Origin of the sequence: Paraburkholderia caballeronis, assembly GCF_900104845.1 — a bacterium.
Taxonomy (GTDB): Bacteria; Pseudomonadota; Gammaproteobacteria; order Burkholderiales; family Burkholderiaceae; genus Paraburkholderia; species Paraburkholderia caballeronis.
Map to the genome: position 1 here is coordinate 631,114 of NZ_FNSR01000001.1, position 230,686 is coordinate 861,799.

Genomic DNA, 230,686 nt, shown 5'->3' on the forward strand with positions numbered 1-230,686 from the left:
TGCCGTCGATGAACGCCGCCTGCACTTCCTTCGGATTCGCGGACGTGACGACCGCCGCGACGATCTCGCCGTTGTCCGGATGTTCGAGCAGCGCGTCGTCGATCGCCTGCTCGCGGTCGTCCGCGTCCGCCGGCAGGTCGATGAACGCCTCCGGCCCGCGGTAGCCGTGGCGCCGCTCGTAGTCCATCAGCCCCTTGCGCAGCGCGCGGTACGCGACGCCCTGGTCCGCGGAGTCGATCGTCGTGACGACGTTCAGGCCGAGCGTGTACGCCTCCTCGCGGTACTGCGCGTACATCATCTGCCGGACCATTTCCGCGACGTACTCCGCGTGCACGCTGAACTCCTTGCCGGAGCCCTTCACGACGAGCGGCTGGCGCACGGCTTCGTCGTACTGCGCCTGCGTGATGTAGCCGAGTTCGAGCATCCGTTCGAGGATGTACGCCTGACGCACCTTCGCGCGCCGCGGGTTCACGATCGGGTTGTACGCGGACGGCGCTTTCGGCAGGCCGGCGAGCATCGCGCATTCGGCGAGCGTCAGGTTCTGCAGGTCCTTGCCGAAGTACACGCGCGCCGCGCTCGCGAAGCCGTATGCGCGCTGGCCCAGATAGATCTGGTTCATGTACACCTCCAGAATCTGGTCCTTGCTCAGCTTTGATTCGATCTTGTACGCAAGCAGCATCTCGTAGATCTTGCGCGTGTAGGTCTTTTCGCTCGACAGGAAGAAGTTGCGCGCGACCTGCATCGTGATCGTGCTCGCGCCCTGCGTCGCGTGGCCGTTCGTCAGCGCGACGAAGCCGGCGCGCGCGATGCCGGTCAGGTCGACGCCGCCGTGATCGTAGAAGCGCGCGTCCTCGATCGCGAGCACCGCTTTTTTCAGGTTGTCCGGCACGTCGCGGATGTGCACGACGTCGCGCCGCTCCTCGCCGAATTCGCCGATCAGCACGTGGTCGCGCGTGTAGATGCGCAGCGGCACCTTCGGCCGGTAGTCGGTGAGCGCGTCGAGCGACGGCAGGTTCGGCGTCGCGACGATCAGCGCGTAGCCGAGCACCAGCGCGACGGCGAGGAGGCCTGCGACGATCAGCCCGACGAGGCCGAGCAGCAGCTTGATCCACCACGGCGTTTTGCGCTTCGGCGGAGGGGACGGCGGCACGGACGTTGGGGAGGATGCTTGCATACGAACACCAGAAAAACAGTCCCGCGATTATAGCCGCCCGGTTTCATGGCTTTCGCAACGCTTACGGTGCGGCGGATCGGCCGCGTGTCTGCCCGCGCACCGCCGCGCATACCGGAACTGTAGCCGCGCGGACCGCGCCGGCATAGCGGACGCCGCGCGGATCGGCCGTCCGGCCGAGTGTTCGCGGCCCGCGCCGATTCGCACAATGACTCCCGATGAACGCGCCCGAACGGTTCGGCGCGCGGCGTGCGAAAGGGAGAAACGCGATGGAGCTTCGAAGCCCGCTATGGCCGGGCATGCGCCGCTTTGCGGCCGGCGCCGATGTGAGCGCGAGCGGCGTCACGCTCGTGGTGTTGAGCCGGCGCGCGCACGCGCGTGCGCCGGTGCGGATCGAATGGCTCGCGCATGCGCCGTTGCCGCGCGACGCGATGGCCGGCGCGGAGATCGTCGATCGCGTGGCGCTCGTCGCCGCGTTGCGCGACGTGTTCGGCCAGTTGCCGCGCGCGTGCGACGCGGCGCTGCTGCGTTGCGCGATGGCGCTGCCGGCCGGCGCTACGGTGGTCGCGTCGCTGCCGTTCGCGCACTTTCAGCCGGCTGCGCCGCTGGAATGCGCGGACGGCGAGATGCGGCTCCTGGCTGCGCTCGAACCGGCCGTGCTCGCCGAGGCGGAGCGGATCGCCGGCGTCGAGCGGCACGAACTGGCGGTGGACTGGTGCATCGATCCGCTGCGCGGTGCAGCCGAGGGTGCCGACGCACGCGACGCGCGCGCGTGCCGCGTGACGATCACGTCCGCGCCGCGCCAGCATCTCGAAGCGCGGATCGAATGCGCGGCGATGGCCGGCATCACGCTCTGCGCGATGGACGGCGACGCGCACGCGGCGCTGCGTGCGATGCGCTATGCGGCGTCGCTCGAACTGTCGCCGGACGACGCGTATGTCGCGTTGTGGGTCGGGCCGGACGGCGTGCACGGCTGGTATCTCGCGGACGACCTCGTGGCACGCGAGATCCGTTATCCGGCGCTCGAACACGCGGACCTCGTCGAGGCGTTGCGCGATCTGCTGAACGGTCAGCAGGCGGGCTGCGCGTTGATCGCGGGGGACCTGCGGATGCTGAGCGGCGCGCGCGTGTCGATGGCGGACATCGGCCGCGTGCTCGGTTGCCAGGTGTTGCCGTTCGAGTGCGCGACGTTCGCGGAAAAAGGGCAGACGCTGGCCGCGAATCTGCTGCACGAGCCGGCCTGCGCGGTGGCGTTCGGTCTTGCGCTGCGCGGGGTGAGCGAATGACGCGGACTTCATGGCCGGTCCGTCGCGGGATCAGCGGCTTCAATCTGCTGCCGTGGCGGCGCGACGAAATGCGACGACTGCGCCGGCGGCGCGCGCTCGAATGGTTCATTGCGGCGCTGCTCGGCTGCGCGTGCGCCGCGCCGCTCGCGGGCTGGCATCTGTGGCAGCGGATGCGGATCGACGGCGAACGGCAGGCTATCGAGCGGTCGCTTGCGCCGCTTCGCCCGATGCTCGCCGCGCGTCGGGCGCTGGTCCGCGAGGCCCGCGAGCGCGACGCGCGGGCCGCGGCGGCGCGCGAACAGGCGAAGCCGCTCGCGCGCGTGTTCGCGCTGCTCGACGGACTCGGCGCGGCGAACATCGATGGCGTTTCGCTGCATCAGGTCGTCCACCGCGCGCATGAAACCGGATTGCAGGCGAGCGCGCGCGACGAGGCGGCGACCGCCGCATGGCTCGCGTGGCTGCGCGCGTTGCCGGACGTCGAGGCCGTGTCGGTGAGCGAACTGAAGCGGGGGCCGGCTGGCGGCGGAACGCGTGGGGACGCGCGGCCGGAGGAGCCGTTGCAGTTGACGGCGCGCGTCGTGTGGGCCGGTGCGTCTGCCGACGCTGCCCGGGCAGCGGTTCCGGCGGCGAAGGCCGGGGCGGCCGGCCGAAGGAGCGTCCAATGAGCGACGCGATGATCAGGCGTGTTGGCGGGATGGGGCCGCGGTTTTCGGCGGGTAGCTGGCTACGAGGCTGGATGCCGCTATACGCGTGGAGCGCACGCCGTCGCATGGCCGTTGCGGCCGCGATCGCGACAGCTTCGTGCGTGCTGGCCGCCGTCGAATGCGTAACGACCGACGTTGCGGGTCTCGCTCATGCCGAAGCCGCGCTGGCCGACGCGCGGCACAGCCTTGCCGACGCGCAACAGGCGCAGCGCGAGCTTCCCGCCTTGACGCGGCGGGCCGCCGCGTCCGCAGTTCCCGGTGGCAAGCCCATCGGCGGCAGTTCCGCGGACGATACGCGCCGCGTGTCGGAACTGGCGGCGGCGAGCGGAATTTCGCTGATGTCGGTCGAACCCGGCGCGGCGGCCGCCCACGGCGACGAATCGTTCCGCGCGCTGAAGCTGGTCGCGCAGGGCGACTTCGCGCGGTTGCGCGGGTTCCTGCTCGCGCTGGCGAGCGCGCCCACGCTGATCGTTCCGGCCGAGATCGCGGTGAAGCGCAGCGGTTCGGGGCTGTCGATTGCCATGACGTTGTCGGTGTTCGACTCGCTGCCCGCGCTGGCGGATATCGGCCGGCGTCCAGGTGAGCCAGGTGAGCCAGGTGAGCCGTCGCCGTCCGATCCGTTCGCGGCGATCCACGCCGGCGGACCGGTTGCCCCAGATGACGCGCTGCGCCTCGTGGGACTGATGCAGGATCGCGCCCATGCGATCGCGTTGATCGAAACGCCGGACGGCACCGACGCCGTGACGGCCGGCGGGCGGATCGAAGGCGGGCGGGTCACGCGCATCGCTGCGACCGGCGTGACGCTCGCGAGCAACGGCGGCGCGGCCCGCGAGCTGAACTGGACGGAGGTCGCGCGATGACGGCGGCCCGACGATACACGGCGGCCGCGATCGCGCTCTGCTGCGCGGCGCTTGCCCGCATGGCCGATGCCGCCGTTCCGCCGCCGCTTCCCGCGTGGTCGATCGCAAGCGGCGGCGCGGATGCGGGCTACAGCGCGCCGCCGTTGCCGGACGGCGGCGTTCCGGCGGCGACGAACGGCTGGGCCGCGAATCCGTTCGATAGCGGCGGTGCGACGCCGCTGGCGGATCGGCCCGCGACCGACGACGCAACGGCCGGCCAGCCCGGCTCGCCGGGCCTGTCGCTGCCGGAGCCGGGCGACGACGCGGCGGCGCGCAACGCGGTATCCACGGAACGCCCGGAAACCGGCGCGTCCGCGTCGAAACCGCCGCCGGCGAGCGCGAGCGAACCGCTCGAAGGGCCGCCGGTGCCGCTTCGCGCGCCGCCGCGTCTGTCCAGCGGCGACGGCGCGTCCGCGGACGCCGCCGGCCTGCCGCCCGACCGTCCGATCACGCTGAACTTCCAGCGCGCGGATTTGACCGCCGTGCTGCATGCGTTCGCGCAGTTCACGAAGCTGAACATCGTCGCGAGCGAGCGCGTGCGCGGGCAGGTGACGCTGCGGCTCGACCGCGTGCCGTGGCGCACCGCGTTCGATCTGCTGCTGGAGGTGAACGGCCTCGCGATGGAGCGGCACGGCGACGTGATCTGGGTGACGCCGGCCGCCGAACTGGCGGCGCGCGAGCGTCAGCGGTTCGAGGCGCACGCGCGCGCCGCGGAACTCGAACCGCTCGCGAGCCGCAGTTTCCAGTTGCATTACGCGCGCGCCGAGGATTTGCGCAAGCTGCTGACCGGCTCCGGCAACCAGCGCGCGCTATCGAAACGCGGCGGCGCGGTCGCGGACGCGCGCACGAATCTGCTGTTCGTCACCGATCTGCCCGCGCGGCTCGACGAGATCGCGCGCCTCGTCGAGCTGCTCGACCAGCCGGCGCGACAGGTGCTCATCGAGGCGCGCATCGTTGAGGGCGATCGCGGGTTGTCGCAGGAACTCGGCGTGCGGCTCGGCGTGTCGCCGACCGGCGACGGCACGGCGCGCGGCGTGCACGGCGGCACGGACGGCACCGCGTACGACCTGTCGGCCGGCCCGCTGTCCGGTTTCGGCGCGGCGCAACTCGGGCTCACGCTGCTCGCCGCGCGCGCGACGCGGCTGCTCGACGTCGAACTGAGCGCGCTGGAGGCCGAGGGGCGCGGGCGGGTCGTGTCGAGTCCGCGCGTCGTAACCGCCGACCGCACGAAGGCGATCGTCGAGCAGGGGACCGAACTGCCGTATCAGGCGAAGGTCGCGCAGGGCGTGTCGGGCGTGCAGTTCCGCCGCGCGAGCCTGAAACTGGAGGTGGAGCCGCAGATCACGCCGGACGGCTGCGTGATCCTCGACCTCGACGTCGCGAAGGACAGCGTCGGCCAGCAGACCGAGGCGGGGCCGGCGATCAACACGAAACACGTGCAGACGCGCGTCGAGATCGAGGACGGCGGCACGGTGTCGATCGGCGGCATCGACGCGACCGACGATCGCGACGATGTGACGCGCGTGCCGCTCCTGGGCAAAATACCGGTTTTGGGCGCGCTGTTTTCGCATCGCACGCATCGGGACCAGCGCACCGAACTCGTCGTGTTCATCACGCCGCGCGTGGTGGCCGCGAATTGACCCCAACCCCCGGCATGTCGCGCGCCGGTCCGCCGCGCGGACCGCGCAGACCGTCCGGGCCGGCCCGCGCGCTCGACAAGCGCGCCGCTTTGCCAGTAAGCTGCGGCACGAACGACAGCCGATTTATTCACAGGAAATGCAGCAGGTGCGGGACGCAAACGCCAATGTTTTTTTCGTAGGGCTCATGGGCGCCGGCAAGACGACCGTGGGCCGGGCGGTCGCGCGCCGGCTTGAGCGCCCGTTCTTCGATTCGGACCACGAGATCGAGGAGCGCACCGGCGCGCGCATCCCGGTGATCTTCGAACTCGAAGGCGAGGCGGGTTTTCGCGACCGCGAGGCGCAGGCCATCGACGAACTGACCGCGCGCGACGGGATCGTGCTCGCGACCGGCGGCGGCGCGGTGCTGCGGCCCGAGAACCGCGCGGCGCTGAAGGAGCGCGGCGTCGTCGTTTATCTGCGCGCGAATCCGCACGACCTGTGGCTGCGCACGCGGCGCGACAAGAACCGGCCGCTCCTGCAGATCGAAGACCCGAAAGCGCGCCTCGAAGCGCTGTACGCGGAGCGCGATCCGCTGTATCGCGAGATCGCGGACTTCATCATCGAAACCGGAAGGCCTTCGGTCAACGGGCTCGTCAACATGGTGCTGATGCAGCTCGACATGGCCGGCGTCGCGCGGGCCGCGGCGCGTTGAACTTCAAGTCAGTCATAATGCCGGGCATGATTACCGTCAACGTCGAACTGGGCGATCGCGCCTATCCCATCCACATCGGCACCGGCCTGATCGGTCAGACGGCGCTGTTCGCGCCGCACATCGCCGGCAAGTCGGTCACCATCGTCACGAATACCGTCGTCGAGCCGCTGTACGGCGACGCGCTGCGCGCGGCGCTCGCGCCGCTCGGCAAGGACGTCCACACCGTCGTGCTGCCTGACGGCGAGGCGCACAAGAACTGGGAAACGCTGAACCGGATCTTCGACGCGCTGCTCACCGCGCGCGCGGACCGCAAGACCACGCTGATCGCGCTGGGCGGCGGCGTGACCGGCGACATGACCGGTTTTGCGGCGGCCTGCTACATGCGCGGCGTGCCGTTCATCCAGGTGCCGACGACGCTGCTGTCGCAGGTCGATTCTTCGGTCGGCGGCAAGACCGGCATCAACCATCCGCTCGGCAAGAACATGATCGGCGCGTTTTACCAGCCGCAGGCGGTGATCGCGGACATCGCCACGCTGCGCACGCTGCCGCCGCGCGAGCTGGCGGCCGGCGTCGCCGAGGTCATCAAGACCGGCGCGATCGCGGACGTCGCGTTTTTCGACTGGATCGAGGCGAACGTCGATGCGCTGAACCGCTGCGATCCCGATGCGCTCGCCCATGCGGTGAAGCGTTCGTGCGAGATCAAGGCGTCGGTGGTCGCCGCCGACGAGCGTGAAGGCGGCCTGCGCGCGATCCTCAATTTCGGCCACACGTTCGGCCACGCGATCGAGGCCGGGCTAGGTTACGGCGAGTGGCTGCACGGCGAGGCGGTCGGCTGCGGGATGGTGATGGCGGCGGATCTATCCGTGCGCGTCGGTCATCTGGACGACGCGTCGCGCCGGCGTCTGGTCGACGTGGTCGCCGCCGCGAAGCTGCCGGTGCGTGCGCCGGCGCTCGGCGCGGACCGCTATGTCGAACTGATGCAGGTGGACAAGAAGGCGGAAGGCGGCGCGATCAAGTTCATCCTGTTGAAGCGCTTCGGCGATACGCTGATCACCCGTGCGTCCGACGAAGCCGTGTTGGCCACGCTCGCGGCGACGACGCAACCGTAAAGCGCAGCCGGCGGCTCGCGCGACACACGACTGGAGGAAGCCGTGAGCGACAGGCGCAGCGATCCCGGAATGGCAGCCGGCCCGGCTGATTTTGCAGGCGGCGCGTCGCGCGAAGCGATGTCGCCGGCCGCGTGGCAGGAGGCGGGGCTCGCGCCGTATGCGGCGCATTCGTCGCGCTCGCGCGGCCGTCGCCATCCGGAGCCGCTGCCGGCCGCGCGCACCGAATTCCAGCGCGACCGCGACCGCATCGTCCATTCGACCGCGTTCCGCCGGCTCGAATACAAGACCCAGGTGTTCGTGAACCACGAGGGCGACCTGTTTCGCACGCGGCTCACGCACAGCCTCGAAGTCGCGCAGATCGCGCGGTCGGTCGCGCGCAACCTGCGCGTGAACGAGGACCTCGTCGAGGCGATCTCGCTCGCGCACGATCTCGGCCATACGCCGTTCGGCCATGCGGGCCAGGACGCGCTGAACGAATGCATGCGCGAGCACGGCGGCTTCGAGCACAACCTGCAAAGCCTCGCGGTGGTCGACGAACTCGAAGAGCACTACGGCGCGTTCGACGGGCTGAACCTGTGTTTCGAGACGCGCGAGGGCATCCTGAAGCACTGTTCGCGCGAACACGCGCGCCGTCTTGGCGAACTCGGCGAGCGTTTCCTGACCGGCCGCCAGCCGTCGATCGAGGCGCAGATCGCGAACGTCGCGGACGAGATTGCGTACAACAATCACGATGTCGACGACGGTCTGCGCTCCGGTCTGCTGACGATCGGGCAGCTTGCCGAAGTCGAACTGTGGCAGAGCCATTACGACGCGGCACGCCGCGACTTCCCGGCGATCGAAGGCCGCCGGGCGGTTCACGAAACGGTGCGGCGCATCATCAACACGCTGATCGTCGATCTGATCGAGACCACGAACCGCAATCTCGCGAAATATGCGCCGTCGTCGCTCGACGACGTGCGCGCGGCGCCTCCGCTCGTCGCGCACAGCGAGCAGGTGGCGGCCCAGGCGGCGGTGCTGAAGCGGTTCCTGTATCGCAACCTGTATCGCCACTACCGTGTGATGCGAATGGCGAACAAGGCGCGGCGCGTCGTGAAGGGGCTGTTCGACGCGTTCAGCAGCGATCCGCGGCTGTTGCCGCCCGCGTATCAGTCGTCGGACGGGGGCATGCAGCCGCGGCTGATCGCGCATTACATCGCCGGCATGACCGACCGTTACGCGCAGAAGGAATATCGGCGGCTGTTCGTCGTCGACGACGACTGACCGGCCGCTGTCGCTCCGTTTTGCTCACCGAAGGGGTTTGCCGGATGAATGCCTGGCTGTATCCGCGCATCGCGGCGGCGGAACGCTCGCGCCGGAGAACACGCTCGCAGCGATCGCTACCGGCGCACGTTTCGGGCACACGATGGTGGAGTTCGACGCGAAGCTGTCCGTCGACAACGTCGCGTTCCTGCTGCACGACGACACGGTGGGCCGCACGTCGAACGGGCGCGGACGCGCCGCGCGGATGCGTTAGACGCGCTGGCCGTGCTCGATGCCGGTATGTGGCGCGCTCCGCGTTTCGCGGGTGAGCGCATGCCGACGCTCGCGCAGGCGGCCGGACGCTGCATCGAACTGTCGATTGCGGCAAACGTCGATATCAAGCCCTGTCCCGGCCGCGACATCGAAATCGGGCGGCTGGTTGTCGAAGAAACGGCGCGGCTGTGGTCCGGCGCGGCACCACCGCCGCTGCTGTCGTCGTTCTCGTTCGGCGCGCTGGCCGCCGCGCGCGACGTCGCGCCAGGCGTGCGACGCGGGCTGCTGTTCGGGCGGGTGCCGGCGGACTGGCGCGAGCAGGCGGCGGCGCCCGGCTGCGTTTCGCTGCACGCGAGCCATCGCCATCTCGACGCAACGCTCGTCGCGCGGATCAAGGCGGCGGGACTGTTCATGCTCGCGTACACGGTGAACGATCTGGAGCGTGCGCGGCTACGGTCTGCACCGACCGCCTCGACCTGATCGGGCCGCCCGCACTCGACGGCTGAAGGCCAACGTTTCACAAACGGCCGTCGAGCCCAGGAGGTGACGTACGGTGGCGCACGCCAACGCGCAACGACGCGCCACCGCCGCCCGTCATTCGTCGCGGTGGCCCGCTCCGGCGGTTAGCGGCAGCGCGCGATCAACGCGCCCGCGATTAGCGCGGCGCCGCCGACGATCGCAATCGCCTGCCACGGATTCGCGTGCACGTAGTCGTCGGCGTTCGACAGCGCCTCGCCGGCGCGCTCGCGCGCGGCCACGCGCGTTTCGTCGAGCCGCGCGCGGGCGGCGTCGAGCCGCTGGCGGACGTTCTCGCGCAGCGCCGCCGCGTCGGCGTGGGTGCCGTCGCCGAGCGACGCTTCGAGTTCGGCGAGCAGATCCCTCAATTCGCCGGCGATGTCTTCGGCCGCGTGCCGGCTGTGCCGTGCAATACGCTTCGCGTGGCGGCCCGTCTTCGTCCAGGAGTCTCCAAGGGCTTCGCGGGTGTTCGGAAATGCGCTCATGATCGCTCCGTTGTTGAGAAACAGGAAAGACGTCTGCGTGCTGCGTCGATCGGCGACGCAGCACCCGTGAGTGGCAGTATTGCGCAATTTCGGTACCCGGCGCGTCGGCCTGGGTGCGGCCGTATCGTCGCATGCGAGGCGCTGCGGGGCATTGCGCCGCTCTCGCTCGATCAGATGATTACGGGGACAGCACCGTTTTCCCCGGAAGCATAGAATCAGGAAAACCGCGCGGCGCGTCGGGCAGACGTCGGGCTTCGCGCGGGACGCGCCGTCCGCATCGCGTCATGGGCTGCATGCGATGCGGACGGCGCAACGGCAACGCGGCGCCGAAGTCAGAACATGTAGCCGATCTTCACATACGTGACGAGCGGGTTCAGGTGGATCTTCGCTTCGTACTGGCGCGTGATGGGGATCTGCGATTGCGTCTGGGTATGAAGCGTGGCGAGGACGCTGACCGGGATATAGGACAGCGAAAAACCTGCGAACCAGTGTTTGGTGAACGAGTAGTTGAAACCGGCATTGATGACGGGCGCCCAGGAACGATCCGTCGAAACGCTGGTCGGACCCCCCAAGGCCCCCTGTTCGAAGGCGCCGTTCGTGATCTTCGCATCCGAGAACCAGACGTACGTGACGCCGAGGCCGAGATACGGGCGGAACTTCGCTTCGGGCTTGTTGAAGTAGTACTTGAACAGCAGCGCCGGTGCCCACAGTCGCGCGGAGCCGACCTTGCCGAACTGGCCGAGCAGGCCTTCGCCATTGAGGTTGAACTTCGGCGGGATGCCGCCTTCGAATTCGGTGGCGATGTGGTCCGTGATGAAGTAGCCGACACTGAGGCCCGCCGTATCGGAAGAGTCGACGCCGGCTCCTGTGTTGGGAATTTCGGCGTTGATGGGCGTGCCGCCCGCGCTGTCCAGCTTCAGTGGTTTGCTGCTGTCCTGGGGCATGAAGCGAAACCAGCCGGTGGTGAAGTACAGCGTATTGGCCGATTGTGCATGCGCCGAAGACAGACTGGCGAGTGCGGCGAGCCCCGCCAGCGCCTGTTTATATTTCATATATGTGCTCCTCCTTGAAAGGCCCGCTCATTATGAACAGAACGTTTGCAACAAACCATACGCGACGGTTAGAGCTTTCTCCCTAAGCGCCGCGAGGCTTCCGTCAAAGCCGCGCCGGCGCGAAAGCAGCGCTGGCGGGGCTTGGCGGGTCTGCGGGTATTCACCAACGGACTAATGGAAAATCGAGCATGGCACGGCTTGCACGTCTTTATGTCCCCGATCAGCCTCAGCACGTGATCCTGCGTGGGCTCGACCAGCAACCCGCATTCGTCGACGACCAGGACTACGAGCTTTTCATCGATTGCCTGAAGGCGGCGGCGCGCGATCATCATCTTGCGGTGCATGCGTGGGTGCTGATGCCCGGCGCGGTGCAACTGCTCGCCACGCCGTCCGACGAGTCGAGCCTGCCGAAGGCGATGCAGGCGGTCGGCAGGCGCTACGTCGCGCACTTCAACCGGCGTTATTCGCGGCGCGGCACGTTGTGGGAGGGCCGCTATCGCGCGACGGTGATCGAGGGCGACCGCTACTTCCTGCTCGCGAGCCGCGTCGTCGAAATGGCGCCGGTCCGCAACCATCAGGTGTCCGCGCCGGAGGACTACCGGTGGTCGAGCTACCGGCATCACATCGGTCTCACCGTCGACAGCCTGATCACCGATCATCCGCTGTACTGGGCGCTCGGCAACACGCCGTTCGAGCGGCAGCGCGCGTATCGCGAACTGTGCGAGCAGCCGCTCGACGAACGCGAAACCAGCCAGTTGATGCAGGCGACGCTGAAGGGCTGGGTGCTCGGCAGCGATTCGTATCGCGAGTGGGCGGCGCGGACCGCGAACCGGCGGGTGTCGCCGTTGCCGCGCGGCCGTCCGCGCAAGGTGCGCGAGGCGCCGTCAGCGCCGCCGCCGGCCCAGCCGACGCCGCAGACGCCTTCGCCCGGTGCGCCGCAGGCGCCCGCATCGGGTCACGACGCCGGCAAGCCCGGGCCGGGTTCGCATTGATAAAACCGGTTTAAATTCAATTGGTTGATGGAAGGCGGCGTGTATCCACGCCGCCTTTCTTTTGCCCTGTTTTGATGTGGAACCAATTAAAACGGGCAGAATTGCACCACTCCGATAATAGGGGTTCTATCATGCGGTTTTATTTGCCATCCCCTTGATTCGTCGCGTATATTCGCTGTTCGGCTCTCCTTGACGCACGACGCGGGAAGCTCGGATCGCCCGCGCAACGCCGTACAGCGGTCATGCAAGCGGCGGGAAACAAAAAAACATGGTTTAAAACGGCTGGCAACGGCCCTTCTCAGACGGTGTCCCCATGAACGATCACCCGCACCGCGCCGCGATCCCCGCCGCGCAAGGTCTGTATGACCCGCAAAACGAGCACGACGCCTGCGGCGTCGGCTTCGTCGCCCACATCAAGGGCAAGAAGAGCCACGAGATCATTCAGCAAGGGCTGAAAATTCTCGAAAACCTCGACCACCGGGGCGCCGTCGGCGCCGATCCGCTGATGGGCGACGGCGCGGGCATCCTGATCCAGATTCCCGATGCGTTTTATCGCGAGGAAATGGCGAAGCAGGGCGTGACGCTGCCGCCGAACGGCGAATACGGCGTCGGCATGATCTTCCTGCCGAAAGAACACGCGTCGCGCCTCGCGTGCGAACAGGAACTGGAGCGCACGGTGCGCGCCGAAGGCCAGGTCGTGCTCGGCTGGCGCGACGTGCCGGTCGACCACGCGATGCCGATCTCGCCGACCGTCAAGGCGAGCGAGCCGCTGATCCGCCAGATCTTCATCGGCCGCGGCAAGGACGTGATGGTCACCGATGCGCTGGAGCGCAAGCTGTACGTGATCCGCAAGACCGCGAGCCACCGCATCCAGGCGTTGAAGCTCAAGCACGGCAAGGAATACTTCGTGCCGTCGATGTCGGCGCGCACGGTGGTCTACAAGGGGCTGCTGCTCGCGGGCCAGGTCGGCGTGTACTACCGCGACCTGCAGGACGAGCGCGTCGTGTCGGCGCTCGCGCTCGTGCACCAGCGCTTCTCGACCAACACGTTCCCCGCGTGGGAACTCGCTCACCCGTACCGGATGATCGCGCACAACGGCGAGATCAACACCGTGAAGGGCAACGTGAACTGGCTGAACGCGCGCACCGGCGCGATCGCGTCGCACGTGCTGGGCGACGATCTGCCGAAGCTGTGGCCGCTGATCTATCCGGGCCAGTCGGACACCGCGTCGTTCGACAACTGCCTCGAACTGCTCGTGATGGCCGGTTACCCGCTCGTGCACGCGGTGATGATGATGATCCCGGAAGCGTGGGAACAGCACACGCTGATGGACGACAACCGCCGCGCGTTCTACGAGTACCACGCCGCGATGATGGAGCCGTGGGACGGCCCCGCCGCGATCGCGTTCACCGACGGCCGCCAGATCGGCGCGACGCTCGACCGTAACGGTCTGCGTCCGGCGCGCTACATCGTCACCGACGACGACCTCGTAATCATGGCGTCGGAGGCCGGCACGCTGTCGATCCCCGAGTCGAAGATCGTGAAGAAGTGGCGTCTGCAGCCGGGCAAGATGTTCCTGATCGACATGGAGCACGGCCGCATCATCGACGACAAGGAACTGAAGGACAACCTCGCGAACGCGAAGCCGTACAAGAGCTGGATCGACGCGGTGCGCATCAAGCTCGACGAGATCGAGCCGAAGGCCGAGGACGTCGCGACCGCGCGTGCGGAAGGCGCGGCGCTGCTCGACCGTCAGCAGGCGTTCGGCTACACGCAGGAAGACCTGAAGTTCCTGATGGCGCCGATGGCGGCGTCGGGCGAGGAAGCCATCGGCTCGATGGGCAACGACTCGCCGCTCGCGGTGATGTCGAACAAGAACAAGACGCTGTATCACTACTTCAAGCAACTGTTCGCGCAGGTCACGAACCCGCCGATCGACCCGATCCGCGAGAACATGGTGATGTCGCTCGTGTCGTTCATCGGCCCGAAGCCGAACCTGCTCGACACGAACAACATCAACCCGCCGATGCGGCTCGAAGTGTCGCAGCCGGTGCTCGACTTCAAGGACATCGCGAAGATCCGCGCGATCGAGCAATACACCGGCGGCAAGTTCAGCTCGTACGAACTGAACATCTGCTATCCGGTCGCGTGGGGCAAGGAAGGCATAGAAGCGCGCCTCGCGTCGCTGTGCGCGGAAGCGGTCGATGCGGTGCGCTCGGGCTACAACATCCTGATCGTGTCGGACCGCCGCGCGGACCGCGACAACGTCGCGATTCCGGCGCTGCTCGCGACCTCGGCGATCCACACGCATCTCGTGCAGCAGGGCCTGCGCACGAGCACGGGCCTCGTCGTCGAAACCGGCTCCGCACGCGAGACGCACCACTTCGCGCTGCTCGCGGGCTACGGCGCGGAAGCCATTCACCCGTACCTCGCGATGGAAACGCTCGCGCAGATGGCGTCGGGCCTGAAGGGCGACCTGTCGGCCGACAAGGCGATCTACAACTTCACGAAGGCGGTCGGCAAGGGCCTGTTGAAGGTCATGTCGAAGATGGGCATCTCGACGTACATGTCGTACACGGGCGCGCAGATCTTCGAAGCGGTCGGCCTGTCCGAAGAGCTGGTCGGCAAGTACTTCAAGGGCACGGCGTCGAAGGTCGGCGGCATCGGCCTGTTCGAGGTCGCGGAAGAGGCGATCCGCCTGCACCGCGACGCGTTCGGCGACAACCCGGTGCTCGCGAACATGCTCGACGCGGGCGGCGAGTACGCGTACCGCGTGCGCGGCGAAGACCACATGTGGACGCCCGACGCGATCGCGAAGCTCCAGCATTCGGCGCGCAGCAACTCGTACCAGACGTACAAGGAATACGCGCATCTGATCAACGATCAGACGAAGCGCCACATGACGTTCCGCGGCCTGTTCGAGTTCCGCTTCGATCCGTCGCGTGCGATCTCGATCGACGACGTCGAGCCGGCGAAGGACATCGTGAAGCGTTTCGCGACCGGCGCGATGTCGCTCGGCTCGATCAGCACGGAAGCGCACGCGACGCTCGCGATCGCGATGAACCGGATCGGCGGCAAGTCGAACACCGGCGAAGGCGGCGAGGACAAGAACCGCTACCGCAACGAGCTGCGCGGCATTCCGATCAAGAACGGCGACACGCTCGCCTCGGTGATCGGCAACGAAATCGTGCGCGACATCCCGCTGAAGGACGGCGACTCGCTGCGCTCGAAGATCAAGCAGGTCGCATCGGGCCGGTTCGGCGTGACGGCCGAGTACCTCGCATCGGCGGACCAGATCCAGATCAAGATGGCGCAGGGCGCGAAGCCGGGCGAAGGCGGCCAGTTGCCGGGCCACAAGGTGTCCGAGTACATCGGCAAGCTGCGTTACTCGGTGCCGGGCGTCGGCCTGATCTCGCCGCCGCCGCACCACGACATCTACTCGATCGAAGACCTCGCGCAACTGATTCACGATCTGAAGAACGTGAACCCGGCGTCGAGCATCTCGGTGAAGCTGGTGTCCGAAGTGGGCGTCGGCACGGTCGCCGCGGGTGTCGCGAAGGCGAAGGCCGATCACGTCGTGATCGCCGGCCATGACGGCGGCACCGGCGCGTCGCCGCTGTCGTCGCTCAAGCACGCGGGCACGCCGTGGGAACTGGGCCTCGCGGAAACGCAGCAGACGCTGGTGCTGAACAAGCTGCGCGGCCGCATCCGCGTGCAGGCGGACGGCCAGATGAAGACCGGCCGCGACGTCGTGATCGGCGCGCTGCTCGGCGCGGACGAGTTCGGCTTCGCGACGGCGCCGCTCGTCGTCGAAGGCTGCATCATGATGCGCAAGTGCCATCTGAACACGTGCCCGGTCGGCGTCGCGACGCAGGACCCGGTGCTGCGCGCGAAGTTCTCCGGCCAGCCGGAGCACGTCGTGAACTTCTTCTTCTTCATCGCCGAGGAAGTGCGCGAGATCATGGCGCAACTGGGCATCCGCAAGTTCGACGACCTGATCGGCCGCGCGGACCTGCTCGACACGAAGAAGGGCATCGAGCACTGGAAGGCGAAGGGCCTCGACTTCTCGCGGGTGTTCTACCAGCCGCAGGTCGAAGCGGACGTCGCGCATCTGCACGTCGAGTCGCAGGACCACGGCCTCGACCGCGCGCTCGACCACACGCTGATCGAGAAGGCGAAGGCCGCGATCGAGAACGGCGAGCACGTGTCGTTCATCCAGCCGGTGCGCAACGTGAACCGCACGGTCGGCGCGATGCTGTCCGGCGTGGTCGCGAAGAAGTACGGCCATGACGGCCTGCCCGACGACGCGATCCACATCCAGCTGAAGGGCACCGCCGGCCAGAGCTTCGGCGCGTTCCTCGCGAAGGGCATCACGCTCGACCTGGTCGGCGACGGCAACGACTACGTCGGCAAGGGTCTGTCGGGCGGCCGGATCATCATCCGTCCGACCAACGACTTCCGCGGCAAGTCCGAGGAAAACATCATCTGCGGCAACACGGTGATGTACGGCGCGATCGAAGGCGAGTCGTTCTTCCGCGGCGTCGCGGGCGAACGCTTCTGCGTGCGCAACTCGGGCGCGACGGCGGTCGTCGAAGGCACCGGCGACCACGGCTGCGAGTACATGACGGGCGGCACGGTCGTCGTGCTCGGCGAGACGGGCCGCAACTTCGCGGCCGGCATGTCGGGCGGCGTCGCGTTCGTGTACGACCCGGACAGCTCGTTCGCGAACAAGTGCAACAAGTCGATGGTCACGCTCGAACCGGTGCTGCAGCAGGCCGAGCAGGAACGCACGGTCGACCGCACGCTGTGGCACGCCGGCCAGACCGACGAGGCGCTGCTGAAGGGGCTCGTCGAGCGTCACTTCCAGTTCACCGGTTCGCCGCGTGCGAAGGCGCTGCTGGAAAACTGGGATGCGGCGCGCCGCCAGTTCGTGAAGGTGTTCCCGACGGAATACAGGCGCGCATTGGCCGAGCTGGGTGCGAAGAAGCCGAACCAGGAAGAGCTGGCCGCTTAACCCGCCCGCCGACGACCAGACGACGAGAGCGCCCGCCGCGCGCCGCCATGCGCGCGACGGCGGGCGCCGATCCCCTCACCGAATACACAGATAGACGAGAGCCACATGGGTAAGGCAACCGGTTTTCTGGAGTTCGAACGCCGCCACGAGGCGTACGAAGCTCCGCTCACGCGGGTCAAGCACTACAAGGAGTTCGTCGCGGCGCTGTCCGACGACGACGCGAAGATCCAGGGCGCACGTTGCATGGACTGCGGCATTCCGTTCTGCAACAACGGCTGCCCGGTGAACAACATCATTCCGGACTTCAACGACCTGGTGTTCCGCCAGGACTGGAAGAGCGCGATCGAGGTGCTGCACTCGACGAACAACTTCCCCGAGTTCACGGGCCGCATCTGCCCGGCGCCGTGCGAAGCGGCGTGCACGCTCGGCATCAACAACGATCCGGTCGGCATCAAGTCGATCGAGCACGCGATCATCGACAAGGCGTGGGCCGAAGGCTGGGTCGCGCCGCAGCCGCCGACGCACAAGACCGGCAAGAAGGTCGCGGTGGTCGGCTCGGGTCCCGCGGGCCTCGCCACCGCGCAGCAACTGGCGCGCGCCGGCCACGACGTGACGGTGTTCGAGAAGAACGACCGCATCGGCGGTCTGCTGCGTTACGGCATCCCCGACTTCAAGCTCGAAAAGTGGCTGATCGACCGCCGGATGCGCCAGATGGAAGCCGAAGGCGTGACGTTCCGCACGAGCGTGTTCGTCGGCAAGGGCGAGCTGCCCGCGTACATCGGCAACACGGCGAAGGAAACGATCTCGCCGGACGAACTGAAGGAACAGTTCGACGCGGTCGTGATCGCGGGCGGTTCCGAAACGCCGCGCGACCTGCCGGTGCCGGGCCGCGAACTCGCGGGCATCCATTTCGCGATGGAGTTCCTGCCGCAGCAGAACAAGGTGAACGCGGGCGACAAGGTCGCGGACCAACTGCTCGCCAAGGCCAAGCATGTGATCGTCATCGGCGGCGGCGATACCGGCTCCGACTGCGTCGGCACGTCGAACCGTCACGGCGCGAAGAGCGTCACGCAGTTCGAACTGCTGCCGCAGCCGCCGGAAGTGGAGAACAAGCCGCTCGTATGGCCGTACTGGCCGGTCAAGCTGCGCACGTCGTCGTCGCACGACGAAGGCTGCGAGCGCGACTGGGCGGTCGCGACGAAGCGCCTCGAAGGCAAGAACGGCAAGGTCGAGAAGCTGATCGCCGCGCGCGTCGAGTGGAAGGACGGCAAGATGGTCGAGGTGCCGGGCTCCGAGTTCGAGATGAAGGCCGACCTCGTGCTGCTCGCGATGGGCTTCACGCAGCCGGTGTCGCCGGTGCTCGAAGCGTTCGGCGTCGACAAGGACGCGCGCGGCAACGTGCGCGCATCGACCGACGGCGACAAGGCGTATTACACGTCGGTCGACAAGGTGTTCACCGCTGGCGACATGCGCCGCGGGCAGTCGCTCGTCGTTTGGGCGATCCGCGAAGGCCGCCAGTGTGCGCGTTCCGTCGATGCGTACCTGATGGGCAGCTCGGAGTTGCCGCGCTGATGGGGGACCGGAGCAGGTGCTTCAGCGCCTGCGCTGGTCCCATAGCCCCAACCTCTGCCTGACACGTTTAGAGCGGAGACAGGCAGGAGACGATCGAGCAGTACCGCCGGAAGCCGGGCGCCCGTAAGGGCGACCCGGCTTTTTCACGTGCGAGGCGCGCTAACATGGCGGCTCGTGCCGATATCCGATGGGCTCCGGTCATGCGCAATCCGCCGCGATCCGATGCGTGGCAACGCTGTTTCGTCGCGCTCGCGCCCGACGACGCGTCGCGCGATGCGCTAACGTCGTCCGCGCTGACGCTGCCCGATCCGGCGCGGCGCGTGCCGTATGCGCAGCTTCATCTGACGGTCGCGTTCATCGGCGCATTGCCGTTCGAACAGGGCGACAGGTTGGCGAGCAGGTTGCGCGGGCGCGCGTTGCCGATCCCGCCCGCGCCGGTCGAGCGCATCGAATGCTGGCCCGCTGGCGCGCATCCGAGGTTGATGGTGGCGGTGCTCGCGCTGTCCGATGCGTTCGTCGCGCTCGACTGGCACGTGCGTTCGTCGATGATCGAAACCGGCCTGCCGGTCGATGCGCGCGCGTTTCGTCCGCACATCACGCTCGCGCGGTTCGCGCGCGACGCATCGGCGGTCGCGCCGTTGTGCGATTTCGCCGCGCTGCCGCCGATGCGCTTCACGTCGCTCGTGCTCTATTCGAGCACGCTCGCGAAGCAGGGCGCGCGTTATGAGGCGCTGGCGAGCGTGCCGCTCGATTGAATCGGGAACTGCGCTGCCGATGAGCGACGTGTGCGTGATGTCGCCGTTTGCGCGCTTGCGCCTGGATGCCCGGATCAGCGCCGATAACGCGCAAGCGTGAGCCCGTCGAGGTCGATGTCCGGCGTGCGCTGCGTGACGAGATCGGCGACCACGCGCCCCGATCCCATCGACATCGCCCAGCCGGTCGAGCCGTGACCGACGTTCAGCCACAGACCGTCGACGCCCGACGGCCCGAGCAGCGGCGGCCCGTCCGGCACCATCGGCCTGCGGCCGACCCAGAACTGCGCGGACGACGGCGTCGCCGCGTGCGGGAACCAGTCGTCGAGCACCTTCATCAGCGTCTGCAACGCCTGCTCGCGCAGCGTCGCGTGCCGGTTGCCGAGTTCCGCGGTGCCGGCGACGCGCAGGTGCGTGTCGAAGCGCGTGATCGCGGTCTTCAGCGATTCGTCCATCAGCGCGGCGCGCGGCGCCTTCTGGTCGTCGACGACCGGCAGCGTCGCCGAATACCCCTTCACCGGATAAAGCGGCACGCGCACGCCGAACGGCGCGACCAGCGCCGCGCTTTCGACGCCGAGCGCGACGACCACCGCGTCGGCGGCGAGCGTGCGCGGCGATGGATCGCGTGACGGCGGCGCCGGGGCCCGAGGCCCGGTCGCGTCCGACGCCTGTTTCGGCTCGCGCCGTCCGCGCCGCTCCGGCAGCGCGCGGATGCGCACGCCGCGCACGCGGCCCTGCTCGACGTCGAGGCCGGCGACGTCCGTGTCGAACAGGAACTGCACGCCGTTCGCTTCGCACACCGAGCGCAGTTCGCGCGTGAAGCGCGCGCAGTCGCCCGCTTCGTCGTCCGGCAGATAGACGCCCGCGACCGGCTTCACGCGCGACCATTGCAGGCCCGGCTCGATCCGCGCGCATTCGTCGGCGTCCATTTCGCGATAGACGACGCCCGCGTCGCGCAGCACCGCGAGCGCCGGCTGCGCCAGTTCGACGTCGTAGCCGCTGCGGAACAGTTGCAGGTAACCCTGGCTGCGGCCGTAGTCGAATGCATGGGCGGCAAGGAACGCGTGCAGGCATTCGCGGCTGTAGTGCGCGATGCGCTGCATCCGCTGCTTGTTCACGCGGAAGCGCGCGAGGTCGCATTCGCGCAGCCAGCGCGCGATCCAGCGCCATTGCGCGGGGTCGAGCGTCGGCCGGAAGATCAGCGGCGACGCGGGTTTCAGCAGGTATTTGACTAGCTTGAGCGGCATGCCCGGCGCGGCCCACGGCGTCACGTAGCCGGGTGCGATCACGCCCGCGTTGCCGAAGCTCGTGCCGAGCGCGACGCCGGGTTCGCGCTCGATCACGGTGACGTCGCAGCCGCGCTCGCTCAGGTAATACGCGGTGGCCACGCCGATCACGCCGGCGCCGAGGACGATCGTTTTCATGCCGCTCGCATTGGGGAGAACGGACGGTATTGCAGCATGTAATCGGTCATCGTGCAGCGGGCCCCGCAGTCAGCGGCTTGCCCTTCGTTTCCGGCAGGCACAGCGCGGCGACGATCACCAGCAGATAACCCGCGCCGGCGACCGCGCCGATCGCTTTCACGAGCGTCATCGACTGCGCGAGCGTGCCGACGAGGATCGGGAAAAACGATCCGAGCCCGCGCCCGAGGTTGTAGCAGAACCCCTGGCCGGAGCCGCGGATCGCGCTCGGATACAGTTCGGACAGGTACGCGCCGATGCCCGCGAAGATGCCCTGCACGACGATGCCGAGCGGGAAGCCGAGCAGCAGCATCGCGTTGTCGGTGACGGGCAGCATCGTGTACGCCATCCCGAGCACGAACGAGCCGACCGCGAACAGCACGAACGACGCGCGCCGGCCGATCCGGTCGCTCAGGATCGCGCCGACGATGTAGCCCGCGAACGAGCCGACGATCAGCACGATCAGGTAGCCGCTCGTGTTGAACACCGACAGGTGGCGGACCGTCTTCAGATAGGTCGGCAGCCACGTGGTGATCGCGTAATAGCCGCCGAGCATCCCGGTGCACAGCGCGCTGCCGAGCAGCGTCGTTTTCAGGTGGTCGCGGTCGAAGATCCGCAGGAACTGCGCGCGAGTGGCCGCGTCGTCGCGCTGCGCGCGGCGGGTCGCGACGAACACGTCCGGGTCGCTGACGTTGCGGCGCACGTACAGGATCCACAGCGCGGGCACGATGCCGATCCAGAAGCACGCGCGCCACGCCCATTCGTCCGGCAGCAGGGCGAAGAACGCCCAGTACAGCAGCGCGGCGGCGGCCCAGCCGAACGACCAGCTGCTTTGCACGGTGCCGACCGCCTTCGCGCGATGCTGCGGCGAGCGGATCGTCTCGGCCATCATGATCGTGACGACCGACCATTCGCCGCCGAAGCCGATGCCTTGCAGCGTGCGCGTCGCGAGCAACTGCCAGAACGACTGCGTGAAACCGGACAGGAACGTGAACACCGCGAACGTCGCGATCGTCCATTGCAGCACGCGCACGCGGCCGAGGCGGTCCGCGAGGATGCCGGCGAGCCAGCCGCCGATCGCGGACGAGATCAGCGAACTCGTCGCGATCATCCCGGCCTCGTTCTTCGACATTCCCCATGCGGCGATCAGCGTCGGAATCAGGAACGAATAGATCATGAAGTCGAACGCGTCGACCGCATAACCGCCGAAACCCGCATACAGCGTGCGGCGCTCGCGCGGCGTCAGCTCGGTGAACCACTGGAACGATCGCATCGCGTGTCCATCCCCTTTGTTCGTTGTATGACGGGTGTGACTGGCGCGCGTGGTCGGCGGTCCTGCGTGGGGCGCGAGTCGCGGTATTTTACGGTGCGATCTCGCGCGCGGGCCAACGTGGCAAAAATGCGGCGGGTTTGCCGCGACGGCAAACGATGAAGGAGCGGAGTGGGGCGGGTCAGCCGAGCGTCAGGCCGCCGTCGACGTGGATCACCTGGCCGGTGATATGACGCGCGGCGTCGGACAGCAGGAATGCAATCAGTTCGGCGATGTCGTCGGGCTCGGCGACGCGGCCGAGCGGCGTCGCGTCCGCGGCGCGCGCCCATGCGGGCGCGTTGTCGGCGCTCGGTCCGCGCTCCTTGCGCGTGTAGCCGGGCGCGACGCAGTTCACCGTGATGCCGTGCGGCGCGAACTCGGCGGCCGCCGTTTTCGCGAGCGATTCGAGCGCGGCTTTCGCGGCGGCGGTGGCCGCGAACGGCGCGTCCGCGCGATAGCGATGCGCGACGAACGAACTCAGCGCGACGATCCGCCCGCGCGTCGAGCGGCGCAGCGGTTCCGCCGCGCGCCGCACGAGCGCCGCGAACGACGCGGGCATCGACGCGAACGCGCCGACGAGCATGGCGGGGTCGAGCGACGACAGCGTCTGGCGTTGCGCGTGTCCCGCGTTCGCGACCAGTTGATCGAGCGTGCCGAATAACGCGAGCGTGGCTTCGACGATGCGCGCGGCCGCGTCCGGTTCGGCAAGGTCCGCATAGACCGTCGCGCAATGCGCCGCGCCGCGTTGCGCGCAGGCGTCGGCGACGCGCGCGAGGCGTTCGCGCGAGTCTTCATCGGCGCCGCGCGCGTGCAGCATCAACGCGGTGTCGGGCGCCGCGAGCCGGCGCGCGAGCGCGGCGCCGATTCCCGACCCGGCGCCGGTGATCAGGACGACGCGCGGCGTCGGCGCGCTCATGCGGCGACCCGGACCTCGGGCGTGCGCTCGACGTCGAGCGTCTCTTCGTGGAACGGCGCGAGCGATTCGCGATGCGCGACGCTGACGATCGCCGCCTTCGGCAGCCGTTCGTTGAAGAGCCGGTAGAGGCGCGCTTCGTTGTCCGGATCGAGCGCGCTCGTCGCTTCGTCGAGGAACAGGAAGTCGGGCTTGTGCAGCAGCACGCGCGCGCCGGCGAGCCGCTGCTGTTCGCCCGGCGACAGGATGCGGGTCCAGTGGCCGGAATCGGCGAGACGGTTCGCGTATTCTTCGAGCCGGCACGCGCGCAGCGCGTCGCGGCATTCGTCGTCGCTGTACGCGTCCTGCGGCGACGGATAGGTGAGCGCCGCCTTCAGCGTGCCGATCGGCAGATAGCTCTGCTGCGGGATGAACATCATCCGCGCATCGACCGGCGCGTCGATCGAGCCTTCGCCGAACGGCCACAGGCCGGCGAGCGCGCGCATCAGCGTGCTCTTGCCGGAACCGGACGGGCCGCGCACGAGCCAGCGCGAGCCGGGTTCGATCGCGATGTCGCGCACGTCGGACAGCGGCGCGCCGTTCGGCAGCGCGAGCTTCAGGTGATGCGTCGTCAGGCGGTTCGCATCGACGAAGTGCAGGTTGATGCCGCCGTGCTCGGTCGCGGGCGACACCGTTTCCTTCAGACGCGGCGCCTTCACGACGCGGCGGAATTCGCGCAGCCGGTTCACCGTGGCGCGCCATTCGACCAGCGTCGAATAACTGTTGATGAACCACGAGAACGAGTCGCTGACCGTGCCGAACGCCTGCGAGATCTGCATCAGCACGCCGAAGCTGAACGCGCCCGCGAAATAGCGCGGCGCGGCGACGACGAGCGGGAAGATGATCGCGATCTGCCCGTAGAAGCTCAGCACGAATGTCAGGCGCTTCGTGTACTTCATCACGCGCCACCAGTTGTCGCGGATGTGCGCGAACAGCCCCTGCGCGTTCGAGCGTTCGGTATCCATGCCGTCGTAGAACGCGATCTGCTCGGCGTTCTCGCGCAGCCGGATCAGGCCGAAACGGAAGTCCGCCTCGACGCGCTGCTGCTGGTAGTTGATCGACACGAGCGGATGGCCGACCTTCTGGATGATGATCGAGCCGAACACGGCGTAGAGCGCCGCGGCCCACACCATGTAGCCCGGAATCGCGAGGGGCTGGCTGCCGAGCGTGATCGTCAGCGCGCCAGCGAGCGTCCACAGGATCGTGATGAACGACACCAGCGTGACGACCGTCGACAACAGATCGAGCGTCAGCGACAGCGTCGTGGTCGCGAACGACTGCAGGTCGTCGCTGATCCGCTGGTCGGGGTTGTCCGCGAGGCGGTCGCGCTCGATCCGGTAGAACGCGCCCTTGCCGAGCCAGTCGGACAGGAAGCGGGTCGTCAGCCACTGACGCCAGCGGAAGCCGAGCATCTGCCGCAGATAACGCCCGTACACCGCGAGGATGATGAAGCCGAACGCGAGCCCGCTGAAGATCATCAGCAGATGGGGGAACTGCTTTACGTTTTTCGTTTGCAGCGCGTTGTAGAAGTCGGCGCTCCACGAGTTCAGGCGTACGTTGATCCACACGACGAGCAGGTTCATCACGATGATCGCGATCAGCAGCCCCCATGCGATCAGGCGTTCCTCGGAGACCCAGTACGGCTTGATCAGGCTCCAGGCCGAGATCTGTTGGTCCTGCTCGGGCGTGGGACGGGAAGAGAGGTTGGTCATGAGCGTCCTGATAGGTGCACGTGCGGCCGGCGGCCTGGCGGGGGCGCGGCGCCTGCCCGAACGGTGCGCGGGGCGGCGCGGCGACCGCCGGATTCTGGCCGTGACCGCTTAAACGAAGCTTAATGGCGCGGCCTGCCGTCGCGCGGCGGAGCGGATCGAGCCCGTGCGCGGCGGCGGCTTTCGCGCGGCTTGCCGGCGCCGACCTGTCGCTGACGCTGGCCGGATGCCGGCAAACCGCGTGGCGGCGCCCTGCGGGGCATTGTGCCAGAGCCGGCGCCGACCGCGACATTCCGTTCGGCCGATCGCGCGCGGCAGCGCCCCGGACGATGCGGCGGCGCGGTTTGCGGCGGCGTTGTCTTTTGTGGTCTAATGGCCGCTGACGAAACAGGGGTGCTTCGCGGGTATGCCGGGCGTACCGCGGCGAGGCTGAGAGAGACCCTTCGCACCCGATCCGGGTAATACCGGCGCGGGAAGTTTCCGGAAAGTCTTGCTGGGCGCATTGGTTTATGACGGCGTCCAGATTCCCGCCGGGCAGCGTGCGCGGCCATTGCTTCATGCATTGCTGCACGCCTGCGCGGCCGGCCTTGCCAGCCGGTTTCGTCCTTGGGTACGTGTGCTTCTTACCGTACGGAAAGGATACGATGACCGCTTATTCCGCTTCTTCAGTCGATTTTCCCATTCCTGCGCTGACCGCCGGCGTGTTCGTGCGTCTGTCCGCGTGTCCGGCCGCTTGCCTGCTCGCGCAGGCCGGAGTCCGATCATGAGCGCGACCACGCAGCAACCCGACTTCGCGGTGCTCGGCGGCGGCCTGTGCGGCCGGCTCGTCGCATGGCGGCTCGCGGGCGCGGGCCACCGCGTCGCGCTGTACGAGCGCGGCCCCGCCGACGGTTCGCAGGCGGCCGCGTGGGTCGCCGCCGCGATGCTTGCGCCGCTCGCCGAGGCGGCGGTCGCCGAACTGCTGATCACCGAACTCGGCGTCGCGTCGCTCGACACGTGGCCGCGCATCCTCGCGGAATTGCCCGAGCCGGTGTTCTTCCAGCGCAACGGCACGCTCGTCGTCTGGCATCACGCGGACCGCACCGAGGCGCCGCTGTTCGAGCGCCGCGTGCGCGCGAACGCGCCGCACGCGCTGGCCGACGAAGGGTTCGTCGCGCTCGCCGGCCCGCAGATCGACGCGGCCGAGCCGGCGCTCGCCGGCCGCTTCGCGCGCGGCTGGCTGCTCGCCGGCGAAGGGCAACTGGACAACCGCCAGGCGCTGCGCGCGCTGGCGGCCGCCCTCGCGCTGCGACGCGTCGAAACGCACTGGAACACCGCGGTCGACGATGCGCATCTGCCCGAGGCCCGCGTGACGATCGACTGCCGCGGGCTCGGCGCGAAGCCGGTGCTGCCGACGCTGCGGGGCATCCGCGGCGAGGTCGCGCGCGTGCACGCGCCCGGCATCGGCCTCACGCGGCCGGTGCGGCTGCTGCATCCGCGTTATCCGCTCTACATCGCGCCGAAGGAACACGACGTGTACGTGATCGGCGCGACCGAGATCGAGGGCGAGGATATGTCGCCGGTCAGCGTGCGCTCGGCGCTCGAACTGCTGAGCGCGGCGTTCGCGGTGCACCCGGCGTTCGGCGAGGCGCGGATCCTCGAACTCAATTCGCAGTGCCGGCCGACGCTGCCCGACCACCGGCCCGCGCTCGTCTGGGACGGCGCGCGGACGCTGCGCGTGAACGGCCTGTACCGGCACGGCTACATGATCGCGCCCGAAGTGGCGGACGAGACGGTGCGCGTCGCGCAGGCGCTGCTCGACGGCCGCGTCGCGGACGCCGACGCGTTCGGCGCGCTGCGCGAACGCTCGCGCTGGGGCGAGATGCTGCGGCTCGACGACACGCGACAGCCCGCGTAAAGCGGCGCGGGCGGCAGTGCGTTGGCGGCACGCCCGATGCGAAAACGAACTTACCCGTTGCAGGTAGCAAACCGATTTACATGGACATCCAGATCAACCAGAAGCCGCTGTCGCTGCCCGACGGCGCGACCGTCGCCGACGCGCTCGCCGCGTACGGCGCGCGTCCGCCGTACGCGGTCGCGCTGAACGGCGATTTCGTCGCGCGCGCGCAGCATGCGGCGCGCGCGCTGCACGCCGGCGACCGGCTCGACGTCGTGAGCCCGGTCGCCGGCGGCTGAACGGCCGTTCGCCCGCCCGCTCTACTCGCCTTGAGCCGACCACGCCTCTTCAACGCGATCAGCAAGGATTCTTCGTCATGACTCCCACCCCCACCCCCACCGCCGACGTGCTCACGCTGTACGGCGAAACCTTCGCGAGCCGCGTGCTGCTCGGCACGTCGCGTTATCCGTCGCTGCAGTCGCTGTCCGACGCGATCGCCGCCGCGCGTCCCGGCATGGTCACCGTCGCGCTGCGCCGGCAGATGAGCGAGGGCGGCGCCGAAGCCGGCTTCTTCGATCTGCTGAAGCGCCACGGCGTGCCGCTGCTGCCGAACACCGCCGGCTGCCTGACGATCAACGAGGCGGTGACCACCGCGCACATGGCGCGCGAAGTGTTCGAGACCGACTGGATCAAGCTCGAACTGATCGGCGACGACTACACGCTGCAACCCGATCCGGTCGGGCTGATCGAGGCGGCCGCGCGGCTCGTGAAGGACGGCTTCAAGGTGCTGCCGTACTGCACCGAGGATCTGGTGGTCGGCCGGCGTCTGCTCGACGCGGGCTGCGAGGCGCTGATGCCGTGGGGCGCGCCGATCGGCACCGGCAAGGGCGTCGTGAACCCGTACGGCCTGCGCGTGCTGCGCGAGCGCCTGCCGGACGTGCCGCTGATCGTCGACGCGGGGCTCGGCGTGCCGTCGCACGCGTGCCAGGTGATGGAGTGGGGCTACGACGGCGTGCTGCTGAACACGGCGGTGTCGCAGGCGACGCATCCGGACGCGATGGCGCGCGCGTTCGCGCTCGGCGTCGAGGCGGGGCGCGCGGCGTATCTCGCCGGGCCGATGATGGAGCGCGAGACCGCGCACGCGAGCACGCCGGTCGTCGGCATGCCGTTCTGGCATCAGGATGGAGGCAACGCATGACCGGCAAGCTGACGCTGAAGAACCGCGAGCTGTTCTGGCCGCCCGCGGACGAACTGACCGAGGCGGCGGAGCGCATCCGCGCGCGGCTCGGCGACTGGCCGCCGACGCACGCGCCGTGGCGCCTGTGCCTGACCCCGCCCGACGAGCCGAACGGCGGCGACCTGATCGTCGTGACCGACGCCGGTCCGCATCTCGCGAACATCGCGCGCTGGATGACGGCGGGCGCGGGCGTGATCGAGGCCGCCGACGACGCTGGAGGGGGCCGCGCGACGCTGCATCTCGGCGGCGAGCGTTACGCGCTCGAAGGCCAACTGGCGGAGGACTGGGTCGCGGCGCTCGCCGCGTTCCTCGACTGTGGATTCGCGCCGCACGACGCGCTGGTGCTCGCGCTCGCATGGCGCGACGGCGACGAGACGCGCACCGCCGACGCGTGGCCGGTCGATTTCGCGCGCTTTCCGCGCGCAGCCGGCCTGCCGGACGCGCCCGCGCAGCCGTTCGCGCCGTGTCCGCCGAGGCTCGGCCTGTATCCGGTGCTGCCGACGGCGGACTGGGTCGAACGGGTGCTCGACTACGGCGTGAAGACGGTGCAGTTGCGCAGCAAGCAGCCGAAGTCGCCGGCATTGGCGCGGGAAATAGAACGCTGTGTTGCGGCGGGGCGCCGGCACGACGCGCAGGTGTTCATCAACGACCACTGGCGCGAGGCGATCGACGCGGGCGCATACGGCGTGCACCTCGGCCAGGAGGACGTGCGCGACGCCGACCTCGGCGCGATCGCCGCAGCCGGCGTGCGGCTCGGGTTGTCCACGCACGGCTATTACGAGATGCTGGTCGCGCTGCACTTCCGCCCGAGTTATCTCGCGCTCGGCGCGGTGTTCGCGACGACGACGAAGGTGATGCCGACCGAGCCGCAAGGGCTCGCGCGGCTCGCGCGCTACGTGAAGCTGCTCGACGGCGTGGTGCCGCTGGTCGCGATCGGCGGCGTCGACGGCGGCGTGCTGCCCGACGTGCTCGCGACCGGTGTCGGCTGCGCCGCGGTCGTGCGGGCGGTCACGGAAGCCGCCGATCCGGCCGCGGCCGTTGCTGCGCTGCAGCGCGCGTTTACGCAATAATGGTCCGCCCCGCATCGGCGCCAGGCGGCGTCCGGTGCGGGAGTTGTGTTCGGGACCGGGCGCGTCACGGCAGTGTTTTCATGATGGCCCTATAATTCCGCCTTCGTGTAAATGGACTGTCAGCCTGGTGCCCTCTTCCACTGAGACCCTTCTGGAGCTGCGCGACGTCGATTTCGGCTATAGCGACCGGCTCGTCCTGTCCGGGCTGAACATGCGCTTCCCGCGCGGTCGGGTGGTGGCGGTCATGGGTGGCTCGGGCGGCGGCAAGACCACGGTGCTGCGGCTGATCGGCGGCCTCGTGCGCGCAAGCCGCGGCCAGGTGCTGTTCGACGGCCAGGACGTCGGCGCGCAGACGCGCGACGGCCTCTACGCGCTGCGCCGCAAGATGGGCATGCTGTTCCAGTTCGGCGCGCTGTTCACCGACATGTCGGTATTCGAGAACGTCGCGTTCGCGCTGCGCGAGCACACCGACCTCCCCGAAGAACTGATCCGCGATCTCGTGCTGATGAAGCTGAACGCCGTCGGCCTGCGCGGCGCGCGCGACCTCGCGCCGTCGGAGATTTCCGGCGGGATGGCGCGCCGCGTCGCGCTCGCGCGCGCGATCGCGCTCGACCCGCAACTGATGATGTACGACGAGCCGTTCGCCGGCCTCGACCCGATTTCGCTCGGCATCACCGCGAACCTGATCCGCACGCTGAACGACGCGCTCGGCGCGACGTCGATCCTCGTCACGCACGACGTGCCGGAGTCGTTCGCGATCGCCGACTACGTGTACTTCCTCGCGAACGGCGGCGTGCACGCGCAAGGCACGCCGGCCGAACTGCGCGAATCGACGGACCCGACCGTGCGCCAGTTCATCGACGGCGCGCCGGACGGCCCGTTCCGCTTCCACTATCCCGCGCAGCAGCCGCTCGCAGCGGACTTCGGCATCGGCGGAGGGCAGTCATGATCAGCGCGATCGGACGCGGCGTGATCGACGGACTGACGCGCGCCGGTTATGCGGCGCGCCTGTTCGTGCGGCTCCTGCTCGAATTTTTCCCGCTGCTGCGCCGGCCGCGGCTTGTCACGAAGCAGATCCACTTCGTCGGCAATTATTCACTGCTGATCATCGCGGTGTCGGGCCTGTTCGTCGGCTTCGTGCTCGGCTTGCAGGGTTATTACACGCTGAATCGCTACGGTTCCGAGCAGGCGCTCGGCCTGCTCGTCGCGCTGTCGCTCGTGCGCGAACTCGGGCCGGTCGTCACCGCGCTCCTGTTCGCTGGCCGCGCGGGCACGTCGCTGACGGCCGAGATCGGGCTGATGAAGGCCGGCGAGCAACTGACCGCGATGGAGATGATGGCCGTCGATCCGGTGCGCGTCGTCGTCGCGCCGCGGATGTGGGCCGGCGTGATCGCGATGCCGATCCTCGCGGCGATCTTCAGCGCGGTCGGCGTGCTCGGCGGTTACGTGGTCGGCGTGGTGCTGATCGGCGTCGATCCCGGCGCGTTCTGGTCGCAGATGCAGAGCGGCGTCGATGTGTGGGCGGACGTCGGCAACGGTGTCCTCAAGAGCATCGTGTTCGGCTTTGCGGTGACGTTTACCGCGCTGTACCAGGGTTACGAGGCGAAGCCGACGCCGGAAGGCGTGTCGCGCGCGACGACGAAGACCGTCGTGTACGCGTCGCTCGCGGTGCTCGGCCTCGACTTTCTGCTGACCGCGCTGATGTTCAGTTGATGGCCGGCGCACGCGCACGGCTGCCGTGCGCGATGCAGCGGCACGGCGGCGCGTCGCACGCCGCCGTCGCAACGGATTCTGATTGGGATGACGATGAAAAAGAATGCTCTCGACTTCTGGGTCGGCCTGTTCGTGGTGCTGGGCGTCATTGCGCTGCTGTTTCTCGCGCTGAAGGCCGGCAACATGAGTTCGCTGTCGTTCCAGCCCACCTACCCGGTGAAGCTCAAGTTCGACAACATCGGCGGGCTGAAGCCGCGCGCGCCGGTGAAGAGCGCGGGCGTGACGGTCGGCCGGGTCGCGACGATCGGCTTCGACCCGAACACGTACCAGGCGCTGGTGACGATCAACCTCGACCAGCAGTACCCGTTTCCGAGGGACACGTCCGCGAAGATCCTGACGTCGGGCCTGCTCGGCGAGCAGTACATCGGGCTTGAGCCGGGCGGCGACACCGAGATGCTGAAGGCCGGCGACACGATCACGATGACCCAGTCGGCGATCGTGCTCGAAAACCTGATCGGGCAGTTTCTGTACAGCAAGGCAGCGGACTCCGGCGCGGCGAAACCCGCCGGCGGCGAGCCCGCGGCCGCCCCGCCGACGGCGCCCGCAGCGGGCGCGGCAGGCAAGTAAAAGGAGAACAACAATGCAGACCAACCACATGCGCATCGCATCGCTCGCCGTGGCGGCGCTCGCCTTGTCCGGCTGTGCGACGGTGCAGACGCCGGTGAAGGAAGATCCGTGGGAAGGCTTCAACCGCACGGTCTTCACGTTCAACGACAAGGTCGACCAATACGCGCTGAAGCCGGTCGCGCAGGGCTACAAGAAGGTGACGCCGCAGCCGGTGCAGGACAGCGTGACAAACTTCTTCTCGAACATCGGCGACGTGTACAACGTCGCGAACAACCTGCTGCAACTGAAGATCGCGGACGGCGTCAGCGACCTGATGCGGATCGTGATCAACACGGTGTTCGGCGTCGGCGGCCTGTTCGACGTCGCGACGCTCGCGAAGCTGCCGAAGCACAGCCAGGACTTCGGGCTCACGCTCGGCCATTACGGAATGCCGGCCGGCCCGTATCTGGTGTTGCCGCTGTTCGGCCCGAGCACGGTGCGCGACGCGATCGGCACCGGCGCGAACTACTTCGTCAACCCGCTCACCTACGTCGATCCGGCCGGGGTGAGCTGGGGGCTGTACGGGCTCAACATCGTCAGCACCCGCGCGAACCTGCTCGGCGCGACCGACCTGATCGAAGGCGCGGCGCTCGACCGGTACTCGTTCGTGCGCAACACCTATCTGCAACGGCGGCGTTATCTGCTGACGGGCGGCGCATCGGGCCTGCCCGACTACGGCGACGGCGCGCCGCCGCCGAAGTACGACGAAGACGGCATCACCGGGCCGGCCTCGGGCGCGCCGGTTGCGGCACCCGGCGCGGCTGCTCCCGGGCAGGCCGGCGCGAGCGAGGCGCCGGCCGCGCCGCAGGGCGCCTCCGGCCCCGGCGAAACGAACGTGCCGGCCGGCCAGATGGTGCCGCCGGCGCGCTTCGGCTATCCGGCGATGCGTCTGCACTGACCGGCGCCGGCCGCGTAACACCCGGAAACGCTTGTCGCAGTTTGTTCGCAGTTTTCGGATGGAGCGCGGTCAAACGCGCATGGTATCGTTGGCTCCCGTGGGGCGCTTCCTTCCCCGTCCGCAGGAATTGATATGAAAAGATTCTTCCTTATTCCGTTTTTTGCCATGTTTTTTGCGTTCGCCGGCGCGGCTTCCGCGCAGACGGTGGACACGAGCAACCCCGACACGCTGGTCAAGACCGTGACCCAGCAGGTGATGGACCAGATTCGCGGCGATAAGTCGATCCAGTCCGGCGACCTCACGCGGATCACCGAACTCGTGAACGAGCGGATCCTGCCGTACACCGACTTCCGCCGCACGACGCAACTGGCGATGGGCCGCAACTGGCGCAGCGCGACGCCGGCGCAGCAGGAGCAGATCGTCGAGCAGTTCAAGACGCTGCTGATCCGCACGTATTCGGGCGCGCTCGCGCAGGTCCGCGACCAGCAGATCCAGTACAAGCCGTTCCGCACGAGCCCGGACGACACCGACGTCGTGGTCCGCTCGACGGTGCTGAACAACGGCCAGCCGATCGAGCTGGACTACCGTCTGTACAAGACCCCGCAAGGCTGGCGCGTGTATGACATCAACGTGCTCGGTGCGTGGCTGATCCAGGCATACCAGCAGCAGTTCCAGGAAAAGATCCAGCAGGGCGGCGTGGACGGGCTGCTCCAGTTCCTCACGCAGCGCAACCAGCAACTGGCGGCGGGCAAGGCGTCGTGAGCCGCTTCGAAACCGGCGCCACGCTGACCCACGCGAGCGCGAAGGCCGCGCTCGCGGCCGGTCTCGCACGCATCGCGGCGGGCGCGACCGGCGTCGATTGCATGCCGCTCAAGCAGTTCGACTCGTCGGCGCTCGCGGTGCTGATCGCGTGGCAGCGCGCGGCGCGCGCACGCGGCCAGTCGCTCGACGTCGTGAACCTGCCTCCCGCGCTCGCGAGCCTCGCGCACGCATACGGCGTCGATCCGCTCCTCGGCGAGCGACATTGACCCGCGGCGGCGGTCGCCCATCGGGCGACGCCGCTGCCTTCTCCCGCCCCCGGGGCGAATCGGTCCTACCGACTTTGCCCTATAATCAACCGTTTTTTGGGGCTTTGCGTCAGAGCACCGACGCGGCGCGAGCCGTCCCTCATTCCGGTATCCCCCGCAGTTTTACGCACATTTCAGCCGTCGCCACCAGTTTGCTGGCGGGGCGGCGCAGAGTCATGCCAGCCATAGAAATCCGCAACGTCAAGAAGCGCTACAAGGAGCTGCAGGCGCTCAAGGGCGTCAGCTTCACGGTCGAAGAAGGGGAGTTTTTCGGGCTGCTCGGCCCGAACGGCGCGGGCAAGACGACGCTCATCAGCATTCTCGCGGGCCTCGCGCGCGCCGACGAAGGCACGATCGCCGTGCGCGGCCACGACGTCGTCGCCGACTACCGCAACGCGCGCCGCGCGCTCGGCGTGGTGCCGCAGGAGCTGGTGTTCGATCCGTTCTTCACGGTCCGCGAAACGCTGCGCATCCAGTCCGGCTACTACGGGCTGCGCGACAACGACGCGTGGATCGACGAGGTGATGGAGAACCTCGACCTCACCGAAAAAGCCGACGTGAACATGCGCGCGCTGTCCGGCGGGATGAAGCGCCGCGTGCTGGTCGCGCAGGCGCTCGTGCACCGGCCGCCGGTGATCGTGCTCGATGAGCCGACCGCCGGCGTCGACGTGGAACTGCGGCAGACGCTGTGGAAGTTCATCTCGCGCCTGAACCGCGAAGGCCACACGATCGTGCTGACCACCCATTATCTGGAAGAGGCGGAATCGCTGTGCGACCGCATCGCGATGCTGCGCCGCGGCGAAGTGGTCGCGCTCGAACGCACGAGCGCGCTGCTGCAGCGCTTCGCGGGCACGCAACTGTTCCTGCGCTTCGCGGAGGGCGTGCTGCCGGCCGAGCTGCGCGCGCTCGAAGTCGATCCGGCGAACGCGGGCGGCCGTCAGCATCTGCTGCGGCTCGCGAGCTACGACGACGTCGAGCGGATTCTCGCGCAGTGCCGCGCGGCGGGCTGCCGGTTCGAGGAAATCGAGGTCCGCAAGGCCGATCTGGAGGATGTATTCGTGCAGGTGATGAACGGTCCGGAAGTGGTCGAGGGGCTGGCATGAGCGGCTATGGCGGTTTCAGCACGTTGTTCTACAAGGAAGTGCTGCGGTTCTGGAAGGTGTCGTTCCAGACCGTGCTCGCGCCGGTCGTCACCGCGCTGCTGTATCTGACGATCTTCGGCCACGCGCTGCGCGACCACGTGCAGGTGTATGCGGGCGTCGAGTACACGAGTTTTCTGGTGCCGGGCCTCGTGATGATGAGCGTGCTGCAGAACGCGTTCGCGAACAGCTCGTCGTCGCTGATCCAGTCGAAGATCACCGGCAACCTCGTGTTCGTGCTGCTGCCGCCGCTCGCGGCGTGGGAGATGTACGGCGCATACGTGCTCGCGTCGATCGTGCGCGGCCTCGCGGTCGGCGCCGGCGTGTTCGTCGTGACGGTGTGGTTCGTGCCGATGAGCTTCGCCGCGCCGTTCTACATCATCGCGTTCGCGATTCTCGGCTCCGCGATTCTCGGCACGCTCGGGCTGATCGCCGGCATCTGGGCCGAGAAGTTCGACCAGCTCGCCGCGTTCCAGAACTTCCTGATCATGCCGCTGACGTTCCTGTCCGGCGTGTTCTATTCGACGCACACGCTGCCGCCGGTGTGGCGCGCGGTGTCGAAGCTCAACCCGTTTTTCTACATGATCGACGGCTTTCGCTATGGCTTCTTCGGCGTGTCGGACATCGACCCGCTCGTGAGCTTCGCGATCGTTTCCGGATTTTTCGTGGTGCTGGCCGTGCTCGCGATGCGCATGCTCGCATCCGGCTACAAGCTGCGCCACTAGGAGCAAACACATGTCCGGGCCTACTTCCGAACAGGTCAAGCAATACATCTCGGCCGGGCTGGAATGCCTGCACCTCGAAGTCGAGGGCGACGACGGCCAGCATTTCTTCGCGACGATCGTGTCGCCGAGCTTCGAAGGCAAGCGGCTGATCCAGCGGCACCAGCTCGTATACGCGGCGCTCGGCGAGCGCATGCGCGAGGAAATCCACGCGTTCAGCATGAAAACCCTGACGCCCGCCGAATGGCAGAACGGCTAATCTCTGGAACATCAGTGCGAACCACCCAGGACAACGGCGCCGCGGCGAGCGGCGCGCACCACGCAAAACAGGCGGCGGCGCTGCAAGGCCGCGCCGATCAGGAAACGACAGGCATGGACAAACTCGTGATCGTCGGCGGGCGCAGGCTCGCAGGAGAAGTCGCGGTGTCGGGCGCGAAGAACGCGGCGCTGCCGATCCTTTGCGCAAGCCTCTTGAGCGCGGAGCCGGTTCATCTGGACAACGTGCCCGACCTGCAGGACGTGCGCACCACGCTGAAGCTGCTCGCGCAGATGGGCGTGCGCACCGAACAGTCGGGCAACCGCGTGCAGCTCGACGCGTCGAAGGTCGACAACCTCGTCGCGCCGTACGAACTCGTGAAGACGATGCGCGCGTCGATCCTCGTGCTCGGGCCGCTCGTCGCGCGCTTCGGCGAGGCGAAGGTGTCGCTGCCGGGCGGCTGCGCGATCGGCGCGCGGCCGGTCGACCAGCACATCAAGGGCCTGCAGGCGATGGGCGCCGAGATCAACATCGAGCACGGCTTCATCGAGGTGCGCGCGAAGCGTCTGAAGGGCGCGCGCATCGTCACCGACATGATTACCGTGACCGGCACCGAGAACCTGCTGATGGCGGCGGTGCTCGCGGACGGCGAGACGGTGATCGAAAACGCCGCGCGCGAGCCGGAAGTCGGCGACCTCGCGAACCTGCTGGTCGCGATGGGCGCGAAGATCGACGGGATCGGCACCGACCGTCTCGTGATCCAGGGCGTCGAGCGGCTGCACGGCGCGCGCCACACGGTGATTCCCGACCGCATCGAGGCCGGCACGTTCCTGTGCGCGGTCGCGGCGGCGGGCGGCGACGTGACGCTGCGGCACGTGCGGCCGCGCATCCTCGACGCGGTGACCGACAAGCTGCGCGAAGCGGGCGTCACGATCGAGGAAGGCGACGACTGGATGCGCGTGCGGATGAGCCAGCGCCCGCGCGCGGTCAACCTGCGCACGTCCGAATACCCGGCGTTCCCGACCGACATGCAGGCGCAGTTCATGGCGCTGAACGCGCTCGCGGACGGTACGTCGCAGGTCGTCGAGACGATCTTCGAGAACCGCTTCATGCACGTGCAGGAGCTGAACCGCCTCGGCGCGCACATCACGACCGACGGCAACACCGCGCTCGTGACCGGCGTCCCCGCGCTGTCCGGCGCGAAGGTGATGGCGACCGACCTGCGCGCGTCCGCGAGCCTCGTGATCGCGGGCCTGTGCGCGGAAGGCGAAACGCTGATCGACCGGATCTACCACCTCGATCGCGGCTACGACCGGATGGAAGCGAAGCTGACCGCGATCGGCGCGCAGGCGAAGCGCATCAAGGGGAGCGCAGCATGAGCGCAGTCGCACCGACGCCGGCTGCGGCCCCGGGCGCACCGCTGACGCTCGCGCTGTCGAAGGGGCGTATCTTCGAGGAAACGATGCCGCTCCTCGCGGCGGCCGGCGTGCACGTCGCGGAAGACCCGGAGACCTCGCGCAAGCTGATCCTGCCGACGACCGACCCGAACCTGCGCGTCATCATCGTGCGCGCGACCGACGTGCCGACCTACGTCGAATACGGCGCGGCCGACTTCGGCGTCGCGGGCAAGGACGTGCTGCTCGAACACGGCGGCGGCGGGCTGTACCAGCCGATCGATCTCGACATCGCGCGCTGCCGGATGTCGGTCGCGGTCGCGGCCGGCTTTGACTACGCGACCGCGGTGCGGCAGGGCGCGCGGCTGCGCGTCGCGACGAAGTACGTGGAGACCGCGCGCGAGCATTTCGCCGCGAAGGGCGTGCACGTCGATCTGATCAAGCTGTATGGCTCGATGGAACTGGCGCCGCTCGTCGGCCTCGCGGACGCGATCGTCGATCTCGTCAGCTCGGGCGGCACGCTGCGCGCGAACAACCTGGTCGAGGTGGAGGAGGTCATGCAGATCTCGTCGCGCCTCGTCGTGAACCAGGCGGCGCTGAAGCTGAAGCGGACCGCGCTGCGGCCGTTCATCGACGCGTTCGAGCGCGCGTCGCGGCGCGGCGCCGTCGCGAAGCAGGCGGCGGGCTGACGGGGCGGCCTGCACCGGCCGCCGCCGCGCGCGAGCCCACGACGATCGCGCGCATTACTGAAACGGATGGATATCAGCATGGCTATCAGGATTCGCAAACTCGACTCCAGCGCCGACGGGTTCAAGAAGGCGCTGCACGCGGTGCTCGCGTTCGAGGCGAGCGAGGACGAAGCGATCGAACGCGCGGTCGCGCAGATTCTGGCCGACGTGAAGGCGCGCGGCGACGCCGCCGTGCTCGACTACACGAACCGCTTCGACCGGCTCGGCGCGCAGAGCGTCGCCGCGCTGGAACTGCCGTTCGCGGAGCTGGAAGCGGCGCTCGAAAGCCTCGAACCGAAACAGCGCGCGGCGCTCGAAGCGGCCGCGGCGCGCGTGCGCGGTTATCACGAGAAGCAGCGGATCGAATGCGGCAGCCATAGCTGGCAATACACGGAAGCGGACGGCACGGTGCTCGGCCAGAAGGTGACGCCGCTCGACCGCGTCGGCCTGTACGTGCCGGGCGGCAAGGCCGCGTATCCGTCGTCGGTGCTGATGAACGCGATTCCGGCGCGGGTCGCCGGCGTGCGCGAGATCGTGATGGTCGTGCCGACGCCGGACGGCGTGAAGAACCCGCTCGTGCTCGCGGCGGCGCTGCTCGGCGGCGTCGATCGCGTGTTCACGATCGGCGGCGCGCAGGCGGTGGCCGCGCTCGCGTACGGCACCGCGACGATTCCGGCGGTCGACAAGATCTGCGGGCCGGGCAACGCGTACGTCGCGTCCGCGAAGCGCCGCGTGTTCGGCACGGTCGGCATCGACATGATCGCCGGGCCGTCCGAGATTCTCGTGCTGTGCGACGGCACGACCGATCCGCGCTGGGTCGCGATGGACCTGTTCTCGCAGGCCGAGCACGACGAACTCGCGCAGTCGATCCTGCTGTGTCCGGACGCCGCGTTCATTGCGCGCGTCGAAGAGGCGATCCACGAGCTGTTGCCGGCGATGCCGCGCGCCGACGTGATCGGCACGTCGCTGACGAACCGCGGCGCGCTGGTGAAGGTGCGCGACATGGAGCAGGCGTGCGCGATCGCGAACGACATCGCGCCGGAGCACCTCGAAATCTCCGCGCTGGAGCCGCAGCAGTGGGCGAACGAGATCCGCCACGCGGGCGCGATCTTCCTCGGCCGCTACACGAGCGAGAGCCTCGGCGACTACTGCGCGGGACCGAACCACGTGCTGCCGACGTCGCGCACCGCGCGTTTTTCGTCGCCGCTCGGCGTCTACGATTTCATCAAGCGGTCGAGCGTCATCGAGGTGAGCGCGGAGGGCGCGCAGACGCTCGGCGAGATCGCCGCGGAACTCGCCTATGGCGAGGGTTTGCAGGCGCATGCGCGCAGCGCCGAATACCGGATGAAGCAGCTCTGACGCAGCGCGCCGGGGTCCGCGCCAGGCGACTGCGATTCGCAGCCTGCGCGGCCGGCCGCACGACGGCAACACACGCTATCAGCAGACGACGATAACCAGGGCGGCCTCGAAGCCGCCCGTGTCAGGCTTGCCCGCGCGGGCCGGCCCGCCCCACATGACCAGACCACAACAGATCGTTCGCCCCGAAGTACTGGCGATGACGAGCTACCCGGTGCCGGACGCCAGCGGGTTCGTGAAGCTCGACGCGATGGAAAACCCGTTTGCGCTGCCGCCCGATCTCGCCGCGAAGCTCGGCGAGCATCTGGCCGGCGTCGCGCTGAACCGCTATCCGGCGCCGCGTCCGGATGCGCTGATCGACAAGATCAAGCGGACCATGGGCGTGCCGCCCGACTGCGACGTGCTGCTCGGCAACGGCTCCGACGAGATCATCAGCATGATTACCGTCGCGTGCGCGAAGCCGGGCGCGAAGGTGCTCGCGCCGGAGCCGGGTTTCGTGATGTACGCGATGTCCGCGAAATTCGCGCACGTCGGGTTCGTCGGCGTGCCGCTGCGCGCGGACTTCACGCTCGACGCCGACGCGATGCTCGCGGCGATCGCCGAGCACGAGCCGGCGGTGATCTGGCTCGCGTACCCGAACAACCCGACCGGCACGCTGTTCGACGACGGCGCGATCGAGCGGATCATTGCGGCCGCATCGAAGAGCCTCGTCGTGATCGACGAGGCGTACCAGCCGTTCGCGCAGCATTCGTGGATGCCGCGCGCGGGCGAGTTCGACAACGTCGTCGTGATGCGCACGGTGTCGAAGCTCGGACTCGCGGGCATCCGGCTCGGTTACCTGGCCGGACGGCCGACGTGGCTGAACGAGTTCGACAAGGTGCGGCCGCCGTACAACATCAACGTGCTGACCCAGGCCGCCGCGACGTTCCTGCTCGACCACGTCGACGTGCTCGACGCGCAGGCCGCGCAACTGCGCGTCGAGCGCGGGAAGCTGGCCGCCGAGGTGGCCGCGCTGCCGGGCGCGCAGGTGTTCGACAGCGCCGGCAATTTCCTGCTGGTGAGGGTGCCCGACGCGTCGGCGGTGTTCGAAACGCTTTTGTCCGCGCGGGTGCTGATCAAAAACGTGAGTAAAATGCACCCATTGCTCGCGAACTGCGTGCGTCTGACCGTCGGCGCGCCCGACGAGAACGCGCGGCTCGTCGCGGCACTGAAACTCGTGCTGAACTGAGCGTCGTCCCCAACCCACCTTCCTGCCAAGGGCTGATTCAAGGAATTACCATGCGCGTCGCGCAAGTCGTTCGCAACACCAGCGAAACGCAAATCCGCGTGAAGATCAATCTCGACGGCACCGGCGAGCAGAAGCTCGCGACCGGCGTGCCGTTCCTCGACCACATGCTCGACCAGATCGCGCGGCATGGTCTGATCGATCTCGACATCGAGGCGCATGGCGACCTGCATATCGACGACCACCATACGGTCGAGGACGTCGGCATCACGCTCGGCCAGGCGGTCGCGCAGGCGATCGGCGACCGCAAGGGCATCCGCCGCTATGGTCACGCTTACGTGCCGCTCGACGAGGCGCTGTCGCGCGTGGTGATCGACTTCTCCGGCCGGCCCGGTCTCGAATTCCATGTGCCGTTCACGCGCGCGCGGATCGGCACGTTCGACGTCGATCTGTCGATCGAGTTTTTCCGCGGGTTCGTCAATCATGCGGGCGTGACGCTGCACATCGACAACCTGCGCGGGCTGAACGCGCATCACCAGATGGAAACCGTGTTCAAGGCGTTCGGCCGCGCGCTGCGGATGGCCGCCGAACTCGACGGACGCGCCGCGGGCACGATTCCTTCGACGAAGGGCAGCCTCTGACGCGCGGGCGCCGGCTCGGCACTGGCCGCGCCGTGCATCGCGATGACCGGCCGGCGGGTTCCGCCGCAGCGATGCGCGGCCGCCGCCCGATGCGATGACGGCGACCGGCATGCGGGCCGCCGCCTGCGGACAGGGCCCTGAACCGGCGCACGACTGACGGATACGACACTGGACGGCTCACGGCGGGGCAAACCCGCGTGCGGACCGGCAACGGCAGGGCCACGCGGCCTGAATCGAGATGAAGACTTCAATTGCGATTGTGGATTATGGGATGGGCAATCTGCGTTCGGTTGCCCAGGCGCTGAAGAAGGCTGCGCCCGAGGCGGACGTGGCGATCGTCGAGCGGCCGGAAGCGATCCGCGCGGCAGACCGCGTCGTGCTGCCGGGCCAGGGCGCGATGCCCGACTGCATGCGCTGCCTCGCGGAGTCGGGGTTGCAGGAAGCGGTGATCGAAGCGTCGCGCACGAAGCCGCTGATGGGCGTGTGCGTCGGCGAGCAGATGCTGTTCGACTGGAGCGCCGAGGGCGACACGAAGGGCCTCGGCCTGCTGCCGGGCAAGGTCGTGCGCTTCGAGCTGGCGGGCCGGCTGCAGGACGACGGCTCGCGCTTCAAGGTGCCGCAGATGGGCTGGAACGTGGTGCGCGAAGTGCGGCCGCACGCGTTGTGGGACGGCGTGCCGGACGGCAGCTACTTCTATTTCGTGCACAGCTACTACGTCGTGCCGGACAACCCGGAGCACACGGTCGGCGAGACGCCGTACGGCGCGCCCTTTACCTCGGCTGTGGCGCGGGATAACATCTTCGCCACCCAATTCCACCCGGAAAAGAGCGCAGCAGCCGGGTTGCGGCTGTACCGCAACTTCGTTCACTGGAATCCCTGATCCGAATCCCTGAAGTGCGCGCACCCGCTGGCGCTCCGGAGTCCGCGGCCTGTTCCGGCAGGCCGTTCCGATTCCGATTTGCGTCAGCAAGCCCGCCGAAAGAGTTGTACTAAACTAGCGAAACGGCGCCGGATCCGGCTTTTTTCCGCCACCGCGCCGGCGAAATTCCCACTTTCTTCCCAGATAACATCCGATTGCTATGCTGCTGATTCCGGCCATCGATCTCAAAGACGGTCACTGCGTACGCCTGAAGCAGGGCGATATGGACCAGGCGACGATTTTCTCCGAGGAACCGGCAGCGATGGCCCGCCATTGGGTCGAGCGGGGCGCGCGCCGGCTGCACCTCGTCGACCTGAACGGCGCGTTCGCCGGCAAGCCGAAAAACGAAGAGGCGATCCGCGAGATCATCGCGGAAGTCGGCGACGTGATTCCGGTGCAGCTGGGCGGCGGCATCCGCGACCTCGACACGATCGAGCGTTACCTGGACGACGGCCTGTCCTACGTGATCATCGGCACCGCGGCGGTGAAGAACCCCGGCTTCCTTCAGGAAGCCTGCACGGCGTTCGGCGGCCACATCATCGTCGGGCTCGACGCGAAGGACGGCAAGGTCGCGACCGACGGCTGGAGCAAGCTGACCGGCCACGAAGTGGTCGATCTCGCGCGCAAGTTCGAGGACTACGGCGTCGAGTCGATCATCTATACGGACATCGGCCGCGACGGCATGCTGCAAGGCATCAACATCGAGGCGACGGTGCGCCTCGCGCGCGCGGTGAAGATTCCGGTGATCGCGAGCGGCGGGCTGTCGAACCTCGCGGACATCGACGCGCTGTGCGAAGTCGAGACCGAAGGGATCGAAGGCGTGATCTGCGGCCGCGCGATCTACTCGGGCGATCTGGACTTCGCGGCGGCGCAGACGCGCGCGGACAGCCTGCGCGAATCCGACGACGCGTGAGCGCGTGACCCGGCGCGCGGTCCGGACGCCGCGCGCGAATGCGCGGCAGTCGTGACGGCGCGGTATCGTTCCGGCTGAGGGCGCGCGACCCGGGCGGTGCGCGGCGGGATGCGAAGCGGGCAGGCAGGTGGCCCATCGACGTCTGACAGAGAAACGGCAAGGCATCACGCGCAGGGCGGCGAAGCCGAACCGCGCAGCACACCGCAACCGGCCGCCGCTTTCCGGCCACTTCGACCGCCGTCGGGCGGCGACGCTACCACAGGCAACATCGGCAAGATCATGGCTCTACCTAAACGCATCATCCCCTGTCTCGACGTGACCGCGGGCCGGGTCGTCAAGGGCGTCAACTTCGTCGAACTGCGCGACGCCGGCGATCCGGTCGAAATCGCGCGCCGCTACGACGACCAGGGCGCGGACGAACTCACGTTTCTCGACATCACCGCGACGTCCGACCAGCGCGACCTGATCCTGCCGATCATCGAGGCGGTCGCGTCGCAGGTCTTCATTCCGCTGACGGTCGGCGGCGGCGTGCGCGCGGTCGAGGACGTGCGACGCCTGCTGAACGCGGGCGCGGACAAGATCAGCATGAACTCGTCGGCGGTCGCGAACCCGCAACTGGTGCGCGACGCGGCGGACAAATACGGTTCGCAGTGCATCGTCGTCGCGATCGACGCGAAGCGCGTGCCGGACGCCGGCGACGCCAGCGCCGCGCCCCGCTGGGAAGTGTTCACGCACGGCGGGCGCAAGCCGACCGGCATCGACGCGGTCGAATGGGCGCGCAAGATGGCCGAACTGGGCGCGGGCGAAATCCTTTTGACCAGCATGGACCGCGACGGCACGAAGAGCGGCTTCGACCTCGCGCTGACGCGCGCGGTGTCGGACGCGGTGCCGGTGCCGGTGATCGCGTCGGGCGGCGTCGGCGGGCTTCAGCATCTGGCGGACGGCGTCGTCGAAGGGCGCGCGGACGCGGTGCTCGCGGCGAGCATCTTCCACTACGGCGAACACACGGTCGGCGAGGCGAAGCGTTTCATGGCCGCGCAGGGCATTTCGGTGAGGTTGTGACGTGACGAATATCCAGCAGGACGGCGCCGCGCAGGCGGCGTGGCTCGACAAGGTGAACTGGGACGCGAACGGCCTCGTGCCGGTGATCGCGCAGGAAGCGGCGAGCGGCGACGTGCTGATGTTCGCGTGGATGAACCGCGATGCGCTCGCGAAGACCGTCGAAACGGGCCGCGCGGTGTATTTCTCGCGCTCGCGGCAGCGGCTGTGGTTCAAGGGCGAGGAGTCCGGCCACGTGCAGCACGTGCACGAGATCCGGCTCGACTGCGACGAGGACGTCGTGCTGCTGAAGGTCGAGCAGGTGTCCGGCATCGCGTGCCACACCGGCCGCCACTCGTGCTTCTTCCAGAAATTCGAAGGCACCGTCGACGACGGCCAGTGGGCCGCGGTCGATCCGGTGCTGAAAGACCCCGAACACATCTACAAATGACGCAAACCACGCAAGACACGCTGCTGCGCCTCGCGGCGGTCATCGACAGCCGCAAGGGCGGCGATCCGGACGCTTCCTACGTCGCGCGCCTTTTTCACAAGGGCGACGACGCGGTGCTGAAGAAGATCGGCGAAGAGGCGACCGAGGTCGTGCTGGCCGCGAAGGACGTGCGGCAGGGCGGCGCGCCGGCGAGTCTCGTTGGCGAGGTCGCGGACCTGTGGTTCCATTGCCTCGTCGCGCTGTCGCACTTCGGGCTGAGCCCGGCCGACGTGCTGGCCGAGCTGGAGCGCCGCGAAGGCCTGTCGGGGCTGGAGGAGAAGGCGCTGCGCAAGAGCCGCGAACGCGAGCGCGACGGCGACTGAGCCGTGCTTCCGGCATCCATCCCCATCGCATAGACCGTCGGCACAAGGGCTGCCACGCGAGGCCCGCGCGCCGCGACATCGAACACGGAAGACGCCACCATGTCCGAACCCAGCGGCTACCCGCCCCCGTCGTCGTACCGGCACTCGCTCGACGCGGACCGTCTGCGCAGCCTGCGCACGCTGACGCACGTGCTATATGCGCTCTACGCGGTGTACTGGCTGACCGGCGGCATTTCGGTGCTGGTTGCGATCATCATCAATTACCTGAAGCGCGACGAGGCGGCCGGCACGCCGTACGAAGCGCACTTCACGTGGCAGATCCGCACCTTCTGGCTCGGACTCGCGGGCCATCTGATCGGCGTCGCGCTGTTCATCGTCGTGATCGGCATCCCCATTTTGTGGGCTGTCGCGATCTGGACGTTGTACCGTATCATCAAAGGCTGGCTGTACCTGTACGACAGCAAGCCGCTGCTGAATCCGCGCGGATGGTTCTGAGCCGCGTTCCGCGCGTCCATTGCAGGCTTCGCTCACCGGGAGCACGATAAGCATCATGAGTCACGACCGCAGCACCTGTCTCTTCTGCAAGATCGCCGACGGCGAGATTCCGAGCACGCGGGTCTACGAGGACGACGAGTTCGTCGCATTCCGCGACATCCGTCCGGCCGCCGAAACGCACGTGCTGGTGATCCCGCGCCAGCACATCGCGACGCTCGCGGACTGCGCGGAAAGCGATGCGCCGCTGCTTGGTAGAATGCTCGTGCTGGTCGGTCGGATTGCGAAGGATCTCGGCGTTTCGTACACCGGCGGCGACACCGGTTACCGCACCGTCGTCAACACCGGTCCGGGCGGCGGGCAGGAGGTGTATCACCTGCATGCCCATCTGCTCGCGGGGCCGCGTCCGTGGCAGCGGATGGGCTGACTGCCACGCTGACTTAACAACGGCCGGGCACCATTAACGCGCGCCGCCGCAGGCCGGGCGGGCGGCGCCGACAGCCCGGAGCGCACACGCGTTCCGGATGAGCCGCAAGGCGAACGTTTTCCCGCCGCGCCGACGCGCGGCAATCGGGTTAAGGAGAATTTGGATCATGGGTTCGTTGAGCATCTGGCATTGGCTGATTGTCCTGTTGATCGTGGCGCTCGTGTTCGGCACGAAGAAGCTGCGCAACATCGGCGGTGATCTCGGTGGGGCGGTGAAGGGCTTCAAGGAAGGCATGCGCGACGCCGAGACGCCCGCGGCCGACGCGCAAAAGCGCGAACTGCCCGCTGGCGAGACGGTGGACGTCGACGCCAAGGAAAAGGCGACGCGCTCGGGCGACGCACGCTGACCGCCGCTCCCTCCGCCCCAGTCTGACGGAACACGCTATCCATGCTGGATCTCGGTATCACGAAGATGGCGCTGATCGGCGTCGTCGCGCTGGTCGTCCTCGGGCCAGAGCGGCTGCCGCGCGTCGCGCGCACCGCCGGCGCGCTGTTCGGCCGCGCGCAGCGTTATATCAACGACGTCAAGGCGGAAGTCACGCGCGAAATCGAACTCGACGAACTGCGCCGCATGAAGACCGATTTCGAGCAGGCGGCGCACAACGTCGAGAACACCGTCCACGACAACCTGCACAAGCACGAGACGGAACTGAACGACGCGTGGAATGCCGGCACGTCGGTGTCTCCGAGCATCGCGGGCGGCGCGGACCCGGCGGCGCTGGGCGGCGATGCGTCGTCGTATCTGGCCGACACGGCAGCGCCGGTCGACACCGCGCCGTCCTGGCGCGGCGGCAGCGCCGGCCCGTCCGCGGCGGCGGCCGGCAAGCGCCGCAACTGGCGCACGAAGCAGGCGGCGCTGCCGACCTGGTACAAGCGGACGACGCAGCGCCGCACCCGCGTGCAGTCCGGCGCGGCGCGCGTCGCGCAGCACACGCCGGACAACTTGCGGCGGCCGGCGCGCTTCTTCTGATGTCCCGCACGATCATCTCCAACCGAGGGCCGGCGTGAGCGACCCCCAGCAAAAATCGGACGAAGGCGCCGAAGAGACCTTCATCTCCCATCTCGTCGAACTGCGCAACCGGATCATGCGGGCGGGCATTTCGGTGATCGTCGTGTTCGTCGCGCTCGTCTACTGGGCGCCCGACATCTTCCGGCTGCTCGCGCGGCCGCTGATGCAGAACCTGCCGCGGGACGGCAAGATGATCGTCACCGACGTCACCGGCTCGTTTTTCGTGCCGATGAAGGTGACGATGCTCGTCGCATTCGTGATCGCGCTGCCGATCGTGCTGTACCAGATCTGGGCGTTCGTCGCGCCGGGCCTGTACCAGCACGAGAAGAAACTGGTGCTGCCGCTCGTGTCGAGCAGCTACCTGCTGTTCCTGTGCGGGATGGCGTTCGCGTATTTCGTCGTGTTCCCGACCATCTTCCGCGTGATGGCGCACTACAACGCGCCGCTCGGCGCGGAGATGACAACCGACATCGACAACTACCTGAGCTTCGTGCTGACGATGTTCCTTGCGTTCGGCGTCACGTTCGAGGTGCCGATCGTCGTCGTGCTGCTGGTCCGGATGGGCGTGCTGACGGTGAAGAAGCTGAGGGAGATCCGGCCTTACGTGATCGTCGGCGCGTTCATCGTGTCGGCGGTCGTCACGCCGCCGGACGTGTTCTCGCAACTGATCCTCGCGCTGCCGCTGATCGTGCTGTACGAGGCGGGCATCATCGCCGCGCGGATCTTCATCGGCACCGGCGAGAAAAAGGCGGTGGACGAGAGCCACGCGGCGAGTTGAAGCGGCGTGATCGCAGGCGAGTTGCTCGCCGCGCAGCGGGACACAGAGGCGGCGCGCGGGTTGCTCGCCACGCCTCGTCGCAGCAGGGCAGAAACGGAAAGGGCCGCAAGTATTTGCGGCCCTTCGTCTTTCGCGGTCCTGCAAGAGGCCGAGAGCGCCGTGCAGCGAGCGCCATCGCGGCCGGGGAAGCCGCCGCACGGCGTTCGCCGCTCAACCCCCGTCGTCGTTCCCGTCGCTGTCGTTGTTGTCGTCGTCGGCCGGCTGCTTCGGCGGCGGCGGGCGCTTGCCGATCATCACGTCGAGGTCCATGTCCTTGTTCTTGCGCACGAGGTGGACCTTCGCGTCGGTGCCCGGCTTGATCTGCGCGATCACGTTCAGCAGGCGCGTCGTGTCGGTGATGTCCTCGCCGTTCACGCTGACGAGGATGTCGCCCGGCTTGATGCCGGCCTTGTCCGCCGGGCCGCCCTGTAGCACGCCCGCGACGATCGCGCCCGATTTCTGGTTCAACCCGAACGACTCGGCGATCTCCGGCGTCACGTCCTGCGGCTCGACGCCGATCCAGCCGCGCGTGACGGTGCCGGTCGTGATGATGCTTTCGAGCACGCTGCGCGCGGTGGACACCGGGATCGCGAAGCCGATGCCGAGCGAGCCGCCCGAGCGCGAATAGATCGCGGTGTTGATGCCGAGCAGGTTGCCGTTCACGTCGACGAGCGCGCCGCCGGAGTTGCCCGGATTGATCGGCGCGTCGGTCTGGATGAAGTTCTCGAAGGTGTTGATGCCGAGGTGGTTGCGGCCGAGCGCGCTGATGATGCCCATCGTGACCGTCTGGCCGACGCCGAACGGGTTGCCGATCGCGAGCACGACGTCGCCGACGCGGGTCTGGTCCATCCGGCCGAGCGTGATCGCCGGCAGGTTCGGCAGGTTGATCTTCAGCACCGCGAGATCGGTTTCCGGGTCGATGCCGATCACCTTCGCGGTGGTCGTGCGGCCGTCGGACAGCGCGATCTCGATCTGGTCCGCGCCGTCCACGACGTGCTGGTTCGTTAGAATGTAACCCTCAGGGCTCACGATGACGCCTGAGCCGAGGTTCGCGGCCGGCTGATCCTGCTGCTTGCGGTTGTTGTTGCGGTCGCCGAAGAAGTAGCGGAACAGCGGGTCGTTCTGACGCGGATCGGGCGGCAGCGATCCGTCCTTGCTCGAAAACACGTTGACGACCGCGGGCATCGCCTTCTGGGCGGCGTCCGCATAGGTGCCCGACGCGGGGCTGCCGCCGATGCCTGGCGCGACCTCGCGCAATGCGACGATCGGTTCGGCAAGCTGCTTGCCGAACTGTCCCTGGCGCTGCAGCCACTGCGGCTTGAGCGTGGCGACGATGAACATCAGCGCCAGCAGGACTGTCACCGCCTGGGCGAAGAGCAGCCAAAAGCGTCTAAGCATCTGAAGAACAGAGGTTTATATGGATCGGATCGAACTGGAATTGTATCTGAACAATCTTCTCGAAACCGCGCGCTTCAAGGACTACTGCCCGAATGGGGTGCAGGTCGAAGGCCGGCGCCGGGTCGAGAAGATCGCGACCGGCGTGACCGCGTCGCTCGCGTTCCTCGAAGCCGCGCTGGAATGGGGCGCGGACGCGGTGCTGGTCCATCACGGCTACTTCTGGCGCAACGAGGCGCCGCAGATCACCGGCCGTAAATACCGGCGGCTGAAGACGCTGCTCGCGAACGACCTGAGCCTGTTCGCGTACCACCTGCCGCTCGACAGCCATCCGGAGTACGGCAACAACGCGCAGCTCGGCGCGAGGCTCGGCTGGATCGGCGACCAGCGGTTCGGCGACCAGGACCTCGGCTGGATGACCACGCTGCCGATGCCGATCACGCTCGCGCACTTCACCGCGCAGGTCGAGCAGACGCTCGGCCGCACGCCGCTCGTGCTCGGCGACCCGGACTGGGAGCTGCGGCGCGTCGCGTGGTGCACAGGCGCCGCGCAGGGGTTCTTCGACGCGGCGATCGACGCGGGCGCGGACGTATTCCTGACCGGCGAGATCTCCGAGCAGACGACGCACACGTCGGCGGAAAGCGGCGTCGCGTTCCTCGCCGCCGGCCACCACGCGACCGAACGCTTCGGCGTGCAGGCGCTCGGCGCGCATCTGTCGGAGACGTTCGACATCGAACACCTGTTCATCGACATCCCTAACCCGGTTTGACCGGGCGCAAACCGTGCCCGGCGGGGAAGCCGGAAACGGAGAAAACGCTTAAAACGCAACCGCGCGAAAGGCCTCTCGCGCGGTGCGGGAAAACCCGAAATATCAAGGACTTCGGTCGCTTTTGCGGGTAACGCCCCTTGTAAATGCCGACTCCATTCGCGCAAACTAGCGATCGGTGGAGAACGGCGTGACGGAAAATTCCAACTCAGAAGTGGGGCGATGTGATGCGAGACAAGGAAAATGACCGCGTCGATGGCAGCCGCCGTACCTGGCTGATTGCGACGTCGGTGGCGGGCGGCATTGGCGGCGTCGCGACCGTCGTCCCGTTCGTCGCTTCGTTTGCACCTTCCGAAAAAGCCCGCGCGGCGGGCGCGCCGGTCGAAGCCGACATCGGCAACCTCGAACCCGGCAGCATGATGACCGTCGCGTGGCGCGGCAAGCCGGTCTGGATCCTGAACCGGACCGACCGGATGCTCGCCGACGTGAAAAAGGCGGTCCCGCAACTGGCCGATCCGAACTCCGAGCACCCGTTCTCGATGCCGGTGCCGGAGTACTGCCAGAACGAATTCCGCTCGCGCGCGGAGCACAAGAACATTCTCGTGACGGTCGCCGTCTGCACGCACCTCGGCTGCACGCCGACCGCGCGCTTCCAGGAAGGGCCGCAGCCGAACCTGCCCGACGACTGGCCGGGCGGCTTCCTGTGCCCGTGCCACGGCTCCACCTACGACCTCGCCGGCCGCGTGTTCAGGAACAAGCCGGCGCCGCAGAACCTCGACATCCCGCGATTCATGTTCACGTCTGCGACGCAGCTCGTGATCGGCAAGGACGAAAAGGGAGAAGCGTAATGGCGACGGGACACGAAAAAGAGGTGCAGACGACCGGGCTCGCCGGCTGGATCGACCGCCGCTTTCCGATGACGTCCACGTGGCGCGCCCACGTGTCCGAGTACTACGCGCCGAAGAACTTCAACTTCTGGTATTTCTTCGGCTCGCTCGCGCTCGTCGTGCTCGCGAACCAGATCGTCACCGGCATCTTCCTCACGATGAACTACAAGCCCGACGCCACGCTCGCGTTCGCGTCGGTCGAGTACATCATGCGCGAGGTGCCGTGGGGCTGGCTGATCCGCTACATGCACTCGACCGGCGCGTCGATGTTCTTCGTCGTCGTGTACCTGCACATGTTCCGCGGGCTGCTGTACGGCTCGTACCGCAAGCCGCGCGAACTGGTGTGGATCTTCGGCTGCGCGATCTTCCTGTGCCTGATGGCCGAGGCGTTCTTCGGCTACCTGCTGCCGTGGGGGCAGATGTCGTTCTGGGGCGCGCAGGTGATCGTGAACCTGTTTTCCGCGATTCCGCTGATCGGCCCGGACCTGTCGCTGTGGATCCGCGGCGACTACGTGGTGTCCGACGTCACGCTGAACCGCTTTTTCGCGCTGCACGTCATTGCGATCCCGCTGGTGCTGATCGGCCTCGTGATCGCGCACATCGTCGCGCTGCACGAGGTCGGCTCGAACAACCCGGACGGCATCGAGATCAAGGATAAAAAGGATGCGGACGGCGTGCCGCTCGACGGCATCCCGTTCCACCCGTATTACTCGGTGCACGATTTCATGGGCGTCTGCATTTTCCTGATGGTTTTTGCGGCGATCGTGTTCTTCGCCCCGGAAATGGGCGGTTATTTCCTCGAAGCGAACAATTTCGTGCCGGCGAACCCGTTGCAGACGCCGCCGGAGATCGCGCCGGTGTGGTATTTCACCGCGTTCTACGCGATGCTGCGCGCGACCACCGACCCGTTCAAGATCGTGCTGATGATCGTGATCGCGCTGCTGGGCCTGTTCGCGCTGCTGCGGGCGCGCGGCCGCTGGCGCGTCGGGCTGCCGGCGCTCGCGGTGCTGGTGATCCTCGCGATGTACTTCACCGAGTCGAAGTTCTGGGGCGTCGTCGTGATGGGGACCGCGGTGCTGTCGCTGTTCTTCCTGCCGTGGCTCGACCGTTCGCCGGTGAAGTCGATCCGCTACCGGCCGCTGTTCCACAAGGTGTTCCTCGGGATTTTCGTCGCCGCGTTCCTGACGCTCGCGTTCCTCGGCACCCGGCCGCCGTCGCCGGCCGCGACGCTGATCGCGCAGGTCTGCGCGCTCGTCTATTTCGCGTTTTTCCTCGGCATGCCGTTCTGGACGCCGCGCGGCACCTTCAAGGAGCCGCCGGAGCGCGTCCGGTTCAAGCCCCATTAACCGCGAGCGAGCAAAACATGACGAAAAATCCACTGCTTTCGGCGCTCGCGCGGGTCGCGGGCGCCGCGTCGCTGCTGCTCGCGTGCGGCCTGGCGGCTGTTCCGGCTCATGCGCAGGAGAACATTCCGCTCGACCGCGCGCCCGATAACGGCGAAAATCTCGTTTCGCTGCAACATGGCGCCCAATTGTTTGTAAACTATTGCCTCAACTGCCACAGCGCGAACCTGATGCGCTTTAGCCGACTGCAGGATCTCAGCATCGGGCAGAAGGAAATCGAGGCCAATCTGCTGTTCACGACCGACAAGGTCGGCAACACGATGTCCATCGCGATGCGGCCGGACGACGCGAAAGCGTGGTTCGGCGTGGCGCCGCCGGACCTCTCCGTGGAGGCGCGGGCGCGCAGCCGCGACTGGCTCTACACGTACCTGCGCAGTTTCTACCGGGACGACGCGCGCCCGACCGGCTGGAACAACCTGGTGTTCGAGAACGTGAGCATGCCGCACGTGCTGTGGCAACTGCAGGGCATCCGGACCGCCAAGTTCGAGGACGCGGTGGACGAGGAAACCGGCGAAAAGGTCCACCGCTTCGCCGGCTTCCAGCAGGTCACACCGGGGACACTGTCACGGGTGGATTATGATGCTGCCGTGGCCGACCTCGTGGCCTACCTCGGGTGGATGTCGGAGCCCGAGCAGCGGACCCGCAGACAGCTTGGCGTGTGGGTGCTGCTGTTCCTCGGCGTCCTGAGCTTTTTCGCGTGGCGATTGAACGCCGCGTACTGGAAAGATATCAAATAATCACGTCCTGACCGGCGTGGGGCTGGCGCGACGAAAATCCGTCCGACGGATTTTTCGCGTGCTGGCCTTTGGGTTTTTTGAGGAAACGTAAATCATGATGGTTCTGTACTCCGGCACTACCTGCCCGTTCTCCCAGCGTTGCCGGCTGGTGTTGTTCGAAAAGGGCATGGACTTCGAAATCCGCGATGTCGACCTGTTCAACAAACCGGAAGACATCGCCGTGATGAATCCGTACGGTCAGGTGCCGATTCTGGTCGAGCGCGACCTGATTCTGTACGAGTCGAACATCATCAACGAATACATCGACGAGCGCTTCCCGCATCCGCAACTGATGCCGGCCGACCCGGTGCAGCGCGCGCGCGCGCGCCTGTTCCTGCTGAATTTCGAGAAGGAACTGTTCGTGCACGTCGGCACGCTCGAAAACGAGAAGGGCAAGGCCGCCGAGAAGAACCACGAGAAGGCGCGCCTCGCGATCCGCGACCGCCTCACGCAGCTCGCGCCGATCTTCCTGAAGAACAAGTACATGCTCGGCGAAGAATTCTCGATGCTCGACGTCGCGATCGCGCCGCTGCTGTGGCGCCTCGACCACTACGGGATCGAGCTGTCGAAGAACGCCGCGCCGCTGATGAAGTACGCGGAGCGGATCTTCAGCCGTCCGGCCTATATCGAGGCGCTGACCCCTTCCGAGAAGGTGATGCGCCGCTAAGCGCCTGCGGGCCTTCAGGTCGATAGGCGCCGTGTTGTGCGGCGCGTGTCGACTCGCAGAGGAATGTCGATGCAAGAGATTTCCACGAAGCCGTATCTGCTGCGCGCGCTGTACGAGTGGTGCACGGACAATGGCTACACCCCGCACATCGCGGTGCGGGTCGATAACCGGACGCGGGTGCCGCGGCAGTTCGTCCGCGACGGCGAGATCGTGCTGAACATCAGCTTCGAGGCGACGAGCCAGTTGCAGATGGGCAACGAGCAGATCGAGTTTCACGCGCGCTTCTCGGGCAAGTCGCACAAGATCGAAGTGCCGGTCGCGAACGTGCTCGCGATCTATGCGCGCGAAAACGGCCAGGGGATGGCGTTCCCGGTCGAGGCCGCGGTCACGCAGGGCGATGCCGGGCCGGTGCTGTCGTCCGAGGTCGACGAGCACGGACTCGAAGAGGTGGAGGCGGCGAGTGCTGCCGCTGCCGACGACGAGGCGCGCGCCGAACCGCCCGCGCCGGATGCCGGCGACGACGGCGCGAAGGGCGGCAAGGGGCACCTCAAGATCGTGAAATGAAGTAGAATCGCGTGCTACGCCGGCTTAGCTCATCTGGTAGAGCAGTTGATTTGTAATCATCAGGTGGCGGGTTCGAGTCCTGCAGCCGGCACCAATTAAATCAAAGGGTTACGTGAGTTTCTTGCGTAACCCTTTTCTCTTTCTTGGCTCCGTGTAACCGCTGTGTAACCGGATTCGATCAGCACAAGTCCATCTAGATCACTGCGATACGAGAGGGGCTTGGCAGCAACTGCAGACCGCCTACAGGATGAGTTCCGACGTTTTCAAGAAATACAGCCAGCCCGCACAAAAGCGAATCGCGTTCCTTGAGCTGGTCGAGTACTACGTCAACCGGAGTCCGCGATGGACGCCTGCCGACGGAGCGTTGCTGGTCAATGGCGTTATCCCGTCTCCGCAAGGTCGCAAGGACATTCCGACGTCCGTGGGCGATGCGCGCCAGCTCGACGATCCCGATCTGCCTGCTACCCCACAGCAGCTAGGCGGCGCAAGGCGCGTGCTTGATGACTACCTCGACCATGTGAAGGATGGCGATCTGCCACCCGGTGACGAGGTGCTGTCGGACGATTTCCTGAAGTGGTGCTACGACAGCGACCAAGCGCCGTGGCACGTGCCCAAGCTACCGGAATTCCTGCGACATCTCTTTTTTCCGGGCTCGAAGGAGCATCCATTCGCGCTATCGGTCACGGACGAACTAGCATCCTTGAGACTCGTGGTCAAAGAGGACGCTGCTAGTCGGATACATAGAACGAGTGGACCGGGTAAGCGCCCGGGACTTTACGCAGAAATATTGCTCGCCCAAGACGAAGCCCGGCAGAAGGACCTCGATCACAAGGATCCGGATGTTATCTGGGGCATTCTCGACACGATGAGCAAGGATCCGGGCGCAAAGAGCACCCGGTTACGAGGCAGCGATCGAAAGGGAATTACGTACGCTTCTCACGAGGGGGAGAAGACCTACACCTACAAAGCTCTCAAGAAGTACCTGAGCGGCAAGTAAGCGCGCCCGTTATTGCCCGTTATTTCCCAATATTCCCCGCTATATCGACCGGTCAGCCGGTGGTCTCTATCGTGCACTCACACTTTGTTGAGCCGCATGGATAGATGTTGATGAAACCGTGTTCCAGTGCGGTTCCGCGAAGTGCAATTTCTGAATCCCTTGTGACCTGCGGCGGGATTTTGTAGCCAGTCAGGCAGTGAGTCGCATGTCGATATTATCGGACTCCAGCCAGGCTCGACGGACCGTGGCTGGAGGTTGGTAACGATGAGCGCTATGTGGCCGCCTCTCGTTGTAGAACTGGCGCCATTGCTCGATGAGCATTTTGGCCTCGGCGCAGCTGCGGAACCATTCGCGATTCAGCAGTTCGTCACGCAGTTTGCCGTTGAAGCTTTCGACGAAGCCATTCTGCCAAGGGCTGCCCGGCGTGATGAAAGCCGGGCCAATCGATGCGTCACGCAGCCAGCGCATGACCCGGGCGGCGGTAAATTCCGCGCCGTTGTCCGACCGGATGAATGCCGGCTTTCCATACAGCCGCATCAGCCTCGACAGCACCAGAATCACGTCCTGCGAACGCAGGCTGGCACCGACCTCGATTGCCAGGCATTCCCGGGTGTACTCGTCGATCACGCACAGCATCTTCAAGACACGGCCGTCGACCAGTTGATCGTGGACGAAGTCGTAACTCCAGACCGAATTGGGCTTTGTCGCGCCAGGCAGGCGGATATCGCTGCCGCAACGCCGCCGGCGCGGCCGCCGCTTCGGGATGTTCAGCTTCAGCGCACGCCACATCCGGCGCACGCGCGATTCGCCCAGCGACAACCACGCCGAGATACGGCGATACCCAAAGCGCGGCACTTCCTGGGACGCCGCGATCAACCGTTCGCCCAGGCTCCGGTCTTTCTCCGGTTGCCTGAGTGCGTAGGTCGCCACCCGGCGGCTCAGCCCCAGGTAACGACATGCCTTGCGTTGCGATAATCCCCGCCGGGTCAGGACTTCCAGCGCTTCGCGCCGGCCCGTCGGGGTGCTCATTTTTTTCGGCTGAACTCCTTCAGCCCGTCGATCACCAGCAGTTGCTCGGCAATCAGGCGCTTGAGCCGATCATTTTCCGATTCCAGTTCTTTGAGACGCCGGGCCTCGGCGACATCCATGCCGCCGAACTTGTTTCGCCAGCGGTAGAAAGTCTGTTCCGTGATGTTGCGCCGTTTGCACAGATCCTTCACCGCTTCTTCGCGGCTCTCGGCTTCCCGCAGGATGCGGATGATCTGTTCGTCGGTGTGGCGCTTCTTCATCGAGTTCTCCTTGCCTACAGGATAAGAGAACTCACTTGCCGTTTGGCTACATGATCCGTCTTGTATGTTTAAACCAGATCAGCGCGGTACAGTCTGATCACCGCTGAGGTGACCGGACCGGATCGTGTAACCTGGAATCGTCTGGAGTCGGCGAGTCCGCTCGCCAGCTCGTACCTGAGTCGATTGCGCACGTTCTCCGTGCTGGTCTTCCTGAAGCCCGAACGGTTAATCGAGCGGTTTGATACCAGCTCGCATGTACAAGAAAGGGATATGAAGGCCATGTCTGGATCATCCGTAATGGTGGGCATCGATGTGGCGAGTACCCATGTCGATGTAGCGTGCCTGGGAGCTACTTTGCCAGCCGAACTGACACATGTCAGCAATGACACCGAGGGGCACGTCGCGCTGGCCGACGCCTTGACGAAGCTGCAGCCCGGACTTGTGCTGATGGAGGCTACCGGCGGCTATGAGGCGGCATTGACATGCACACTGCAGGCAGCCGGGTTGCGTGTGGCGGTGATCAACCCGCGCATGGCTCGTGACTTCGCTCGTGCGATGCAGCGCCTCGCCAAAACCGACCGCATCGATGCAGCCACCCTCGCCGAATTCGCTGCCGTACTTGCCCAGCGTCCTGACTGCGAGCGCTTCGTGCGTCCGCTGAGCGATCCCGCACAGCAGGATCTGGCGGCTCTGGTCACCCGGCGACGCCAGCTTGTGGCCATGCGACTCTCCGAGCGTCAGCGCCTGCGCCTGGCTCGTCCGGTCACACGCCCGAGCATCCAGGCGCTGCTCGAAGCCATCGCCTGTCAGCTGGACGATGTCGACGCCAGGATGCTCAGTCATGTCGAGCAGCACCGCGCCGTCATGTCCAGGCTGTTGCGGAACGTGGCGGGCATCGGCCGCGTCGCCGCGACGACCTTGATTGCCGAATTGCCTGAACTGGGCCACCTCAATCGGCGCCAAATCTGCGCCCTGGTCGGCGTGGCACCTTATGCCAAGGTTCTGGTTCTATCAGAGGTCGTAGGCGCATCGCCGGCGGGCGCTTCGAGGTACGGCGCGCGCTATACATGGCAACGCTCACCGCGACTTGATTTAATCCGGTCGTCCGCGCCTTCTATGAACGCTTGGTGGCCGCAGGAAAACTCAAGAAAGTGGCCTTGGTCGCGTGCATGCGCAAGCTCGTCACCCACCTCAATGCCATCGCCCGTACCCACCTGAATGCCCAAAATCAGCCCCTGACAGCTTGACATTTAACACGGTTACTCAGGTCAGTTCAGCGTGCATTCTTGCTTTCTCCCGTGGGATCGAACGCTCGCTGTCACGCATCGCCTTGCGTCGGTTGCTTCGCGTACTGCTTCAGCCCTTCCTGTACGAGCGAGCCGATCGCGTTCCTGACGGCATCGTCATCCGCCGTGTCGTACGTCGGGAGCGCGTTGACTGACAAGGACTCACCCGGCAGTCTGAATCTTTGGTCCACGTGCAGGCGCGAAATGCCGGCCGCCGCGAGCACCCGCCGTGCGTACTCCGGAAAATTGTTCGTGTGGCCCATCAGTGCGTTGCATGAGGTGAGCTTCCGTTTGATCGCCGCCATTTTCCTGGCTGCGGCGCGCAGTTCATTGAGACGAGCACCGATGTGCGAGTGATACTCGATCTCGAATGCGTAGGCGTCCTCGAACTGATCGCTGAACGAACACCGGATGCGAATGTCGCCCATGTAGACATCGCCGAAGGCATTGATCAGATAGTTCCTCAATTCGATGACGATTTTGCCGAAGCCGTATTCCGAATATCCATAGCAGTAGGCAAATGGTTCTTGCTTGGTAGCGGGAAGTGACATGAAACCTCCTGAGAGAAGTGCGCCGACGCGGGATTGGGGCGGCGGAGAGGCCTTTGATGGCTGAGCTCGGGAAGGTGATATGTGACTGAGATTTTCTGGAATGCACCGGAGGTGCACCCTGACGGGCGGCGGGTTGGGTATCTGGGCGACTCAATTCCGCCAAACTCAAATCCTTCCGACGCGTGGGGCATTGAACAACGGATGGTTGCTAGGCAGTGCGGCGCGCTAGTGCATTCTCGTCAGTATGTAATCCAGGTGCGTGATCGCACAGTCGGTCAAACGGCTAGTCACATCGCTCGTCGTCTGCTCTGCCGGTTGATATGAGGGAACACTGCTCCCCTACTTTTTCATACCGGACAGGTTAGAAGCTGATCATTTTGATTCGATGTATCGATCAATTTAAGACATGTTGACGTATCGTTAGGCGATGGTTATCCTTGCCCCGTACTGGCATTAGCTACCCACCATGTCAAACGATCGTCTTTCCGAGATGACCCAAGCCCAGCGCGACCGGCTCGCATTCATCGAGCTGCGTCTGCGCTTTGTTGGCGAAATCCGCAGGCAGGATCTCGTAACCCGCTTCGGCATCCAGTCCGCAGCCGCAACGCGAGACCTTGGGCAATACAAGGAACTGGCGCCGCGCAACATGGAATACGACGCTAGCAGCAAGGTCTACGCATGTGCGTCTTGGTTTCGCCCGGTTTTCGATTTTCCTGCCGAACGTGTGCTTCGATGGCTCGCCCAAGGCTACGGCGACGCTGAACCCGTCCGTTGGAAAGGGCTGGTCGCCCATGATGGAACCAGTCTGCCTGTCAGGGCCGACCTCGAAATGCTTTCGGTTGTGACGCGTGCTATCCACCGTTGTGATGCTGTGGAAGTCTCCTATCGTGCGTTATCGAGTGGCCTTACAACTCGAGAGATCGTACCGATCGCGCTCGCCGACAGCGGATTACGCTGGCATGTCCGAGCATTCGACCGGCGCAGCGGTGAATTCCGCGACTTCGTGCTGGGTCGGCTTGATGACGCGCGACTGGTCACGGGTCCAATCGCCGAGCATGAGATGCCAGATCAGGATATCCAGTGGAACCGTATCACCGAACTGGAGCTTGTGCCTCATCCAGCTAACGTGCAGCACCCCGATACCATCGAGGCGGAATACGGCATGGAGGGTGGCGTACTCAAGGTTCGCACTCGCGCGGCAATGGCCGGCTATCTACTGCGCCGCTGGGATGTCGACTGCACCGCGGACCACAGCCTCAAGGGCGGTGAGCATCATCTTTGGCTGCGCAATCGCCAAGCGCTATATGGCATCACCAATCTTGCCATTGCCCCCGGCTACGGGGCATCGGGCTCTGAATGGTGATGGCGATAAAGACATGGGAAATAACTGGAAGGGGAATGTACCGTGCTGAAGCTTGAGCAGATCCAGAAGAATGCAACAGTCTCGGGCCTGGAGCCAGGGCAAGTCGTGCGCGTCGTCACGACGGAATCCGCCGGAGACAATTCCCTCACCGTCTATTACAAGACGGCAGACGGTGCGCTGCGCGAGCGGATGCTGTTTCGCACCGACGAGGTCAACATGTCGCTCGCCGAAGCCGGGCGCCCTTGGGCGTTCGATGCGCCGGGTGAGGATTTCAAGCTCGCCGCCGAGGCATACCGTATCAATCTCGCGCACCTGTTCGATCCAATGATGGCGGTCCATACCTCCAACGTGGAGCCTCTGCCTCACCAGATCACAGCAGTCTACGAGTCCATGCTGCCTCGCCAGCCGCTGCGGTATGTCTTGGCCGATGATCCTGGTGCGGGCAAGACCATCATGGCAGGCTTGCTGATCCGTGAACTGCTGATGCGCGCCGATGCGAGGCGCGTGCTGATCGTCGCTCCCGGAAGTCTGGTCGAACAGTGGCAGGACGAGATGTTCGAGAAGTTCGGTCTGTCGTTCGAGCTGTTTTCACGCGAGCGTGTCGAGCAGTCGCGCAGTGGCAATCCGTTTGACGATTTCGACCTGCTGGTGGCACGTGTTGACCAGCTAGCCCGGTCCGAGGAGCTTCAGGAGAAACTGCGCCTATCCCAATGGGATCTGGTCGTGGTCGACGAAGCGCACAAGCTGTCGGCCAACTATTTTGGCAACAAGGTCAACAAGACCAAGCGTTTCCAGCTCGGCGAACTGCTCGGCTCGATTTCACGCCATTTCCTACTGATGACGGCAACGCCGCACAACGGCAAGGAAGAGGACTTTCAGCTCTTCATGTCCCTGCTCGACTCGGACCGCTTCTACGGAAAATTCCGAGACGGGGCACACAAGGTCGATGTCGCTGACCTGATGCGGCGTATGGTCAAAGAAGATCTGGTCAAGTTCGACAATACTCCGCTGTTCCCTGAGCGGCGAGCATATACGGTCAACTACAAACTCTCCAATGCGGAATCTGCACTGTACGCAGCGGTCACAGACTATGTGAAAAACCAGTTCGACAAGGCCGAAGAACTTGAAGGTAAGCGCAAGGGAACGATCGGCTTTGCGTTAACCGCCCTGCAGCGCCGCCTCGCGTCTAGCCCCGAGGCTATCTATCAGTCCCTCAAACGTAGGCGCAACAAGCTCAAGCGTCGCGTCGAGGACGAGAAGCTGCGTCAGCGCGGTCAGAGTGCGGCGGAAACGCTTAGCGGAATCAACGGCATTCCCGACAATATCTGGGATTCGGAGGACGACATGCCCCCCGAGGACTATGAGTACTTCGAGGAAGAAGTCGTCGATCAGGCTACGGCTGCCCAGACCATCCAGGAACTGGAGGTTGAAATCATCATCCTAGAAGACCTGGAAGAGCAAGCACGGCAGGTCGTCCACTCCGGACAGGATCGTAAGTGGGACGAACTTTCTCGCCTACTGCAGGACACGCCCGAAATGCATGACACCGACGGGCGTCAACGTAAGCTGATCATCTTCACCGAGCATCGCGACACACTGAACTACCTGGCTACCAGGATTCGTGGTCTTATCGGCAGCGAGGATGCCGTAGTGATGATCCACGGTGGCGTGAAGCGCGACGAGCGTCGCAAGGTACAGGAGCTTTTTCGCAACGATCCGAACGTTCGCGTTCTGTTGGCCACCGATGCTGCGGGCGAAGGCGTGAACCTGCAGAACGCCAATCTGATGGTCAATTATGACCTGCCGTGGAACCCGAACCGTCTTGAGCAACGGTTCGGGCGGATCCACCGCATTGGTCAGGCTGAGGTCTGTCACCTGTGGAACATGGTGGCAGCGGAAACCCGCGAGGGTGACGTATTCCAACGGCTTTTTGAGAAACTCGAGATAGAGCGCGATGCATTAGGGGGGCGGGTGTTCGACATCCTCGGCGAAGTGTTCGAGGACCGCAGTCTCAAGGACTTGCTAATCGAGGCAATCCGTTATGGCAACGATCCAGAGATCCGTGCACGCCTACTGAAAAAGGTTGAGGGTGCACTGGATACCCGACACCTTGAAGACATCATCAAGCGCAACGCACTGTGCGACGAGGTCATGGATGAGAAGCGCCTCTTTGCCGTGAAGGAGGAAATGGAGAAGGCGGAAGCACGGAAATTGCAGCCGTTTTTTATTCGTGCCTTCTTCATTCAGGCATTTCAGCAACTGGGGGGAGATCTTCGGCCACGCGAGCCCGGCCGGTATGAAATCACGAATGTGCCAGCGGTCATCCGCGAGCGGGACCGCCAGATTGCAGGTCGTGACCGACGAAACGCAGAACCGGTTCTCCGGCGCTATGAGCGCGTTTGCTTTGAAAAGCAGCATATCCGTCTGGCTGACCGTCCGAGCGCCCCGATGGCCAGCCTGCTGCACCCTGCACATCCGCTGATGCAGGCGGTTACGGATCTCGTTCTGGAGAACCACCGCAAAAAGCTCAAGCAAGGCTCGGTGCTCGTCGATCCGACTGACATGGGTCTGACGCCGAAGGTCATGTTCATCATTGACCACTCGGTCAAGGAAGGGAGCGATCCTTCGCACATTGTGTCTCGACGTATGCAGTTCGTTGAAATCTCGCCCAACGGTGAGGCGATCAATGCTGGCTGGGCTCCTCACCTAGATCTAGAACCACTTGCCCTGGCAGACAGACCGCTGATCGCGGATGTCCTGTCTGCGTCATGGATCGTGAAGGATCTCGAACATACGGCACTGGCGCATGCTGCGTCCCATATCGTGCCCGAGCATTTTGATGAGGTAAGAAGTCGCCGTGAGAAATCAGTCGAAAAAACACTGAACGCCGTCCACGAGCGCTTGGTCAAGGAAATCAATTTCTGGCAGGACCGGGTCATCAAGCTTAAGGAAGATGTCGCTGCTGGCAAGCAGCCTCGGCTCAATTACGACAATGCCACGCGAATACTAGACGAACTGACTGTGCGACTGCAGTCACGTACCGCGGAATTGGAAGGGATGCGCAACGTCATATCGGCAACACCTGTCGTGCTAGGTGGGGCGTTGGTGATTCCTGCTGGTCTACTCCTGCAACGCAAGGGGGAAACCGGTTGGACAGCAAATGCCGATGCCCGGGCACGCGTGGAGCGCATCGCCATGCAGGCGGTGATGAACGCGGAGCGCGCACTGGGTAACGCGGTTATCGACAAATCTGCTGAGAAATGTGGTTGGGATATCACGAGCCAACCACCGAGCATTGATGGTCGATTTCCCAACTCTCGTCATATCGAGGTAAAAGGCCGAGCTAAGGGACAAACCACAATCACCGTCACCCGCAACGAAGTGCTCTATGGCCTGAACCAGGCGGACAAATTTATCCTCGCTATCGTCCTAGTAGATGGTGAATCGCATGAAGGTCCGTTCTATGTCAGTAGGCCATTCACACAGGAGCCAGACATAGCGGTGACCAGTATTAACCTCGACCTCGACCGACTGCTCGCGCGCGCGCAGCAGCCTGCATGAAAGAAAACCGAAACATGACAACCATCAAGACTCCAAAAAAATTGATCGAGGTCGCGCTACCGCTGGACGACATCAACATAGCGTCCGCGCGAGAAAAATCGATTCGACATGGCCATCCGTCGACGCTGCACTTGTGGTTCGCACGACGCCCACTAGCGGCTGCGCGCGCGATCTTGTTCGCGCAAATGGTCAATGATCCTGGATATGAGCGCCATCTTGGGCGAGGGGTGAATAAGGAAAAGGCAAAGCTTGAGCGCGAACGGCTCTTCTCAATCATCCGCGACTTAGTCAAGTGGGAAAACACAAACAACGAGGATGTCCTTAACCGCGCGCGAGACGAAATTAATCGATCGTGGCGGGAGACCTGCGAGCTCAATGCCGGCAAGCCGGGATTTGACCCTGAGCGGTTGCCGGTTTTTCATGACCCGTTCGCTGGTGGTGGTTCGCTGCCGCTGGAGGCCCAACGCCTTGGCTTCGAGACCTACGCTACTGACCTGAATCCGGTCCCGGTGGTTCTGAACAAGGCAATGATTGAGATCCCGCCGCGTTTTAAAGACCGTGCCCCTGTTGGACCAAAAGAGTACGCCGCCAAACAATCTCGAATTGAAGAGATCTGGTCGGGTGCACAAGGTCTCTCCGAAGACCTGCGCCGCTATGGGAATTGGGTGTTGCAGCAAGCCACTGAAAGACTTGCACAGCATTACCCTAAAATCAAATTGCCTCATCGCTTGGGAGGAGGCAAGGCCACCGTTCTTACGTGGCTTTGGTGCCGGACTGTAGCCAGCCCCAATCCGGCCGCCGGGGGTGTCCATGTTCCATTGGCCAAGTCTTTTCAGATCGCCTCCCGTGAGGGCCGTGAGTTCTGGATTGAACCGAAGGTGTCGGAGGATCGGCTTAGCTACGAATTTGTACTCAAAGAAGACGGCCCTCCGGCGTATCCAAGCACCGTTGGTGGTCGCGGCGGAATCTGCGTGCTGACCGATTCACCAATCACTCTCAACTACATACGTGCCGAAGGTGTCGCCGGACGTATGGGCCAGCGGCTTATGGCTGCGGTCGTCGAGACTTCCAACGGAAAGGCTTTCGTTGCCGCCAGCGAGATCGAGGAGCCGGATTTTTCAGGCATGGAGCAGACCGCGCCGGACGCGGAGATCCTGCATTGGGCCGGCTGCACCAACGTAGTGGTCTATGGGATGAAGACGTTCCCCAGTCTATTCAATCTCCGACAACAATTGGCGCTGTCCACCTTTTCATCGCTAGTCGTGGAGGCTCGGGAGCTTGTCAAGCGTGATGCCGTCGCTGCCGGATTTCCGGACGACGGAGTTACTCTTCGCGACGGGGGCGCCGGGGCGACCGCTTATGCCGAAGCTATTTCCGTTTACCTTGCGTGCGCGATTGGGCGAGCGGCTGATTACTGGAACACGCTTACGTCATGGGAGTCGGGCGGTGAATTCGTTGCCCACGCCTTCACTAAGCATGCTCTGCCCATCGTCTGGGACTATGGGGAAATCAACCCGTTGACCGACGGAGGGGGTTCTTGGTCCAGCGCATTGGGCTGGATTGCACGAGTCATCGACCTGCTACCTGCTAACGCGCCTGGCCACGTGTTCCAGCTCGACGCTGCCAAGGGTACGATTCCTAGCGAAGTCCAAACGGTAGTATCGACTGATCCCCCTTATTACGACAACGTTCCCTACTCGAACCTGTCGGACTTTTTTTATATTTGGTTGCGCCCATGCTTACGCGACGTTTTCCCTGATGTGTTCGCAACGCGTCAGACGCCCAAGGAGGATGAGCTCGTCGCCTCGCACAGCCTCTATGAGGACATTGGCGATGCAATGAAGCACTTCACCGATGGCATGACGCTGGCGCTGAGGCAAATTCACGCCAAGTCCAACGACAGCGTTCCCGTAACGATCTACTACGCTTTCAAGCAGAGCGACACCGGGGCCAGCGGCACAGCTTCTTCCGGGTGGGAGAGCTTCCTGGAGTCGGTCATCAAGGCAGAGTTTGTCATCACTGGAACTTGGCCGGTCCGAACCGAGCGCAGCAGTCGCGGACGCGCAATTGGCTCGAATGCATTGGCATCGTCCATCGTTCTCGTTTGCCGCAAGCGCGACAAAAATGCCGAAGCCATCTCGCGCCGGGACTTCCAGCGCGAACTCAAAGATCATCTCAGGGATGCATTAGAAGAAATGATTGGCGGCGTCGAGGGCGTCTCACCAGTCGCGCCTGTCGATCTCGCGCAAGCAGTGATCGGTCCCGGCATGGCGGTCTTCTCGAAGTATTCTTCCGTGCTCGAAGCGGATGGCAGTCCGATGACGGTTCACACGGCATTGACGCTGATCAACAAAATGCTGACTGATGGTGCGGATGACTTCGATTCCGACACCCACTTCTGCTTGGCCTGGTTCGATGAGCAAGGTTGGGCGGATGGAGATTTTGGTCAAGCAGACGTTTTGGCTCGTGCGAAGGGTACTAGTGTCCAAGCGGTCGCAGCCGCCGGGGTGGTGAGGTCTGGGGGGGCAATGTGAGGTTGTTTAAACCCGCCGAATACGCGGCCGATTGGCGTCCCGAAAATGACAATAACACTCCAGTCTGGGAAGCGCTCCATCAAATGATCCGCGCGTTGCAGTCGAGCGGAGAAACTGCGGCCGGAGAGCTTCTTGCTGGCATGCCAGCAAGAGCGGATCAAATTCGAAACCTAGCCTACCGTCTCTACACACTCTGCGAACGCAAGAAGTGGGCGGATGAAGCACGGGCCTATAACGAGCTCGTCACAGCATGGAGTGCAATCGAACAGGCGGCAGGAGAATTTGGCGTGGTCAACACTCAGCGTGAATTGGATATTTAAACGGGGAACGACAATGACTCTGAAACCGTGGCGCGAAATTGCGGAACCGCATGCCGATGTGCGTGAAGGAAACTTCCAGCAGGCCGAGTTCGCGGCTGACCTGTCACGCGTGCATGCAGGCACAGCAGCCGAGGAATACCAGAATCCAGCCCTCTTTTTCCAACGCACCTTCATAACCGAAGGCATGCGACTGCTGCTCGACTCCGTAGTCAAGCGACTTTCTGGCAAAGGCGGGGATCCGGTCATCCAGCTGCAGACCGCATTCGGAGGCGGCAAGACGCACACGATGCTTGCGGTCTATCATCTTGCCAAAAGTAGCGGGCCAACGAGCGACCTACAAGGTGTACCTGCGATCCTCGATGCAGCCGGAATAAGTGAGCTGCCCAAGGCACGTGTCGCTGTTCTTGATGGCATAAAGTCATCACCCAACCAGCCTGTCGTGAGAGATGGACTAAAAATCCGCACGCTATGGGGTGATCTTGCCTGGCAGTTGGGCGGCGAAGAAGGTTACGCGCTAGTCGCAGATGCCGATGCCTCGGGGACGTCTCCCGGCAAAGCAGTTCTGGAGGAACTGCTTGGTCGCTATGCACCGTGCGTGATTCTCATCGACGAGCTGGTCGCCTATATCCGCCAATTCGATGATGGCAAGGTGTTGACGGGCGGTACGTTCGATTCGAATCTCAGTTTCGTGCAGGCGTTGACGGAGGCATTGAAGGCTGTGCCGACCGCTGTGCTACTGGCGTCGTTGCCGGAGTCGGCCAAGGAAGCAGGCAGCCAGCGCGGTGAAAAGGCGCTGCAGACACTTGCGCACTATTTCGGTCGTATTCACGCGTTGTGGAAACCGGTCGCGGCAGAAGAAGCCTTCGAGATCGTCCGTAGGCGCCTCTTCACGAACATCAACAACCGTCTAACTGCAGAATCGGTGTGCCGAACCTTCGCGGACTACTACACCACGAATCGCGATGATTTCCCTCAGGAAACGCAGGACAGCAAGTACTTCGAGCGCTTAACGCATGCGTATCCAATTCACCCCGAGGTATTTGACCGCCTATACGAAGACTGGTCAACGCTCGATAATTTCCAGCGCACGCGAGGAGTACTTAAACTGATGGCCAAGGTGATCCATCGCTTGTGGAAAGATGGCAATAACGATCCGCTGATCATGCCGGGTAGCTTTCCCCTGATGGATGCAGATACGCGTAACGAAGTTCTCTATTATCTTCCCCAAGGATGGGACCCGGTCATTGAGCGAGATGTTGACGGCGAACGTTCCGAAACGTGGGATATCGAGAATCGCGATACCCGGTTCGGTAGTGTGCAGGCGTGCCGTCGCACCGCGCGTGCGATTTTTCTCGGAAGCGCACCCAATACCACCAACCAGGGGTTACGCGGCGTCGATCTCGAGCGCGTCATCCTGGGTGTGGCCGTTCCGGGCCATCAGGTGAACCTGTTCAAGGATGCGCTTCGCCGGCTGGGTGATCGGTTGCACTATCTGAACCAAGCGAACAACCGCTTCTGGCTGGATACCCGTCCTAATCTGCGCCGCGAAATGGAAGAGCGCAAGCGCAAGTTCCAAGACAAGGAAGATGTCTTTCCTGCAGTCCGCGAGCGCGTGCAGCGTTTCCTCGTGAACGGCGTGTTCAGCGGCACCCATATTTTTACCGGTAGCAATGACGTGCCAGACGACTGGGCACTAAGACTGGTGGTACTCCCCCCCGACGCAGCTTTCAGCAAGAGCGGGCAAAGTCTTGCCATCGATCATGCGACCGAGATTCTCACGATGCGTGGCGACCAGCCGCGCATCAAGCGGAATCGCCTGATCTTCGTCGCGGCTGACTATGACAGCGTGAGCCGCCTCAAAGATCACGTGCGCTCGTACCTTGCCTGGCGTAGCATTGTCACCGACTACAAAGATAACCGGATCGTTCTAGATAACTTGATGGCCAAGCAGGCGCAGGCCAGTCTCGATCAGGCCGAGGACACCGTCAAACGCATGGTCCGCGAGACCTACAAATGGCTGCTAGCTCCTGCCCAAGAAGCACGTCAGGGGAAAGGACTTTCGGAAATCCTGTGGGAACCTTTCCCACTTAACCCCGGCGCGCAGAGCTGGACTCAGGAGATAGAGCGCGTCCTTAAAGACAACGAGCTGTTGATCAGTGAGTGGGCACCTATCCATCTCGCTAGGGTGCTCCGGGAGTGGTTCTGGAAGGAAAACTTCAAAGACGTCAGCGCGCTGAACGTGTGGCAACAAAGCTGCCAGCAGCTCTATCTGCCCCGGCTGAAGGACGACGACGTGTTTTTCAACACGATGGCCGCCGGCGCAGAAAGCCGGGAGTTTTTCGGCATTGCGCAGGGCAGGGAAGATGACCGGTATGTGGGCTTCAGCTATGGCAAGCGGACATCTCTGATCAGGGACTCGTCGTTGCTGCTGATCGAGCCGATCGCTGCGGCTGCGTACATGGAGCAATTGCGAGCAGCGGAGGAAGCTTCTCGGGCCCAGGCTGCCAGCGCTACCTCCGGAGCAGCAACGACGACATCAGCAGGCGAAAGCACCTCGCCAGCGACCGGTACTTCCTCAGGAAACACGCCTAGCGCCGGAGCAGCGGGTACCGTAAGCCAGACTATCAACAAACGATTTTACGGGGTATTCGACCTCAATCCGATTCAGGCCAAGCGGCAGTTTGCTGATCTGGCTGACGAGGTGGTGCAGCAATTCACTGTGCGTCCCGGCGTGAACGTGACGATCACTGTCGAAATCCAGGCTGAATCCATCACAGGATTCGATGCGGGGATCCAGCGTGCCGTAACGGAGAACTGCATCACGCTCAAATTCAAACCCGGAAGTTTTGAACCAGAATAATCGCTGCGAATATCGTAAAGAAGCCAAGCGGTCCACTGGTATGAAACCGATAGCTGTTGGATAGACTTGGCTTATTTTCGAAACGGCGCGTTCATGACGTCGTCGGCAATCGATGCGATGACGTCGTGAATTTCGCGAATATTAATACACTTGGTCAACCGCGCCCTGATGCCTCAGATACGCGCAGGTTACGGGCGACGAAGGGCGACTTGTCTGGCAGGCGCAGTCGCAGGTCGAGCTTTTGTTGGTATTTCCGTTGGCACCGGAGCAGTCTGGGGGGCATTTCTGGGGGCATGAGGGAACAGGTATGCCGCCTGACACTGACGGCACAGTTGCTCTCGAGCTTAAAGAACTGCTTCGAGTCCCTTCCTGTCAATCAGGTTCAGCAGTTTTTGCGAAGGTCCGCTCGGTCGCTTGTCGCCGATCTCCCACTTGCGCACCGTCGAGGAGCTGGTGTTGAGCGCAGCAGCAAGCACCGCCTGGCTCAAATGAAACCGGGCGCGCAACGCGCGAATTTTCGCAGCATCGTATTCCGGTACGGGTACGAGGCACAGTGCCTCGTACTTCTGCATCTTCCGCTTGTCGATAAAACCGAGGCGATGCAGATCGGCCGCCGTTTCATGAACGGCACCGAGGATCGCGCTCTTGGCTTTAGCTTTGGTCGGCATGACAAATCTCCTGTAGCGTTCCGTCGGCCACCGCAAGATCGAGTTGGCCGGACGTTCTGGCAAGCAAATCCGCAGCAAGACTCTGCAAAGCATCGAGTTCGCTGTCACTGATATTCGAGCGTTCGTTTTTCTCGAATCCGAACACAAAGAACCAGCGGGTTCCCTTGTTTGTTGCAAGGAGCGTTCTGGCCCCGCCACGCTTGCCTCGCCCGGAAAGGCCAACCCGCTTCTTCACGACACCGCCCCCAAGGTCGGCATCGATCAGCCCGGCAATCATTTCCTCGACCGCCTCGCACAAGGCCGCATCAGTCAGCCCGGACTTGCGCATCCAGCGCTGGAAGTGTCGGTTTTTGAACACTCTCTTCACTTTCGTATTATGCCACTTGGTGGCATAGTTTCAAGATTGGGTTGAATCGAATTCGATGCCAGCCTGCTCCAGCATCCACGCCTCGATGCGGGTGTGCCACTGGCGTAGCAAGTCGAGCGGTCGTCGGCGGTAGTGCTTCTCAGCCAATGCGCTAGGCTTATGTCCCTGAATTTGGGCCACGACACCGGCGGGAACCTCCAGCCACTCGGCCAGCGTGCCGAACGAACGGCGCAAACCCTGTAGCGTCACATGGGGTAGGCCCGCTTGTTCGATGGCAGTCCCGTGCGCATAGCGCGGTTCTTCGATGTGGCCGCTTTCCGATGCGCTGCTCGGGAATACCCAAGGCGACGGTTGCCAGGGCGAGCCTGCCGCTGTCAAGGCCTGCCGCTGTGCGGCGCTCGGCGGCGTCTCGTTGATACGCTTCAGTTCCAGCAGGAGCGATCGGAAATAGGGCGTCAGCGGGATGGTGCGGGTGCCTTCGATCTTGTCGCGCAGCTTTATCTTGTTCCAGCGCAAATCGACGTTTTCCCACCGCAGTTCCGCGAGTTCTTCGCGGCGTGGGCCAGTGATGAGAACCCCTTGCAGGTAGGCGGACGCCACGGGATTGGGTAGCGCGCGTACCGCCTTAAACCATGCTGGCAATTGCTCGCGCTCTAGGCAGTCGCCTTCGGGTGTTTTCGTACTGGGCAACAGGGCCGTGACCTTGGGAGACGAGTGGCAGTCATCCGGCAACAACCCCTTGAATTTGGTTTGACCCTCGCACCAACCGGCAAAGGCCTTGAACATGCGATAGGCGTAAGCGATGCTCGTTGGGCGTTTGGCAACCTCGTCTTCCATCCAGCTGGCGATCGTGTCGCCAGTCATGTGGGACAGATTCAGCGGCATGAGCGGATACAGCGGGCCTTGGCTGGTCAGCCCCTTTCCGCGCTTCTTTTTCTCGCCGCCGGGGGCGGCCAATTTGCGGTGGTCCTCTATGTACTGCGCGCTGCGCGGGCGCTTCGTTTTCGGGGAAGGTTTCGCTTCCAGCTCGATCAGGTAAGCCGCCCATGCGTCGGCAAATGTCACGTTTTGGCGCTCGGCTTCGGCCTTTCGCGTAGCTACGGCGGCACGCTGCTCGGCTGCGTGTTCGCGCGGATCGATGCCTTCGTCAACGAGGCGCTGCAGGCGGCGCGCCTCCTCCTGTGCCTGGTCGATGTTCCAGCTTCTGGGGTCGCCTATCGTGACGCGGACGGCGTCTCCGTTGAGCTTTGCCTGGAAGATGTACGCCTTCGCCCCTGCCTTGGTTGCACGCAAGCCGAGACCGGGAGCTTTGCTGTCCCAGATGAATGCCTGTGATTTGCCGGCAGGGCACTTATGCGCTTCTACGCGTCCTGCCGTGAAATTGACCTTCGCCACCGTTACCGCCCTCGGAGAGGGTTACATGGACATTCCATGTAACCGCTATGTAACCCGATTCTCGGACTTTGAGGGCATTCATGTCAATGTAAGAAGGTGACGAATTTCCTTGTTAGCCTTATGTTTACTGGGTTTGTGGCGATTTCTTACTCTTTGATCAACGTCGATAAATGTCGCATCTTGATGATTTGTAATCATCAGATGGTGGGTTCGAGTCCTGCAGCCGGCACCAGTAAATCGAAGGGGTTACAGGAAAATTCCTGTAACCCCTTCGCTATTCTTCGGGCTCCGAGCCCTGTCCGACCGATACCGGTAAGCGTCCCACCAGTCTCCAGCATCACCGCCGCACTCGCACAACGTCTGCTTCACCCGCCTCGTACAGCACGCCCGGATCGACTACCGCAACTGTTAAACTCAGCCGGTAGTCGACAGCCAGCACCCACCAATCAAAAAAAGGAAGTTATGCATGGGCATGCATCCGAAGTTCGAGCGTGAAGACTCGTTTTTGCTGGCAGACATGGTGCTCGGCGCCGACAAGCTGGATGTCCTGAAGCAGTTGATCGACCGTAAGCTGGTATCCGTCGAGAACGTGGAGGCGTGGGGACGCCTGCTCGCGGCGCTGCAGGTCGACTCGACGGGCTGGTTCAAGATGATCGACCATCTGAAGGTCAGAATCGATCCGCTGATCGGCAGCGGCGGCTACATTTCGGAAAAGAGTCCGTACGACATCGTCGGCAACTACAAGGCCGCGGCCCTCGGATTCGACGCAAACTTCTTCAGCCACGCGAATTTCAGCGGGAAAACGGCGCTGGATTTCGGCGCGGGTGTCTACCGGCCGTTCTGCGTCGCCGTCATGCTCTTCGCCAACGGCTTCGACCGCGTTTATTCGTTCGAGCCGTTCGCATTGAAACCTGACTTTCCGCTCGCGTCGCTGATGCATCTGGTGAACCAGATGCTCGTTCAGCCGGAGCGGTTCGACTTTTCCGGAATCGGCGAGGACGCGCTCCTTCAACGGGTGCGGTCGCTCGATCTCCGGCATATCGACAGGTCGCTCGCAGCCGTCGCGAACAACGAAACCGACGTGATCGACCTCGGTGGCGTGCTGTTCACCAGCAACATCGACCGGATCCCCGACGGCGCAATCGACGCGCACTTCAGCAATGCGGTGCTCGAACACGTTCAGGACATGGCCCGTCATTCCAGCATCCTGCGTCGCGTTACGTCGGCAACGAGCGTCGGTTATCACATCGTCGATTTCCTCGATCATCGCTATTACGACGACAACAACCTGTCGCCATTCGAGAAGTATTACGACGGCGTGCTGGACGAGATCAACGGACTCACGCCCTCGGACCTGGAGCGCGTCTTCCTGCAGGACGAATGGTCGGTGGGGAAAATCACCTGGAAAACCGTGCCGGCCGAGTATTTCGAAAGAGAAACGCGGCCGGTCATCGATCGGTACGCCGGCTATTCGAGGACCGAACTCGAACAGCATCTGAACTGCTACCAGTTCAGGAAGGACAACGCGTAGCCGAGTTGTCGACGGGGCAGGTCCGCGTATTCATCGCGACGCATCCAGGCCAGTTCGCGATGAAACAGGCGTGTCAGACCGCCGCCGCATCCGGAAACACGACGCCATACCGCGCGCCACAAGCACGGAGCGGCTCGACGATCGCCGGATGCAGCCGCACGCCGTGAGCCCGTTGATAAGCGCGCCGCTCGACCGCCCGGTCACCCGGCATCCGCACCGGCTCACCCGCCGTACGCGGCGGATTGTTGCGACACGCGTGGGCGAGCCAGTCCATCTGCCGGTCGAACGCGGCCATGCCGCTGAACGCATCGGGCTCGTACAGCGTGACGAACACGGTCGCGCCCCAACCCTCCGGCGGATCGGCGCGTCCAAAACCCGCTAGTCCGCCGGTCAGCGCCTCGATCAGCAACGCCAGTCCAAAACCCTTATGTCCCGCGCTGAGTCCGCCGAGGGGCAGGATCGTCCCGGGCGGGTCCGAGAACAGCACGCCGGGATCGTCGGTCGCATTGCCGCTCGCATCCAGCATCCACGGTTCCGCGAATCGCTCGCCGCTTGCGTGCCGCCGCGCGGTCATCGCGTTAGTCGTTACGGATGACGAAATGTCGATCAGGATCGGCGTATCGGACGTCGGTATCCCGATCGCAATCGGATTCGGCGTGAACAGCGCGCGCGTGCCGCCGAACGGCGCGACGCTCTGCACGCTCGGGTCCGAACTCGCGAGCAGCATCACGAACCCGGCCTCGGTTGCCTTCAGCAGATACGCGGCGAGACATGCGATGTGATGGCTGCGGCGAATCACGAGCGTCGCGCTGCCGAGTTCGCGCGCACGCGGCGCTAGCGCGTCGATGCCGCGCGCAACGAGCGACGGGCCGGGCAGGCGCCGGCCGTCCCATAACAGCGCGGCGGGGCGATCGGACACGACGTCCGGGCCGCCGTGTTTCGTCATCGTGCCGGCTTCGAGCGCGCCGACGTAACCCGCGAGCAACGCGAGCCCGTGCGTGTCGTGGCCCATCAGGTCGCCCTCGACCAATGTGCGCGCAACGATATCCGCATGCTCGTGGTCGAGCCCGGCTACGCACAGAACGTTCGTCGCATACGCGCCCAATGCATCGCTTTCATAGCGGGGATCGGTCATCCTCGTGTCTCCTCGATCGGTCTGGAAAGCCCTGTTCTTAAGGGATGCGAACACGATAGTCGATCGCCCAGGCGGTGGGAAGACGTTGATTCAACGATCAAGTATTGTGCGTCGAAATCCACGTCACTAGACTGGCATCGCCAGTGCGAACTCCGGCACGCAACGTGTGCCGCGAGGCGCGGTCTGTAACGAGGAGATGAACCAGTGAGCAACGAATACATCACCGACAAGGTCAAGGCGATCATCGGTGCGCAGACGGAATGGGTGCCGTCCACGCACCCGGTCGAAGCAAGCGAGGTCCGCCGTTTTCATCACGCGACGATGGATCGGGCGCCACGCTACTGGGACGAGGACTGGGCCGCGACGAGCCGCTACGGCGGCCTCGTCGCGCCGCCCGGTTTCCCGGTGCACGCGTTTCGCCGGACGCCGGATTCGCCCGATCCGCTCGACGACATGAACAAGCCCGATTTCGACGGCTTGAGCCGCAGCTTCAGCGGTCTGCCGGCGGTCGAGGTGCCGCTGCCGCGCGACCTGAACGGCGGCTACGAATACGAGCTGTACCGCTATGCGCGCGTCGGCGAAAAGGTGCTGCGCCAGGCGCGCTACAAGGACATCGTGCAGCGCGACGGCCGCAGCGGCCCGATGGTGTTCGTCGTCATCGAGGAAACCTACGTGAACGAGCAGGGCGAGAAGCTGCTGAAGGTCACCAACACGCAGATCATGCGGTAAGCAGGGAGGAGAGAGACATGGCTGCACTGTGCTTCGAGGACGTGGAAGTGGGAGCGGAGATTCCGCACGTCGTCAAAGGGCCGATGAGCACCGCGCATATCGTGCGCTGGTCGGCGTCGATGGAGAACTGGCACCGGATTCACTACGACTGGCGTTACGCGACCGGGCATGACCGCCTGCCGGACGTGATGGTGAACGGTTCGTGGAAGCAGCACGTGATGCTGCAGCTGCTGACCGACTGGGTCGGCGAAAGCGGCTGGCCGTGGAAGCTGTCGTTCCAGTTTCGCGGGATGAACGTGCCGGGCGACACGCTGACCGCGTGGGGCCGCGTGACGGGCCGCGAGCAGCGCGGCGGCTACGGCGTCGTGCATCTGGAAATCGGCCTGCGCAATCAGGACGGCATGGAGAGCACGCCGGGCAGCGCGAGTGTCGTGCTGCCGCTGCGCCACGGCGAGCCGGTGCCGTATCCGTTCGATCCCGCCGTTCTCGATCAGCCCGTCACGGCATGAATGCGATCGAACGTCTTCCGCAAGAGCGTGCGCGGGTGGCCGCGCCGCTTCGCGACGTGCACGTGCTCGAATGGTCGGATGCGATGTCCGCCTCATTCTGCGCGCGGCTGCTCGCGGACCTCGGCGCCGACGCGCTGAAGGTCGAACCGCCGGGCGCCGGCGATCCGCTGCGGCGGCTCGGTCCGTTCGCCCCCGATGCCGCGTATGGCGACGACGGCGCGTTGTTCGCGTATCTGAACCACGGCAAGCGCAGCGTCACGCTGGACGTCGGGCGCGGCCTCGGCGCGGCGCTCTTCAAACGGCTCGTCGAAACGACCGATCTGCTGGTCACGTCGAAAACGCTCGCGGAACTGGACGCGCTGGGCCTTGGCGCCGACGTGCTGCACGAGATCAACCCGGCGCTCGTCGTGCTGTCCGTCGCGCGCTTCGGTTCGTTCGCGGCGCAGAACGGCGCTGCTTCGACGCCGCCCGCATCGACGGACTTCACGCTGACGCACCACGTCGGTTACGCGTTTCACCAGGCGCGTCCGGTTCACGAACCGCACCGGCAGCCGCCGGTCGCGTGCGCGGACCGCGAAGTCGCGCTCGCGGCCGGCGTCGCGGCGGCCAACGGCGCGATATGGGGGCTGCTCGACGCGCAGCTGAACGGCGAAGGCCGCGCGATCGAATGCTCGCAGGCGGACGTGATCGCGCATCTGCTGATCGAGCCGGTGGCCGACTATGGCCGCGGCGAGCGCACCTTCAGCCGCGTGCGCGAGGAACTGCAAGGCACCGAGGTCGCGGGCGGCCTGATCTGGCTGCTGCCGTGCAGCGACGGATTCGTGATGATCTCGCCGCGCGAGCAGCATCAGTGGGACCGCTGGGTCGAACTGCTCGGCAGTCCGCCCTGGTCGAAGGACGCGGCGCTGTGCGGCGAGCGCGCCGCGCGCAACGAAAACTGGCTGATCCTGCAGGACGAGATGTCGGTGTGGACGCGCACGCGCACGCGCGCCGAAGTGTTCGAGCGCGCGCAGGCCGCGCGGGTCGCGTGTTTTCCGGTGAGCGGCGCGCGCGATCTGCTGGATAACGAACAGTTGCACGCGCGCGCGTTCTTCGACCAGTGGTCGGGAACCGGCGGCGCGGCGCTGCCGATGCCGGGGCTGCCGTTCAGGCTCGACACGTCGTCCGGAGCCACGCTGCCGCGCGGCCGGCAGGTGCGCCCGCCGCGCCTCGGCGAAGCGAATCGCGACGTGTTCGAGACGATGCTCGGACTCTCGCCGGGCGAACTCGAACAACTGCGTCAGCAGGGAGTGGTGTGATGAAGCGACAGGCATTGGCGGGATTGCGCGTCGTCGATTTCAGCTGGGTGCTGGCCGGTCCGATGACGACGAAGATGCTGGCCGGCATGGGCGCGGAAGTGATCAAGATCGAATCGGCGTCGCGCCGCGAACATACGCAGCGGCCGCCGTGGTGGGCCGTCGTCAACGCGGGCAAGCGGAGCTGCACGGTGAACCTCGGGCGGCCGCAGGGGCCGGAACTGATCCGGCGGTTGATTGAATCGAGCGACATGGTGGTCGAGAACTTCTCGAACGGCGTGCTCGCGAAGTTCGGGCTGGATTACGACACACTGCGCGCGATCCGCCCCGATCTGATTTTCGTGTCGGCGTCCGGCACCGGCCGCGAAGGGCCGCAGCGCGACGCGCTCGCGTATGGCTCGCTGCTGCAGGCATACAGCGGCCGCGCGAGCGTGGTCGGCACGCCGAACACGCGCGTCGAGGCGATGGGCATCCTGCCGGCTTGGACCGACCCGATCACCGCGCTGTGGGAAAGCTGCGCGGTGCTCGCGGCGATCCGGCATCGGCGCCGCACCGGCGAGGGCGCTTACATCGACCTGTCGATGCTGGAGAGCACGGTCGCGTTGCTGCCCGAACTGCTGTTCCGCGAGACGCTGAAGAGCGAATTGCCGACGGCGAGCGGCGCGCGCGAGCCTGACGCGTCGCCTTCAGGATGCTTTCGCTGCGCGGGCGACGACGACTGGATCGCGCTGTCGGTGCGCGACGACGCGCAGTGGCACGCGCTGTGCGCGGCGATGGACCGGCCGGGGCTGATCGCGGACGCCCGTTTCGCGGACGGCGTGAGCCGCGCCGCGCATCGCGCCGAAGCGGATGCGCTCGTCGCCGGCTGGCTCGCGAAGCAGGATGCGCGGCGCGCGCTCGACGCGTTGCAGCGCGGCGGCGTGCCGGCCGCGCGTTCGCGCCACATCGGCGAGGTGGTCGAGGACCCGTATTTCGCGCAGCGCGGCCTGTTCCCCGAACTGGCCGACGGCTCGCGCAGCATCGCGCTGCCATGGCGCGACACGGCCGGCTGGCGCGGCGAATTCAAACCGCCGCCGAAGCTGGGCGAGGACAACGATTACGTATTCCGCACGTTGCTGGGACTGCGCGAGGAAGAGGTCGACGCATTGACCGAAGCCGGCGTGCTGTGCTGACCGGGCGGAGACAACTAGATATCGAGGAGCGAGAAGATGAAAGAGAAAGTGGCGGTATGCGAAGTGGGGCCGCGCGACGGCCTTCAGATGGCGCACGACATCATGCCGACGGCGCTGAAGACGCGCTGGATCGCGGCGATCGCGGAAGCCGGCGTCGGCGAAATCGAGGTCGGCAGCTTCGTGCCGCCGAAGCTGGTGCCGCAGATGGCGGACACGGCCGACGTGGTGCGCGCGGCGCTCGCGCAACCGGGCCTGCGCGTGATGGCGCTGGTACCGAACCTGAAAGGCGCGCAGGCCGCGTATGCGGCGGGCGCGCACGGCGTCGGCGTGCCGGTGTCGGTCAGCGAGGGGCACAGCCGCTCGAACACGCGCAAGGGCACCGAGGAACAGGTGGACGAAGTGCGCCGGATCGTCGAATGGGTGCGCGAGCAGGAGCGGCCGATGGCCGTCGAGCCGGGTTGCGCGACCGCGTTCGGCTGTGCGATCGACGGCCTGATTCCGGCCGACAAGGTCGTGCGGACCGCGGTCGCGCTCGTGGAGGCCGGCGTGGACGCGGTCGCGCTCGCCGACACCGTCGGCTACGGCAATCCGGCCCAGGTGCGCTCGCTGGTGCGCGCGGTGCGCGCGGAAATCGGCGGCAAGCTGACCAAGCTGCATCTGCACGACACGATGGGGCTCGGGCTCGCGAACGCGCTCGCCGGGCTCGAAGAAGGCATCCGGTCGTTCGATTCCGCGCTCGCGGGCCTCGGCGGCTGCCCGTTCGCGCCGGGCGCGTCGGGCAACATCGTCACCGAGGACCTCGTGTTCATGCTCGAAAGCATGGGTTTCGACACCGGCATCGACCTCGACCGGCTGATCGCCGCGCGCGAACTGCTGCACGAAGGCGTGCCGGGCGAGCCGATGTACGGGCAGGTGCCGAAAGCAGGCATTCCGAAAACATTCCGGGTACTGGCATGACCGGATTGTGAGCGGCGGCTCGTTTGGCTATCGTGTGGTTCGGTTGTGCCAGTCAACGGCGCCCATGCGCCGGTAAGGAGACCATGGTGCAGGAGAATCCACACGGCGGCCCGTCCGCCGCGCCGGCCGCGTCCGGCGATTACCTCACGCGGGCGGAAACGCTCGACATGCTGCAGGTCAAGCTGCAGACGCTGTATGCGTACGTGAGCCGCGGTCTGATCCGCAGCGTCCCGCAGGGCGACAAGGGGCGGCGGCTGTACGCGCGCCAGGACGTCGAGCGGATGAAGTCCCGCGCGGACGCGCGCAGCGGCCACGCGCCGGTGGCCGCCGCCGCGATGCGCTGGGGCGAGCCGATCATTTCCAGCACGATCACCGAGATTACCGCGAAGGGGCCGCGTTATCGCGGCGTCGCGGCGCTCGATCTCGTGCGCGAAGGTCGCACGTTCGAGGAAGTCGCCGCGCGCTTCTGGAACGTCGGCGACGACGTGCGGCTGTCGTGGCATCCGTGCGCGCGCACGCTGCGCGTCGCGGACGCGTGGGCGCACAGCGCGGGCATCCAGCCGCGCCGCGACCTCGTGCGCTTTTTCGCGGACGTCGCGTTGAGCTTCGGCGCCGAGCATCTGCGCGGCGCGGCGACGCCCGCCGCGCAGGTGAACGGATCGAGCCGCCTGATCGCGACGATGGCGCAATGCCTCGGTTATCTGCGCCGCGCGCCCGACGGCGAGCATGCGCTGGCAAAGCGCGGCCACGGCATCGCGGCGACGCTGCTCGCGGCGCTCGGCGGCGATCCCACTCTCACTGCGCACGTCGCCGCGCTCGACGCGGCGCTCGTGCTGTGCGCCGATCACGAACTCGCGCAGGCGACGTTCGTCGCGCGCATTGCCGCTTCGGCGGGCGCCGACATCGGCGAATGCGTGGCGGCCGCGATTCTCACGCAAACCGGGCTGACGTCCGCGCGTTCGTACGAAAGCGCGGAGGATCTGCTGCGCGCGTGCCGCACGCGGCCTGACGCGCAACGCCGTTTCGCGGCCGAATATGCGGCGCATCGCAACCTGCCGGGCTTCAATCATCCGCTATATCCGGATGGAGACCCGCGCGCGGCCTGGCTGATCGACGCGGCGCGGCGTCTGGACGGCCGGCATCCGGCCGCCGAGCCGCTGCACCACGCGCTCGAAATGGCGGCCGCATACGGTTGCCTGCCGAGCCTCGAAACCGGGCTCACGCTGCTGACGATCGCGCTCGGCCTGCCGACACGCAGCGCGTTCGCGCTGTTCATCATCGGGCGCACGGTCGGCTGGGTCGCGCACATTCTCGAACAGCGCGCGTCGGGCGCGTTGATCCGTCCGCGCGCCGACTATCTGCCGGCCGAGCCGCGCGCGACGGCGGAAAGCGCACTCGCGGCCGCCGCGCCGCTCGTGGTGGCGGCGTCGTCCTGACCGTCGCTCGCGGCCGTTCCGGCCGCAGTCTCCCTGTGTTCAAGCTGCGCGCGTCGAACCTTCCGGGCTCGACGCGCGGCGCGCATGGCCGTCGTCGATGCGGTTCGAACCGCGCGTGTTCCTGCGTGCAAAACGGAGTTGATTCAACGATCAAGTATTGTGGACCGGAGCACGCGTCACTAGACTGGCCTGCAACGTACGGGATCGTGCGCGCAGCGAAACCGTATCGGAGCCGTTGTCACACCGGAGGTCGTTCGACAGGTGGAGGACAGCGCCAATAATTAGTATGACTATGCGAATGTCCGGGGCGCGACAGCCGCTCGTGCCGCGCAAACGGACCGCATATCAGGAGGAGGCTCAGGAGATGAACACCCCCAACAGAACGATGTCCGCCGACCTGGTGGGCGCGCTCGATCAGCCGGATTACCTGGACAGGCCGATGACGCCGGGCCAGGTTACCGCGCGGTTCGACCGGCTGCCGATGACGGCGACGATGTGGAAGACGCTGACGCTCGTCGCGCTCGGCGGCTTCTTCGAGTTGTACGACGTGTATTTCGCCGGCTACATTGCGCCGGGCCTGTTTCACTCCGGCATCCTCACGGCGACCACGCCGACGTTCTTCGCGATGAACGGGCTCGCCGGTTTTCTCGCATCGCTGTTCGTCGGGCTCTTCATCGGCACGATCGCGTTCGGCGGTCTCGCTGACCGTTTCGGCCGGCGCCGTGTGTTCGCGGCGTCGATGCTGTGGTACTGCGTCGCGACCGTCGTGATCGCGTTCCAGGACACCGCGCTCGGCCTCAACATCTGGCGGCTGATCTGCGGGATCGGCGTCGGCGTGCAGTACGTGACGATCGATTCGTACGTGTCCGAGCTGACGCCGCGCCGCGCGCGCGGGATGGCGTTCGGCCTCGTGTACGGCGTCGCGCAGATCTGCGCGCCGTTGATCGCGCTGCTCGCATGGGTGCTGGTGCCGATCGCGCCGCTCGGCTTCGAAGGCTGGCGCTGGGTGATCCTGATCGGCTCGACCGGCGCGCTGTTCGTCTGGTACCTGCAACTGCGCCTGCCCGAGTCGCCGCGCTGGCTCGTGCAGAAGGGGCGCATCGACGAAGCGAAGCGCGTGATGCACGTGATCGAATCGAAGGTGCGAGCCGAATACGGCAAGGCGTTGCCGCCGCCCGAGGAAAGCCCCGAGGTTGAGGAGCAGAGCGGCACGCTGCGCGAACTGTTCGGCCCGACCTACCGCTCGCGCACGCTGATGCTCGTCGTCGTGAACTTCTTCCAGACCATCGGTTATTACGGCTTCGTGAGCTGGATTCCGACGCTGCTGATCGCGAAGGGCATCATGGTCACGCGCAGCCTCGAATACACGTTCCTGATCGTGCTGCTGTATCCGATCGCGCCGTTCATCGTGATGCTGGTCGCGGACCGCTTCGAGCGGAAGTGGCAGCTCGTGTGGAGCGCGATCTCGGTCGCGGTGATCGGCGTCGTGTTCTCGCTGCTGAAGACGCCCGGCTGGCTGATTGCGGTCGGCATCGTGCAGACGCTGGTCGTGAACTGGCTGTCGACGATCGTGCACACGTACCAGGCCGAGTTGTTCCCGACGCGCATCCGCGCCGGCGGTGTCGGGTTCGTCTATTCGTGGAGCCGGCTGTCGTCGATCTTCGTCGGCTTCTTCATCGCGTTCTTCCTGCGCGAGTTCGGCGTGCCGGGCGTGTTCGTGTTCATCAGCGGCGCGATGGCGATCGTCGTCGTCGCGGTCGCGCTGTTCGGGCCGCGCACCACCGGGCTCGCGCTGGACGACATCGCACGGTGAGTCATGAAGCCGGGGCGGCGCGGCCGCCCCCGGTTTCGCCACCGTGAAGCGTGTGCGGACCTGCTCGACCCACACGCCGCCGCGCGCGCTAATGCGACGACACAAACACCGCCCCTCGATGCACGGGCGGCACCGCAAAACTCTCCTTCATGCGCCGCGCTTCCTCGGCCGGCGTGAGCCCGAACAGCCGCTTGAACTCGCGGCTGAACTGCGACGCGCTCTCGTAGCCGACTTCGCCGGCCGCCGCCGCCGCGGTCACGCCGTTGCGCACCATCAGCAGCCGCGCCTGATGCAGCCGGATCGACTTCAGGTACTGGATCGGCGACGTGCTGGTCACTGTCTTGAAGTGGCTGTGGAACGCCGGCACGCTCATGCCGGCCTCGCGCGCGAGTTGCCCGACGTCGAGCGCCTCGTCGAACGACGAATGAATGCGGCGCAGCGCGTGCGAAATCTTGCCGAACTGGCCGTGCGCGGCGAGCGCCGCGCGTATCGATCCGCCCTGATCGCCGGTCAGCACGCGGAAATACAGTTCGCGCACCAGCGCGGGACCGAGCAGCCCGGCTTCGAGCGGATCGTCCATCGCTTCGAGAAAACGCAGCACCGATGCGCCGAGCCGCGCGTCCACCGGCGAGGAAATCATCCCTTTCGGTGCGGCGGGCGGCTGGCCGCCGCGTTGATCGATCTGCAGCATCAGGTCGGCGGCGACCTTGAAGTCGAGGTGCATGTAGATCGCGAGCAGGGGTTTGTCGGCGCTCGCGTCGGTCTCCATCGTGAACGGCACCGGCACCGACACGGCCAGATAGTGCTGCTCGTCGTACAGATACACGCGATCGCCGAAGAAGCCCCGCTTGCGCCCCTGGCAGACGATCACGATACCCGGGTCGTACAGCACCGGCGTCCGTTTCAGCGGGCGGTTCGAGCGCAGGAAGCGGACGTCGGGCAGCGCGGTCAGGTTGTAGCCTTCCTGCGGCGCGAGCCGGCCGAGCAGCGAAATCGTGCGTTGCCGGCTGCGCGCGTCCCATGTCGGGTCGCTCAATGAATCCTCCGTGGTGGTCGTGCCTGTTGCACACGCACTATCGCACGAGTTGCGTGCGGCGCGCGCGGCGCTCATAGGAATAGGCAATAACGATAGAGGAATCCGCTTCCACGCCAATGCTTCGGAACCCTACCATCTGGTTCGACGGCATCGTACGTCGCGCAGCGATGTGATGCCCGACCATCGTTCATTCATTGGCGGGAACCGAGGATGTCAGCAGACAAGACGATTTTCATCACCGGAGCGAATAGCGGCTTCGGACGCGCATTGGCCGTCGCGGCGCTCGACGCCGGCCATCGGGTGATCGGCACCGTACGCAGCGATGCCACGAAGCAGGCGTTCGAGGCGCTGCATCCGGCGAACGCGTTCGCGCGGATACTCGACGTCACCGACTTCGACGCCATCGACGGCGTGATCGCGGAAGCGGAGCACAGCGTCGGCCCGATCGACGTGCTGGTCAACAACGCGGGTTATGGGCACGAAGGCATCATGGAGGAGTCGCCGCTCGGCGAGATGCGCCGGCAGTTCGACGTGAACGTGTTCGGCGCGGTCGCGGTGACGAAGGCGGTGCTGCCGTTCATGCGCGCGCGCCGACGCGGCCACATCGTGAACATCACGTCGATGGGCGGCTTCATCACGATGCCGGGCATCGCGTATTACTGCGGCAGCAAGTTCGCGCTCGAAGGCATTTCCGAGGTGCTCGGCAAGGAGCTGAAGCCGTTCGGCATCGCGGTCACCGCGGTCGCGCCGGGCTCGTTTCGCACCGACTGGGCCGGCCGCTCGATGGTGCGCACCGCGCGCAGCATCGCGGACTACGACGCGCTGTTCGACCCGATCCGCCAGACCCGCGCGGAGCGCAGCGGCCATCAGCCCGGCGACCCGGCGAAGGCCGCGCGCGCGATCCTGACGCTGATCGGCAGCGACGACCCGCCCGCGCATCTGCTGCTCGGCACCGACGCGCTGACGCTGGTGCGCGGCAAGCTCGCGAGTTACGCGGCGGAGATCGACGCGTGGGAAGCGGTCACGCGTTCGACGGACGGGTAGGCGATACGGGCCACACGCCGATGGCCGGGCGTCGATGGGCGGTCGTTACGCGATCGGCGTCGTCACCGGCGCGACGTCCATCACGTCGCCGGGTTCGGCGGCGACGAACCGCCGCTCGTCGATGCCGCGGCGGCGCAGCGCGTCGCGCAGCAGCGCGAGCGGTTCCTCGCGCGCTTCGTCGGTGAGCCGGAACACGCCCCAGTGAATGCCGATCGACTGCGCGGCGCCGAGGTCCTCCATGATGCGCACCGCCTCTTCCGGATCGGTGTGCTGGTCGCGCATGAACCAGCGCGGCGCATACGCGCCGATCGGGATCAGCGCGACGTCGGGCGAGCCGATGCGCGCGCGCATCTGCCGGAAGATCTCGCCGTTGCCGTAGCCGGTGTCGCCGGCGAAATACACGAGGCCATCGGGCGTTTGCAGCATGAACCCGCACCACAGCGCCATGCGCCGGTCGCCGGTGCCGCGCGCGGACCAGTGATACGCGGGCACGAACGTCGCGTCGACGCCGCCCGCGAGTTCGACCCGATCCCACCAGTCGCCGGTGACGACGCGCGCATCCGGGATCACGCTGCGGACGATCGCGTCGTTGCCGAGCGGCGTGACGATGAGCGGCGCGTGCGCCTGATGCAGCCGGCGCAGCGTCGCGACGTCCAGATGGTCGTAGTGGTTGTGACTGAGCAGGATCGCGTCGATCGGCGGCAGGCGGTCGAACGCGACGCCCGGCGCGCTCACGCGCTTCGGCCCCGCGAAGCTGAACGGGCTCGCACGCTCGGACCAGACCGGGTCGGTCAGCAGGTTCAGCGAGCCGGCCTGGATCAGCACCGTCGCGTGGCCGACCATCGTGATGCGCAGGCCGGCGACCCGTTCGTCCGGAACGGTCTGCCGGCCGCGCACCGCATCGGGCCAGCGCGCGGCCTTTTCCTTCATGCGCCAGCGCAGCAGGTCGGCGGCCGAGCGGTCGGTGCTCGGGTGGTCCGGGTTGAAGAAGCGGACCCCGTCGTAGTGGTCGCTGACCGGGCCGGAGTAATACTTGTTGACGCTTGCCATGCGGCTCTTTCCAGTTGACGCGGAGACGGAACGGACGCTGCGCGCCGCGTTTCGCGAGGCTGGCCGTCGGGCGACGGGCCGATCGGGAAACGGTAACCGATATGCGGGAATCCTGCTGACGCGGCTTGCGGGGGACGAGCGGTTCGAAGCCTGTGTTCGCGTGGCCGTTTTGCCAGGCCGACGCATGCGTCAGCACGAGCCCGGTTGCACCGGCCGCCGTTCCACCGAAGCCTGCTAATCCCCCATCGCGCGAAACGCCTGGTCGAAATCGCCGATCAGGTCGTCGACGTCCTCGATGCCGACCGACACGCGGACGAGCGTCGGCGCGATGCCGGCCGCCGGCCGTTCGTCCGGCGCGAGGCGCGCGTGCGCGTGCGTCATCGACGCCGGATGCTCGATCAGGCTCTCGACGCCGCCCGGGCTCACCGCGATCCGGATCAGCTTCAGGCCGTTGACGAACGCCTTCGCCTGCTCGAACGAGCCGGCCAGTTCCAGCGCGACCATGCCGCCGGGCGCGCGCATCTGCGTGACCGCCACCGCGTGGCCGGGGTCCGCCGCGAGGCCCGGATAGTGGACGCGTGCGACGTGCGGCGAGCCGGCCAGATAACGCGCGAGCTTCGCCGCGTTGTCGCAGTGCCGCTCCATGCGCACCGACAGCGTCGCGATTCCGCGCAGCACCAGATACGCGGTGTCGGGCGCCATCGCCGCGCCGGTCGCATGCCCGATGCCGTCGAAGCGCAGCCGCGCCACGTCCGCTTTCGTGCCGCAGATGCAGCCGCCGACCCCGTCGCCGTGTCCGCCGAGGTACTTCGTCGTCGAATGCACGACGAGGTTCGCGCCGAGTGCGAGCGGGTTTTGCAGGTACGGCGTGGCGAACGTGTTGTCGACCACCACGCGTACGTGCGGATGATGCGTATGCGCGAGCGCGCTGAGCGCCGCGATGTCGTTCACCTTCAGCGTCGGGTTGCACGGGCTCCCGAAATAGACGATCGCAGTGTTCGCCTTCAGCGCGTCGCGCACGCGATCGACGTCGTTGAAATCGACGCCATCGACTTCGATGCCGAAGCGCGTCAGCGCGTGCGCGAACAGCGCATGGGTGTCGCCGTGCAGCGCGGTGTCCGCGAGCAGATGGTCGCCCGGTTTCAGGAACGTCCACATCACGGTCGAGATCGCGCCGATGCCGCTCGCGGTGACGACACAGTCGCCAGCGCCTTCGAGCGCGGCCATCCGCCGTTCGAGCGCGGCGTTGGCCGGGTTGCCGAGCCGCGTGTAGCCGTACAGGTCCGGCTCGCTGGCGAAGAGGCCGGCCTCATCGACCGACGCGAAGCCGGACGTGCCCGAACGGGACACGGGCGTGGTTACGGAGCCATACGGATCGCGTTCCGTGCCGGCGTGGATCACCTGGGTGCTTCGCTTCATCGGTCGGGTCCTCCGTGGCGGAACGGCGTGAGTGCCTGGAACGGCCGGCCCGCTGCCGCCATGCGGTGCATTCGTTCGGGTGCAGGCGCCGCTCTGCGTGACGCCGTTCGGGTTCTTCGCCGGATCGGCCGGTGGGCCGTTGTCGATTGCGGGGACGGTCATGTCGCGCAGAGTGGCGAAGATGCGCGATGGCGTGCGGCGGTCGCCGTTTTTTAGCGAGGCTTCGGCCGCTGCCGGATGCGCAGCGTGTTTGTTCGCGTTGATCGGCTTACCCGCCGGTCTCCGTTCGAACAGCTTCACAGGGGTGAACGCGATGGCGATTGCCGGCGCGTCATGGGGGACGGGAAACGCGGGGCCAGCGCGAATCGAAGGCGGGGGGCGAAGGTGCCGCGGCGCCGACGCAGCGCAGCGAAGAAGCCGGAACCGGCGCGACGAGTTTCCATGCGCTCCGTTCGTTCAGCGATGCGAACGCGAGGCCATGACCCAGGCATGCAGGGATGGGCGGCCGGTTGTCCGCGGCCGGCGGGCAGCGACGCATGACAGCACCTCGGCGTGAACCGGCGTCGCGGCAGGCCGAACGGGCGGCGCGCGGCGGCGGTCGGGCAGGGAGGGAGTCAGCGTAGCACGACGGCCGGACGGCCGTTCGCAAAGCGGCGGCGCCGGACCGGCGTAGCTGCGCGCGAAGAAGCAGCGCCGGCCCGAAGCGTTCAGCTCGCCGTATTCGCGGCGTAAAGCTGCGTCGCGAGGCTCGCGAGAATCGCGTTGGTGTCGAGCGTCTGCGGATGCTGGGCCTGCTCGCTCAGCGCGTTGGTCTGCTGGCCGGCCGATCCGTCCAGCGCGGTCCGCAGTTCCTGCTGCATGAACTGCGTGAAGCGGTCCGTCGTGAACGGGTTCGGCACGCTGTTTTTGAACTCCGCATCGGTGACGACGCCGTTGCCGTCCGCGTCCATCGCGCTGAACAGCGACTGCGCGGAATCCGCGCTGCCGCCGCCCGCGACGACCGCTTCGGTGAGTTCCTGAAGCGACACGTTGCCGTCGCCATCCCGGTCGACATCCGACGCCAGTTGCGACTTGTACAGGTCGCCGAACGACACCGTTTCGATGTCGACGCCCTTGGCGCGTAGCTGGTCGAACGACGCGGCGTTCTTCGCGGCCGCGGCGCCGGCCGCTTTCTGTTCGGCGGCGGACTGCGCCTGCGCATCGGCGATCAGCGACGCCGACGCCGCGCCCTGGGACGCGAGCGAGTTCGCGTACGACGTGTAGATCGGGGGGAGGGTGGTGATCGCGCTCATGTTGCCCACGATAGCCGCGGCGGCGCGCGGCCGATTGCCCGAACAGGCCGCGATATTTCCCCCTATTCCCGGGTAAAAAGGGGGCGCGCGCGATTGTCAGCGCTATTGTCAGCTTTGCGAAAGAGAGGGACGCCACGGCTCGCCGCGTGGGGTCAAACGCCCTGGTACTTTCCCAACAGGGCCAGAAATGCGCGAAACTTCGGCCCGCTTTCATCTAAACTCTGCACTTTGATTGCAAAACCGTCCGGCGGAGGCGGGGGAAAGAAAACCTTCCGCGGGCGTCAAAGGCCGTCGATAACGGCCGATAACCAAGGATATGCGTCTGCTCGCCGTGTTTCGCGGCTGGCGGACGGCCCCACAGAAGGATAGACACCATGTTGCAATATACCCGTGGCGGTCCCGCGCGCGGGGAGGCGTATCTGGCGGGCGGCTATGCCGGGGGAACCCGCGAATCCCAACGTGATCTGATCTCGCTCGTCGTCCCGTTCCACAACGAAGCCGCCATCACCGGCGCGTTCTTCGACGCCGTCGTGCCCGTGTTGCAGGGCATCCCCGATTCGGACTACGAGATCGTCTGCGTGAACGACGGCAGCACCGACGCGACGCTCGAACGGCTGATCGCCGCGTGCGACGCGAATCCGCGCGTGCGCGTGATCGATCTGTCGCGCAATTTCGGCAAGGAAGCCGCGCTGACGGCCGGCATCGATCTGGCGGACGGCGCCGCGGTGATCCCGTTCGACGCGGACCTGCAGGACCCGCCGGAAGTGATTCCGCAGATGGTCGCGCGCTGGCGCGAAGGCTACGACGTCGTGCTCGCGAAGCGCGCGGAGCGGCAGACGGACACCTACGCCAAGCGCGGCACCGCCGCGCTGTTCTATCGCGTGCACAACGCCATTTCGGACACCGAGATTCCGGAGAACGCCGGCGACTTCCGGCTGATGTCGCGGCAGGTGGTCGATTCGCTGAAGCAGTTGCCGGAAAACCGGCGCTTCATGAAGGGCCTGTTCGCGTGGGTCGGCTTTCGCACGACGCAGATCGAGTACGTGCGCCAGGCGCGCGTCGGCGGCGAGTCGAAGTTTTCCGGCTGGAAGCTGTGGAACTTCGCGATCGAGGGGCTCACGAGCTTCGGCACGCTGCCGCTGCGCGTGTGGACATACCTCGGCGGCGCGACCGCCGGGTTCGCGATCCTGTACGCGGCCTACCTGATCCTGCGCACCGCCGTGCGTGGCGTCGACGTGCCGGGTTACGCGTCGATCATCACCGCCGTGCTGTTCCTCGGCGGCGTGCAACTGGTCGGGATCGGCGTGATCGGCGAATACGTCGGGCGCATCTACATGGAAGCGAAGCGCCGCCCGGTCTACATCGTCAGGCGCACCTACCGGCAAGGCCAGTCGTGACGCGCGGCGCCTGACCTGACCGCGCGTTTCGCACGGCCAGCGAGGATGCCGCAGCGGCTCGCACGGCGCAAAGCCGTATCGTTGCGACCCGCGCGTGCGCCTACGTTTGCGTCGCGCACACGGACCGCCGTAGCGCATCGCACGCGCGGCGACCCGCAATTCGTTCAAACAAAACAATCCCCATGACACAACCGATATCCGCGAGCCGGCCGGCCCGCGACTTCCACGCCGGCGGTCACGCCGCCTCCGGCATGACGCGCCTCGTCGCGCTGCTGCCGATCCATGCCGTCGTGTGGACGATCGCCGCGTGGCTGTCGCGCGGCAACCTCGACACGCAGGGCGACATGGTCGAGAACTACGTGTGGGGCATCGAATGGCAGGCGGGTTACGCGAAGCATCCGCCGCTGTTCGCGTGGATCACCGCCGCATGGTTCCGCGTGTTCCCGCACACCGACGTCGCGTATTTCGCGCTGTCCGCGCTGAACGCGATGGTCGGGCTGCTCGGCATCGCCGCGCTCGCGGGGCGTTTCGTGCCGCGCCGGGTCGCAGTGGTCGCGGGGCTCGCGATGGCCGTGACACCGCTTTATTCCGGGCTGGCGATCAAGTTCAACGCGAACGCGGTGCTGCTATCCGTATGGCCGTGGGCCGCGTATTGCTTCGTGCGCTACATGCAGACCGGCGGCTGGCGGTCCGCGCTCGCGCTCGGCGCGCTTGCCGCGGCCGCGGTGCTCGGCAAGTATTTCTCGATCGTGCTGCTCGTCGCGTTCGCGCTCGCCGCACTCGTGCGGCCGGCGTGGCGCGCGCGGCTCTTCCACTGGCGGTCGGCCCTCGTCGTCGTGGCGGGGCTGGCCGTGCTGCTGCCGCACCTGCACTGGCTCGTGACGAATCACTTCCCGACGTTCGGTTACGCGGAGCAGCGCACCGGCGGCACGCTGCTGTCGGCGGTCGGCCGGTTCGGCATCTATACGCTCGCGCAGATCGGCTACCTGCTGCCGGCGTTCTGCTTCGTGATCCTGATCGTGGGCGAAGGCCGCCTGCGCGCCGCGAAGCGGATGGCGTCGAGCTACGTGCGGCCGTCGCTGCATCCCGATCTGTGGTGGCTCGCGTTCGCGCCGCTGATCGTCGTCGGCGCGATCGCGGTCGCCGCGAGAACGCAGATGGCGTCCGTGTGGGGCATGGCCGAATGGTTCGCGCTCGCGCCGCTGTGGCTCGCGGTGCTGGTGCGCGAGCGTGTGCCGGTGCGGCCGGAGCGCGCCGCGTGGGTGCTCGTCGTCTACTGGGCGGTCGTGCTGGCCGTCAACGCGACGATCGGCTATTCCGGCGCGCGCCGCAACACGGACGACGCCGCCGAGCCGCGCGCGGAACTCGCGGCGGCGGCCGGCGCGCTGTGGCAAGAGCGGACCGGCGAGCCGCTGCGGATCGTCGCTGGCTCGACGCAGTCCGCGCAGTCGATCGCGTTCTACGGCGGCGACGGCGCGCGGTTCTGGGACTATGGCGAGCCGCGCATGACGCCGTGGCTGGGCAGCGGGGATTTCGCCCGCGACGGCGTGCTGTTCGCGTGCCGCGGCGACGACGCAACCTGCGCGACGCACGCGGCGGCGATCACCGGCGCGAAGCCGGTGCGCGTGACGGTGAGCAAGCACGCATGGGGGATGACGCTGCCCGCGCGCGCCTACGATCTGTTCGTGAAGGCGCCGGACAACGGCGGTTGATCGGCGGGCGAGGCGGGCGTCGTGTCGTGCAGCTGGCGGCGCGGCGGAACCGGCTGAACGGCGGAAAGCCCGGTCGCCAAAGTCCCCGTTGGTCCGCACCACGCATCACCGCCGCCGGCCCCGCGCGAATACGCGATGCGTGTTCCGCGCGGCGCCGCTGCTGACCGACTGGCAACCGGGCGTGACCGCCCGCCCGCCGCCTCCGAGCGCCGCCGCCCTAATTCAACTCCGGCGGACTCGCGACATCCCCCCCGCTGATCTGCATCTCCGCCCTGGTGCCGACGAGCGTGTCGGTCCATTGCACCGGCAGCAGCGGATAACCGAACAGATACCCCTGCTGCCGGTCGCAGCGGATCGCGCGCAGAAACGCGGACTGCTCCGGCGTCTCGACGCCCTCGGCGGTCACCTCGATGCCGAGCGCGTGCGCCATCACGATGATCGCCTTCGTCAGCGCGACCGAGTCGCGATCCGACGTCAGCTCCGCGACGAACGAGCGGTCGATCTTCAGGCACTGCACGGGGAAGCGCTTCAGATACGACAGCGACGAATAGCCGGTGCCGAAATCGTCCAGCGTGATCCGCACGCCCAGTTGCGTGAGCGCCGACAGCGTCGGGAACACGCTGCCGTTCTCCGCCATCAGCACGCCTTCGGTGATCTCCAGTTCGAGCCCCGCCGGTTCGAGTCCGGTGCGCGCGAGGCAGTGCCGGACCTTGTCGACGATGTCGTCGGTCAACTGGCGCGGCGACAGGTTCACCGACATCTGCAGGTCCGGCGCGATCGTGCGCCGCCATTCGGCCGCCTGCGCGCACGCGTGCTCCAGCACCCAGTCGCCGATCGCGACGATCAGCCCCGACTCCTCCGCGATCGGGATGAACTCGACCGGCGACACCGGCCCGAGCGTGCTGTTGTTCCAGCGCAGCAGCGCCTCCGCCGCGACGGTCTGCCCGTTGTTGCTGCTGACGACCGGCTGGTACACGAGCGTGAACTCGTCGTCCGCGAGCGCCTGGCGCATCAACTGCTCGATGCGGATGCGGCGCAGCAGGGTCTGCCGCAACTCGCTCGTGAAGAACTGGCAGCGGTTGCGGCCGCGCTCCTTCGCCTCGAACATCGCGGAGTCCGCGTTGCGCATCAGCGTCGCGCCGTCGTTGCCGTCGTCCGGATACAGGCTGATGCCGATCGACGCGCCGAGATAAAACTCGCTGCCCGCGATCTGGAACGGCTGCGCGATCGCGTCGAGCAGCCACTCGCACAGCGACACGATCTCGGTCACCTCGTTGTACGCGTGCACGAGCACGACGAACTCGTCGCCGCCGACGCGCGCGAGCGTGTCGCCGCGCCGCATCCCGCGCGTCAGGCGGTCCGCGACCGCGCGCAGCAGCGAGTCGCCGGCCGCATGGCCGGCCGTGTCGTTGACCTTCTTGAAACCGTCGAGATCGATGAACAGCACCGCCGCGCGCGTCGTCGTCTGCCGGCGCTCGGGCGTCGCGTCGAACGCGGTGTGCATCCGGTCGAGCAGATACGCGCGGTTGAACAGGCCGGTCAGCGGATCGCGCGTCGCGAGATGCATCAGCCGTTGATGCGCGTCGCGCACCGGGCCGACGTCGTTGAACGAGATCAGCAGCGCGCCCGGCTTGCTCTCGCCGGCCGCGACGATCGGCACGACGTTTTCCTTGATCCACACGATCGCACCGTCGCTGAACAGCAGCCCGATCGTCTCGCCGAGCACCGGCTGGCCGCTCGTCAGCACGCGGTTGATCGGCCATTCGGCCTCGGGCATCCGCGAGCCGTCGTTGCGGAACGCGGGCGTCATGATGCTGTACACGTGACGGCCGACGAGGCTCGTCTGCTCGCGCAGGATCCGCTGCGCGCTCGGGTTGCACGCGAGCACCACGCCGGCCGGCGTCTGCACGACGACGCCTTCGTGCAGATGGTTGATTACGAGCCGGTGATATTCGCCGTCCTGCGACAGCCGGTGAGCGATCGCGTCGCGCTGGATCGCGAAGCCGATTGCGCGGCAGGTGTCGAGCATCGCGGTTTCGTCGGCGCGGGTCGGACGGCGCAGCACGCGATGGTGGACGCTCAGCACGCCGAGCACCGAGCCGGCTTCGCTCAGCACCGGCATCGCCCAGCACGACACGATGCCGGCCGCGATCGCGATGCGCTCGCAGCGCCGGCAGCCGCCGCGGCTGCGCGCGGACGCGATCGCATCGTCGTCCGCGACGAACCGGCCGGTCTCCAGCGCGACGCCGCAGGTGCACGCGGGCGGGCAGCGCATCGAGCCTTCGAACGATGCGGCGAACGACGTCGGCAGCGACGGTGCGACCGCCACGCCGACGCGCGCGCGATCGTCGTCGAGCAGACGGATCGAGCATGCGGCGTCCGCGCCGAGCGTACGCTCAAGCTGGGTGCAGATCTGCGCGAGCGACTGCGGCAACGGCGGATTGCGCACGATCGATTCGTGCGCCGGCGGCGGGCCATGATGGAGTGAGTCGGTCATACCAGAGCGTTCGGTAAAGGACTTCGAGGCCAGCACGATGCCACTGGCTGTAATTACGGCTACCGCCGAACGGTTCTTTATACGGGGGCCGGTAGTTTTTGCTGATCCCTTTGCGGGGCCTTTGCTGGCGCGGGATCGCGCCGCTCGGCGCGGGGCGGGCTGGCGGCGTGATTAAGCGTATGCTGAACCTGGCGTGCGATGAGCGGCGCTCGCTGCGGCCTCGATTGCGTATACATCAGATGATTGCGCGCGAAACCAGATGCGAACCGGGTAGTGGCATGTGTCGACGCAGGCGGGCCGGGCGCGTGCTATATGATGGCGGCCCACGACCGCCGTCCACGTTGCCCCGTCTGTCCAACCGATTGCAGAGATGACCGAATTCCCGACCGTCGCCTGGCCCGAAGCCGGCGTAACCCACCAGGTCCGCTGGCGTTCCGAGGCCGGCGTGCCGGCGCCGAAACGCGTGGTCGTCGCGGACGACACGACGACCGCCGACGCCGCCTACCGGCTCGCGTGCGAAGGCACCGCGCTGCTGTGGCGCGGCGACTTCCAGAACGCGCGCCAGTTGCTGCAGGCGCTGAACCGGCGCGCGGAACGCAAGCCGCGCAAGGCGGCGGCCGCGACGCCGCTCGACGCGTTCCATCTGCATCGTCAGGCGCAGTCGCAGCGCGCGCGCACGCTCGGGATGCTGCTGATCCCGCTCGACGGCGACTATGCGATTCCGCTGCGGCGCGCGCCGGACGTGAAGCTCGCGTGCGAGGAAGCGTACGGGCCGGCGACCGGCGACGCGTCGGCGGTGTCGCTGCGCGAACTGCTCGGGTTGATCGGCGCGCACGAGTGGCGCAGGAAGGGTGTCGAGATCGCCGCGCTGAACGCGCGCATTCATCCGCACTATGGGGTGTTCTCGCCGGTGCGCGGCGAGTACGTCGATCTGGTTGCGCGCGCGCCGCTGCCGTCGCTGGACGCCGCGTTCGACATCGGCGCCGGCACCGGCGTGCTCGCGGCGGTGCTCGCGTCGCGCGGCGTGAAGCGCGTGGTCGCGACCGACCAGGACCCGCGCGCGCTCGCCTGCGCGCGCGACAACGTGGAGCGGCTCGGTTACGGCGACCGGATCGAGGTGGTCGAGGCCGATCTGTTTCCGCCGGGGCGCGCGCCGCTTGTCGTCTGCAATCCGCCGTGGGTGCCGGCGCGGCCGTCGTCGCCGATCGAGTCCGCGGTGTTCGACCCGGACAGCCGGATGCTGCGCGGTTTCCTCGCCGGACTGAAGGATCACCTCGCGCCGGGCGGCGAGGGCTGGCTGATCCTGTCGGACTTCGCGGAGCATCTCGGGCTGCGCTCGCGCGACGAACTGCTCGAGGCGATCGCGCAGGCCGGGCTCGAAGTGGCCGGCCGCGACGATATCCGGCCGCGCCATCCGAAGGCGGCCGATCCGTCCGATCCGCTGTACCGGGCGCGCGCGGCGGAGGTCACGTCGCTGTGGCGGCTGAAGGCGAAGGACGCATAAGCCCCCCGCGCGGCCTGTGCGGCCTACGCGGCGCGCGCTGCGCCGTCGCGCGCGCGGTCGCGGCCGCGTTCGACCGGCAGCGGTTCGATGCGCCCGACGATCACCAGATAGCTGAATGCGCCGAGCAGGCAGAAGCCGCCCGCGACGACCAGCGGCACCGTGAACGATCCTTTCGTCAGCGCGACCATCGCACCGGTGAACGTCGTGATCAGGATGCCCGCGAGGTTCGACGCGAAGTTCTGGATGCCGCTGATCGACGCGACGTGCCGCGGTGACGGCGCGACGTCGGCCGGCAGCGCCCAGATGCTCGCGGCCGCGAACGCGAGGCCGCCGTACGAGTGCGATTGACCCGGATTGCGGTGCCGGAAGCGTCATGGCTCGCCGTCCGCGCCGCAAAACCGGGCGGCGGAGGCGACGTGCGGCGAAGAACGGGAAAGCGGCGGAAAGGCGGGAACGGCCGGTACGCAAGGGACGGATTTCATCGCGGGGGACCCCATGACGGCGCGGCGAGAACGTCTGCTGCGGCAGCGCGTGATGCCGTGGCGCGCTGCGTGCCATTGATCCTGCGAGTGCGCGGCGCACGGGGTCAAGCCGCGACCCCGCCGCAGGCGACGCCGCGCCGCGCGCGGCCGCGGCGGTTCGGCGCTCAGCCGGGATACGCCTCGTCGACCTTCAGCCCCGCGAGCTTGAAGATCACCCGCAGCGTCTGGGGCTTGATATCGCGGCGCGCGGCCAGCGACGACATCACGAAGTCGAGCACCTTCGCATACTTCAGCAGGATCAGGCAGTTCTCCAGATCCGCCGCGCCGTCGCGCATCTGCTCGGCGATGCGCAGCATCTCGACCGAGATGTCGCGCGCCATTTCGAGTTCCAGTTGCTGTTTTTCGGTCCACCCGGGGGTGGCCAGCAGCTTCGTGAGCAGTTCCTGGAATTTCTGCTCGGCGTTTCCGTCCGGTTGTGCGTTCATCGCTGCCTCATACCCGGCGTTGCGCTTCCCGCAACGTGTGCCGTTTGCGGAAAATGATGCCGGCTTGCCTGGCGCCGCAGCCTCGACGGCCCGGCGTGACGCTCCCTATGCGCGTGCCGCAGGTCTTTGCCTCGACCTTGCAGCCGCGCCCCTCGGTCCCTCGGCATCGGGGGGCTGTCGCCCGCCGCGTCGTTTGGTGTTGTTCGAACCCCTGCCGCCACGCGAATGCCGTGCCCGACGACCGTGAGCCTGGATGCCGGCCCTGTGCATGCCCGCGCGTGTTTGTGTGGTTCGCGCGTCGGTTCGCGGGCCGCCCGCCGGCCTCGCATCGCTTTTTCCGTAAAATGGCAGTCAATCCACCCTGCTTCCGTCGCCTGTCGCACGTTTTGCGGCATTCGACTTCATTCTCTCTGCGTATCCAGCGATGTCCAGCAAGACCTACGAAGTCCGCCCCGAGCAGTCGATCGAGCTCCTGAAGGAGCTTCACATTCTGACACGCGACGGCAAGATGAATCAGGACAGCCGCCGCAAGCTCAAACAGGTGTATCACCTGTTCCAGTTCATCGAGCCGCTGCTGAAAGATCTGAAAGCCGATGGCCGCGACATCACGCTAGTCGATCACGGCGCGGGCAAATCGTATCTAGGTTTTATCCTGTACGACCTGTTTTTCAAAGGGCTCGGCGACGGATCGCGAATCTTTGGCATCGAAACGCGCGACGAACTGGTGCAGCGCTCGTGCGAGCTTGCGGCACGGCTCGGTTTCGACGGGATGTCGTTCCTGACGCTGTCGGTCGCCGACTCGATCGCGTCGACCGCGTTGCCGCCGACCGTCGACATCGTCACCGGCCTGCACGCGTGCGATACCGCGACCGACGACGCGATCCGTTTTGCGCTGCGCAAGAAGGCGCGTTACATCGTCGTCGTGCCGTGCTGCCAGGCGGAGGTCGCGGGCGTGCTGCGGCGGAACAAGGGCAAGTCGCTCGGCGACGCGCTGACCGAAATCTGGCGTCATCCGCTGCACACGCGCGAGTTCGGCAGCCAGATCACGAACGTGCTGCGCTGCCTGCAACTCGAAGCGCACGGTTATCAGGTCAGCGTGACGGAGCTGGTCGGCTGGGAGCACTCGATGAAGAACGAGCTGATCGTTGCGCAGTACAAGGATCTGCCGCGACGCCGTCCGGCAGAGCGGCTGCGCGAGATTCTCAGCACGCTCGGGCTGGCCGAACTGAACGAACGCTTCTTCGTGGACGACGGCATTGACGGCGCCGCGGCCGGGGCCGTGGTGGAGGCGGGCGATCGCGGGTGACACCCGCCGCGTCATTCGGCGTCGTCGCTGCGGCTCATCCACTCGCGCCAGCCGGCGGGGCCGAGCCGGCGCAGCGTTGCCTGGTTGCGTCCGTAGATCGCCTCGGCGTCCGGAAACGCATCGACCGCGCGTTCGATGCTCGCCTCGCGCAGCAGATGCAGGATCGGATACGGCGCGCGGTTCGTGTAGTTCTCGATGTCGTCCGGCGCGGCGCCTTCGAACTGGTACTGCGGATGAAAACTCGCGATCTGCAAGGTGCCTTCCAGACGCAACTGCTTCAGCAGGCGGTCCGCGAAATACAGGCTGTCGTTGAAGTCCGCGAAGTTGGCGAGCGCGTGCGGGAAGATCAGCAGCGTCGTGTCGCGTTCGGCGGGATCGGCGTTTTGCAGCGCGAGCAGCTCGGCTTCGAGATCGGTCAGCACGTGTTCGAGGTCCGTCGCGTCGCTGATCGCGTAGCGGATCTGGTTCTTCACGTGCACGCTCTTCGCGAACGGACACAGGTTCAGGCCGATCACCGCGCGCGTGAGCCAGTGGCGGGTCGCCTGAAGGATGTCGTCGTGCGACGGCGCGGGGTCGGGTCGATCGGTAGGGAGGGCGGTCATCCGCGCATTTTACCGACGCGTTGCGGCGCGCGCGGACGCGGGTTGCCGCAGCGGTTCGGCGGGCAGGCGTAAGCGCGTTACGCGTCCGATGGCGTGCCGGGTTTCGGCGGGCATGCGGCTTCGATCAGCAGCTTCGCGACGCGCGGCGCCGCCTGGATCGGCCCGCAGCCCGTGCCGTGAGTCTGGCTCGCCGCGTAGACGCCTTCGATCAGCAGCGCGAGCGAGTTGGCGAGCGCGGCCGGATCGGCGGCGTTGGCCTCTGTCGCGACGTCGGTCAGGCGCGCGACGAGGCGCGTCTTGTTGTCGAGGACGGCGCGCCGGGCCGGATGCGACGCATCCGGAAACTCCGCCGCGACGTTCACGAACGGACAGCCGCGATAATCGCTCGCCGATGCGCGCTGCGTCAGGTCGTCGAAGTATTGCAGCAACTGCTTCGCGGGCTCGCCCGGATGTTTCGCGAAGCTGCGTTCGACGCGTTCGAAGAAGCGTCCGTCCGCGCGCTTCAGGTACGCGACGACGAGGTCGTCCTTCGACGAGAACTGCCGGTACAGGCTCATCTTGTTGACGCCCGCGCGCTCGACCACGGCCTCGACGCCGACCGCGCGCACGCCTTGCTGATAGAACAGGTCGTCGGCCGCGCGCAGCAGATGTTCCTGCGCGCGCGGACCGGCCGTGTGCGCGCGGCGGCGCGCCGGTGCGGCGGGGAGCGAGGTGGGATCGTCGTTCATGGGCTTTCTGGCGTCAGGGACATCGCTTGACATGTTACCGACCGGTAACTAACATCGCAACTCTCTTGTGACAGGGCGGTACCAATCGCCGCATGCCGGTAGTCGTCGGAGACCGGCATGGCGGACGGCGGAACCCCGTCGGCCGCGCAAGTATACGAACGAATCATACGAACGACGACTCCGCGAGCGGAGCGACCTGGAGCACCGATGAACTGGGCAGCGGCAAGGATAGGCGGGCGTTTCCATTACGGATGGCTCGTGGTGGCGGTGGTATTTCTGGTGCTGCTCGCGGCGGCGGGCACGCGCGCGACGCCGAGCGTGCTGATGGTGCCGCTCGAACACCAGTTCGGCTGGAGCCGCGCGACGATCTCGCTGGCGATTTCGGTGAACATCGCGCTGTATGGGCTGATGGGCCCGTTCGCCGCCGCCGCGATGCAGCGTTTCGGCGTGCGGCCGACCGTGCTCGTCGCGGTCGGCACGATGGCGGCGGGCGTGGCGCTGTCGTCGATGATGAGCGCGCCGTGGCAGATGGTGCTGATCTGGGGCGTGATGGTCGGCGGCGCGACCGGGGTCGCGGCGCTGTCGCTGTCGGCGACGGTCGTCACGCGCTGGTTCACCACGCATCGCGGCCTTGCGATGGGGATCCTGACCGCCAGTTCCGCGACCGGCCAGCTCGTATTCCTGCCGTTCCTCGCGGCGATCGCGCAGAAGCACGGCTGGCAGTCGGTCGTGCTGGTCGTCGCGGCCGCGGCCGTCGTCGTGCTGCCGCTCGTGGCGTTCCTGCTGCCGGAGCGGCCGACCGACGTGCAGCAGCGTCCGTTCGGCGAAGCGCACGATGCGCCGGTCGCGCCGCCGGCGCCGCACCAGAATCCGCTGAGGATCGCGTTCGACGCGCTGACGTCCGCGAGCCGCACGCGCGACTTCTGGCTGCTGTTTTTCAGCTTCTTCATCTGCGGCGCGAGCACGAACGGCTACGTCGGCACCCACCTGATCGCGATGTGCGGCGACTACGGGATGACGGAAGTGCAGGGTGCGTCGCTGCTCGCGACGATGGGGATCTTCGACCTGTTCGGCACGACGCTGTCCGGCTGGCTGTCGGACCGCTTCAACAGCCGCGTGCTGCTGTTCTGGTACTACGGGCTGCGCGGGCTGTCGCTGATCTATCTGCCGCACGCGTTCGGGATCGACTTCTTCGGCTTGCCGATCTTCGCGGTGTTCTACGGGCTCGACTGGATCGCGACGGTGCCGCCGACGGTGCGGCTCGCGACCGACGTGTTCGGCAAGGAGCGCGCGCCGATCGTGTTCGGCTGGGTCGTCGCGGGCCACCAGCTCGGCGCGGCGTTCGCGGCGTTCGGCGCGGGGCTGCTGCGGTCCAGCCTCGGCACGTACACGGTTGCGTCGATGATCTCGGGCGGGCTGTGCCTCGTCGCGGCGGTGCTCGTGCTGCGGATCAACCGCGGGCCGCGGGCGGTGACGACGCTGGCGGTGTGACGGCGGGGCGCGCGACGCGCCCGTTCTGACCGGTTGACCGGCGGCCAATGGGCATGCGATCGGGGCGGCGACGGCACAAGCGGCATCTTTCGGGGGACGCCGCGGGGTCATCGCCGCGTGCAGAAAGAACCTGCCGCGTGATGCGCCATCCCGCCGCAACCCTCGCTTCCCGGCGTCGCCGCTTCCGCCATCCGGCGTCGATCCGCGTCGCCGAACATCGGACAGCGCATTTCACTTTGCCCGGTTATGCTATGGGCCCCGGGGCGAGCCGCCCTCCATCAATCGAGGATTGAGAAGCGCATGACGCACAAACCCGCACCTACCGCTGTGCCCATTCATGAACTGATCGCCGGCCGCTGGAGCCCGCGCGCGTATTCGAGCGAGCCGGTGAGCCGCGACGCGCTGCATGCGGTGGTCGAGGCGGCACGCTGGGCGCCGTCCGCGTACAACCTGCAGCCGTGGCGCTTCATCGTGTTCGACCGCGCGACCGACGAGGCGGCGTTCAAGCGCGCGTTCGCGACGCTCGTGCCGTTCAACCAGCAATGGAACACGCCGGCCCCGATCCTGATCGCGGTGACCGCGCAGACGCTGAACGCGAAGGGCGAAGTGAACCGCACCGCGCAGTACGACACCGGCGCGGCCGCGATGTCGCTGGTGTTGCAGGCGCACGCGCTCGGCCTCGCCGCGCACCAGATGAGCGGTTTCGACGCGAACGCGTTCCGCACCGAGTTCGCGATCCCGAACGACGTCGACGTGCTCGCGATCATCTCGATCGGCCACTACGGCGACGCGGACAAGCTCGAACCGGTGCTGCGCGACCGCGAAAAGGCCGAGCGCAGCCGCTCGGCGGTCGGCGACGTCACCTACGAAGGCGCGTGGAAGAAGCCGTTCCACGCCTGACCGGCGCGCTCGACAGGCGCAGCCGGACCGACGAACGCGCGGGGTTGCCGCGCGTTTTTCATTGGGGCTGCATCGGGCGGGTCCGGTTGCTGCGCGCCGCGCTTTCGTGTTAAAAAGCCGGTCCTCTCCCCTGCCCGCGCGAGCCGAATGCGGCACGTCCCTGCCATGACCACCTTCTGCGCGATCGACTTCGGAACCTCCAACTCGGCGGTGGCGCTGCCCACCGCGGACGGGCTGCGGCTCGCGCCCGTCGAAGGCGCGCACGTGACGCTGCCGACCGCCGTGTTCTTCAACGTGGACGAACACACGCGCGAGTACGGCCGCGCGGCGCTCGACGCGTACATCGACGGTTTCGACGGGCGGCTGATGCGCTCGATGAAGAGCATCCTCGGCTCGCCGCTCGCGGAGACGACCACGGACCTCGGCGACGGCAGCGCGATTCGCTACACGGACGTGATCACGATTTTCCTGGAGCACCTGAAGCGCAGCGCGGAGCATTTCGCGGGCGCGCCGATCGCGCGTGCGGTGCTCGGCCGGCCGGTGTTCTTCGTCGACGACGACCCGCGCGCGGACCAGCTCGCCCAGCATCAACTGGAGGCGGCCGCGCGCGCGGTCGGCTTCTCCGAGATCCAGTTCCAGTACGAGCCGATCGCGGCCGCGTTCGACTACGAGTCGCGGCTGACGGAAGAAGGGCTCGTGCTCGTCGCGGACATCGGCGGCGGCACCTCCGACTTTTCGCTCGTGCGCGTCGGCCCGCAGCGGATGCAGCGGCTCGAACGCAAGGACGACGTGCTCGCGCATCATGGCGTGCACGTCGCCGGCACCGACTTCGACCGCCGCGTCGAACTCGCGACCGTGCTGCGCGAACTCGGCTACCAGTCGCTCGATCCGCAGGGGCGCGAAGTGCCGAACCGCGTGTACTTCGATCTGGCCACCTGGCACCTGATCAACACCGTCTATCCGCCGAAACGCGTCGCGGAACTGCGGCTGATGCGCCATCTGTATCGCGACGCGCGGCATCACGAACGGCTGATGCGCGTCGTCGAGGAGCGGCTCGGCCATGCGCTCGCGGCGCGCGCGGAAGAAGCGAAGATCGGCGTGTCGGCCGGCGGCGAGACGCTGATCGACCTGGAACGCGTCGAGGACGACCTGCGGCTCGCGTTCGACGAGGCGCAACTGGTCGACGCGGGCCACGACGAAATGCGCCGCATCGTGCAGGCGGCGCGCGACACCGTGCAGACCGCCGGCGTCGCTGCGCGCGACGTGAGCGCGATCTATTTCACCGGCGGCTCGACCGGGCTCGTGTTCCTCACCCGCGCGCTGGCGGACGCGTTCCCGGACGCGCGGCCGGTGTTCGGCGACCGGCTCGCGAGCGTCGCGACCGGACTCGGCATCCACGCGCAGCGGCTGTTCGGCTGAACGGCTGCTGTCCTTTCCTGCCGATTCGTCGCTGCAAATGAAAAACCCCGCGTTCCGGCTGGAACACGGGGTTTTTCGGTAAGCTTGCCATCCGGGACGCCGCTCAGGCAGGCATCCGGGCGGTCAGGGTCTTACAGCGGCTTGATGTTCGCCGCTTGCTTGCCCTTCGGGCCAGTCTTCACTTCGAACTGAACCTTCTGGTTTTCCTGCAGCGTCTTGAAGCCGTCGACGCGGATTTCCGAGAAATGCGCGAACAGATCTTCGCCGCCGCCGTCCGGCGTGATGAAGCCAAAGCCCTTAGCGTCGTTGAACCATTTGACGGTACCGGTTTCCATATTACTTTCCTAAAAATGAATTTGAGGCCGAAGCCCGAAGGTGCATGAAAATCAAGGAAGGGGATGGGAACAGCCGGAGTACCGTTTGACAGGCGAGCAACCACGAAAGACCAATTCACACTCGACGCTTGAAATCCTGCCCGCACTTTATACGGCGAATCGACAGTGAGTGTCAACTGGGGCGCCTGCTGATGGACGGTGTTTTTATCATGAGGGTCAAAACGTCGCTTACAAAGCTTGCAAATTTTTCCGGATTTTTGTAGGACGCAGCACATTTTTGAAGCTAAGCGGCGGTGCAACCGTTAAACTACGCGCCGCGCGAAAAGTTGCGCCGCGCAGGTGCAGCCTTTGCGCGCAGAGGCGACCGCCGCGTGGAGGTTTCCAGCCGTTTCCCATGACCGCGCGGTGTCGATCTGCTCTTCATACAGGAGAAGACGTGAAAAGTTCTATTCAACGGAACATCGGCCCGCTCGCGCTGATGTTTACCGGTCTCGGCTCGATCATCGGATCGGGCTGGCTGTTCGGGGCGTGGAAAGCAGCGAAGATTGCCGGTCCCGCAGCTATCTGCGCGTGGGTGATCGGCGCGGTCGTGATTCTCGCGATCGCGCTCACCTACGCGGAACTCGGCGCGATGTTCCCCGAGTCCGGCGGCATGGTGCGCTACGCACGCTACTCGCACGGCGCGCTGGTCGGTTTCATCAGCGCGTGGGCGAACTGGATCGCGATCGTATCGGTGATTCCGATCGAGGCGGAAGCGTCGATCCAGTACATGAGCACGTGGCCGTACCCCTGGGCGCACGCGCTGTTCGTGGACGGTTCGTTAACGACAAACGGGCTCTTGCTGTCCGCGGTGCTCGTGGTCGTGTACTTCATGCTGAACTACTGGGGCGTGAAGCTGTTCGCGCGCGCGAACACCGCGATCACCGTGTTCAAGTTCGTGATTCCGGGCCTGACGATCATCGGCCTGATGGCCGGCGCGTTCCATCACGAGAACTTCGGCCAGGCCGCGACGTTCGCGCCGTACGGCTGGTCGGCGGTGTTCACGGCGGTCGCGACGAGCGGCATCGTGTTCGCGTTCAACGGCTTCCAGAGCCCGATCAACCTCGCGGGCGAAGCGCGCAATCCGGCGAAGAGCGTGCCGTTCGCGGTGATCGGCTCGATCCTGCTGGCGCTCGTGATCTATGTGCTGCTGCAGATCGCATACATCGGCGCGGTGAATCCGGCCGATGTCGAGAAGGGCTGGAACCTGTTCAACTTCAAGTCGCCGTTCGCGGAACTCGCGATCGCGCTGAATCTGAACTGGCTGGCGATCCTGCTGTACATCGATGCGTTCGTGTCGCCGAGCGGCACCGGCACGACCTACATGGCGACCACCACGCGGATGATCTACGCGATGGAGCGCAACAACACGATGCCGAAGATGTTCGGCAACGTGCACCCGCTCTACGGCGTGCCGCGTAACGCGATGTGGTTCAACCTGCTCGTGTCGTTCCTGTTCCTGTTCTTCTTCCGAGGCTGGAGCGCGCTCGCGGCGGTGATCTCGGTCGCGACGGTGATCTCGTACCTGACGGGCCCGATCAGCCTGATGGCGCTCAAGCGCGCGGCGACCGACCTCGAACGTCCGCTGCACGTGCCGGCAATGAAGGTGATCGCGCCGTTCGCGTTCGTCTGCGCGTCGCTGATCCTGTACTGGGCGAAGTGGCCGCTGACCGGCGAAATCATCCTGCTGATGGTCGTCGCGCTGCCGGTGTATTTCTACTTCCAGGGCAAGTCGGGCTGGGAAGGCTGGGGCCGCGACCTGAAGGCCGCATGGTGGCTCGTCGCGTACCTGCCGCTGATGGCGCTGCTGTCGCTGATCGGCAGCAAGCAGTTCGGCGGCTCCAACCTGATTCCGTACGGCTGGGACATGCTGACCGTCGCGGTCTTCTCGCTGGTGTTCTATTTCTGGGGCGTGAATTCGGGCTATCGCACCGAATACCTCGAAGAGCGCGAAAAGCACGACGAGATTCTCGAAGGCATGGGCGCCTGAGGTTCGGCGCACTCGCAGCGTCGGAGCCGGCACATGCCGGCTCCGGCGGCGGTAACGAGGCTATGAAAAAACCCGCCTGAAGCGATTCAGGCGGGTTTTTTTGCGTCCTGTCGGGCTGGCGGACTCTTCAGGCGGTCGCCGGGCCGAACACGTAGTTCGTCATCGCGAGCGCGCGCTGGTACGTGCCGAGCGACTGCACGGTCAGCGCGTAGTCGTCGTCCGCCGCGCCGAGCGCGGCGAATACCGGCAGCAGATGCTCGTCGGTCGGATGCATCAGCTGCGCATACGGCGCGCGGCGGCGGTAGTCGAGCAGCGCATCGACGTCGCGCGCGCGCAGCCGGTCCTCGAACCAGTCGGTGAACTCGGCGACGCGCGGGTCCGCGTCCTCGGGCCGCGCGGAAAAATCGGCGGCGCGCAGGTTGTGCGTGATCTGGCCGGAGCCGATCACCATCACGCCGTCGTCGCGCAACGCGCGCAGCGCGCGGCCGATCGCGAAGTGGTGCGCGGCGTCCGCGCGCGGCTGGATCGACAACTGCGCGACCGGCACGTCGGCCTCGGGGAACATCAGCAGCATCGGCACCCATGCGCCGTGGTCGAGCCCATACGGCTCGCTGCCGGTCGCGATGCCCTGCTCGCCGAGCAGCGCGGCGGCGCGGCGCGCGGTGTCGGGCGCGCCCGGCGCCGGATACTGGATCTCGTACAGCGCGCGCGGAAAGCCGTAGAAGTCGTGGATCGTTTCCGGCCGCGTCGCGGTGCTGACGACCGGCTGCTGCGTGCCCCAATGCGCGGACAGCATCAGGATCGATTCGGGCCGCGGCAGTTCGGCGGACAGCGTGGCGAAGCCGCCGGACGGCAGCGACGGGTCGATCGGCAGCGTCGGCGCGCCGTGCGACAGGAACAGCGTCGGAATGCGGGAAGGTGAGGTCATGGCCTGAAGGACGCGACAGGCGTCCGGGTGGATTCAGTTGATCTCAATATAGTTGTGTCGCGCGAGGAATTAAACGGCCCCAGCGGGATTTGATTGCATCGTGCCTGTTGATAATCGTCAGCCGCGCGAGAAGCCGCCGCCGAAGCGTGCATTGGCGACGCGCCGGGTCAATCGCCGGCGCCGCCGCGCAGCCCGGTCCACGCCGACGCGAGCGGCGGCCCGAGCGAGAACAGGTCGAGCACGCGCGCGACCGTCTGATCGACCATCTCTTCGATCGACGCCGGCCGGTTGTAGAACGCCGGCAGCGGCGGAAAGATCACGCCGCCCATCTCGGTGACGGCGGTCATGTTGCGCAGGTGCGCGAGGTTGAGCGGCGTTTCGCGCACCAGCAGCACGAGCCGGCGGCGCTCCTTCAGCGTGACGTCGGCCGCGCGCGCGATCAGGTTGTCCGCGAGCCCGTGCGCGATGCTCGCGAGCGTATTCATCGAGCACGGCGCGACGATCATCCCGTCGGTCGCGAACGAGCCCGACGCAAGGGCCGCGCCGATGTCGCGCACCGGATGGACGACGTCCGCGCGCGAATGCAGTTCGTCCTTCGTGAGTCGCAGCTCGTGCTGGATGTTCAGCCAGCCGGCCGCCGAGATCAGCAGATGGGTTTCGACGCCGCCGAGTTGCCGCAGCAGGTCGAGGGCGCGGACGCCGTAGATTGCGCCGGTCGCGCCGGTGATCGCGACGATCAGCCGGCGCGGGCGATGAAGCAGCGTGACGTCGGCGGGGCTCACGACTGCCGCCCCGCGTCCCGGGTCAAACGGAAAGGCAACGACGCGTGAAACCGCGTCACGCGGCGGCGAACAGTTGCTGGAGTTCGCCGTTCTGGTACATCTCCATCATGATGTCCGAGCCGCCGACGAATTCGCCGTTCACGTAAAGCTGCGGGATCGTCGGCCAGTTCGAGAATTCCTTGATGCCCTGGCGGATCCCGTCGTCTTCGAGCACGTTGACGGTCTTGAACTGATCGACGCCGCAGGCTTTCAGGATCTGCACCGCCCGGCCGGAAAAGCCGCACATCGGAAACTGCGCGTTGCCCTTCATGAACAGGACGACGGCGTTTTCATCGACGATCTGCTTGATGCGTTGTTGGGTATCCATGACTGACCTTGCTAGAGATTGATGCGAGACAAGGCGAAATGATAGCGGATTTCGCCGGGGCGAGCCGGGCGCTGCCAGGCGCGCGTGGGCGCGCCCGCGCGCGGTCCTGCTGCGGTTCCGGCGCGCGCGGTTCAGTTCGTGAAACGGCCGCCGCTGATCCGCTCGATGCCGGCCAGGTCGCGCATCGAGCGCACGTCCGCAAAGCCGCGCGCGGTCAGCAGCGCGCGTACCGCTTCGGCCTGGTCGTAGCCGTGTTCCATCCACAGCACGCCGTCCGGCGCGAGCCAGCGCGGCGCGTCGGCGACGATCGCGCGCAGCGCCGCGAGGCCGTCCGCTTCGTCGGTGAGCGCGCCGCGCGGCTCGAAACGCAGGTCGCCGGACGACAGGTGAGGGTCGCCGTTCGCGATATACGGCGGATTGCTGACGATCGCGTCGAAGCGCAGCGCCGGATCGAGCGCGTCATACCAGTTGCCTTCGACGAACGTCAATGCGCCGCCGGACCGGCCCGGCCCGGCGAGCCGCGCCGCGTTGCGCGCGGCGATCGCGAGCGCGGCGGCCGAGCGGTCGACCGCCCACACACGCGCGTCGGGCCGCGCGGACGCGATCGCGACCGCAATCGCGCCGCTGCCGGTGCCGAGATCCAGCACGCGCGGGTGCGCGATGCGATCGAGCGCGTCGAGCGCCGTTTCGACCAGCAATTCCGTTTCGGGGCGCGGGATCAGCACGTCCGGCGTCACGTCGAAATCGAGCCCGAAGAATTCGCGCGAGCCGGTCAGTTGCGCGACCGGCTCGCCGCTCACGCGGCGCGCTTCGAGCGCGCGAAAGCGCGCGACGCTCGCGGCGTCGAGCGGCTCGTCGCCGCGCGTGATCAGTTCGGTGCGGCGCCAGCCGAGCACGTGCGTGAGCAGCACGCGTGCTTCGAGCACGGGCAGCGGCGACGCGCGCAGCAGCGCGGCGGCGCTGGTGCTGGGGTTTTCGTCAGCGGCCATCGCGGGTCGTCATTCCGCGTCGCCGAGCGACGCAAGCAGTTCCGCCTGATGCTCGCTGACGAGCGCCGCGATCAGTTCGTCGAGGTCGCCGTCCATGATCGCTTCGAGGCGGTACAGCGTCAGGTTGATCCGGTGATCGGTGAGCCGCCCCTGCGGGAAGTTGTACGTGCGGATCCGCTCGGAGCGGTCGCCGGAGCCGACGAGGCTCTTGCGCGTCGCCGCCTCTTTCGCGTGCTGCTCCTGGTACTGGCGGTCCTTGATCCGCGCGGCGAGCACCTTCAGCGCGCGGTCCTTGTTCTTGTGCTGCGAGCGGTCGTCCTGGCACTCGACGACGATCCCGGTCGGAAGATGCGTGACGCGCACCGCCGAATCGGTCTTGTTGATGTGCTGGCCGCCCGCGCCCGACGCGCGGAACGTGTCGATCCGCAGGTCGGACGGGTTGATCTCGACTTCGCCGATTTCGTCGGCTTCGGGCATCACCGCGACCGTGCACGCGGACGTGTGGATGCGGCCCTGCGTTTCGGTCGCCGGCACGCGCTGCACGCGATGGCCGCCCGATTCGAACTTCAGCTTCGAGTACGCGGCCTCGCCGGCGATCCGCACGATCACTTCCTTGTAGCCGCCGAGGTCCGACTCGCTCGCGGACATCATCTCGACCTGCCAGCGGTTGCGTTCCGCGTAGCGCAGGTACATCCGCAGCAGGTCGCCCGCGAACAGCGCGGACTCGTCGCCGCCGGTGCCGGCGCGGATTTCGAGGAAGATGTTGCGGTCGTCGTTCGGGTCCTTCGGCAGCAGCATCTTCTGGAGATCGAGCTGCAACTGCGCCATCCGCTCGCGCGCGCTTTTCACCTCGTCCTCGGCGAACTCGCGCATCGACGCGTCCGCGAGCAGTTCCTCGGCGGCCGCCTGGTCGGCTTTGGCCCGCCGCCACTGCGCGTAGTGCTCGACCACCGGCCCCAGTTCCGCGTGTTCGCGCGTGAACTTGCGGTACTGGTCGCGGTTCGACGTGACGTCCGGCCGGCTCAACAGGTCATTCAGCTCGGCCAGGCGCGTAGTCAGCTGGTCGAGCTTGGATTGCATGCTCGTCTTCATCGGGCGGTGCGGAGCGGGCTCCGGAAAAGGAATGCGGGAAAGGGCGGTGCGGGATGCCCGGACGCGGGCGGCGGCGCGGCGCGCGAAGCGCCGCAGCGGGGTGATCGTCGCTAACGGTCGGACGAACCGGTCGGGTTGCCGTGACGGTAGAAGCCGCTCATCAGCTCGATGAGCGAATCGCGATTGTCGCTGCTCGCGCTGTGGAGCGCGTGCGTCGGGCCATGGATCAGCTTGTTGGTCAGCGCCTGCGACAGCGCTTCGAGCACCGCCGCCGGGTCGTCGCCGCGCGCGAGCATCTTCTTCGCACGTTCGAGTTCGGCGCGGCGCAGCGTGTCCGCCTGCGTATGCATGTGGCGGATCACCGGCACGATGCTGCGCGAGTCGAACCACTGCATGAAGTTCTGCACGCGCGTCTCGATGATCGTCTCGGCCTGCGCGACCGCCGCCTGGCGCGATGCGTTGCCTTCGCGGACGATCGCGCCGAGGTCGTCGACGGTGTACAGGAACACGTCTTCGAGCTGGCCGACTTCCGGCTCGATGTCGCGCGGCACCGCGAGGTCGACCATGAAGATCGGGCGGTGGCGGCGCGCCTTCACCGCGCGCTCGACCGCGCCCAGGCCGATGATCGGCAGCGTCGACGCGGTGCACGACACGATGATGTCGAACTCGTGCATCCGCGCGGGCAGTTCGGACAGCGGGATCGCGTGGCCGCCGAAGCGTTCGGCGACATCGCGGCCGCGCTCGGCGGTGCGGTTCGCGACCACCAGTTCGCGCGGCTGCTGCGCGGCGAAGTGCGCGGCGCACAGTTCGATCATTTCGCCCGCGCCGATGAACAGCACGCGCTGCGTCGACACGTTTTCGAAGATGCGCTGTGCGAGCCGCACCGCGGCCGCGGCCATCGACACCGACTGCGCGCCGATTTCGGTCGTGCTGCGCACTTCCTTCGCGACCGCGAAGGTGCGCTGGAACAACTGGTTCAGATAGGTGCCGAGCGCGCCGGCCTCGGACGCCGTGCGGACCGCGTTTTTCATCTGGCCGACGATCTGCGTTTCGCCGAGCACCATCGAGTCGAGCCCCGACGCGACGCGGAACGCGTGCCGCACCGCTTCCGACTGCGGAAGCGCGTACACGTGCGGCGCGAGTTCTTCCTCGCGGATGCCGTGGTAGTGCGACAGCCACTGCACGGCCGCGTCGCGCGAGCCGTGGTCGTCGGACGCGCAGTACAGCTCGGTGCGGTTGCAGGTGGACAGGATCGCGGCTTCCGGCACGTTCAGCGCGCGGCGGCCGGCCCACGCTTCCTTCAGGGTGGCGAGCGCGGGCTTGATCTGTTCGAGCGGAAACGCCACGCGTTCGCGCAAGGCGACAGGCGCGGTGTGGTGATTGATTCCGATCGTTAGGAGCTGCATACCGTGGGGCCGAGATTTTGGCGGATATTATAACTTTTCCCCGATTTCGGCATTGGGCACGGCTGTGGCGGCGCGTACACAGGCCTGGCGCACCTGGCCGGGATGTCGTTCGGACGGCCGAGCCCCGCCGTCATTGGGGTTGCGAGCCGTTGTACACAAGGTGATCGGGGCAGATCGGAATAGCCTGAACGAGTGTGCCCAGGTTTATGCGACGGAACGCCGCGGAACCGGCTGCACGGCTTTGGAGCCGCCGCGGACCGGCCGCGCCCCGGGTGAATTTCGCCGGAATTCGCGAAGCGAACCCGCCCAGCCACATCCTTATCGGCCGGATGGGCAACGTGTGCCGCGCACCGGCCCCGCGAACTTGCGTTGCTTCATCGCGCCCCCTACACTCGGTCGCTACGCTGGCTGCGGGCCGCCGCGCAGGCCGCCGCCGTTCACCGACAACCCTCAACGAGACGAAGATGCCAGTCACCGGGTCGATACGCGCCTGTCCGATTTGTTCCAGAATCGTCGGAACGCGTCGCTAATGGGCTGGATCGGCATCGCGATACTCGGCGCGGTCGTCGGCGTCGCCGGCTGGTGGCTGCATCCGCTGCGCGGTCGCGCCCGTCGCGGGCTGTGGCGCGCGGTGCTCGCCGGCATCGCCGGCGCGGCGCTCGCGAACGCGGCCGGCCGCACGACCGGCGCTTTCCTCGACGGCGAGACGCTGCAATGGCCGGTTTGCACGGCCGTCGCGCTGCTCGCGGCCGCCGCGATCGCGAGCCTGTCGTTCCGGCGCTGACCCGCGCGCCGTCGGCACGCAACGCCGGCGTCGCGCCGCACGCGAACCCGGCGTTCCCATTCCATTTCCGCAGGTGAAACCATGACCGCCCGACTTCCCGAAACGTCCTCGATTCCCGAGCGGATCGCCGCGCTGCGCGCCGCGATGGCGCGCGAAGGCGTCGCCGCGACCCTCGTTCCGTCCGCGGACCCGCATCTGTCCGAATACCTGCCGCCGCGCTGGCAGGGCCGGCAGTGGCTGTCGGGCTTCACCGGCTCGGTCGGCACGCTCGTCGTGACCGCCGACTTCGCCGGCGTGTGGGTCGACAGCCGCTACTGGGTGCAGGCGGAACAGCAACTGGCCGGCACCGGCGTGCAGTTGATGAAGATGATGGGCGGCCAGCAGACCCAGCCGCACATCGACTGGCTCGCGCAGAACGTGCCGGCGGACGCCGCCGTCGCGGTGGACGGCGCGGTGCTCGGCGTCGCGTCGGCGCGCGCGCTGGCCGACGCGCTCGGCGCGCGCGGCGTGACGCTGCGCACCGATCTCGACCTGCTCGATCACGTGTGGTCCGCGCGGCCGTCGCTGCCGGTCGAGGCCGTCTACGAGCATGTCGCGCCGCACGCGGACACGAGCCGCGCCGGCAAGCTCGACCAGTTGCGCCGCGCGTTGCAGGAGAAGGGCGCGCAGTGGCACTTCATCTCGACGCTCGACGACCTCGCATGGCTCTTCAATCTGCGCGGCGCGGACGTCAGCTACAACCCGGTGTTCGTCGCGCATGCGCTGATCGGGCTTGACGCCGCGACGCTGTTCGTCGCCGAAGGCAAGGTGCCGCCGGCGCTCGCCGCCGCGCTCGCGCGCGACGGCGTGCAGGTCGCGCCGTATGCGCAGGCCGCCGCCGCGCTCGCCGCGCTGCCCGCCGGCGCGACGCTGCTGGTCGATCCGCGCCGGGTCACGTATGGGTTGTTGCAGGCGGTGCCGTCGACGGTGAAGCTCGTCGAGTCCGTCAATCCGACGACGTTCTTCAAGTCGCGCAAGACCGCCGCCGAGGCGGAGCATATCCGCGCGACGATGGAGCAGGACGGCGCGGCGCTCGCCGAATTCTTCGCGTGGTTCGAACAGGCGCTCGGCCGCGAGACGGTCACCGAACTGACGGTCGACGAGCGGCTCACCGCCGCGCGCGAGCGCCGGCCGGGTTTCGTGTCCTTGAGCTTCGGGACCATCGCCGGCTTCAACGCGAACGGCGCGATGCCCCATTACCGCGCGACGCGCGAGTCGCACAGCACGATCGCCGGCGACGGCCTGCTGCTGATCGACTCCGGCGGCCAGTATCTGGACGGCACGACCGACATCACGCGCGTCGTGCCCATCGGCACGCCGAGCGACGCGCAGCGGCGCGACTTCACCGTCGTGCTGAAGGGAATGATGGCGCTGTCGCGCGCGCACTTCCCGCGCGGCGTGCGCTCGCCGATGCTCGACGCGATCGCGCGCGCGCCGATCTGGGAAGCCGGCGCGGACTACGGCCACGGCACCGGTCACGGCGTCGGTTATTTCCTGAACGTGCACGAAGGCCCGCAGGTGATCTCGCACTACGCGCCGGCCGAGCCGTGGACCGCGATGGAAGAAGGGATGATTACGTCGGTCGAGCCGGGCATCTACCGGCCCGGCAAGTGGGGCGTGCGGATCGAGAACCTGGTATTGAACCAGCCGGCCGGCAAGACCGAGCTTGGCGACTTCCTGAAATTCGAGACGCTGACGCTGTGCCCGATCGACACCCGCTGCATCGACCTCGCGCTGCTGCGCGCGGACGAGCGCGAGTGGCTGAACGCGTACCACGACACGGTGCGCCGGCGCGTGTCGCCGCACGTGTCCGGCGATGCGAAGGCGTGGCTCGACGCGCGTACGCAACCGGTCTGATCTCGCGGGAGACGCGGCGATGGCGATCAAGGCGGTGGTGTTCGATTTCGGCGGGGTGCTGGTGGACTGGAGCCCCGACTATCTGTATCGCAAGCTGATTCCGGACGACGACGAGCGCCGCTGGTTTCTCACGCACGTGTGCGGCCTCGACTGGGTGATCCGCCAGGACGGCGGGCAGACGCTCGCGGACGGCACCGCCGAGCGCATCGCGCAGTTCCCGGACCACGAGGCGCTGATCCGTGCGTTCTACGACCGCTGGCACGAGATGATCGGCGGGATGCTCGACGGCGGCGTCGCGACGTTCGAGAAGCTGGAGGCGGCCGGTCTGCCGCTGTTCGGGCTGACGAACTGGTCGGCGGAGACGTTTCCGTATGCACAGGCGAATTTCCCGTTGCTGTCGCGTTGCCGTGATGTCGTCGTGTCCGGTCACGTGAAGCTCGTGAAGCCGGACGCGGCGATCTTCCACGAGATGTTCCGGCGCATCGACGCGCAGTTGCCGGGCATCGCGCCGCACGAACTGGTGTTCATCGACGACAACCGGATGAACGCCGACGCCGCGACCGCGCTCGGCTGGCACGGCATCCATCACACGAGCAACGCGGCGACCGACGCGCGGCTGCGCGAACTGGGGCTGCCGATCTGAACGTCCAGGGCCGCGCGGCGCGCGTGCTTATCGGTCTGATTACTGGCCGAGCAGGTTGCGCAGCGCGTCGCCGAGGCCCCTCGCGGTTTCGCCCGCGCCCTTCACGACGCCTTCCGCGCTGACGCCGAGCGCCTTCGCGAAACCCGTGCGGATTTCGGTCAGCAGGTGCTCGTTCAGCTCGAACTTCGGATCGCGCAGGTTGCCTTCGAGCGTGAAGTGCAGCGTGAGGTTGCCGTTGTGCGTCTTCAGCGCGGCGATCGCCGCGCGCGTCGGGATCGCCATGAACGTGTCGAGCGGGTTGCCGGTCGGCGCGAGTTGCAGGTCGTGCAGCGTCAGCGTGCCGGGCGCGTGCAGATGGTAGTCGCGCACCGTCGACACGAGATCGAGATCGACGGTGCCGCCGGTCACGCGCGCCTTGGTGCCGGCTTTCTTCAGCAGATACGGATCGAGCGTCGCCACGTCGACGCCGCGCAGCGTCGTCGTGGTCTGCGAGTCGCGGCTCGCGATCCGGATCCAGCCGCCGAACGCGACGTGCCCGGTATGCGACGGCCCGCGGATCGAGCCGGTGACCGACAGTTGCGTCGGCTCGTCGAGCGCGGGCAGGCGCAGATGATCGACGGTCGCGTTCGCGTCGCCGACCGTCACGCGGTACGGCGGGTTGCCGACCGAACGGTCGTAGAACTCGAACGTGCCGTGCTGGAACGCGATGTGATCGACGAGCTTTTCTTCGGGCGGCGAACCGGACCCGCTGCCCGGCGACGCGCCGCCGCCGGTGTTCGACACCGACTGGCGCAGGTTCGGCAGCAACTGGATCGAGCCGCTCTGGCGGCGCAGCACGGTCAGGTCGAAGTCGCTGACCGTTATGTCGCGAATGTGCACGCGGCGCGCGAGCAGCGCGCGCCGGTCCGGCGTGATCGTGATCCGCGCGGCGCGCAGCGCGTCGGGGGCCGGCCAGTCCGGCGGCGCCTTCAGCCGCACGTTCACGAGTTCGATCGACGTGAGCCCCACGTCGATCCGCTCCGCGCTGCCGAGCGGCCCGAGCGCGGCGACCACGCGGTTCTTCACCGCGTGCTGGAGCGCAATGGCCCCGCCGAGCGCGGCGAGCACCAGCACCGCGACGACGATGACGGCGGCAACGGCAACGCGGGAGCGGGTCGATCTCGCCATGCGGTTCTCCTTGAGCGCCGCGTGGCGCAACGAACGCCGCGCGGCGTGAGCGGGGCGCGCAACCGTCGTGCCGCGCGAAGCAACGTCGGGAAGAAGAGTTGGGGCGGCCCGGCACGGCGGCGTACGCGCCGCCGTCCCGAAAGCGCTTACCGGCTGATCGGCTTGTAGCGCAGACGCTTCGGCCGCGCCGCTTCCTCGCCGAGGCGCTTGATCTTGTCCGCCTCGTACTCCTGGTAGTTGCCGTCGAAGAACGTGACCTGCGAGTCGCCTTCGAACGCGAGGATGTGCGTCGCGATCCGGTCGAGGAACCAGCGATCGTGCGAGATCACCATCACCGAGCCCGCGAATTCGAGCAGCGCGTCTTCGAGTGCGCGCAGCGTTTCGACGTCGAGATCGTTCGACGGCTCGTCGAGCAGCAGCACGTTGCCGCCCGAAATCAGCGTCTTCGCGAGATGCAGCCGGCCGCGCTCGCCGCCCGACAGGTTGCCGACGATCTTCTGCTGATCGCCGCCCTTGAAGTTGAAGCGGCCGATGTACGCGCGCGACGGCGTCTCGTACTTGCCGACCGCGAGCACGTCCGCGCCGCCCGAGATTTCCTCGAACACCGTCTTGCTGCCGTCGAGCGCGTCGCGGCTCTGGTCCACGTAGGCGAGTTTCACGGTCGGGCCTTGCACGATCTCGCCCGAGTCCGGGGTTTCCTTGCCGGTCAGCATCCGGAACAGCGTCGATTTACCGGCGCCGTTCGGCCCGATGATGCCGACGATCGCGCCGGCCGGAATCTTGAAGCTCAGGTTGTCGATCAAGAGGCGGTCGCCGTACGACTTGCTGACGTTCCTGAACTCGATCACTTCGTTGCCGAGACGCTCGCCGGCGGGGATGAAGATTTCCTGCGTTTCGTTGCGCTTCTGGTATTCCTGGCTCGACAGTTCCTCGAAGCGCGCGATCCGCGCCTTCGACTTTGCCTGGCGGCCCTTCGGGTTCTGGCGCACCCACTCCAGTTCCTTCTTGATCGCCTTCTGGCGCGCGGACTCGGACGTCTCTTCCTGCTTCAGCCGCTCTTCCTTCTGGTCGAGCCAGCTGCTGTAGTTGCCCTTCCACGGAATGCCGTGGCCGCGGTCGAGTTCGAGAATCCATTCGGCCGCGTTGTCGAGGAAGTAGCGATCGTGCGTGACCGCGACGACAGTGCCCGGGAAGCGCGTCAGGAACTGTTCGAGCCATTCGACCGATTCCGCGTCGAGGTGGTTGGTCGGTTCGTCGAGCAGCAGCATGTCGGGCTTTTCGAGCAGCAGCTTGCACAGCGCGACGCGGCGTTTCTCGCCGCCCGACAGGTTCTCGATCTTCGCGTCCCACGCGGGCAGACGCAGCGCGTCGGCGGCGATCTCGATCTGCTGCTCGGGGCTGCCGCCGTCGGCGGTGGCGAGAATCGCCTCGTATTTCGCCTGTTCGGCGGCGAGCGCGTCGAAATCGGCGTCCGGCTCCGCGTAGGCCGCGTAGATGGCGTCGAGTTTCTTCTGTGCGTTGAACACGTCGCCGAGGCCTTCCTCGACGGCCTCGCGCACCGTTTTCTGCGGATCGAGCTGCGGTTCCTGCGGCAGATAACCGATGTTCAGGTTGGGCATCGGCGTGGCTTCGCCTTCGATGTCCTTGTCGACGCCCGCCATGATGCGGATCAGCGTCGATTTACCCGAGCCGTTCAGGCCCAGCAGGCCGATCTTCGCGCCGGGGAAGAACGACAGCGAGATGTCTTTCAGGATCTGGCGCTTGGGCGGCACGATCTTGCCGACCCGGTTCATGGTGAAGACGTATTGGGCCATGGGAGTGGTCTTTGCAAAACAGGGGAATGGGGTGGGACGCGCGCGGCCGATGGGTCCTGGCCGCGCGTCGTGACCGCGATTGCAACGGCTGCTGAACCGCTATTGTACGAGGCGTCCCGCGATGCCGGGTGCGGCGCGGCTCATGCGGAGGCGTGTCATAGCCATTCGGCCACGCCGCCGTGGCGCGAGCAGGTGCCGCTGCGATGACGGCTGAAGCTGTACGTGCCGTCGCGGCAGCGCGCGGTCGCGCCGTCGGGCGCGCGGCCGGACAGCGAATGCGCGGGCGCGTGGACCGACTGGCCGTCGCGGTTCAGGTAGGCGTTGTGATTGTCGAGGTTGCGTTCGTCCGGCGTCGCCGATGACGGCTGGAACGCGAACGCCGCGAACGGCGACGCGAGCGCGACGGTCGCGGCGAGCGCGACGGCCGCGGTGCGCAGCGGGGTTCGAAGCAGCGTAGGGGCGCTCATGGGCTCGTTGTTGTCGTCGCTGTTCCTGGCGTCGGTCGGCCGCTGGTCCGGCGGTCGTGAAAAAGCCCGCGCTCGCGCGGGCTTCGGTCATGCGGTGCTGAAACTGCCGTGGCAGGCGAGCTCGCCGGAGCGGGCCGTGCGAACGGTTACACGTTGAACAGAAAATTCATCACGTCGCCGTCGTGCACCACGTACTCCTTGCCTTCCGCGCGCATCTTGCCGGCTTCCTTCGCGCCCTGTTCGCCCTTGAACGCGATGAAGTCGTCGAACGCGATCGTCTGCGCGCGGATGAAGCCGCGCTCGAAGTCCGTGTGGATCACGCCGGCCGCCTGCGGCGCGGTATCGCCGATGTGGATCGTCCACGCGCGCACTTCCTTCACGCCCGCGGTGAAGTACGTCTGCAGGCCGAGCAGCTTGAACGCCGCGCGGATCACGCGGTTCAGGCCCGGCTCGTCCATCCCCATGTCCGCGAGGAACACGGTCTTGTCCTCGTCCGCGAGGTCCGCGATTTCCGCTTCGATCGCCGCGCACACGGCGACCACCGGCGACTTCTCCGCGTCCGCGTACTGGCGGATCGCGTCGAGGTGCGGGTTGTTCTCGAAGCCGTCTTCCTTCACGTTCGCGACGTACATCGTCGGCTTGGCGGTGATCAGGCAGAACGGCTTGATCAGCGCCAGTTCGTCGTCGGACAGGTCGAGCGCGCGGACCGGCTTCGCCTGGTCCAGCTGCGCGCGGACCTTGTCCAGCACCGCGACGAGCTTCCCCGCTTCCTTGTCGTTGCCCGACTTCGCGGCCTTCGAGTAGCGCGCGAGCGCCTTTTCGACGGTGCCGAGGTCGGCGAGCGCGAGTTCGGTGTTGATCACCTCGATGTCGGACAGCGGATCGACCTTGCCCGCGACGTGGATCACGTTGTCGTCCTCGAAGCAGCGGACGACGTGCGTGATCGCATCGGTTTCGCGGATGTTCGCGAGGAACTGGTTGCCGAGTCCTTCACCCTTGCTCGCGCCCGCGACGAGGCCCGCGATGTCGACGAACTCGACGACGGCCGGCACGATGCGCTCGGGCTTGATGATCTCTGCGAGCTGCGTGAGGCGCGCGTCCGGCACTTCGACGACGCCGACGTTCGGCTCGATCGTGCAGAACGGATAGTTCTCGGCCGCGATGCCCGCCTTGGTGAGCGCGTTGAACAGGGTGGACTTGCCGACGTTCGGCAAGCCGACGATGCCGCATTTGAGGCTCATGAGGATCCTTCAGTGAATCAGTGAGTTGCGTGATGCGCTCGACGCTGCGGGCGGGGTGCTGGCGGCAATGGCGGATGGCATCGCAGAGGACCGCGGCGGAGCGGACAAGACACCGGAGCGGGCGGCGGCCCGGGCTTCGGGTGCAAGCTGTGTCACGAAAGGGGGAATTGTAACTCTTTCGGATGGGCGCCCTGGTGCGGGCGCCGGGAAGCGCATGGCGGCGGGGCAGAGCACAGGGCGCTGCCCGCGGCGAGGGTGGCGAGTGCGGCGAAGCGTGCCGGCCGCATCGCGGCGGCCGGCATCGCGCCGGCTTCATCGATAGTAGTAGCCGTCGTGATGGTGGTGATAACCGCCGTCGGGGACCACGATGCATCCTCCGAGCGACGTGCCGACGAGCGCGGCGAGAATGGCGAATGCAGCGAGACGTTTCAAGTGAACCTCCGGTTGTTTCCGTAGGCAGCACTTTAGCGGGCGGGTCGCTGACCGGCTGTGTGCGACTGTGTGCGTTTGTAAGTAAACGTTTGACGGCGAGGCCGCGCGAACGAGGCTCGCGGAGAAACTTCCCGCGACGTTCGCCTGCAAAAGGAAAGAGGGGATTAGTCGGCCGGGCGCTTGTCGGCGAGCGCCCATTCGCAGTCCTTCAGCACCTGCATCACGAGTCTTGCCTGATGGTTCAGGTCGTCGGTGTCGATGATCTCCTCGACCGCGTCGCGCGCCCACGTGGCATCGATGAACCACGCATGCTGTCTCGCGATGTCGACGGCGATCGCCGCGAGCTTCGCGACCGCGAGCCAGTCGGCCTCGCGGCCGTGGCGGTCGAGCCACTTGTGCGCCGCCTCGACGTGGAACGCCGCGTTGGGCCACGACTCGTTCAGGTAGTAGGCTCCGAGGCTTCCGCAGGTGAGCCAGCAGAGCAGCTCCACGCGGTCGCGCGGGCTCAGGTGGTGGCGTACATCACTCATGGCGACGCTCGCTAAGGTGGTGGGGAACACGTTTGCGCGCGCTCGCGCAAACCTTTGTCTCCGACGCGAAAAGAGTACCACGCCATTAGCCGTAGCACGCAACGCACCCGACCCGATCGTGGGCATCCGAACGTAACGCCGCGAGTCGTGCGGCGACCCGCCGTGGCCCGTGGGCAGCGGGCCGGCAGGCTGTTCCGGCGATTCGCGCGTCGCGCGCGCTGCGGGCGAATGCGGGCAATCCCTGGCGCGGAATGCGGGCGCCGGAGGCAGCCGGTTGCCGTACCGCAAGCCGATGCCGCCCGCGGGTTTTGGGGCGAGAGCCCCCGGCTATAATGCGCGGATGACTGCATCCACCCAGACTTTCGATGTCGCCGTGATCGGCGGCGGGCTTGTCGGCAAGTCGGCCGCGCTCGCGCTGACGCAAGGCGGCCTGCGCGTCGCGCTGCTCGCGCAGCCTTGCGCGCCGCTGCCGCCCGGCGCGGTTTTCGACGCGCGCGTTTATGCGCTGTCCGGCAGTTCGCAGGCGCTGCTGGAGCGGCTGCGGGTCTGGCAGGCGATCGATGCCGCGCGCCTCGCGCCGGTCTACGACATGCGCGTGTTCGGCGACGCGGCGGCCGAACTGCACTTCTCCGCGTATCAGGCGTCGGTGCCGCAACTCGCGTGGATCGCCGAATCGTCGGTGATCGAGCGCGCGCTCGACGCCGCGCTGCACTTCCAGCCGAATCTCACGTGGGTCGATGCGCGCGCGCAGTCGTTCGACGCGACCGGCGACGCGGCGGTGATCGGCCTCGCGAACGGCCGCGTGATCGAAGCGGACCTCGCGGTCGGCGCGGACGGCGCCCATTCGTGGCTGCGCGCGCAGATCGGCTCGAAGGTCGAACGGCGCGACTACCGGCAGACCGGCGTCGTCGCGAACTTCCGCGCGGAGCGTCCGCACGGCGAAACCGCGTACCAGTGGTTCCGCGACGGCGAGATCATCGCGCTGCTGCCGCTGCCGGACAATCACGTGTCGCTCGTGTGGTCCGCGCAGACCGAACATGCAAACGCGCTGCTGAAGCTCGAACCGCAGCAGCTGGCGGCCGAAGTCGAGCGCGTGACGCTCGGCCATCCGGGCGCGCTCGACTGCGTGACCCCCGCGCGCGGTTTTCCGCTCGCGCTGCAGACGGTCGACCGGCTGATCGCGCCGCGCGTCGCGCTGGTCGGCGACGCCGCGCACCTGATCCACCCGCTCGCGGGCCAGGGCGTGAACCTCGGCCTGCGCGACGTCGCGGCGCTCGTGGACGTGGTCACGCAGAAGGAAGCGTTCCGCAGACTCGGCGACACGGTGCTGCTGCGCCGCTACGAGCGCGGCCGCCGCGAGGACATCCGCAAGCTCGTCGTCGCGACCGACGGCCTGCAACGGGTCTTTTCGATTCCCGGTACGATTGCGCGGGTGGTGCGCAACACCGGCATGGCGCTCGTCGGCTCGCAGCCGCTCGTCAAACGCTGGCTCGTCGCGTCGGCGCTCGGCTGAACCACAGGGCAGGGCGCGCGCCGCGCGGTTGCGGGTCTGCCGGCGGGGCGTCAGAATGGGCGGCTGGACGGTGACGGCCCGCCGCGCCCGGCGCCGATCGAACCGATCGAACCGATCGGTGCGGATGTCCGGCAACGGAAGCGATAACGGAAACCGCATCGGCCGACGCCCCGGCGCGACACTCAACCCGCCGCGCGAACGGCGCGCGCGACAGAACACAGAACCTGGAAGCAACACATGCAAAAGCGAATCCGTGGTATTGCGGCGCTGGTGCTCGCGGTGGCGGCCGCGGCGCTCGGCTGTTCCGCGCAGGCCGACCAGACGACCGACCGCCTCAAGGCCACGTTGCAGTCGCGGCTCGGCTCCGATGCGTCGATCAAGGGCATCGCGAAGTCGCCGATTGCCGGGCTGTACGAGGTGAACCTCGGCACGCAGATCATCTATAGCGACGCGAACGGCGACTACCTGCTGCTCGGCGACCTCGTCGATTCGAAGACGCGCCGCAATCTCACCGACGCGCGCCTGAGCGACCTGAACCGGATCGACTTCGCGAGCCTGCCGTTCGCGGACGCGGTGAAGGTCGTGAAGGGCAACGGCAGCCGCAAGATCGCGGTGTTCTCGGACCCGAACTGCCCGTATTGCCATCAGCTCGAAACCACGCTGAAGTCGGTCGACAACGTGACGGTGTACACGTTCCTGTACCCGGTGCTGTCGCCGGACTCGACCGCGAAGGCGAAGTCGATCTGGTGCTCGTCCGACCGCGCGAAGGCATGGGAGTCGTGGATGCTCGACCGGCGCGCGCCGAGCGCCGCCGGCACCTGCGATACCGCCGCGATCGACAGCAACCTGTCGCTCGGCGCGAAGATGAACGTCAACGGCACGCCGACGATCTTCCTCGCGGACGGCCGCCGTCTGCCGGGCGCCGTGCAGGCGGACCGGCTCGATCGCGAGCTGAACGCGGTCCGCTGAGCGTCGCCGTCGTTCTTCGCTTCGCGGCGGCGGGCGTCGCCCGTCGCGCGAAGCCGCAGTCGTCACCGTTGCCATTCACCCTGTCGTTCGCCCTTGTCGTTCACCCTGGCCGTCCCGCCGTTCCCGATGCCCGCCGCGTGCGTCCCCGCAGTCCGCGCCGCGCGCACGCCGTTCGCAGCGCCGCCGCCGCGGCGCGCGGTTCCGAATCCTAGCCACCGATCCCGTCGATGAAGCCGATCCGATACACCATCGTCCCGAAGCATCCTGCCGCGCATCTGTTCGAAGTGACGCTGACCATCGACGATCCCGCGCCGGACGGCCAGCGTTTCATGCTGCCGGTGTGGATTCCGGGCAGCTACATGGTGCGCGAGTTCGCGCGCAACATCGTGACGCTGCGCGCGTTCAACGACGCGGGCCGCAAGGTGCGCGTGACGAAGACCGACAAACACGCGTGGCAGGCCGCGCCGGTGAAGGGCGCGCTGACGCTGCGCTACGACGTGTACGCGTGGGACCTGTCGGTGCGCGCCGCGCATCTCGACGATACGGTCGGCTTCTTCAACGGCACGAGCGTGTTTCTCGCGGCGCTGGGCCACGAGGAGGCGCAGTGCGTGGTCGAGATTCAGCGGCCGGACGGCCACGCGTACCGGCACTGGCGCGTCGCGACCGCGCTCGCGGAAGCGCGCGGCACGAAGCGCTACGGCTTCGGCGAATACGTCGCGTCGAGCTACGACGAGCTGGTCGATCATCCGGTGACGCTCGGCGAATTCACGCTCGCGAGCTTCAAGGCGCACGGCGTGCCGCACGACATCGTGATCGCGGGCCGGGTGATCGCGCTCGACATCGAGCGGCTCGCGGCCGATCTGAAACGCGTGTGCGAAGCGCAGATCGCGTTGTTCGAGCCGCGCACGAAACGCGCGCCGGTGGAACGCTACGTGTTCATGACGCAGGCGGTCAGCGACGGTTACGGCGGCCTCGAACATCGCGCGTCGACGGCGCTGATCTGCAATCGCACCGACCTGCCGGTGAAGGGGCGAAGCGAGACGACCGAGGGTTATCGCACGTATCTCGGGCTGTGCAGCCACGAATACTTCCACACGTGGAACGTGAAGCGGATCAAGCCGGCCGCGTTCGCGCCGTACGACCTGACGAGCGAGAACTACACGTCGCTGCTGTGGCTGTTCGAAGGCTTCACGTCTTACTACGACGACCTGATGCTGGTGCGCAGCGGCCTGATCTCGCAGGACGAGTATTTCGGCCTCGTCGGCAAGACGATCGGCGGCGTGCTGCGCGGCGCGGGCCGGCTGAAGCAGAGCGTCGCGGAAAGCTCGTTCGACGCGTGGGTCAAGTACTACCGGCAGGACGAGAACGCGGCGAACGCGATCGTCAGCTACTACACGAAGGGCTCGCTGGTCGCGCTGGCATTCGACCTGTCGATCCGCGCGCAGACCGGCGGGCGCAAGTCGCTCGACGACGTGATGCGGCTGTTGTGGCAGCGTTACGGGCGCGACTTCTATCGCGGCAAGCCGGTCGGCGTCGGCGAGGACGAAGTCGACGCGCTGATCGCCGAGGCGACCGGCGTGCAGCTCGGCGCGCTGTTCGACGACGCGGTGCGCGGCACGCGCGACCTGCCGCTCGCGGCGCTGCTCGAACCGTTCGGCGTCGCGCTCGACGGCGAACCGGACAAGGGCGCGCGCCCGTCGCTCGGCGCGCGTCTGCGCGGCGGCGCGGACGCGACGCTCGCGGTGGTCCACGAAGGCGGCGCCGCGCAGAAGGCGGGACTGTCGGCGGGCGACGTGCTGATCGCGCTCGACGGGCTGCGCGTGACCGGCGCGAATCTCGACGCGCTGCTCGCGCGTTACCAGCCGGGCGCGAAGGTCGAGGTGCACGCGTTCCGGCGCGACGAACTGCGCGTCGTGCGCGTGTCGCTTGATGCGCCCGAAGTCGCGCGCTACAGGTTGACGGTCGCGGACAAGCGCACGGCCGCGCGCGCGTTGCGCGACCGTTGGCTCGCAAGCTGATCCGATCGTTGCGCCGGGCGGCGGCCGGGCGGGTCGATGGCCGCCCATTGTCCCACCCGTGCAACGATCCGTCATGGCCGGGCCTCTTTTTCGGCGGTCGGCAAAAAAACACAATGGCTCCCACTCGCGCAGGCCCTGCGCGGCACAAACCCGATGGAGCCATCCATGACCACGATCCTGCAAATCAATTCCGCCGCGCGCTCGCAAGGTGCGCAATCGACACTGCTGGTCGGTGAACTGACCGCGAAGCTGCAACAAGCGAATCCGGGCGCGAAGGTCGTTTCGCGCGACCTGCAAAGCGCACCGCTGCCGCATCTCGACGACGCCGTGCTCGGCGCGTTCTTCACGCCGGCCGAGCAGCGCACGCCGGAACAGCAGGCGATCGCCGCGCGCAGCGAGGCGCTGATTGCCGAACTGCAAGCCGCCGACGTCGTCGTGATCGGCGCGCCGCTGTACAACTTCGGCGTGTCGTCGCAACTGAAGACGTACTTCGACTGGATCGCGCGCGCGGGCATCACGTTCCGCTACGGCGCGCAAGGTCCGGAAGGCCTCGTGACGGGCAAGAAGGTGTTCGTCGTCGCGCCGCGCGGCGGCCTGTACGCCGGCACGCCGAACGACAGCCAGACGCCGTACCTGCGCACGTTCCTCGGTTTCCTCGGCATGACCGACGTGACGTTCATCTATGCGGAAGGCCTGAACATGGGTCCGGAAGCGCAGAGCGCCGGTCTCGCGAACGCGCGCGACGCAATCGCCGCGGTTTAGGCCGCGGCGGCATCGTCGGGAGCGGGGCGACAACGCGCCGTTCCCGATCGCAGCATGAAAAAAGCCACGTCGAACGTGGCTTTTTTCGCTTTACCGGCCGTGCCTTGCGGCGATTACGCGAGCACTTCCGCTTCGTCCGGCAGGCGCCAGTCGATCGGCTGGCGGCCGTGCAGGCGCAGATACTCGTTCGCCTGCGCGAAATGCCCGCAGCCGAGGAAACCGCGGTGCGCGGACAGCGGCGACGGATGCGGCGCTTCGAGCACGCAATGCGGCCGGCCGCCGAGCAGCGCGCGTTTCGCCTGCGCGTGCGCGCCCCACAGCATGAACACCAGATGCTCGTGACGCGTCGCGAGTTCGTGGATCAGCGTGTCCGTGCAGCGTTCCCAGCCGCGTTTCGCGTGGCTCGCCGCGCGATCGCGCTCGACGGTGAGCACGGTGTTCAGCAGCAGCACGCCCTGGCGCGCCCATGCGTCGAGGCAGCCGTGAGCCGGCTGTGCGATGCCGAGGCTCGCGGCGATTTCCTTGAAAATGTTGCGCAGCGACGGCGGCGGACGCACCGACGGCGGCACCGAGAACGCGAGTCCGTGCGCCTGCGGCGTGCCGCGATCCTCGCCGTGATACGGGTCCTGGCCGAGGATCACGACCTTCACGTCGTCCGGCGACGTGAGACGCAGCGCGCGGAACACGTCGGCCGGATAGACGGTTTTGCCGGCCGCGCGCTCGTCATCGACGAAACGGCACAGCGGCGCGTAGCCGTCGCTTTCGACGAACGGACGCAGCAGGTCGCGCCATGCGGACGGCAGCGCGTCGAACTGGGTTTCGAGGCGCGGGAGGGGGGCGGCTGCGGATGTCTGCGCCGACGACGAGGGCGCTGCTGACGCGCTGTCGTCGCCGAACAGCGACGCCTGCGGCGACGGTTCGGTGCGGGAACGTTTGGCGGAAGTCATGGGCGGCAAGTGTCGCAGCAAACGGGCGGCGGTTCAATGGCGGGAGGGCTGCGCGCTGATGTGGCGAGTTTGATGACGGTGCCATGGGCGCGACGGCGCTGGCGGCGCGGTGCATCGGCCGGAGCGGTCGGGTTGCGCGAGTATTCGCCGTTGCGCGAGTGTCGGCGGCGGTCGATACCGCTGCGTCGTGAGCACCGGCAAGGCCGGCGCAGTGGATGACCTGCGAGCGCCGATGTTCCTGTCGGCACCGCTGCATTGTGACCGGCGCCGTCGGGATCGGCTCGTTCGTTCGTAAGCGTCGACGCGGGCGCTGGCTCGGTTGCATTGCGGTTAGGTCACCGCGGTCAGGCTGGTGCGAACGACATCGGATCTTTGCCGCTGGTTGCCGCCGGTTGCCGATGAAGCATCCATGGCATACGCGGTTCGCACGCCCCGCCGCGCCCAATCAACCTTCGCGCAACCGGTATCCGCGCTGCGCCTTGCTGACGTCGTCCGGCGCGAGGCCGGGCAACGCGGCGGTCAGTTCGGCGGCCAGCGTATGCAGCGCCGCTTCGTCGCCGTCCTTCAGTTCGAGCTCGATCTCGCAGATCGGCGTCCGGCGCGTCTCGCCGTTCACGTCCGCGACCACCTCGCCCTGATCCACCGCCGCCTCGACCTGCGCGTTGCCGGTGTCGAGCGTCCACAGCGTGCGCGTGAAGTCGGTGCGAAACAGCGCGATCAGCGAAGGCGCGGCGTCGCGCAGCGCGGCGGCAACCGCCGCCTCGCCGGACTGCTCGCATTCCGCGATCACCCGGTCCGCTTCGAGCGCGGCTCCGGCGACCGGCATTTCCCATTCATGCCGCTCGTGCAGCCCGTTCTGCGACACGCCGACCGTCTTGAACGTCTGCAGCCAGCCGTCCGGCGTGCGGCGCAGCCGCAGCGCGCTTTTCGCGGCCGACAGCGTCAGTCGCGGCGTGTCGAAGTAGACGTTCTCCAGCCGCACGTCGCGGCCCGGCGCGCCCGCGCGCGCCGCGAAGAAACGCAGCGCCGCGTCCACCTGGCCGCGCGGCAGCGCCAGCTTGATTTCGCGCTCGATGCCCATCGTCCGTCTCCGTCGCGCGGTGTCAGAAAAACATCCGTGCAAGCTCCGCGCCCGGCTGCTCCGCGCGCATGAACGCCTCGCCGACGAGGAACGTATGCACGCCGAGCGAGCGCATCCGCTCGACGTCGTCGCGCGACAGGATGCCTGACTCGGTGACGACGATGCGATCGTCCGGCACGTCGTCCAGCATGTCGATCGTCGTTTGCAGCGTCGTTTCGAACGTGCGCAGGTTGCGGTTGTTGATGCCGATCAGCGGCGTCTTCAGCGTCAGCGCGTGCTTCAGTTCTTCGCCGTCGTGCACTTCGACCAGCACCGCGAGGCCGAGCGAATGCGCGAACGCTTCGAGGTCGCGCATGTGGCCCGGATCGAGCGCGGCCGCGATCAGCAGGATCGCGTCGGCGCCCATCGCGCGCGCCTCGACGATCTGGTACGGATCGACGATGAAGTCCTTGCGCAGCACCGGCAGCGCACACGCGGCGCGCGCCTCTTCCAGATACGCGGCGCTGCCCTGGAAGAACTGCACGTCGGTCAGCACCGACAGGCACGCGGCGCCGTGTTTTGCGTACGAGCGTGCGATGTCGGCCGGTACGAAGTGCTCGCGCAGCACGCCCTTCGACGGGCTCGCTTTCTTCACTTCGGCGATCACCGCCGCGTGGCCGTCCAGATGCTTCGCGCGCAGCGCGCCGACGAAGTCGCGCAGATCGCGCGACGACGCTTCGAGCCGCAGTTCTTCGAGCGGCGCGCTCTGTTGCGCGGCGCGCACTTCTTCGTGCTTGACCGCGATGATCCTGTCGAGAATGTTGCTCATGTCTGTTTCGTGAATCTGGATGCGTGGAACCGCTCAACGCCTGAACTGCTGCGTGAAGCGTATCAGTTCGTCGACTTTCTCGCGCGCGCGGCCGCTCTCGATCGCTTCGCGCGCGAGCGCGATGCCGTCCGCGACCGACGCGGCCACGTTCGCGGTGTAGAGCGCGGTGCCGGCGTTCAGCACGACGATCTCGCGCGCGACGCCCGGCTTGTTGTTCAGCGCGCCGAGCAGCATCGCCTTCGATTCTTCGGCGTTCTCGACCTTCAGCGTGCGGTTCGACACCATCTGCAAACCGAAGTCTTCCGGGTGCAGTTCGTATTCGCGGATCTCGCCGTCGCGCAGTTCGCCGACCAGCGTGCCCGCGCCGAGCGACACCTCGTCCATCCCGTCCTTGCCGTACACGACGAGCACGTGTTTCGCGCCGAGCCGCTGCATCACGCGCACCTGGATGCCGACGAGGTCCGGGTGGAACACGCCCATCAACTGGTTCGGCGCGCCGGCCGGGTTCGTCAGCGGGCCGAGGATGTTGAAGATCGTCCGCACGCCGAGTTCGCGGCGCACCGGCGCGATGTTCTTCATCGCCGGATGATGGTTCGGCGCGTACATGAAGCCCATCCCGGTTTCGGCGATCGACGCGGCCACCTGATCCGGCTGCAGGTCGATGTTCACGCCGAGCGCCTCCAGCACGTCCGCGCTGCCCGACTTGCTCGACACGCTGCGGTTGCCGTGCTTCGCGACGCGCGCGCCGGCCGCCGCGGACACGAACATCGTCGCGGTCGAGATGTTGAACGTGTGCGAGCCGTCGCCGCCGGTGCCGACGATGTCGATGAAGTTCGAGTTGTCCGGCACGATCACGTGATTCGCGAACTCGCGCATGACGGTCGCGGCGGCGGTGATCTCGCCGATCGTTTCCTTCTTCACGCGCAGGCCCGTGATGATCGCCGCCGACAGCACGGGCGAAAGTTCGCCGCGCATGATGAGGCGCATCAGGTGCAGCATCTCGTCGTGGAAGATCTCGCGGTGCTCGATCGTGCGTTGCAGCGCTTCCTGTGGGGTGATCATCGCGTTGGCCTCCGTGCTCATGCGGGGCGCGGCGAGCCCGCGCGCTTCGTCTGCTTCAGGAAGTTTTCGAGCAGCGCGTGGCCGTGCTCGGACAGGATCGACTCCGGATGGAACTGCACGCCTTCGACCGCGAGTTCGCGATGGCGCACGCCCATGATCTCGCCGTCGTCGGTCCACGCGGACACTTCGAGGCAGTCGGGCAGCGTGTCGCGCTCGATCGCGAGCGAATGGTAGCGCGTCACGTCGAAGTGCTTCGGCAGGTCCGCGAACACGCCGCGGCAGTCGGTTTCGATCTGGCTCACCTTGCCGTGCATGATCGTCTGCGCGCGCACGACGCGGCCGCCGAACGCCTCGCCGATCGCCTGATGGCCGAGGCACACGCCGAGAATCGGAATCTGGCCGGAGAATTCGCGCAGCACCGCGAGCGTGATGCCCGCGTGCTGCGGGTTGCTCGGCCCCGGCGACAGGCAGATGCGCTCGGGGTTCAGCTTCGCGATGTCGTCCAGTGTGATTTCGTCGTTGCGGTACGTGTGGACGTCTTCGCCGAGTTCGCCGAAATACTGGACGATGTTGTAGGTAAAGGAGTCGTAGTTGTCGATCATCAGAAGCATGGCTTGCCCCAACTGGATGATTTTATTGAGCTTTCCGCGGTTGTCGGGCGGAAAAAGTCTGGATTTCGGCCGTCGTTTCGTCTCAAGCCTCAGCGGCGAAGCGAACGACGGCGAGCCCGTGCGGGCGCAATGGAAGATATTGGCTGGCTTAACGCCAACCAAAGAAAAGCAGGACGGAGGGGAAGCGGGAGCGGTTACGCATGACGGAGATGATTCTACCAAGGAATCGGGCGCTGTATCTTTTCTGTCATGTCCAGCCGGACCATCGCGCGGGATTGACGGTTGCCTGGGTTATGCGCTGGTTGTGCGGGGTGGTCGTGGGTCCGGTCCTGGCGGCGCCGGGGTCGACGCGTTCATCGAGCACGGGTGGCACTTTTACAACAAGAGCCGGCGGCGCGTTGCTCATCATGATCGACTTCCGGCCAGGGGCCGTTTAGCCCGGCCGGGGTTGGACAATATCGAATGCGATTCACTGCCGGCGTGGTCACGGGCAATAAAACCTCGTTGCGGATTATTCCTGCAATTTCGAAAATGCGCGAAAAAAAACGATATAGAAAACGTTTGCGGAATTGGCCGGTAGCGGATTGCGGGGAGTGGCAGGCGGATACCCGAGGCAGGCTGGCGTGCAACGCCCGCCGCGCGATCGCGAATGCCTTTTATCCTGTTCGGGCGGTATCGGATCGCGACCGTTGGCTATAACAAAAAGCGGGTCCGCGTCGCGTGTGAAATTCAACAGATTGCCACTCTCCGACAGCATAATTGACGGCGGAATTCAGTGTAAGCTTTGCGATAATGCGCACGCGCGCCCAATAAAATCGCCGGTGGCGGCGCCGGCAAGACGGCGTCGAATGGACGGGCGGCGTTCAAGAAAAATCCAGCGTCGGGGAATCATGCCGGTCAGCATCTCCTGGTTCAACACGATTACTTCATTCGCGGTGCGGGTGACGCACGCCATTGCGCATGATTTCGCCCGCGCCCTTGCTTCTTCCGGGGCCGTCGTCGCGGCCGTGCGCATTCGCAGCGATCATCCGCTGCACGGTTTTCTGATGGAGTGTTGCCCGTAGGCCGCTCGCGGATCGTGTCCGCGTGAACAGAGGACGCGGACCACGTCCCGACAAATACAGATAATGCACATAGACCAGCCCGGCGCCCGAAGCGCGTGGCGGCCAGTAATTCAAATACAAATCGTATCGGGGAGTTGTCGGGGATGAATCACGTTTATCGCGTCGTGTGGAACGCGGGTCTGGGCATGTTCCAGGCGGTTTCGGAATTGGCTCGCACGCAGGGCAAGCGGTCGGGAGCGGATAGCCGTATCAGCGATTCCATCCGTGGGCATGCGGACTTGAGCACGCCGCCGAAGGCTCTGACGCTGGCTTTGGCTGCGGCCCTGTCCATGACGGCGCAGGGGGCGATGGCGGACCCGGGTTTCGCCGTCAACGGCGGTGCCGATAATACTGATTACACTTGGGACAACAGCACGGCGCTTCCCAGCCTGACAGTCACGGGAGTTGTTGCTGGCGCCAGCGGAACCGCCGGAACCGCCGGCATCGTCGGTCATAGCGGCAGTCACCTTGGCACGCTGACCAACAGCGGAACGATCACCGGCAGTAGTCCCGGTATCAATAACGGCGGCACGATCGACGTGCTGACGAACAATGCGGGCGGCGCGATCAGCGGTAGCCAGACGGGTGTCGCGAACTGGTCAGGCATGATCGGCACGCTCACGAACAGCGGCACGATCCAGGGCAATTCGAACGGAGTGGTGGACCTGAACGGTTCGATCGGCACGCTGACCAACAGCGGGTTGATCCATGGCGGCGTGAACGGCATCGCGGAAGGCGGCAGCATCGCGTTGCTGAGCAACAGCGGCACGATCAGCGGCGGCACGATCGGCGTCAACAACGCCTATCAGGTATTTGCGCCGATCGACACGCTCGACAACAGCGGCACGATCAGCGGTGGCCGGACCGGGATCTACAACGGCAACGGCGATCTGATCGGCACGCTGACCAGCAGCGGTCTGCTGACCGGCGCGAGTTACGCGCTGTACAACGTGAACGGCGGCGTGTTCGGCGCGATCACCAACAGCGGCACCATTGCCGGCAATCTCGGCATCATGAACGTCGGCACGATCGGGGCACTGACCAACGATGCGGGCGGCACGATCAGCGGCAGCAGCATGGGCATCCTGAATGCCGGCACGATCGGGGCGCTGACGAACAATGCGGGCGGCACGATCAGCGGCGGCAGCAGCAGCCTCTACGACAGCGGCACGATCGGCACGCTGACCAATAGCGGTCTCATGACCAGTATGATCTACGGGTTGGACACCGCGGCCGTCGGCACGATCGGCACGCTGATCAACAACGGGACCATCAGCGGCTTCTATGAAGCCGTCGTGAACCGCGGCACGATCGGCGTGCTGACGAACAGCGGCACGATCACCGCCAGCGGATCGGGGATTGCCAACAGGACGAACGCAGTGATCGGCACGCTGACGAACAGCGGCACGATCGGCGGCAGCACCGGCATCTACAACGCTGAGTCCGCCACGATTGGCGCGCTGACCAACGCGAATGGCGGCGTGCTCGGCGCGATTGATAACAGCGGCATCATCGGCGGCACAGCCGTCGACGAGGCGATCGGCAACAACGGATCGATCACGCTGCTGTCGAACTACGGGTCCATCTCGGCGCTGCGGCGCAGCGTGGACAACGAGGCGTCCATCGGCACCATCGTCAACAACGCCGGCGGCACGATCTACGCCAGCAGCGATCGAGGCCAGGCCGTCGCCAACAACGGGACGATCGACAGCGTTCAGAACGCCGGCTCGCTCGTGGTGGACAGCTCGACCGGGAACACCGATGGCGCTGGAGAAACCGCGCTGGCGCCGAACCCGATGGGGATCGCGAACTATCAGACGATCGGCTCCATCGGAAACAGCGGCACGATTACCGTTACCGCCAGTGCGTCCGCCACGGGCATCTACAACCAGGGGACGATCGGGACGCTCACCAACACCGGCTACATCGAGGCGGACGGCAGTGGCGCGGCAGGCATCGACAACAGCGGCGGGACCCTTTCCGCGGTCGTCAACAATGGCTCGATCGTGGGTGTCGGCGCGGGGGCGAACGGCGTATTCAACACGGGCACGATCGCGTCGTTGACGAACAGTCTGTTCATCGGCGCGAGCGGTTCGAACTCGCGGGGCGTCTACGTCGGCACGGCGGGCAGCATTGGCTCGTTCGACAACAGCGGAACCGTCACCGCGGGGCAGTTCGGGGTCTATACCCGGGGCGCGATCGGTTCGCTCGGGAACACCGGCTCCATCAGCGGCGGCAGCACGGGCATCTACAACACCGGCGCGATCGGCACGCTGAGCAACAGCGGCACCATCACCGGCAATACCGGCATCGTGAACAGCGGCACGATTGCCGCGCTGACCAACGATGACGGCGGCCTGATCGGCGTCGGCTCGACGATCGGAAGCGGCATCGGCAACACCGGCTCGATCGGCGCGCTGACCAACAACGCGGGCGGTGCGATCAGCGGTGGCTGGACGGGGGTTGGGAACTGGTCGGGCACGATCGGCACGCTGACTAACAGCGGCACGATCCAGGGCAATTCGAACGGGGTAGTGGACCTGAACGGCACGATCGGCACGCTGACCAACAGCGGGTTGATCAGCGGCGGCGCGAACGGCGTCGCGGAAGGCGGCAGCATTACGTTGCTCAGCAACAGCGGCACGATCACCGGCGGCACGATCGGCGTCAACAACGCCTATCAGGTATTTGCGCCGATCGACACGCTCGACAACAGCGGCACGATCAGCGGCGGCCGGACCGGGATCTACAACGGCAACGGCGATCTGATCGGTACGCTGACCAACAGCGGTCTGCTGACCGGCGCGAGTTACGCGCTGTACAACGCGAACGGCGGCGTACTCGGCACGATCACCAACAGCGGTACGATCAGCGGCTACACCGGCATCGTGAACGCCGGGACCATCGCCGCGCTGACGAACGCGGATGGCGGGGTGATCGGCGACGGCGCGAATCCGGGCAACGGCATCGGCAACACCGGCTCGATCGGCGCGCTGACCAACAACGCGGGCGGTGCGATCAGCGGTGGCTGGACGGGGGTTGGGAACTGGTCGGGCACGATCGGCACGCTGACTAACAGCGGCACGATCCAGGGCAATTCGAACGGGGTAGTGGACCTGAACGGCACGATCGGCACGCTGACCAACAGCGGGTTGATCAGCGGCGGCGCGAACGGCGTCGCGGAAGGCGGCAGCATTACGTTGCTCAGCAACAGCGGCACGATCACCGGCGGCACGATCGGCGTCAACAACGCCTATCAGGTATTTGCGCCGATCGACACGCTCGACAACAGCGGCACGATCAGCGGCGGCCGGACCGGGATCTACAACGGCAACGGCGATCTGATCGGTACGCTGACCAACAGCGGTCTGCTGACCGGCGCGAGTTACGCGCTGTACAACGCGAACGGCGGCGTGCTCGGCACGATCGCCAACAGCGGCACGATCAGCGGCTACACCGGCATCGTGAACGCCGGGACCATCGCCGCGCTGACGAACGCGGCTGGCGGGGTGATCGGCGACGGCACGAATCCGGGCAACGGCATCAGCAACACCGGCACGATCGGCGCGCTGTCCAACAATGCGGGCGGCACGATCGCAGGGCAACAGACGGGCATTGGGAACTGGGGCGGCACGATCGGCGCGCTCGCGAACAGCGGCGTGATCCTCGGCACCATAAACGGGGTGGCCGACCTGAACGGCACGATCGGCACGCTGAACAACAGCGGGGCGATCGTCGGCGGCGTGAACGGCATCGCGGAAGGCGGCAGCATTGCGCTGCTGACGAACAGCGGCCTGATCGGCGGCGTCACGGCCGGCATCTATAACGGCTATCAGGCGTACGGCCCGATCGGCACGCTCGACAACAGCGGCACGATCATCGGCGGCCGGACCGGGATCTACAACGGCGACGGCGATTCGATCGGCACGCTGACCAACAGCGGTCTGCTGACCGGTTCGAGCTATGCGTTGTACAACGCGGCTTCCGGGGTGCTCGGCACGGTCACCAACAGCGGGACCATCGCCGGCAACATCACGAATCTTTCCAGCAGCGACCTGAACATCAACGGCGGCAGCGGGTCGGTCTTCGGCACCCTGACCGGTGTCAACGGCGCGATCGGCACCATCGCGAATGCTTCGTCCAACGTGGTGTTCGGCTCGGGCAACCTGCTGCTGAACGATGCGATCAACGTGGGCAGCAATACGGTGAACAACGTCGGCGCGACGCTGCAGGTCAACGCACCGATGACGATCACGGGCAACTATAGCCAGGGCGCGGGGGCGACGTTGCTGTCGGGCGTGACTTCGGCGTCGAACTACGGCGAGCTGATGGTGACCGGCAATACCACGATCGCATCGGGTTCGTCGGTCGGGCTGAAGAGCCAGGGTTATGCGTTCACGGACGGTCAGCGTTATCTCGTCGTGGATACGGCCGGCGCAGCCAGCTACAACGAGGCGACGCTGAACTATTCGGCGAACGGTTATGGCGGCACGATCGTCGGTCAACAGGTGACGGTCGGGGGCCACACGGCTCTCGAACTGTGCCTTGAGACCTGTTCTCCGACGCCGACGCCGACGCCGACGCCGACGCCGACGCCGACGCCAACGCCAACGCCAACGCCAACGCCGACGCCGACGCCGACGCCGACGCCGACGCCAACGCCGACGCCGACGCCGACGCCAACGCCAACGCCAACGCCAACGCCAACGCCAACGCCAACGCCAACGCCGACGCCAACGCCAACGCCGACGCCGACGCCAACGCCAACGCCAACGCCAACGCCAACGCCAACGCCAACGCCAACGCCGACGCCAACACCAGCACCGGCGCGCGCTCCAGCTACGGCGCCGAACGCGATCGCGTCGCTGACGGGTGTGCTGAGCTACACCGGGTTCAACTCGAACCTGATGAACCTGCAGAACGCGGTGCTCGCGGTGAATGCATTCGGCTCGACGGCCCAGGCCAACCATGTGGGCGCGCAGCTCGCGCCGTCACATTCGGCGGCGGGCTCGCAGGCCGCCGCCGCGCCGACCTTCGAGGTGCTGACGGTCGTGGCCGCGCACTCGGACAGTCTGCGGCTCGCGCAGGCGGACGGTTCGGCGGCGTCGGGGATCGCGACGGGCGAGGCAGCGCCGCAGTGGGGCGTCTGGGGCCAGGCGTTCGGCGGCCATGCGGGGCAGGGAGCGGTCGCGCAGGTCGACGGCTACAGCGCCAACTACGCCGGCCTGCTGGTCGGTGCGGATCGCGCGTTCGGCGATCGCTGGCGCGCGGGCGGCGTGTTCAGCTACAGCAACTCGCTGGTCGACGGGACCGAGAACAGCGCCGGCGATTCGACGCGCGTGAACGGCTATGGACTGATCGGCTACGCGAGCTATGCGGGGACGCCGTGGTACGTGAACCTGTCCGGCGGCGTGGTGCTGCAGCACTTCGACACGACGCGCCAGATCGCCTTCCCCGGATTCTCCGGCATGGCGAACGGCCAGTTCAGCGGCCAGCAGTATGTCGCGAGCGCCGAAGGCGGCTGGCCGCTGGCGCTCGGGCAGTTCACGCTGACGCCGCTGGCGAGCCTCACGTATAGCTACCAGCATCAGAACAGCTATGCGGAAACCGGCGGCAACGGCGCGGCGCTGTCGGTGGACGGCACGCACAGCACGTCGGTGAAGAGCGCCCTCGGCATGAAGCTGGAGCGCGGCTTCGAGACCTCGTATGGCGTGATCGTGCCCGACCTGCAACTGAAGTGGATCCACGAGTACGACCACGCGAAGCAGGTCACTTCGGCGAGCTTCGTTGCCGATCCGACCGGTCAGACGGCGTTTACCACGGTGGGATCCGCGCCGGTGGCGGATCTGGCCAGCGTATCGCTCGGCGTGACGGTGCTGAAGGCAAACAACCTGACCGTGACGGCCCGCTACGAGCTGCAGGCAGCGCCGCGCTTCGTGTCGCAGACGGGCAGCTTGCGTCTGCGCCAGTTGTTCTGATCGGGAGCGTGCGGAAAGGGCGACGGGCGCGCTGCGTGCGCCCGTCGTTTCCAGATTGAATCGGATCGCCGGCCGAGGCGGTCCGGTTGTGAAATGCCGGTGATCGCGCGGCGCATCCGGGAACGGCCCGATCCGGTATTCTGCGAAACTCCCATTCCGTTTTCTGAGTCAGGTAGTTCCGAACGTCCATGTCGAGTTCCGTCGTACCCAATCCGATGAGCATCGCCGACGCGATGAGCCGCGCGCACGCGCACTGGAACGCAGGCCAGGCGAACGAGGCGGAGATCTATTGCCAGCGCGTGCTGGCCGCGTGGCCGGGGCAGGCCGACGCGCTGCATCTGCTGGGCCTGATGGCTCACGCGTACGGCAATCTGGACCTGGCGATCGACCATCTGCGCCAGGCGTGCATGGCGCCGCGTGCGCCGGCCATCTATTCGAGCAATCTCGCGGAGATGTATCGCCGCAAGGGCATGCTCGCAGAAGGCGAGGAAGCCGCGCGGCGCGCGGTCGCGATGGATCCGGCGCTGGTCGAGGGCTGGAACAACCTGGGCATCCTGCTGCAGGAAGCCGGCAAGCTGGAGCAAAGCCGGGACTGCCTGGAGCGCGTGGTCGCGCTGACGCCGAACGTGCCGCAGGCACATAACAATCTCGCCAACACGTACCGGCGTCTCGCGAGGCTGGATCTGGCCGGGCCGCATTATCGCGAGGCGCTGAAGCTCGATCCGGACTATGCAGAGGCGCACAGCAATCTCGCGTTCCTGCTGACCGCGCAGGGCCAGTATGAGCAGGCGGCCGCAGAGGCGCGTGTCGCCATCGAACTGAGTCCTCAGCTCGTCGATGCCTACCTGAACCTCGCGGATGCGGAGATCACGCGCCGGCGTCACGGCGCGGCGCTGCAGGCGCTGGACGCGTTGCAGTCGTTCGCGCCGCAGCATCCCGCTGGCCTGATGGCGCGCGCGCAGGCGCTGAAGCAACTGGAGCGCATGGACCGCGCGCTCGAATGCGCGCGGCAGGCGGTCGCGCTCGCGCCGCGCAGCGCCGACGCGCATCACACGCTCGCGCAGGTGCTGCAGGCGCTGGGTGAAACCGGTGAGGCGCTCGCGGAATTCGAACAGGCGGCCGCGTTGCCCGGCGCGGTTGCCGAAGAGGCGCTGATCGGGCGTGCGACGCTGCTGATGGAAGCCGGTCGGAAGGCCGAAGCGACGGCGGCGTTCGATGCGGCGCTGGCGCGTTTTCCCGGCTCGGCGCGCGTGTTGTCCAGCCGCGCCGATGCGAAGACGTTCGCTCCCGGCGACCCGGATGTGGGCGCGCTCGAAGCGCTGCTTGCCGACGGCGAGCGCCGGCCGTTGCCGGACCGCATGTCGGCGCATTTCTCGCTGGGCAAGGCGTATCTCGACATCGGCGATGCCGCGCGCGCGTTTTCGCATCTGGATCAGGCCAATCGTCTGAAGCGCAGCACGTTCAGCTACGATTCCGCGGCGACCGGGCAGTGGATGCAGCGCATCGCCGACGTCGTCACGCCTGCACTGCTCGAACGGCTGAAGGGCGCGGGCGTGCAGTCGGATCTGCCGGTGTTCATCGTCGGCATGCCGCGCTCGGGCACCACGCTGGCCGAACAGATCCTGTCGTCGCATTCCGCGGTGACGGGCGCGGGCGAACTGTCGACGCTGCGCGTGATCGTCGAGGAGCACGGCGGCTTCCCGGACGCGATGGGCGCGCTCACCGCCGACGAGGCGGCGAGGATGGGCCGCGCGTATCTCGACCGGATCACCCCGCTGGCGCGGGGAAGCGCGCGGCTGATCGACAAGATGCCGGGCAACTTCCTGTACGCCGGGCTGATCCCGCTGATCCTGCCGGGCGCCCGCATCATCCATTGCCGCCGGGACGCGGTGGACACGTGCCTGTCCTGCTACACGAAGCAGTTCGCCGGCGACCAGTCGTTCGCGTACGACCAGACCGAACTGGGCGAGTTTTACCGCTACTACGAGCGGTTGATGTCGCATTGGGCCGCCGTGCTGCCGGCCGGCCGCTACCTCGAACTCGACTACGAAAGCGTGGTGGACGACCTGGAGGGCGAGGCGCGCCGGCTGATCGGCTTTCTCGGCTTGCAGTGGGAGGATGCGTGCCTGCGTTTCCACGACAACCAGCGGGTGGTGCGCACGGCGAGCGTCAACCAGGTGCGGCGGCCGATCTACAGCACGTCGAAGGGGCGCTGGCAGCGGTATGCGAGTCACCTTGAGCCGTTGCTCGCGGCGCTCGGGGTCGACGCGTGACGAATGCGCTCGCGGAGATTGAGCAGCGCGGGCGTGCGCTGCTCGCAGCAGGACGACTGGAGGATGCCGAAGCACTGGTGCGCCCGTACCTCGCATCGGGCAGCGGTCCGCTGGTGCTGTGGCGCGTGCTCGCGGACGCCATCCGCCCGCAGGGCAGGTTCGCCGAGACGCAGGCGATCCAGCAGATGCTGGTCGCGTGCGCGCCGGGGGATCTGACCGCCAGATTCAACCTGGCCGAAACGCTGTTGCTGAGGGGGGATTTCCAGCGCGGCTGGCGCGAGTATCGCTACCGCTACGGGATGGCGCACACGAAGAACCTTGAGCGCAAGGTGCAGCGCCCGCGCTGGAACGGACAGCCCATTCCGGGCAAGACGCTGCTGATCCACGACGAGCAGGGCTACGGCGACACGTTCCAGTTCATGCGCATGGTGTCGTGGGCCAAAGCCAGAAGCGGCGCGCGCGTGATTTTCGAGGTGAACGGCGAGACGCTGCCGCTCGCGCAACGCATCGCCGGCCCGGATGAAGTGATCGCGCGCGGCACGCTGCCGCCCGCGTTCGATGTGCATTGCGAGTTGATGAGCCTGCCGATGATCATGCGTATCGAACTCGCAGACCTGCCCGGACCCGTCCCGTATCTGTCCGCCGATCCGCAGCGCGTCGAGAAATGGCGGCGGCGTCTCGCGGACGTGCCGGGACTGCGGGTGGCGCTCGTCTGGGCCGGCCGGCCGACGCACGTGAACGACGCGAACCGGTCGCTTTCGCTCGCGCAGCTGGCGCCGCTCGCGCAGGCCGGCGTCACGTTCCTGTCGGTCCAGAAGGGACCCGCGTCGGCGCAGGCGGACCGTCCGCCGCCGGGCATGCCGGTCGTCTCGCTGAGCGACGAGATCCAGGACTTCGAGGACACCGCCGCGATCGTCTCCGTTGCCGACCTGCTGATTTCCGTGGATTCGTCGCCGGTGCATCTGGCCGGCGCGCTCGGCCGTCCGGTCTGGGTAATGCTGCCGTTCGTGCCGGACTGGCGCTGGCTGCTCGGGCGCAGCGACACGCCGTGGTATCCGCGCACGCGGCTCTTCCGGCAGCCGTCGCGCGGCGACTGGGGCGGTGTGATGGCCAATATGGCGTCCGAGCTGGTGCGGCTGACGCACGAATAGCGGCGCGGCAAAGTGATGAAACCCGCCGTCAATACCTGGGATCTGTTCGATACGCTGGTTGCCCGCTTTCCGACGTGCACGGCTGGCGAGGCCTGCCGATGAGTCCGGCCTTGCGGTCCACGACCCGGCCGGCATCGAGGCTCGCCCCGGCGAACGTCATGCGCGAGCGGCGCGAACCGGCGCGTTCGTCGTTTGACCGCCAGCGCTGCGTCGCCGTCGTTGCGTGCCTGCTGCTGACGGCCGCATTCGCCGGCTGCGCCTCGCTGGACCGGAGCGCCCATGCTGATGCGCTGGCCGCGCCGGCGGGGTTGCACCGTGAGCAGATCGACACCGGCAATTTCGTGCTGACGACGTTCTCACGCATCACGCGGCCGGACGAACCGCTCGACCTCTATATCGAAGGCGACGGGCTGGCGTGGATTTCGCGCAGCGAGCCGTCGCTGGACCCGACGCCGCGCGACGCGACGGGGCTCGCGCTCGCGGCGGCGGACCCCGCGCCGAACGTCGCATATGTGGCGCGCCCGTGCCAGTTCACGCCGATGGAACAGAATCCGCGCTGCGGCGTGCCGTACTGGACGGGCAGGCGCTTCGCGCCCGATGTGGTGGCGTCGATGAACGACGCGGTGAGCCAGTTTGCCGCGCGCGTGCCGGGGCAGTCCATCAACCTGGTCGGTTATTCGGGCGGCGGCGCGCTGGCGGTGCTGGTCGCGGCGCGCCGCACCGACGTCGCGTCGATCAGGACCGTGGCGGGCAATCTCGATGACGAGTTCGTCAACCGGTTGCATCACGTTTCGCCGATGCCGGAGTCGGCGAATCCCATCGACTTCGCGGACCGGGTCGCATCCATTGCGCAGATGCATTTCAGCGGCGCAGGCGACACGGTCGTGCCGCCGGACGTGGCGCAGCGTTTCGTGGCGGCTGCCGGAAAACGCTGTGCGCAGGCACGCACGGTTGCCGACGTGACCCACGATGGCGACTGGAGCGCGTACTGGCCTCGCTTGCTGACGATCGCACCGCGCTGTTCCGGCGAACCCCATGGACCATGAGCGGCATCGGCCGTTATGCCGGGACCGGATGCGGCCGGCTGTCTTGTCGGGTCCCGACAGGCGCCGTATCCCCCGTGATGAACTTCCTTGTGTGACAACATGAAAAATCAACCGGCCACGCTGTGGTTGACCGGCCTGAGCGCCGCGGGCAAGACGACTCTGGCGCAGGCGCTCGCGGAGCGTCTCGCCGCTGCGGGGGCGGTCTGCCAGATACTCGACGGCGACGTCGTGCGCAAGGAATTGAGCCGCGATCTGGGGTTTTCGAAGGCGGATCGAAGCGAGAACATCCGGCGCGTGGCGGACCGTTGCAGGCAGATCAACGACGCCGGAACGTGGGCCATCGCCGCGCTGATTTCGCCGTACCGCGAAGATCGCGAGCAGGCGCGCCGGATCGTGGGCGAAGGCCGCTTCTTCGAGGTGTACCTGGCAACGCCGCTCGCCGTATGCGAGGCGCGCGACCCGAAGGGACTGTATCGCCGCGCACGTGCCGGCGACCTCGCGAACTTCACCGGCGTCAGCGACCCGTATGAGGAACCGCTGAACCCCGATCTGCGGCTGGACACGGCGGCGCTCTCCGTCGCGGGGTGCGTCGACGCGACGATGGATTTGATGCAACGGCGCTGATGCCGAGGGAGACGATACCCATGCCGACAGTCGATGCGAACTGGGAAGAATGGCTGGCCACCAACGTGACCCGCGGATGTAGCGCCGACTCGATGACGGACGCGATGGTGCGGGCCGGCTTCGAACCGGCTGTCGCCGATTCGGCCGTGCGTCGCGCGGTGGGCGGGGCGGTTGCCGATGGCGGGGCCGCCCCGACAGGCTCCGCGCAATATCGCTACGACCCGGCGCCGGTCTCCGCCGGGAACCTCGTGCATGCGTTCGATCGCGATGTTTCCGTGCTGATGCGCTGCGAGCGGCCACAGATCGTGATCTTCGGCGACGTGCTCTCCGCCGCCGAGTGCGACGAATTGATCGAGCGCTCGCGGCACCGGCTCAAGCGCAATACCACGATCAATCCCGAGACAGGCGCGGAAGACGTGATCCGGAACCGGACCAGCGAGGGAACATGGTTTCCGCGCGGCGAGGACGCGTTCATCGAACGGCTCGACCGGCGGATCGCGTGTCTGATGAACTGGCCGGTGGAGAACGGCGAAGGGCTGCAGATATTGCACTATGGCCCCGGCGCCGAGTATCGGCCGCATTTCGATTATTTCCCGCCGGAGCAGAGCGGCAGCGCGGTTCAACTGGCGCATGGCGGTCAACGGGTGGCGACGCTCGTCATCTACCTGAACGATGTGGCGGAAGGCGGCGAAACGGTATTTCCCGATGCGGGCATCTCGGTCACGGGCAGGAAAGGCACCGCTGTCTATTTCCGCTACATGAACGGGATGCGCCAACTCGATCCGTTGAGCTTGCACGCCGGGGCGCCGGTGCGTCGCGGGGAGAAGTGGATTGCGACGCGGTGGATGCGCGAGCACGCGTATCGGTGATGCCGGAGTGCAGTAGCGGCCGATGTGGCGACGGCGGCGGTTCGGGGTCGGGTCGTCTGGATTCGCTTTTTTCAGGCCGCCATCCGTGCTTCGTGCATCAACCTCTGCGGCGCTCGACGCAGAGCGATCCGAAGCTGCACGGGCAAGGCTTTGCTGGTGGCGTTGCGGTCATTGTTCCGATCGACCCGGCAAGTTCCGCTGAGACCAGCGCGTGATCGGAGCGCGCGTGGCCGGCGGGCACACGGACCGCCAGCCATCGGCAACACCGCGTCCTCCGTTCAGAAGTCGCCGTCCAGTCCGTCCTGCACCTGCTCCGCGGCGCGCAGCACCGCGCGCGCCTTGTTCTCGGTCTCCTGCCATTCGGACTCGGGCACCGAATCCGCGACGATGCCCGCCGCGGCCTGCACGTACAGATTGCCGTTGTGGATCAGCCCGGTGCGGATCGCGATCGCCAGGTCCATCTCGCCGTTGAACGACAGATAGCCGACCGCGCCGCCGTACAGGCCGCGCTTCACCGGCTCCAGTTCGTCGATCAGTTCCATCGCGCGAACCTTCGGCGCGCCCGACAGCGTGCCGGCCGGGAACGTCGCGCGCAGCACGTCGAAGTTGTTCATCCCCGGTTTCAGCTTGCCCTCGACCGAACTGACGATGTGCTGCACGTGCGAGTACTTCTCGATCACCATCTTGTCGGTCACCGCGACCGAGCCGATCTGCGCGATGCGGCCGACGTCGTTGCGCGCGAGGTCGATCAGCATCACGTGCTCGGCGATTTCCTTCGGATCGTTCAGCAGTTCGGTCGCCAGTTCCGTGTCGCGTTCCGGCGTGTTGCCGCGCGGACGCGTGCCGGCGAGCGGGCGGATCGTCACGATGCGGTCGTCGCCGCGCTGCTCCTGGCGCACGAGGATTTCCGGCGACGCGCCGACCACGTGGAATTCGCCGAAGTTGTAGTAGTACATGTACGGCGACGGATTCAGCGAACGCAGCGCGCGATACAGCGACAGCGGATTGTCGCGGTACGGCTTCGTCAGGCGCTGGCCGACCTGCACCTGCATCAGCTCGCCGGCCGCTATGTATTCCTTCGCCTTGCGCACCGCGGTCAGATAGTCGTCCTTCGCGAACTCGCGGTAGATCTCGGTGCGCACGCTCGCGGACGTGACCGGCGGCTGCACGGTCGCGCGCAGCCGCTGCTTCAGCTCGCGCAGCCGCAGCTTCGCTTTCGCGTACGCCTCGGGCTGCGACGGGTCCGCATAGACGATCAGATACAGCTTGCCCGCGAGGTTGTCGATCACCGCGACTTCCTCGGTCAGCAGCAGCTGGATGTCGGGCAGGCCGAGGTCGTCGGGCGGCGCGGTGTCCGCGAGCTTCTTCTCGATGTAGCGCACCGCGTCGTAGCCGAAGTAACCGGCGAGGCCGCCGCAGAAGCGCGGCAGGCCCGGACGCTGCGCGACCTTGAAGCGCGCCTGGAACTGCGCGATGAATTCGAGCGGATCGCTTTCGTGCGTCTCGATCACCGCGCCGTCGCGCACGACTTCGGACACGCCGTTGCGGGTGCGGATCAGCGTGCGCGCGGGCAGGCCGATGAACGAGTAGCGGCCGAACCGCTCGCCGCCGACCACCGATTCGAGCAGGAACGAGTTCGCGCCGCCGCGCTCGGCCTGTGCGAGCTTCAGATACAGCGACAGCGGCGTTTCGAGATCGGCGAGCGCTTCGGCGATCAGCGGGATGCGGTTGAAACCCTCGTTCGCGAGGGACTTGAATTCGAGTTCGGTCATGTTCCGATCCTGTTCGTGCAGTCGGCCGCGGGGTCGTCGGGCGGTCCGGAGGTGTCGCGTTGGGTGCGTTGCGCTGATGCGTCGTGTGTGTCGCCGGCGCGGGTCATGCGCCGGATGCGTTTCGATCGGGCCACGGGCGAACGGGACGACGCGAACCCGCTGCGTGAAGGCGACGGCTCGCGAACGAGAAGTCGTACACGCGGCAGGGTAACGTACACCGACGGCCTGTGAGCCGAAGCGTTACCGCAACGATCAAGAACGAGACACGCGCGAGTGCGCAGCGAAGTAAAAAACGTGCTGAAGACGAACTTCAGCGAACCTCGGCAGAGGTTAGCGCGACCAGCGACGCCAGGGCCATGCTCCCCGGTCGATGCTGCTCAGACTCCGTTTTTTATTCAGAAACATGATTGAAGAATGGACCTGTCTGGGTCAAGGCGAAGGTCAGTCGAGACCTTGATTGTGTGCCTGATTGTGCGCCGCGAGCGCCGTGGCGGCGTCGAGGAGCGTGGCAACTATACCATCCGATTCGATTTGTTGTACAGGCTGCCCGTGGTTGTAGCCATACGGCACGGTGAGCGTCGCCATGCCGGCTGCGCGGCCCGCCAGCGCGTCGTTTTCCGAATCGCCGATCGCGACCGCCGCCGCCGGCGCGACGCCCAGTTGCGCCAGCGCGGTCAGCATCGGCAGCGGGTCGGGTTTTTTCTTCGGCGTGCTGTCGCCGCCGATCACCACGTCGAAGTAACGCGCGAGCCCGTATTGTTCGAGCAGCCCGAGCGCGAAGCGGTGCGGCTTGTTCGTCACGCACGCGAGCTTCAGCCCCGCGTCGCGCAGCGCCGCAAGGCCGGCTTCGACGTCCGGATAGAGCCGCGTGTAGCGGCCGTTGATCTTCGCGTACTCGGCCTGATACAGCGCGAGCGCCTCGTCGAAGCGCGCCTGCGCGTCCGCTTCATCGAAGCGCGGCGCGAGCACGCTGCGCACCAGATGCTCTGAGCCCTTGCCGACGTAGTCGACCACTTCCTCGCGCGAGGTTTCGTTCGCGTCGAGCTGCGCGAGCATGCCGTTCAGGCCGGCCGCGAAGTCGTCCGCGGTATCGACCATCGTGCCGTCGAGATCGACGACCGCCGCGTCGATGCGCGCGGCGGCGAACACCGGCGCGCGGCTCATTGACGTTCCCCCGCGGTCGCGAGCTGCGCGCGCATCTGGTCGATCACCGCGCGGTAGTCGGGCTTGCCGAAGATCGCCGAGCCCGCGACGAACGTGTCCGCGCCGGCCGCCGCGATCTCCGCGATGTTGTCGATCTTCACGCCGCCGTCCACTTCGAGATGGATCTCGCGGCCGGTCTTGTCGCGGTACGCGTCGATGCGGCGGCGCGCCTCCCGCAGCTTCACGAGCGCCTCCGGAATGAACGACTGCCCGCCGAAACCCGGATTCACCGACATGATCAGCACGAGGTCCACCTTGTCCATCACATAGTCGAGATACGAAAGCGGCGTCGCCGGATTGAACACGAGGCCCGCCTTGCAGCCGTGGTCGCGGATCAGCGACAGCGTGCGGTCGATGTGGTCCGAGCCTTCCGGATGGAAGCTGATCAGGTTCGCGCCGGCCTTCGCGAAGTCCGGCACGATGCGGTCGACCGGGCGCACCATCAGATGCACGTCGATCGGCACCTGCACGTGCGGACGGATCGCCTCGCAGACGAGCGGGCCGATCGTCAGGTTCGGCACGTAGTGGTTGTCCATCACGTCGAAGTGGATCCAGTCCGCGCCGGCCGCGACGACGTTGCGGACTTCTTCGCCGAGGCGGGCGAAGTCGGCGGACAGGATGCTGGGGGCGATACGGAAGGTCGTCATGGCGTGAACCGGAGCAGGCGAAAAGCGCCATTTTACCGCCACCCGGCAGCACGAACCGGCCGGAATGCGGGTCGCCGGCGGACAGGTTGCCGCCGCGCGACACGCCGGGCGCGGCGGGCGCGGCACGTTAGCCGTTTGCCGTGCGATCCGCGGCGTTGCCGGGTTGCGGGCACCTGCCGCATCAAGCAGAATGCGAAACCATACCGGACGTCCGACGAAGTCCGCTGACCGTTGCCGGACGGGCGTCCGGCGCGATCTCCGGCGCGTTGCGCCCGCCTTATCGACCGGAATCAGGATGAGCCAGTACGAATTCAGCGTGACGTCGCAGGTGCGCTACCTGCCCGAAGAGTCGGATCCGGAGCGCCGCCAGTATGCGTTCGCGTACACGTTGACCATCCGCAATACCGGCCTCGTGAGCGCGCAATTGATCGCGCGCCATTGGGTGATCACCGACAGCGACAGCCACGTGCAGGAAGTGAAGGGGCTCGGCGTCGTCGGCCATCAGCCGCTGCTGAAGCCGGGCGAGCAGTTCGAGTACACGAGCTGGGCCGTGATCGCGACGCCGGTCGGCACGATGCGCGGCGAGTACTTCTGCGTGGCGGAGGACGGCGAGCGGTTCGACGCGCCGGTGCCGGAGTTCGTGCTGCGGATGCCGCGCACGCTGCATTGAACCGCCCGCGCGAACGGCGGTCTGCCTGCTAGTCCGGGCGGCGCGGCGCGCGCTTCTGTTTTTTCTTGCCCGACGTCGTCCACACGACGATGTAGACCACGAGGAAGAGCGGGATCAGGATTTCCAGCCCAACCATCAGCAGCGGGTATTCGTCGAATAAATCAGACATGGCGTTTTCCATCAAGAACAACCATTGTAGGCAGGTTTCGGGGTCCGCTTTTCCGCGCTTTTTCGACGGACTGCCGCGCGGCGGGCTGCGTCGCGCGTGCGGCTGGATCGGCGCGCTGTCGGTTGCGGTGCTGCTCGCGTCGTGCGGCGGGCGCAACGTCGTGCGGACCGCGCCGCCGACCGGCCCGGCGATCGTGCCGGGTCAGATCGCGGCCGCGCGGCTCACGCCGGTCGCATGGCAGCAGGTGCCGGGCTGGCAGGACGATTCGCTGATCGGCGCGACGGCCGCGCTGCGCGAGAACTGCGCGCGGGTCGCGCGCGAGCCGCGCTGGCAGCGCGCGTGCGCGGCGGCGACGCAACTCGACGACCTCGACGTTGCGGGTGCGCGCACGTTCTTCGAGACGTACTTCACGCCGTTCCAGTTCGCGAACACCGACGGCACGCTCGACGGCCTCGTGACCGGCTACTACGAGCCGCTGCTGCACGGCTCGCGCGTGCGCCACGGCATCTATCAGACCGCGCTGTACCGCTGGCCGTCCGGCTATCGCGCGGGCGCGGCGCTGCCGCCGCGCGCGCAGCTCGAACGCGCGGGCGTGCTCGACGGCAACGAACTGGTGTGGGTCGACGATCCGATCGAGGCGTTTTTCCTCCAGGTGCAGGGCTCCGGCCGGGTGCTGATGGAAGACGGCAGCGTGATGCGGGTCGGCTTCGGCGGCACCAACAACCAGCCGTACCGGTCGATCGGCCGCTGGCTGCTGGACCATGGCGAACTGACGCCCGCGCAGGCGACGATGCAGGGAATCAAGGCGTGGGCGCGCGCGAACCCGTCGCGCGTCGACGGCTTGCTCGACACGAATCCGCGTTTCGTGTTCTTCCGCGAGATGCCGTCCGGCGAGAACGCGCCGACCGGCGGCGCGGACGGCCCGATCGGCGCGCTCGGCGTGCCGCTGACGCCGGAGCGGTCGATCGCGGTGGACCCGTCGTCGATCCCGCTCGGCACGCCGGTGTTCCTGCAGACGACCCGGCCGCTGACGAACACGCCGCTGAACCGGCTCGTGTTCGCGCAGGACACGGGTTCCGCGATCAAGGGCGGCGTGCGCGCGGACTACTTCTGGGGACTCGGCGACGAGGCCGGCGACCTGGCCGGCAAGATGAAGCAGGGCGGCCGGATGTGGCTGCTGTTTCCGAACTCGTGATTGCCGGCGGATGGCTGGCGGGTGCGAACGACAGAGGGGCCGGCGGCGCGCTGCCGCCGGCCCCTCTGCTTATGTAGGCGCGTAGTGCGGGCGCGTTACGAGAACCGCTTGTCCACGATGCGCCGCGCCTTGCCGACCGAACGTTCGATGCCGTTCACCGGCAGCACGTTGACGATCGCGGTCACGCCGACCAGCGCCTTGATGTCGTAGGCGAGCGCCTGGCCCGCGCGGATCGGTTCGCCCGTTGCCTCGGCCGCATCCGACGCCGGCTCGACGTTCAGCGTCATCACGTCGAGCGGGCCTTCCTTCGTCAGCACCACCTGATAATGCGGCGCGAGCGCATGCTGCTTCAGCAGCAGCTCCTCGATCTGCGTCGGAAACACGTTCACGCCGCGGATGATCATCATGTCGTCCGAGCGGCCGGTGATCTTCTCCATCCGCCGCATCGTGCGCGCGGTGCCGGGCAGCAGGCGCGTGAGGTCGCGCGTGCGGTAGCGGACGATCGGCAGCGCCTCCTTGGTCAGCGACGTGAACACCAGTTCGCCGAATTCGCCTTCGGGCAGCACCTCGCCGGTCTCCGGGTCGATGATCTCCGGATAGAAATGGTCTTCCCAGATCGTCGGGCCGTCCTGCGTTTCCGCGCATTCGCACGCGACGCCCGGCCCCATCACTTCCGACAGCCCGTAGATGTCGACCGCCGTGATGCCGGCGCGCTGCTCGATGGCCGAACGCATCTCGTTGGTCCACGGCTCCGCGCCGAAGATGCCGACGCGCAGCGACGACTTCGCCGGATCGAGGCCCTGGCGCTCCATCTCGTCGGCGATCGACAGCATGTAGCTCGGCGTGACCATGATGATGTCCGGCCGGAAGTCCTGGATCAGTTGCACCTGCTTTTCGGTCTGGCCGCCGCCGAACGGGATCACCGTGAGGCCCGCGCGCTCCGCGCCGTAGTGCGCGCCGAGCCCGCCGGTGAAGAGGCCGTAGCCGTAGCTCACGTGCACCTTGTCGCCGCGCCGCGCGCCGGCCGCGCGGATCGAGCGCGCGACGAGGTTCGCCCACGTGTCGATGTCGCGCGCGGTGTAGCCGACGACGGTCGGCTTGCCGGTCGTGCCCGACGACGCGTGAATCCGCGAGACCTGCTCCTGCGGCACCGCGAACATCCCGAACGGGTAGTTGTCGCGCAGGTCCTTCTTGGTCGTGAACGGGAAGCGCGCGAGATCGGACAGCGATTGCAGCTCGGACGGATGGACGCCGGCCTCGTCGAACTTGCGGCGATAGACCGGCGAGTTCTCGTACGCGTGCGTCAGCGACCACTTCAGTCGCGTGAGCTGAAGCGCCGCGAGTTCGTCGCGGCTCGCCGTTTCGATGGGGTCGAGCGGCAGCGTGGTGGTCATCGGTGTCTCCTGAGCCTTCAAAAAGATTACGCGGGATGTCGGGTGATTCAATGCGGGTTGACCCGGCCGGACCTCGCTCTGTGCGGCGGGTCTGCGGCCGTCGTCGGATGTCGTATGCGGCTGGCGGGTTTGCCGGTCTTGCCGTCTAGTCCGCGACCGGAATGACGGTGCCGCGGATTTGCGCGGACTTGCCGCGAAAGAGCGCCACCGTTTCGCCGGCGCGGTTCGTGACCGTTATGTCGTACACGCCGTTGCGGCCCGACAGGATCTGCTCGACCGCTTCGGCGGCGAGCACGTCGTCGGGCTGCACGGGACGCAGGAATTCGATCGAGCAGCCGGCCGCGACTGTGTTCACGTTGTACGAGTTGCACGCGAACGCGAACGTGGAGTCGGCGAGCGTGAAGATCAGTCCGCCGTGGCAGATCTGATGGCCGTTCAGGAAGTCCGGCCGCACGGCCATGCGCAGCTTCGCGTAGCCGGCGCGGACTTCGACGAGTTCGATGCCGAGCGCGCGGCTGCATGCGTCCGCTTCGTACATCGCGTGCGCGGTGGCGCGCGCGAGTTCGTCGGGGCTCATCGATGCGGGGTGCTGGAGTTCGGATGACATGTCAACGGCCCTCGAAGCGCGGCGCGCGTTTTTCGATGAACGCGCGGACGCCTTCCGCGTAGTCGTGCGACGCGCCCAGTTCGCGTTGCAGGTCGCGTTCGAGATCGAGCTGCTGGTCGAGCGTGTTCGTCGCGGCGGCGCGCAGCGCGCTGCGGGTCGCGACGAGCGCGCGTGTCGGCTGCTGCGCGAGTTGCGCGGCGAGTTTCGTCGCGGCCTGTGGCAGTTCGGCGTCGTCGACGACCTGCCACACGAGCCCCCAGCTCTCGGCCTTTTCTGCGCCGAGTTTCTCGCCGGTCATCGCGAGCCCGAGCGCGCGCGCGACGCCGACGCGCTGCGGCAGGAACCAGGTGCCGCCCGAGTCCGGCACCAGGCCGATCTTCACGAACGCCTGGATGAAGCTCGCGGAGCGCGCGGCGATCGCGATGTCGCACGCGAGCGCGAGATTCGCGCCGGCGCCGGCGGCCGTGCCGTTGACCGCGGCGATCGTCGGCATCGGCAGCGCGTGGAGCCGGCGGATCAGCGGGTTGAAGTGCTCGTCGATCAGCGCGCCGAGATCGGTCGATGCGCCCGGCGTGAAGTCCAGGTCCGCGAGGTCCTGGCCCGCGCAGAAGCCGCGCCCGGCGCCGGTCAGCACGAGCGCGCGCGCGTTGGCCGCGACGGCTTCGTCGAGCGCGGCCGCGAGTTCGCGGTGCATTGCGCGCGTGAAGCTGTTGAGCTTGTCGGGGCGGTTCAGCGTGACCGTCGCGACGCGCGTGGCGGCGTCGAGGTCGAGCCGGATCGATTCGTAGGCCATCGGTTGTCTCCTTGTCTGCGTGTTCGGTGCGGCGTTCGCGCGGCGGCGCGACCTGGCTTTCAGGCCTGGCCGTCAGACCCGCTCGATCGCGAGCGCGATGCCCTGGCCGACGCCGATGCACATCGTGCACAGCGCGAAGCGCCCGTTCGTGCGTTCGAGCTGATACATCGCGGTCGTCACGAGACGCGCGCCGGACGCGCCGAGCGGATGCCCGAGCGCGATCGCGCCGCCGTTCGGGTTCACGCGCGGATCGTCGTCGGCGACGCCGAGCATCCGCAGCACCGCGAGCCCCTGTGACGCGAACGCTTCGTTCAGCTCGATCACGTCGAACTGATCGATCGTCATGCCGAGTTGCGCGAGCAGCTTGCGGGTGGCCGGCGCGGGGCCGATGCCCATGATGCGCGGCTCGACGCCGGCCGTCGCCATGCCGAGCACCCGCGCGCGGCGGCGCAGGCCGTAGCGTTCGGCGGCGGCATCGCTTGCGAGCAGCAGCGCGCACGCGCCGTCGTTCACGCCCGAGGCGTTGCCGGCCGTCACCGTACCGTCCGGGCGGACGACGCCCTTCAGCTTGCCGAGCGTTTCGAGCGACGTTTCGCGCGGATGCTCGTCGAGCGTCACGCGAATCGGATCGCCTTTCTTCTGCGCGACTTCGACCGCGACGATCTCCTGCGCGAGCGTGCCGTCACGCTGCGCGCGCGCCGCCTTCTGCTGGCTGCGCAGCGCGAACGCGTCCTGATCCGCGCGGCTGATGCCGAAATCGACCGCCACGTTTTCGGCCGTCTCCGGCATCGAGTCGATCCCGTATTCGCGCTTCATCAGCGGATTGACGAAACGCCAGCCGATCGTCGTGTCGTAGACCGCCGCGTCGCGTGCGAACGCGCTGGCCGCCTTGCCCATCACGAACGGTGCGCGCGTCATGCTCTCGACGCCGCCCGCGATCATCAGTTGCGCTTCGCCGGCCTTGATCGCGCGCGCCGCGCTGCCGACCGCGTCCATGCCCGACCCGCACAGGCGGTTCAGCGTGCCGCCGGGCGCGTCGGTCGGCAGGCCCGCAAGCAGCGCGGCCATCCGCGCGACGTTGCGGTTGTCCTCGCCGGCCTGGTTCGCGCAGCCGTACAGCACGTCGTCGAGCGCCTGCCAGTCCACGCCGGGATTGCGCGCGGCGAGCGCGCGGATCGGCACCGCGGCGAGGTCGTCCGCGCGGACGTCTTTCAGGGCGCCGCCGTAGCGGCCGAACGGGGTGCGAATCGCGTCGCAGATAAAGGCATCGGTCATCTTCGGTTCCTGCGGCACGACGGGGGAAGGCCGTCGTGCCGATGATGCTACGGGGAGGGGGCGCGGCGCGCCATTCGGCCGAACGGACTAGGCCGTTGCGCCGGCTTGAGCGGGCGCCGCCTTCGGCTCAACATGGACGCGGCTTTGAACCACGCGGAAGCGGTTCGCGACGAATGCGGCGTCGGCGAGCGCGGCGTTCGCGGCTGGATTCGCGCCGGTGCCGTGGAAGTCCGAGAACGCGGCCGACTGGTTCACGAACACGCCGCCGGTCAGGTTGATCGACAGCGCGACGCCGCCGGTGATCGCCGCTTCGTGCGCGGCGTCGATCACCTCGTCGTCGGTGCTGTAGACGGACAGCGTGAGCGCGCCGTGGTCGCGGGCGATCGAGCCGGCGAGTTCCAGCGACTGAGCGGTCGAGTCGGTTGCGATCACGAACGAGATCGGGCCGAACCATTCGCGCGTGAACGACGCGGCGTCGCGTGCTGCGTCCAGTTGCAGCACGAGCGGCGTGCGCACGCGCGCGGCGGGGAACTGCGGGTGTTCGAGCGTCTGACTGTCGGCGAGCACGGCGCCGAGCGGGCGCGCTTCGTCGAGGCGCTGGATCACGCCGTCGTTCTGGATCGCGCCGAGCACTTCGACGGCGCGCGCCGGATCGGCGACGAACTTCTGCACCGCGCCGGCGATCGCCTGCGCGACGGCGTCGAAGCCGACGTGGCCGTCCGCGGTGCGGATGCCGTCGCGCGGCACGTAGATGTTCTGCGGCGCGGTGCACATCTGGCCGGAGTACAGCGACAGCGAGAAGGCGATGTTGCGCGCCGCCGCCTTCAGGTCGTCGACCGAGTCGATCACGATCTGGTTGACGCCGGCCTTTTCCGTGTACACCTGCGCCTGGTGCGCATGCTGTTCGAGCCAGTTGCCGTTCTGCGAACTGCCGGTGAAGTCGATCAGCCGGATTTCCGGGCGCAGCGCGAGGTCCTGCACGAGCGCGCCGTCGTTCGGCTCGGTCGCGAGCAGCGTGACCACGTTCGGATCGAAGCCCGCTTCGCGCAGCACGTCGCGCGCGATGCGCACGGTGATCGCGAGCGGCAGGATCGCGCCCGGGTGCGGTTTCACGATGACCGTGTTGCCGGTCGCGAGATCGGCGAACAGGCCGGGGTAGCCGTTCCACGTCGGGAACGTGCAGCAGCCCAGCACGAGGCCGGTGCCGCGCGGCACGATCGTGAAGCGCTTGCGCATCGCGAGCGGCGGGTTCTTGCCCTGTGGCTTTTCCCAGTGCGCGTCGGCCGGGATGCGGCGAAGCTGGTCCCACGCGTATGCAACCGCTTCGAGCGCGCGGTCCTGGGCGTGCGGGCCGCCCGCCTGGAACGCCATCATGAACGCCTGGCCGGTCGTGTGCATCACGCTGTACGCGATCTCGAAGCTCGCGCGGTTCAACCGCGACAGGATTTCGAGGCTCACGCCGACCCATGCCTGCGGGCCGGCTTCACGCCATGCGCGCTGGGCTGCGCCGGCGGCGGCGATCAACTGGTCGGGTGTCGATTTCGGGTAGCGCGCGCCGAGTGCGAAGCCGAACGGCGACGATTCGCTGCCGACCGTTTCGCCGGTCGACGGCTGGTCGAGTTCGAACGGGCGGTTCAGGTGAGACTTGAACGCCGCTTCGCCATCCGCGTTCGCCGTTTCCCCGTACACTTTCGGGCTGGGCATTTCGGCGAACGGGCTCCAGTAGCCGCGCGTCTCGATGGCGGTGAGCGCCTGTTGCAGCGCGTTCTCGTGCTTGCTGAATAACGGATGTGTCATGGCGCAACGTAGGTGGAAACGGGTTGGTGGAACCAGTGCCGATTAATTGACCGACCGGTTGGTCGACAAATGTTAGCATTAGTCAAAGAACGGTGCGAAAAATTTTCGGGTTTTTTATCGGGAAGGAGGGTGTATGGCTTATGAAAACATTCTGATCGACACGCACGGGCGCGTCGGCCTCGTCACGCTGAACCGGCCGAAGGCGCTCAACGCGCTGAACGACGCGCTGATGGACGAACTGGGCGCGGCGCTGAAGGCATTCGACGCGGACGAGGGGATCGGTGCGATCGTGATCACCGGCAGCGAGAAGGCATTCGCGGCGGGCGCCGACATCGGGATGATGGCGAGCTACACGTTCATGGACGTGTACAAGGGCGACTACATCACGCGCAACTGGGAGACGATCCGCTCGATCCGCAAGCCGATCATCGCGGCGGTGGCGGGCTTTGCGCTTGGCGGCGGCTGCGAGCTGGCGATGATGTGCGACATCATCTTTGCGGCGGACACCGCGAAGTTCGGGCAGCCGGAGATCAAGCTCGGCGTGATTCCGGGCGCAGGCGGCACGCAGCGGCTGCCGCGCGCGGTGTCGAAAGCGAAGGCGATGGATCTGTGCCTGACCGGGCGGATGATGGACGCGGAAGAGGCGGAGCGGGCCGGCCTCGTGTCGCGGATCATTCCGGCGGCGAACCTCGTCGAGGAGGCGATTACGGCGGCGACGATCATCTCTGGTTATTCGCTGCCTGCGGTGATGATGGCGAAGGAGTCGGTGAACCGCGCATACGAGACGACGCTGGCCGAGGGCGTGCACTTCGAGCGCCGCATGTTCCACTCGCTGTTCGCGACCGAGGATCAGAAGGAAGGGATGGCCGCGTTCGTCGAGAAGCGCAAGCCGGAGTTCAAGAACCGGTAGCGAAGTGGGTGGTGGTCTGCCGCAGGTGGTGAGTGATGCTGCTCAATTTTCTGCGTCAGGCTCTTGCCTGCTGCGACGGGATAGCCTACTATTCGGCTCCCCGCGAGAGGCGGGGAAACTGCGAAGTTGGGCGGGGCCTGACATGCGGTGGCGGGGTCAACATCCGGAAGGGGTAGCGGTAAAAAAGGTGTTGACGAAGCGGGAAAGGTTGTTCATAATCTCGTTTCTCTGCTGCTGACGCAGCAACGCACGAAACGCCGGGTAGTGAGTGGTTTTCCGGGGTTGAGTGTGACGCGATCTTTAAAAATTTACAGCCGATAAGTGTGGGCGCTCGATGCGGACTGCGCGACATCCTCTCCTTCGGGAGGGGGTGCAGCAAAAGTATCAGCAGCAAGGCGCTCGCACGAAAGTAAAGGTGGGTTTCACGCCCGTTGAGAAACGGGGGTGGAATCTGTCAGCACTTTGAGTGAGCGACCGGCTCCGGTGAGAGATCACTGGAACCGAAAGACAGTAACAGGTTTGAACTGAAGAGTTTGATCCTGGCTCAGATTGAACGCTGGCGGCATGCCTTACACATGCAAGTCGAACGGCAGCGCGGGGGCAACCCTGGCGGCGAGTGGCGAACGGGTGAGTAATACATCGGAACGTGTCCATTAGTGGGGGATAGCCCGGCGAAAGCCGGATTAATACCGCATACGATCTGTGGATGAAAGCGGGGGACCGAAAGGCCTCGCGCTAACGGGGCGGCCGATGGCGGATTAGGTAGTTGGTGGGGTAAAGGCCTACCAAGCCGACGATCCGTAGCTGGTCTGAGAGGACGACCAGCCACACTGGGACTGAGACACGGCCCAGACTCCTACGGGAGGCAGCAGTGGGGAATTTTGGACAATGGGGGCAACCCTGATCCAGCAATGCCGCGTGTGTGAAGAAGGCCTTCGGGTTGTAAAGCACTTTTGTCCGGAAAGAAATCATCCCTGCTAATACCGGGGGTGGATGACGGTACCGGAAGAATAAGCACCGGCTAACTACGTGCCAGCAGCCGCGGTAATACGTAGGGTGCGAGCGTTAATCGGAATTACTGGGCGTAAAGCGTGCGCAGGCGGTGATGTAAGACCGATGTGAAATCCCCGGGCTTAACCTGGGAACTGCATTGGTGACTGCATCGCTGGAGTATGGCAGAGGGGGGTGGAATTCCACGTGTAGCAGTGAAATGCGTAGAGATGTGGAGGAACACCGATGGCGAAGGCAGCCCCCTGGGCCAATACTGACGCTCATGCACGAAAGCGTGGGGAGCAAACAGGATTAGATACCCTGGTAGTCCACGCCCTAAACGATGTCAACTGGTTGTTGGGGATTCATTTCCTTAGTAACGTAGCTAACGCGTGAAGTTGACCGCCTGGGGAGTACGGTCGCAAGATTAAAACTCAAAGGAATTGACGGGGACCCGCACAAGCGGTGGATGATGTGGATTAATTCGATGCAACGCGAAAAACCTTACCTACCCTTGACATGTACGGAACCCTGGTGAGAGCCGGGGGTGCCCGAAAGGGAGCCGTAACACAGGTGCTGCATGGCTGTCGTCAGCTCGTGTCGTGAGATGTTGGGTTAAGTCCCGCAACGAGCGCAACCCTTGTCCCTAGTTGCTACGCAAGAGCACTCCAGGGAGACTGCCGGTGACAAACCGGAGGAAGGTGGGGATGACGTCAAGTCCTCATGGCCCTTATGGGTAGGGCTTCACACGTCATACAATGGTCGGAACAGAGGGTCGCCAACCCGCGAGGGGGAGCCAATCCCAGAAAACCGATCGTAGTCCGGATCGCAGTCTGCAACTCGACTGCGTGAAGCTGGAATCGCTAGTAATCGCGGATCAGCATGCCGCGGTGAATACGTTCCCGGGTCTTGTACACACCGCCCGTCACACCATGGGAGTGGGTTTTGCCAGAAGTGGCTAGTCTAACCGCAAGGAGGACGGTCACCACGGCAGGATTCATGACTGGGGTGAAGTCGTAACAAGGTAGCCGTATCGGAAGGTGCGGCTGGATCACCTCCTTTCCAGAGCTATGCGCGGTTCACGTGTCAGAGCGCTCACACTTGTCGGCTGTAGAGAGAAGGACAGACCCGGGGGTCTGTAGCTCAGTCGGTTAGAGCACCGTCTTGATAAGGCGGGGGTCGCTGGTTCGAATCCAGCCAGACCCACCATCCTGGTCCGGAGGGTGCGAGCCACAGTCTCCCGCGTGTGTACGCAAGACACGGGGGGCATAGCTCAGCTGGGAGAGCACCTGCTTTGCAAGCAGGGGGTCGTCGGTTCGATCCCGTCTGCCTCCACCAAGGTCTGTCCATCAGTCATCAGTGCACAGTGTCCTGTTCAGGGTATTGCGCATTGGCGACTGAGCCAGTCAGCTGATTATCGGCTGTCGTTCTTTAACAATCAGGAAGAAGTAGTAAAGAGATTCATCGAAAGCACTTAGAGATGGGTGTGAGTAGAGAATCAGGGTTGTGATTGTATCGATGTATCTCAAGGCCGTCGCAAGACGGATTGGAATACGGCACAACGCTAAAACTCAACCTGTAGCGGAGCGGCTTCGAAAGAGGCCCACCCGTTATAGGGTCAAGCGAACAAGTGCATGTGGTGGATGCCTTGGCGATCACAGGCGATGAAGGACGCGGTAGCCTGCGAAAAGCTCCGGGGAGCTGGCAAACAAGCTTTGATCCGGAGATGTCCGAATGGGGAAACCCACTCCGAATGGAGTATCCATGGCTGAATACATAGGCCATGTGAAGCGAACGCGGCGAACTGAAACATCTAAGTAGCCGCAGGAACAGAAATCAACCGAGATTCCCAGAGTAGTGGCGAGCGAAATGGGATCAGCCTGCATTCTTTATCTGTACCGTTAGTCGAACGCTCTGGAAAGTGCGGCCATAGCAGGTGATAGCCCTGTAGACGAAAACGGCATGGAAGAACTAGGTATGCGACAAGTAGGGCGGGACACGTGAAATCCTGTCTGAAGATGGGGGGACCATCCTCCAAGGCTAAATACTCGTGATCGACCGATAGTGAACCAGTACCGTGAGGGAAAGGCGAAAAGAACCCCGGGAGGGGAGTGAAACAGATCCTGAAACCGCATGCATACAAACAGTCGGAGCCTCGCAAGGGGTGACGGCGTACCTTTTGTATAATGGGTCAGCGACTTACATTCAGTGGCGAGCTTAACCGTATAGGGCAGGCGTAGCGAAAGCGAGTCCGAACAGGGCGTCCAGTCGCTGGGTGTAGACCCGAAACCAGGTGATCTATCCATGGCCAGGCTGAAGGCACGGTAACACGTGCTGGAGGGCCGAACCCACTAACGTTGAAAAGTTAGGGGATGAGCTGTGGATAGGGGTGAAAGGCTAAACAAACCTGGAAATAGCTGGTTCTCTCCGAAAACTATTTAGGTAGTGCCTCGTGTATCACCTTCGGGGGTAGAGCACTGTCATGGTTGAAGGGTCCATTGCGGATTACTTCGCCATAGCAAACTCCGAATACCGAAGAGTGCAATCACGGGAGACAGACATCGGGTGCTAACGTCCGGTGTCAAGAGGGAAACAACCCAGACCGCCAGCTAAGGTCCCTAAAATTGGCTAAGTGGGAAACGAAGTGGGAAGGCAAAAACAGTCAGGAGGTTGGCTTAGAAGCAGCCACCCTTTAAAGAAAGCGTAATAGCTCACTGATCGAGTCGTCCTGCGCGGAAGATGTAACGGGGCTAAGCCAGTTACCGAAGCTGCGGATGCGTGCTTGCACGCATGGTAGGAGAGCGTTCCGTAAGCCTGCGAAGGTGCACTGGAAAGTGTGCTGGAGGTATCGGAAGTGCGAATGCTGACATGAGTAGCGATAAAGGGGGTGAAAGGCCCCCTCGCCGTAAGCCCAAGGTTTCCTACGCAACGTTCATCGGCGTAGGGTGAGTCGGCCCCTAAGGCGAGGCAGAAATGCGTAGCTGATGGGAAGCAGATTAATATTTCTGCACCATTGTGAAATGCGATGGGGGACGGATCGCGGAAGGTTGTCCGGGTGTTGGAAGTCCCGGTCGCTGCATTGGAGAAGGTACCCTGGCAAATCCGGGTACGGAATTCAAGGGTGTGGCGCGAGCTCCTTCGGGAGCGAAGCAATCGGAAGGGGTTCCAGGAAAAGCCTCTAAGCTTCAGTTTCACAGTGACCGTACCGCAAACCGACACAGGTGGGCGAGATGAGTATTCTAAGGCGCTTGAGAGAACTCGGGAGAAGGAACTCGGCAAATTGGTACCGTAACTTCGGGATAAGGTACGCCCCTGTAGCTTGAGCGGCTCGCGCCGTGAGGGTGAAGGGGTTGCAATAAACTGGTGGCTGCGACTGTTTAATAAAAACACAGCACTCTGCAAACACGAAAGTGGACGTATAGGGTGTGACGCCTGCCCGGTGCCGGAAGATTAAATGATGGGGTGCAAGCTCTTGATTGAAGTCCCGGTAAACGGCGGCCGTAACTATAACGGTCCTAAGGTAGCGAAATTCCTTGTCGGGTAAGTTCCGACCTGCACGAATGGCGTAACGATGGCCACACTGTCTCCTCCCGAGACTCAGCGAAGTTGAAGTGTTTGTGATGATGCAATCTCCCCGCGGCTAGACGGAAAGACCCCATGAACCTTTACTGCAGCTTTGCATTGGACTTTGAACCGGTTTGTGTAGGATAGGTGGGAGGCTGTGAAGCGGCAACGCCAGTTGTCGTGGAGCCGTCCTTGAAATACCACCCTGATCTGTTTGAGGTTCTAACCTTGGTCCGTTATCCGGATCGGGGACAGTGCATGGCAGGCAGTTTGACTGGGGCGGTCTCCTCCCAAAGGGTAACGGAGGAGTACGAAGGTACGCTAGGTACGGTCGGAAATCGTGCTGATAGTGCAATGGCATAAGCGTGCTTGACTGCGAGACTGACAAGTCGAGCAGGTGCGAAAGCAGGTCATAGTGATCCGGTGGTTCTGTATGGAAGGGCCATCGCTCAACGGATAAAAGGTACTCTGGGGATAACAGGCTGATACCGCCCAAGAGTTCATATCGACGGCGGTGTTTGGCACCTCGATGTCGGCTCATCTCATCCTGGGGCTGTAGCCGGTCCCAAGGGTATGGCTGTTCGCCATTTAAAGAGGTACGTGAGCTGGGTTTAAAACGTCGTGAGACAGTTTGGTCCCTATCTGCCGTGGGCGCTGGAAGTTTGAGGGGGCCTGCTCCTAGTACGAGAGGACCGGAGTGGACGAACCTCTGGTGTACCGGTTGTCACGCCAGTGGCATCGCCGGGTAGCTATGTTCGGAAGAGATAACCGCTGAAAGCATCTAAGCGGGAAACTCGCCTCAAGATGAGACTTCCCCGGGGCTTCGAGCCCCTTGAAGGGTCGTTCAAGACCAGGACGTTGATAGGTCAGGTGTGGAAGCGCAGTAATGCGTTAAGCTAACTGATACTAATTGCCCGTAAGGCTTGATCCTATAACAGGTGTGTCGGTCATGGCCGGTGCCTCAGCACCCGGCCGGACCCATCCCCCAGCGGGATGCGCCGCAAGTTGAGAACGTGTTGTGCAGAACATCACAACCCCCACTCTTTACGCTTCTTCCAGATTGGCTGTGGCGCGACCCCAAACCGCGACGCAGCAACCCGTCATGCCTGATGACCATAGCGAGTCGGTCCCACCCCTTCCCATCCCGAACAGGACCGTGAAACGACTCCACGCCGATGATAGTGCGGATTGCCCGTGTGAAAGTAGGTAATCGTCAGGCTCCTCATGCTGTCCCCGATACCCCGGCCTCTCCACCCAACGGAGGGTCGGGGTTCGGCGTTTACGGCACTGAAAAACAATAAACGCCCCGGCTCGGCGTTCAGTACCTCAGTGGCGGCGGGACCGCCCAGCCACGCGATGCGACTTACCCTCGCGACAGAAACCGTGTCGCCAACTGTACCCAGTACGTCGATCCAACCGGCAGCAACTGGTCGTTGAAGTCATAACTCGCGTTGTGCAGCATGCACGGACCGGCTCCATGCCCCGCATCACGATGCCCGCCATCGCCGTTCCCAAGAAACGCATAGCAGCCCGGCTTCTCAAGCAGCATGAACGAGAAATCCTCGGCGCCCATCGTCGGCTCGACATTCGTCTCAACGCGTTCAGAACCGATAACCTCTTTCATTACCTCAGCCGCGAACTGCGTTTCCGCCGCGCTATTCACCGTTGGCGGATAGTTGCGATGAAACGCGACCTCCACCGTGCAGTCGTACGCCGCCGCCGTGCTTTCAGCGATCCTGCGCATCCGCGACTCGATCAGATCCAGCGTTTCCGTCGTAAACGTCCGCACGGTCCCGCCAATCCACGCTACGTTAGGCACGACGTTCACCGCATCGCCCGCATGGATCTGCGTGATCGACAGCACTGCGGTATCGAGCGGTTTCTTGTTGCGCGTGATGATCCCCTGCAGTCCGTTCGCGATCTGCACGGCCGTGAACACCGGGTCGTGACCGTTATGCGGCAGCGCCGCATGAGAGCCGATGCCCTTGATGTCGATCCTGAACTCGTTGCTCGACGCCATGATCGGGCCTTCGGTCACACCGAAGTGTCCTGCAGGCATGCCCGGCCAGTTGTGAATGCCGAACACCGCATCAACCGGGAAGCGTTCGAACAGACCGTCTTCGATCATCGCCTTCGCGCCCGCGCCGCCTTCCTCCGCCGGCTGGAAGATGAACACGATCGTTCCGTTGAACTGGCCATGCTTCGCCAGATGCCGCGCCGCGCCAAGCAGCATCGCGGTATGGCCGTCGTGCCCGCACGCATGCATCCTGCCTTCGTTGCGCGACCGGTGATCGAACGTGTTCAGCTCCTGAATCGGCAGCGCATCCATGTCCGCGCGCAGTCCGACGGACCGGTTGCCGTCGCCGCGTTTCAGCACGCCGACGACGCCGGTCTTGCCCAACCCGCGAAACACGTCGATGCCCCATTCGGTCAGCTTCGACGCGACCAGTTCCGACGTCTCTGCCTCTTCGTAGCGCAGTTCGGGATGGGCATGGATCGTTCGTCGCAGCGTCTGGATTTCTCCATGCGCCGCCTGGATTTCCGGGATCAGTTTCATGGTGGACTGTGCCTGAGCAAGTTGACACCCGGTATCTGTCCGGGTCTGGACGGTCCATTCTACGCCCAACGTTTTTTTTCCCGCTAAAGCCCCCAGGCGCATATGAGGCGCACTGCCGCTCCGTAATAAAATCGCGATATCTCAAGCAACGCACCACCAGACGGACCTCCCAGATGAATGCCCCGACCGGATTTGCCCGCGCAGTCTGCCCGCACGACTGTCCCGACACCTGCGCGATGCGCGTGACGGTCGAGGACGGCAGGGCGGTGAAGGTGACCGGAGATCCCGATCATCCACCGACCCAAGGCGTGCTGTGCACGAAGGTGAGCCGCTATGCGGAGCGGGTGCACCATCCGCGCCGGCTGACGCAGCCGATGAAGCGTGTCGGTCGCAAGGGCGAAGGCCGTTTCGAGCCGATCGGTTGGGACGAAGCGGTCGCGATCGCGGCCGCGAAGCTCGGCGAAATTGCGCGGCGCGCACCCGAAGCGATCGTGCCGTACAGCTACGCGGGCACGATGGGCCTCGTGCAGGGCGACAGCATCGCGCAGCGCTTCTTTCACAAGCTCGGCGCGTCGCGGCTCGACCGCGCGATCTGCGCGTCGGCCGGCGCGGCCGGCCTTCGCTATACGTATGGCGCGAGTGTCGGGATGCATACCGAATACTTCGCGGAAAGCGAAGTCATCCTGATCTGGGGCGCGAACCCGATCGCCTCGAACCTGCATCTGTGGACGCGCGTGCAGGAGGCAAAGCGCAACGGCGCGACGGTGATCGCGATCGATCCTTACCGCTCGCTGACGGCCGAGAAATGCCAACAGCACATCGCGCTGAAGCCGGGCACCGATGCGGCGCTCGCGCTCGGCATCATGCATGTGCTGATCGTCGAGGATCGGCTCGATCACGCGTACATCGCCGCGCACACGCAGGGTTTCGACGGACTGAAAGCGCGCGCGCTCACGTATACGCCGGCGCGCGTCGCGGCGATCTGCGGGATCGACGAGCAGACTGTCGTCGATCTCGCCCGGCTCTATGCGTCCACGCGCAAGTCGGCGATCCGGATGAACTACGGGATGCAGCGCGTGCGCGGCGGCGGCAATGCGGTGCGCGCGATCGCGTGTCTGCCCGCGTTGACCGGCGCGTGGCGCGAACGTTCGGGCGGCGCGCTGCTGTCGTCGTCGGGCTGGTCGCCGGCCGACGTGAACGCATTGCAGCGCCCGGATCTGATGCCCGGCTGGCCGTCGAAGCTGCCGCGCGTGATCAACATGAACCAGATCGGCGATGCGTTGACGCACGAAGGCGACGCGGCGTTCGGCCCGAAGATCGAAGCGATCGTCGTGTACAACTCGAATCCGGTCGCGGTCGCGCCGGATTCCGCGAAAGTGGCCGCGGGTTTCGCGCGCGACGACCTGTTCACGATCGTGCTGGAGCAGTTCCAGACCGACACCGCCGACTACGCGGACCTGCTGCTGCCTGCAACGACGCAGCTCGAACATCTGGACATCCACAAGTCGTACGGCCATACGCACGTGATGGTGAACCTGCCGGCAATCGCGCCGGTCGGCGGCGCGCTGCCGAACACGGAAATCTTCCGGCGGATCGCGCGCGGCATGCAACTGACGGAGCCGGCGCTGTTCGAGAGCGACGACGAAGTCGCATCGCGCGCGTTCCGCTGGGACGACCCCGCGCTCGAAGGCGTCGACTGGCCGACGCTGAAGGCGCAGGGCTGGGCGAAGCTGAAGATCGCGGACGCGCCGTTCGCGAACGGCGGTTTTCCGACGACGACCGGCAAGTGCGAGTTCTACAGCGACGCGCTCGCGAAGTCGGGCCTCGATCCGCTGCCGGATTATCTGCCGCCGTACGAGTCGGCCGACCATGCGCCGGAGCTGGCCGCGCGTTATCCGCTCGCCATGATCTCGCCGCCTGCCCGCAACTTCCTGAACACGACTTTCGTGAACGTCGAAAGCCTGCGCGCGACCGAAGGCGAGCCGCACCTCGATCTGCATCCGTCCGATGCGGCGGACCGCGGCGTCGCGGACGGCGACGAGGTTCGCGTATTCAACGACCGCGGATCGCTGCGCGCGCGGGCGCGCGTCACCGAGCGCGCCCGCGAAGGACTCGTCGTCGGGTTGTCGATCTGGTGGAAGAAACTCGCGCCGGACGGCCGCAACGCGAACCAGGTGACGAGCCAGGCGTTGACCGACCTCGGCGGCTCGGCGACGTTCTACGACTGCCTCGTCGAAGTCGAGCGCGCGTGAGCGTCAGGCACCGGGCGCCGCGAACGAGGTTCGAGGGTGCTTTCTAACTTGCCGCGCCGCCCGCTTGGCGGTAGAACCACCATGCTACGATCCGCCCTTTAGCACGGTCATTCTAAAAATTCAGGAGGAGACGCAGCATGGAGAAAGTCTGGCTGAAATCGTACCCGCCCGGCGTACCGGCCGAGATCGACACGTCGCGTTACGCGTCGATCACCGCGCTGCTCGAAGAGAGCTTCGAGACGAACCGGTCCAAACCCGCGTTCGCGTGCATGGGCAAGACGATCAGTTACGGCGAGCTGGACGAACTGTCGCTCCGGCTTGCCGCATGGTTCCAGTCGAAGGGCCTCGCGCCGGGCGCGCGCATCGCGGTGATGATGCCGAACGTGCTGCAGTATCCGGTCGCGCTCGCGGCGATCCTGCGCGCCGGTTATGTGGTCGTCAACGTCAATCCGCTGTACACGCCTCGCGAGCTTGAGCACCAACTGAAGGACAGCGGCGCCGAGGCGATCGTGATCCTCGAAAACTTCGCGAAGACGCTGCAGGCGGTGATCGGCCATACGGCGGTCCGGCACGTGGTCGTCGCGTCGATGGGCGACCTGCTCGGTCCGAAGGGCTGCATCGTCAACTTCGTCGTGCGGCGCGTGAAGAAGATGGTGCCCGCCTGGAGCCTGCCGGGTCACGTGCGTTTCAACGACGCGCTCGCGGACGGCGCGCGGCAGTCGTTCCGTCGGGTCGAGCAGCACCCGGACGACGTTGCGTTCCTGCAGTACACCGGCGGCACGACCGGCGTCGCGAAGGGCGCGACGCTGCTGCACCGGAACCTGATCGCGAACGTGCTGCAGTCGCAGGCGTGGCTCGACGCCGCGCGCGTCAAGCATCCGGACGTCGGCGCGGGCATCACGGTCGCCGCGCTGCCGCTCTATCACGTGTTCGCGCTGACCGTCTGCGGGCTGCTGACGATCCGCAGCGGCGGCCTTGCGGTGCTGATCCCGAATCCGCGCGACATCGCCGGCACGATCAAGTCGCTGCAGGGCTACGCGATCAACACGTTCCCCGCGGTCAACACGCTGTACAACGCGATGTTGAACCATCCGGACTTCGACAAGCTCGACTTCTCGAAGCTGATGGTCGCCAACGGCGGCGGGATGGCGGTGCAGGAAGCGGTCGCGAAACGCTGGTACGAAAAGACCCATACGCCGATCGTCGAGGGCTACGGCCTGTCGGAGACGTCGCCGAGCGTGACCTGCAATCCGACGACCGTCACCGAGTACAGCGGCACGATCGGCCTGCCGCTGCCGTCGACCGAAGTGTCGATCCGCGACGACGACGGCAACGAACTGCCGATCGGCGCGGCGGGCGAGATCTGCATTCGCGGGCCGCAGGTGATGGCCGGCTACTGGCAGCGTCCGGACGAGACCGCGAAGGTGATGACCGGCGACGGCTTCTTCAAATCCGGCGACATCGGCGTGATGGACGAGCGCGGTTACGTGAAGCTGGTTGACCGGAAGAAGGACATGATCCTCGTGTCGGGGTTCAACGTTTACCCGAACGAAGTCGAGGACGTCGTGGCGAAGCTGCCAGGCGTGTACGAGGTCGCGGCGGTCGGCGTGCCCGATCCGCATTCGGGCGAGGCGGTGAAGCTGTACATCGTGAAGAGGGATCCGGCGCTCACCGATCAGGACGTGCTCGCGTTCTGCAAGACGCAGCTCACCGGCTACAAGCGGCCGAAGCTGATCGAGTTCCGCGCCGACCTGCCGAAGAGCAACGTCGGCAAGATCCTGCGGCGCGAACTGCGGGATGGGAACGCATAAACGGCGGCTTTTTCCGCGCCAGGCAGTTCGAAACCGGCTTGCCGCGTCGGCGCAGGCCGGTTTTTTTATGCCCGCGCGCTGAAGGCAGCGGACAAGAAAAAAGGCGCCCGAAGGCGCCTTGAGTGTCTTGCTGCCGTTGTTACGACTTATTAGAACTTGTGGCGGATACCGACGCGCACGGTGACCTGGTTGGGGGTCGTCGACGGCGACAGGTTGTTGATCGCCGCAACCGCCGGGCCGCCGGTCGAGTCGGTACCCGAAGCGTGCTGGTACACGCCGGTCACGTACACGTCCGTGCGCTTCGACAGGAAATAATCGACGCCGGCCGAGTACTGGTAGTACTTTGCGGATGCGTCGCCGCCGCCGATCTTCGCGACGCTGTTGCCGTCCGTGTAATCGAATGCGACGCCTGCGAGCAGCGCCGGCGTGAATTGATACTTGAAGTTGATTTCGGCGTTGTTGAACGTCGCGTTCTGGCCGCTCTGGAACACCGGCGTTGCAGCGCCGAGGTTCGCGCCCAGGTTGCGGAAGCTGACGTTCGAGTACGTCGCGCCGATCGTGGCCGCGCCGAACGTGTACGCACCGCCCGCACCGATGACCTGGTACGTGTTCGCGTTCGCGAAGCCGCTGTACACCGGCGACGTCACGGCCGACGCCGTGCTCGTCGACGTGTTGTTGCCGAACAGGCCGCCCGCGTTCGACGGCGTGCGCGCGTTCAGGTAGGCCGCACCGAGGGTCAGCGGGCCGTTGCTGTAGCCGGCGCCGAGCGACCAGATCTGGTTCTGCGAGAAGTTGCCCGAGACGCCGCCGAAGCTGTACGTGCCGCCGAACGTCAGACCCGCGTAGTTCACGCTGGCGAACTTGACGGTGTTGTTCGTGCGATACGCGTTGTTGAAGTTGTCGAGGTCGCCCGGGTGAGCCGCGATGTAGCCGCCCCACTGGTCGCCCACTTCGAGCGGACCGACGTAATCGACGACGGAGTCGTACTGGCGACCCAGCAGCACCGAGCCGTATCGCGTGCTGCTCAGGCCGACATAAGCCTGGCGACCGAACATCAGGCCGCCTTGACCGAGCTTGCCGCTGCTCAGGTCGAAGCCGTTTTCGAGCACGAAGATGGCCTTGAGACCGCCGCCCAGGTCTTCCGCACCACGCAGGCCCCAACGGCTGCCCTGCAATACGCCGCTCGTCATGTTGATGAGGCTGGCGCCCTTGGCATTGTTCGTATAGTTAATGCCCTGGTCGATGATGCCGTACAGCGTGACGCTGCTCTGTGCGTGAGCGACGCCAGCAAACGCGCTCATTGCGGCGAGCGCGAGAAGCGACTTCTTCATTTGAATAGATCTCCAAGTTTGAACCTTCAGGCTCTTATTGGCAGGGCCGTTTTTTGTTGTGCGGCTTATGTATGGCTTGTATCGCGTGCGGCCCTGCTTGCTAACTTCGCGAGAAGTTGGACGTAATGTAACAAAAGGGTCAACCTGCACAAAGGAAAAGCCCGACGCCCGTAAGTCGCTGTTTCGTTTACACAACATGGTCTAGAATGTGCGGCTAGCTATCGGATCTGCCCCGGATTGACGGCGGTCCGCATGTTCCTGTAAAGCCGCCGCGGCACCCCTTGCCGGACGGTTGTCATCGAGAAAGGGAGGGGTTGGATGACGCTCGACGAGTTGATCACCGAGTTCGATCGGGGCCTTCGTTCGGTCACCGGAATATCGCGGATGACGCGGCCGATGCCGACGCCGCCGGCCAGTGAAGAAGCGGATGGCGAAAAAACCGTTGCGGCCGAACTGACTCCCGCCGAACGCGCGCACGCCGCGGGTCTGATGCGGGTGAACCACGTCGGCGAGGTGTGCGCGCAGGCGCTGTATCAGGCGCAGAAAATCGCGACCCGCTCGCCGGCGCTGAAGGACGCGTTCGAGCGCGCGGCGCTCGAAGAGGAAGACCATCTCGCGTGGACCGCGCGGCGCCTGCAGGCGCTCGACTCGCGCCCGAGCCTGCTGAACCCGCTGTGGTACGCGGGCGCGCTCGCGATCGGCTTCGCGGCCGGGCGACTTGGCGACAAGGTGAGCCTCGGCTTCATGGCCGAGACCGAACGCCAGGTCGAGCGTCATCTGGATTCGCATCTCGACAGCCTGCCTGCCGGCGACCGCGAATCGCGCGCGGTCGTCGAGCAGATGCGCGTCGACGAGGCGGCCCACGCAAAGTCGGCGATGGACCTGGGCGGCATCGAACTGCCGCTGCCGGTCCGGTCGCTGATGCGCGCCGCGTCGAAGGTGATGACCCGCACCGCGTACCGCATCTGAGCGCCGCTCCGTGAGACGGCGCCGCTGCCGTCCCACGGGGAAATCCGCCCGAACCCGCGTCGAACCGCCTCTTCGATCCCCGCCGAACCCCCGCCTCGCCTTGCCTGAACCCGCGCTTCTCACGTATCACCTTCACAACCCGCAGTAGCTCATTCATTCATAACGGTTTTTCACTTGAGACCGACTTGAGGATGTGGCGCTAAGTCCTTGTTCTTGCGGGTAAATTTCGTCAAAAAACGTTCAGCATCCCTTGACCCTGCTTAGGCGTTCCTCTAAAGTGGGAGACAGTGTGAGAAAGTGTATTTTTGTGTGATTTCGGGCGCGTAATCCGGTAGATTTTTTGATAATGGGCGTGCGGCGATGGTCGCCGCGTGAGGGGAAGGGAATTGTTCCAGGGGGCGTCGGCGCTGACGCTCGATGCGAAAGGGCGGATGTCGATTCCGTCTCGCTATCGGGAGGCGCTGCAAGGACAGGCAGAAGGCCGGGTGACGATCACCAAGCACCCGGACGGCTGCCTGTTGCTGTTTCCGCGCCCCGAATGGGAAGTGTTCCGCGCGAAGGTCGCCGCGCTGCCGATGGATGCGCACTGGTGGCGCCGCATTTTCCTCGGCAACGCGTCGGACGTCGAACTCGACAGCGCCGGGCGCGTGCTCGTGTCGCCCGAACTGCGCCTCGCGGCCGGAATGGAAAAGGAAGTGATGCTGCTCGGCATGGGAAGTCATTTTGAGTTGTGGGATGCGCAGACCTATGCCGCGAAGGAACAGGCGGCCATGGCGCAGGGCATGCCCGACGCGTTAAAGAATTTCACGTTCTGACCGCCGCTCAACCGTTATGGCATCTGCGATGGGACAGGGAATGCAGCATCGCACGGTGCTGCTGGACGAGGCGGTCGACGCGCTCGTCACGCGCACGGACGGCGTCTATGTGGACGGCACGTTCGGCCGTGGCGGCCACAGCCGCGCGATCCTCGGCCGGCTCGGCGACGCCGGGCGGCTGATCGCGTTCGACAAGGATCCGCTGGCGATCGCGACGGCCGGCGAAATCGCGGACCCGCGGTTTGCGATCGTGCATCAGAGTTTTGCTTCACTGCGCGACGAGCTTGCGTCGCGCGGGGTAGGGCGTGTGTCGGGCGTGCTGCTGGACCTTGGCGTGTCGTCGCCGCAAGTCGACGACCCGCAGCGCGGCTTCAGTTTCCGCGCGGACGGTCCGCTCGACATGCGGATGGACCCGACGCGCGGCGAGTCCGCCGCGGACTGGCTCGCGCGGGCCACGGTGCAGGAATTGACGGAGGTGATACGGGATTATGGGGAAGAACGGTTTGCTTTTCAGATTGCAAAGGCGCTTGTTGCTCGCCGGGCAGAGTCCGACCGTCTCGGGCCTCTCCGGAGCACGGGCGAGCTTGCCCAAATCGTGGCTAACGTCGTCAAGACCCGTGAGAAGGGCAAGGACCCGGCAACCCGCACCTTTCAGGCTATACGGATTCACGTCAATCAAGAGCTTGCGGAGCTGCAGGTCGTTCTAGAGGCGGCATTGGCGCAGTTGGAGCAGGGGGGGCGGCTGGTCGTGATCAGCTTTCATTCGCTCGAAGACAGGATCGTCAAACGGTTCATGCAGGCGCACGCGAGTGCGCCTGCGGTCGATCGTCGTCTGCCGATCCGCGCGGTCGATCTGCCGAGCCCGCCGCTCAAGCTGCTCGGCCGCGTGTTTCCCGGCGACGCCGAAGTCGCCGCGAACCCCCGTGCCCGCTCGGCGGTGATGCGCATCGCGGAGCGCGTCACGCCATGAACCGCCTGAACATCTTCCTGCTGATCGTCGTGATGGGATGCGCGCTGTCGGTCGTCAATGCGACGAACCAGCAGCGGCAGATCTTCATCCAGTTGCAGCGCGCGCAAACGCAGGAGCGGCAACTGCAGCAGGACTACGCCCAGCTTCAATATCAGCAGAGCGCGCTGTCGAAGACGTCGCGCATCGAACAGATCGCCACCGATTCGCTCAAGATGCAGCCCGTGACGACCGGACGCACGCAATACCTGACTCTCGCGCCCGGCGCCGCACGCGCCGAGGACGCCCCGGTGCCGCCCGCCGACGCCGCTTCCGTGCCGTCCGTCCGTCGCGGAGGCGTCCGATGAAAAAGGGTTCCAGCCGCAAGAGCGTCGCTTTCTCCGCCAATCCGATCTTGTCCGTGCGCCTGTCGATGTGGCGCTCGAAGCTCGTCGTGTTCCTGTTGTTCATGGCGTTCGCCGCGCTCGCCGGGCGCGCGTTCTGGATCCAGGGGCCGGGCAACGCGTTCTATCAGAAGCAGGGCGAGAGCCGCTATCAGCGCACGCTCGAACTGCCGGCGACGCGCGGCAAGATTCTCGACCGCAACGGCCTCGTGCTCGCGACGAGCCTGCCGGTGCGCGCGATCTGGGCGATTCCCGAGTCGGTGCCGGACGACCTCGGCGCGGACAAGCTCGCGCAGCTCGGCCAGTTGCTCGGCATGACGACGAAGGAGCTGCGCGCGAAGCTGTCCGAGGACAAGACGTTCGTCTACGTGAAGCGCCAGGTGCCGCTCGACGTCGCGGCGAAGGTGACCGCGCTCGACATCCCCGGCATCTATCAGCGCAACGAGTACAAGCGTTATTACCCGGAAGGGGAGATCACCGCGCACCTGATCGGCTTCACGAACGTCGAGGACGAAGGGCAGGAAGGCGTCGAACTCGGCGACCAGAAGATTCTCGCGGGCGTGCCGGGCATCCGCCACGTGATCAAGGACCGGATGGGCCACATCATCGAGGACGTCGACGAGCAGGTCGTGCCGCACGACGGCGTCGACGTGGATCTGTCGATCGACAGCAAGATCCAGTACATCGCGTACACGAACCTGAAAGCGGCGGTCGAGAAGTTCAAGGCGAAGGCCGGCACGGCGATGGTGATCGACGTGCGCACGGGCGAGGTGCTCGCGCTCGTGAACTACCCGACGTACAACCCGAACGACCGCTCGCACCTGACCGGCGAGCAGTTGCGCAACCGGATGCTGACCGACGTGTTCGAGCCGGGCTCGATCATGAAGCCGTTTACGGTGTCGCTCGCGCTCGATCTGCACCGCGTGTCGCCGTCTACACTGGTGGATACCGGCAACGGCCGTTTCGTGCTGGACGGCGCGCAGATCACCGACGACAGCGGGTTCGGCGTCCTGACGGTCGGCGGCGTGATCCAGAAGTCGAGCAACATCGGCGCGACGAAGATCGCGATGCAGTTGAAGCCGCAGGAAATGTGGGACATGTACACCAGCATCGGTCTCGGCCAGGCGCCGAAGGTCGGATTCCCCGGCGCGGCGGTGGGGCGGCTGCGTCCGTGGAAAAGCTGGCGCCGCATCGAGCAGGCGACGATGTCGTACGGCTACGGCCTGTCCGCGTCGCTGTTCCAGCTCGCGCGCGCGTACACCGCGATCGCGCACGACGGGCAGATCCTGCCCGTGTCGATCTTCCGGACCCCCGGCGACCAGCCGGTGTCCGGTCCGCAGGTGTTCTCGCCGACGACCGCGCGCGAAGTCCGCGCGATGCTCGAAATGGTGACCGCGCCCGGCGGCACGTCGCCGGACGCGGCGGTCCCCGGCTACCGCGTCGGCGGCAAGAGCGGCACCGCGTACAAGCACGTGGGCCGTGGTTACGACCGCTCGAAGTATCGCGCGTCGTTCGTCGGCATGGCGCCGATGCCGAATCCGCGGATCGTCGTCGCGGTGTCCGTCGACGAGCCGACCGCCGGCAGCCACTTCGGCGGCCAGGTGTCCGGCCCGGTGTTCTCCGCGATCGTCGGCGACACGCTGCGCTCGCTGAACGTGCCGCCCGACATGCCGGTGAAGCAGCTCGTCGTGTCGGACGACACCGCGCAGGCCGCCCCCGCGAACACGCCGGCACTGGCGCCCGCCGCCGCAGCGCCCGCGAAACGGATCGCCAGCGCGAAGGACACGGGGCGCGCGCGCCGCATGACCGTCGCCGACAACGCGAAAACCCGCCCCGGAGTCGTACGATGAGCGCGCTGCGCACTCGACATCCGGCGCACCGGCAGATCGCCGACGCGCTTGCCTGGCTGCGCGCGCACGCGAGCCCGCAGGCCGACCTGCACGGCGACTCGCGCGCGCTGAAGGCGGGCGACGTGTTCGTCGCGTATGCGGTGGACGGCGCGGACAGCCGCCCGCACATCGCGGGCGCGATCGAGCGCGGCGCGGCCGCGGTGCTGTATCAGCCGGAAGGGTTCGGCGGACAGGTCGATCCGGCGATCTCGCTCGCGGTGCCGTCGCTCGACGCGCTCGCCGGCGAAATCGCGAGCGGCTGGTACGGCGACCCGAGCGACGCGCTGCTCGTCGTCGGCGTGACCGGCACGAACGGCAAGACGTCGTGCAGCCAATGGATTGCCGCGGCGCTCACCGGGCTCGGCAAGCGCTGCGCGATCATCGGCACGCTCGGCACCGGACTGCCGGGACAACTCGTGCACACCGGCTTCACGACGCCCGACGCGCCGCAACTGCAGCGCAGCCTGATGCAACTGCACAAGGCTGGCGCGCAGGCGGTCGCGATGGAAGTGTCGTCGCACGCGCTGCACCAGGGGCGCGTGAACGGCACCGCGTTCGACATCGCGATCTTCACGAATCTCACGCAGGACCATCTCGACTATCACCGCACGTTCGACGCGTACGAGGCCGCGAAGGCGCGCCTGTTCGCGTGGCCGGGACTGAACGCGGCGGTGGTCAACGCGGACGACGCGGCGGGCCGCCGCCTGCTTGCGGCGACGCGCGGCCGCGCGCGCACGATCGCGTACGGCATCGATACGGCTGACGACGCGCCGGCCGCCGACGCCTGGCTGCGCGCGTCGAACGTGCGCGCGAGCGCGAACGGCACCGCGTTCCGTCTCGCGACGTCCGACTGGGGCGACGCCGAGGTCGAAGTGCAGACGCTCGGCCTGTTCAACGTCAGCAACCTGCTCGGCGTGCTCGGCGCGCTGCTCGCGACGGGCGCGCCGCTGTTCGCCGCGCTGAACGAACTCGCGAAACTGCAACCGGTGAACGGCCGGATGGAGCGCCTCGGCGGCCGTCTCGATCACGACGAGCCGCTCGTCGTGATCGACTACGCGCACACGCCGGACGCACTCGAAAAGACCCTCGACGCGCTGCGCCCGATCGCGGCTGCGCGCGGCGGCCGGCTCGTCTGCATGTTCGGCTGCGGCGGCGACCGCGACGCGACCAAGCGTCCGCTGATGGGCGAGATCGCCGGGCGGCTCGCGGACAGTGTCGTCGTGACGAGCGATAACCCGCGCAGCGAGGAGCCGGCCGCGATCATCGAGCAGATCGTCGGCGGCATGCGCGACGGCGCGCGCGCGCTGCGCATCGAGGACCGCGCGAGCGCGATCCTGCACGCGGTGCGCGGCGCCGCGCGCGAGGACGTGATCGTGCTCGCCGGCAAGGGCCACGAGGCGACCCAGGAAATCAAGGGCAGGAAACGCGCGTTCTCCGACCAGGACCACGCGCGCCTTGCGCTCGCAGCCCGTGCCACGAAGCACGGGCGCGGAGACACAGAATGACGATGTTTTCCCTACGCGAAGCGGCGGCGCTGATTCCGGGCGCGAGCGTCCTCGGCGACGACGCGGCGACGTTCGAGCGCGTGTCGACCGACAGCCGCACCGCCGGTCCCGGCGACCTGTTCGTCGCATTGAAAGGCGACCGCTTCGACGCGCACGACTTCCTGCCGGAAGTCGCGAACCGCCACGTGAGCGCGGTGCTGGTGTCGCGCAGCCCCGGCGACTGGCGCATTCCGGCGCTGCGCGTCGACGACACGCGCGGCGCGCTCGGCGCGCTCGCGCGCGGCTGGCGGCGGCGCTTCGCGGCGCCGCTCGTCGCGGTGACCGGCAGCAACGGCAAGACCACCGTGAAGGAGATGATCGCGTCGATCTTCGCGGCGGCGGTCGGCGCCGACGCGCGGCTCGCGACCGCCGGCAATTTCAACAACGACATCGGCCTGCCGTTGACGCTGCTGCGCCTGTCCGGCGCGCATCGGCTCGCGGTCGTCGAACTCGGGATGAACCATCCGGGCGAGACGCAGCAACTCGCGCAGATCGCGGAACCGACCGTTGCGGTCGTCAACAACGCGCAGCGCGAGCACCAGGAGTTCATGGCGACGGTCGAGGCGGTCGCGCTCGAACACGCGAGCGTGATCCACGCATTGACGCCGGAAGGCGTCGCGGTGTTCCCGGCCGACGACGCGTATGCGGGCATCTGGCGCGTCGCCGCGACCGGCTCGCAGGTGATGGACTTCGCGCTGCACACGCCGGAGCGCGCCGTCGATGCGGCGGTGACCGGCACGTTCGTCGGCAACCGGCTGACGATCGACACGCCGCAAGGCCGCGTCGAAGCGGCGTTGCAGGCGCTCGGCGCGCACAACGCGCACAACGCGCTCGCCGCGACGGCGGCCGCGCTCGCGGCGGGCGTATCGCTCGACGCGATCCGCCACGGCCTCGAAGCGTTCGAGCCGGTGAAGGGCCGTTTGCAGGTGAAGCAGGCGGCGCTCGGCGCGCTCGCGGGCGCGACGGTGATCGACGACACGTACAACGCGAACCCGGACTCCGCGCGCGCGGCGATCGACGTGCTCGCGTTGCAGCCGTCGCCGCGCGTGCTGGTGATGGGCGACATGGGCGAAGTCGGCGACGACGGCCCCGCGTTTCACCGCGAGGTGGGCGCGTATGCGAAGGAGCGCGGCATCGACGCGCTGTACACGCTCGGCGACGCGTCGCGCGACATGGCCGCCGCGTACGGTGCGAATGCGCACCACGCGGCGGACGTCGGCGCGCTCGTCGGCGCACTGGCCGCAGCCGGTTACGGCCCGGCCGCAACGATCCTCGTGAAGGGCTCGCGTTTCATGCAGATGGAACGCGTGGTGGCTGCCCTCGCGAGTCCGCACAACAACCCTGCGCCGGACGCGAAGTCCGGCGCGCATTGAAAGACTGGAAGGACCTCAAGCATGCTACTGGCGCTGGCGCAATGGCTGCAGAATGACGCAAGCTTCTTGCGCGTGTTCAGTTATCTGACGTTCCGCGCGGTGATGGCGACCATCACCGCGCTGTTGATCGGGCTCGTCTGCGGCCCGTGGGTGATCCGCAAGCTGACGCAGATGAAGGTCGGCCAGGCGGTCCGCAAGGACGGCCCGCAAAGCCACCTCGTGAAGTCCGGCACGCCGACGATGGGCGGCGTGCTGATCCTGTTGTCGATCGCGATTTCGACGCTGCTGTGGGGCGACCTCGCGAACCGCTTCATCTGGATCGTGATGCTCGTCACGTTCGGCTACGGCGTGATCGGCTGGGTCGACGACTATCGCAAGGTCGTCCACAAGGACCCGCGCGGGATGTCGTCGCGCGAGAAGTATTTCTGGCAGTCGGTGATCGGTCTCTTCGCGGCTGTGTATCTCGCGTTCAGCGTGTCGGAAGCGAACAACGTGCGCGTGTTCGACCTGTTCATGGCGTGGGTGGAGAGCGGCCTGTCGATGGGCCTGCCCGCGCGCGCGGACCTGATGCTGCCGTTCCTCAAGTCGATCAGCTACCCGCTCGGCGTGTGGGGTTTCATCGCGCTCACGTATTTCGTGATCGTCGGCGCGAGCAACGCGGTCAATCTCACCGACGGCCTCGACGGTCTGGTGATCATGCCGGTCGTGCTCGTCGGCGCGTCGCTCGGCGTGTTCGCGTACGTGATGGGCAGTTCGGTCTATTCGCGTTATCTGCTGTTCCCGCACATTCCGGGCGCGGGCGAACTGCTGATCTTCTGTTCCGCGATGGGCGGCGCGGGCCTCGCGTTCCTGTGGTTCAACACGCATCCGGCGCAGGTGTTCATGGGCGACGTCGGCGCGCTCGCGCTCGGCGGCGCGCTCGGCACGGTCGCGGTGATCGTGCGCCAGGAAATCGTGCTGTTCATCATGGGCGGCATCTTCGTCGCGGAAACCTTCTCCGTGATGCTGCAGGTGTCGTGGTTCAAGTTCACGAAGAAGCTGCATGGCGAAGGGCGGCGCATCTTCAAGATGGCGCCGCTGCACCACCATTTCGAACTGTCTGGCTGGAAAGAGACGCAGGTTGTCGTGCGCTTCTGGATCATCACGCTGATGCTGTGCCTGTTCGGTCTGTCCACCCTCAAGCTGCGTTAACCGGGAATTGCAAGCGATGTTTGGCGAGAAGTTTCGGGATCGGCAAAAGCCGATGGTGCTCGTGCTGGGGCTCGGTGAATCGGGCCTCGCGATGGCGCGCTGGTGCGCGCGGCATGGTTGCCGCCTGCGCATCGCCGACACGCGCGAGGCGCCGCCGAACCTGCCGCAGCTCGCGGTGCACGGCGTCGACGCGGACTTCGTCGGCGGCCCGTTCTCGACCGCGCTGCTCGCAGGCGTCGAACTGGTCGCGATCAGTCCGGGGCTGTCGCCGCTCGCGGCCGACCTGCTGCCGCTGATCACCGCCGCGCGCGAGCAGGGCATCGACGTGTGGGGCGAACTGGAGTTCTTCGCGCAGGCGCTGCGCTCGCTCGGCGAAAACGGCTACGCGCCGAAGGTGCTCGCGATCACCGGCACCAACGGCAAGACCACGACGACGAGCCTGACCGGCATGCTGTGCGAGCGCGCGGGCAAGCGCGTCGCGGTCGCGGGCAACATCAGCCCGGCCGTGCTCGACAAGCTGACCGAGGCGATCGACAACACGGCGCTGCCGGACGTGTGGGTGCTGGAACTGTCGAGCTTCCAGCTTGAGACCGCGCATACGTTTGCCCCCGACGCGGCCGCGATCCTGAACATCACGCAGGACCACCTCGACTGGCACGGCGGGCTCGATGCGTATGCGGCCGCGAAGGGCCGCATCTTCGGCGCGCGGACGACGCGCGTGCTGAACCGCGACGACGCGCGCGTGATGAAGCTCGGGTCCTCCGCGGACGGCGCGCGCACGGTCACGTTCGGCCTCGACGAGCCGCAGCGCGCCGGCGACTACGGTCTGCTGCGCGACAACGGCATGCTGTGGCTCGTCGAAGCGCACGACCTCGACGCGAGCGACGAGCCGGTGTCGCCGCGCCGCCGCAGGCAGGAAGCGGCCGCGCCGGTGAATCTCGGCCTGAAGCGGCTGATGCCGGCCGACGCGCTGCGCATTCGCGGGCTGCACAACGCGGCGAACGCGCTGGCCGCGTTCGCGCTCGCGCGCGCGATCGATCTGCCGGCCGCGCCGCTGTTGCACGCGCTGCGCGAGTACCGCGGCGAGCCGCATCGCGTCGAGCTGATCGCGTCGATCGACGGGATCGACTACGTGGACGACAGCAAGGGCACCAACGTCGGCGCGACGGTCGCCGCGCTCGACGGCCTCGCGCAGCGCGCGGTGCTGATCGCGGGCGGCGACGGCAAGGGGCAGGACTTCGAGCCGCTCGCCGCGCCGGTCGCGCGCTGGTGCCGCGCGGTGATGCTGATCGGCCGCGACGCGCCGCGCATCCGCGCCGCGCTCGAATCGACCGGCATCCCGCTCGACGACCAGCCGACGCTCGAAGCCGCGACGCGCGCGGCGACCGCGCTCGCGCAGCCGGGCGACGTCGTGCTGCTGTCGCCGGCGTGCGCGAGTCTCGACATGTTCAGGAACTACGCGCATCGCGCGGCGGTGTTTCACGGCACCGTCGAGGAGATCGCCGCGGAACGGGGGACGATGATATGAGCTGGTCCGAACGGTTCGGCATGCGCGTCGCGCGCGAGAACGGCAGCGGTGGTGGTGCGGCGACGGCCGCGCGCGGCGGCGGCCTGTCGAGCGCCGTCAACGGCGTGCGCCCCGCGCGCTCGCGGATGCTCGACTACGACCATTCGCTGCTGTGGGCCGCGATCGCGTTGATGGGGCTCGGCGTCGTGATGGTGTACTCCGCGTCGATCGCGATGCCGGACTCGCCGAAGTACGCGTCGTATCACGACTATGCGTTCCTCGTGCGGCATCTGGTGTCCGTCGCGATCGGCTCGGTGGCCGCGCTCGTCGCGTTCCGGATTCCGGTTTCGACGTGGGACCGCTATGCGCCGAAGTTCTTCCTGATCGCGCTCGTCGCGCTCGTCGTCGTGCTGATCCCGCACATCGGCAAGGGCGTGAACGGCGCGCGCCGCTGGATTCCGCTCGGCATCACGAACATGCAGCCGTCCGAGATCATGAAGCTCGCGGTGACGATCTACGCGGCGAACTACACCGTGCGCAAGCAGGAGTACATGCACAGCTTCGCGAAGGGCTTTTTGCCGATGGCGTTCGCGGTCGGCGTGGTCGGGATGCTGCTGCTGCTCGAACCGGACATGGGCGCGTTCATGGTGATCGCCGCGACCGCGATGGGCGTGCTGTTCCTCGGCGGCGTGAACGGCAAGCTGTTCGGCGGGCTGGTCGCGACGGCGGTCGGCACGTTCACGATGCTGGTGTGGCTGTCGCCGTGGCGGCGCGAGCGGATCTTCGCGTACCTCGATCCGTGGGACGACCGCTACGCGCAGGGCAAGGCGTATCAACTGACGCACTCGCTGATCGCGTTCGGGCGCGGCGAGTGGTTCGGCGTCGGGCTCGGCGGCAGCGTCGAGAAGCTGAACTATCTGCCGGAAGCGCACACCGACTTCATCCTCGCGGTGATCGGCGAGGAACTCGGGTTCGTCGGCGTGATGGTCGTGATCCTGCTGTTCTACTGGATCGTGCGGCGCGCGTTCGAGATCGGCCGCCAGGCGCTCGCGCTCGACCGCACGTTCGCGGGGCTCGTCGCGAAAGGGCTCGGCGTGTGGTTCGGCGCGCAGGCGTTCATCAACATGGGCGTGAACCTCGGCCTGCTGCCGACGAAGGGCCTCACGCTGCCGCTCGTCAGTTACGGCGGGTCGGGGATTCTGCTGAACTGCATCGCGCTGGCGGTGCTGATGCGGGTCGACTATGAAAACCGGGTGCTGATGCGCGGAGGCAAGGTATGACCGCACCGCGCACGCTGATGGTGATGGCCGGCGGCACCGGGGGACACGTGTTCCCCGGGCTCGCGGTCGCGCACCGGATGCAGGCGTGGGGCTGGCGCGTCGTGTGGCTCGGCAATCCGGCCGGCATGGAAGCGACGCTCGTGCCGAAGCACGGCATTCCGATGGAATACGTGCGTTTCGGCGGCGTGCGCGGCAAGGGCGTGAAAACGAAGCTGATGCTGCCGCTGAACCTGCTGCGCGCGTGCACGCAGAGCCTCGCGGCGCTGCGCCGCGTGAAGCCGGACGTCGTGCTCGGCATGGGCGGCTACATCACGTTCCCGGCCGGCGTGATGAGCGCGTTGTCCGGCCGTCCGCTGGTGCTGCACGAACAGAATTCGATCGCCGGGCTCGCGAACAAGGTGCTCGCGAAACTCGCGAAGCGCGTGCTCGTCGCGTTCCCGGGCGCGTTGCCGCACGCCGAATGGACCGGCAATCCGATCCGCGAGGAACTCGAACACGTCGAAGCGCCGGCCGCGCGTTACGCGTCGCGCAGCGGCCCGCTGCGGCTGCTCGTCGTCGGCGGCAGCCTTGGCGCGGCCGCGTTGAACGAAGTGGTGCCGCGCGCGCTCGCGCTGCTCGCGCCGGATGAGCGGCCGCGCGTCGTGCATCAGGCCGGCGCGAAGCACATCGACGCACTGCGCGCGAACTACGTCGACGCGGGGCTCACGCCCGGCGACGGCGTCGAGCTGCTGCCGTTCATCGACGACATGGCCGCTGCGTATCGCGACGCGGACGTCGTGATCTGCCGCTCCGGCGCGATGACGGTCGCGGAGATCGCGGCGGTCGGCGTCGCCGCGTGCTTCGTGCCGTTCCCGTTCGCCGTGGACGATCACCAGACCACCAACGCCGCGTTCCTGTCCGACGAAGGCGCGGCGCTGGTCATACAACAACGCGACCTGTCGGCGGAAAAGCTCGCCGGCTGGCTGCGCGAACAGACACGCGACACGCTCGCCGCGATGGCGGAGCGTGCGCGTTCGCTCGCGAAACCCGACGCCGCCGACCAGGTCGCACGCATCTGTGCAGTCGTCGCGGGCGCGAGCGACGGAGGAAAGCCATGAAACACATCGTCAAACACATCCATTTCGTCGGCATCGGCGGCGCGGGCATGAGCGGCATCGCCGAAGTGCTCGTGAATCTCGGCTACCAGGTGAGCGGCTCGGATCTTTCGCGCGGCGCGGTCACCGACCGGCTCGCCGAACTCGGCGCGCGCATCGCGATCGGCCACAGCGAAGAGAACATCGAAGGCGCGGACGCCGTGGTCGTATCGACCGCGGTGCGCAGCGACAACCCGGAAGTGCTTGCCGCGCGCCATCGGCGCGTCCCGATCGTGCCGCGCGCGGTGATGCTCGCGGAACTGATGCGGCTGAAGCAGGGCATCGCGATCGCCGGCACCCACGGCAAGACCACGACCACGTCGCTCGTCGCGAGCGTGCTCGCGGCCGGCGGCCTCGATCCGACCTTCGTGATCGGCGGGCGGCTGATCAGCGCGGGCGCGAACGCGCGGCTCGGCACCGGCGACTTCATCGTCGCGGAAGCGGACGAATCGGACGCGTCGTTCCTCAACCTTTTCCCGGTGATCGAAGTCATCACGAACATCGACGCCGATCACATGGACACCTACGGCCACGACTTCGCGCGGCTCAAGCAGGCGTTCATCGAGTTCACGCACCGTCTGCCGTTCTACGGGATCGCGGTGCTGTGCGTGGACGACCCGAACGTGAAGGAGATCCTGCCGTTCGTGTCGAAGCCGATCATCCGCTACGGCTTCGCGCCGGACGCGCAGGTGCGCGCGGTGAACGTCGTCGCGCGCGGCGGCCAGATGCATTTCACGGCGATGCGCGAGGACGCGCCGCCGCTCGACGTGGTGCTGAACCTGCCCGGCACGCACAACGTGCAGAACGCGCTCGCGGCGATCGCGATCGCGACTGAACTCGAAGTGAAGGATGCCGATATCCAGCGGGCGCTCGCGGATTTCAACGGCGTCGGCCGGCGCTTCCAGCGTTACGGCGAGATTGCCGCCGCGAGCGGCGGCAGCTACACGCTGATCGACGATTACGGGCATCACCCGGTCGAGATGGCCGCGACGATCGCGGCCGCGCGCGGCGCGTTTCCGGAGCGGCGGCTGGTGCTCGCGTTCCAGCCGCACCGCTTCACGCGCACGCGCGACTGCTTCGAGGATTTCGTGAGGGTGCTGTCGACGGTCGACGCGCTGGTGCTGACCGACGTGTATGCGGCGGGCGAAGCGCCGATCGTCGCGGCGGACGGACGTGCGCTCGCGCGCGCGATCCGCGTCGCGGGCAAGGTGGAGCCGGTCTTCGTCGACACGGTGGATGAAATGCCGGAGGCGCTCGCGGCGGTGGTGCGCGCGGGCGATGTGGTGATCACGATGGGCGCGGGTTCGATCGGCGGCGTGCCGGGCCGGATCGCGCAGGAACAGAAGGTGTGAGCGAGATGAGCGGTATCGATCCGAAGCGGTTCGGCAAGGTGGCGGTGTTGCTCGGCGGCGTGTCCGCCGAGCGCGAGGTGTCGCTCAATTCCGGCAGGCTCGTGGTGCAGGGGCTGCGCGAGGCGGGCATCGACGCGCATCCGTTCGATCCGGCCGAGCGGCCGCTCGCCGCGTTGAAGGACGAGGGTTTCGTGCGCGCGTTCAACGCGCTGCACGGCGGTTACGGCGAGAACGGCCAGATCCAGGGCGCGCTGGATTTCTACGGCATCCGTTATACGGGCAGCGGCGTGCTCGGCTCCGCGCTCGGGCTCGACAAGTTCCGCACGAAGCTGATCTGGCAGCAGCTCGGCATTCCGACGCCGCCGTTCGAAACGGTGCTGCGCGGCGACGACTACGCCGCGCGCGCGGCGGACATCGTCGCGAAGCTCGGCCTGCCGCTGTTCGTGAAGCCGGCGAGCGAAGGGTCGAGCGTCGCGGTCATCAAGGTGAAGACCGCGGCCGAACTGCCGGCCGCGCTCGCGAAGGCCGCGCAGTTCGACTCGATCGTGCTGGCGGAGAAGAGCATCGAGGGCGGCGGCGAATACACCGCATGCGTTGCCGGCGACCTCGACCTGCCGCTCATCAAGATCGTGCCGGCGGGCGAGTTCTACGACTACGACGCGAAGTACATCCTCGACACGACGCAGTACCTGATTCCGTGCGGCGTCGCGCCGGACGTCGAGGCGAACCTGAAGAAGCTCGCGCGCCGCGCGTTCGACGTGCTCGGCTGCACCGACTGGGGCCGCGCGGACTTCATGCTGGACGCCGACGGCAAGCCGTATTTCCTCGAAGTGAATACCGCGCCGGGGATGACCGACCACTCGCTGCCGCCGAAGGCGGCGCGCGCGGTCGGCATCAGCTATCGGGACCTGGTCGTGGCGGTGCTGTCGCTGACGCTGACGGACACGGATCAATGACGAATCGCAGATACGCCCTTTGACGCAAGAACCGACATGTGGAACAACGTACGCCAGCTGAACCTTGCCGCGAGTGCCCTGCACGCGCTGCTCGTGCTCGCGCTGCTGGCGGCCGGCTGCTACTGGCTCGTGCAGCGTCCGAACTTCGCGCTGCGCGAGATCCGTATCGAAGGCGACACCGAGCACATCAACGCGCCGACCGTGCGCGCGAGCGTGGTCGGCCGCCTGAAGGGCAACTTCTTCACCGTCGATCTGGACGCCGCGCGCCAGGCGTTCGAGCAGATGCCGTGGGTGCGTCACGCGAGCGTGCGGCGGGTCTGGCCGAACGCGCTCGCGGTGACGCTGGAGGAATACCAGCCGCTCGGCACGTGGGGCAGCGATCAACTGGTCAGCGTCGACGGCGAACTGTTCACCGCGAACCAGGGCGAACTGGACGAGGACCTGCCCGCGTTCGACGGGCCGGACGGCACCGCGAAGGAAGTCGTCGCGCGTTATCGCGACTTCAGGAAGTGGTTCGCGCCGACCGGCGCGTCGCCGGAAGAAGTCACGCTGTCGCCGCGTTATGCGTGGACAGTGAAGCTGTCGAACGGCACGCAGGTCGAACTGGGCCGCGAGCGCAACAGCGACACGCTGTCCGATCGCGCGCGGCGGCTGACGGCCGCGTGGTCGGCGGTCACGCAACGCTGGGGGAACGACATCGAGTATGCGGACCTGCGCTATCCGAACGGCTTCGCGATTCGTGCCGCGGGCATGCGCTTCATCAGCGATCCCAATCAGGGCAAGAAGTAACAGGACATCACACGCAACGAGCACGCTATGAGTAAAGACTACAAGGATCTGCTGGTCGCCCTCGACATCGGGACGTCGAAGGTGGTGGCCGTCGTCGCCGAACTGAAAGGCGAGGGCCACTACGAGGTGATCGGTCTCGGCCAGAGCGAATCGAAGGGGCTCAAGAAAGGCGTCGTGGTGAACATCGAGGCCACGGTGCAGTCCATTCAGCGCGCGCTCGAAGAAGCGGAGCTGATGGCCGACTGCAAGATCACGAACGTGTTCACGGGAATAGCGGGCAGCCACATCCGCAGCTTCAATTCGAGCGGAATGGTCGCGATCAAGGAAAAGGAGGTCACGCAGGCGGACGTCGCGCGCGTGATCGAGACCGCGAAGGCGATCAACATTCCGACCGACCAGCAGGTGCTGCACATCCTCACGCAGGAATTCATCATCGACGGCCAGGAGGACGTGCGCGAGCCGATCGGGATGAGCGGGATCCGCCTCGAAGTGAAGGTGCACATCGTGACCGGCGCGGTGAGCGCCGCGCAGAACATCGTGAAGTGCGTGCGGCGCTGCGGGCTCGAAGTGAACGACCTGATCCTGCAGCCGCTCGCGTCGTCGCTCGCGGTGCTGACCGACGACGAGAAGGAACTGGGCGTCGTGCTGGTGGACGTCGGCGGCGGCACGACCGACATCGCGATCTTCAGCGAAGGCGCGATCCGCCATACCGCGGTGATTCCGATCGCCGGCGACCAGGTGACGAGCGACATCGCGATGGCGCTGCGCACGCCGACGCCGGACGCGGAGGACATCAAGGTCAGCTACGGGATCGCGAAGCAGGCGCTTGCGGACCCGGACGAAATGATCGAAGTGCCGGGACTCGGGGAGCGCGGTCCGCGCACGCTGTCGCGGCAGGCGCTCGCGGCGGTGATCGAGCCGCGCGTCGAGGAGCTGTTCTCGCTCGTGCAGCAGGTGGTGCGCGAGTCGGGTTACGAGGAACTGCTGAGTTCGGGCGTGGTGCTGACCGGCGGCGCGGCGATGATGCCGGGCATGGTCGAACTCGGCGAGGACATCTTTTTGAAGCCGGTGCGCATCGGCGTGCCGGAGTATGCGGGCGGTCTCGCCGACGTGGTGCGCAATCCGCGCTACTCGACGGCGATGGGGCTGCTCGTCGAAGGACGCTCGCAGCGGATGCGCGGGCGCAAGGTTGCGGTGCAGTCGGGGTCGATGGGGCAGGTCTTCACGCGGATGAAAGACTGGTTCCTCGGCAACTTCTGATCGCACGGAACGATTTCGAAACACGCGCGGGTGTCGGCGGCCGGCGCGCGACGGGAGGTTGCCCGATCTCTCGCCGGATAACAGCCGATAGGCAGCAACTTTATTCTTGACGGAGGCAATATGGAATTCCAGATGCTGGAAACGGAAACCAACGGCACCATCATCAAGGTGGTGGGTGTTGGAGGCGCTGGCGGCAATGCCGTGCAGCACATGATCAATCGCGGCGTGCAGGGCGTCGACTTCATCGTGATGAACACCGATGCGCAGGCGCTATCGCGCTCGCGCGCATCGGCGGTGATCCAGCTCGGCAACACCGGCCTCGGCGCCGGCGCGAAGCCGGAGATGGGCCGCGCGGCAGCGGAGGAGGCGCGCGAACGCATCGCCGACGCGCTGCGCGGCGCGCACATGGTGTTCATCACCGCCGGCATGGGCGGCGGCACCGGCACCGGCGCCGCGCCGGTCGTCGCGCAGATCGCGAAGGAAATGGGCATTCTGACCGTCGGGGTGGTCAGCAAGCCGTTCGAGTTCGAAGGCGGCAAGCGCATGCGCGTCGCGGAAGCCGGTTCGCAGCAACTGGAGGATCACGTCGACTCGCTGATCGTCGTGCTGAACGACAAGCTGTTCGAGGTGATGGGCGACGACGCCGAGATGGACAAGTGCTTCCAGTGTGCCGACGACGTGCTGAACAACGCGGTCGCGGGCATCGCTGAAATCATCAACGTCGATGGCCTCGTGAACGTCGACTTCGAAGACGTGAAGACGGTGATGGGCGAGCAGGGCAAGGCGATGATGGGCACGGCGACGGTCGCCGGCGTCGATCGCGCGCGTCTCGCCGCCGAGCAGGCGGTCGCGAGCCCGCTGCTCGAAGGCGTCGATCTGTCGGGCGCGCGCGGCGTGCTCGTGAACATCACGTCGAGCCGTTCGCTGCGGCTGTCCGAAACGCGCGAAGTGATGAACACGATCAAGAGCTATGCGGCCGACGACGCGACCGTGATTTTCGGCGCCGTGTACGACGACGCGATGGGCGACGCGCTGCGCGTGACGGTCGTCGCGACGGGCCTCGGCCGCGCGGCGAAGAAACAGCAGTCGGCGCCGATGACGCTGCTGCGCACCGGCACCGACAACCATCCGGTCTCGACGATGCAGCAGTCGTACGCGCCGCAACAGGCCGCCGACTACGGCGCGCTCGATACGCCGGCGGTGTGGCGCACGTCGCGCGACACGGCGGCGTCGCACGTGCAGGCGCTGCAGGAGAAGGGCGTCGATACGTACGACATCCCGGCGTTCCTGCGCAAGCAGGCGGACTGAGCGCGACGCGGGTCTGGCTGCGGCGCGGACGGCGGTTCGTGCGCCCGCAGACGGACGGCGTTCGCGCGTCGTGCTGAGGTGTCGTTTCGGACGGCAATGCCGCGTCCCGGTCGGGTTTCGGCCGCCACGCGGAACGGACAACTGCCCGCTTCGCTCCGGTGAGCGGCGACGGGTCCGTGTCGCCCTGAAATGCGCCGGCCAACGCGAGCGCGCGAAACGCGCGATGATGACGGGTGCGGAATGTCCCGCATCGATGTGAAGGACGAGCGATGATCAAAGTGGGTGAAAAGCTGCCCGACGCGACGCTTTTCGAGTATGTCGAAGAGCCGGCGGAGGGCTGCACGGTGGGGCCGACGAGCTTCAGCGTGCGCGAGCAGACGGCGGGGCGGCGCGTGGCGATCTTCGGATTGCCCGGCGCATTCACGCCGACCTGTTCGGCGAAGCACGTGCCGGGTTATGTCGAGAAGGCCGACGCATTGCGCGCGGCCGGCATCGACGAGATCTGGTGCGTGTCCGTCAACGACGCGTTCGTGATGGGCGCGTGGGGGCGCGATCAGCACACCTCGGGCAAGGTGCGCATGATCGCGGACGGCAGTGCGGCTTTCACCCGGGCACTCGGTCTGGATCAGGATCTGTCGGCGCGCGGCATGGGAATCCGTTCCCAGCGCTACGCGATGGTGATCGACGACGGCGTGGTCAAGACGCTGAACGTCGAGGCGCCCGGCAAGTTCGAAGTCAGCGATGCGGCGAGCATCCTCGCTACGTTGAGCTAGTCACGCGCGCCCGGAAGCCGACGTTGCCGTCGCGCAACGCGGTCGATGACGCAAATGTGACGGGCCGTTACGCGGGCCGATCGCCGGAAACGCCTCCGTTCCGAAGGTCGGCCCGCCATCCGCCGGCGCTGCGTAACAACGGGAAACAGATTGTCACGCGGCGCGCAACAGCGGATGACGTCCATCTGAAGTATAATTCGCGCTATGAATTAAAAAGTCCCGATTGGGATTTTCAATGAGCGAAAGAACATGTTGAAGCAGCGCACCATTAAATCGATCGTCAAGACAGTCGGCATCGGCCTGCACTCGGGGCGCAAGGTCGAACTGACGCTCCGTCCGGCGGCGCCGGACACGGGCATCGTGTTTTCGCGCGTGGACCTGCCGACGCCGGTGGACATCCCCGCAAACGCGATGGCGATCGGCGACACGCGGCTCGCTTCGGTGCTGCAGAAGGACGGCGCACGCGTATCGACGGTCGAGCACCTGATGTCCGCGTGCGCGGGCCTCGGCGTCGACAATCTGTACGTCGACGTGACCGCCGAGGAAATTCCGATCATGGACGGGAGCGCGGCGTCGTTCGTGTTCCTGATCCAGTCGGCCGGCATCGAGCAGCAGAACGCGCCGAAGAAGTTCATCAAGGTGAAGAAGCCGGTCGAAATCCGCGACGGCGACAAGTTCGCGCGGCTCGATCCGTATTTCGGCTTCAAGCTGAAGTTTACGATCGACTTTCGTCATCCGGCCGTCGACAAGACCGGCCAGGCGCTCGAAGTCGATTTCGCGAACACGTCGTATGTGCGCGAAATCGCTCGCGCGCGCACGTTCGGCTTCGCGCATGAGGTCGAGATGATGCGCGAACTCGGGCTCGCGCGCGGCGGCAGCATGGACAACGCGATCGTGCTCGACGAATACCGGATCCTGAACAACGACGGGCTGCGCTACGACGACGAGTTCGTGAAGCACAAGATGCTCGACGCGATCGGCGACCTGTACGTGGTCGGTCATCCGCTGCTCGCGTCGTACACCGCGTACAAGTCGGGCCACGGCCTGAACAACGCGTTGCTGCGTGAACTGCTCGCGCACGAGGACGCGTACGAGATCGTCACGTTCGAAGACCCGCAGGCCGCGCCGCGCGGGTTCGGCTACGACGCGCAAACCGCGTTCGCCTGAGTTTTTCCTTCCTTTGGCGCGAAGCCGTCATGGCGGCTTCGCGCGCCACAGTCCCTCCACGCATCGTTCGCACGAATTCCGGGCTTGCCAGGCCGGAGGCGGGCGCGTGTTCGCGGATTCGTTCGGTCAGCTTCGTTTCAGATGGCGGGCCGCCATCTTCGCGAGCGCCTGTTGCAGCGGCGACGGCGGCAGCGTTTCGCTCAGTTCGTGCAGCGCGACGGCGCCGGCCGGCGTCATCCGCGCCTGCTTCGGCTGCGGCGGTTCCTTGACCGACTGCGGCCGCACGCGGATGCGCAGCGCGTTCAGCGCCCAGCCGCGCGCCTGCAGGTCGGTCACGAGCCGCGGCTCCAGATGGCGCAGCCGCGCGGCCAGTGCGTTGTGCGCGGCGAACAGCACCAGCGTGCCGTCCTTGATGAACCCCGGCTCGACGCTCGTCGCGAGATAGTCCGGCAGCAGTTGCGCGAGGTCGCGCTCCATCGCCGCGATCTGCTCGACGCCGGCGCGCAGCGGCGCGAACGCGTCGGCGCGGCCCAGCACTTCGGCGACCGGCTGCGCGAACCGTTTGGAAGGCGACCTTGAAAACGGCGAGAATCGGCTCATGTCATCAAATGTTGGGCGCCGCGCAGCGCGCGCGGACGTGCCGCCATTGTAGCCCGCGGGCCGGCTGCGAGAACGCGCCGCCGCGCGCATCGGGCCGTGTGACGGCAGCCGGCGGGTAGCCGGCGTCCCCCGGCGCCGACACAAGCGGGCACGGGGGCGCGTGCTAAAATGCCCGATTCGAATCCACCTATTTTGGACTTTAGCCGCCGAGGTCCTTCCGATCCGGGTGCATGATGCAGGAGCCCGGCTGAAGCCGCGACGCAGACCGATCCGATGACCACCGGTTTCCTACAGAAAATCTTTGGCAGCCGCAACCAGCGCCTGATCAAGCAGTATCAAAAGACCGTCGCGGCAATCAATGCGCTTGAGCCGCAGGTCGAGCAGTACACGGACGAGCAGTTGCGCGCGAAGACCGCCGAGTTCCGCGAGCGCGTCGCGCGCGGCACGTCGCTCGACGAGCTGCTGCCCGAGGCGTTCGCGGTCTGCCGCGAGGCGAGCCGCCGGGTGCTGAAGATGCGGCACTTCGACGTGCAGCTGATCGGCGGCATGGTGCTGCATTACGGCAAGATCGCCGAAATGCGCACCGGCGAAGGCAAGACGCTGGTCGCGACGCTCGCCGCGTATCTGAATGCGCTGTCCGGGCGCGGCGTGCACGTCGTGACGGTCAACGACTATCTCGCGCAGCGCGACGCCGAGTGGATGGGGCGTCTCTACAACTTCCTCGGTCTGACGGTCGGCATCAACCTGTCGCAGATGGATCACGCGACGAAGCAGCAGGCGTACGCGGCGGACATCACGTACGGCACGAACAACGAGTTCGGCTTCGACTACCTGCGCGACAACATGGTCTACGAGACCGAAGCCCGCGTGCAGCGCGCGCTGAACTTCGCGGTGGTGGACGAGGTGGACTCGATCCTGATCGACGAAGCGCGCACGCCGCTGATCATCTCCGGCCAGGCCGAGGATCACACCGAACTCTACGTGCGGATGAACGCGCTGCCGCCGCTGCTCGAACGCCAGATCGGCGAAGAGAAGGCGGACGGCACCGGCGTGGAGAAGCCGGGCGACTACACGCTGGACGAGAAGGCGCGCCAGGTGTTCCTGACCGAATCGGGCCACGAGAAGGCCGAGCGGATGCTCGCCGAGTGGGGGCTGATCGGTCCGGGCGAGAGCCTGTACGCGCCGCAGAACATCACGCTGATGCACCACGTGTACGCGGCGCTGCGCGCGCACACGCTGTTCTATCGCGACCAGCACTACGTCGTGCAGAACGGCGAAGTGATCATCGTCGACGAGTTCACCGGGCGTCTGATGCCGGGCCGCCGCTGGTCCGAAGGGCTGCACCAGGCGGTCGAGGCGAAGGAGCACGTGAAGATCCAGAGCGAGAACCAGACGCTCGCGTCGATCACGTTCCAGAACTACTTCCGGATGTACGCGAAGCTGTCCGGCATGACCGGCACCGCGGACACCGAAGCATACGAATTCAACGAGATCTACGGCCTCGAAACGGTCGTGATCCCGACCAACCGGCCGCCGAAGCGGATCGACAAGCAGGACCAGATCTACAAGACCGCGAAGGAGCGCTACGACGCGGTGATCCGCGACATCCGCGAATGCTTCGAGCGCGGCCAGCCGGTGCTGGTCGGCACGACGTCGATCGAGAATTCCGAAGTGCTGTCGACCCTGCTGACGAAGGCCGGGCTGTCGCACGAAGTGCTGAACGCGAAGCAGCACGAGCGCGAAGCGGCGATCGTCGCGGAAGCGGGCCGGCCGCAGCGCATCACGATCGCGACCAACATGGCCGGTCGCGGCACCGACATCGTGCTCGGCGGCAATGCGGAGAAGCAGGCGGCGTTCATCGAGGCGGACGAGTCGATTCCGCAGGAAGAGAAGGACCGCCGCATCAAGCAGCTGCACGACGAATGGCAGACGCTGCACGATCAGGTGAAGGCCGCGGGCGGCCTGCACATCATCGGCACCGAGCGTCACGAGTCGCGCCGGATCGACAACCAGTTGCGCGGCCGTGCGGGCCGCCAGGGCGATCCGGGTTCGTCGCGCTTCTACCTGTCGCTCGAAGACCCGCTGCTGCGCATCTTCGCCGGCGACCGCGTGCGCGCGATCATGGAACGCCTGAAGATGCCGGAAGGCGAGGCGATCGAGGCGGGCATCGTCACGCGGTCGATCGAGTCGGCGCAGCGCAAGGTCGAAGCGCGCAACTTCGACATCCGCAAGCAACTGCTCGAATACGACGACGTCTCGAACGACCAGCGCAAAGTGATCTACCAGCAGCGCAACGAACTGCTCGAAGCGCACGACATCAACGAGACGATCGGCGCGATGCGCCACGGCGTGGTCACCGACCTCGTGCGGCAGTTCGTGCCGGCCGGCAGCATCGAGGAGCAGTGGGACGTTCCCGAACTCGAAGAAGTGCTGCGCAACGACTGGCAGCTCGACCTCGCGATTCAGGAGATGATCAACGAGTCGCAGTCGATCGACGCGGACGAGATTCTCGAAGCGGTGCTCGCCGCCGCCGACGAGGGGTACGAGCAGAAGGTCGAACTGGTCGGCCGCGAGTCGTTCAGCGCGTTCGAACGCTCGGTGATGCTGCAGACGCTCGACCGTAGCTGGCGCGAGCATCTTGCCGCGCTCGACCATCTGCGCCAGGGCATCCACCTGCGCGGTTACGCGCAGAAGAACCCGAAGCAGGAATACAAGCGCGAGGCGTTCGAACTGTTCGCCGCGATGCTCGACGCGGTGAAGCACGAAGTCACGCGCATCGTGATGAACGTGCAGATCCAGTCGCCGGAGCAACTGGAGCAGGCCGCCGAGCAGATCGAGGAGCATGGCAGCCAGCTGGTGGAGCACGTCGAATTCCGTCACGCGGAGTTTGCCGAAGCGGGCGCGGCGGCGGCCGCAGCCGCGCCGGTCGCGGCCGATGCCGCGGCGGCGATGGTCGGCGACGCGATGAGCCGCGGCGCGCATCAGGGTCTCGCGCAGGGCGCAGCGGCGGGCGACGTGCCGCGCGTCGGCCGCAACGATCCGTGTCCGTGCGGCAGCGGCAAGAAGTACAAGCAGTGCCACGGCAAGATCGTGTGACGTGCGGCCCGCGGCGTGCGATCCATGCCGCGAAGCCCCGCGTCATGCGGCGTTGCCGTTGATCCCGGTGGCCCGGGGGTCGTCCCGGGCCTTGCGTTTTGATCTCCCGATGCCGGCCAGGCGAACAGACGCCGAGGCCGGCATCGCCATTTCGACAGGTCGCCATCATGGCTGTCAACTTCCCCTCGATCGAACCCGCACAACTTCATCCGGTCGCCGGCGTGACGCTCGGCTGGGCCGAGGCCAACATCCGCAAGCCGAACCGCAAGGACGTGCTGGTCATCTCCGTCGATGAAGGCGCGAGCGTCGCCGGCGTGTTCACGCAGAACCGTTTCTGCGCGGCGCCGGTCATCGTGTGCCGCGAGCATCTGGAACGCGTGCGCACGGGCGGGAAGGGCATCCGCGCATTGGTGATCAACACCGGCAACGCGAACGCCGGCACCGGCGAGCCGGGCCTCGCGAACGCGCGCGAAACCTGTGACGAACTGGCCCGCCTCGCGGGCATCGAACCCGGCCAGGTGCTGCCGTTCTCGACCGGCGTGATTCTCGAACCGCTGCCGATGGACCGCCTGAAGGCCGGGCTGCCCGCCGCGCTCGCGAACCGCGAGGCCGCGCACTGGTACGACGCCGCGCAGTCGATCATGACGACCGATACGCTGCCGAAGGCCGCGTCGCGCAAGGTGACGATCGACGGCCACACCGTCACGCTGACCGGCATCAGCAAGGGTGCGGGCATGATCAAGCCGAACATGGCGACGATGCTCGGTTTCCTCGCGTTCGACGCGGCGGTGGCGCAGCCGGTGCTCGACGAACTCGTGAAGCACGTCGCGGACCGCTCGTTCAACTGCATCACGATCGACGGCGACACGTCGACGAACGACTCGTTCATCCTGATCGCGTCCGGCAAGTCGAGCCTGCCGGCGATCACGTCGACGGATTCGCCCGCCTATGCGGCGCTGCGCGACGCGGTCACCGAAGTCGCGCAGACGCTGTCGCAGCTGATCGTCCGCGACGGCGAAGGCGCGACCAAGTTCATCACCGTGCAGGTCGAAGGCGGTTCGAGTGTCGCCGAGTGCCGCCAGATCGCGTATGCGATCGGCCACTCGCCGCTCGTGAAGACCGCGTTCTACGCGTCGGACCCGAACCTCGGCCGCATTCTCGCGGCGATCGGTTATGCGGGCGTCGCCGACCTCGACGTCGGCAAGATCGACCTGTATCTCGACGACGTGCTGGTTGCGAAGGCCGGCGGCCGCAACCCCGACTATCGCGAGGAAGACGGCCAGCGCGTGATGAAGAAAAGCGAGATCGCGATCCGCGTGCTGCTCGGCCGCGGCGACGCGCAGGCGACCATCTGGACGTGCGATCTGTCGCATGACTACGTGAGCATCAACGCGGACTACCGTTCCTGATTTCGATTCCATGGACAAGCTCGAACAATTTCTCACCCGCGCCGAGGCATTGCTCGGCCGGCTCGAAGCGGTGCTGCCGCCGGCGGCGCCCGACGTGGACTGGAGCGCGGCGGTCGCGTTCCGCTGGCGCAAGCGCCAGGGGCGCGGCTTCCTGCAGCCGGTGCCGGCCGTGTCGGCGATCACGCTCGACGACCTGCAGAACATCGACCGCCAGAAGGCGCTGATCGAACAGAACACGCGGCAGTTCGTGCGCGGCCAGCCGGCGAACAACGTGCTGCTGACCGGCGCGCGCGGCACCGGCAAGTCGTCGATGATCAAGGCGTGCCTGAACGCGTTTTCGAAGGACGGCCTGCGGCTGATCGAAGTCGACAAGGACGACCTGCACGATCTCGGCGACATCGTCGATCTGATCTCGACGCGGCCGGAACGGTTCGTCGTGTTCTGCGACGACCTGTCGTTCGAGGACGGCGAGTCGGGCTACAAGGCGCTGAAGGTCGCGCTCGACGGCTCGGTCGCCGCGCAGTCGGACAACGTGCTGATCTACGCGACGTCGAATCGCCGGCACCTGCTGCCCGAGTACATGAGCGACAACGAGTCGTACAAGCACACGTCGGACGGCGAGATCCATCCGGGCGAAGTGGTCGAGGAAAAGATCTCGCTGTCCGAGCGTTTCGGGCTGTGGGTCAGCTTCTACCCGTTCAAGCAGGACGACTACCTGACGATCGTCGGCCACTGGCTGCGCCACTTCGGCTGCGACGACGCCGACATCGAAGCCGCGCGCGGCGACGCGCTCGTATGGGCGCTGGAGCGCGGGTCGCGTTCGGGCCGCGTCGCGTGGCAGTTCGCGCGCGACTGGTCCGGCAAGAAGGCCCAGGCATGAGCGCGGCGGCGGGTGCGGATGGCGCGTTGGCGCGCCCGGTCACCGAGGTCGCGGTCGGCGTGCTCGTGCAGCCGGACGGCCGTTATCTGCTCGCGCAGCGCCCGGAGGGCAAGCCTTACGCGGGCTACTGGGAGTTTCCGGGCGGCAAGCTGGAAGCGGGCGAGTCGGTCGAGGTCGCGCTCGCGCGCGAACTGCACGAGGAACTCGGGATCGACGTGAAGGCGAGCCACCTGTGGCACACGCTCGAACACGACTATCCGCATGCGTATGTGCGGCTCTATTTCTGCAAGGTGACCGAATGGGCCGGCGAACCGCATGGGCGCGAAGGCCAGGCGTTCGTGTGGCAGTCGCTGCCGGCGACGGTCGAGCCGCTATTGCCGGCGACGATTCCGGTGCTGGAGTGGCTTGCGCAGGAGTGAGCGGGACGCTGCGCGGTGGTCCGCCGCGGCCGCAGTCGACGCGCCGGCGTGAGCGCGACGCGGGTGACAGGCTTACTGGCGGGTATCGACGGGCGGCGCTTCGTCGGTCGGCGGCTCGTCGTCGGTGCTGCCGATGCGGTACTTCTCGGCGGCCCATGCGCCGAGGTCGATCTGCTTGCAGCGTTCCGAGCAGAATGGCCGGAAGCGGTTCTCCGGCACCCAGCGGACGTCCTTTCCGCAGGTCGGGCATTTGACGACAGTGGTCATTCGGCAAAACGTTCGGTTGCGTGCGCCGCGCGTCGTTCGCGGCGCGGTTGACTCTTCGGCTTCAGGTTCGCGACGCCGGCGGCGTCGCACAACGAACCGTCACAGGCTGCACAGCGTCAGCTGGAACGGCACATCGACATCCACGGCGCGCGGCCGCAGATCGCCGTCCTGCACCGTGAAGCGCACCCACAGCATGTACTTGTTCGCGCTCGCTTCGGGGATCACCCGCAATTCCGGCGCCACGCGCACCTGCATCAACTGATACGCGCGGCCCGACAGCATCTGCTGATAGCTGCCCTGCATCGCCATGACCTTCGACGCCTGGCCCGATTCGCGCGCGAGCCGCAGCACGATTGCCGCCGCGTCGCGCAGCGGCAGCAGCGGCATGACCCACTTCGCGATGTCCTGGCGGCGCTGATCGGGATGCAACTGCTGCCACGCATAATACGACGGCAGATCGAACTTGCAGGTGCCGCCGGGAATGATCGCGCGGCTGCGGATGCTCGACAGCCACTCGTTGTCCGACAGATGCTGGCCTGTCTTGCCCTGCATCTGCGTGAGGCCGGCCAGCGTCTGCTCGATTTCGCCGAGCACGGTTTCGAGCGCGTTCTGCTCAATGCCCGGATTGCCGCGGAACGGCGCGAGCGTTTGACGCTGACGCTCCAGTTCCTTCATCAGATCCGACTTCAGATCCGCGCGACCGGCGACCTCGGCGATTTCGAACAGCGTCGTCAGCGCGACGTGATGTTCCCTCGCATCCTCCTGGGTCAGGAAAAACGTGAAGCGCTCGAACAGATCTTCGAGGCGCAGCAGCGTCCGGATTCGCTCGTTGAAGGGATACTCGTAAAGAATCAAGCGCGCTCGCCTCTGGCGTGGTCGGTGACAGGATTGCAGGACATTCTAATGCCGTGGGGTCACCGTCGCAATCGCGGGCGCGTCGGGCAGGCGCGCGTGGCCGGGCAAGGCCGCCGGCCGTCAGCCGCGGTCGGTCGCGGGCGCGGCGCGCGCGGCCAGTTCCAGGTATCGGCGATGCAGCGCGTCTACCTGCTGTGTCAGTGCTTCGAGCGATGCGTGGTCGTTGACGACCACGTCGTCCGCCGCGGCGAGGCGCGTTTCGCGCGACGCCTGGCGTGCGACGATAGCGAGCACCTGCTCGCGCGTAAAGCCGTTGCGGCGCATCACGCGTTCGATCTGCGTTTCGACGCTGCAATCGACATCCAGCACGCGATCCACGCGCGTTTTCCACGTACCCGACTCGACGAGCAGCGGCACGACGACGATCACATACGGTCCGTCGGCCGCGCGCCATTCGCGTTCGGTCTCCGAACGGATCAGCGGATGCGTGATCGCTTCGAGCCGTTTGCGCGCCGCGTCGTCGCCGAACACGAGTGCGCGCATCCGCGCGCGGTCCATCGAGCCGTCGCCGGCGACGAAGTCCGGGCCGAACTCCGCTTCGATCTGTGGCATCGCGACGCCATGCGGCGCGGTGATCCGATGCGCGATGAGATCGGTATCGACGATCGTCGCGCCGCGCGCCGCGAACAGGTCCGCGACCGTCGATTTGCCGCTGCCGATGCCTCCCGTCAATCCGACCGCGAACATCGCTTCAGCTCCCGAGGACGAAATAGAACGGCGTGCCCGCGAACAACGTGACGAGCGCGCCCGCCGCGAGATACGGGCCGAACGGCAGCGGTTCGTCGAAGCGCCGCTTGCCGGACCATGTCGCGACCAGTCCGATGACCGCGCCCGCAACCGCCGCGATCACGACGATCTGCGGCAGCGCCGCCCAGCCGAGCCACGCGCCGAGCGCCGCGAGCAGCTTGAAGTCGCCATAGCCCATCCCCTCGATGCCGCGCAGTAGCCGGAACGCCCAGTACACGCACCACAGCGCGAGATAACCGGCGACCGCGCCGAGCACCGCGTCGTGCAGCGTCACGAACGTGCCGCCGAGGTTCACGATAAGGCCGGCCCACAGCAGCGGTAGTGTCAATACGTCGGGAAGCAGTTGGTGTTCGAGGTCGATCGCGCTGGTCGCGATCAGCGCGGCGCACAGCGCGAACGCGGTCACGGCCTTCACCGACGGACCGAACGCGACGAACGCGCCCGCCGCACACGCGGCGCCCGCGAGTTCGATCAACGGGTAACGGACGCTGACGCGTGCGCGGCATTGCGAGCAGCGTCCGCGCAGCACGAGCCAACTGATGACCGGAAGGTTTTCCCACGCACGCAGCACGTGACCGCAGTGCGGACATGCGCTGCGCGGCAGCCACAGGTTGTAGCGCGCGGGCAGGCCGTCGTCCGCGAACAGCTGGCCGGTCGCATCCGCCGCTTCGGCTCGCCATGCGCGATCGAGCATGATCGGCAGCCGGTGCACGACGACGTTCAGGAAGCTGCCGACGACGAGTCCTACCACGATCGCGAACGCGACGAGCATCCCATGCGGCAGCACGGCGAGCGTATCGGAGAACGACGTGGCGAAATCGCCGGCGAAGCCGGACGGAGCGCCGGGCGAGGCGTCGGTGACGGACGTGAGGTGAACGGGCATGAGTGGGAACCGGAATCTGGCAGCGATCCTACACCACGTTGCCGAGTTGAATGATGGGAAGATACATCGCGACCACGAGGCCGCCGACCAGCGCGCCGAGCACGACGATTACGAGCGGCTCGCACAGGCTCGACAGCAGCCCGATCTTTTCGTCCACCTGGCGGTCCGCGAGCGACGCGGCGTCGAGCAGCATTGCATCGAGCGCGCCCGATTCCTCCGCGACGGCGACCGGCTGGATCACGTCGGCCGGGAAGCAGCCGGCTGCGCGCATCGCCGCCGCGAGCCGTTCGCCGCGACGCAGCCGCATCGCGATCGTCGCGCTCGACCGGTCGAAGAACGCGTTGCCGCTTGCATGCGTCAGCGATTCGAACGCGTCCGCGAGCGGCGTGCCCGCGCCGAGCAGCGTGCCGAGCGCGCGGCTCCAGCGCGCCGCGCATAACGTGGTCAGCAGCGGGCCGGCGAGCGGCGCGCGCAATGCTGCGCGGCCGAACGCGAGGCGTGCGGCTTCCGAGCGGCGCAGCAGTGCATGCGTGGCGATGACGCCGCCCGCGACACCCATCGCGACCGGCAAGCTCCAGCGCGCAGCGGCCGCGGACAACGCGAGCACGAACCGGGTCGGCGCGGGCAGTCTTGCACCGAAGCCCTCGAATATCTGGCTGAACGTCGGCACCACCCACACGAGCAGCGCCGCGGTGATCGCGACCGCGAGCAGCAGCACCGCGACCGGATACGCGAGCGCCGCGCGCACTTTCGAGCGTTGCGCGGCGCTCCGCTCGTGGTCGTCCGCGATGCGCGCGAGCACGGCGGTGAGCGAACCGGACGCTTCGCCGACCGCGATCAACTGGCAATAGAGCGGGCCGAACTGCTGCGGCCGGCGCGCGAGCGCATCCGCGAAGCGCGCGCCGGCGGTGATGTCGCGCGCGACCGCGCCGACGATGCGCGGCAGCCCGTGCGGCCCAGGCGCCTGCGCGAGCAGGTCGAGCGCGGGCGCCAGCGGCAGTCCCGCGCGCAGCAGGCTCGCAAGCTGGCGGGTGAAGCGCGTGACGTCCGCCCGGTTCGCGCGAGGGCGGGGCGCGGCTCGGCGCTGCGTCAGTTCGGTGACAGTGATGCGCTCGCGCTTCAATGCGACGCGAGCCGCCGCGGCGTCGACCGCGATCAGCGTGCCGCGCTTCGGTGTGCCCGATGCATCGATGCCGCGCCACGAGAAGCACCATTCGTCGTGCGGCGCGGGCGCATGCGGATTGCTCGACCCGCTCATGCGTCGGTCGCGCCGAGCACTTCGGCGACGCTGGTTGTCCCGTCGCGCACGCGCGTCAGCGCGGCGTCGCGCAGTGTCCCAACGCGCTCGGTGCGCGCGTGACGCGCGATTTCCTGGGCGCTGGCCTTGCGGACGATCAGTTCGCGCATCGCGTCGGATACCGGCATCACCTCGTGAATGCCGACGCGGCCGCGATAGCCGATTCCGTGGCACGCGTCGCAGCCGACAGGAAGATACGGCCGCCACCCGGTCGACGCGCCTTCGCCATGCGCCAGCGCCTCCAAGGTCGCGGCGGAATCGTCGGCCGGCGCGCGGCAGACGGTGCACAGCCGCCGCACCAGCCGCTGCGCGGTGACGAGCCGCAGCGCGGCCGCGAGGTTGTACGGCTCGACGCCGATGTCGATCAGCCGCGCGATCGCCGCGGGCGCGTCGTTCGTATGCAGCGTCGACAGCACCAGATGGCCGGTCTGCGCGGCCTTCACCGCGACGTCGGCGGTTTCCTCGTCGCGGATCTCGCCGACCATGATGACGTCCGGGTCCTGGCGCAGGAACGCGCGCAGCGCGACCGCGAATGTGAGGCCCGCCTTGTCGCGCACGTTGACCTGGTTGATGCCGGTTAGCTGGATTTCCGCGGGGTCTTCCACCGAGCACAGGTTGCGCGACTCACTGTTCAACATTTGCAGGAAGCAGTACAGCGACAGCGTCTTGCCGCTGCCGGTCGGCCCGGTCACCAGCACGAGGCCGTGCGGCGCGCGGATCGCGTCGGCGACCGTGCCGCACTGCGCGTCGTCGAGTCCGAGCGCCGCGAGCGACAGGTCCGCCGGCAGTGCTTCGAGCCGCCGCAGCACGAGTTTTTCGCCGAACAGTGTCGGCAGCGAACTCACGCGGTAGTCGTCGGGGCCTTTCGCCGTCGTTCCCGATGCGAGCCGCAGACGGCCGTCCTGCGGCACACGGCGCTCCGCGATGTCCATGCGCGCGAGCACCTTGATGCGCGTGACGAACGCGTCGCGCAGATGCGCCGGCGGCCGCGCGATCTCGTGTAGCACGCCGTCGATGCGCAGGCGGATGCGCCAGCCGTGTTCGAACGGTTCGACGTGCAGGTCCGAAGCGTTGCGCAGCGACGCTTCGCGTAGCGTGTCGGTGAGCAGTCTGACGGCCGGCGCGTTTTCCGCCTGCGCGGCGGGCGGCGGCGCATGGCCTGGATCGAAGGGTGAAAAGCCGGTCGCGCGCGCCGCAGCGGCGGGCGCAGGCGGGCGAAGTGGGGACCCGCCCGGTTCGCCGTCATCGACGGTGGCGGGAAAAAGCAGCGGGGAGCGCGACGAAAAAGCCGGCATCGGATCGCGGCGCGAGGCCGTCCATGCGAACGAGACGGCTCGATCATCGAACGGCGCGCGCCGCGGCGCCATTCGGCCGGACGGCTAACGGCCCGGCAGCAGCTTCTTTGCCTTGCCGAGCGCGCCGGTGCGCTGCTTCGCGCCCGGCTGGAACAGCTTCACCGTGCGCACCGACTGGTCGTCGCTGCGCAGCACTTCGAGCTTCACGTCGCCGATCTGCACGCAGACGTCGCCTTCCGGAATTTCCTCCAGCACTTCGAGGATCAACCCGTTCAGCGTCTTCGGCCCGTCGGTCGGCAGCGTCAGATGCAGCCAGCGGTTCAGTTCGCGCAGCGGCATGCTGCCCGGCACGATGCATTCGCCTTCGTCGTTCCAGCCGCCGCGGCCGGTGCCGCTGCGCGGCAGCGTCGTCGTGAACTCGCCGATCAGTTCCTCGATGATGTCCTCGGGCGTCACGAGCCCCTGCAACTCGCCGTATTCGTTGACGACGAGCGCGAGCCGGTGGCGGCTCTCCTGGAAATACTGCAACTGCTGATACACCGGCGTGCCGGTCGGCACGAAGTACGGCTCCGCGAGCAGTTCGCGCAGCGTCTCGCGTTCGAGGTCCTGATTGTGCAGCGACGCGAGCGTCTTGCGCACGTGCAGCACGCCGAGCACGCGGTCGATGTCGCCCTGATAGACGATCAGCCGGTTGTGATAGCAGGTTTCGAGCTGATGCAGGATGTCGTCGAGCGGCGCGCCGAAGTCGAGCGCCTCGATCCGGCGGCGTGGAATCATCACGTCGTCGACGGTGATGTTTTCGAGGTCGAACAGGTTCAGCAGGATGCTGCGGTGTTTCGTCGGCATGAAGCTGCCGGATTCGAGCACGATTGTGCGCAGTTCCTCGGTGGACAGCCGCTGGTCGTTCGTCTTGTGCGTGTTGATGTGCAGAATGCGCAGCAGGCCGTTCGCGAACAGGTTCACGAACCAGACGACCGGTTTCGTCACGCGCATCAACGGCGCGATCAGCAGGCTCGCCGGCAGCGCGATCTTTTCCGGATAGGTGGCGCCGACGATCTTCGGCGTGATTTCCGCGAACACGATGATCAGGAACGCGACGATGCCCGTCGCGACCGACAGCACGACGTTGTCATGGCCGAACGTGTGCAGCGCGATCGACGTCGTCAGGACCGGGATGATCGTATTGAACAGGTTATTGCCGATCAGGATCACCGACAGCAGCAGATCGGTGCGGGCGAGCAGTTTCTGCGTGGTTTTGGCGCCGAGCGCGCCGTGACTGGCGAGGTACTTCAGGCGGTGGCGGTTCAGCGCCATCATCGCCGTTTCCGAGATGGAGAAGAAGCTGGAGCAGACGAGAAGCAGAAAGACGGCGCAGACCTGCGCCCATAAGGGAAGTTGTTCCACGCGGCGTGAAATGAGTGAGAGCGGATGAGGAGACTATAGCAGAGGGTGTTACGGTGCCAGAACGGCTTGTGCGTGGGCCTGGGCGCGAAATCGCGAGGGCGCGGGAGCCGGCCGATTCAGTGTTTTGTGGGCGGAGATCAGGCGAAAGCGGGCGAAAAAAAACCGCGCAGTGCATGCGCGGTTTTTTCAAAATTCTGGTCGGGGTGAGAGGATTCGAACCTCCGGCCTCTACGTCCCGAACGTAGCGCTCTACCAGGCTAAGCTACACCCCGAATTCTACTGCTGGACTCCCCGGCTCATTCAGTCTTGTTCAAGACTGACGCGTCGTTGAGTAAGAACATAATTCTAGCAGGCTATCTTTGTAGATGGAAGAGGGAAACGAAGAAATCGCATCCGCCGCCGCCTGCGCCTCGGCCTTCGCGCATTGAAGCGTGTGGTCGAGCGCGCCCGAACGGGTGATCGCCTGGAAAATCTCGTCGAAGCGCGTCGTGCCGCCTTGTTCGATCGCGTCGCGCGCGAGCGCCGCTTCCGCCGGCGTGCCGTGCTCGATCAGCCAGATCAGCGGCAGCGTCGGTTTGCCTTCGCGCAGGTCGTCGCCCGCGTTTTTGCCCATCGATTCAGCCGTGCCCGTGTAGTCGAGCCAGTCGTCCATGATCTGGAACGCGGTGCCGATGCGCCGGCCGAACTCGGCGGCGGCTTCCTCGGTGCGCGCGTCCGAGCCGGACAGCACCGCGCCCAGCTGCGCCGCCGCCTCGAACAGCTTCGCGGTCTTGTAGCGGATCACCTGCATGTAGCGCGCCTCGTCCACGTCGGCGTCGTGCATGTTCAGCAGTTGCAGCACTTCGCCTTCGGAGATGATGTTCGTCGCTTCCGACAGGATCTCCATCACGCGCATCTTGCCGACGCCGACCATCATCTGGAACGAGCGCGAATACAGAAAGTCGCCGACCAGCACGCTCGCCGCGTTGCCGAACAGCGCGTTCGCGGTCTGCCGGCCGCGCCGCAGGTCGGACTCGTCGACGACGTCGTCGTGCAGCAGCGTCGCCGTGTGGATGAACTCGATCACGGCCGCCAGTTCGTAGCGGTGCGCGCTGCGGTCGCCGAGCGCGCCCGACACGAGCAGCAGCAGCGCCGGACGCAGACGCTTGCCGCCCGCACCGATGATGTACTCGGAAATCTGGTTGATCAGCATCACCTCCGACGCCAGACGCTGGCGGATGACACGGTTCACCTGTTCCATGTCATCGGCGATCGGGGCAAGCAGGGCTGCGGCGTTGGGGGCGGAAGTGGCGGTGGACGACATGATGGGAAAAAGGGGTATTGCCGCGGATTATAAGGCGAATCGGCGCGGTCCCGGATGCCGCCCCACGCGCTGGCGGCGCAGCCGCGCCGTGTGCCGGCCGGCGCAGGCCCATGGGTTCGTCGTGCGGATGGTTTTGACTTGACAGCTAACTCTATGTATAATCACGGGTTTCCGACGCGTTGTGTGTCGGGAAAACGAATCCAGAGTGAGGTTTTCAATGTACGCGGTCATAAAAACCGGCGGCAAGCAGTACAAGGTTGCCGTTGGCGAAAAACTTAAAGTAGAACAGATACCGGCAGACATTGACGCAGAAATCACGCTCGACCAGGTTCTCGCAGTGGGCGAAGGCGAATCGATTAAGTTCGGTACGCCGCTGGTCAGTGGGGCTTCCGTCAAGGCTACCGTCGTGTCGCACGGACGTCATGCAAAAGTGACCATCTTCAAGATGCGTCGCCGGAAGCACTACCAGAAGCATGGCGGCCACCGCCAGAACTACACCGAACTGCGCATCGACGCGATCAACGCGTAAGCGCAACACGGTAAAGGAGCAAACAAATGGCACACAAAAAGGCAGGCGGGTCGTCACGCAACGGCCGCGATTCCGAGTCGAAACGACTGGGCGTGAAGGTGTTCGGCGGCCAGGCGATCCTGGCGGGCGGCATCATCGTGCGCCAGCGCGGCACGCGTATGCATGCCGGCGACAACGTCGGCATCGGCAAGGACCACACGCTGTACGCGCTGGTCGACGGCCACGTCACGTTCTCGATCAAGGGCGCAGCGAAGAAGCACCTGGTCAACGTCGTTCCGGCAGCAGCCTGAGTCTTTACCAGGCACGCTCGCAGTCGACGCAAACCCGACGCAAGGAGGGCCCCGCGAAGTTTGCGGGGCCTTTTTCTATTTCAGCGGCCGCGTATGGGTGACAGACGCGGGCCGCGTATTGGTCAAGCGGCGCGGCGCGCGGCAAAATAACGGCATCCACGGGACGGAGTAACGCATGAAGTTCATTGACGAAGCGAGAATTGAAGTCATCGCCGGCGACGGGGGCGATGGCAGCGCGTCGATGCGGCGCGAGAAGTTCGTCCCGTTCGGCGGGCCGGACGGCGGCGACGGCGGGCGCGGCGGCAGCGTCTACGCGATCGCGGACCGCAACATCAACACGCTGATCGACTACCGCTACACGAAGAAGCATCTGGCGCGCAACGGCGAGAACGGGCGCGGTTCCGACTGCTACGGCAAGGGCGGCGACGACATCACGCTGCGCATGCCGGTCGGCACGGCGATCACCGATCAGGACACCGGCGAGCTGATCGCCGACCTCACCGAGCACGATCAGCGCGTGCTGGTCGCGCAGGGCGGCGCGGGCGGGCTCGGCAACCTGCACTTCAAGTCGTCCACGAACCGCGCGCCGCGCCAGAAGACCGAAGGCAAGCCCGGCGAGCGCCGCATGCTGAAGCTCGAACTGAAGGTGCTCGCGGACGTCGGCCTGCTCGGCATGCCGAACGCGGGCAAGTCCACGTTCATCTCGTCGGTGTCGAACGCGAAACCGAAGATCGCCGACTATCCGTTCACGACGCTCGCGCCGAATCTTGGCGTCGTGCGCGTCGGGCCGGGCAAGAGCTTCGTGATCGCGGACATTCCCGGGCTGATCGAGGGCGCGGCCGAAGGCGCGGGCCTCGGCCACCAGTTCCTGCGCCATCTGCAGCGCACCGGCCTGCTGCTGCATCTCGTCGACCTCGCGCCGTTCGACGAAAGCGTCGATCCGGTCGCGGAGGCGACGGCGATCGTCGGTGAACTGCGCAAATACGACGAGTCGCTGTACGAGAAGCCGCGCTGGCTCGTGCTGAACAAGCTCGACATGGTGCCGGAGGACGAGCGCGCGGCGCGCGTCGCCGAATTCGTGAAGCGTTTCGGATGGGACGGCCCGGTGTTCGAGATTTCGGCGCTGACCGGGCAGGGCTGCGACAACCTCTGCTACGCGGTGTACGACTACGTCTCGTCTCACTCGGACGCGCGGCGCGCAGCCGATGCGGAAGACCTCGCGTCGGACGTGCGCTTCCGCGACGCGCCGGCGTCGTCCGCGGGCGGCGAGGACGCCGACGCGTCGCACGAATAACATGCCGCTTGCGGCCGGCGTGCGTTGCGCCGGCTGCCTCACGCGTCATCAAGTCAATCTGGGAGACCGCGCAGCATGCGTTCCGTCATCGCCGATTCGCGGCGTCTGGTAGTGAAAGTCGGTTCCAGCCTCGTCACGAACGACGGTCGGGGCCTCGACCATGCGGCGATCGGGCGGTGGGCCGCGCAGATCGCCGCGTTGCGCGCGCAGGCGAAGGAAGTCGTGCTGGTCAGCTCCGGCGCGATTGCCGAAGGGATGCAGCGGCTCGGCTGGAGCCGCCGGCCGCGCGAGATCGACGAACTGCAGGCCGCGGCGGCGGTCGGCCAGATGGGGCTCGCGCAGGTGTACGAGAGTCGCTTCGCGGAGCACGGCATCCGTACCGCGCAGATCCTGCTCACGCATGCGGACCTCGCGGATCGCGAACGCTACCTGAACGCGCGCTCGACGCTGCTGACGCTGCTGCGCCTCGGCGTCGTGCCGATCATCAACGAGAACGACACCGTCGTCACCGACGAGATCAAGTTCGGCGACAACGACACGCTCGGCGCGCTGGTCGCGAACCTGATCGAAGGCGATGCGCTCGTGATTCTCACCGATCAGAGCGGCCTCTACACGGCCGATCCGCGCAAGGATCCGGCCGCGACGCTCGTGCGCGAGGCCGATGCGGGCGCGCCGGAACTCGAAGCGATGGCCGGCGGCGCGGGATCGAGCCTCGGCCGCGGCGGCATGCTGACGAAGATTCTCGCCGCGAAGCGCGCAGCGCATAGCGGCGCGAACACCGTGATCGCGAGCGGGCGCGAGCCGGAGGTGCTGGCGCGGCTCGCGTCGGGCGAGGCGATCGGCACGCAGCTGATCGCCCGGACCGCGCGGATGGCCGCGCGCAAGCAGTGGATGGCCGATCACCTGCAGGTGCGCGGCCACGTCGTGATCGACGCCGGCGCGACGCAGAAGCTGACCGCCGAAGGCAAGAGCCTGCTGCCGATCGGCGTGATCGGCGTGCAGGGCGCGTTCGCGCGCGGCGAGGTGATCGCGTGCCTGAACGGCGACGGCGTCGAGGTCGCGCGCGGCCTCACGAACTACAGCAGCGCGGAGACGAAGCTGATCCAGCGGCGTCCGAGCGGCGAGATCGAAACGGTGCTCGGCTACATGCTGGAGCCGGAGCTGATTCACCGGGACAACCTGGTGATCGTCTGAGCGCGCCGCTTCGGCACGCAATCAAATGAAAAGCCGTTCCGGCGTCAGGCCGGAACGGCTTTTTTGTGCGGTGTGCGCCGGCGAGAACCGCTCAGTGCATCAGTGACGACTGGGTGCGCCCGTAGCGCAGGTTCTGGACGATGACGGGCGCTTTCCCGGCCGGCATCTTGTTCGCGCAGAAGTAGTCCTGATAAAGCACCGAGTGGTACGCATTCAGCGTGCCTTTCTCGATGCGGTCCCAGTCGTTCGCGACGGTCTGGTCCCAGCCGTCGTGATCCGCGTTCAGGCTCCCGTACAGACGCCATTCGTAGGTGTCGCAGCGGATGCCTTCGTAATTCACGTTGCGCGCGCCGGTCGGCGTCGTGATCACGATCGTGTAGCGGACCACGCCGTCGGTGCCGACCGACAGCGACGCCGGATCGATCGCGAACGACAGCGGCGTGTCGTTCGACACGTCGAACGACATCAGCTTCGCATTCGGTTGCGGGAGCGGCGGCAGCGACGTCACCTTGTTTTCCGTCCACACGCCCTTGCGGTCGAGCAGGTACGCGAAGTCGCTGTCATCCTTGTTCGACGGCTGCCGGATGCCCGAGCATGCAGCGAGCAGCACGCCGGCAGCGACGCAGCCGGCGACGAGAGCAAATCGTTTCAAATTGGTTTTCCTTCGAAGCACCGGCGCGTCGATTTCGCGCCGCGGAAGCGAAACGCGGCGCGGGTGTTCCCGCGCCGCTCGGCCGCGCGATGCGCGCCGGCCGTCGATCGCCTGTTCAGTCGCGCCCGTCCGGCGCAGGCACGATGATACTCTCCGCCGCGCCGCAATCGTCGTCGATCGACGCATGGTGCGACGGTTCGATCGACACGTCGAGCGTCACGAGCGTCTGCGTCGCACTCACGCGCGGCTGCGCGACGATGCGCGGATAACGGACGTCGTGACCGTGCGGGCCGGAGCGTTCCGCGCGCGGCACGACCCGTCGCAGATAGCGCGACAACTCGGTCAACGCCAGCTGATAGACGTCGCGCTTGAACTCGATGACCGCTTCGAGCGGAACCCAGTATTCGTTCCAGCGCCACGCGTCGAACTCCGGATGTTCCGTCGCCCGCAGGCAGATGTCGCAGTCGCGTCCCACCATCCTCAGCAGGAACCAGATCTGCTTCTGCCCACGATAGTGGCCGCGAACCTCGCGCTTGATGAACTTGTCGGGCACCTCATAGCGCAACCAGTCGCGCGTGCGACCGATGATCTTGACGTGCTCGGGATGCAAGCCGGTTTCTTCGTGCAACTCCCTATACATTGCCTGCATGGGGGTTTCACCATACTTGATGCCCCCTTGCGGAAACTGCCAGGAATGTTCGCGAACCCGCTTGCCCCAAAACACCTCGTTGTGCGCGTTCAAGAGGATGATGCCGACGTTCGGGCGAAAGCCTTCACGATCCAGCATACAACCACCTTCGAATCCTTTAAAATTGCTTTGATTATAAACAGATAACGGTCCTGACGCACCGGACGGGCACCAGATTGGAACGATTTGCCGCGAACCAGCGAGAGCCGGTCTCGCGAACGCGGGCAAGTGTCGGCGCTGCCCGCGCATGCAGTATCGTCACACTGCGTATCGTGCAGGTTCGACAATCCCACCGTTTTACTCGCTTCGGGCGGCCTCTCGCCGGCCGCCGCTTTTGGAAAATTCTTGAATGAAAGCCTCCCGTTTCTTTATCGGCACCCTGAAGGAAGCGCCCGCCGACGCCGAAATCGTCAGCCACAAATTGATGGTCCGCGCGGGCATGATCCGGCGCGTCGCCGGCGGCATCTACAACTATCTGCCGGTCGGGCTGCGTTCGATCCGCAAGGTCGAGCAGATCGTGCGCGAGGAGATGAACCGCGCGGGCGCAATTGAACTGCTGATGCCGGCGGTGCAGCCGGCCGAGCTGTGGCAGGAGTCGGGGCGCTGGGTCAAATACGGGCCGGAACTGCTGCGTTTCAAGGACCGCAAGCAGGCCGATTTCGTGATGGGGCCGACGCACGAGGAGGTCGTCACCGACATCGCGCGCAACCAGATCAAGAGCTATCGTCAACTGCCGGTGAACTTCTATCAGGTGCAGACGAAGTTCCGCGACGAAATCCGTCCCCGTTTCGGCGTGATGCGCGGGCGCGAGTTCATCATGAAAGACGCGTATTCGTTCGACAAGGACGTCGACGGCCTGAAAGAGTCGTACCGGAAGATGTACGACGCGTACACGCGGATCTTCACGCGGCTCGGCCTTGAGTTCCGCGCGGTCGCGGCCGACAACGGCTCGATCGGCGGCAGCGGCTCGCACGAATTCCACGTGATCGCTGACACCGGCGAGGACGCGATCGCGTATTGCCCGACGTCCGAATTCGCCGCGAACGTCGAGGCGGCGGACGCACTGCCGCTGGTCGCCGAACGCGCGGCGCCGACCGAACCGATGCAGAAGGTCGCGACGCCGGGCGCCGCGAAGTGCGAGGCGGTCGCCGACATGCTGGGGATTCCGCTCGAACGCACGATCAAGTCGATCGTGCTCGCCACCGACAACAACGCGGACAACGAAGGCGCCGAGCCGACGATCTGGCTGCTGCTGCTGCGCGGCGACCACGACCTGAATGAAATCAAGGTGTCGAAGCAGCCGGGCCTCGCCGACGCGCGCTTCGCGACCGAAGCGGAGATCGTCGAATGGTTCGGCACGCCGCCCGGTTATCTCGGCCCGATCGGCACGAAGAAGCCGGTCAACGTGATCGCGGATTCGACCGCCGCGAACATGAGCGACTTCGTCGTCGGTGCGAACGATGCCGGTTATCACATCACCGGCGTCAACTGGGGCCGCGACCTGCCGGAGCCGATCGTCGCGGACGTCCGCAACGTGAAGAAGGGCGATCCGTCGCCGGACGGCAAGGGCGTGCTGGACATCTGCCGCGGCATCGAGGTCGGCCACGTGTTCCAGCTCGGCACCCGCTACTCGGACGCGATGAACGCGACCTTCCTCGACGAGACCGGCAAGCCGCAGCCGATGGTGATGGGCTGTTACGGGATCGGCATCACGCGGATCCTCGGCGCGGCCATCGAACAGAATTTCGACGACAAGGGCATCATCTGGCCGGAAGCGATCGCGCCGTTCGAGGTCGTGCTGTGCCCGATGGGCTACGACCGCAGCGAACTCGTGCGCGAGCACGCGGATCGCCTGTACGGTGAACTGGTCGCGGCGGGCATCGACGTGATCCTCGACGATCGCGGCGAGCGGCCGGGCGTGATGTTCGCGGACTGGGAGCTGATCGGCGTGCCGCACCGGCTCGTGATCGGCGAGCGCGGCCTGAAGGACGGCAAGATCGAGTACCAGGGCCGCCGCGACGCCGAAGCCACGTTGCTGCCGGCCGGCGACGCCGCGGCGAGCGTCGCGCAGAAGGTCCGCGCGGCGCTCGCGCGCTGACGGTCACGGGAGCCGCGCGGTGGAGTACAGCTTCCTGTCCGCGACGATCCTGCTGATCCTGATTACCGATCCGCTCGGCAACATCCCGCTCTTCATCAGTTGCCTGCGCGGCGTTGCGAAGCAGCGCCGCGCGGTCGTGATTCTGCGCGAAGTGGCGATCGCGTTCGTGATCCTGCTGGTGTTCATGGTCGCGGGCAACCGCTTCCTGCGGATGATGGGGCTCACCGACACGTCGCTGCGGATCGGCGGCGGGATCGTGCTGTTCCTGATCGCGCTGCGGATGATCTTCCCGCATCCGGGCGGTCTGTTCGGCAGCGGCGACAAGGGCGGCGAGCCGTTGATCGTGCCGCTCGCGATTCCGGCGCTCGCCGGCCCGTCCGCGCTCGCGACGGTGATGCTGCTGACGTCGCAGGCGCCCGGCAAGACGCTCGAATGGGTCGCCGCGCTGACGGTCACGATGGTGCTTTGCGCGATCGTGCTGGTGCTCGCGGAGCGGATTCAGGCGCTGCTCGGCGAGCGCGTCGTGACCGCGTTCGAGCGGTTGATGGGACTCGTGCTGGTCGCGATCTCGGTCGAGATGATCCTCGCGGGGATCGGCGCGTTCGTGCATCAGTTGTGAAGCGGGCGCACACGCCGAAGTCGATCCGGCGATGAAATGAAAAAAGCGGCCCAGTTTTGAACTGAGGCCGCTTTTTTGTGCGCGCGCGAAACGCGAACCGGGCAGGAACCCGGCGGGTTACGCGCCTTCGGTCAGCGCGCGGATCGTCGGCAGGTTGCGCCAGTAGCCCTTCGCGTCCATTCCGCAGCCGAACACGTAGCGGTCCGGCACCTTGAAGCCGCAGAAGTCCGGGTGCAACGGTTTCGTCTTCGAAATCAGCTTCTCGCACAGCACCGCCGACATGAAGCGCTTCGCGCCCATCGCGAGGATGCGGTCGCGGATCGCGGCCATCGTTTCGCCTTCGTCGAGGATGTCGTCGAGCACGAGCACGACGCGGTCCTTCACCGACTCGGCCGGCGCGACGCGCCATTGCATCTCGGCGCTGCCCTTGATCGCGTTGCGGTAGCGCGTCAGGTGGATGTAGTCGAATTCGAGCGGGAAATCGAGGTGCGGCAGCAGCATGCCGGTGAACACCGCCGCGCCGCCCATCACCGACAGCACGAGCGGGAAGTCCTCGCTGATCTGCTGGCGGATCTCCGCGGCCATCCGGCCGATCGACGCGTTGACCTCGCCCTCCGAAACGATCTCTTCGGAGTGGCGGAAAATATGCAGGGCTTCTTCGCGGTTCATGACGTCTCGCGGGCGTGGTCTATATGTAAACAGTGTGGGAAGAATCGACGGCGCGCGCTACACAGCATAAACCCGGGCGGGCCGGCGCGCGTCGAATGACAAAAAGCGGCCGCGCGGCATGCCGTGCGGCCGGCGGAAAAAATCAGCGCATGCCGGGCAGCATGCCCTTCATGCCGCGCATCATCTTCTGCAGGTTGCCGCCCTTCAGCTTCTTCATCATCGTGCGCATCTGGTCGTACTGATTCAGCATCCGGTTCACCTCCTGCACCTGCACGCCGGCGCCCGCCGCGATGCGGCGCTTGCGCGTGGCCTTGATGAGTTCCGGCTTCGCGCGCTCGGCCGGCGTCATCGAGTTGATGATGCCTTCCATCCGGCGCATCTGCTTCTCGGCCTGGCCCATGTCCGCGCCGGCCGCCGCCTGCTGGAACTGCGCGGGCAGCTTGTCCATCAGCGACGACAGGCCGCCCATGTTCTTCATCTGCGAGAGCTGCGCGCGGAAGTCGTTCAGGTCGAAGTCGCCGCCTTTCTTCACCTTGTCGGCGAGCTTCTGCGCGGCCTGCACGTCGACGCCGCGCTGCGCCTCTTCGACGAGCGCCAGGATGTCGCCCATCCCGAGGATCCGGTTCGCCATCCGGTCCGGGTGGAACACTTCGAGGCCGTCGAGCTTTTCGGCGACGCCGACGAACTTGATCGGCTTGCCGGTGATGTGACGCACGGACAGCGCGGCGCCGCCGCGCGAATCGCCGTCGAGCTTCGTCAGCACGACGCCGGTGAGCGGCAACGCGTCGTTGAACGCCTTCGCGGTGTTGACCGCGTCCTGGCCCAGCATCGCATCGACGACGAACAGCGTCTCGGCGGGCTGGAGCAGAGCGTGCAGCGCGGAGATCTCCTGCATCATCGCTTCGTCGATGCCGAGGCGGCCGGCCGTATCGACGATCAGCACGTCGTGATAGTGGCGTTTCGCCCAGTCCACCGCCGCGTTCGCGATGTCGACCGGCTTCTGGTCCGGCTGCGACGGGAAGAAGTCCGCGCCGACCTGCTCGGTGACCGTCTTCAGCTGCGCGATCGCGGCCGGGCGATAGACGTCGCACGAGACGGTGAGCACCTTCTTCTTGTACTTCTCGCGCAGCAGCTTCGCGAGCTTGCCGACGGTCGTCGTTTTACCCGCGCCTTGCAGGCCGGCCATCAGGATGACCGCCGGCGGCGTGACCGCGAGATTCAGTTCGGCGGCCTTGCCTTCGTAGTCGCCGCCGATCACCGCGGTCAGTTCGCGCTGCACGACGCCGACGAGCGCCTGGCCCGGCGACAGGCTGCTGATCACTTCCTCGCCGAGCGCCTTTTCCTTCACCTTCGCGATGAATTCGCGCACGACCGGCAGCGCGACGTCGGCTTCGAGCAGCGCGAGGCGCACCTCCCGAAGCATTTCCTGCGTGTTGGCCTCGGTCAGCCGGGCTTCGCCGCGCAGCGTCTTGACGACGCGCGCCATCCGTTGGGTGAGAGTGTCGAGCATGGGGGAGCCGATTGGGAATGCGGTGCAGTGCGGCCCGGGTGCCGCGCGAAGGAGCAAGAGCGGTCCGTCGCGGGAAGGGGGCCTATAGTAAACTTCGAACATGGATATTGTACTGTATGCCCTCACCGCGCTTCTGTACGGCGGATTGTGCGCAGCCGACTGGCGGGCCGTGCGGCACCCGGGCGCGCAGCCGGTTCTCGGCGGCGCGACGCCGGTGCCGCTGCCCGTCGGCGGCGCGCCGGCCGCGCGCGCGCCCGGCCTCGGCGCCGTCGCGCGCACGCTGCTCGGCGTCGCGCTCGTCGCGCACGGCGTGCTGCTGCACATGACGATCTTCCCGCAGAGCGAGATGGTGTTCGGCTTCGCGTACGCGCTGTCGGCGATGTTCTGGCTCGGCGCGGGCATCTACTGGATCGAAAGTTTTTTCTTCCCGCTCGACGGGCTGCGCCTGCTCCTGCTGCCGCTCGCTGCGGTCGCGTCGCTGCTGCCGCTCGTGTTCGGCGGCGTGCGAGTGCTGCCCTACGCGGCCGCGCCGATGTTCAAGCTTCATTTCGTGATCGCGAACGTCGCATACGGGCTGTTCGCGATCGCCGCGCTGCACGCGGTGCTGATGCTAGCGGTCGAGCGCCGGCTGCACGCGCTGCGCGGCGCGGGGCTGCAACGCGCGTCGAGCGCGCGCGACGGCTGGCTGTCGAGCTGGATCGAAACGCTGCCGCCGCTGCTGACGATGGAAAAGCTGCTGTTCCGGCTGATCAGCGCCGGCTTCGTGCTGCTCACCGCGACGCTCGCGTCGGGCATCGTGTTCAGCGAGCAACTGATCGATCGCGCGTTGAGCCTCGATCACAAGACCGTGTTCGCGATCCTGTCGTGGCTGATGTTCGGCGCGCTGCTGACCGCGCGCAAGCTGTCCGGCTGGCGCGGGCGCGCGGCGCTGCGCTGGGTGCTCGCGTCGTTCGCGGCGCTGCTGCTCGCTTACGTCGGCAGCCGGTTCGTTTTCGAGGTGCTGCTGCACCGTCCCGTTGTCTGAGCGCGGTCAATCGATGAGACAGATACTTCTCCTGATCCTGCTGTTCGTCGTCGGTCAGTGGTTCGTGAAGGCGCTGCGGCGCGCCCAGGCGCAGGAGCGGCCCGATGCGCCGCCGCAGCCGGCGGCTCCCCCGCGCAGCGCGGGGGAGGCGCGCCGCAACGGCGGCGCGCGGCCACGCACCGCGCGGCCGGCGTCGTTGTCCGAGCCGATGGTCCGCTGCGCGGAGTGCGGCGTGCACGCGCCGCGAAGCGAATCGGTGACGGCCGTCGGCCAGTCGTTCTGCTGCAACGAGCACGCGCGCAAGTACACGGCGCGCTCGGCCGGCCAGGATCGCGCCGCGCGATGAGCGGTCCGTCCGCTGCGCCGTTCGCGGTCGATGCGCACGGCTGGGTGCCGGCCGCGCATCGCCTGCCGTCGCCGAATTTCGAGGCGCGGCCCGCGGGCGCGGTGCCTTCGTTGATCGTCGTCCACAACATCAGCCTGCCGCCGGACACGTTCGGCGGCCCCGGCATCACCGACCTGTTTCTCGATCGTCTCGACTGCGACGCGCATCCGTTCTACGACGCGAACCTGCGCGGCGTGCGCGTGTCGTCGCACTTCGTGATCCGCCGTGACGGCGTGCTCGAACAGTACGTGTCGTGCGACGAGCGCGCGTGGCACGCGGGCCTGTCGAACTTCTTCGGTCGCGAGCGCTGCAACGACTTCTCGATCGGCATCGAACTGGAAGGCAGCGACACGACCGCATTCGAAGCGGCGCAATACCGGACGCTCGCGGCGCTCGTGCAGGCGCTCGTCGCGCGTTATCCGGTCGACGGACTCGCCGGTCATTCGGACATCGCGCCGGGCCGCAAGACCGATCCCGGTCCGCACTTCGACTGGGCGCGGCTGCAGCGCGACGCCCAACTCGCGGACTCGTATTTCCCGTATCGGCATCCGCGCGACGCGCAGCGCGCGGCACCCTGACGCGAGCGCGCCATCGCCGAAAGGCGCATGCACGCTTGCTTTGCGGCGTGTCCCCTGTCCGCGTGGGGGTCTGGAAAAGTCAAGGCTCCGGCAGCAAATAATTCAATTTGACCCGGCCTCAATCTCCACTATACTTGGTACCCGAAAACGAGCTTTGCACCATATGTTGTGGTTTACGGCGGCGCCCACTCTTTGAGCACGGCGCCGCGCGCATTACCGGCATAGAGAAAATCTTGTGCGGTGCCGCCGGCCGGTAGAGCCGGCGCGCCGCTGCAGTCGAGAAGAAGGGCACAGCCAATGATCGCGGCATCCACGATGAAAACCGGTGTTTCGTCCGTAGCGTCTGCCTTGCCGCATCCGGCAGCCTCGCCAGGCTGGCTGTTCTTCTCCGCCCGACCGTCCGCGCACTCGGGGGCGCGGCATCCGTATTAATCCGCGAAATTTCCGTTCGCACCTTTCCAGGACCAGGAGCTTTGCACATGCAAACGACCGATAACGTCACGACCCGCTATGAAGGCGCCTCCGCCGGCCACGTGCCGGGCGGCGAGCCTCAACGCGGCCAGGCGACGTTCGCCCAGGCCACGTTCGCCGACTACAAGGTGATTCGCCGCAACGGCAGCGTGGTGTCGTTCGAGCCGTCGAAGATCGCGATCGCCGTGACGAAGGCGTTTCTGGCTGTCAACGGCGGGCAGGGCGCGGCGTCGGCGCGCGTGCGCGAACTCGTCGAGCAGCTCACGCAGAGCGTCGTGCGCGCGCTGGTCCGCAGCCGCCCGGCTGGCGGCACGTTCCATATCGAGGACATCCAGGACCAGGTCGAACTCGCGCTGATGCGCGGCGGCGAGCACAACGTCGCGCGTGCGTACGTGCTGTATCGCGAGAAGCGCAACCAGGAGCGCGGCCTCGCGCAGGAAGCGGACGCGCCGGCCGCGCCCGGCCTGAACGTGATCGACAACGGCATTTCGCGTCCGCTCGACCTCGCCGCGCTGCGCGAACTGATCGTGTCCGCGTGCGACGACCTCGGCGATGCGGTGAACCCCGAGCCGATCGTCGCCGAGACGGTGAAGAACCTGTACGACGGCGTGCCGATGACGCAGGTGTACGACTCGGCGATCCTCGCCGCGCGCACGATGATCGAGAAGGACCCGGCGTACAGCCAGGTCACCGCGCGCCTGCTGCTGCACACGATCCGCCGCGAGATCCTCGAAGAGGAAGTCACGCAGGCCGACATGGCCACGCGCTACGCCGAATACTTCCCGCTCTTCATCAAGCGCGGCGTGAACGCCGAGCTGCTCGACGACAAGCTGCTGCAGTACGACCTGAAGCGCCTCGGCGAGGCGCTGGACGCAAGCCGCGACCTGCAATTCGGCTACCTCGGCCTGCAAACGTTGTACGACCGTTATTTCCTGCACGTCGGCGGCACGCGCATCGAGATGCCGCAGGCGTTCTACATGCGCGTCGCGATGGGCCTCGCGCTGAACGAGATCGACCGCGAGACGCGCGCGATCGAGTTTTACAACGTGCTGTCGAGCTTCGACTTCATGTCGTCGACGCCGACGCTGTTCAACTCGGGCACGCGCCGCTCGCAGCTGTCGTCGTGCTACCTGACGACGGTCGCGGACGACCTCGACGGCATCTACGAGGCGCTGAAGGAAAACGCGCTGCTGTCGAAGTTCGCCGGCGGCCTCGGCAACGACTGGACCCGCGTGCGCGCGCTCGGCTCGCACATCAAGGGAACGAACGGCAAGTCGCAGGGCGTCGTGCCGTTCCTGAAGGTCGTCAACGACACCGCGGTCGCGGTGAACCAGGGCGGCAAGCGCAAGGGCGCGGTCTGCGCGTACCTGGAAACGTGGCACCTCGACATCGAGGAGTTCCTGGAGCTGCGCAAGAACACCGGCGACGACCGTCGCCGCACGCACGACATGAACACCGCGAACTGGATTCCCGACCTGTTCATGAAGCGCGTGATGGAAGGCGGCGACTGGACGCTGTTCTCGCCGTCCACCTGCCCGGATCTGCACGACAAGTTCGGCGCCGACTTCGAGGCGGCTTACACGGCTTACGAGGACAAGGCCGCGCGCGGCGAACTGAAGCTGTTCAAGAAGATCCCGGCCGCGCAACTGTGGCGCAAGATGCTCGGGATGCTGTTCGAGACCGGCCATCCGTGGATCACGTTCAAGGACCCGTGCAACATCCGCTCGCCGCAGCAGCACGTCGGCGTCGTCCACTCGTCGAACCTGTGCACGGAAATCACGCTGAACACGAGCGACACCGAAATCGCGGTCTGCAACCTCGGCTCGGTGAACCTCGTCGCGCACCTCGCGAAGCAGGCCGACGGCACGTACGCGCTCGACCACGACAAGCTGAAGCGCACGATCAGCGTTGCGATGCGGATGCTCGACAACGTGATCGACATCAATTACTACGCGGTGCCGAAGGCGCGTAACTCGAACCTGAAGCACCGTCCGGTCGGCATGGGCATCATGGGCTTCCAGGACTGCCTGCACGTGCTGCGCACGCCGTACGCGTCGCAGGAGGCGGTCGAGTTCGCGGACCGCTCGATGGAGGCGGTCTGCTACTACGCGTATTACGCATCGACCGAGCTGGCCGAAGAGCGCGGCCGTTATTCGAGCTATCGCGGTTCGCTGTGGGATCGCGGCGTGCTTCCGCAGGACACGCTGAAGCTGCTCGCGCAAGCGCGCGGCGGTTACGTCGAGGTCGACACGTCCGAGACGATGGACTGGGCGACGCTGCGCTCGCGCATCGCGACGCACGGGATGCGCAACTCGAACTGCGTCGCGATCGCGCCGACCGCGACGATCTCGAACATCATCGGCGTGTCCGCGTGCATCGAGCCGACGTTCCAGAACCTCTACGTGAAGTCGAACCTGTCGGGCGAGTTCACGGTGGTCAACGACTACCTGGTGCGCGACCTGAAGGCGCGCGGCCTGTGGGACGAGGTGATGGTCGCCGACCTGAAGTACTTCGACGGCATGCTGTCGCGCATCGACCGCATCCCGGCCGACCTGCGCGCGATCTACGCGACCGCGTTCGAAGTCGATCCGACGTGGCTCGTCGAGGCGGCGTCGCGTCGCCAGAAGTGGATCGATCAGGCGCAGTCGCTGAACATCTACATGGGCGGCGCGTCGGGCAAGAAGCTCGACGAGGTGTACAAGCTCGCCTGGGTGCGCGGCCTGAAGACGACCTACTATCTGCGCACGATGGCGGCGACGCACGTCGAGAAGTCCACCGTCGCGCACGGCGCGCTGAACGCGGTGCCGACGAACGGCGGCGAAGGCGGCAACGGCGGTTCGTTCGGCGGCGGCGCGGGCTTCGGCGCAGCGGGTGCAGGCGGTGCCGCAGGTGCGAACGGCGGTTCGGGCGCACTGCAGTCGGCGCCGGCCGCAGCGGCGGCGGTTGCTGCTGCACCGGCGGCGCCGGAAGCGGACGGTCCCGTCTGCATGATGCGTCCTGGCGACCCGGGCTTCGACGAGTGCGAGGCGTGCCAGTAAGCGCGCGATAGTGCGCGACACGTCGCCGTGCGGTTCATGCGCGGCGCGTGATGCGAAAGCGGACGACGGCATAGTCGTCCGCATCGAACACCACGCCGCATGCGACACGCAGCGGCGCTTACCGAAGGCGTGCGGCACAGCGTGCCGCGACTCGCGGAGAAGTCGTCGGCGAAGGCGTCAGGAATCCCTGGAGTCTTTGCCGGTACGTCCCGGCTCACGCAGCTTCATCCAGTCGCGATGAAGCGGCAACCAGGCGGCGAAGAAGTCCGCCATGCAGGCTGTACCGGATGCGTCGCACGAGAGCGTCGATGCACACCGCGGACTCACGCTTGCGAACGCTCTCTCGATCACGTGATGACCTTCGGCAACGACGCATTCGCATCGCTCATTCGATGCGAGCGACGTAGTGCGACGACAAAGTGTTGTATGCAGGTCTCAACGCGAATCGAAAAACAGGAATTTTCGTGTGCGAGCCCTTTTAACGCTCACGAAAAGATGGTACAAACCGTTCTAAATTGATGGTGACATGTATGCTCAACTGGGATGACGAGATCACGGCCGTAACTCCGTCGAGCGGTGCGCAACAAAACGCGTTGCGCAACTCCGCTGGCCCGACTGTCCCGACTGTCGGCACGCAGCAGTTTGGACTGCGCGCCGCTCCTCAGATCTCCTCCGCGGAAAACATCTTCGCGAACGACTTCGCGGTCGCACCGCCCCCGGCTCCGGAGGTATCGTCGGAAGCCCGGGTGAACGTCGCCGACAAGCGCATCATCAACGGCAAGACCGACGTGAACCAGCTGGTTCCGTTCAAGTACAAGTGGGCGTGGGAGAAGTACCTGTCCGGCTGTGCGAATCACTGGATGCCGCAGGAAATCAACATGTCCCGCGACATCGCGCTGTGGAAGGACCCGAACGGTCTGACCGAAGACGAGCGCCGCATCGTCAAGCGCAACCTCGGCTTCTTCGTCACCGCCGACTCGCTCGCCGCGAACAACATCGTGCTCGGCACCTACCGGCACATCACCGCGCCCGAATGCCGCCAGTTCCTGCTGCGCCAGGCGTTCGAGGAAGCGATCCACACGCACGCCTACCAGTACATCGTCGAATCGCTCGGCCTCGACGAAGGCGAAATCTTCAACGCGTATCACGAAGTCGAGTCGATCCGCGCGAAAGACGAATTCCTGATTCCGTTCATCCACACGCTGACCGACCCGTCGTTCACGACCGGCACGGTCGAGAACGACCAGAAGCTGCTGAAGTCGCTGATCGTGTTCGCGTGCGTGATGGAAGGCCTGTTCTTCTACGTCGGGTTCACGCAGATTCTGGCGCTCGGCCGTCAGAACAAGATGACCGGTGCGGCGGAGCAGTACCAGTACATCCTGCGCGACGAGTCGATGCACTGCAACTTCGGCATCGACCTGATCAACCAGATCAAGCTCGAAAACCCGCACCTGTGGACGCCGGAGTTCCGTGCGGAGATCCGCGAACTGTTCAAGCACGCGGTCGATCTCGAATACCGCTACGCGGAGGACACGATGCCGCGCGGCGTGCTCGGCCTGAACGCCGGCATGTTCAAGAGCTATCTGCGCTTCATCTGCAATCGTCGTTGCCAGCAGATCGGCCTCGATCCGCTGTTCCCGAACGAAGAGAACCCGTTCCCGTGGATGAGCGAGATGATCGACTTGAAGAAGGAGCGTAACTTCTTCGAGACGCGCGTGATCGAATATCAGACGGGCGGTGCGCTGTCCTGGGAATGACCCGGACGCACTGCGAGTCTTTTGGGGATGCCGGCGGCGCAACGCGCCAGCGCCGGCAAGATGATTAGGAGCAGGAACGCCTGATGCAAAGCGTGCCCGGTGCCGTTGCGGCCCACCTATACGACAGGCACTTTGCGAACCCTTCAGTGGGATGGGCAAACTTCCCCCCGGAAAAGGGCGCTGGCTTGACGGCCAGCGCCCTCATCAAACGTTGGCCAGCGTCGGAGCCCGATGCTGGATGGACTTGGCGCGCGGTGCCCGACGGCACGGCGCGCCTTACCGTATTCATTAGCGTAAGCGCGAAGCATCTGCGTACGCCGATGAATAGCCCGCTTCGCAGCGCGCGCCGTGAGAAGCGTCCGCGGGAAGCGGGTTTTGACGAAGGGTGTAGTTTGAACTGACTCTCATCTGAACCTGAAGGAGAAAACGATGGCAACTGCCAAGAAGAAGCCGGCGGCGAAAAAAGCCGCTGTGAAGAAGGTCGCCGCGAAGAAGGCAGCACCGGCGAAGAAGGCCGCTGCGAAGAAGGTTGCAGTGAAGAAGGTCGCCGTGAAGAAGGTCGCGGCAAAGAAGGTTGCTGCGAAGAAGGTCGCAACGAAGAAGGTTGCCGCCAAGAAGGTCGCAGCGAAGAAGGTCGCGGTGAAGAAGGTTGCCGCGAAGAAGGCAGCGCCGGCGAAGAAGGCCGCAGCGAAGAAGGTTGCTGCGAAGAAAGTCGCGGTGAAGAAGGTCGCAGCGAAGAAGGTTGCCGCGAAGAAGGTTGCTGCAAAGAAGGCAGCGCCGGCGAAGAAGGCAGCAGCGAAGAAGGTTGCCGCCAAGAAGACCGCGGCGAAGAAGGCTGCGCCTGCGAAGAAGGCTGCGGCGAAGAAGGCTGCAAAGAAGGCTGCCCCTGCCGCGCCTGCTGCCCCTGCTGCCGCACAACCGGCCGCACCGGCAGCAACGGTGAAGACCGCGTTGAACCCGGCCGCAGCATGGCCGTTTCCGACCGGCAGCCGTCCGTAATACGCTGCACTAAGCGAAGCGCGCCATGCGCGCTTCGCGAGATTCATCCATCCCGTTGCCGGACTTACCGGCAGCGGGATTTTTTTCGTCCTCTGTTCGGCACGCGCGTGGCCGCAACGAAAAAAGGCGCATGCACTGAACGCGCACGCGCCTTGGGTTCCGCAGCCAGCGCAAGCGCCGGTGCGGTACAGGGGAAGCCTGGACGAATCAGTGCGTGACGCGCGTGACGCCGCCGCTCGACAGCAGACGCACGCGGTCGCCGGCGCGGAAGATCTCGCCGGTCGCGCTTTGCGTGATCGCGCGGAGGTCGCCATTGTCGAGGCGCACGGTGACTTCGACGCCGTCGCGCATCGCGGTCGCGTTCTCGACGGTGTTGCCCGCGACCGCGCCCGCGATGCCGCCGATGATGCCGGTCACGATCGAACCGCGTCCGCCGCCGATCGCGCTGCCCGCGACCGCGCCGAGCGCGCCGCCGCCGACTGCGCCGAGGCCGCTCGGCTGACCGTCGTTCGAGCTGATCCGCACGGCGCGCACGCTCTCGACGACGCCCATGCGGACCGTCGCTTCACGCTGCGCCTGCGACGCGGTGTACACGTCAGCAGAGCTGCTGTTGTACGCGCACCCCGTGGCCGCGAGCGAACCCGCGACCATTACCGCCACCATCAGACGACTCGTTGTTTTCATTTGCGATGCTCCCAATTGCTCCTGTTGGGCTCCCCGTGGAGCGCCCCGTTCAGGCCGGCAGGTCGTAACCGAATGCCTGCCTGAACCGTTCGTTGATCTGCGCGCGCGTCGGCGCATAGTTCTGCGGGCCTTGATGCTCGATCTTCAGCGCACCCATCAGGTTCGCGAGACGTCCCGCGGTGCCCCAGTCGTAGCCGTTCTCGATGCCGTACAGCAGTCCGCCGCGGAACGCATCGCCGCAGCCGGTCGGATCGAGCACGCGTTCAGCGGCCACCGGAGGAATCTCCTCGATGCCGTTGCCGTGATAAATCTGGGAACCGTGCTCGCCGCGCGTGACGATCAGCGCGTCGACGCGGCTTGCGACTTCTTCGAGCGACCAGCCGGTGCGATGGCTGACAAGGCTTGCTTCGTAATCGTTGACAGCGACGTAGGTGGCAAGTTCAATCGCTTGCCGCAGCGACGGGCCGTCGAACAGCGGCAGCCCCTGGCCCGGATCGAAGATGAACGGCACGCCGGCCTTCGCGAACTGCTCGACGTGCTGAACCATTCCGTCGAAGCCGTCCGGCGCGACGATGCCGAGCTTGATGCCGGCCGCTTCGTCCGCGCGGTTCAGATGCGACTGCATCATCGCGCCCGGATGGAACGCGGTGATCTGGTTGTTCTCCAGGTCGGTCGTGATCATTGCCTGCGCGGACCACGTGTCCGGCAGCACGCGCACGTGTTCTTTCGACAGGCCGAGCCCGTCGAGGCGGTCGAGGTACGGCTGCGCGTCGGCGGCGCCGAGGGTCGCCATGATGCGTGCGTCGCCGCCGAGCAGATGCAGCGAGTACGCGATGTTGCCCGCGCAGCCGCCGAACTCGCGGCGCATCGTCGGCACGAGGAAGCTCACGTTCAGGATGTGCACCTGCTCGGGCAGGATGTGTTCCCGAAAGCGGCCTTCGAAGGTCATGATGTTGTCGTAGGCGAGCGAGCCGCAGATCAGCGTAGCCAAGGCTGGAATTCCTGTAGGGCGTGAAAGGGAAGCCGGCCCGCGCGCAGCGCGGGCACCAGGCAGCGAGCGCCGCGCGCCGCACGAGGCGGATGTGCGCGGCCCCCGGCGTTCGACGTTACTTCAGCGCGGCGAGCGCCGCGTCGTAGTTCGGTTCGTTCTTGATTTCGCTCACGCGCTCGGCGTGGACGACGTTGTCGTTCGCGTCGATCACGACCACGGCGCGCGCGGTCAGGCCGGCGAGCGGGCCGCTCGTCACGTCGACGCCGTAGGCGTTCGCGAAGTCGTGGCCGCGGAACGTCGATGCGGTGACGACGTTGTCGATGCCTTCGGTCGTGCAGAAGCGCGACGCGGCGAACGGCAGGTCGCCGGACACGACGATCACGACCGTGTTGTCGAGCTTGCCGGCGGCTTCGTTGAACTTGCGCGTGGACGTTGCGCAGACCGGCGTGTCGAGGCTCGGCACGATGTTGAGCACCTTGCGCTTGCCGGCGAAGTCGGCGAGCGAGACCGGCTTCAGATCCTTGCCGACCAGCGAAAATTCGGGCGCCTTCTGGCCGACGGACGGGAAGGCGCCCGCGACGTCGATCGGGTTACCGCCCAGCGTGACTTGACTCATGATGTGCTCTCCGGAAATGCATGTCGTTGTGAAAATCGCGTCCGGCGACGCCGGACGCTGCGAACGCGGGCAGGCGCGACGCGCCTGCTTACGGGTAGAAAACCTCGATGCGGAAGTTCGACGCGACGACGTTGCCGGTGTCGAGCCGGACGATCATCGTCTGCGTCGAGCGCGCGGGCAGCCCGGCGTCGATCCGGGTGCCGGGCGGCACGTAGTCCTGCGGCCACAGCACGCGCCGCACGACCACGTTGTTCTGACGGTCGAGCAGCGTCAGCTCGATCGCCGGATACGCGAGCGCGACGTTGAAGTGATTGCGCAGCGGCATCTTCAGTTCGAGGTGATGCGGGTCGTCGACCTGGCGCAGGTCGGACGGCTCGACCTGGAGCCCGTCGATGTCGCGCGGCGGCAGCACGCGGCAGCCGATCTTCGCGCAGGCCTGTTCGTACAGCGGCTGCGACGCCGGCCAGTAGACCATCACCGTTTCGCGCAGCCACCATGCGGCCTGCGCGGCGAGGAGCGCGAGCAGCAGCAGCGCGACGAGCGCGCCGACGATACGCCAGCCGGTGCGGCGCGGCTTGCGCGCGGGCGCTTCGCGGGTCATCGCGAACGGCGCTTCGCCGTCGGACGGCGGCAGGTCGGCGAACGTCGAGCCGGCGCCGCCGCCCGCGGCCGCTGCGGGCGACAGATGCGGTTCGGCCGCGTCGGGCTCCGGCGCGGGTATTTCGTTCGACGAAAGGGTGGGCTCGGCCGGTTCCGGCTCGACGCGCGACCAGCGCGTCGTCGGCGGCAGTTCTGCGGCTTCGGCGGAAAGCTGGGGCTCGGCCGGCCCGGCCGATACCTGCGGCGTGACGCCGGGTGCGATCGACGGTTGCGGCAGGTGATCGCCGCTGTAGCGAGGCGACGTATCGGCGGGTCTATCGCCGTGCGGCGCCCATGCGTTCCACGACGGATTCGAGAAATTCGGCGCGCCCGCCGCAACAGGAGGCGTGACGGCAGGCGATGCGGATGGGGGAGGCGACGGCTCCGTCGCGGCTGCGGCCGCCGACGTCAGGCTCGCGGCCACTCCGGCGGCCACCGGCGACGCCTGCGAGAAGTCGCCGCCGGCCGGCACGTCGAACAGGCTTCCCGACGCATCGAACGCTTCCTGGCAGTGTCCGCAACGCACGAGACCATGACGGGCCGCAAGCTGCTGCGGCTGGATCCGGAAGACGGTTTCGCAGAAGGGACAGCGCGTCGCAAGGAGCATGTGGGCGCGGATATGGACAGATCCGTGAGGTTGGCGATACCCGCCATTCTACTGGCAATCTACGGCTGGTCGCGCCGCGTGCCGGCGAGGCACACCCAGCCTTCGTGCTCCTTCCACACTGCGATGTCGATCCAGCGCTCGTACGCGCGTGCGACGTCTTCGGCCTGGCGCGCGAGGATGCCGGACAGCGCGAGGCGTCCGCCCGGCTTCACGCGCGAGCTGAGCATCGACGCCATCAGCTTCAGCGGATTCGACAGGATGTTCGCGACGACGATGTCGAACGTGCCTTCCGGGCAGTCGTCCGGCAGCCCGTACGCGACGTCGGCGCGGTTGCGCTCGCTGTTGTGCCGCGCGGACTCGACCGCCTGCGGATCGATGTCGATGCCGATGACCGGATTCGCGCCGCACTTCTTCGCGAGGATCGCGAGGATGCCCGACCCGCAGCCGTAGTCGAGCACCGACTGGCCCGGCTGCACGTTCTGTTCGAGCCATTCCATGCAGAGCCGCGTGGTCGGATGGCTGCCGGTGCCGAACGCGAGGCCCGGATCGAGTTCGAGCACGAGCGCGTCCGGATCGGGCGCGTCGTGCCACGACGGCACGACCCAGATGCGCTGGCCGATCTGGATCGGATCGAACTGCGACTGCGTGAGCCGCACCCAGTCCTGTTCCTCGACTTCGCGCAGCGCGAAGACCGGCGTGCCGGCGAGGCCCAGTTCGTTCGCGGCCGCCGCGAGCAGCACCGCCGGGTCCTGGTCGGCGCCGATCAGCGCGATCACGCGCGAGTGCTGCCATGCGGTGCGCCCGGGCGTGAGGCCCGGTTCGCCGAAGAGGGGCTGTTCGTCGGGCGTGTCCGCGTCGGCGTCCTCGACGGACACCGACAGCGCGCCGAGTTCGAGCAGCGCATCGGACAGTGCTTCCGCGCGCTCGCGCGTAAGTTCGACGATCAGTTCGCGATAGCTCATGAATTACGCTTCTTCGGTGACCTTCTGGCGCGCCGCGAGGCGGTTTTCGAGGTAGTGGATGCTGGTGCCGCCTTCGACGAACTTCGCGTCGAGCATCAGCTCGCGGTGCAGCGGGATGTTCGTCAGGATCCCTTCGACGACCATCTCCGACAGCGCGATCCGCATCCGGCGGATCGCCTGGTCGCGCGTCGCGCCGTAGGTGATCAGCTTGCCGATCATCGAATCATAGTTCGGCGGCACGAAGTAGCCGTTGTACGCGTGCGAGTCGACGCGCACGCCGGGGCCGCCCGGCATGTGCCACGACGTCAGCCGGCCCGGCGACGGCGTGAACTTGAACGGGTCTTCCGCGTTGATCCGGCATTCGATCGCATGGCCCTTCAGCTGGATGTCGCGCTGGCGGAACGCGAGCTTCTCGCCGGCCGCGATGCGGATCTGCTCCTGCACGATGTCGATGCCGGTGATCAGTTCGGTGACCGGGTGTTCGACCTGCACGCGCGTGTTCATCTCGATGAAGTAGAACTCGCCGTTCTCGTACAGGAATTCGAACGTGCCCGCGCCGAGGTAGCCCATCTTCTTGCACGCGTCCGCGCAGCGGTCGCCGATGCGGTCGAGCAGGCGGCGCGCGATGCCCGGCGCCGGCGCTTCCTCGATCACCTTCTGGTGGCGGCGCTGCATCGAGCAGTCGCGCTCGCCGAGCCACACGGCGTTCTTGAACGAGTCCGCGAGGATCTGGATTTCGATGTGGCGCGGGTTCTCCAGATACTTTTCCATGTACACCTGCGGGTTGCCGAACGCACGGCCGGCTTCCTCGCGGGTCATGTTCACCGCGTTCACGAGCGCCGCCTCGGTGTGCACGACGCGCATCCCGCGTCCGCCGCCGCCGCCGGCCGCCTTGATGATGACCGGATAGCCGATCGCGCGCGCGATCTTCACGATCTCCTTCGGGTCGTCGGGCAGCGCGCCTTCGGAACCGGGCACGCACGGCACGCCGGTCTTGATCATCGTCTGCTTCGCGGTGACCTTGTCGCCCATCATCCGGATCGTTTCCGGGCGCGGGCCGATGAACACGAAGCCCGACTGCTCGACGCGCTCGGCGAAGTCCGCGTTCTCGGACAGGAAGCCGTAGCCGGGGTGGATCGCCTCGGCGTCGGTGACTTCCGCCGCGCTGATCAGCGCGGGCATGTTCAGGTACGAAAGGTTCGACGGCGCCGGTCCGATGCAGACGGCTTCGTCGGCGAGCTTCACGTACTTCGCTTCCTTGTCGGCTTCCGAATAGACGACGACCGTCTTGACGCCTAGCTCGCGGCACGCGCGCTGGATGCGGAGCGCGATTTCGCCACGGTTGGCGATGAGGATTTTTTCAAACATAGCGGGTATTCGACTCATCAGTGGGCGCCGTGGGCGGCTGCCGCAGGGGCCACAGGGATCGGGGTCGGGTGCGCGTCGGGCGTGTCGCGGCGGGGTGCGCCGCGCGCGGCACCGGAGTGCCGCCGCGCCGGCTCGCGCAGCCGGATCAGGCGATCACGAAGAGCGGCTGGCCGTATTCGACTGCCTGGCCGTTCTCGACGAGGATTTCCTTGATGACGCCGGCGAAGTCCGATTCGATCTCGTTCAACAGCTTCATCGCTTCGATGATGCACAGCGTCTGGCCTTCCTTCACCGTGTCGCCGACCTGCGCGAACGGGTCCGCGCCCGGCGACGGCGAGCGGTAGAACGTGCCGACCATCGGCGACGTCACCACGTGGCCCTGCGGAGCGGCCGGCGCCGGCGCGGCCGGTGCGGCGGCTTCCGGCGCACCGCCGAACGCGGGCGGCGCGCTGGCCGGCGCCGCGTATTGCGCGGCGGGCGACTGCACGTAAACCGGCGGCGCGTTCTTCACGATGCGCACCTTGCCTTCGCCCTCGGTGACTTCGAGTTCCGAGATGCCCGACTCCGAGACGAGATCGATCAGAGTCTTCAGCTTACGTAGATCCATTGTGCAGCCCCTTTCAATGCGTGAAGTGCCGGCGGACGCGTTGCGCCGGCACGGGATTGGTGTTGTCTGTCAGTCGCGGATCGTCATCCGGCGCGCGTCAGCCCCGGGCGCCGGATGCGGCGAGCCGGTCGAGCGCGTATTCCAGCGCGTACAGATAACCCTTCCAGCCGAGGCCGCAGATCACGCCTTCGGCCTGGTCGGAAAGGTACGAGTGGTGCCGGAATGGCTCGCGGCGATGCACGTTCGACAGGTGAATCTCGACGAACGGAATGCCGACTCCGGCCAGCGCGTCCCGGATCGCGACGCTCGTGTGCGTGTACGCGGCCGGATTGATCAGGATGAAGTCGGTCTTTTCGTCGCGCGCCGCCTGGATGCGATCGACCAGCGCGCCTTCGTGGTTGCTCTGGAAGGTCGCCAGTTCGACGCCCGCGTCCACGGCCCGGTCGGCCAGCGCCTGATCGATCTGCGGCAGCGTCACGCGCCCATAGACCTCCGGTTCCCGGGTGCCGAGAAGGTTGAGGTTGGGGCCGTGCAGAACCAGCAGTCGCGTCATGGTCGACAGGTTTTCCGTGGAAATGCGCGAACTTTAGCGCCGATTAGAGAAATTTGTCTAGTTTTCCCGGTGGGTTGGGCCGCTTTCGCCGTCGGGTGCGGGGGTGCGCTTTCGCGATCTCCAGTCAAAAGCGCATAAAACCATGGCAAAAACTGCCGTTCGGCGTGCAAGCTCAGGTCAAATGTTCCACTGCGGTCACAGCGCATCGAGCGTGTGGCGCAGCTCGTCCGGCTTGACTTGCCCTAATTTTGTCGAGCGAACGGCGCCTTTGGCGTCGATCACGACGGTGAACGGCAGGCCGCCCGCGTTGTTGCCGAACGCGCGCGCGATGTCCGCGCCGCCGAAGCCGGCGATGTACACCGGGTAATCGACCTTCACCTTTTGCAGGAACGCTTTCACGTTCGCGGCCGAATCGACGCCGAGGCCGACGAACTGGATGCCCTTTTTCGCGTACTCGCGCTGGAGCGCGGAAAGTTCCGGCATCTCCTGCACGCACGGGCCGCACCACGACGCCCAGAAATTCACGACGATCGGCCGGCCCTTGTACGGCGCGAGCGACTGCGGCTTGCCGTCCGCGTTCGTGACGGCCGCCGTCCACAACTGGCCGACCGCGTCCGGCTGCACGGCCGCCGACGCGGCGTGCGCCGTGCCGGACAGGCCGGTCGGGAGAAGTCCGGCGAGCGCGCTGGCGCCGGCCGCGACCGCCGCCACCGTGGCGGCGGCGAGAATCCGCTGTCTGTTCATCGCTGCTTGTGTTCTTCGTGGGTCAGTTGGGGGAGGAGGTCGCGCCGTTCTCGTCGAGCAGCGCCTGCAACGCCTGCAGGTTCGCGCGCGACACCCGGCCCCGCCCGTCCGCGCGGACCGCGCCGCGCAGATCGTCGGTATCGTACAGCGCGACGTGGATGCCGACCGGCTCGTCGTCGCGCGACGCTCTCCACAGGAAGCTCAGTGTCTCGACGTAGCCGCGCGCCGCGAAGTGGCGCGTCTCGGACACGTCGTACTGCACGTTCGCGTTCAGCAGATAGATCGCCACTTCCTTCGGGTTGTCGCAAAAGCTCTGCAAATGGATGTCCGAATGCTCGCCGGCCGTGCCGTTCAGCACCGCGCCGGTCAGATACGGACTGAACGCTTCGAGCCGCCGCATCCAGTCGAGCGCGATCTCGCGCAGCCGCCGCAGCACCGCCGGCTGGCTTTCGCCCTGAAACAGGGCCTGATATTCGCGGATTTCCTCCTCGATCTGGTCGTTGTCCGGCAACCAGGCGCCTTCGACGCGGGCCTCCCCGACGACCTGTCGCGCAGCCTTGCGCTTGGCTGTCGAGTAATCGAGCCCATCCTCGGCAATCATCCGCGCGGCCGCGATGGCGATTTCCTCGCGCACGCGCTGCGGATCGAAATGTGATCTGCGAACCATCCGGCAATCATACTAGAGAACCGCCCGCGCCCCTGGCGGCGCCGGGGCGGCGGCCCGAAAACCGCGGGAGCGTCGGGTACAATGACGGTCTTTGCTCAGGCGGCGAACGGCCGCCGTCCTGCATTTCCCTTCCCAACCCGGATTCACGACGCCCGCGCGGCGCGACAGGCTTATGCACATCCATATCCTCGGCATCTGCGGCACGTTCATGGGCGGTCTCGCCGTGCTCGCGCGCAGCGCGGGCCACACGGTGACCGGCTGCGACGCCGGCGTGTACCCGCCGATGAGCACGCAGCTCGAAGCGCAGGGGATCCGGCTGATCGAAGGCTACGACGCGAGCCAGCTGGACCTGAAGCCGGATCTGTTCGTGATCGGCAACGTCGTCACGCGCGGCAACCCGCTGATGGAGGCGATCCTCGACCGCGGTCTGCCGTACGTGTCCGGTCCGCAATGGCTCGGCGAGCACGTGCTCGCGGACAAGTGGGTGCTCGCGGTCGCCGGCACGCATGGCAAGACGACCACCACGTCGATGCTCACGTGGCTGCTGGAGGACGCGGGGCTGAACCCCGGTTTCCTGATCGGCGGCGTGCCGCTGAACTTCGGCGTGTCCGCGCGGCTGACCGATTCGAGCTTCTTCGTGATCGAGGCGGACGAGTACGACACCGCGTTCTTCGACAAGCGGTCGAAGTTCGTCCATTACCGGCCGCGCACCGCGATCCTGAACAACCTCGAATTCGATCACGCGGACATCTTCCCCGATCTCGCCGCGATCGAAACGCAGTTCCATCACCTTGTGCGCACGATTGCCGGCGTCGGCCGGATCGTCACGAACGGCCGCTCGGATGCGCTCGAACGCGTGCTCGCGCGCGGCTGCTGGAGCGAGGTCGAGCGCTTCGGCGTCGACGGCGGCTGGCTGGCGCTGCCCGCCGAAAGCGGCGTGCCGGTGGACGAACGGTTCGCGGTCTATCACGACAGCGAACGCGTCGGCGTCGTGGACTGGCAGATTCAGGGCGAGCACAACCGGCTGAACGCGCTCGCGGCGATCGCCGCCGCGCGCCACGTCGGCGTGCCGCCGGCGCAGGCCGCGCAGTCGCTCGCGACGTTCCGCAACGTGAAGCGGCGGATGGAAGTGCGCGGCAGCGTCGACGGCGTGACGGTGTACGACGACTTCGCGCACCATCCGACCGCGATCGACACGACGATCGCCGGGCTGCGCGCGCGCGTCGGCCGCGACAACACGCGGATTCTCGCGGTGCTGGAGCCGCGCTCGAACACGATGAAGCTCGGCGTGATGAAGGCGCAGTTGCCGGCCAGCCTCGCGGATGCCGACCTCGTGTTCGGCTACGGCGCGTTGCACGGCCGCGACGCGCTCGGCTGGGACCTCGCGGCGGCGCTCGCGCCGCTCGGCGCGAAGGCGCACGCGTTCCACGAGATCGACGCGCTGGTGAAGGCGGTCGCCGCCGCCGCGCAGCCGGGCGACCAGGTGCTCGTGATGAGCAACGGCGGGTTCGGCGGCATCCACCAGAAGCTGCTCGACGCGTTGTCCGCGCGCGGCGTCGCGGCGGCGCGGAGCGGCACGTGATTCTCTACCTGCACGGCTTCCGGTCGTCGCCGCAGTCGTTCAAGGCGCGGCTGCTCGCGGCGCGCCTCGTCGAACTCGGCCGCGAACGCGAGTGGTGCTGCCCGACGCTGCCGGTGTCGCCGGCCGACGCGGTCGCGCTCGCGGAACGCGAAGTCGAACGCGCGGCGCAGCCGGGCGAGCGCGTGACGGTGATCGGCAGTTCGCTCGGCGGCTATTTCGCGACGTATCTCGCGGAGCGGCACAACTGGCGCGCGGTGCTGCTGAACCCGGCGGTGGTGCCGGACCGCGACCTGAGCGGCTACCTCGGCGAGCAGCCGCTATGGCACGGCGGCGGCAGCATCGTCGTCGAGCCGCGTCATCTGGACGAGCTGCGCGCGCTGAACGTCGCGTCGGTCACGCAGCCCGAACGCTATTATCTGTTTGCCGCGACCGGCGACGAGGTGCTCGACTACCGCGAAATGCTCGCGCGTTATCCGGGCGTGCGCACGCGGCTGATCGAAGGCAGCGACCATGGCATCAGCGAATTCGCCGACTACGTCGACGACGTGATCGCATTCTGCGACGCGCGCTGACGTGGCCGGCCGCGCCGCACCCTGGGCGTGCGGCGCCTCTATATGTATACAGCGCCGCCGCGGGCAGCAGCCGCGGCGGTCGCGAGTCTGAACGAGAGTATTGAGTGAACGTCTTCTTTGAGGAATCGGGCAGTTTCAAGGCCGGCAGCGTGCTGTCGCGCCAGGGCGATGCGTTTCAGGTCGAGTTGCCGGGCGGACGCCGCGCGAAGGTGCGCGCGAAGGACGTGCTGATCGAATTCGACAATCCGGCCGCGGGCGCATTGATGGAGCAGGCGGACGCCGCCGCGCAGGAGATCGACCTCGACTTCCTGTGGGAATGCGCGCCGCCCGACGAGTTCGCGTTTACGGCGCTCGCGGACGAATATTTCGGTTCGGGTTACGGCCCGGTCGAGCGCGCGGCGCTGGTGCTGCGGCTGCACGGCTCGCCGGTGTACTTCCGCCGCAAGGGGCGCGGCCAGTATCAGCGCGCGCCGGAAGAGCAGTTGAAAATGGCGCTCGCGTCGCTGGAGCGCAAGCGCCAGCAGGCGATCGTGCAGGCCGGCTACGAGGACGAGCTGAAGGCGGGCAAGCTGCCGGCCGCGTTC

Annotated in this window: 200 protein-coding genes, 4 tRNA genes, 3 rRNA genes, 5 pseudogenes and 1 riboswitch (2 of these 213 running past the window's edge); of the genes and pseudogenes, 136 read left to right on the forward strand and 76 right to left on the reverse strand. The window is 66.5% G+C overall.

The genetic code is table 11. From position 1 onward, the window contains the following. Positions 1–1,174, reverse strand: the 5' end (the start) of a protein-coding gene (locus BLV92_RS02785; protein ID WP_090542030.1) for a penicillin-binding protein 1A. Its footprint begins 1,226 nt before the window's first position; only the first 1,174 of its 2,400 coding nucleotides appear in the window; it begins with the start codon at positions 1,172–1,174; its stop codon lies beyond the left edge, outside the window. Between the two features lie 266 nt (positions 1,175–1,440). On the opposite strand from BLV92_RS02785, the gene pilM reads away from it, so the two are divergent. The 8 genes and pseudogenes from pilM to ugpQ all read left to right on the forward strand — a co-directional run bounded on the left by pilM (position 1,441) and on the right by ugpQ (position 9,518). Next, complete coding sequence (gene pilM, locus BLV92_RS02790) at positions 1,441–2,457, forward strand: pilus assembly protein PilM (RefSeq protein WP_090546783.1); 1,017 nt, start codon at positions 1,441–1,443, stop codon at positions 2,455–2,457. Continuing rightward, entirely contained in the window at positions 2,454–3,122 is a 669-nt protein-coding gene (locus tag BLV92_RS02795; RefSeq protein WP_090542032.1) for a hypothetical protein, read from the forward strand. Before pilM ends, BLV92_RS02795 begins: the two co-directional genes overlap by 4 nt. Then, on the forward strand, positions 3,119–4,021 hold the full coding sequence (locus BLV92_RS02800; RefSeq protein ID WP_143040640.1) for a hypothetical protein: 903 nt from the start codon (positions 3,119–3,121) through the stop codon (positions 4,019–4,021). Before BLV92_RS02795 ends, BLV92_RS02800 begins: the two co-directional genes overlap by 4 nt. After that, entirely contained in the window at positions 4,018–5,700 is a 1,683-nt protein-coding gene (locus tag BLV92_RS02805) for a type IV pilus secretin PilQ (RefSeq protein ID WP_090542035.1), read from the forward strand. The genes BLV92_RS02800 and BLV92_RS02805 overlap by 4 nt, the downstream gene beginning before the upstream one ends. Positions 5,701–5,836: 136 nt before the next feature. Further along, positions 5,837–6,391: a shikimate kinase AroK gene (gene aroK / locus BLV92_RS02810; protein WP_090542037.1), complete on the forward strand. Its 555-nt coding sequence runs from the start codon at positions 5,837–5,839 to the stop codon at positions 6,389–6,391. Between the two features lie 26 nt (positions 6,392–6,417). After that, positions 6,418–7,500: a 3-dehydroquinate synthase gene (gene aroB / locus BLV92_RS02815; protein ID WP_090546785.1), complete on the forward strand. Its 1,083-nt coding sequence runs from the start codon at positions 6,418–6,420 to the stop codon at positions 7,498–7,500. A 117-nt stretch (positions 7,501–7,617) separates the two neighbouring features. Then, positions 7,618–8,760: a deoxyguanosinetriphosphate triphosphohydrolase gene (locus BLV92_RS02820; RefSeq protein ID WP_373681902.1), complete on the forward strand. Its 1,143-nt coding sequence runs from the start codon at positions 7,618–7,620 to the stop codon at positions 8,758–8,760. A gap of 37 nt (positions 8,761–8,797) precedes the next feature. Then, a pseudogene (gene ugpQ, locus BLV92_RS02825) lies at positions 8,798–9,518 on the forward strand (glycerophosphodiester phosphodiesterase). 117 nt (positions 9,519–9,635) lie between these two features. Here the strand turns inward: ugpQ and BLV92_RS02830 are convergent. Both BLV92_RS02830 and BLV92_RS02835 read right to left on the reverse strand, forming a co-directional pair. After that, entirely contained in the window at positions 9,636–10,013 is a 378-nt protein-coding gene (locus BLV92_RS02830) for an ElaB/YgaM/YqjD family protein (protein WP_090542041.1), read from the reverse strand. A gap of 332 nt (positions 10,014–10,345) precedes the next feature. Then, positions 10,346–11,065, reverse strand: a complete 720-nt coding sequence (locus BLV92_RS02835) for an OmpW/AlkL family protein (RefSeq protein ID WP_090542043.1) — start codon at positions 11,063–11,065, stop codon at positions 10,346–10,348. A gap of 188 nt (positions 11,066–11,253) precedes the next feature. On the opposite strand from BLV92_RS02835, the pseudogene BLV92_RS02840 reads away from it, so the two are divergent. From BLV92_RS02840 to thpR, 4 genes and pseudogenes are all read left to right on the forward strand, one after another. Then, positions 11,254–11,970, forward strand: a pseudogene (locus BLV92_RS02840) (transposase); the annotation flags it as partial. A gap of 400 nt (positions 11,971–12,370) precedes the next feature. Then, a complete protein-coding gene (locus BLV92_RS02845) occupies positions 12,371–17,071 on the forward strand; it encodes a glutamate synthase-related protein (protein WP_090542045.1) in 4,701 nt (1,566 codons plus the stop codon). Positions 17,072–17,176: 105 nt separating this feature from the next. Continuing rightward, positions 17,177–18,643: a glutamate synthase subunit beta gene (locus BLV92_RS02850; RefSeq protein WP_090542047.1), complete on the forward strand. Its 1,467-nt coding sequence runs from the start codon at positions 17,177–17,179 to the stop codon at positions 18,641–18,643. 200 nt (positions 18,644–18,843) lie between these two features. Continuing rightward, the gene (gene thpR / locus BLV92_RS02855; RefSeq protein ID WP_244283735.1) at positions 18,844–19,398 is read left to right on the forward strand and encodes an RNA 2',3'-cyclic phosphodiesterase; all 555 of its coding nucleotides are present in this window, start codon (positions 18,844–18,846) and stop codon (positions 19,396–19,398) included. A 74-nt stretch (positions 19,399–19,472) separates the two neighbouring features. Here thpR and BLV92_RS02860 read toward each other — a convergent pair whose 3' ends face one another. The 4 genes from BLV92_RS02860 to BLV92_RS02875 all read right to left on the reverse strand — a co-directional run bounded on the left by BLV92_RS02860 (position 19,473) and on the right by BLV92_RS02875 (position 24,828). After that, positions 19,473–20,819, reverse strand: a complete 1,347-nt coding sequence (locus BLV92_RS02860; RefSeq protein ID WP_090542051.1) for a D-amino acid dehydrogenase — start codon at positions 20,817–20,819, stop codon at positions 19,473–19,475. Positions 20,820–20,865: 46 nt separating this feature from the next. Further along, positions 20,866–22,128 (reverse strand): MFS transporter, encoded by a 1,263-nt coding sequence (locus BLV92_RS02865; protein WP_090542053.1) that lies wholly within the window; start codon positions 22,126–22,128, stop codon positions 20,866–20,868. A gap of 178 nt (positions 22,129–22,306) precedes the next feature. Further along, the gene (locus BLV92_RS02870; RefSeq protein WP_090542054.1) at positions 22,307–23,080 is read right to left on the reverse strand and encodes an SDR family NAD(P)-dependent oxidoreductase; all 774 of its coding nucleotides are present in this window, start codon (positions 23,078–23,080) and stop codon (positions 22,307–22,309) included. Continuing rightward, on the reverse strand, positions 23,077–24,828 hold the full coding sequence (locus tag BLV92_RS02875; RefSeq protein WP_090542056.1) for an ABC transporter ATP-binding protein/permease: 1,752 nt from the start codon (positions 24,826–24,828) through the stop codon (positions 23,077–23,079). The genes BLV92_RS02870 and BLV92_RS02875 overlap by 4 nt, the downstream gene beginning before the upstream one ends. Before the next feature lie 376 nt (positions 24,829–25,204). Further along, positions 25,205–25,318, forward strand: a riboswitch (TPP riboswitch). A 151-nt stretch (positions 25,319–25,469) separates the two neighbouring features. Here BLV92_RS02875 and BLV92_RS32850 point away from each other — a divergent pair. The 29 genes from BLV92_RS32850 to tatC all read left to right on the forward strand — a co-directional run bounded on the left by BLV92_RS32850 (position 25,470) and on the right by tatC (position 47,261). Further along, positions 25,470–25,592 (forward strand): hypothetical protein, encoded by a 123-nt coding sequence (locus tag BLV92_RS32850; protein ID WP_256216323.1) that lies wholly within the window; start codon positions 25,470–25,472, stop codon positions 25,590–25,592. Further along, positions 25,589–26,722, forward strand: coding sequence for an FAD-dependent oxidoreductase (locus BLV92_RS02880; RefSeq protein WP_090542058.1), 1,134 nt, complete (start codon positions 25,589–25,591; stop codon positions 26,720–26,722). The genes BLV92_RS32850 and BLV92_RS02880 overlap by 4 nt, the downstream gene beginning before the upstream one ends. Positions 26,723–26,802: 80 nt before the next feature. Then, a complete protein-coding gene (gene thiS / locus BLV92_RS02885; RefSeq protein WP_090542060.1) occupies positions 26,803–27,000 on the forward strand; it encodes a sulfur carrier protein ThiS in 198 nt (65 codons plus the stop codon). A gap of 77 nt (positions 27,001–27,077) precedes the next feature. Further along, the gene (locus BLV92_RS02890; RefSeq protein WP_090542062.1) at positions 27,078–27,899 is read left to right on the forward strand and encodes a thiazole synthase; all 822 of its coding nucleotides are present in this window, start codon (positions 27,078–27,080) and stop codon (positions 27,897–27,899) included. Further along, the gene (thiE, locus tag BLV92_RS02895) at positions 27,896–29,008 is read left to right on the forward strand and encodes a thiamine phosphate synthase (RefSeq protein WP_090542064.1); all 1,113 of its coding nucleotides are present in this window, start codon (positions 27,896–27,898) and stop codon (positions 29,006–29,008) included. The genes BLV92_RS02890 and thiE overlap by 4 nt, the downstream gene beginning before the upstream one ends. Positions 29,009–29,132: 124 nt before the next feature. Next, positions 29,133–29,957, forward strand: a complete 825-nt coding sequence (locus BLV92_RS02900) for an ABC transporter ATP-binding protein (RefSeq protein WP_177197985.1) — start codon at positions 29,133–29,135, stop codon at positions 29,955–29,957. Continuing rightward, positions 29,954–30,721, forward strand: coding sequence for a lipid asymmetry maintenance ABC transporter permease subunit MlaE (mlaE, locus tag BLV92_RS02905; protein WP_090542068.1), 768 nt, complete (start codon positions 29,954–29,956; stop codon positions 30,719–30,721). Before BLV92_RS02900 ends, mlaE begins: the two co-directional genes overlap by 4 nt. 87 nt (positions 30,722–30,808) lie before the next feature. Next, entirely contained in the window at positions 30,809–31,348 is a 540-nt protein-coding gene (gene mlaD / locus BLV92_RS02910; RefSeq protein WP_090542070.1) for an outer membrane lipid asymmetry maintenance protein MlaD, read from the forward strand. A gap of 13 nt (positions 31,349–31,361) precedes the next feature. Continuing rightward, on the forward strand, positions 31,362–32,285 hold the full coding sequence (locus BLV92_RS02915; RefSeq protein WP_090542072.1) for an MlaA family lipoprotein: 924 nt from the start codon (positions 31,362–31,364) through the stop codon (positions 32,283–32,285). 132 nt (positions 32,286–32,417) lie between these two features. Then, positions 32,418–33,047: an MlaC/ttg2D family ABC transporter substrate-binding protein gene (locus BLV92_RS02920; RefSeq protein WP_090542074.1), complete on the forward strand. Its 630-nt coding sequence runs from the start codon at positions 32,418–32,420 to the stop codon at positions 33,045–33,047. After that, positions 33,044–33,313 carry an STAS domain-containing protein gene (locus tag BLV92_RS02925; protein WP_090542076.1) on the forward strand — a complete coding sequence of 90 codons (270 nt, stop codon included), beginning with the start codon at positions 33,044–33,046 and terminating at the stop codon, positions 33,311–33,313. The genes BLV92_RS02920 and BLV92_RS02925 overlap by 4 nt, the downstream gene beginning before the upstream one ends. A gap of 215 nt (positions 33,314–33,528) precedes the next feature. Further along, positions 33,529–34,455: an ABC transporter ATP-binding protein gene (locus BLV92_RS02930; protein ID WP_090542078.1), complete on the forward strand. Its 927-nt coding sequence runs from the start codon at positions 33,529–33,531 to the stop codon at positions 34,453–34,455. Next, a complete protein-coding gene (locus BLV92_RS02935) occupies positions 34,452–35,216 on the forward strand; it encodes an ABC transporter permease (RefSeq protein WP_090542080.1) in 765 nt (254 codons plus the stop codon). Before BLV92_RS02930 ends, BLV92_RS02935 begins: the two co-directional genes overlap by 4 nt. Positions 35,217–35,226: 10 nt before the next feature. Then, positions 35,227–35,472 carry a BolA family protein gene (locus BLV92_RS02940; RefSeq protein WP_090542083.1) on the forward strand — a complete coding sequence of 82 codons (246 nt, stop codon included), beginning with the start codon at positions 35,227–35,229 and terminating at the stop codon, positions 35,470–35,472. 113 nt (positions 35,473–35,585) lie between these two features. After that, a complete protein-coding gene (murA, locus tag BLV92_RS02945) occupies positions 35,586–36,848 on the forward strand; it encodes a UDP-N-acetylglucosamine 1-carboxyvinyltransferase (protein WP_090546787.1) in 1,263 nt (420 codons plus the stop codon). Further along, a complete protein-coding gene (gene hisG / locus BLV92_RS02950) occupies positions 36,845–37,552 on the forward strand; it encodes an ATP phosphoribosyltransferase (protein WP_090542085.1) in 708 nt (235 codons plus the stop codon). The genes murA and hisG overlap by 4 nt, the downstream gene beginning before the upstream one ends. Positions 37,553–37,630: 78 nt before the next feature. Then, on the forward strand, positions 37,631–38,950 hold the full coding sequence (gene hisD / locus BLV92_RS02955) for a histidinol dehydrogenase (protein WP_090542087.1): 1,320 nt from the start codon (positions 37,631–37,633) through the stop codon (positions 38,948–38,950). Positions 38,951–39,104: 154 nt separating this feature from the next. Then, positions 39,105–40,175: a histidinol-phosphate transaminase gene (hisC, locus tag BLV92_RS02960; protein ID WP_090542089.1), complete on the forward strand. Its 1,071-nt coding sequence runs from the start codon at positions 39,105–39,107 to the stop codon at positions 40,173–40,175. A gap of 50 nt (positions 40,176–40,225) precedes the next feature. Beyond that, the gene (gene hisB / locus BLV92_RS02965) at positions 40,226–40,813 is read left to right on the forward strand and encodes an imidazoleglycerol-phosphate dehydratase HisB (RefSeq protein WP_090542091.1); all 588 of its coding nucleotides are present in this window, start codon (positions 40,226–40,228) and stop codon (positions 40,811–40,813) included. Positions 40,814–41,051: 238 nt separating this feature from the next. Further along, positions 41,052–41,693, forward strand: coding sequence for an imidazole glycerol phosphate synthase subunit HisH (gene hisH / locus BLV92_RS02970; protein WP_090542093.1), 642 nt, complete (start codon positions 41,052–41,054; stop codon positions 41,691–41,693). Between the two features lie 199 nt (positions 41,694–41,892). After that, a complete protein-coding gene (gene hisA / locus BLV92_RS02975) occupies positions 41,893–42,645 on the forward strand; it encodes a 1-(5-phosphoribosyl)-5-[(5-phosphoribosylamino)methylideneamino]imidazole-4-carboxamide isomerase (protein ID WP_090542095.1) in 753 nt (250 codons plus the stop codon). A 279-nt stretch (positions 42,646–42,924) separates the two neighbouring features. Beyond that, positions 42,925–43,707: an imidazole glycerol phosphate synthase subunit HisF gene (gene hisF, locus BLV92_RS02980; protein ID WP_090542097.1), complete on the forward strand. Its 783-nt coding sequence runs from the start codon at positions 42,925–42,927 to the stop codon at positions 43,705–43,707. 10 nt (positions 43,708–43,717) lie between these two features. Next, positions 43,718–44,134 carry a phosphoribosyl-AMP cyclohydrolase gene (gene hisI / locus BLV92_RS02985; RefSeq protein ID WP_090546789.1) on the forward strand — a complete coding sequence of 139 codons (417 nt, stop codon included), beginning with the start codon at positions 43,718–43,720 and terminating at the stop codon, positions 44,132–44,134. Then, complete coding sequence (locus tag BLV92_RS02990) at positions 44,131–44,496, forward strand: phosphoribosyl-ATP diphosphatase (protein WP_090542099.1); 366 nt, start codon at positions 44,131–44,133, stop codon at positions 44,494–44,496. The genes hisI and BLV92_RS02990 overlap by 4 nt, the downstream gene beginning before the upstream one ends. A 99-nt stretch (positions 44,497–44,595) precedes the next feature. Continuing rightward, positions 44,596–44,991, forward strand: a complete 396-nt coding sequence (locus tag BLV92_RS02995; protein ID WP_090542101.1) for a DUF4870 family protein — start codon at positions 44,596–44,598, stop codon at positions 44,989–44,991. Between the two features lie 55 nt (positions 44,992–45,046). Beyond that, positions 45,047–45,415: a histidine triad nucleotide-binding protein gene (locus BLV92_RS03000; RefSeq protein ID WP_090542103.1), complete on the forward strand. Its 369-nt coding sequence runs from the start codon at positions 45,047–45,049 to the stop codon at positions 45,413–45,415. A gap of 166 nt (positions 45,416–45,581) precedes the next feature. After that, a complete protein-coding gene (gene tatA / locus BLV92_RS03005) occupies positions 45,582–45,821 on the forward strand; it encodes a Sec-independent protein translocase subunit TatA (protein WP_090542105.1) in 240 nt (79 codons plus the stop codon). Between the two features lie 41 nt (positions 45,822–45,862). Beyond that, positions 45,863–46,444 (forward strand): Sec-independent protein translocase protein TatB, encoded by a 582-nt coding sequence (gene tatB, locus BLV92_RS03010; protein ID WP_090542107.1) that lies wholly within the window; start codon positions 45,863–45,865, stop codon positions 46,442–46,444. A gap of 34 nt (positions 46,445–46,478) precedes the next feature. Continuing rightward, positions 46,479–47,261 carry a twin-arginine translocase subunit TatC gene (gene tatC, locus BLV92_RS03015; RefSeq protein ID WP_090542109.1) on the forward strand — a complete coding sequence of 261 codons (783 nt, stop codon included), beginning with the start codon at positions 46,479–46,481 and terminating at the stop codon, positions 47,259–47,261. 210 nt (positions 47,262–47,471) lie between these two features. On the opposite strand, the gene BLV92_RS03020 is transcribed toward tatC, so the two are convergent. Continuing rightward, positions 47,472–48,698 (reverse strand): Do family serine endopeptidase, encoded by a 1,227-nt coding sequence (locus BLV92_RS03020; RefSeq protein WP_090542111.1) that lies wholly within the window; start codon positions 48,696–48,698, stop codon positions 47,472–47,474. A 19-nt stretch (positions 48,699–48,717) separates the two neighbouring features. On the opposite strand from BLV92_RS03020, the gene BLV92_RS03025 reads away from it, so the two are divergent. The 8 genes from BLV92_RS03025 (at position 48,718) to BLV92_RS03060 (ending at position 54,755) form a co-directional block, all read left to right on the forward strand. Then, a complete protein-coding gene (locus BLV92_RS03025) occupies positions 48,718–49,464 on the forward strand; it encodes a Nif3-like dinuclear metal center hexameric protein (protein WP_090542113.1) in 747 nt (248 codons plus the stop codon). A 224-nt stretch (positions 49,465–49,688) separates the two neighbouring features. Then, complete coding sequence (gene petA / locus BLV92_RS03030) at positions 49,689–50,309, forward strand: ubiquinol-cytochrome c reductase iron-sulfur subunit (RefSeq protein ID WP_090542115.1); 621 nt, start codon at positions 49,689–49,691, stop codon at positions 50,307–50,309. Then, the gene (locus BLV92_RS03035; protein WP_090542117.1) at positions 50,309–51,694 is read left to right on the forward strand and encodes a cytochrome b; all 1,386 of its coding nucleotides are present in this window, start codon (positions 50,309–50,311) and stop codon (positions 51,692–51,694) included. Before petA ends, BLV92_RS03035 begins: the two co-directional genes overlap by 1 nt. A gap of 17 nt (positions 51,695–51,711) precedes the next feature. After that, positions 51,712–52,488, forward strand: a complete 777-nt coding sequence (locus BLV92_RS03040) for a cytochrome c1 (protein ID WP_090542119.1) — start codon at positions 51,712–51,714, stop codon at positions 52,486–52,488. A gap of 94 nt (positions 52,489–52,582) precedes the next feature. Beyond that, positions 52,583–53,194, forward strand: a complete 612-nt coding sequence (locus tag BLV92_RS03045; RefSeq protein WP_006052302.1) for a glutathione S-transferase N-terminal domain-containing protein — start codon at positions 52,583–52,585, stop codon at positions 53,192–53,194. Positions 53,195–53,263: 69 nt separating this feature from the next. After that, entirely contained in the window at positions 53,264–53,758 is a 495-nt protein-coding gene (locus tag BLV92_RS03050; RefSeq protein WP_090546791.1) for a ClpXP protease specificity-enhancing factor, read from the forward strand. A gap of 18 nt (positions 53,759–53,776) precedes the next feature. Then, a tRNA-Thr gene (locus BLV92_RS03055) sits at positions 53,777–53,852 on the forward strand. A gap of 153 nt (positions 53,853–54,005) precedes the next feature. Then, positions 54,006–54,755, forward strand: coding sequence for a hypothetical protein (locus BLV92_RS03060; protein ID WP_090542122.1), 750 nt, complete (start codon positions 54,006–54,008; stop codon positions 54,753–54,755). A 189-nt stretch (positions 54,756–54,944) separates the two neighbouring features. Here the strand turns inward: BLV92_RS03060 and BLV92_RS03065 are convergent. Further along, positions 54,945–56,044, reverse strand: a protein-coding gene (locus tag BLV92_RS03065; protein WP_090542124.1) for an IS3 family transposase whose coding sequence is annotated in 2 segments (ribosomal slippage) — positions 54,945–55,792 and positions 55,792–56,044 — 1,101 coding nt in all. Because the reading frame shifts where the segments join, the coding sequence is not laid out codon by codon here. A 297-nt stretch (positions 56,045–56,341) separates the two neighbouring features. Here BLV92_RS03065 and BLV92_RS03070 point away from each other — a divergent pair. Beyond that, positions 56,342–57,291: pseudogene (locus tag BLV92_RS03070) on the forward strand (IS110 family RNA-guided transposase). Between the two features lie 71 nt (positions 57,292–57,362). Here BLV92_RS03070 and BLV92_RS03075 read toward each other — a convergent pair. After that, positions 57,363–57,881 (reverse strand): hypothetical protein, encoded by a 519-nt coding sequence (locus BLV92_RS03075; protein WP_090542127.1) that lies wholly within the window; start codon positions 57,879–57,881, stop codon positions 57,363–57,365. Between the two features lie 466 nt (positions 57,882–58,347). Here BLV92_RS03075 and BLV92_RS03080 point away from each other — a divergent pair, with 466 nt between their 5' ends. The 5 genes from BLV92_RS03080 to BLV92_RS03095 are packed head-to-tail and all read left to right on the forward strand — an operon-like array spanning position 58,348 to position 68,519. Then, positions 58,348–59,244: a BrxR family transcriptional regulator gene (locus BLV92_RS03080; RefSeq protein WP_090542129.1), complete on the forward strand. Its 897-nt coding sequence runs from the start codon at positions 58,348–58,350 to the stop codon at positions 59,242–59,244. Positions 59,245–59,286: 42 nt separating this feature from the next. Then, positions 59,287–62,805: a helicase-related protein gene (locus BLV92_RS03085; protein WP_090542131.1), complete on the forward strand. Its 3,519-nt coding sequence runs from the start codon at positions 59,287–59,289 to the stop codon at positions 62,803–62,805. Between the two features lie 14 nt (positions 62,806–62,819). Further along, the gene (locus tag BLV92_RS03090) at positions 62,820–65,339 is read left to right on the forward strand and encodes a DUF1156 domain-containing protein (RefSeq protein ID WP_244283736.1); all 2,520 of its coding nucleotides are present in this window, start codon (positions 62,820–62,822) and stop codon (positions 65,337–65,339) included. Between the two features lie 2 nt (positions 65,340–65,341). Then, a complete protein-coding gene (locus BLV92_RS32470) occupies positions 65,342–65,659 on the forward strand; it encodes a hypothetical protein (protein WP_244283737.1) in 318 nt (105 codons plus the stop codon). Positions 65,660–65,672: 13 nt separating this feature from the next. After that, positions 65,673–68,519 (forward strand): ATP-binding protein, encoded by a 2,847-nt coding sequence (locus BLV92_RS03095; protein WP_090542133.1) that lies wholly within the window; start codon positions 65,673–65,675, stop codon positions 68,517–68,519. 344 nt (positions 68,520–68,863) lie between these two features. On the opposite strand, the gene BLV92_RS03100 is transcribed toward BLV92_RS03095, so the two are convergent. Genes BLV92_RS03100 through BLV92_RS03110 form a run of 3 tightly spaced genes read right to left on the reverse strand, consistent with a single transcriptional unit; the run spans position 68,864 to position 70,949 of the window. Next, positions 68,864–69,187, reverse strand: coding sequence for a helix-turn-helix domain-containing protein (locus BLV92_RS03100; protein ID WP_090542135.1), 324 nt, complete (start codon positions 69,185–69,187; stop codon positions 68,864–68,866). Beyond that, positions 69,171–69,554, reverse strand: a complete 384-nt coding sequence (locus tag BLV92_RS03105) for a type II toxin-antitoxin system RelE/ParE family toxin (RefSeq protein WP_090542137.1) — start codon at positions 69,552–69,554, stop codon at positions 69,171–69,173. Before BLV92_RS03105 ends, BLV92_RS03100 begins: the two co-directional genes overlap by 17 nt. 30 nt (positions 69,555–69,584) lie before the next feature. Then, positions 69,585–70,949, reverse strand: coding sequence for a tyrosine-type recombinase/integrase (locus BLV92_RS03110; protein WP_090542139.1), 1,365 nt, complete (start codon positions 70,947–70,949; stop codon positions 69,585–69,587). Between the two features lie 466 nt (positions 70,950–71,415). Between BLV92_RS03110 and BLV92_RS03115 the strand changes: the two genes are divergently transcribed. Continuing rightward, positions 71,416–72,480, forward strand: coding sequence for a hypothetical protein (locus BLV92_RS03115; RefSeq protein WP_090542141.1), 1,065 nt, complete (start codon positions 71,416–71,418; stop codon positions 72,478–72,480). Between the two features lie 73 nt (positions 72,481–72,553). Here BLV92_RS03115 and BLV92_RS03120 read toward each other — a convergent pair whose 3' ends face one another. Next, positions 72,554–73,615 (reverse strand): Ldh family oxidoreductase, encoded by a 1,062-nt coding sequence (locus tag BLV92_RS03120; RefSeq protein WP_090542143.1) that lies wholly within the window; start codon positions 73,613–73,615, stop codon positions 72,554–72,556. A 204-nt stretch (positions 73,616–73,819) separates the two neighbouring features. Between BLV92_RS03120 and BLV92_RS03125 the strand changes: the two genes are divergently transcribed. The 7 genes from BLV92_RS03125 to BLV92_RS03155 all read left to right on the forward strand — a co-directional run bounded on the left by BLV92_RS03125 (position 73,820) and on the right by BLV92_RS03155 (position 81,526). Then, positions 73,820–74,344 (forward strand): FAS1-like dehydratase domain-containing protein, encoded by a 525-nt coding sequence (locus BLV92_RS03125; protein WP_090542145.1) that lies wholly within the window; start codon positions 73,820–73,822, stop codon positions 74,342–74,344. Positions 74,345–74,361: 17 nt separating this feature from the next. Next, positions 74,362–74,853 (forward strand): hotdog family protein, encoded by a 492-nt coding sequence (locus BLV92_RS03130; RefSeq protein WP_090542147.1) that lies wholly within the window; start codon positions 74,362–74,364, stop codon positions 74,851–74,853. A gap of 35 nt (positions 74,854–74,888) precedes the next feature. Then, positions 74,889–76,151 carry a CaiB/BaiF CoA transferase family protein gene (locus tag BLV92_RS03135; RefSeq protein WP_243844019.1) on the forward strand — a complete coding sequence of 421 codons (1,263 nt, stop codon included), beginning with the start codon at positions 74,889–74,891 and terminating at the stop codon, positions 76,149–76,151. Continuing rightward, complete coding sequence (locus tag BLV92_RS03140; RefSeq protein WP_090542151.1) at positions 76,151–77,320, forward strand: CaiB/BaiF CoA transferase family protein; 1,170 nt, start codon at positions 76,151–76,153, stop codon at positions 77,318–77,320. Before BLV92_RS03135 ends, BLV92_RS03140 begins: the two co-directional genes overlap by 1 nt. A gap of 36 nt (positions 77,321–77,356) precedes the next feature. Next, on the forward strand, positions 77,357–78,277 hold the full coding sequence (locus BLV92_RS03145) for a hydroxymethylglutaryl-CoA lyase (protein ID WP_090542153.1): 921 nt from the start codon (positions 77,357–77,359) through the stop codon (positions 78,275–78,277). Positions 78,278–78,363: 86 nt separating this feature from the next. Then, a complete protein-coding gene (locus tag BLV92_RS03150) occupies positions 78,364–79,713 on the forward strand; it encodes a citrate synthase (RefSeq protein WP_244283738.1) in 1,350 nt (449 codons plus the stop codon). A gap of 364 nt (positions 79,714–80,077) precedes the next feature. Beyond that, on the forward strand, positions 80,078–81,526 hold the full coding sequence (locus tag BLV92_RS03155; protein WP_090546793.1) for an MFS transporter: 1,449 nt from the start codon (positions 80,078–80,080) through the stop codon (positions 81,524–81,526). 88 nt (positions 81,527–81,614) lie between these two features. Here the strand turns inward: BLV92_RS03155 and BLV92_RS03160 are convergent, their stop codons facing one another. After that, a complete protein-coding gene (locus tag BLV92_RS03160; RefSeq protein ID WP_090542156.1) occupies positions 81,615–82,637 on the reverse strand; it encodes an AraC family transcriptional regulator in 1,023 nt (340 codons plus the stop codon). Positions 82,638–82,772: 135 nt separating this feature from the next. Between BLV92_RS03160 and BLV92_RS03165 the strand changes: the two genes are divergently transcribed. Next, positions 82,773–83,606 (forward strand): oxidoreductase, encoded by an 834-nt coding sequence (locus tag BLV92_RS03165; RefSeq protein ID WP_090542158.1) that lies wholly within the window; start codon positions 82,773–82,775, stop codon positions 83,604–83,606. A gap of 45 nt (positions 83,607–83,651) precedes the next feature. Here BLV92_RS03165 and BLV92_RS03170 read toward each other — a convergent pair whose 3' ends face one another. The 3 genes from BLV92_RS03170 to BLV92_RS03180 form a co-directional block, all read right to left on the reverse strand. Beyond that, a complete protein-coding gene (locus tag BLV92_RS03170) occupies positions 83,652–84,656 on the reverse strand; it encodes an MBL fold metallo-hydrolase (RefSeq protein ID WP_090542160.1) in 1,005 nt (334 codons plus the stop codon). A gap of 234 nt (positions 84,657–84,890) precedes the next feature. After that, positions 84,891–86,075 (reverse strand): trans-sulfuration enzyme family protein, encoded by a 1,185-nt coding sequence (locus BLV92_RS03175; protein ID WP_090542163.1) that lies wholly within the window; start codon positions 86,073–86,075, stop codon positions 84,891–84,893. Between the two features lie 707 nt (positions 86,076–86,782). Next, positions 86,783–87,367: an EF-hand domain-containing protein gene (locus BLV92_RS03180; RefSeq protein ID WP_090730117.1), complete on the reverse strand. Its 585-nt coding sequence runs from the start codon at positions 87,365–87,367 to the stop codon at positions 86,783–86,785. Positions 87,368–87,741: 374 nt separating this feature from the next. Here BLV92_RS03180 and BLV92_RS03185 point away from each other — a divergent pair, with 374 nt between their 5' ends. Continuing rightward, positions 87,742–88,764, forward strand: coding sequence for a glycosyltransferase family 2 protein (locus BLV92_RS03185; RefSeq protein WP_090542167.1), 1,023 nt, complete (start codon positions 87,742–87,744; stop codon positions 88,762–88,764). Positions 88,765–88,946: 182 nt separating this feature from the next. Continuing rightward, positions 88,947–90,476 (forward strand): glycosyltransferase family 39 protein, encoded by a 1,530-nt coding sequence (locus BLV92_RS03190; RefSeq protein WP_090542168.1) that lies wholly within the window; start codon positions 88,947–88,949, stop codon positions 90,474–90,476. A 217-nt stretch (positions 90,477–90,693) separates the two neighbouring features. Here BLV92_RS03190 and BLV92_RS32855 read toward each other — a convergent pair whose 3' ends face one another. After that, the gene (locus BLV92_RS32855) at positions 90,694–92,973 is read right to left on the reverse strand and encodes a putative bifunctional diguanylate cyclase/phosphodiesterase (RefSeq protein WP_090542170.1); all 2,280 of its coding nucleotides are present in this window, start codon (positions 92,971–92,973) and stop codon (positions 90,694–90,696) included. Positions 92,974–93,343: 370 nt separating this feature from the next. On the opposite strand from BLV92_RS32855, the gene BLV92_RS03200 reads away from it, so the two are divergent. Then, a complete protein-coding gene (locus tag BLV92_RS03200; protein ID WP_090542172.1) occupies positions 93,344–94,477 on the forward strand; it encodes a methyltransferase in 1,134 nt (377 codons plus the stop codon). Between the two features lie 23 nt (positions 94,478–94,500). On the opposite strand, the pseudogene BLV92_RS03205 reads toward BLV92_RS03200, so the two are convergent. Beyond that, positions 94,501–94,815: pseudogene (locus tag BLV92_RS03205) on the reverse strand (MFS transporter); the annotation flags it as partial. A 308-nt stretch (positions 94,816–95,123) separates the two neighbouring features. Next, positions 95,124–95,444, reverse strand: coding sequence for a type II toxin-antitoxin system HicA family toxin (locus BLV92_RS03210; RefSeq protein WP_090542174.1), 321 nt, complete (start codon positions 95,442–95,444; stop codon positions 95,124–95,126). Positions 95,445–95,868: 424 nt separating this feature from the next. On the opposite strand from BLV92_RS03210, the gene BLV92_RS03215 reads away from it, so the two are divergent. After that, entirely contained in the window at positions 95,869–96,750 is an 882-nt protein-coding gene (locus tag BLV92_RS03215; protein WP_090542175.1) for a class I SAM-dependent methyltransferase, read from the forward strand. Between the two features lie 11 nt (positions 96,751–96,761). Here BLV92_RS03215 and BLV92_RS03220 read toward each other — a convergent pair whose 3' ends face one another. Then, a complete protein-coding gene (locus BLV92_RS03220; protein ID WP_090542177.1) occupies positions 96,762–97,352 on the reverse strand; it encodes a DUF1415 domain-containing protein in 591 nt (196 codons plus the stop codon). Between the two features lie 77 nt (positions 97,353–97,429). After that, entirely contained in the window at positions 97,430–98,080 is a 651-nt protein-coding gene (locus BLV92_RS03225) for a TetR/AcrR family transcriptional regulator (protein ID WP_090542179.1), read from the reverse strand. A gap of 207 nt (positions 98,081–98,287) precedes the next feature. Here BLV92_RS03225 and BLV92_RS03230 point away from each other — a divergent pair, with 207 nt between their 5' ends. From BLV92_RS03230 to BLV92_RS03240, 3 genes are all read left to right on the forward strand, one after another. Next, positions 98,288–99,571 (forward strand): MFS transporter, encoded by a 1,284-nt coding sequence (locus BLV92_RS03230; protein WP_090542181.1) that lies wholly within the window; start codon positions 98,288–98,290, stop codon positions 99,569–99,571. Positions 99,572–99,871: 300 nt separating this feature from the next. After that, positions 99,872–100,471: a nitroreductase family protein gene (locus BLV92_RS03235; RefSeq protein ID WP_166676722.1), complete on the forward strand. Its 600-nt coding sequence runs from the start codon at positions 99,872–99,874 to the stop codon at positions 100,469–100,471. A gap of 165 nt (positions 100,472–100,636) precedes the next feature. After that, a complete protein-coding gene (locus tag BLV92_RS03240) occupies positions 100,637–101,890 on the forward strand; it encodes an Hsp70 family protein (protein WP_373681903.1) in 1,254 nt (417 codons plus the stop codon). A 131-nt stretch (positions 101,891–102,021) separates the two neighbouring features. Here BLV92_RS03240 and BLV92_RS03245 read toward each other — a convergent pair whose 3' ends face one another. Further along, positions 102,022–102,225, reverse strand: a complete 204-nt coding sequence (locus BLV92_RS03245) for a cold-shock protein (RefSeq protein ID WP_090542185.1) — start codon at positions 102,223–102,225, stop codon at positions 102,022–102,024. 436 nt (positions 102,226–102,661) lie between these two features. Between BLV92_RS03245 and BLV92_RS03250 the strand changes: the two genes are divergently transcribed. After that, positions 102,662–104,254 (forward strand): APC family permease, encoded by a 1,593-nt coding sequence (locus BLV92_RS03250; RefSeq protein WP_090542187.1) that lies wholly within the window; start codon positions 102,662–102,664, stop codon positions 104,252–104,254. A 127-nt stretch (positions 104,255–104,381) separates the two neighbouring features. Here the strand turns inward: BLV92_RS03250 and BLV92_RS03255 are convergent, their stop codons facing one another. The 6 genes from BLV92_RS03255 to hemA all read right to left on the reverse strand — a co-directional run bounded on the left by BLV92_RS03255 (position 104,382) and on the right by hemA (position 109,818). After that, the gene (locus BLV92_RS03255; RefSeq protein WP_090542189.1) at positions 104,382–105,182 is read right to left on the reverse strand and encodes a DODA-type extradiol aromatic ring-opening family dioxygenase; all 801 of its coding nucleotides are present in this window, start codon (positions 105,180–105,182) and stop codon (positions 104,382–104,384) included. A gap of 167 nt (positions 105,183–105,349) precedes the next feature. Further along, a complete protein-coding gene (locus tag BLV92_RS03260) occupies positions 105,350–105,964 on the reverse strand; it encodes a UbiX family flavin prenyltransferase (protein WP_243844017.1) in 615 nt (204 codons plus the stop codon). A 55-nt stretch (positions 105,965–106,019) separates the two neighbouring features. Next, on the reverse strand, positions 106,020–106,331 hold the full coding sequence (grxD, locus tag BLV92_RS03265; RefSeq protein ID WP_090542191.1) for a Grx4 family monothiol glutaredoxin: 312 nt from the start codon (positions 106,329–106,331) through the stop codon (positions 106,020–106,022). Positions 106,332–106,462: 131 nt separating this feature from the next. Further along, positions 106,463–107,320, reverse strand: a complete 858-nt coding sequence (gene prmC, locus BLV92_RS03270; protein ID WP_090542192.1) for a peptide chain release factor N(5)-glutamine methyltransferase — start codon at positions 107,318–107,320, stop codon at positions 106,463–106,465. A 9-nt stretch (positions 107,321–107,329) separates the two neighbouring features. Further along, complete coding sequence (prfA, locus tag BLV92_RS03275) at positions 107,330–108,412, reverse strand: peptide chain release factor 1 (protein ID WP_090542194.1); 1,083 nt, start codon at positions 108,410–108,412, stop codon at positions 107,330–107,332. A gap of 110 nt (positions 108,413–108,522) precedes the next feature. Beyond that, positions 108,523–109,818, reverse strand: a complete 1,296-nt coding sequence (hemA, locus tag BLV92_RS03280) for a glutamyl-tRNA reductase (RefSeq protein WP_090542196.1) — start codon at positions 109,816–109,818, stop codon at positions 108,523–108,525. A 529-nt stretch (positions 109,819–110,347) separates the two neighbouring features. Between hemA and BLV92_RS03285 the strand changes: the two genes are divergently transcribed. The 3 genes from BLV92_RS03285 (at position 110,348) to BLV92_RS03295 (ending at position 113,141) form a co-directional block, all read left to right on the forward strand. Further along, a complete protein-coding gene (locus BLV92_RS03285; RefSeq protein WP_090542198.1) occupies positions 110,348–110,602 on the forward strand; it encodes a hypothetical protein in 255 nt (84 codons plus the stop codon). 81 nt (positions 110,603–110,683) lie between these two features. Beyond that, on the forward strand, positions 110,684–112,498 hold the full coding sequence (locus BLV92_RS03290) for an aminopeptidase P family protein (RefSeq protein ID WP_090542199.1): 1,815 nt from the start codon (positions 110,684–110,686) through the stop codon (positions 112,496–112,498). 19 nt (positions 112,499–112,517) lie between these two features. Then, the gene (locus tag BLV92_RS03295; protein WP_090542201.1) at positions 112,518–113,141 is read left to right on the forward strand and encodes an HAD family hydrolase; all 624 of its coding nucleotides are present in this window, start codon (positions 112,518–112,520) and stop codon (positions 113,139–113,141) included. 39 nt (positions 113,142–113,180) lie between these two features. Here the strand turns inward: BLV92_RS03295 and BLV92_RS03300 are convergent, their stop codons facing one another. The 5 genes from BLV92_RS03300 to BLV92_RS03325 all read right to left on the reverse strand — a co-directional run bounded on the left by BLV92_RS03300 (position 113,181) and on the right by BLV92_RS03325 (position 118,792). After that, positions 113,181–114,308: a DUF748 domain-containing protein gene (locus tag BLV92_RS03300; protein WP_090542203.1), complete on the reverse strand. Its 1,128-nt coding sequence runs from the start codon at positions 114,306–114,308 to the stop codon at positions 113,181–113,183. A 146-nt stretch (positions 114,309–114,454) separates the two neighbouring features. Continuing rightward, complete coding sequence (gene ettA / locus BLV92_RS03305; RefSeq protein ID WP_090542205.1) at positions 114,455–116,122, reverse strand: energy-dependent translational throttle protein EttA; 1,668 nt, start codon at positions 116,120–116,122, stop codon at positions 114,455–114,457. Positions 116,123–116,277: 155 nt separating this feature from the next. Then, positions 116,278–116,589 (reverse strand): DUF3761 domain-containing protein, encoded by a 312-nt coding sequence (locus BLV92_RS03310; protein ID WP_090542207.1) that lies wholly within the window; start codon positions 116,587–116,589, stop codon positions 116,278–116,280. 146 nt (positions 116,590–116,735) lie between these two features. After that, on the reverse strand, positions 116,736–117,830 hold the full coding sequence (gene ychF, locus BLV92_RS03315; RefSeq protein WP_090542210.1) for a redox-regulated ATPase YchF: 1,095 nt from the start codon (positions 117,828–117,830) through the stop codon (positions 116,736–116,738). 596 nt (positions 117,831–118,426) lie between these two features. Beyond that, positions 118,427–118,792, reverse strand: a complete 366-nt coding sequence (locus BLV92_RS03325) for a hypothetical protein (RefSeq protein ID WP_090542213.1) — start codon at positions 118,790–118,792, stop codon at positions 118,427–118,429. A gap of 340 nt (positions 118,793–119,132) precedes the next feature. Between BLV92_RS03325 and BLV92_RS03330 the strand changes: the two genes are divergently transcribed. The 4 genes from BLV92_RS03330 to BLV92_RS03345 all read left to right on the forward strand — a co-directional run bounded on the left by BLV92_RS03330 (position 119,133) and on the right by BLV92_RS03345 (position 124,054). After that, on the forward strand, positions 119,133–120,305 hold the full coding sequence (locus tag BLV92_RS03330) for a UbiH/UbiF family hydroxylase (protein ID WP_090542215.1): 1,173 nt from the start codon (positions 119,133–119,135) through the stop codon (positions 120,303–120,305). Positions 120,306–120,542: 237 nt separating this feature from the next. Next, complete coding sequence (locus BLV92_RS03335) at positions 120,543–121,274, forward strand: DsbC family protein (protein ID WP_090542217.1); 732 nt, start codon at positions 120,543–120,545, stop codon at positions 121,272–121,274. Positions 121,275–121,501: 227 nt separating this feature from the next. Further along, positions 121,502–123,292: a M61 family metallopeptidase gene (locus tag BLV92_RS03340; RefSeq protein WP_090542219.1), complete on the forward strand. Its 1,791-nt coding sequence runs from the start codon at positions 121,502–121,504 to the stop codon at positions 123,290–123,292. A gap of 165 nt (positions 123,293–123,457) precedes the next feature. Continuing rightward, positions 123,458–124,054: an FMN-dependent NADH-azoreductase gene (locus BLV92_RS03345; protein WP_090542221.1), complete on the forward strand. Its 597-nt coding sequence runs from the start codon at positions 123,458–123,460 to the stop codon at positions 124,052–124,054. Positions 124,055–124,167: 113 nt separating this feature from the next. Here the strand turns inward: BLV92_RS03345 and BLV92_RS03350 are convergent, their stop codons facing one another. From BLV92_RS03350 to BLV92_RS03370, 5 genes are all read right to left on the reverse strand, one after another. After that, positions 124,168–125,001 (reverse strand): uracil-DNA glycosylase, encoded by an 834-nt coding sequence (locus BLV92_RS03350; protein WP_090542223.1) that lies wholly within the window; start codon positions 124,999–125,001, stop codon positions 124,168–124,170. A gap of 445 nt (positions 125,002–125,446) precedes the next feature. Then, the gene (locus tag BLV92_RS03355) at positions 125,447–126,082 is read right to left on the reverse strand and encodes a CYTH domain-containing protein (RefSeq protein WP_090542224.1); all 636 of its coding nucleotides are present in this window, start codon (positions 126,080–126,082) and stop codon (positions 125,447–125,449) included. Positions 126,083–126,104: 22 nt separating this feature from the next. Beyond that, on the reverse strand, positions 126,105–126,890 hold the full coding sequence (gene trpC / locus BLV92_RS03360) for an indole-3-glycerol phosphate synthase TrpC (RefSeq protein ID WP_090542226.1): 786 nt from the start codon (positions 126,888–126,890) through the stop codon (positions 126,105–126,107). Between the two features lie 33 nt (positions 126,891–126,923). Further along, the gene (gene trpD, locus BLV92_RS03365) at positions 126,924–127,952 is read right to left on the reverse strand and encodes an anthranilate phosphoribosyltransferase (RefSeq protein ID WP_090546798.1); all 1,029 of its coding nucleotides are present in this window, start codon (positions 127,950–127,952) and stop codon (positions 126,924–126,926) included. Between the two features lie 17 nt (positions 127,953–127,969). Then, positions 127,970–128,563, reverse strand: a complete 594-nt coding sequence (locus BLV92_RS03370) for an aminodeoxychorismate/anthranilate synthase component II (RefSeq protein ID WP_090542228.1) — start codon at positions 128,561–128,563, stop codon at positions 127,970–127,972. On the opposite strand from BLV92_RS03370, the gene BLV92_RS31370 reads away from it, so the two are divergent. The 9 genes and pseudogenes from BLV92_RS31370 (at position 128,544) to BLV92_RS03400 (ending at position 141,607) form a co-directional block, all read left to right on the forward strand. Beyond that, positions 128,544–129,143 (forward strand): hypothetical protein, encoded by a 600-nt coding sequence (locus BLV92_RS31370; protein WP_143040641.1) that lies wholly within the window; start codon positions 128,544–128,546, stop codon positions 129,141–129,143. The genes BLV92_RS03370 and BLV92_RS31370 overlap by 20 nt on opposite strands. A 310-nt stretch (positions 129,144–129,453) precedes the next feature. Beyond that, complete coding sequence (locus BLV92_RS31965) at positions 129,454–129,627, forward strand: hypothetical protein (protein ID WP_166676723.1); 174 nt, start codon at positions 129,454–129,456, stop codon at positions 129,625–129,627. A 143-nt stretch (positions 129,628–129,770) separates the two neighbouring features. Then, positions 129,771–129,875: pseudogene (locus BLV92_RS33055) on the forward strand (ESPR domain-containing protein); the annotation flags it as partial. 330 nt (positions 129,876–130,205) lie between these two features. Continuing rightward, on the forward strand, positions 130,206–135,644 hold the full coding sequence (locus BLV92_RS03375) for an autotransporter domain-containing protein (RefSeq protein ID WP_244283740.1): 5,439 nt from the start codon (positions 130,206–130,208) through the stop codon (positions 135,642–135,644). Positions 135,645–135,832: 188 nt separating this feature from the next. Continuing rightward, positions 135,833–137,917, forward strand: a complete 2,085-nt coding sequence (locus tag BLV92_RS03380) for a tetratricopeptide repeat-containing sulfotransferase family protein (protein WP_090542232.1) — start codon at positions 135,833–135,835, stop codon at positions 137,915–137,917. Then, positions 137,914–139,068 (forward strand): glycosyltransferase family 9 protein, encoded by a 1,155-nt coding sequence (locus BLV92_RS03385; protein WP_090542234.1) that lies wholly within the window; start codon positions 137,914–137,916, stop codon positions 139,066–139,068. Before BLV92_RS03380 ends, BLV92_RS03385 begins: the two co-directional genes overlap by 4 nt. Positions 139,069–139,226: 158 nt before the next feature. Beyond that, positions 139,227–140,114 carry an alpha/beta hydrolase family protein gene (locus BLV92_RS03390; protein ID WP_244283811.1) on the forward strand — a complete coding sequence of 296 codons (888 nt, stop codon included), beginning with the start codon at positions 139,227–139,229 and terminating at the stop codon, positions 140,112–140,114. Positions 140,115–140,213: 99 nt separating this feature from the next. Continuing rightward, positions 140,214–140,738, forward strand: a complete 525-nt coding sequence (cysC, locus tag BLV92_RS03395; RefSeq protein ID WP_090542237.1) for an adenylyl-sulfate kinase — start codon at positions 140,214–140,216, stop codon at positions 140,736–140,738. Between the two features lie 20 nt (positions 140,739–140,758). Beyond that, positions 140,759–141,607, forward strand: coding sequence for a 2OG-Fe(II) oxygenase (locus tag BLV92_RS03400; protein ID WP_090542239.1), 849 nt, complete (start codon positions 140,759–140,761; stop codon positions 141,605–141,607). Positions 141,608–141,885: 278 nt separating this feature from the next. Here the strand turns inward: BLV92_RS03400 and trpE are convergent, their stop codons facing one another. The 3 genes from trpE to rpe all read right to left on the reverse strand — a co-directional run bounded on the left by trpE (position 141,886) and on the right by rpe (position 145,229). Beyond that, positions 141,886–143,379 (reverse strand): anthranilate synthase component I, encoded by a 1,494-nt coding sequence (trpE, locus tag BLV92_RS03405; RefSeq protein ID WP_090542241.1) that lies wholly within the window; start codon positions 143,377–143,379, stop codon positions 141,886–141,888. A 441-nt stretch (positions 143,380–143,820) separates the two neighbouring features. Continuing rightward, positions 143,821–144,543, reverse strand: a complete 723-nt coding sequence (locus BLV92_RS03410; RefSeq protein ID WP_090542243.1) for a phosphoglycolate phosphatase — start codon at positions 144,541–144,543, stop codon at positions 143,821–143,823. Further along, positions 144,540–145,229: a ribulose-phosphate 3-epimerase gene (gene rpe / locus BLV92_RS03415; protein ID WP_090542246.1), complete on the reverse strand. Its 690-nt coding sequence runs from the start codon at positions 145,227–145,229 to the stop codon at positions 144,540–144,542. Before rpe ends, BLV92_RS03410 begins: the two co-directional genes overlap by 4 nt. 295 nt (positions 145,230–145,524) lie before the next feature. On the opposite strand from rpe, the gene apaG reads away from it, so the two are divergent. Continuing rightward, positions 145,525–145,899 (forward strand): Co2+/Mg2+ efflux protein ApaG, encoded by a 375-nt coding sequence (apaG, locus tag BLV92_RS03420; protein WP_090542248.1) that lies wholly within the window; start codon positions 145,525–145,527, stop codon positions 145,897–145,899. Positions 145,900–145,927: 28 nt separating this feature from the next. On the opposite strand, the gene BLV92_RS31970 is transcribed toward apaG, so the two are convergent. Beyond that, the gene (locus BLV92_RS31970) at positions 145,928–146,068 is read right to left on the reverse strand and encodes a hypothetical protein (RefSeq protein ID WP_166676983.1); all 141 of its coding nucleotides are present in this window, start codon (positions 146,066–146,068) and stop codon (positions 145,928–145,930) included. Between BLV92_RS31970 and mltA the strand changes: the two genes are divergently transcribed. Beyond that, the gene (gene mltA / locus BLV92_RS03425) at positions 146,067–147,263 is read left to right on the forward strand and encodes a murein transglycosylase A (RefSeq protein ID WP_090542250.1); all 1,197 of its coding nucleotides are present in this window, start codon (positions 146,067–146,069) and stop codon (positions 147,261–147,263) included. The two genes, BLV92_RS31970 and mltA, sit on opposite strands and share 2 nt — an antisense overlap. A gap of 95 nt (positions 147,264–147,358) precedes the next feature. Here mltA and paaK read toward each other — a convergent pair whose 3' ends face one another. From paaK to paaN, 5 genes are all read right to left on the reverse strand, one after another. Then, positions 147,359–148,657, reverse strand: a complete 1,299-nt coding sequence (gene paaK, locus BLV92_RS03430; RefSeq protein ID WP_090542252.1) for a phenylacetate--CoA ligase PaaK — start codon at positions 148,655–148,657, stop codon at positions 147,359–147,361. Between the two features lie 145 nt (positions 148,658–148,802). Continuing rightward, complete coding sequence (paaI, locus tag BLV92_RS03435) at positions 148,803–149,264, reverse strand: hydroxyphenylacetyl-CoA thioesterase PaaI (RefSeq protein ID WP_090542253.1); 462 nt, start codon at positions 149,262–149,264, stop codon at positions 148,803–148,805. A 1-nt stretch (position 149,265) separates the two neighbouring features. Further along, positions 149,266–150,057 carry a 2-(1,2-epoxy-1,2-dihydrophenyl)acetyl-CoA isomerase PaaG gene (gene paaG / locus BLV92_RS03440; protein WP_090542254.1) on the reverse strand — a complete coding sequence of 264 codons (792 nt, stop codon included), beginning with the start codon at positions 150,055–150,057 and terminating at the stop codon, positions 149,266–149,268. Between the two features lie 72 nt (positions 150,058–150,129). After that, a complete protein-coding gene (gene pcaF / locus BLV92_RS03445; RefSeq protein WP_090542256.1) occupies positions 150,130–151,332 on the reverse strand; it encodes a 3-oxoadipyl-CoA thiolase in 1,203 nt (400 codons plus the stop codon). Between the two features lie 87 nt (positions 151,333–151,419). Then, complete coding sequence (paaN, locus tag BLV92_RS03450; RefSeq protein ID WP_090542258.1) at positions 151,420–153,129, reverse strand: phenylacetic acid degradation protein PaaN; 1,710 nt, start codon at positions 153,127–153,129, stop codon at positions 151,420–151,422. A 133-nt stretch (positions 153,130–153,262) separates the two neighbouring features. Between paaN and BLV92_RS03455 the strand changes: the two genes are divergently transcribed. The 6 genes from BLV92_RS03455 to rrf all read left to right on the forward strand — a co-directional run bounded on the left by BLV92_RS03455 (position 153,263) and on the right by rrf (position 159,812). Then, on the forward strand, positions 153,263–154,039 hold the full coding sequence (locus BLV92_RS03455; RefSeq protein WP_090542260.1) for an enoyl-CoA hydratase: 777 nt from the start codon (positions 153,263–153,265) through the stop codon (positions 154,037–154,039). Between the two features lie 521 nt (positions 154,040–154,560). Then, a 16S ribosomal RNA gene (locus tag BLV92_RS03460) occupies positions 154,561–156,091 on the forward strand. A gap of 70 nt (positions 156,092–156,161) precedes the next feature. Then, positions 156,162–156,238: transfer RNA gene (locus BLV92_RS03465), tRNA-Ile, on the forward strand. A gap of 53 nt (positions 156,239–156,291) precedes the next feature. Further along, a tRNA-Ala gene (locus BLV92_RS03470) sits at positions 156,292–156,367 on the forward strand. Positions 156,368–156,645: 278 nt separating this feature from the next. Then, positions 156,646–159,524: ribosomal RNA gene (locus BLV92_RS03475) — 23S ribosomal RNA — on the forward strand. A 174-nt stretch (positions 159,525–159,698) separates the two neighbouring features. Beyond that, positions 159,699–159,812 (forward strand): 5S ribosomal RNA (rrf, locus tag BLV92_RS03480). The 16S, 23S and 5S rRNA genes sit together here with 2 tRNA genes alongside, the layout of an rRNA operon. 144 nt (positions 159,813–159,956) lie before the next feature. Here the strand turns inward: rrf and BLV92_RS03485 are convergent. Next, positions 159,957–161,150: a M20 aminoacylase family protein gene (locus BLV92_RS03485; RefSeq protein ID WP_090542263.1), complete on the reverse strand. Its 1,194-nt coding sequence runs from the start codon at positions 161,148–161,150 to the stop codon at positions 159,957–159,959. A 173-nt stretch (positions 161,151–161,323) separates the two neighbouring features. Here BLV92_RS03485 and BLV92_RS03490 point away from each other — a divergent pair, with 173 nt between their 5' ends. Together BLV92_RS03490 and BLV92_RS03495 are read left to right on the forward strand one after the other, a co-directional pair. Next, entirely contained in the window at positions 161,324–163,402 is a 2,079-nt protein-coding gene (locus BLV92_RS03490; RefSeq protein WP_090542265.1) for a molybdopterin-containing oxidoreductase family protein, read from the forward strand. A 137-nt stretch (positions 163,403–163,539) separates the two neighbouring features. After that, positions 163,540–165,213 carry a long-chain fatty acid--CoA ligase gene (locus BLV92_RS03495; protein ID WP_090542267.1) on the forward strand — a complete coding sequence of 558 codons (1,674 nt, stop codon included), beginning with the start codon at positions 163,540–163,542 and terminating at the stop codon, positions 165,211–165,213. Positions 165,214–165,362: 149 nt separating this feature from the next. Here the strand turns inward: BLV92_RS03495 and BLV92_RS03500 are convergent, their stop codons facing one another. Beyond that, positions 165,363–166,544: a porin gene (locus BLV92_RS03500; RefSeq protein ID WP_090542269.1), complete on the reverse strand. Its 1,182-nt coding sequence runs from the start codon at positions 166,542–166,544 to the stop codon at positions 165,363–165,365. Positions 166,545–166,862: 318 nt separating this feature from the next. Here BLV92_RS03500 and coq7 point away from each other — a divergent pair, with 318 nt between their 5' ends. The 18 genes from coq7 to lpxC all read left to right on the forward strand — a co-directional run bounded on the left by coq7 (position 166,863) and on the right by lpxC (position 187,200). After that, a complete protein-coding gene (gene coq7, locus BLV92_RS03505) occupies positions 166,863–167,513 on the forward strand; it encodes a 2-polyprenyl-3-methyl-6-methoxy-1,4-benzoquinone monooxygenase (RefSeq protein ID WP_090542271.1) in 651 nt (216 codons plus the stop codon). 386 nt (positions 167,514–167,899) lie between these two features. Further along, positions 167,900–168,328, forward strand: a complete 429-nt coding sequence (gene mraZ / locus BLV92_RS03510; protein WP_090542273.1) for a division/cell wall cluster transcriptional repressor MraZ — start codon at positions 167,900–167,902, stop codon at positions 168,326–168,328. Positions 168,329–168,356: 28 nt separating this feature from the next. Next, complete coding sequence (gene rsmH / locus BLV92_RS03515) at positions 168,357–169,298, forward strand: 16S rRNA (cytosine(1402)-N(4))-methyltransferase RsmH (RefSeq protein WP_090542275.1); 942 nt, start codon at positions 168,357–168,359, stop codon at positions 169,296–169,298. After that, positions 169,295–169,642, forward strand: coding sequence for a cell division protein FtsL (gene ftsL, locus BLV92_RS03520; RefSeq protein ID WP_090542277.1), 348 nt, complete (start codon positions 169,295–169,297; stop codon positions 169,640–169,642). The genes rsmH and ftsL overlap by 4 nt, the downstream gene beginning before the upstream one ends. Beyond that, entirely contained in the window at positions 169,639–171,528 is a 1,890-nt protein-coding gene (locus tag BLV92_RS03525; RefSeq protein WP_090542279.1) for a peptidoglycan D,D-transpeptidase FtsI family protein, read from the forward strand. The genes ftsL and BLV92_RS03525 overlap by 4 nt, the downstream gene beginning before the upstream one ends. Then, complete coding sequence (locus BLV92_RS03530; RefSeq protein ID WP_090542281.1) at positions 171,525–173,072, forward strand: UDP-N-acetylmuramoyl-L-alanyl-D-glutamate--2,6-diaminopimelate ligase; 1,548 nt, start codon at positions 171,525–171,527, stop codon at positions 173,070–173,072. The genes BLV92_RS03525 and BLV92_RS03530 overlap by 4 nt, the downstream gene beginning before the upstream one ends. Next, complete coding sequence (locus BLV92_RS03535) at positions 173,069–174,484, forward strand: UDP-N-acetylmuramoyl-tripeptide--D-alanyl-D-alanine ligase (RefSeq protein WP_090542283.1); 1,416 nt, start codon at positions 173,069–173,071, stop codon at positions 174,482–174,484. The genes BLV92_RS03530 and BLV92_RS03535 overlap by 4 nt, the downstream gene beginning before the upstream one ends. Positions 174,485–174,505: 21 nt before the next feature. Then, positions 174,506–175,675 (forward strand): phospho-N-acetylmuramoyl-pentapeptide-transferase, encoded by a 1,170-nt coding sequence (gene mraY, locus BLV92_RS03540; protein ID WP_090542285.1) that lies wholly within the window; start codon positions 174,506–174,508, stop codon positions 175,673–175,675. Positions 175,676–175,691: 16 nt separating this feature from the next. Beyond that, positions 175,692–177,203: a UDP-N-acetylmuramoyl-L-alanine--D-glutamate ligase gene (murD, locus tag BLV92_RS03545; RefSeq protein ID WP_090542287.1), complete on the forward strand. Its 1,512-nt coding sequence runs from the start codon at positions 175,692–175,694 to the stop codon at positions 177,201–177,203. Then, positions 177,200–178,462, forward strand: a complete 1,263-nt coding sequence (ftsW, locus tag BLV92_RS03550) for a putative lipid II flippase FtsW (protein WP_090542289.1) — start codon at positions 177,200–177,202, stop codon at positions 178,460–178,462. Before murD ends, ftsW begins: the two co-directional genes overlap by 4 nt. Then, complete coding sequence (gene murG / locus BLV92_RS03555) at positions 178,459–179,559, forward strand: undecaprenyldiphospho-muramoylpentapeptide beta-N-acetylglucosaminyltransferase (protein ID WP_090542291.1); 1,101 nt, start codon at positions 178,459–178,461, stop codon at positions 179,557–179,559. Before ftsW ends, murG begins: the two co-directional genes overlap by 4 nt. After that, a complete protein-coding gene (gene murC, locus BLV92_RS03560; protein ID WP_090542293.1) occupies positions 179,556–180,947 on the forward strand; it encodes a UDP-N-acetylmuramate--L-alanine ligase in 1,392 nt (463 codons plus the stop codon). Before murG ends, murC begins: the two co-directional genes overlap by 4 nt. A gap of 5 nt (positions 180,948–180,952) precedes the next feature. Beyond that, positions 180,953–181,903: a D-alanine--D-alanine ligase gene (locus tag BLV92_RS03565; RefSeq protein ID WP_090546802.1), complete on the forward strand. Its 951-nt coding sequence runs from the start codon at positions 180,953–180,955 to the stop codon at positions 181,901–181,903. 36 nt (positions 181,904–181,939) lie between these two features. Continuing rightward, positions 181,940–182,692, forward strand: a complete 753-nt coding sequence (locus BLV92_RS03570; protein ID WP_090542295.1) for a cell division protein FtsQ/DivIB — start codon at positions 181,940–181,942, stop codon at positions 182,690–182,692. Between the two features lie 27 nt (positions 182,693–182,719). Further along, a complete protein-coding gene (gene ftsA, locus BLV92_RS03575; protein ID WP_090542297.1) occupies positions 182,720–183,952 on the forward strand; it encodes a cell division protein FtsA in 1,233 nt (410 codons plus the stop codon). Positions 183,953–184,072: 120 nt separating this feature from the next. Next, positions 184,073–185,260 carry a cell division protein FtsZ gene (ftsZ, locus tag BLV92_RS03580; RefSeq protein ID WP_090542300.1) on the forward strand — a complete coding sequence of 396 codons (1,188 nt, stop codon included), beginning with the start codon at positions 184,073–184,075 and terminating at the stop codon, positions 185,258–185,260. A 269-nt stretch (positions 185,261–185,529) separates the two neighbouring features. Then, complete coding sequence (locus tag BLV92_RS03585) at positions 185,530–186,033, forward strand: peroxiredoxin (RefSeq protein WP_090542302.1); 504 nt, start codon at positions 185,530–185,532, stop codon at positions 186,031–186,033. A gap of 249 nt (positions 186,034–186,282) precedes the next feature. Continuing rightward, complete coding sequence (lpxC, locus tag BLV92_RS03590; RefSeq protein ID WP_090542304.1) at positions 186,283–187,200, forward strand: UDP-3-O-acyl-N-acetylglucosamine deacetylase; 918 nt, start codon at positions 186,283–186,285, stop codon at positions 187,198–187,200. A gap of 126 nt (positions 187,201–187,326) precedes the next feature. Here the strand turns inward: lpxC and BLV92_RS03595 are convergent, their stop codons facing one another. After that, positions 187,327–187,800, reverse strand: coding sequence for a DciA family protein (locus BLV92_RS03595; RefSeq protein WP_090542306.1), 474 nt, complete (start codon positions 187,798–187,800; stop codon positions 187,327–187,329). Positions 187,801–188,073: 273 nt separating this feature from the next. Between BLV92_RS03595 and secA the strand changes: the two genes are divergently transcribed. From secA to mutT, 4 genes are all read left to right on the forward strand, one after another. Beyond that, on the forward strand, positions 188,074–190,896 hold the full coding sequence (gene secA, locus BLV92_RS03600; protein WP_090542308.1) for a preprotein translocase subunit SecA: 2,823 nt from the start codon (positions 188,074–188,076) through the stop codon (positions 190,894–190,896). A 167-nt stretch (positions 190,897–191,063) separates the two neighbouring features. Next, entirely contained in the window at positions 191,064–192,305 is a 1,242-nt protein-coding gene (gene argJ, locus BLV92_RS03605; protein ID WP_090542310.1) for a bifunctional glutamate N-acetyltransferase/amino-acid acetyltransferase ArgJ, read from the forward strand. 10 nt (positions 192,306–192,315) lie between these two features. Next, positions 192,316–193,185 carry an ATP-binding protein gene (locus BLV92_RS03610; protein WP_090542312.1) on the forward strand — a complete coding sequence of 290 codons (870 nt, stop codon included), beginning with the start codon at positions 192,316–192,318 and terminating at the stop codon, positions 193,183–193,185. Continuing rightward, positions 193,182–193,604, forward strand: a complete 423-nt coding sequence (gene mutT, locus BLV92_RS03615) for an 8-oxo-dGTP diphosphatase MutT (protein WP_090542314.1) — start codon at positions 193,182–193,184, stop codon at positions 193,602–193,604. Before BLV92_RS03610 ends, mutT begins: the two co-directional genes overlap by 4 nt. Positions 193,605–193,676: 72 nt before the next feature. Here the strand turns inward: mutT and BLV92_RS03620 are convergent, their stop codons facing one another. The 9 genes from BLV92_RS03620 to BLV92_RS03660 form a co-directional block, all read right to left on the reverse strand. Next, positions 193,677–193,871: a DNA gyrase inhibitor YacG gene (locus tag BLV92_RS03620; RefSeq protein ID WP_090542316.1), complete on the reverse strand. Its 195-nt coding sequence runs from the start codon at positions 193,869–193,871 to the stop codon at positions 193,677–193,679. Positions 193,872–193,970: 99 nt separating this feature from the next. Further along, positions 193,971–194,726, reverse strand: coding sequence for a cell division protein ZapD (gene zapD, locus BLV92_RS03625; protein WP_090542318.1), 756 nt, complete (start codon positions 194,724–194,726; stop codon positions 193,971–193,973). Between the two features lie 120 nt (positions 194,727–194,846). After that, positions 194,847–195,473 (reverse strand): dephospho-CoA kinase, encoded by a 627-nt coding sequence (gene coaE / locus BLV92_RS03630; protein ID WP_090542320.1) that lies wholly within the window; start codon positions 195,471–195,473, stop codon positions 194,847–194,849. 4 nt (positions 195,474–195,477) lie between these two features. Continuing rightward, positions 195,478–196,416 carry a prepilin peptidase gene (locus BLV92_RS03635; RefSeq protein ID WP_090542322.1) on the reverse strand — a complete coding sequence of 313 codons (939 nt, stop codon included), beginning with the start codon at positions 196,414–196,416 and terminating at the stop codon, positions 195,478–195,480. Positions 196,417–196,444: 28 nt separating this feature from the next. Beyond that, complete coding sequence (locus tag BLV92_RS03640; RefSeq protein ID WP_090542324.1) at positions 196,445–197,674, reverse strand: type II secretion system F family protein; 1,230 nt, start codon at positions 197,672–197,674, stop codon at positions 196,445–196,447. Beyond that, on the reverse strand, positions 197,671–199,008 hold the full coding sequence (locus BLV92_RS03645) for a GspE/PulE family protein (protein WP_090546803.1): 1,338 nt from the start codon (positions 199,006–199,008) through the stop codon (positions 197,671–197,673). Before BLV92_RS03645 ends, BLV92_RS03640 begins: the two co-directional genes overlap by 4 nt. An 84-nt stretch (positions 199,009–199,092) precedes the next feature. Next, the gene (locus BLV92_RS03650; protein ID WP_090542326.1) at positions 199,093–200,412 is read right to left on the reverse strand and encodes an HlyC/CorC family transporter; all 1,320 of its coding nucleotides are present in this window, start codon (positions 200,410–200,412) and stop codon (positions 199,093–199,095) included. Between the two features lie 195 nt (positions 200,413–200,607). After that, a tRNA-Pro gene (locus BLV92_RS03655) sits at positions 200,608–200,684 on the reverse strand. Positions 200,685–200,722: 38 nt separating this feature from the next. Next, positions 200,723–201,715, reverse strand: coding sequence for a polyprenyl synthetase family protein (locus BLV92_RS03660; RefSeq protein WP_090542328.1), 993 nt, complete (start codon positions 201,713–201,715; stop codon positions 200,723–200,725). A 217-nt stretch (positions 201,716–201,932) separates the two neighbouring features. Here BLV92_RS03660 and rplU point away from each other — a divergent pair, with 217 nt between their 5' ends. The 4 genes from rplU (at position 201,933) to proB (ending at position 205,022) form a co-directional block, all read left to right on the forward strand. Further along, on the forward strand, positions 201,933–202,244 hold the full coding sequence (gene rplU, locus BLV92_RS03665; RefSeq protein WP_006025184.1) for a 50S ribosomal protein L21: 312 nt from the start codon (positions 201,933–201,935) through the stop codon (positions 202,242–202,244). A gap of 26 nt (positions 202,245–202,270) precedes the next feature. After that, positions 202,271–202,534, forward strand: coding sequence for a 50S ribosomal protein L27 (gene rpmA, locus BLV92_RS03670; RefSeq protein WP_090542330.1), 264 nt, complete (start codon positions 202,271–202,273; stop codon positions 202,532–202,534). A 175-nt stretch (positions 202,535–202,709) separates the two neighbouring features. After that, positions 202,710–203,828 (forward strand): Obg family GTPase CgtA, encoded by a 1,119-nt coding sequence (cgtA, locus tag BLV92_RS03675; RefSeq protein ID WP_090542332.1) that lies wholly within the window; start codon positions 202,710–202,712, stop codon positions 203,826–203,828. 75 nt (positions 203,829–203,903) lie between these two features. Continuing rightward, a complete protein-coding gene (proB, locus tag BLV92_RS03680) occupies positions 203,904–205,022 on the forward strand; it encodes a glutamate 5-kinase (protein ID WP_090542334.1) in 1,119 nt (372 codons plus the stop codon). Between the two features lie 91 nt (positions 205,023–205,113). Here the strand turns inward: proB and BLV92_RS03685 are convergent, their stop codons facing one another. Together BLV92_RS03685 and BLV92_RS03690 are read right to left on the reverse strand one after the other, a co-directional pair. After that, the gene (locus BLV92_RS03685) at positions 205,114–205,674 is read right to left on the reverse strand and encodes a CNP1-like family protein (RefSeq protein ID WP_090542336.1); all 561 of its coding nucleotides are present in this window, start codon (positions 205,672–205,674) and stop codon (positions 205,114–205,116) included. Between the two features lie 115 nt (positions 205,675–205,789). Further along, positions 205,790–206,461: an RNA pyrophosphohydrolase gene (locus tag BLV92_RS03690; protein WP_090542338.1), complete on the reverse strand. Its 672-nt coding sequence runs from the start codon at positions 206,459–206,461 to the stop codon at positions 205,790–205,792. 250 nt (positions 206,462–206,711) lie between these two features. On the opposite strand from BLV92_RS03690, the gene BLV92_RS03700 reads away from it, so the two are divergent. Together BLV92_RS03700 and BLV92_RS03705 are read left to right on the forward strand one after the other, a co-directional pair. Further along, positions 206,712–208,460, forward strand: coding sequence for a proline--tRNA ligase (locus tag BLV92_RS03700; protein ID WP_090542341.1), 1,749 nt, complete (start codon positions 206,712–206,714; stop codon positions 208,458–208,460). A 19-nt stretch (positions 208,461–208,479) separates the two neighbouring features. After that, the gene (locus tag BLV92_RS03705) at positions 208,480–209,079 is read left to right on the forward strand and encodes a MarC family protein (protein WP_090542343.1); all 600 of its coding nucleotides are present in this window, start codon (positions 208,480–208,482) and stop codon (positions 209,077–209,079) included. A 117-nt stretch (positions 209,080–209,196) separates the two neighbouring features. On the opposite strand, the gene BLV92_RS03710 is transcribed toward BLV92_RS03705, so the two are convergent. Both BLV92_RS03710 and ffh read right to left on the reverse strand, forming a co-directional pair. Further along, positions 209,197–209,748, reverse strand: a complete 552-nt coding sequence (locus BLV92_RS03710) for a hypoxanthine-guanine phosphoribosyltransferase (RefSeq protein ID WP_090542345.1) — start codon at positions 209,746–209,748, stop codon at positions 209,197–209,199. Between the two features lie 142 nt (positions 209,749–209,890). Continuing rightward, the gene (gene ffh / locus BLV92_RS03715; RefSeq protein WP_090542347.1) at positions 209,891–211,258 is read right to left on the reverse strand and encodes a signal recognition particle protein; all 1,368 of its coding nucleotides are present in this window, start codon (positions 211,256–211,258) and stop codon (positions 209,891–209,893) included. Positions 211,259–211,358: 100 nt separating this feature from the next. Between ffh and BLV92_RS03720 the strand changes: the two genes are divergently transcribed. From BLV92_RS03720 to ampD, 3 genes are read left to right on the forward strand one after another with little or no spacing between them, the layout of a single operon-like run. After that, positions 211,359–212,282 (forward strand): cytochrome C assembly family protein, encoded by a 924-nt coding sequence (locus tag BLV92_RS03720; protein WP_090542349.1) that lies wholly within the window; start codon positions 211,359–211,361, stop codon positions 212,280–212,282. 13 nt (positions 212,283–212,295) lie between these two features. Next, complete coding sequence (locus tag BLV92_RS03725) at positions 212,296–212,628, forward strand: PP0621 family protein (protein ID WP_090542351.1); 333 nt, start codon at positions 212,296–212,298, stop codon at positions 212,626–212,628. Then, positions 212,625–213,245 (forward strand): 1,6-anhydro-N-acetylmuramyl-L-alanine amidase AmpD, encoded by a 621-nt coding sequence (ampD, locus tag BLV92_RS03730; protein ID WP_090542353.1) that lies wholly within the window; start codon positions 212,625–212,627, stop codon positions 213,243–213,245. The genes BLV92_RS03725 and ampD overlap by 4 nt, the downstream gene beginning before the upstream one ends. 173 nt (positions 213,246–213,418) lie before the next feature. Here ampD and BLV92_RS31975 read toward each other — a convergent pair whose 3' ends face one another. Continuing rightward, positions 213,419–213,559, reverse strand: coding sequence for a hypothetical protein (locus tag BLV92_RS31975; RefSeq protein ID WP_166676667.1), 141 nt, complete (start codon positions 213,557–213,559; stop codon positions 213,419–213,421). 165 nt (positions 213,560–213,724) lie between these two features. On the opposite strand from BLV92_RS31975, the gene BLV92_RS03735 reads away from it, so the two are divergent. The 4 genes from BLV92_RS03735 to BLV92_RS03750 all read left to right on the forward strand — a co-directional run bounded on the left by BLV92_RS03735 (position 213,725) and on the right by BLV92_RS03750 (position 219,510). Then, positions 213,725–216,754, forward strand: coding sequence for a ribonucleoside-diphosphate reductase subunit alpha (locus BLV92_RS03735; RefSeq protein ID WP_090542355.1), 3,030 nt, complete (start codon positions 213,725–213,727; stop codon positions 216,752–216,754). Between the two features lie 530 nt (positions 216,755–217,284). After that, positions 217,285–218,511: a ribonucleotide-diphosphate reductase subunit beta gene (locus BLV92_RS03740; protein ID WP_090542357.1), complete on the forward strand. Its 1,227-nt coding sequence runs from the start codon at positions 217,285–217,287 to the stop codon at positions 218,509–218,511. A gap of 83 nt (positions 218,512–218,594) precedes the next feature. Then, a complete protein-coding gene (locus BLV92_RS32490; RefSeq protein WP_090542359.1) occupies positions 218,595–218,912 on the forward strand; it encodes a hypothetical protein in 318 nt (105 codons plus the stop codon). A gap of 28 nt (positions 218,913–218,940) precedes the next feature. Further along, positions 218,941–219,510: a histone H1-like DNA-binding protein gene (locus tag BLV92_RS03750; RefSeq protein ID WP_090542361.1), complete on the forward strand. Its 570-nt coding sequence runs from the start codon at positions 218,941–218,943 to the stop codon at positions 219,508–219,510. 207 nt (positions 219,511–219,717) lie between these two features. Here BLV92_RS03750 and BLV92_RS03755 read toward each other — a convergent pair whose 3' ends face one another. The 10 genes from BLV92_RS03755 to BLV92_RS03800 all read right to left on the reverse strand — a co-directional run bounded on the left by BLV92_RS03755 (position 219,718) and on the right by BLV92_RS03800 (position 227,948). Beyond that, a complete protein-coding gene (locus BLV92_RS03755; RefSeq protein WP_090542363.1) occupies positions 219,718–220,194 on the reverse strand; it encodes an outer membrane lipoprotein in 477 nt (158 codons plus the stop codon). A gap of 49 nt (positions 220,195–220,243) precedes the next feature. Beyond that, a complete protein-coding gene (locus BLV92_RS03760) occupies positions 220,244–221,185 on the reverse strand; it encodes a carbohydrate kinase family protein (protein WP_090542365.1) in 942 nt (313 codons plus the stop codon). 115 nt (positions 221,186–221,300) lie between these two features. Continuing rightward, on the reverse strand, positions 221,301–221,801 hold the full coding sequence (tpx, locus tag BLV92_RS03765) for a thiol peroxidase (RefSeq protein ID WP_090542367.1): 501 nt from the start codon (positions 221,799–221,801) through the stop codon (positions 221,301–221,303). 88 nt (positions 221,802–221,889) lie between these two features. Further along, the gene (locus BLV92_RS03770) at positions 221,890–223,047 is read right to left on the reverse strand and encodes a zinc-ribbon and DUF3426 domain-containing protein (RefSeq protein WP_090542370.1); all 1,158 of its coding nucleotides are present in this window, start codon (positions 223,045–223,047) and stop codon (positions 221,890–221,892) included. Between the two features lie 59 nt (positions 223,048–223,106). After that, positions 223,107–224,009, reverse strand: coding sequence for a 50S ribosomal protein L11 methyltransferase (gene prmA, locus BLV92_RS03775; protein ID WP_090542372.1), 903 nt, complete (start codon positions 224,007–224,009; stop codon positions 223,107–223,109). 3 nt (positions 224,010–224,012) lie between these two features. After that, positions 224,013–225,377 carry an acetyl-CoA carboxylase biotin carboxylase subunit gene (gene accC, locus BLV92_RS03780; RefSeq protein WP_090542374.1) on the reverse strand — a complete coding sequence of 455 codons (1,365 nt, stop codon included), beginning with the start codon at positions 225,375–225,377 and terminating at the stop codon, positions 224,013–224,015. Positions 225,378–225,522: 145 nt separating this feature from the next. Further along, a complete protein-coding gene (gene accB, locus BLV92_RS03785) occupies positions 225,523–225,984 on the reverse strand; it encodes an acetyl-CoA carboxylase biotin carboxyl carrier protein (protein WP_090542376.1) in 462 nt (153 codons plus the stop codon). Between the two features lie 97 nt (positions 225,985–226,081). Then, a complete protein-coding gene (gene aroQ, locus BLV92_RS03790) occupies positions 226,082–226,537 on the reverse strand; it encodes a type II 3-dehydroquinate dehydratase (RefSeq protein ID WP_090542378.1) in 456 nt (151 codons plus the stop codon). Positions 226,538–226,732: 195 nt separating this feature from the next. After that, complete coding sequence (locus BLV92_RS03795; RefSeq protein ID WP_090542380.1) at positions 226,733–227,281, reverse strand: TlpA family protein disulfide reductase; 549 nt, start codon at positions 227,279–227,281, stop codon at positions 226,733–226,735. A gap of 22 nt (positions 227,282–227,303) precedes the next feature. After that, the gene (locus BLV92_RS03800; RefSeq protein ID WP_090542382.1) at positions 227,304–227,948 is read right to left on the reverse strand and encodes a UDP-N-acetylmuramate--alanine ligase; all 645 of its coding nucleotides are present in this window, start codon (positions 227,946–227,948) and stop codon (positions 227,304–227,306) included. A 172-nt stretch (positions 227,949–228,120) separates the two neighbouring features. Here BLV92_RS03800 and mpl point away from each other — a divergent pair, with 172 nt between their 5' ends. From mpl to BLV92_RS03815, 3 genes are all read left to right on the forward strand, one after another. Further along, positions 228,121–229,530: a UDP-N-acetylmuramate:L-alanyl-gamma-D-glutamyl-meso-diaminopimelate ligase gene (gene mpl, locus BLV92_RS03805; protein ID WP_090542385.1), complete on the forward strand. Its 1,410-nt coding sequence runs from the start codon at positions 228,121–228,123 to the stop codon at positions 229,528–229,530. After that, positions 229,527–230,102 (forward strand): YqiA/YcfP family alpha/beta fold hydrolase, encoded by a 576-nt coding sequence (locus BLV92_RS03810; protein WP_090542387.1) that lies wholly within the window; start codon positions 229,527–229,529, stop codon positions 230,100–230,102. The genes mpl and BLV92_RS03810 overlap by 4 nt, the downstream gene beginning before the upstream one ends. A gap of 104 nt (positions 230,103–230,206) precedes the next feature. Continuing rightward, positions 230,207–230,686, forward strand: the beginning of a protein-coding gene (locus BLV92_RS03815) for a ribonuclease catalytic domain-containing protein (RefSeq protein WP_090542389.1). Its footprint extends 1,671 nt past the window's final position; only the first 480 of its 2,151 coding nucleotides appear in the window; its start codon is at positions 230,207–230,209; the stop codon falls past the right edge of the window.

Coding starts and splice junctions, on each gene's coding strand:
- secA (WP_090542308.1), top strand. CDS start 188,074: ATGACCACCGGTTTCCTACAGAAAATCTTTGGCAGCCGCAACCAGCGC.
- hisF (WP_090542097.1), top strand. CDS start 42,925: ATGGCTCTACCTAAACGCATCATCCCCTGTCTCGACGTGACCGCGGGC.
- BLV92_RS32490 (WP_090542359.1), top strand. CDS start 218,595: ATGCAAAGCGTGCCCGGTGCCGTTGCGGCCCACCTATACGACAGGCAC.
- BLV92_RS03800 (WP_090542382.1), bottom strand. CDS start 227,948: ATGGTTCGCAGATCACATTTCGATCCGCAGCGCGTGCGCGAGGAAATC.
- BLV92_RS03525 (WP_090542279.1), top strand. CDS start 169,639: ATGAAAAAGGGTTCCAGCCGCAAGAGCGTCGCTTTCTCCGCCAATCCG.
- BLV92_RS03075 (WP_090542127.1), bottom strand. CDS start 57,881: ATGTCACTTCCCGCTACCAAGCAAGAACCATTTGCCTACTGCTATGGA.
- BLV92_RS03240 (WP_373681903.1), top strand. CDS start 100,637: ATGACCACCTTCTGCGCGATCGACTTCGGAACCTCCAACTCGGCGGTG.
- BLV92_RS03645 (WP_090546803.1), bottom strand. CDS start 199,008: ATGCCGGCTTTTTCGTCGCGCTCCCCGCTGCTTTTTCCCGCCACCGTC.
- BLV92_RS03215 (WP_090542175.1), top strand. CDS start 95,869: ATGTCCAGCAAGACCTACGAAGTCCGCCCCGAGCAGTCGATCGAGCTC.
- BLV92_RS02940 (WP_090542083.1), top strand. CDS start 35,227: ATGTCCGGGCCTACTTCCGAACAGGTCAAGCAATACATCTCGGCCGGG.
- BLV92_RS02875 (WP_090542056.1), bottom strand. CDS start 24,828: ATGACCAACCTCTCTTCCCGTCCCACGCCCGAGCAGGACCAACAGATC.
- BLV92_RS03485 (WP_090542263.1), bottom strand. CDS start 161,150: ATGAAACTGATCCCGGAAATCCAGGCGGCGCATGGAGAAATCCAGACG.
- ychF (WP_090542210.1), bottom strand. CDS start 117,830: ATGAGCCTCAAATGCGGCATCGTCGGCTTGCCGAACGTCGGCAAGTCC.
- BLV92_RS03295 (WP_090542201.1), top strand. CDS start 112,518: ATGGCGATCAAGGCGGTGGTGTTCGATTTCGGCGGGGTGCTGGTGGAC.
- BLV92_RS03350 (WP_090542223.1), bottom strand. CDS start 125,001: ATGACTTCCGCCAAACGTTCCCGCACCGAACCGTCGCCGCAGGCGTCG.
- BLV92_RS03570 (WP_090542295.1), top strand. CDS start 181,940: ATGTGGAACAACGTACGCCAGCTGAACCTTGCCGCGAGTGCCCTGCAC.
- BLV92_RS03175 (WP_090542163.1), bottom strand. CDS start 86,075: ATGAAGCGAAGCACCCAGGTGATCCACGCCGGCACGGAACGCGATCCG.
- murA (WP_090546787.1), top strand. CDS start 35,586: ATGGACAAACTCGTGATCGTCGGCGGGCGCAGGCTCGCAGGAGAAGTC.
- BLV92_RS03530 (WP_090542281.1), top strand. CDS start 171,525: ATGAGCGCGCTGCGCACTCGACATCCGGCGCACCGGCAGATCGCCGAC.
- lpxC (WP_090542304.1), top strand. CDS start 186,283: ATGTTGAAGCAGCGCACCATTAAATCGATCGTCAAGACAGTCGGCATC.
- prmA (WP_090542372.1), bottom strand. CDS start 224,009: ATGAGCTATCGCGAACTGATCGTCGAACTTACGCGCGAGCGCGCGGAA.
- ftsA (WP_090542297.1), top strand. CDS start 182,720: ATGAGTAAAGACTACAAGGATCTGCTGGTCGCCCTCGACATCGGGACG.
- BLV92_RS03585 (WP_090542302.1), top strand. CDS start 185,530: ATGATCAAAGTGGGTGAAAAGCTGCCCGACGCGACGCTTTTCGAGTAT.
- BLV92_RS03455 (WP_090542260.1), top strand. CDS start 153,263: ATGGCTTATGAAAACATTCTGATCGACACGCACGGGCGCGTCGGCCTC.
- BLV92_RS03285 (WP_090542198.1), top strand. CDS start 110,348: ATGGGCTGGATCGGCATCGCGATACTCGGCGCGGTCGTCGGCGTCGCC.
- BLV92_RS03025 (WP_090542113.1), top strand. CDS start 48,718: ATGGATCGGATCGAACTGGAATTGTATCTGAACAATCTTCTCGAAACC.
- BLV92_RS03410 (WP_090542243.1), bottom strand. CDS start 144,543: ATGAGCCGCGCGCCGGTGTTCGCCGCCGCGCGCATCGACGCGGCGGTC.
- rsmH (WP_090542275.1), top strand. CDS start 168,357: ATGGGACAGGGAATGCAGCATCGCACGGTGCTGCTGGACGAGGCGGTC.
- mlaD (WP_090542070.1), top strand. CDS start 30,809: ATGACGATGAAAAAGAATGCTCTCGACTTCTGGGTCGGCCTGTTCGTG.
- BLV92_RS03345 (WP_090542221.1), top strand. CDS start 123,458: ATGACCACGATCCTGCAAATCAATTCCGCCGCGCGCTCGCAAGGTGCG.
- BLV92_RS02915 (WP_090542072.1), top strand. CDS start 31,362: ATGCAGACCAACCACATGCGCATCGCATCGCTCGCCGTGGCGGCGCTC.
- BLV92_RS03380 (WP_090542232.1), top strand. CDS start 135,833: ATGTCGAGTTCCGTCGTACCCAATCCGATGAGCATCGCCGACGCGATG.
- mltA (WP_090542250.1), top strand. CDS start 146,067: ATGGCGTTTTCCATCAAGAACAACCATTGTAGGCAGGTTTCGGGGTCC.
- BLV92_RS03370 (WP_090542228.1), bottom strand. CDS start 128,563: ATGCTTCTGATGATCGACAACTACGACTCCTTTACCTACAACATCGTC.
- BLV92_RS03335 (WP_090542217.1), top strand. CDS start 120,543: ATGCAAAAGCGAATCCGTGGTATTGCGGCGCTGGTGCTCGCGGTGGCG.
- BLV92_RS03200 (WP_090542172.1), top strand. CDS start 93,344: ATGACCGAATTCCCGACCGTCGCCTGGCCCGAAGCCGGCGTAACCCAC.
- BLV92_RS03720 (WP_090542349.1), top strand. CDS start 211,359: ATGGATATTGTACTGTATGCCCTCACCGCGCTTCTGTACGGCGGATTG.
- BLV92_RS02995 (WP_090542101.1), top strand. CDS start 44,596: ATGTCCGAACCCAGCGGCTACCCGCCCCCGTCGTCGTACCGGCACTCG.
- ftsL (WP_090542277.1), top strand. CDS start 169,295: ATGAACCGCCTGAACATCTTCCTGCTGATCGTCGTGATGGGATGCGCG.
- BLV92_RS03535 (WP_090542283.1), top strand. CDS start 173,069: ATGACGATGTTTTCCCTACGCGAAGCGGCGGCGCTGATTCCGGGCGCG.
- BLV92_RS03490 (WP_090542265.1), top strand. CDS start 161,324: ATGAATGCCCCGACCGGATTTGCCCGCGCAGTCTGCCCGCACGACTGT.
- BLV92_RS03770 (WP_090542370.1), bottom strand. CDS start 223,047: ATGCTCCTTGCGACGCGCTGTCCCTTCTGCGAAACCGTCTTCCGGATC.
- BLV92_RS02805 (WP_090542035.1), top strand. CDS start 4,018: ATGACGGCGGCCCGACGATACACGGCGGCCGCGATCGCGCTCTGCTGC.
- BLV92_RS03115 (WP_090542141.1), top strand. CDS start 71,416: ATGGGCATGCATCCGAAGTTCGAGCGTGAAGACTCGTTTTTGCTGGCA.
- prfA (WP_090542194.1), bottom strand. CDS start 108,412: ATGAAGACGAGCATGCAATCCAAGCTCGACCAGCTGACTACGCGCCTG.
- BLV92_RS03160 (WP_090542156.1), bottom strand. CDS start 82,637: ATGAGCGCCGCGCGCGCCGCACGCAACTCGTGCGATAGTGCGTGTGCA.
- BLV92_RS03120 (WP_090542143.1), bottom strand. CDS start 73,615: ATGACCGATCCCCGCTATGAAAGCGATGCATTGGGCGCGTATGCGACG.
- paaK (WP_090542252.1), bottom strand. CDS start 148,657: ATGACCACCACGCTGCCGCTCGACCCCATCGAAACGGCGAGCCGCGAC.
- BLV92_RS03325 (WP_090542213.1), bottom strand. CDS start 118,792: ATGAGTGATGTACGCCACCACCTGAGCCCGCGCGACCGCGTGGAGCTG.
- BLV92_RS02935 (WP_090542080.1), top strand. CDS start 34,452: ATGAGCGGCTATGGCGGTTTCAGCACGTTGTTCTACAAGGAAGTGCTG.
- BLV92_RS03040 (WP_090542119.1), top strand. CDS start 51,712: ATGACGAAAAATCCACTGCTTTCGGCGCTCGCGCGGGTCGCGGGCGCC.
- BLV92_RS03700 (WP_090542341.1), top strand. CDS start 206,712: ATGAAAGCCTCCCGTTTCTTTATCGGCACCCTGAAGGAAGCGCCCGCC.
- murG (WP_090542291.1), top strand. CDS start 178,459: ATGACCGCACCGCGCACGCTGATGGTGATGGCCGGCGGCACCGGGGGA.
- trpD (WP_090546798.1), bottom strand. CDS start 127,952: ATGATCACCCCACAGGAAGCGCTGCAACGCACGATCGAGCACCGCGAG.
- BLV92_RS02800 (WP_143040640.1), top strand. CDS start 3,119: ATGAGCGACGCGATGATCAGGCGTGTTGGCGGGATGGGGCCGCGGTTT.
- BLV92_RS03500 (WP_090542269.1), bottom strand. CDS start 166,544: ATGAAGAAGTCGCTTCTCGCGCTCGCCGCAATGAGCGCGTTTGCTGGC.
- mlaE (WP_090542068.1), top strand. CDS start 29,954: ATGATCAGCGCGATCGGACGCGGCGTGATCGACGGACTGACGCGCGCC.
- BLV92_RS03035 (WP_090542117.1), top strand. CDS start 50,309: ATGGCGACGGGACACGAAAAAGAGGTGCAGACGACCGGGCTCGCCGGC.
- BLV92_RS03750 (WP_090542361.1), top strand. CDS start 218,941: ATGGCAACTGCCAAGAAGAAGCCGGCGGCGAAAAAAGCCGCTGTGAAG.
- BLV92_RS03155 (WP_090546793.1), top strand. CDS start 80,078: ATGAACACCCCCAACAGAACGATGTCCGCCGACCTGGTGGGCGCGCTC.
- BLV92_RS02860 (WP_090542051.1), bottom strand. CDS start 20,819: ATGAAAACGATCGTCCTCGGCGCCGGCGTGATCGGCGTGGCCACCGCG.
- petA (WP_090542115.1), top strand. CDS start 49,689: ATGCGAGACAAGGAAAATGACCGCGTCGATGGCAGCCGCCGTACCTGG.
- BLV92_RS03330 (WP_090542215.1), top strand. CDS start 119,133: ATGACTGCATCCACCCAGACTTTCGATGTCGCCGTGATCGGCGGCGGG.
- thiS (WP_090542060.1), top strand. CDS start 26,803: ATGGACATCCAGATCAACCAGAAGCCGCTGTCGCTGCCCGACGGCGCG.
- BLV92_RS31970 (WP_166676983.1), bottom strand. CDS start 146,068: ATGTCTGATTTATTCGACGAATACCCGCTGCTGATGGTTGGGCTGGAA.
- pilM (WP_090546783.1), top strand. CDS start 1,441: ATGGAGCTTCGAAGCCCGCTATGGCCGGGCATGCGCCGCTTTGCGGCC.
- BLV92_RS03710 (WP_090542345.1), bottom strand. CDS start 209,748: ATGAACCGCGAAGAAGCCCTGCATATTTTCCGCCACTCCGAAGAGATC.
- BLV92_RS03225 (WP_090542179.1), bottom strand. CDS start 98,080: ATGAACGACGATCCCACCTCGCTCCCCGCCGCACCGGCGCGCCGCCGC.
- paaI (WP_090542253.1), bottom strand. CDS start 149,264: ATGTCATCCGAACTCCAGCACCCCGCATCGATGAGCCCCGACGAACTC.
- rpe (WP_090542246.1), bottom strand. CDS start 145,229: ATGACGACCTTCCGTATCGCCCCCAGCATCCTGTCCGCCGACTTCGCC.
- BLV92_RS03795 (WP_090542380.1), bottom strand. CDS start 227,281: ATGAACAGACAGCGGATTCTCGCCGCCGCCACGGTGGCGGCGGTCGCG.
- BLV92_RS03390 (WP_244283811.1), top strand. CDS start 139,227: ATGCGCGAGCGGCGCGAACCGGCGCGTTCGTCGTTTGACCGCCAGCGC.
- hemA (WP_090542196.1), bottom strand. CDS start 109,818: ATGCAGCTCCTAACGATCGGAATCAATCACCACACCGCGCCTGTCGCC.
- BLV92_RS03140 (WP_090542151.1), top strand. CDS start 76,151: ATGAAGCGACAGGCATTGGCGGGATTGCGCGTCGTCGATTTCAGCTGG.
- BLV92_RS03100 (WP_090542135.1), bottom strand. CDS start 69,187: ATGCCGACCAAAGCTAAAGCCAAGAGCGCGATCCTCGGTGCCGTTCAT.
- BLV92_RS02890 (WP_090542062.1), top strand. CDS start 27,078: ATGACTCCCACCCCCACCCCCACCGCCGACGTGCTCACGCTGTACGGC.
- BLV92_RS03565 (WP_090546802.1), top strand. CDS start 180,953: ATGAGCGGTATCGATCCGAAGCGGTTCGGCAAGGTGGCGGTGTTGCTC.
- grxD (WP_090542191.1), bottom strand. CDS start 106,331: ATGGATACCCAACAACGCATCAAGCAGATCGTCGATGAAAACGCCGTC.
- BLV92_RS03060 (WP_090542122.1), top strand. CDS start 54,006: ATGAGTTCCGACGTTTTCAAGAAATACAGCCAGCCCGCACAAAAGCGA.
- BLV92_RS03300 (WP_090542203.1), bottom strand. CDS start 114,308: ATGGCGAGATCGACCCGCTCCCGCGTTGCCGTTGCCGCCGTCATCGTC.
- mpl (WP_090542385.1), top strand. CDS start 228,121: ATGCACATCCATATCCTCGGCATCTGCGGCACGTTCATGGGCGGTCTC.
- trpC (WP_090542226.1), bottom strand. CDS start 126,890: ATGAGCAACATTCTCGACAGGATCATCGCGGTCAAGCACGAAGAAGTG.
- BLV92_RS02845 (WP_090542045.1), top strand. CDS start 12,371: ATGAACGATCACCCGCACCGCGCCGCGATCCCCGCCGCGCAAGGTCTG.
- BLV92_RS02990 (WP_090542099.1), top strand. CDS start 44,131: ATGACGCAAACCACGCAAGACACGCTGCTGCGCCTCGCGGCGGTCATC.
- BLV92_RS03045 (WP_006052302.1), top strand. CDS start 52,583: ATGATGGTTCTGTACTCCGGCACTACCTGCCCGTTCTCCCAGCGTTGC.
- tpx (WP_090542367.1), bottom strand. CDS start 221,801: ATGAGTCAAGTCACGCTGGGCGGTAACCCGATCGACGTCGCGGGCGCC.
- BLV92_RS03495 (WP_090542267.1), top strand. CDS start 163,540: ATGGAGAAAGTCTGGCTGAAATCGTACCCGCCCGGCGTACCGGCCGAG.
- BLV92_RS03640 (WP_090542324.1), bottom strand. CDS start 197,674: ATGAGCGGGTCGAGCAATCCGCATGCGCCCGCGCCGCACGACGAATGG.
- hisB (WP_090542091.1), top strand. CDS start 40,226: ATGCGCGTCGCGCAAGTCGTTCGCAACACCAGCGAAACGCAAATCCGC.
- ffh (WP_090542347.1), bottom strand. CDS start 211,258: ATGCTCGACACTCTCACCCAACGGATGGCGCGCGTCGTCAAGACGCTG.
- BLV92_RS03000 (WP_090542103.1), top strand. CDS start 45,047: ATGAGTCACGACCGCAGCACCTGTCTCTTCTGCAAGATCGCCGACGGC.
- BLV92_RS31965 (WP_166676723.1), top strand. CDS start 129,454: ATGCCGGTCAGCATCTCCTGGTTCAACACGATTACTTCATTCGCGGTG.
- hisD (WP_090542087.1), top strand. CDS start 37,631: ATGGCTATCAGGATTCGCAAACTCGACTCCAGCGCCGACGGGTTCAAG.
- aroB (WP_090546785.1), top strand. CDS start 6,418: ATGATTACCGTCAACGTCGAACTGGGCGATCGCGCCTATCCCATCCAC.
- BLV92_RS03220 (WP_090542177.1), bottom strand. CDS start 97,352: ATGACCGCCCTCCCTACCGATCGACCCGACCCCGCGCCGTCGCACGAC.
- trpE (WP_090542241.1), bottom strand. CDS start 143,379: ATGACCGAACTCGAATTCAAGTCCCTCGCGAACGAGGGTTTCAACCGC.
- coq7 (WP_090542271.1), top strand. CDS start 166,863: ATGACGCTCGACGAGTTGATCACCGAGTTCGATCGGGGCCTTCGTTCG.
- BLV92_RS02820 (WP_373681902.1), top strand. CDS start 7,618: ATGTCGCCGGCCGCGTGGCAGGAGGCGGGGCTCGCGCCGTATGCGGCG.
- aroK (WP_090542037.1), top strand. CDS start 5,837: ATGCAGCAGGTGCGGGACGCAAACGCCAATGTTTTTTTCGTAGGGCTC.
- BLV92_RS02835 (WP_090542043.1), bottom strand. CDS start 11,065: ATGAAATATAAACAGGCGCTGGCGGGGCTCGCCGCACTCGCCAGTCTG.
- BLV92_RS03190 (WP_090542168.1), top strand. CDS start 88,947: ATGACACAACCGATATCCGCGAGCCGGCCGGCCCGCGACTTCCACGCC.
- pcaF (WP_090542256.1), bottom strand. CDS start 151,332: ATGACCGATGCCTTTATCTGCGACGCGATTCGCACCCCGTTCGGCCGC.
- BLV92_RS03180 (WP_090730117.1), bottom strand. CDS start 87,367: ATGAGCGCGATCACCACCCTCCCCCCGATCTACACGTCGTACGCGAAC.
- rpmA (WP_090542330.1), top strand. CDS start 202,271: ATGGCACACAAAAAGGCAGGCGGGTCGTCACGCAACGGCCGCGATTCC.
- cgtA (WP_090542332.1), top strand. CDS start 202,710: ATGAAGTTCATTGACGAAGCGAGAATTGAAGTCATCGCCGGCGACGGG.
- BLV92_RS03090 (WP_244283736.1), top strand. CDS start 62,820: ATGACAACCATCAAGACTCCAAAAAAATTGATCGAGGTCGCGCTACCG.
- aroQ (WP_090542378.1), bottom strand. CDS start 226,537: ATGACGCGACTGCTGGTTCTGCACGGCCCCAACCTCAACCTTCTCGGC.
- BLV92_RS03170 (WP_090542160.1), bottom strand. CDS start 84,656: ATGGCAAGCGTCAACAAGTATTACTCCGGCCCGGTCAGCGACCACTAC.
- BLV92_RS03245 (WP_090542185.1), bottom strand. CDS start 102,225: ATGGAAACCGGTACCGTCAAATGGTTCAACGACGCTAAGGGCTTTGGC.
- coaE (WP_090542320.1), bottom strand. CDS start 195,473: ATGTTCGCGGTCGGATTGACGGGAGGCATCGGCAGCGGCAAATCGACG.
- BLV92_RS03755 (WP_090542363.1), bottom strand. CDS start 220,194: ATGAAAACAACGAGTCGTCTGATGGTGGCGGTAATGGTCGCGGGTTCG.
- thiE (WP_090542064.1), top strand. CDS start 27,896: ATGACCGGCAAGCTGACGCTGAAGAACCGCGAGCTGTTCTGGCCGCCC.
- BLV92_RS03735 (WP_090542355.1), top strand. CDS start 213,725: ATGCAAACGACCGATAACGTCACGACCCGCTATGAAGGCGCCTCCGCC.
- rplU (WP_006025184.1), top strand. CDS start 201,933: ATGTACGCGGTCATAAAAACCGGCGGCAAGCAGTACAAGGTTGCCGTT.
- proB (WP_090542334.1), top strand. CDS start 203,904: ATGCGTTCCGTCATCGCCGATTCGCGGCGTCTGGTAGTGAAAGTCGGT.
- BLV92_RS03290 (WP_090542199.1), top strand. CDS start 110,684: ATGACCGCCCGACTTCCCGAAACGTCCTCGATTCCCGAGCGGATCGCC.
- accC (WP_090542374.1), bottom strand. CDS start 225,377: ATGTTTGAAAAAATCCTCATCGCCAACCGTGGCGAAATCGCGCTCCGC.
- BLV92_RS03050 (WP_090546791.1), top strand. CDS start 53,264: ATGCAAGAGATTTCCACGAAGCCGTATCTGCTGCGCGCGCTGTACGAG.
- ettA (WP_090542205.1), bottom strand. CDS start 116,122: ATGGCCCAATACGTCTTCACCATGAACCGGGTCGGCAAGATCGTGCCG.
- ftsW (WP_090542289.1), top strand. CDS start 177,200: ATGAGCTGGTCCGAACGGTTCGGCATGCGCGTCGCGCGCGAGAACGGC.
- tatA (WP_090542105.1), top strand. CDS start 45,582: ATGGGTTCGTTGAGCATCTGGCATTGGCTGATTGTCCTGTTGATCGTG.
- mutT (WP_090542314.1), top strand. CDS start 193,182: ATGAGCGCGGCGGCGGGTGCGGATGGCGCGTTGGCGCGCCCGGTCACC.
- BLV92_RS02870 (WP_090542054.1), bottom strand. CDS start 23,080: ATGAGCGCGCCGACGCCGCGCGTCGTCCTGATCACCGGCGCCGGGTCG.
- BLV92_RS03145 (WP_090542153.1), top strand. CDS start 77,357: ATGAAAGAGAAAGTGGCGGTATGCGAAGTGGGGCCGCGCGACGGCCTT.
- argJ (WP_090542310.1), top strand. CDS start 191,064: ATGGCTGTCAACTTCCCCTCGATCGAACCCGCACAACTTCATCCGGTC.
- thpR (WP_244283735.1), top strand. CDS start 18,844: ATGCGCAATCCGCCGCGATCCGATGCGTGGCAACGCTGTTTCGTCGCG.
- BLV92_RS03020 (WP_090542111.1), bottom strand. CDS start 48,698: ATGCTTAGACGCTTTTGGCTGCTCTTCGCCCAGGCGGTGACAGTCCTG.
- BLV92_RS03690 (WP_090542338.1), bottom strand. CDS start 206,461: ATGCTGGATCGTGAAGGCTTTCGCCCGAACGTCGGCATCATCCTCTTG.
- BLV92_RS03725 (WP_090542351.1), top strand. CDS start 212,296: ATGAGACAGATACTTCTCCTGATCCTGCTGTTCGTCGTCGGTCAGTGG.
- BLV92_RS02930 (WP_090542078.1), top strand. CDS start 33,529: ATGCCAGCCATAGAAATCCGCAACGTCAAGAAGCGCTACAAGGAGCTG.
- BLV92_RS03340 (WP_090542219.1), top strand. CDS start 121,502: ATGAAGCCGATCCGATACACCATCGTCCCGAAGCATCCTGCCGCGCAT.
- BLV92_RS03210 (WP_090542174.1), bottom strand. CDS start 95,444: ATGAACGCACAACCGGACGGAAACGCCGAGCAGAAATTCCAGGAACTG.
- BLV92_RS02795 (WP_090542032.1), top strand. CDS start 2,454: ATGACGCGGACTTCATGGCCGGTCCGTCGCGGGATCAGCGGCTTCAAT.
- BLV92_RS02880 (WP_090542058.1), top strand. CDS start 25,589: ATGAGCGCGACCACGCAGCAACCCGACTTCGCGGTGCTCGGCGGCGGC.
- hisH (WP_090542093.1), top strand. CDS start 41,052: ATGAAGACTTCAATTGCGATTGTGGATTATGGGATGGGCAATCTGCGT.
- BLV92_RS03660 (WP_090542328.1), bottom strand. CDS start 201,715: ATGTCGTCCACCGCCACTTCCGCCCCCAACGCCGCAGCCCTGCTTGCC.
- BLV92_RS03230 (WP_090542181.1), top strand. CDS start 98,288: ATGAACTGGGCAGCGGCAAGGATAGGCGGGCGTTTCCATTACGGATGG.
- BLV92_RS02850 (WP_090542047.1), top strand. CDS start 17,177: ATGGGTAAGGCAACCGGTTTTCTGGAGTTCGAACGCCGCCACGAGGCG.
- BLV92_RS02865 (WP_090542053.1), bottom strand. CDS start 22,128: ATGCGATCGTTCCAGTGGTTCACCGAGCTGACGCCGCGCGAGCGCCGC.
- ftsZ (WP_090542300.1), top strand. CDS start 184,073: ATGGAATTCCAGATGCTGGAAACGGAAACCAACGGCACCATCATCAAG.
- BLV92_RS03080 (WP_090542129.1), top strand. CDS start 58,348: ATGTCAAACGATCGTCTTTCCGAGATGACCCAAGCCCAGCGCGACCGG.
- BLV92_RS03095 (WP_090542133.1), top strand. CDS start 65,673: ATGACTCTGAAACCGTGGCGCGAAATTGCGGAACCGCATGCCGATGTG.
- cysC (WP_090542237.1), top strand. CDS start 140,214: ATGAAAAATCAACCGGCCACGCTGTGGTTGACCGGCCTGAGCGCCGCG.
- mraY (WP_090542285.1), top strand. CDS start 174,506: ATGCTACTGGCGCTGGCGCAATGGCTGCAGAATGACGCAAGCTTCTTG.
- prmC (WP_090542192.1), bottom strand. CDS start 107,320: ATGGCCGCTGACGAAAACCCCAGCACCAGCGCCGCCGCGCTGCTGCGC.
- BLV92_RS03595 (WP_090542306.1), bottom strand. CDS start 187,800: ATGAGCCGATTCTCGCCGTTTTCAAGGTCGCCTTCCAAACGGTTCGCG.
- BLV92_RS02830 (WP_090542041.1), bottom strand. CDS start 10,013: ATGAGCGCATTTCCGAACACCCGCGAAGCCCTTGGAGACTCCTGGACG.
- BLV92_RS03610 (WP_090542312.1), top strand. CDS start 192,316: ATGGACAAGCTCGAACAATTTCTCACCCGCGCCGAGGCATTGCTCGGC.
- paaN (WP_090542258.1), bottom strand. CDS start 153,129: ATGACACATCCGTTATTCAGCAAGCACGAGAACGCGCTGCAACAGGCG.
- accB (WP_090542376.1), bottom strand. CDS start 225,984: ATGGATCTACGTAAGCTGAAGACTCTGATCGATCTCGTCTCGGAGTCG.
- BLV92_RS32850 (WP_256216323.1), top strand. CDS start 25,470: ATGACCGCTTATTCCGCTTCTTCAGTCGATTTTCCCATTCCTGCGCTG.
- BLV92_RS03310 (WP_090542207.1), bottom strand. CDS start 116,589: ATGAGCGCCCCTACGCTGCTTCGAACCCCGCTGCGCACCGCGGCCGTC.
- BLV92_RS03165 (WP_090542158.1), top strand. CDS start 82,773: ATGTCAGCAGACAAGACGATTTTCATCACCGGAGCGAATAGCGGCTTC.
- BLV92_RS03355 (WP_090542224.1), bottom strand. CDS start 126,082: ATGGGCATCGAGCGCGAAATCAAGCTGGCGCTGCCGCGCGGCCAGGTG.
- hisA (WP_090542095.1), top strand. CDS start 41,893: ATGCTGCTGATTCCGGCCATCGATCTCAAAGACGGTCACTGCGTACGC.
- BLV92_RS03130 (WP_090542147.1), top strand. CDS start 74,362: ATGGCTGCACTGTGCTTCGAGGACGTGGAAGTGGGAGCGGAGATTCCG.
- paaG (WP_090542254.1), bottom strand. CDS start 150,057: ATGGCCTACGAATCGATCCGGCTCGACCTCGACGCCGCCACGCGCGTC.
- murD (WP_090542287.1), top strand. CDS start 175,692: ATGTTTGGCGAGAAGTTTCGGGATCGGCAAAAGCCGATGGTGCTCGTG.
- BLV92_RS03235 (WP_166676722.1), top strand. CDS start 99,872: ATGACGCACAAACCCGCACCTACCGCTGTGCCCATTCATGAACTGATC.
- BLV92_RS03620 (WP_090542316.1), bottom strand. CDS start 193,871: ATGACCACTGTCGTCAAATGCCCGACCTGCGGAAAGGACGTCCGCTGG.
- BLV92_RS32855 (WP_090542170.1), bottom strand. CDS start 92,973: ATGACCGACTCACTCCATCATGGCCCGCCGCCGGCGCACGAATCGATC.
- hisG (WP_090542085.1), top strand. CDS start 36,845: ATGAGCGCAGTCGCACCGACGCCGGCTGCGGCCCCGGGCGCACCGCTG.
- BLV92_RS03255 (WP_090542189.1), bottom strand. CDS start 105,182: ATGACCTCACCTTCCCGCATTCCGACGCTGTTCCTGTCGCACGGCGCG.
- tatB (WP_090542107.1), top strand. CDS start 45,863: ATGCTGGATCTCGGTATCACGAAGATGGCGCTGATCGGCGTCGTCGCG.
- ampD (WP_090542353.1), top strand. CDS start 212,625: ATGAGCGGTCCGTCCGCTGCGCCGTTCGCGGTCGATGCGCACGGCTGG.
- BLV92_RS03185 (WP_090542167.1), top strand. CDS start 87,742: ATGTTGCAATATACCCGTGGCGGTCCCGCGCGCGGGGAGGCGTATCTG.
- BLV92_RS03400 (WP_090542239.1), top strand. CDS start 140,759: ATGCCGACAGTCGATGCGAACTGGGAAGAATGGCTGGCCACCAACGTG.
- BLV92_RS03740 (WP_090542357.1), top strand. CDS start 217,285: ATGCTCAACTGGGATGACGAGATCACGGCCGTAACTCCGTCGAGCGGT.
- BLV92_RS02920 (WP_090542074.1), top strand. CDS start 32,418: ATGAAAAGATTCTTCCTTATTCCGTTTTTTGCCATGTTTTTTGCGTTC.
- murC (WP_090542293.1), top strand. CDS start 179,556: ATGAAACACATCGTCAAACACATCCATTTCGTCGGCATCGGCGGCGCG.
- BLV92_RS03635 (WP_090542322.1), bottom strand. CDS start 196,416: ATGCCCGTTCACCTCACGTCCGTCACCGACGCCTCGCCCGGCGCTCCG.
- hisC (WP_090542089.1), top strand. CDS start 39,105: ATGACCAGACCACAACAGATCGTTCGCCCCGAAGTACTGGCGATGACG.
- apaG (WP_090542248.1), top strand. CDS start 145,525: ATGAGCCAGTACGAATTCAGCGTGACGTCGCAGGTGCGCTACCTGCCC.